This window comes from Streptomyces sp. NPDC051576, from assembly GCF_040681835.1.
Classification (GTDB): domain Bacteria; phylum Actinomycetota; class Actinomycetes; order Streptomycetales; family Streptomycetaceae; genus Streptomyces.
This window is the reverse complement of the sequence record NZ_JBFAZO010000002.1, coordinates 579104-809789: the sequence shown is the minus strand read 5'-3', so window position 1 is coordinate 809789 and position 230686 is coordinate 579104. Positions and strand designations below refer to the sequence as shown.

Sequence of the window (230686 nt, the reverse complement as noted above, 5' to 3'; positions counted from 1 at the left end):
GCCGACAGCACCTCCCCGACGCCGTACGCCACGACGTCCACGGAGTCCGTGAAGATCGGCCGGATCTCGTCCGTGGTGCTCAGCCGGGTGGTCGCCAACCCGGAGTCGTACGCGCCGGGCACGCTCCCCCGCGAGGTCGTGCTGACCATCGGCTGGGGCGCCGTCTCCCGGATCGACCTGGAGCCGGCCGCCTGCGGCGACCCCAACTGCGAGGCCGACCACGGCTACACGGGCAACTCGACGGCGGACGACCTGAGCCTGCGCGTCAGCGAGGCCGGCGACGGACCGGAGACGGTCCAGCAGACCCTCGCCTTCGCACAGTCCCTCAGCGAGGCGACCGCGGACGTCCCGCGCTGATGGCACAGCCCGCCACCTGGGAGCATCCCGAGCCCCTGGCCCTCTCCTCCGCGCCCGTCCCCGAGTACGGCTCCGGCTCCCTCGCCGACCTGCTGCCCACGCTGGCCGCGGGCATGGGCGTACCCGGTACGACGGCGGCGATCCCGGAACTGACCGCTGCCGACCGCAACTGTGTCTTCCTGATCGACGGCCTCGGCTGGCAGCAGATCAAGGACCACGCGGACGAGGCTCCGTACCTCCACGCGCTCCTCGGCAGCTCGCGCGGCGGCACGGGACGTCCGCTCACCGCCGGCTACCCGGCGACCACCGCGACCTCCCTCGCCTCCGTGGGCACCGGCCTGCCGCCCGGCGCCCACGGTCTGCCCGGCTACACCGTGCGCAACCCGGCCACCGGCGCGCTCATGAACCAGCTCCGCTGGCAGCCGTGGACCGAGCCGAAGACCTGGCAGCCGTACCCCACGATCTTCCAACTGGCCCAGGAAGCGGGCGTGCACGCCGCCCAGGTGTCGTCGCCCACCTTCCAGAACACCCCGCTGACGAAGGTCGCGCTCAGTGGCGGAACGTTCCACGGGCGGCTGACCGGCGAGGAGCGCATGGACCTCGCGGCTGAGCAACTGGCCGCCGGGGACCGCTCCTTGGTGTACACGTACTACGCCGAACTCGACGGCGCCGGCCACCGCTACGGCGTCGCCTCCGACACCTGGCGCGGCCAGCTCATGTACGTCGACCGGCTGGTCCAGCGCCTCGCCGAGCAACTGCCGCCGCGCAGCGCGCTCTACGTCACCGCCGACCACGGCATGGTCGACGTGCCCTTCGACGACGACCACCGCATCGACTTCGACGCGGACTGGGAGCTGCGCGCCGGGGTCGCCCTGCTCGGCGGCGAGGGCCGGGCGCGCCATGTCTACGCGGTGCGGGGCGCCGAGAGCGACGTGCTGACCTGCTGGCGCGAGGTGCTCGGCGAGCAGTTCTGGGTGGCCTCGCGGGACGAGGCGATCGCGGCGGGCTGGTTCGGCCCGCACATCGACGAGCGTGTCTACGACCGCCTCGGCGACGTGATCGCGGCCGCCCGGGACGATGTCCTGATCATCGCCTCCGAGCGGGAGCCGAAGGAGTCGGCGATGGTCGGCAACCACGGTTCGATGACCCCTGCCGAGCAGTTGGTCCCCCTGCTCGAAGTACGCTCCTGAAGCCCCACTGCCCTCTTCTCCGCCGAAAGGTGTTCAACTTCCCATGCCCGAGCTGGTGTTCTTCTCCGGAACGATGGACTGCGGGAAGTCGACCCTGGCGCTCCAGATCGAGCACAACCGCTCGGCGCGCGGCCTGGCGGGGATGATCTTCACCCGGGACGACCGCGCCGGCGAGGGAAAGCTTTCCTCACGCCTCGGCCTGGTCACCGACGCGGTGGAGGTCGAGGACGAGCAGGACCTGTACGCGTACGTCGTCGACCACCTCTCCCAGGGCGGCCGCGCGGACTACGTCATCGCCGACGAGGCGCAGTTCCTGGCGCCGGTGCAGATCGACCAACTCGCGCGCGTGGTCGACGACCTGAGCCTCGACGTCTACGCCTTCGGCATCACGACCGACTTCCGCTCCAAGCTCTTCCCCGGCTCCCAGCGCCTGGTCGAACTCGCCGACCGCGTCGAGGTCCTCCAGGTCGAGGCCCTGTGCTGGTGCGGCGCCCGCGCCACCCACAACGCCCGCACGATAGGCGGCGAGATGGTCGTCGAGGGCGCCCAGGTCGTCGTCGGCGACGTCAACCAGGCGGAAGCCATCGGCTACGAGGTCCTGTGCCGCCGCCACCACCGCCGCCGCATGACAGCGGCGACGTCACATGCGGCGGCTCTGTCACCGGATGTACTGCCGATGACGTCGGCGTAGGTCTCAGCGCTCAGGGAACCTGCCACTCGCCGACATCGTCGGAGAACCCGCTGTTCATGGCGAACTGCACGGTGACGACACGGGACGCCCTCGGCACCTCGAACGTGATGAAGCCGAGGGCCGTCTTCCCGGTGCCGATCGTGACGTTGCCAGGGAACGACGGACCGGCCGTGGAATCGTTGAACGAAGCTGGGAACCGCTGCCCTTTCTTGTCGATCACGGTCGCCCCGTTGGACGGCGAGTCCTTGTAGACGGCGGTGCCCGTGTTCTTGAGCTTGAACTGCACGGCCACCAAGTGGTTCCCCGGGGACGGGGTCTCGTACTGTTTGGCACCGGCCGGATCGACGACTTTCACGACCGTCACGTCGAGCCTCTCACCGGAGTTGATGCCGGTGAGGCTCAGCGTGTCTCCTACTTTGCTGTCGGGCACCGGCGCCAGAGCCAGCGCCGGAACTGCCAACAGGCAGGTCAACAGCGGTGCCGTTTGACGAAGCATCGCTCCTCCAGGTGTGCGGAGCGGGTGATGAACCCATGGTCCGCCCGCATCACACCCGGAGCGACCCGAAGAGCTAGCGAGGACTCTGGATCACCGAGAACATCGCGCCCTCGGGGTCGGTCACCGTTGCCACGCGGCCGTGGGGGCTGTCGTGGGGTGGGGTGAGGGGGTGGCCGCCGAGGTCGGTGATGTGGCGTAGGGCTTCGTCGGTGTCGGCGACCTCGAAGTACGTCATCCAGTGCGGGCCCCGGTCGCGGGGGAGGGCGGTGCCGACGCCGTGGATGCCGGCGACCGGGTGGCCGTCGAGGTGCAGGGTGACGTAGTCGAAGTCGGCGGGTCCCGCCGCCGGCCGCTCCTCGTAGCCGAAGACCGCCCCGTAGAACTTGGCGACGCTCTCGGTCTCGAAAGTCAGCAGTTCGTTCCAGGCGGGTGTGCCGGGGACGCCCGTGATGCTCGTGCCGAGGTGTGCCGCGGCCTGCCAGATGCCGAACACCGCGCCCGAGGGGTCGGAGCCGATCGCCAGGCGGCCGGCCTCGTCGGCGTCCAGGGGGCCCACTCCGACCGTGCCGCCGCACATCCGTACCGTCTCGGCCGTCTGGTCCACGTCGTCCGAGGCGAGATACGGCGTCCAGGCGATGGGCAGGTGCCGGTCCGGCGGCAGTTGGCCGATGCCCGCCACCTCCTGCCCGTCGAGCAGGGCCCGCACGTAGGGGCCGAGCTGATGGGGGCCGGGTTGGAACTCCCAACCGAACAACTCCCCGTAGAACTCCTGAGTTGTGGCCATCCCGTGCACCATCAGACTCACCCAGCAGGGTGTGCCCTGCGTACGCCGAGTGTGCGTGTCGGCGTTCAGGTCGGCCGACCCCCGTGCCTCGGTCATCGTCACCTTCTCCTCGGCCCCTCACGGTGGCCGTGTCGCTTCCGCTCCGCGGATCCGCGTGCCGCAGCCGCGTGCACGCTCCGTGCCGATGCTCGCACTCCCCGTGCTGTGGCGTGCCCCGGCCGCGCCGTCGACGGGCGGCTCACGTAGGGAGGATGACCGGTCTGTGGCCACTCGTCCGTTTCCGGATGATTGCCACGGGGTGTCCATCGGCTGTACAGCATGTGCTCGATCCCGTACGCCTCGTGATCGAGACTGTCCGGCCGAGCAGAGTAGTCGGACCTGGGCGCGGCGGCCACCCCTTGCGCAAGGATGGGGGCCATGAACGCCATCATTTCCGCATCCGAACTGGCGAACGATCTGACCGGAGCGAACCCGCCGGTGCTGCTCGACATCCGCTGGCAGCTCAGCGCCGCGAAGGCGGCGGGCGAGCCGCCCTTCGACGGACACGCCGCGTACGCGACCGGGCATCTCCCCGGCGCCGTCTACGTGGACCTGGACAAGGAGCTGGCCTCGGCCCCCGGCCCCCGCGGCCGGCACCCGCTGCCCGACCTCGCGCGCTTCGGCGCCGCGATGCGCCGCGCGGGCGTGTCGAGGGGCCGGCCGGTCGTCGTGTACGACGGCGGTCAGGGCTGGGCGGCGGCCCGCGCGTGGTGGCTGCTGCGCTGGACGGGTCACCCGGACGTGCGGGTGCTCGACGGCGGCCTTCCCTCCTGGGAGGGGTCCCTGGAGACGGACGCACCGGCGCCGGCCGAGGGCGACTTCACCCCGGAACCGGGTGCCGTACCCCTCCTGGACGCCGACGGAGCCGCCGCGCTGGCCCGCGGCGGGGTCCTGTTCGACGCCCGCGCGGGGGAGCGTTACCGGGGCGAGGTGGAGCCGATCGACCGGGTGGGCGGGCACATCCCGGGCGCGCTGTCCGCGCCGACCAACGAGAACGTGGGCGCCGACGGCCGCTTCCTCCCCGCGGAGGAACTGGCCGCCCGCTTCAAGTCCCTCGGCGCCACGGAAGGGACGGGCGTCGGCGTGTACTGCGGCTCGGGTGTCTCGGGCGCCCACGAGGTGCTGGCGCTCGCGGTGGCCGGGATCCCGGCCGGGTTGTACGTCGGTTCCTGGTCGGAGTGGTCCTCGGACCCGGAGCGGCCGGTCGCCGTCGGCCCCGACCCGCAGTAGCGGCCGTAGGAGATGACGGGAAAGGGCCCGCGGCCGAAACCGGCCCGGGCCCCTCTCGTCGTACGACGAACCGCTACTCCTGCTTCTTCCTTCGCGTCCCGAACACGATCTCGTCCCAGCTCGGGACCGCCGCTCTACGGCCCGGACGGACGCCGTCCGCCTCGGCCTGGCGGTCGGTGGAGCCGATGAGGCGGTCGCGGTGGGCGCCGACGGACCGGGGCATGAGCACGTCCGCGTAGGCCGAACCGGCCGAGGCGGCGGGTGCCGGGGGCTCCTCCGCCTCCGGTTCCACGACGGGCTCCTCCGGGGGCTCCGCGGGGCGCTCGGGGACCACCATATCGCCGCGGAAGCTCGGTACCGCCTCCAGGAGGCTGGTCAGCGAGTCGCGCTCGCTCTCCTCGACCGGCTCCGGCGACGGCAGCGCGGGACGCTCCGGGCGCTCCAGGGCACGGTCCAGCGGCCGGTCGCGGGGCAACCGGGCGATGCGCGGGACGAACGGGAAGCTGGGTTCGGGGGTGGCCGCGAGGTCGTCGGACTCGCCGATCAGCGAGCGTGCCTCGTCGTCGACGGCCTGGACGAGCCGCCGGGGCGGGTCGTACGTCCAGCTCGCCGAGTGGGGTTCGCCCGCGACCCGGTAGACCAGCAGGACCTCCCAGGTGCCGTCGTCACGGCGCCAGGAGTCCCACTGGACGGTGTCCTTCTCGGCGCCGCGCAGCAGCAGTCGCTCCTGGACGGCCTCGCCGAGCTGCGGCCCCGCGTTCTCGCCTGGGCGGCGGACCGGAGTCTTCCGGGCCCGCTCGGCCATGAAGGCGCGCTCCGCGAGGACAGGGCCCTCGAAGCGGCGCACCCGGTCGACGGGGATGCCGGCGAGCTGGGCGACCTCCTCGGCGGAGGCGCCGGCACGTATACGTGCCTGGATGTCTCGGGGGCGGAGATGGCTCTCCACCTCGATCTCGATCTGGCCGAGGCGGGGACGGTCGCCGCGTACAGCGGCGCGCAGACGCTCGTCAATCGGAAGCGTGTACTCCGTGCTGTCCGCAGCCTTCAGCACCAGCCGTGTGCCGTCGTTAGAGACGGCCACGACACGCAGTTCGGGCATGGGGACCTCCCGGGTGGTGCCTGCCGACGTCACGTGCGTCGCTGCTTCCGCTAGTCGAGTGTGGCCTGCCCGGGTGCAGCCTGCCACAACCTTGCCGAGTTGCCCGGCGTGTCGGGCATGGGCCCCGGCTCGCCGTTATGGCACGGTTACCTATTCGCAACGCTAAGTGACCAACTACGTCACCCTGTGCAACTGGCCCCTTCTGGGCGGTCCATAAGGCCGCGGACGCCCTGGCGGGAGACCGGACCCAGGGCTCGCAACAGTACTCCATTTGGACCACGTGCGTGGATTGGCACGCCGCCCAACTTCCTCTGCTGGGTGGGACTTGACGCCCCGGGGCGGGGTTCGGGCGATCTTGAAAGTGGCGTACTTCACGCAATAGCCGGAAACGGAACTGCTGGTCGCGACTGCGCCCAACGCGCCGGCTACTGGCCCAGCACCCGCCGCAAGTAGTCGTTCTGGAACCGCCGTTCGGGATCCAGCCGGTCCCGCAGCGCCGTGAACTCGCCGAAGCGCGGGTAGACCCCGGCGAAGTACTCCGCGTCCCTGGTGTGCACCTTGCCCCAGTGCGGGCGGCCCTCATGTGCGGTGAGGATGCGCTCGGCGGCGGTGAAGTACGCCTGGTAGGGCGTGCCCTTGAACATGTGGACGGCGATGTACGCGCTGTCGCGCCCGGAGGCCGTGGAGAGCGTGATGTCGTCGGCCGGGGCCGTGCGCACCTCGACGGGGAAGCTGATCCTCAGGTCGGAGCGGTCGATCATGGCCTTCAGCTCGCGCAGGGTCTCGACGAGGGCCTCGCGCGGGACGGCGTACTCCATCTCCACGAAGCGCACCCGGCGCGGTGAGGTGAAGACCTTGTACGGGATGTCGGTGTAGGTCCGCGCGGACAGCGCCTTGCTGGAGACCTGCGCGATCGTGGGCACCGTACCGGGCACCGCGCGGCCGACCCACTGGGCCACCTGGAAGACGCCGTTGGAGAGGAACTCGTCCTCGAACCAGCCGGCGACCGGGCGCACGGGTTGCTCCGGGCCCGCGCTGCGGTTGTTGCGCTTGGTGTTGGTGTTGCCGGTGTGCGGGAACCAGTAGAACTCGAAGTGCTCGTTCTCGGCCCAGAGTTCGTCGAAGCGACCGGTGACCTCGTCGAAGGTCATCGGCTCCTCACGGGCCGTCAACAGGAAGACGGGCTCCACGGCGAAGGTGATCGCGGTGATGATGCCGAGCGCGCCGAGGCCGATCCGGGCGGCCGCGAAGACGGCTCGTTCTTCGTCGGTCCCCTTCTCGGAGCAGGTGAGCACCGAGCCGTCCGCCGTGACCAGCTCAAGTGCCTTGATCTGGGCGGCTATCGAGGCCGATTCGCGGCCGGTGCCGTGCGTACCGGTGCTGGTCGCGCCCGACACCGTCTGCTCCATGATGTCGCCCATGTTCGTGAGCGACAGACCCTCACGCGCGAGAACCATGTTGACTCTCTTGAGCGGGGTGCCCGCCTCCACCGTGACCGTCATGGCATCGCGATCAATGTTGCGGATGCCGGTCAAGAGTTGAGGGCGGATCAACACACCGTCGGTGGCGGCGATCGAGGTGAAGGAGTGCCCGGTTCCCACGGCCTTCACCGTCAGACCGTCCTCACCGGCCTTCCGCACGGCCGCCGCCAGTTCCTCCACGGAGGCGGGCGTGACCTCTCGCGCCGGCCGGGACGCGACCGTGCCGCCCCAGTTACGCCACGTGCCGTTCTTCGCGCTCGTTGTGGTGCTCAACGGTGCCTCCCCGACCCGGCGCCGGTCTGCTGAGCCGGCGGTACCCGAGGAAACCGACCGCGACCGCGACGGCACCGGCGACGACCGGAACCCCGTACCCGGCCCGCGCGCCGGCCGCGTCGATCACCCAGCCGGCGACGGACGAGCCGAGCGCGACCCCGACCGCCAGGCCGGTGCTCACCCAGGTCATGCCCTCGGTGAGCTTCGCGCGAGGTACGTGCTCTTCTATGAGGGACATCGTCGTGATCATCGTGGGTGCGATGGACAGGCCCGCAAGGAACAGCGCCACGGCCAGAAGCGGCAAGTTTCCGACCAGTAGGAGGGGGATCATACTCACGGCCATCGTGCATATGCCCAGCAGCCACCGACGTTCGGGGGCTCCCCGGAAGCGCATCAGCCCGAACACGACTCCCGCCGTACAGGAACCCGCCGCGTACAGGGCGAGCACCACACTGGCGCCGCCCTTGTGACCGCGCTCGTCGGCGAACGCGACGGTGACCACGTCGACCGCCCCGAAGATCGCCCCCGTCGCCACGAACGTGGCCACCAGGACCTGCAGACCGGCCGTCCGCAGCGCCGAGCCGCTGCCGCCGGCGCCCCGTACGCGCGGGTGCGGGGCGGGCTCGGTGGCGCGCTGGGCGGTCAGCCAGAAGACACCGACCGCCAGGAATCCGGCGGCCAGCAGCGGACCGGCCTCCGGGAACCACGCCGTGGACAGTCCGATGGAGATGATCGGCCCGAAGATGAAGCACACCTCGTCCACCACGGACTCGAAGGAGTACGCGGTGTGCAACTGGGGAGTGCCCCGGTACACGGCCGCCCAGCGCGCCCGGACCATCGCACCCAGGCTCGGCACCGAGCCGATGCCGGCGGCGCACACGAAGAGCACCCAGTCCGGCCACCCGAAGCGGGCGGCCAGCAGCAGCCCGGCCGCCGCCGCCAGCGCGACGAGCGTCGCCGGACGCAGCACCCGCCGCTGCCCGTACTGGTCGACCCACCGGGAGATCCGCGGCCCGATCGCGGCGGCGGCCATCGCGATGGTGGCCGACAGCGCGCCCGCGAGCCCGTAGCGCCCGTCGATCTGGGAGATCATCGTGACCACGCCGATGCCCATCATCGACAGGGGCATCCGCCCGAGGAACCCCGCGGCGGAGAAACCCTTGGAGCCTGGTGCGGCGAACAGGGCGCGGTAGGGGCTGGGCACGGGTGTCTCCGGTCGGAAAGGCGCGGTGGCGGCTCGGTAAGGTGCGAATTCGGCTGATACAGCTTACGAGTCGGCTGACCCTTGCGCACCTGTCCGGAGGCGCCGCGTTCGCGGTCCGGTACCCCCGCCGTGTCCCGGCTGTCAGCGGCGGGTGGCAGGATCGGACGCATGCCAGACGCGCTCGATGCCACCCCCTACGACGCCCTGCTCCTGCTCTCGTTCGGCGGCCCGGAAGGCCCGGACGACGTGGTCCCGTTCCTGGAGAACGTGACGCGCGGGCGAGGCATCCCCAAGGAACGCCTCAAGGAAGTGGGGCAGCACTACTTCCTGTTCGGCGGGGTCAGCCCCATCAACGACCAGAACCGCGCCCTCCTGGACGCCCTCCGCAAGGACTTCGCGGACCACGGCCTGGACCTGCCGGTCTACTGGGGCAACCGCAACTGGGCCCCGTACCTGACGGACACCCTGCGCGAGATGGTCACCGACGGCCGCCGCCGAATCCTCGTCCTGGCCACCAGCGCCTACGCCTCGTACTCGGGCTGCCGCCAGTACCGCGAGAACCTGGCCGACTCCCTGGCCGCCCTGGAGGCCGAGGGCCTCGACCTCCCCAAGGTCGACAAGCTGCGCCACTACTTCAACCACCCGGGCTTCCTGGAGCCGATGACCGACGGCGTGATCGAATCCCTCGCCGACCTCCCCGAGGACGTCAGGGACGGCGCGCACCTCGCCTTCTCGACCCACTCCATCCCGACCGCCTCGGCCGACAGCTCAGGCCCGGTCGAGGGCCACGGCGACGGTGGGGCGTACGTCGAGCAGCACCTGGACGTCGCACAGCTCATCGCGGACGCCGTCCGCGAGCGCACCGGCGTCGACCACCCCTGGCAGCTCGTCTACCAGTCCCGCTCCGGAGCCCCGCACATCCCATGGCTGGAGCCCGACATCTGCGACCACCTGGAGGAGCGCCACGCGGCCGGCGTCCCCGCGGTCGTCATGGCACCCATCGGCTTCGTCTCCGACCACATGGAGGTCCTCTACGACCTCGACACGGAGGCCACCGCCAAGGCCGCGGAGCTGGGGCTGCCGGTGCGCCGCTCGGCCACCGTCGGCGCGGACCCGCGCTTCGCCGCCGCGATCCGCGAGCTGGTCCTGGAGCGCGCCGCCGCCGAGAGCGGGCAGCAGCCCACGCCCTGCGCCCTGGGCGCCCTCGGCGCGAGCCACGACCTCTGCCCGGTGGGCTGCTGCCCGGCCCGCGCCCCGCGTCCCGCCGCCGCGGGCGCCGACAGCCCCTACGCATGAGGAGCGCCGTGACCGACCCCCTGCACCAGGACCTGCTCGCACTCGCCCAGGAGGCCGCTCACAAGGCCGGCGCGCTGCTGCGCGACGGCCGCCCGGCCGACCTCGCGGTCGCCGCCACCAAGTCCAGCCCGATCGACGTCGTCACCGAGATGGACATCGCGGCGGAGAAGCTGATCACCGACCTGATCTCCGAACACCGCCCCGACGACGGCTTCCTGGGCGAGGAGGGCACCTCCGCCGACGGCACCAGCGGCGTCCGCTGGGTCATCGACCCGCTCGACGGCACGGTCAATTACCTCTACGGACTGCCCACTTGGTCCGTCTCCATCGCGGCCGAGCTGCACGGCGAGACCGTCGCCGGGGTCGTCGCCGTCCCGATGCGCGGCGAGACGTTCCACGCCGTGCTCGGCGGCGGAGCGTGGGCCACGGGCGCGTGGGAGGGCGAATGCCGGCTCGCCTGCCGCCCCGCGCCGCCCCTCGACCAGGCCCTGGTCTCGACCGGCTTCAACTACGTCACCGAGGTCCGCGTCCACCAGGCCGACGTGGCCCGGCAGTTGATCCCGCTGCTGCGCGACATCCGGCGCGGCGGCTCCGCCGCGGTCGACCTGTGCGACGTGGCCGCGGGCCGCCTCGACGGCTTCTACGAACGCGGCCTGAACCCCTGGGACCTGGCCGCAGGCGACCTGATCGCCCGCGAGGCGGGCGCCCTGACCGGTGGCCGCCCCGGAGAACGCCCCGCACGCGATCTGGCGATCGCGGGCACCCCAGGAGTGTTCGAGCCCCTCCAGCGCCTACTGGAGGACTTCGGCGCCTGGCACGACTGAGGCCCACAAAATCAAACGGCGCCTGATCAACACCGGCCAAGGTCCCCTCAAAGTGACCTCAATACGCCCCGGCACACAACAAAGCCCCGGCGCTGGATTCGCCGGGGCCCTGCTGCCCTGCTGTACGCACTGATCAGACGCTCGTCGCGCCGACCTCCACACCGTGGTCGGCGGCGAGGCGGCGCAGGTCGTCGAGCTCGGCCTGTTCCACCTCGACGAGGAAGTCGTCGCCCTCGTCGCGAGCCCGCGTCAGGTCGGTCTCGGTCGCCCTTATGCGCTGCAGAAGTCCTGCGGTGAATGCGTCCATGCTGCGCCCCCTCGTCCTGGGTCGTGGGTCGGGTGGCACGGGGGTGTGCCGTTCGGAAGGGGCGATCACGTCTGCGGATGGGGTGCCCAGCGCTGCCCTGGCTGGGCGGCGACGGTGCCGGACACCCACGCCCGCTCTGCGGAAGCGGTTGGACGTACCACAAGGTGGCTTGCCACGTGCAGAGCGTGATCGCGGGGTGTAAAGCCGTCCTCCCCCCGCTTCCTTCCGTGGAAACCTCAACCCGCCGAGAAAATCCCGCATTCCCGGGCCTCATACCTGACCTTCATCTTGCGCCCGGCCGCCTTACAGCCGACTTATGGCCGAAAAGGGCAGGATGGAGGCAACACAGCCACGAAGACCCTGCCCGCGTGCGCCGAGGCGCGCTACGCGGGTGGACAGAGGAAGGACAAGCGACGTGCGCGTACTCGTCGTCGAGGACGAGCAACTGCTCGCCGATGCGGTGGCCACCGGACTGCGCCGGGAGGCCATGGCCGTCGACGTCGTGTACGACGGTGCGGCCGCCCTGGAGCGCATCGGCGTCAACGACTACGACGTGGTCGTCCTCGACCGCGACCTCCCGCTCGTGCACGGCGACGACGTGTGCCGCAAGATCGTCGAGCTGGGCATGCCCACCCGCGTGCTGATGCTCACCGCGTCCGGTGATGTCAGCGACCGTGTCGAGGGCCTGGAGATCGGCGCCGACGACTATCTGCCCAAGCCCTTCGCGTTCAGCGAGCTGACGGCACGCGTGCGTGCCCTGGGACGCCGTACGAGCGTGCCGCTGCCGCCCGTCCTGGAGCGCGCCGGCATCAAGCTCGACCCGAACCGCCGCGAGGTGTTCCGGGACGGCAAGGAAGTCCAGCTCGCGCCCAAGGAGTTCGCCGTCCTGGAGGTGCTGCTGCGCAGCGAGGGCGCCGTCGTCTCCGCGGAACAGCTCCTGGAGAAGGCGTGGGACGAGAACACGGACCCGTTCACCAACGTCGTCCGTGTCACCGTGATGACCCTGCGCCGCAAGCTCGGTGAGCCCCCGGTCATCGTCACCGTCCCCGGCTCCGGCTACCGGATCTGATCCACTGTGGCCACGACCCCCGCGCCGCCCCAGGCGCCCCCAAAGCCCACGTGGGACCCCAGAAGGCCCGAACCGCCCTTTCCCTGGCTGCGTCCGACCATCCGTATAAGGCTCACGCTGCTGTACGGCGGCATGTTCCTGATCGCCGGCATCCTGCTGCTGTCGATCATCTATCTGCTCGCCGCGCACGCGCTGAACGTGGGCAGTGATCTGCCGTTCAAGATCCTCGAAGGCTCGGTGAGCAGCAAGACCTGCAACTTCCCGTCGCAGCCGTCGGCGACCGAGATGAACAACGCGATGAACGAGTGTGTCAACGAGCAGCGGCAGCACGCTCTGGACGACCTGCTCAGCCGCTCGCTGCTGGCCCTGCTCGGCCTCGCGATCATCGCCTTCGCCTTCGGGTACGCGATGGCCGGCCGGGTGCTGTCCCCGCTGGGCCGGATCACCCGGACCGCCCGCGCGGTGGCCGGCTCGGACCTGTCCCGCCGGATCGAGCTGGACGGCCCGGACGACGAGCTCAAGGAACTCGCGGACACCTTCGACGAGATGCTGGACCGGCTGCAGCGGGCCTTCACCGCCCAGCAGCGCTTCGTGGGGAACGCGTCGCACGAGCTGCGCACCCCGCTGGCGATCAACCGCACGCTCCTGGAAGTGCATCTGTCCGATCCCGGTGCCCCGGTCGAGCTCCAGCAGCTCGGCAAGACGCTGCTGGCCACCAACGAGCGCAGCGAGCAGCTCGTGGAGGGGCTGCTGCTGCTCGCCCGCAGCGACAACCAGATCGTCGAGCGCAAGCCCGTGGATCTCGCCGAGGTCGCCGAGCAGGCCGTCGACCAGGTGCACGCGGAGGCGCGGGACCGGAACGTGGTCATCACCGGCGAGCGCAAGCCCGCGGTGGTCCAGGGCAACGGTGTCCTCCTGGAGCGCATCGCCCTGAACCTGGTGCAGAACGCGGTGCGGTACAACGTGCCGGAGGAGGGCTGGGTCGAGGTCACCACCGAGGTCCAGCACGGTCATGCGGTGCTGGTCGTCTCGAACACGGGTCCGGTGGTCCCGGCGTACGAGATCGACAACCTCTTCGAGCCCTTCAGACGGCTCCGTACGGAGCGAACGGGCAGTGACAAGGGTGTGGGCCTGGGTCTGTCGATCGCGCGGTCCGTGGCGCGCGCTCACGGCGGCCATATCGCGGCCCAGCCTCGTGAGGGGGGTGGGCTCGTGATGCGAGTCACCCTGCCCATCTGAGATCATGTCGCCGACACACGAGGATGTTCGCTTTGCGCGGAATTTTCTGGCCGCTTCTCCGGCACTCTCGTGTGTGATCGATCACAAGCGCGATTTTCAGGCCATCTACTCTCCGTGATCATGCACCCTGTCGGAAAGCCGGGAAAATCCGGGTTTTCGGGGGTCTTGATCACGGGAAGTACACGATGAGGTGCCTTTGAAGAGCGGCATGAGGACCGTGTACGGTCCCCTTCGCCATCCAAGCCGATCACTCTTGAGGGGTCCGGTTGGGTGTCGATTGAGTAACAGACCTTGATGTGAGGCAAAATCTCCGCCTCAGGTCGGGCACAAGTCCGGCCTCTCACGCGTTACGTGCGCTGGAGACACCGCAGACACCCAGAGGGGGAGAGCGACATGGCAACGGATTACGACACCCCACGCAAGACCGACGACGACGTCGACTCGGACAGCCTTGAAGAGCTCAAGGCCCGTAGGAACGACAAGTCGACTTCCGCAGTGGACGTCGACGAATTCGAGGCCGCCGAAGGCCTCGAACTGCCCGGAGCGGACCTCTCGAACGAAGAGCTGGCCGTCCGGGTGCTGCCCAAGCAGCAGGACGAGTTCACCTGCATGAGCTGCTTCCTGGTGCACCACCGCAGCCAACTGGCCCGCGAGAAGAACGGCCAGCCGATCTGCCGCGACTGCGACTGAGGAGGGGTCGGCCGTGACTGGCTCGACCCCACCCTGGAAGCGCCGCTCCCGCCGGCCGGGAGCGGACGAAGGACCGGCCTACGGTCCTCATGGCGCGCGTGACGACGAGCGGGGCTCATCCGAACAGGGATCAGCCTCGCTCGAACCGGCGGCCGACCGGGCTGACCTCCCGGTGCCCGCCGACGTTCCCGCAGCCGCCCCCGTCGCCAAACGACGGGTGGCGGTGATCCGGGACAAGGCCAGGGAAGGCGTCCGTAAGGGCGGCAGCCGGGCCAGGGCGGGTCTGGCGTACCTCGCCGACCGGATCATCGAGATCGCCCCGCGGATCCCCGTACGGGACCTTCAGGCGCTCCGGCGGCAGTTCCCGGGCCTGGGCCCCGAACAGCTCGCCGACAAACTGGTCTCGGGCGCGGCCAACGCGACCTCGACGGTCGGCGCCGGCGTCGGTGCCGCGGCGATGCTGCCGGTACCGCCCGCGATGCCCACCGAACTGGCCGCCGAGATCACCGGCGTCGCCGCGATCGAGCTGAAGCTGATCGCCGAACTCCACGAGGTCTACGGCGTCCGTCCGCCCGGCGACCTCAGACAGCGCAGCGTCGCGTATCTGAACTCCTGGTCCGGGGAGCGCGGCGTCGACGTGACCAAACCGTCGACCATGAGCGCGGCACTGAACGGCCCCATGAAGCGCGAGCTGCGTCAGCAGATCATGAAACGCATGGTCCGCGACCTGCCGAACCTGATGCCCTTCATGGTCGGCGCCGCGGTCGGAGCGGTCATGAACCGCCGGGACACCAAGAAGCTCGCCGAACGCATCCGCAAGGACCTGCGCAAGGCCCAGGTCCCCTGGGACGCGCTGCCCGAACTCCCGCCCCTGGAGCCCCCGGTGGACCCGATCCGGGTGGGCGAGATCCCGAAGGAACTCGGCAGCTAGGCCTTGTCCTGGACCGCTGTCCGGGCCGCCTTCAGTGCCTCCGCCAGCCGCTCCGGCTCGCGCGTCGACAGGTACAGGTACGGCGTCGGGTCGTCCGGGTCGGTGACCTCGACGCGCAGGGCCCGGGGGATGTACGAGCGCAGCAGCAGGAAGGCGCGGGTGTCGGCCTTGTAGGTGCGCCAGGCGCGCGCCTCCTCGGGGTCCAGGATCTCCGCCTCGCCCAGGGCCGTCAGCGGGATCTTCGCCTCGCCGGCGATCAGCGAGTCGCCCACGATCCGGATGCGGAGCGAGCCGTAGGAACTCGCCATGACGGACGCGGCCGCGGTGCCGCCGACCAGGCCGCCGAGCAGCGGCAGGGTGCCGAAGGGCAGCAGGATCAGGGCGAAGGAGACACCCACCAGGAACGAGATGAACCACCACGAACGGGGTGCGGTGAGGCGCTCGTCGTAGGGGGAGGCGGAGAGCTGCATGAAGCCAAGCTTGGCACGGTGTCCGGTTGATGCCGACGCGCGGGTAAGGTCTGCGGCTGTGAGTGGTACTTCCCCGGCTCTCAAGCCTCCGTCCTACGCCGTGAAACCGGTGCGGCACCCCGACGCGCCCGCGCCGGGTGAGCTGCTCGGTGCGCACTACGAACAGTGTTTCGGATGTGGCGGCGACCAGCCGCACGGGCTGCACCTGGCGGCGCGGGCCGGTGAGGGCGTGACGATCACCGCCGAGTTCACCGTGCGGGCCGCTCACCAGGGCGCCCCGGGCCTCGCGCACGGCGGAGTGCTCGCCAGCGCGCTGGACGAGACCCTCGGCTCGCTGAACTGGCTGCTGCGGACGATCGCGGTGACCGGACGTCTGGAGACCGACTTCGTGCGGCCGGTGCCCGTGGACACCGTGCTGTACCTGGAGGCCGAGGTCACGGCCGTGGCCGGCCGCAAGATCTACTCGACCGCCACCGGACGCATCGGCGCCCCCGACGGGCCGGTGGCCGTGCGCGCCGACGCCCTCTTCATCGAGGTCAAGGTCGACCACTTCATCGACAACGGCCGCCCGCAGGAGATCCGGGCCGCCATGGACGACCCGGACCAGGTCCGGCGTACCCGTGCCTTCGAGGTGAATCCGTGAGCCGTAGCTCCCTGGATGTGCTGATCCGCCGCGTCGACCCTGACGTACCGCTTCCGTCGTACGAGCATCCCGGCGACGCCGGAGCCGATCTGCGGACCACCGAGAGCCGGGAACTGAAGCCGGGTGAACGGGCCGTACTGCCCACGGGGGTGTCTATCGCTCTCCCGGAGGGGTACGCGGCCTTCGTGCACCCTCGTTCTGGGCTCGCCGCCCGCTGCGGTGTCGCCCTCGTGAATGCCCCGGGGACGGTTGATGCCGGGTACCGTGGGGAGATCAAGGTGATCGTGGTGAATCTCGACCCGCATGAGTCGGTACGGTTCGAGCGCTTCGACCGGATTGCCCAGTTGGTCGTCCAGCAGGTCGAGAGGGTCCGCTTCCAGGAGGTCGCGGAGCTTCCCGATTCGGCGCGGGCCGAGGGGGGCTTCGGGTCCACCGGCGGCCACTCCGCCGTGGGCGGCACCACGGGTGGGAATCGATACGCTTCGGTCGTATCCGACCGGGAAGGACAGTGACGTGTTCGGACGTCGCAAGAAGGGCACTGCCGCCGAGGACGCGGCGAGCGAGGCCGAGCAGGTCGTCGACGACGTCGACACTGAGGCGGACGAAGCAGCGGTCGAGCGCGTGAAGCTCGAACCGGAGCCCCGCCCCGACGGACCCTGGGACGACTCGGAGGTCGGCGACCCCGCCGAGGGCCGGGTGGACCTGGGCGGTCTGTTCGTGCCGGGAGTCGACGGCATGGAGTTGCGGGTCGAGGTCGCGGGCGACGCGATCGTCGCCGCCACCGTGGTCCTCAAGGACAGTGCCATCCAGTTGCAGGCCTTCGCCGCCCCCAAGCGCGAGGGCATCTGGGGTGAGGTCCGCGAGGAGATCGCCAGCGGCATCACCCAGCAGGGCGGCATCGTCGACGAGGTCGAGGGGCCGCTGGGCTGGGAGCTGCGCGCGCAGGTTCCGGTGCAACTGCCGGACGGCACGGGCGGTTTCCAGGTGGTGCGGTTCGTCGGTGTGGACGGTTCGCGCTGGTTCCTGCGCGGGGTGATCTCCGGGCAGGGCGCGGTGCAGCCGCAGGCGGCCGGTCTGCTGGAGCAGATCTTCCGGGACACGGTCGTCGTGCGCGGCGAGGGCCCGATGGCGCCCCGCGACCCGATCGTCCTGAAGCTGCCGAACGACGCCCAGATGGTTCCCGAGGGCGTCCAGCAGGAGGAGGCGGGTTCCCGCTTCTCCGGCGGCATGGGCCAGTTGCAGCGCGGACCGGAGATCACCGAGGTCCGCTAGCCGGAACAGACAGCCACGAAAGGGCCGTACCCCTCCCCGGGGTGCGGTCCTTCGTCGTGCGCGCACTCTTGACGGCCCATTGGTCCGTACCTATGGTCTCGGCTCAACGCCCATGTTCATGAGGGTGCTCCTTGTTCACATACGAGAACATGCGAGAACTTACGAGAACGGAGTCACCGTGCGCCGCGCTGCCCTGCTCTCCGTCGTCACCGCGCTGGTCCTGGGCTTCTTCTTCGCCCAGCCCGGCCCCGCCGCCCAGGCGGCCCCCGCAACCTTCGTCCACCCCGGAGTCGACGTCTCCAGAAGCCAGTTGGACTTCGCCCGCACCGAGGTCCTCGCCGGCGCCCAGCCCTGGAAGGGCGCCTACGACCAGATGATGGCCAGCTCCTACGCGAGCCTGAGCCGTACCCCGAAGCCCAGAGCCGTCGTCGAGTGCGGCTCGTACTCCAACCCCAACTACGGCTGCACCGACGAACGCGAGGACGCGATAGCGGCCTACACCGACGCCCTCGCCTGGTACATCACCAAGGACGCGCGCTATGCCCAGAAGGCCATCGAGATCATGGACGCCTGGTCGGCCACGATCACCAGCCACACCAACAGCAACGCGCCCCTGCAGACCGGCTGGGCCGGCTCCTCCTGGCCCAAGGCCGCCGAGATCATCAAGTACACGTACACCGGGACGTGGACCAACTCGGCCCGCTTCGCGACCATGCTGCGCAACGTCTACCTGCCCGAGATCATCAACGGCTCCAATTCCAACGGGAACTGGGAGCTGTCGATGATGGATGCCGCCATCGGCATCTCCGTCTTCCTGGAGGACAAGGCGTCGTACGACAAGGCCATGGCGATCTTCCGGACCCGCACCGCGGCCTACATCTACCTCGCCTCCGACGGCAGCGTGCCCAAGACCGTGCCCAGCCAGAACCTCGACACCACGGCGAAGATCGTCAGTTACTGGCAGGGCCAGTCGACCTTCGTCACCGGGCTCACCCAGGAGACCTGCCGCGACCTCACCCACACCGGGTACGGCATCTCCGCGATCTCGCACGTCGCCGAGACCAGCCGGATCCAGGGCACCGACCTGTACGGCACCGATGTGGGCGAGCGGCTGCGGCAGGCGCTCGGGTTCCAGGCCAAGTACCAACTGGGCGCGGCCGTACCGAGCTGGCTGTGCGGCGGGTCGCTGACCCTCGGGCTCGGGCCGGTCACCGAGGTCGGCTACAACGCCCTGCACAACCGGCTGGGCATCGCGATGACCAACACCCAGACGCTCACCCTCCAGAACCGCCCGGCGGGCAGCAACAACCTCTTCGTGGCCTGGGAGACCCTCACGCACGGCGACAACCCCAACTGAACCGAACCGTTGTCCGACCGGGCGCCCGACGGGAATACTGGCGCCCGGTCCACGGGGGACACGGGGAGGGGCACAGATGAGCCAGGTCGCGACCGACACCATGGTCCGCGTCGAGAACGTCCACAAGTCCCACGGCCACGGAGCCGCCGCCGTGCACGCGCTGCGCGGGGTCTCCTTCGAGGTGCCGCGCGGGGAGCTGGTCGCCCTCAAGGGGCGCTCCGGGTCCGGGAAGACCACCCTGCTCAACATCGTCGGCGGCCTCGACGTGCCGGACCAGGGCCGGGTCACCGTGGACGGGCAGGACCTCGCCGGGCTCGGCGAGACCGGGCTGCTCGAACTGCGCCGGGACCGGGTCGGGTTCGTCTTCCAGTCCTTCGGGCTCATCCCGATCCTCACCGCCGCCGAGAACGTCGGCGTCCCCCTGCGGCTGCGCCGGGCCGACCCGCGCGAGCGCGAGGCACGCGTCGAGCTGCTGCTCTCCCTCGTCGGCCTCGCCGACCACGCGGCCCAGCGCCCCGGCGAACTCTCCGGCGGCCAGCAGCAACGGGTCGCCATCGCCCGCGCCCTCGCCAACAACCCCGCCCTCCTCGTCGCCGACGAGCCGACCGGCCAGCTCGACGCGGAGACCGGTCACGCCGTCATGGAGCTGCTGCGGGCCGTCGTACGCAGTGAGAACGTCACCGCCCTCGTCGCCACGCACGACACGACCCTGCTCGACCTGGCCGACCGGGTGCTGGAGCTGAGCGACGGGGAGATCGTCGAACACTGAGTGCTGCGCAGGCCCGTGGGGGGCGGGTCGCCCTAGGCGCTGACGGTCCGCTCGGCGGAGCACGGCGTCCCCGTCCGTCGCCGGGCGGTTCCTCGCCGCGGACGGGGCGTTGTACGCATGGCCCGGGGTGGGGCCGCTCCGTCGGCCGGTCGGCGCGTTGTCGCGCCCTGTCGACCGGTGTGGGCTCCGGCCGGTGCGTCAAGGTTGTGTTCGTCGCCGGGTGGCCCTCGCCGCGGACGGGGCGACGGACGCACCGCCCGGGGTGGCGCTGCCTCGGCGGCCGACCGATCCGCCGTCCGGCCCCGCCGGACGGCGCGGGCTCCGACCGGCGCATCAGGGTTGCGTCAAAGACGTCCCCCATCCCTCACCTCGCCCCATTTGTCGGACTTATTGGCCGTAAAGTCGACGCTGCGTGCACAGCTGTGACGGGAAGACAATGGGGCCCATGGGACGCGGCAAGCTTCGGATCTACCTCGGTGCGGCACCGGGCGTCGGCAAGACGTACGCCATGCTGTCCGAGGCCCACCGCAGGGTGGAGCGGGGCACCGACTGCGTCGTCGCCTTCGTGGAGCACCACGGCCGGGCCCGCACCGAGGTGCTGCTGCACGGCCTGGAGCAGGTCCCGCGCGTGGAGCTGGCCTACCGGGACACCGTCTTCACCGAGATGGACGTCGACGCCGTCCTGCGCCGCGCCCCCGCCGTCGCCCTGGTGGACGAACTCGCCCACACCAACATCCCCGGCTCCCGCAACACCAAGCGCTGGCAGGACATCGAGGAGCTGCTGGCCGCCGGCATCGACGTCGTGTCGACCGTCAACATCCAGCACCTGGAGTCCCTGGGGGACGTGGTCGAGTCGATCACCGGCGTACGGCAGCAGGAGACCGTGCCGGACGAGGTCGTCCGCCGGGCCGACCAGATCGAGCTGGTCGACATGTCGCCACAGGCGCTACGGCGTCGGATGGCGCACGGCAACATCTACAAGCCGGACAAGGTCGACGCGGCGCTTTCCAACTACTTCCGGCCCGGAAACCTCACCGCCCTGCGGGAGTTGGCGCTGCTGTGGGTGGCCGACCGGGTCGACGAGTACCTCCAGGAGTACCGCAGCGAACACCAGGTCTCGGCGATCTGGGGTTCACGCGAGCGGATCGTCGTAGGGCTGACGGGTGGTCCGGAAGGGCGGACGCTGATCCGGCGGGCCGCCCGGCTCGCCGAGAAGGGGGCCGGAGGCGAGGTGCTCGCCGTCTACATCTCCCGCAGCGACGGCCTGACCTCGGCCTCCCCGAAGGAACTCGCCGTCCAGCGCACCCTGGCCGAGGACCTCGGCGGCACCTTCCACCACGTCGTCGGCGACGACATCCCGGCCGCGCTGCTCGACTTCGCGCGCGGGGTGAACGCCACCCAGATCGTCCTCGGCTCCTCGCGCCGCAAGACCTGGCAGTACGTCTTCGGGCCCGGCGTCGGCGCCACGGTCGCCCGCGAGTCGGGGCCCGACCTGGACGTCCACATCGTCACCCACGAGGAGGCCGCCAAGGGGCGCGGACTGCCCGTGTCCCGGGGTGCGCGGCTCGGGCGGGCCCGGATCGTCTCGGGGTGGGTGGTCGGTGTGGCCGGGCCGGTGGGGCTGGCGCTGCTGCTGAACGCGGTCCACCTCGGCCTCGCCAACGACATGCTCCTGTTCCTGTCGCTGACTGTGGCGGCGGCGCTGCTCGGCGGGCTGCTGCCGGCGCTGGTATCGGCGGCCCTCGGGTCGTTCCTGCTGAACTACTACTACACGCCCCCGCTGCACCGGCTGACGATCGCCGACCCCAAGAACATCGTCGCCATCGCGATCTTCGTCGGTGTCGCGGTGTCCGTGGCCTCCGTGGTGGACCTCGCCGCCAGACGCACGGAGCAGGCCGCCAGACTGCGCGCGGAGTCGGAGATCCTGTCCTTCCTCGCGGGCAGCGTGCTGCGCGGCGAGACCAGCCTTGAGGCGCTCCTGGAGCGGGTCCGGGAGACCTTCGGCATGGAGTCGGTGGCGCTGCTGGAACGCAAGAGCGACGTGGACCCCTGGACCTGCGCGGGCCGCGTGGGCGTGGGCGCGCCGCTGGAGCGGCCCGAGGACGGCGATGTGGACATGCCGGTCGGCGACCACATGGCCCTCGCGCTGACCGGCCGGGTGCTGCCCGCCTCCGACCGCCGCGTGCTGGCCGCCTTCGCCGCGCAGGCCGCCGTCGTCCTGGACCGCCGACGCCTGCGCGAGGAGGCCGACCAGGCCCGCGCGCTCGCCGAGGGCAACCGCATCCGTACGGCCCTGCTGGCCGCCGTCAGCCACGATCTGCGGACCCCGCTCGCCGGCATCAAGGCGGCCGTGACGAGTCTGCGGTCCGACGACGTGGCCTGGTCCGAGGAGGACCAGGCCGAGCTGCTGGAGGGCATCGAGGAGGGCGCCGACCGGCTCGACCACCTCGTGGGCAACCTCCTCGACATGTCCCGCCTGCAGACCGGCACGGTCACCCCGATCATCCGCGAGATAGACCTCGACGAGGTCGTCCCGATGGCGCTCGGCGGGGTCCCCGAGGGCAGCGCGGAACTGGACATCCCGGAGACGCTGCCCATGGTCGCCGTCGACCCCGGGCTGCTGGAGCGGGCGGTGGCCAACCTGGTCGAGAACGCGGTCAAGTACAGCCCGCCGGACGGAACCGTCCTGGTGTCCGCCAGCGCCATCGCCGACCGCGTCGAGGTACGCGTCGTCGACCGGGGACCGGGCGTCCCCGACGAGGCCAAGGACCGCATATTCGAGCCCTTCCAGCGCTACGGCGACGCCCCGCGCGGCGCGGGAGTGGGCCTCGGACTCGCCGTGGCGCGTGGCTTCACCGAGGCCATGAACGGCACCCTGAACGCGGAGGACACACCCGGTGGCGGTCTCACCATGGTCCTCACCCTCCGCGCGGCGGCGGGCGTCGTAGGAGACGGGCGTGAAGTGCGCGACGTGGAACCGGAAAGGCAGGCCTCATGACCAGGGTCCTCGTGGTCGAGGATGAGCCGCAGATCGTGCGGGCCCTCGTGATCAACCTCAAGGCGCGGAAGTACGAGGTCGACGCGGCCGCCGACGGCAAGACCGCCCTCGACCTCGCCGCCTCCCGCCACCCCGACGTGGTCGTCCTGGACCTGGGCCTGCCCGACATGGACGGTGTCGAGGTGATCCGGGGGCTGCGCGGCTGGACCCGGGTGCCGATCCTGGTGCTCTCCGCCCGGCACTCCTCCGACGAGAAGGTGGAGGCGCTGGACGCGGGCGCCGACGACTACGTCACCAAGCCCTTCGGCATGGACGAACTGCTGGCCCGGCTGCGGGCCGCCGTGCGCCGGGCCGAGCCCACCGGGGTCGGCGAGGACGACGTCCTGGTCGAGACCGAGGGGTTCACCGTCGACCTGGCCGCCAAGAAGGTCCAGCGGGACGGCAGGGACGTACGGCTGACCCCCACGGAGTGGCATCTGCTGGAGGTGCTGGTGCGCAACACCGGGCGCCTGGTCGGCCAGAAACAGCTCCTCCAGGAGGTCTGGGGGCCGTCGTACGGAACCGAGACGAACTACCTGCGCGTCTACATGGCACAGCTGAGGCGCAAGCTGGAGACGGACCCCGCGCATCCCCGGCACTTCATCACGGAGCCGGGTATGGGCTACCGGTTCGAGCGCTAGCCCTGCGGGTACGTTGCTGTCGGTGGACCCCGGTACGCTTCAGATATGAGTGCTGTTCCTCGTTCCGAAAAGCCGGCGGGCCGGTTCCGGCGCATGCTCGACCGGCTCTCCACCTCGCAGGAGGACCTGGAGTCGGAGGAGCTGCGCGAGGACTCCCAGACCGAGGGCTGTGTCCGGATCGGCGACTGCCACGACCGACAGATCGTGACGGTTACTGGTACCTTGCGCACGGTCACGCTGCGCCCCCGGGCGGGGGTGCCCGCCCTGGAGGCCGAGTTGTTCGACGGCTCGGCAGCCCTGGACGTGGTGTGGCTCGGCAGGCGCTCCATCGTGGGGATAGAACCGGGGCGCAAGCTGATCGCGTCCGGCCGGATCTCGATGAGCAGAGGCCGCCGGGTGCTCTTCAACCCGAAATACGAACTGAGACCCCTCGGACGGGAGTAGCCGGTGACGTCGCTCGACAAGCCGACCGCGGACACCGTGGACGGCGTGGACGCAGAAGACACCGAGCAGGACGTCCGGGCGGTGACCGAGGCGGCTCTCTTCGAGGCGTTCGGCGGCCTGCGCGGCATGATCGAAACGGTCCTGCCCGGCCTCCTCTTCGTCACCATCTTCACCATCAACAAGAACCTGCACTGGTCGGCGATCGCGGCCCTCGCCGTGTCGCTGGTCCTGGTCGTGGTCCGGCTGGTGACCCGGGACACCGTCAAGCACGCGTTCAGCGGTGTCTTCGGCGTCGCCTTCGGTGTCGTCTTCGCGATGATGACGGGCAACGCGAAGAACTTCTACCTCCCCGGCATGCTCTACACGCTGGGCCTCGCGCTCGCCTACATCGTCACCACCCTCGCGGGCGTCCCGCTGATCGGCCTGATCCTCGGCCCGGTCTTCAAGGAGAACCTCTCCTGGCGCACCCGCAACCCCGGCCGCAAGAAGGCCTACGCCAAGGCCAGTTGGGCCTGGGGCCTGATCCTGCTCGCCAAGTGCGCGATCCTCTTCCCGCTCTACTGGTGGGCCAACACCGCCCAACTCGGCTGGGTCTTGGTCGCGTTGAAGATCCCGCCCTTCCTCCTCGCCGTCTGGCTGACCTGGGTCTTCCTCGCGAAGGCGCCCGCGCCCATCGACGTGTTCGCGGAGATGGAGGCGGAGGAGCAGGCGGAGAAGGCACGCAAGGCCGCCGCCGAGGCTGCGGGCGAGGGCCAGGACGCCACGTCGGGACGGCACCGTCGCGACGCATAGCGTTTTCCGTATTCACTACGACGAGGAGGGGCGCCCCGAGCATTCGGGGCGCCCCTCCTCGTCGTAGAACGATCAGCTGCTCGCCGCGTCCTCCCGGCGCACCGACAGCAGGTCCTCCAACTGCTCCTCGCGGGCCTGCGCCGCCACGAACAGGAGTTCGTCGCCCGCCTCCAGGGAGTCCTCGCGGGACGGGGTCAGGACGCGGGTGCCGCGGATGATCGTGACCAGGGAGGTGTCCTCGGGCCACTCCACGTCGCCGACCTGGGTGCCCGCGAGAGCGGACTCCTCGGGGAGGGTCAGTTCGACGAGGTTGGCGTCGCCGTGGCTGAAGCGGAGCAGGCGGACCAGGTCGCCGACGCTCACCGCCTCCTCGACCAGGGCCGACATCAGACGGGGGGTGGAGACGGCCACGTCGACGCCCCAGGACTCGTTGAAGAGCCACTCGTTCTTGGGGTTGTTGACGCGGGCGACGACGCGCGGGACGCCGTACTCCGTCTTGGCCAGGAGGGAGACGACCAGGTTGACCTTGTCGTCGCCCGTCGCGGCGATCACGACGTTGCAGCGCTGAAGGGCCGCCTCGTCCAGCGAGGTGATCTCGCAGGCGTCGGCCAGCAGCCACTCGGCCTGGGGGACCCGCTCGACCGAGATCGCGGTCGGGGCCTTGTCGATGAGAAGGACCTCGTGGCCGTTCTCCAGGAGCTCTCCGGCGATCGAACGACCGACCGCGCCGGCTCCGGCAATGGCGACCCTCATCAGTGACCGCCCTCCTCTTCGGGACCCTTGGCGAACGCCGCCTCGACCTTGTCGACCTCGTCCGTACGCATCATCACGTGCACGAGGTCGCCCTCCTGCAACACGGTCTGCGAAGAGGGCAGCATCGCCTCGCCGAGACGGGTGAGGAACGCCACGCGGACGCCCGTCTCCTCCTGCAGCTTGCTGATCTTGTAGCCGACCCAGGCGGCCGAGGCGTGCACCTCGGCGAGCTGCACACCGCCGGTGGGGTCCCGCCACAGCGGCTCCGCGCCCGAGGGCAGCAGCCGGCGCAGCATCTGGTCGGCGGTCCAGCGGACCGTGGCCACGGTGGGAATGCCCAGGCGCTGGTAGACCTCGGCGCGGCGCGGGTCGTAGATCCGGGCCGCGACGTTCTCCACGCCGAACATCTCGCGGGCCACACGCGCGGAGATGATGTTCGAGTTGTCACCGCTGGAGACGGCCGCGAACGCGCCCGCCTCCTCGATGCCCGCTTCGCGGAGGGTGTCCTGGTCGAAGCCGACCCCGGTGACCCGGCGGCCGCCGAATCCCGGGCCCAGCCTGCGGAAGGCGGTGGGGTCCTGGTCGATCACGGCGACCGTGTGCCCCTGCTGCTCCAGGGTCTGGGCGAGAGCGGAACCCACTCTGCCGCAGCCCATGATGACGATGTGCACGACCGTCCTTCCGGTGTCCTGAAATCAATGCTCAGCCCCATCAGGGTCTCAGACCGAGGCCAAAGCTACACACGCCCGGTACTTCCAGGGCACCCCTCTGCGTCACCGGCGCCCGATGCTGCGCACACTGGCCCGGGTGAGGATTCCGAGGCCGGCCAGGGTGGCGAGGGCGCCGATCAGCTCTGCGGTCGGGGGCATGGAACCTCCAGGAGGCTGCGGGGGGCGGGGTTTTGTCATATAGACACGGAGTCGCCACTCCCGACGGAATCCGCAACTCCACTCGTCAGCGATTTCACCCGTGAGGCAGATGACAGCCGGTAAGTCGGTGGCAAGTAGAGGATCGCCAGTTCGAAGGCCTACGATCCTCTGTTGTGTCCAAACTGACCGACGTGCCCAAGCGCATCCTCATCGGGCGTGCACTGCGCAGCGACCGGTTGGGCGAAACGCTCCTGCCGAAGCGCATCGCACTTCCCGTCTTCGCTTCCGACCCGCTGTCCTCCGTGGCCTACGCGCCCGGCGAGGTGCTGCTGGTCCTCTCCATCGCGGGCGTGTCGGCGTACCACTTCAGCCCCTGGATCGCGGTCGCGGTCGTGGTGCTGATGTTCACCGTGGTCGCCTCCTACCGGCAGAACGTCCACGCCTACCCCAGCGGTGGCGGCGACTACGAGGTGGCCACCACCAACCTCGGCCCCAAGGCAGGCCTCACCGTCGCCAGCGCCCTGCTCGTCGACTACGTCCTCACCGTCGCCGTCTCCATCGCCTCCGGCATCGAGAACCTCGGCTCCGCGGTCCCGTTCGTGGTCGAGCACAAGGTGCTCTGCGCGATCGCCGTCGTGGTGCTGCTCACCCTGATGAACCTGCGCGGGGTGAAGGAGTCGGGCAAGCTCTTCGCCATTCCGACGTACGTGTTCGTCGGCGGCGTCTTCGTCATGATCGCGTGGGGCGCCTTCCGCGGACTCGTGCTCGGCGACGAGATGCGAGCGCCGACCGCCGACTACCACATCAAGGCCGAGCACCAGGGCCTCGCGGGCTTCGCGCTCGTCTTCCTGCTGCTGCGCGCCTTCTCCTCCGGCTGTGCCGCGCTCACCGGTGTGGAGGCGATCTCCAACGGTGTCCCGGCCTTCCGCAAGCCCAAGTCGAAGAACGCGGCGACCACCCTCGCGGCGATGGGTCTGCTGGCCGTCACGATGTTCTGCGGGATCATCGCCCTCGCCATGACGACCAAGGTCCGTATGGCCGAGAACCCGGCCACCGACCTGCTCCACAACGGCGTCGCGATCGGCTCCGGCTATGTGCAGAACCCGGTGATCTCGCAGGTCGCCGAGGCCGTGTTCGGCAAGGGCAGCTTCCTGTTCGTCGTACTGGCCGCGTCCACCGCGCTGGTGCTGTTCCTCGCGGCGAACACGGCGTACAACGGCTTCCCCCTCCTCGGCTCGATCCTCGCCCAGGACCGCTACCTCCCGCGCCAACTGCACACCCGCGGCGACCGCCTTGCCTTCTCCAACGGCATCGTGCTGCTCGCCGGCACCGCCACCCTGTTGATCGCGATCTACGGCGCCGACTCGACCCGGCTGATCCAGCTCTACATCGTCGGCGTGTTCGTGTCGTTCACGCTCAGCCAGACCGGCATGGTCCGGCACTGGAACCGCCACCTGGCCACCGAGAAGGACCAGGCCAAGCGCCGCCACATGGTCCGCTCGCGGGCGATCAACACCTTCGGCGCGTTCTTCACCGGCCTGGTGCTGGTCGTCGTCCTGGTCACGAAGTTCACGCACGGCGCCTGGGTGGCGCTGCTCGGCATGTGCATCTTCTACGCCACGATGACCGCGATCCGTAAGCACTACGACCGGGTCGCCGAGGAGATCGCGGCCCCCGAGGGCCCGAGCGACGACAGCCTCCGCCCGTCCCGCGTCCACTCGGTCGTCCTGATCTCCAAGATCCACCGCCCGGCGCTACGGGCCCTGGCCTACGCCAAGCTGATGCGCTCGGACACCCTGGAGGCGCTCAGCGTCAACGTGGACCCGGCCGAGACCAAGGCGCTGCGCGAGGAGTGGGAGCGGCGCGGGATCGACGTACCGCTGAAGGTGCTCGACTCGCCCTACCGCGAGATCACGCGGCCGATCATCGAGTACGTCAAGGGGCTGCGGAAGGAGTCGCCGCGCGACGCGGTGTCCGTGATCATCCCCGAGTACGTCGTCGGCCACTGGTACGAGCATCTGCTGCACAACCAGAGCGCGCTGCGGCTCAAGGGACGGCTGCTGTTCACGCCGGGCGTGATGGTGACGTCGGTGCCGTACCAGTTGGAGTCCTCCGAGGCGGCCCGCGACCGGGCGCGCAAGCGGCAGGAGTGGAACGCGCCGGGTGCGGTGCGGCGCGGTCCCGCGGAGCACCGGCACCGGGAGTCGTCCGACTCCAAGAGCTGAACGCCTTGTGGTGAGCGGCCGGGCAGTGTCCACGTAGACTGGTGGGCTGTTGTCCGGCCGCTCACCCTTTGACGTTGTGGAGTCACCCCGCCATGCAGGCAGAACCGAAGAAATCGCAGGCGGGGTCCTTGGTGGGGGCGGAGTACGAGGTCGAGGTGGGCCCCGTCGCCCATGGCGGGCACTGCATCGCCCGTACGTCCGAGGGTCAGGTGCTGTTCGTCCGGCACGCGCTGCCCGGTGAGCGGGTCGTCGCGCGGGTCACCGACGGCGAGGAGGGCGCGCGGTTCCTGCGCGCCGACGCGGTGACGATCCTGGAGGAGTCCAAGGACCGCGTCGAGGCGCCCTGTCCCTACGCCGGCCCCGGCCGCTGCGGCGGCTGCGACTGGCAGCACGCCAAGCCCGGAGCGCAGCGCCGCCTCAAGGGCGAGGTCATCGCCGAGCAGTTGCAGCGGCTCGCGGGCCTCACGCCCGAGGAGGCCGGCTGGGACGGCACGGTCATGCCGGCCGAGGGCGACAAGCTGCCCGCAGGCCAGGTCCCGCAGTGGCGCACGCGCGTCCAGTACGCGGTGGACGCCGACGGCAACGCCGGTCTGCGCAGGCACCGTTCGCACGAGGTCGAGCCCATCGAGCACTGCATGATCGCGGCGCCCGGCGTCAGCGAGCTGGGCATCGAGGAGCGCGACTGGTCCGGCATGGCCTCGGTCGACGCGATCGCGGCGACGGGCTCCCAGGACCGCATGGTCATCCTGGAACCCCGCCCCGGCGCCCGCCTGCCCTTGGTCGAGTTGGACCGCCCGGTGTCGGTGATGCGCGTCGAGGAACACGACGGCGGCATCCACCGCGTCCACGGCCGCGCGTTCGTCCGCGAGCGCGCCGACGGCCGGACGTACCGCGTCGGCAGCGGCGGCTTCTGGCAGGTCCACCCGATGGCCGCCGACACCCTCGTCAAGGCCGTCATGCAGGGCCTGCTCCCGCGCAAGGGCGACATGGCCCTCGACCTGTACTGCGGAGTCGGCCTCTTCGCCGGCGCCCTGGCCGACCGCCTCGGCGACAAGGGCGCGGTCCTCGGCATCGAGTCCGGCAAGCGCGCGGTCGAGGACGCGCGGCACAACCTCGCCGGCTTCGACCGCGTCCGCATCGAGCAGGGCAAGGTCGAGAGCGTGCTCCCGCGCACGGGGATCACCGAGGTCGACCTGATCGTCCTGGACCCGCCGCGCTCGGGCGCCGGCAAGAAGACGGTCGAGCATCTGTCGTCGCTGGGGGCGCGGAAGATCGCTTACGTGGCTTGCGATCCGGCGGCGTTGGCTCGTGACCTGGGGTATTTCCGGGACGGGGGGTATCGGGTGCGGACTTTGCGGGCGTTTGATCTGTTTCCGATGACGCATCATGTGGAGTGCGTGGCGATCCTTGAACCGGCCATAAAGGGCTCCTGACCTGCAGTTTTGTAGGCGCGCGTTATGTGCGGTGTGGGCGTTACGGGCGATATCTTGACGCTGAAATGACGCTCGTGACGCTCATTTGACGCTCGTTCTGATGGGGTGTCAGGCGAACTGTTGGGCAGGTCAGGCCCTGCCGGAAGGCGTATATCGATGGAGCGCCGAGGGCGGGCGACGTTCTGCGCGGAGCTGTTCGTTCCTGATGATCACATGTCTCGGACGAGACCAGCCAGCGCCGTGAGCTGCGATGTCTGGCTGTCGCAGGTCGTTGACCTGCGCTGGAGTTGAACGTCAAGATCACAGCAGGTATGAGAAGCGCAGTGCCCCGCCCTCCTCGCGATAGCGGCCCCGGCCGCGCTTCCCGTAAGGGTTGGGGAGCATCTGGATGGCCACCTTGTGCGGGGTGAGGGCGTAAGTGACTACCAGGAGGCGCCAGCGGTCGTTGCCCGCGTGCTGGCGGGCCGCGCGGACCTCGCTCTCCCCCAGCTCGAAGCGGCCTCCTTCGCCCCCGGTGGCCTTCACCTCGTACAGGAAGGGACGGCTGCCAGAGCCGACCCGGAAGTCGAAGCCGAGGCCGTCGTCGCCCGACGGGCCGGGGAAGGCTTTGCGGCGGTTGCCCGACACCCAGCCGGTCTCGTCCATGCGGTCCGGGTAGCGCGCGCACAGCCATTGGTACGCGTACCACTCGCCCACGTACCCGATGGCCTCCCGCTGGGCCGTGGTCAGCCCGCTGTCCGTGCCACCTCCGTACCGCCGCCCGCGCGCGCGGCCGGTGGCCCAGGTGTGCTCGGTCCGGGGTAGGGGGTCTGTGAAGCGGAGCGGACCGGTGGCGGTGATGCCTGGCGTAGATCCGCTCCTCAGGACCTGGTCAAGTTCGTGGGTGAGGGCGGTGAAGTCGCCGGAGTGCACGTCGAATTCGCGGCCGCCGATGGAGATCGACCGCCGTTCGCGCTCCCGTTTGCGGCGCTCGTGTTCCGCCGCGTTGCGCACGCGGTCCAAGTCGGCCTCAGACAGCCCGTGGCGCCCGGGATCCGTCGTCACCGCCATCCCGTCGGGCCACTGGCCGAGGGCCGCCAGCCAACCGACGATGTTGGACGGAGACAAGGGGCGGAAGTCCAGCGCGCCCGCGGCCTCCAGCCGCGCGGTGACCTCCTGGGCCGGCTCGGCTCCGGTCAGGGCCGCGGGCAACGGATGTCCGGCTGCCCCGACGAGGACCGCGAGGTCGGCGGCCAGGCCGGTGATCGTACGGAGATTCGCGCCGCGGACCTGGTCGAGTGCTGGCAGGCGTTCGCCCGATCGGGGCACCGGGCGGCCCAGGCGCAGCGCCAACTGGTCCTCCACGTGCGCCTCCAAGCTCCCCGTGTCGGCCGTGTCCACGGTGTACTCCCATGCCTCCGGCGCGGTGATCCAGTCGAGGGCCCGGACCGGGGGCCAGTCGGGCATCGGACGGCGCGCGTCGAAGTCCTCCAGCACCGCCCAGCGCAGCCGGTTGACGAGCTCCTTCTTGCGCAGGTCCAGGTGGGTGCGGAGAGCCTCCTCGTGCTCCTCGGCGTGGCTGACCGGTTTCACGGGCGGGCCCATCGCGCGCAGGGTGTCGTTCAGCTCGGCGAAACCGATGCCCAGGTCGCGCCGCAGTTCGTCCGTACTGCGGGCCAGGCGGGCCCTGGTGATGAACTCGGATACGGGGACCGGGAGTTCGGCAGCGAACTCCTCAAGGTGCGCCTGGAACTCCCGGGTGTCGCCCGGCGGTGGCAGAAGCAGCGAGTCCGCCGCCTCTGCGCCGAGCAGGTGGACGAGGAAGGGCCGGCAGCGCTCCAGGACCACGCCAATGGCCCCGTCGATCCGGCGGCTCGTCTCCTCGACTTGGTGGACCGTGACTTCCAGGGCGTAGGCGAGCTCCTCCTGGCCCGGGTCGCGCAGGTCGGCGTGGCGGGTAGCGAGCTGGTGGGCGGCGAGGCGCAGCCGGTCGCCGAACTCCCGCCGTCCCAGCAGCTCGGCGACCGCCACCACGATGCGGGTGATCTCGGGCCAGCCCGGCTCGCCCGCCGGGGCGAGGACGAGCGGATGCTTCGGATCGGGCAGCGGCAGCACTCCGCCGAGGCGGCCCGGCAACGTCACGGGCCGGCCGTCGAGCTCGATGTTCCAGGAGCGATAGCGGTGCAGACGTACGCTCCGGACCAGGGACGTCAGCTCGCTCAGCTCGGCCTCGCTCGCCCGGGGGCCGCGCGCAAGGTGGTCGGAGAGGACGCCCACGGCCAGAGTGAGCCAGGGGAGTTGTTGGACCAGTGGCTCTCCCAAGGCCGCGCGGTCCACCCGTGAGCCGTCCACGGTCACCGTGAACATCAGGTCGTCGGTGTGCCGGACGGCGGCGGGGTGTTCGGCCGCCAGCAGCTCGGCGGCCTCCGCCGAGACACCGGGAAGGGTAAGCAGGGGGCGCGCCATTTCCCGTACCAGCAGGGGCGTCAAGCCATCACGTTCACCGCTGACGTAGAGCACGGCCCCGGCATCACCATCGCCATCGCTCTCCCCGTCGTCCAGAGCGGACAGCGGTACGCTGATCAGCCGGTCCCCAGACTCAGCGAGCAGACTGGTGCTCTCGGGCAGTGCGGGACGGGGATGCTGTACGAGGTGCCGCCAGGCGCGTTCGTTCGCACGCTGCGCGGCGGGCCGGTCCTCGGCCCCCAGCGCGCCCTCCGCCGCAAGACGTCCCAGCGCAGCGATGAGGCGGGCGCTGTCCCGGGGGTCGTCCCAGGTCGGCAACCGCATTTCCCGCAGGCGGTCGCCCGCCTTCCCGCGTTCCAAAAGGTGGCGCAGCCGATGGTCGACGGTCGGCGCGTACGAGGGCTCCTCCTCCAGCCCGGGCGGGCAGTGCCAGGCGTCGGCCGGCCGGACGAACCGGACGGCCCGGTCGCGGCCCCGCACCGGGAGCCACGGCTCCTCCCGGACGAAGGCGCCGAGCGGGGTCGGGACCCGCTCCCTGTCCGGGGAACTCTGGCTGCCGGCACTGGTCCAGACGCTGGCGAACCTCGCGTCCTCCCAGCTGGCCAGGCCATGCAGGACAAGCCGTGCGTACGCCAGCCGGGCCTCCTGCCCGAGGCGTTCGACGACGTCCTGGCCGGGGAGCCGCCAGGCGGGGGTTCCCCGGTACGGCGTCCGGGGGTAGTAGACACCGGGCCAGTGGACGTACGGCTCCCACTGCTCCTGCACCTTGGCAGTCACCTTCGCCATGCGGACCAGCTGCCGAGCGCTGAGCTCCTGGCCTTGCTCTACCCAGCTCAAGGCGTCGGAGGACCTGACCGGGACCAGCCCGTCGGCCACCCCGGCCTCCAGCAGGAACGCCCGCCATTCCTCGGTCTCGCCCCGCTTGGCGAACTCCTCGGGCGCGGCAAGGAGGCGTCCAGTGATCGCCTTGAGGCTCTTCGACACGTCCTGCCCGGCGGCGACCACCGCAGCCAGGTCCTCACCGGCGGACGCGCGGCCCCAGCCTCGGCCGAAGACGGCGCCGTTCGCCCTGATCAGTCGGCCGTCCGCCGACGGTACGTACAGTCCGAGCGAGGAGATATCCGTTCCGCCCAGCGAACGCCGAGGCTGCCACAGCCGGAAGACGAACCGCAGGGTCTGGAGCCGCAGCCGGAGATCGGTGCTCGCGCTGAGCGCCTGCCGTACGTGGTCCAGCAAGCCCTTTGTGTCGTACGGCCGGACGAGCCCCTCCTGCTCGAGGAAGGCGCGGGCGGACCGCCCGCGCGTACGCTCGCCGGGATCCTTCCAGACTAGACCTGGATGTAGAGAGAACAACCGCTTGCCGAGCAGGGCGGGGACAGACGGAGCCCCGGTCTGGGTCGCTTCCGTACACACCGGCTGGAAGAACGCCTCACGGCGGACACTCTGACCGCTCGGCTTGCCCTGGGTACGCGTGCTTGTGCCCGTACCCGCCCTGCCGAGGGGACGGTTGGTGTGGCGGAGTGTGCGGTCGTCCGCGAGCAGCAACTGCCTGTCGTGCAGGACGTGCGCGTCGTCCTCGAAAAGCGCGGCCAGGTCCTCGTACAGCGCGCTCCACTGCTCGGGGGGCTCACCGGGCTGGGGAAGGGGCAGGCCCGCGACGATCCGTTCCACGTACTCGGCGAAGATCTCCGGACCCGGCTCCCATGGGCACGCAAGGGCCTTGCACAGAGCTGCCAGCCGTTTCAGCCGGTCGCCGCCGATCTCGGGGTCGGCCACCACGATCCCGGCCTCGTGCGCGCGGTGTGCCGTGAGAACGGTCAGGTCGAGGTCCGGCCACAGGACCGCGTCCCGGGGCGGGGCCCAGCTCGTCTCCGGCACGGCGCCGCCCGCGGCGAGGACAGGTACGAGTGGTACGTCGGCGAGTTCGCTCCCGTGCACACGCAGAGCCGCCGCGCGGAGCCGCCCCGCCGAGCCCTTCTCACTGTCCCAGCTCACCAGGTCCACGGCCAGCTGCCGCATGGACGGCTCGGGCACGGTACGCAATACCGCGGCGGCTGCCAGACAGGTCTCGGCGACCGCGTCGAACAGCAGCACGTTGAGAGGGTTGTCGGAGGGAAGCCCGGTGCGGTCGAACTTGGTGAAGAACGGGGCGTTCACGTGTCCCGGGAACGGAGCGGCCTGGTCCTCGCCCAGTGGCAGGAAAGTGTAGATCTGCCCGCGTCGCGGTCGGCGCGGTGCGGGCAGAGGGAGTGCGACCTCGACGACGGCGGACCGCTTCCACTCCTGCCATGTGTTGTCGAGGAGCCCAGCACCCACGGCCTCGGCGAGGGTGCTGTTCAGCCGTTCCTTCTCCACGGTGCCCCGCACTACGAGAAAGGTGCCGGACGGCCCCAGGTCCACGGTCGCGCAGGAGACGGGGAATCCGCGCCCGGTGCCATCCTGCGCAACCGCGAAGTGCTCCTCGGAGCGGGTCAGTTCATGCCGCTCGAGCGCCTCGTGGCGGTCGTCCAACTCGCCTGTCTCGCCACCGACGGCCCGCCGTTCCAGCGTCAGGCCAGCAAGCCGGTCGAGGAACAGCATCACGGGTACCTTCGCCTCCGCGAGTTCGCCCATCCGTAGACGGACCTCGGCCCGGGCTGCCTCGCTCAGCAAGGGCAGCCGGACGATGGTTACGTACCCCCGGGCGGCGAGCTGCCGACAGGTCGCGGGCACATCGTCCAGCGGCAGGGGCGCCTGGAGCGGCGGATACTTGGCGGCCACCTCGTGGGCGTTGTTCTCACCGGCAAGGAAGTCCTCCACGTCGACCTTCTGCGCGAAGCGGAAGCAGTACCCGTCCAATTCCGGGCCGAGCGGGCTGTCGGGGTCTGCGCTGTAGATCTCGGGTGCCTCGCTGATCAGCAAGATGCTGCGAAACCCGACGCCCTTGTTCCCGATGCCCTCACCGACCTCCTTCGAGCTCTGCGCGAGCTCGCAGATCCGCTCGACGTTCCGCCAGGTGAAGGGCGTCCCGCCGTTGGCGACGTACAACGTCCCCCACTCGCTCTCCGCCTCGTCCAGCAGTACGTGGACCCGTCCGTCGCGGCGGTCCCTCGGATGCGCGTCGTAGCCGTTCTGCAGCAACTCGAAGAGCGAGCGGCCGGCGTACTCCCGCGCGCTCGCGTACGACACGGAGTTCACCTGCCGTGCCATGCGCAGGACTTGCTCCGACCGGGCCCCCTCCAACACGGACCGGCCGTACTCCCGCAGTTGCTCGGCCCGGGCGTTCCTCGCCATGGTTCTCCCCTTACCTCAGCGTGACGAGGACGGTATCCCGCCGCACTGACATGGGGGGCGCGAGGAACCACCGTGTGGAGCGTTACTCGGGGCTGAGCTTGACGTTTTGGTCCGCCGTCGTACGGACTCGAATTTGTTCAGGGTTTCCCCGGCCTCGCGGCGTGTCCGTGAGGCCGGGGGCCTGATCCTGCGAGGAGAGGGCGGCGCGGTGCGTGGAGGCCAGATCGTGGAACGGGTTTAGCACGGGGTTCAACGCGACGCGTTCGCAGCGGTGAAGGCATTCCGGACCGAGTTGTACTCCTGCCTGCTTTTGCGCGGCGATGCCCTGTTCGAGCTGTGCGACGCGTTGCTGTGCACGGACCGTCCGGTTCGCGCGCTCGTGGGCCTGGCCCTCGCCCTCGCCCTCGAGCACCGGCGTGGACACATGCCCTCTACTCCGGGCTGAACCAGGGCCGGACCGATATCGCTCGGCTGCGTCGGGCTCTGGTCGGGGGCCGGTGCCCGGGGCAGCCGACGGCCGTCGGCCAATCCTTCGGCCGGGGCCTAGCTAGCCACGGAGAGCACGTCTGCTGGCCTACCTGCGTGTGCCGGTTCAGCTTCGCCGTGCCGCGTCCGCTTTCCGTACCATCTTCGCCCCGTGGTCAGCTGAGTCGGCCAAGTTCCGGAGTGCGCGGGAGACCCGGCTGAGGAACTCCACAACGTGGTCGGCGAGGGTGCCCTGCTCGGTGCTGGTGCTGGTGCTGGTGCTGGTGCTGGTGCGGAAGGTGGTGCTCTGGGTCACGGTCGGCTCCTCGAAAAAGCGGTGCTGGGTGTGCTGCGCCCACTGTGACACCGGGGACTGACATGTCAGGTGGAAACATGACATCCCCCACCCGAACCGGGCAGGGGACTCTGGCACCAGGTGATGCAGCGAGTGGCGGTCAGCGGTGGCCGGTAGATCACGCCTCCTGCTTCCTGCGGCACGAGAAGTGCTCGGGCAGCCCTTCGGGTCCTTGAAGGCTTGCGGGCTGACCGCAGCCGAATCGGCAGAGCGGGATCGCTTGACCCGACGCGTCGACCGGTATCCTGGCGGCCTCGCCTTCCCGGGGGCGGGACTCAAGGACGATCGCGCGGCTGCCACGTCTCTTCGGTTCAGCCCGCACCTCCGAAGCCGGGCGGTCCTCGGTGCACCTGTCGCGCCGGTCCCCCTGTCGTACGGATGGCTGGCGCTCCTTGTCGTCCAGGGTGGGCCCGTTCGCCTCAAGGTACTGCTGCCATTGTTGTGCGGGGAGCCAACCGTGGTGGCCGCCCCGCTGGAACGGGATCCGCTCACCGGCCGCAGCTTCCACGATGAACCGGGTGAGGGTCAGGCCGCCTTCCCCTGTGAAGGTGCTCGACTGATGGGCGGGCATGAGGACGCGGTGCCAGCCCCCGCAGTACCCGGAGTCGGTGGGGTTTTCCGGGTCGTAGGGCTTTTCCGGGCACCGGGTGAGCGCGCCGTTTTGGCTGCATTGGCCTTCTTCCAGGACGAAGTTGCCGTCCTGAACCGCGATGGGGTTCTTCTGCACGCGTATGACGGAGGCCGGCAGGTTGGGCGTGCGGACGTATGGGACGGTGCCGATACCTGCGTGGTCGGGGTCGGCGAAGTCCCAGACCGACTGAATACCGCCGCGGCGCCGGAACCCCTCCCGTGCACGCATTCCGCGGGCTGTCTGGGCGCTCAGCTGAGGTTCGTAGCCCAGCACGATGCCGTTGGCGCCGTTGATGCGTACGTCGAGGCGCGCGTGCCCGTCGGCGGTCTGCGACTCGATGTCGGCGTGGAAGCCGTGATCTTCGGAGTCCTTCGCGACGCGTTCCTTGCGGGCGAGGTGCTCGTCGGACTCGTGGCTGATGGGCCTTTCCCCGGGCTTCCGGTAGTGGGAGGCAAGCCATACCCCGTCACGCTGGACGAGGTACATGGGAACGCGCCGGCCACGGAGGTCCCGGCAGTCGGGGCAGATGAGCCCGCGCTTTTCGACGGGGACACGTCCCCGCATGTGCAGGAGCACGTTCAGGAGGTCTTGGCCTTGCGGGACGCCGAGGTCGGGACGGTTCAGATCGAGGTTCTGGCCGGCCGGTTCGTAGTAGACGGGATTGCGGAAGAGGTCTTCGTCGCTGTCGATCTGAAGGTCGTCGTCCATCGGAGCTCCCCGCAGTCGCCACGAGTAGGACTCGCAACGTTACGGGGAGGGTTTGACAATTGGGACTCAACTGCGGAAACAGGGCGTGCTGAGAGATCCATGGGGACCTGAGCTGCACCGGTATCGAGGCTGGCAGTGGTGCATTTGTGTGCAGGAAGGGGCCGGGCCCAGCTGGCGCTGGGTCCGGCCCCTTCTGGTTCAGCGTGTCAGGTCGGTCAGGTGTAGTAGCCGCTGGAGTCGATGACGAGGTCGGTGGTGCCGGTGCTGTCGTTGTAGAGGGTGATGGATCCGCTGGTGTCGGTGGGGGTGAGGGTGAGGTTGGCGAGGGTGTCGCCGGTGCCCCAGTTGATGTTGCTGGTGGCGGGTTTGCCGGTGCTGGTGGGGTAGACGGTGGCGTTGCCGCCGGCTGTGGGGCCGGTGATGGTGACCATGGCGGCGATGGTGGGGGTGGTCGCCGTGGTGACGTGCTGGGTGGTGGTGCTGGTGAGGGTGTAGGTGCTGTTGGCGGCCACGGGGCTGGTCGATCCGCCGATGCCGCTGCGGGTGTCGACCAGACGGGTGGGGTTGATGGTGTGGAACTTCTGGCCGGTGGTGCTGGTGGTGTAGTAGCCGGAGATGTCGGCGAGGACAGCGGTGGCGCTGGCGTGGACGGAGATGGTGATCGTTCCGGAGGTGCCGATGGGGACATCGCCCGAGAGCGAGGCGATGGCATTGCCGGCGTTGAAGCTGAGGCTGGTGTCGGCGGTAGGGGCGTATCCGGTGGCGTAGGTCTGGAGGTAGCCGGTGCCGGCGGCGTCGGCGGCGGCGAGGTTGATGGCGACGGCCGTGGCCGTGCTGGGGATGCCGTTGAGGCCGGTGATCTGCAGGGTGAACGTCTTGTCGGCGGCCACGGTGCCGGTGGCGGTGAGGCTGGTGTGGGCGATGCTGGAGCGGGTGTCCAGGGCGCGGACCGCGCTGGTCAGCGGTGTGTAGGTCTGGTCACCGGTGACGGTGGAGTCGCTGGTGAAATAGCCGGTGACGTCCACGATCAGGGCGGCGGTGCCGCCGGTGGTGTTGATGTGGGTATAGAGGTCGATCTTGCCGTCGTTGCCGACGGGGACGATCTGGTAGCCGGTGGCGGTGGTGGAGGCGGCGAAGTTGGTGGAAGAGGTCTTGGGGCGTTGGGTGCCGTCGGCATAGGTGGTGACGTAGCCGCCGTCGGTCTGTGCGGTGGCGGTGACGTCGACGGCGACCGCGGTGACCGAGGCCGGAATCGTGGCGGGTGCGCCGCTGACCGGGGAGGTGACGCTGTCGCCGGCGATCTTCAGGTGGGTGACGGAGTCGGTTGCGACGGTGCTGGCGCCGGCGGTGATGCCGCTGGTGTAGGTCAGGCCGCTGCTGGAGCGGGTGTCGAGGATGCGGGTGGGGGTGACGGCCTGGTGGTATCCGGCCGGGGTGTAGGGCTGGGCGGGGGGTACGACGGCGCCGGTCCAGGTCTGGACGCGGGCGAGTTCACCGGAGAAGTAGTCGGCGCGGGCGCTGGTGTGCCAGTCGTCGCCGAGCTGGAAGTTGCCCCCGGCTCCGGTGGTGGGGGCGGTGTGGTTTCCGGTGGCGACGAAGACGTCGTCGACGTAGAGGTTCATCACGCCGGTGGTCTTGTCGTAGGTGGCGGTCAGGTGGGCCCAGGTGCCGAGGTGGACGGTGCCGCCGGTGACGGTGTCGAAGCTCCAGGCGGTGCCCGCACCGGTGTTGAGGCTGAACTGCCAGCCGTCCGTGGTGGGGATCAGCAGGATCCCCGAGTCGGCGCTGCCGCTCTGGGAGAGGACCGCGCCGCCGTAGGCGGTGGGATCGGCCCAGACGGATGTGGTGAACGACTTGGTGAGATCCAGGGCCTTGCTGCCCTGGAGGTAGTCGTGGTCGGCGGAAGTGAGGGCGACGTCGGGGTTGAAAAGGCCGTCGGTAGGGGCGGTGACGCCGCTGGTTCCGGTGAGGGTGATCGCGGTGGTGGCCGAGTCGTCGGCGGTCAGGGCGGTGGTGTCGTAGTCGTTGAGGGGCCAGTCGTGGGTGTCGGTGCTCAGGGCCTGGCCGGTAAGGGTGGTCCAGGTGGCGGTGGTGCCGGACAGGGCCAGCTCATGGGCGGCGGCGGTGCCGGTGCTGCTGGTGGTCCACAGGTCGGGTGTGCCGTCGTTGTTGATGTCGGCTGCCTGGAGAGTGGGCTGGCTGACGGAGTCCCAGCCGGTTGAGGCGGCTTCGACGGAGGCGAGGGTCGTGTCGCTGGCGCCGTTGGAGAGGGAGTCGTAGGTCAGGGTCTGCAGGTTGTCGGGGCTGAGGTACCAGAGCTGCCCGTGGGAGGGGTCGCCGGTGTCTGTACTGGTGTCGCGGGCGAAGAGGGCCGGCAGGCCGCCCACGAGGGTGCTGGTGATGGTCCAGCCGCTCCAGCCGGTGGTGCAGTTGGTGGTGGTGCTGGTGTTCTGGGCGAGGCAGTAGGGGTTGTAGTCGGCCAGGTCGGTGGCTTGGTCGGCTCCGGGGTAGAGGCCCGCTCCGGGCACGGAGTTCTCGTCGTACAGGGTGCCGTTGATCAGCAGGAGGAGGTCGGGATAGCCCGTGGGGGTCTCGCCGTTGACGGTGTAGTAGAGGCCGCCGCCGCTGGCGAGGGAGGTGGCGGGAGTGGTGGTGTCGGTGGTGGTGCCGTCGTCGTTGAAGGTGGTCGTGGTCTGGGCGAAGACGCCGGTGGAGTTGGTGATGGGAAGCGAGTCGACAGGCTGGAGGCCGGTGCCGTCGCCCTGGCCGCGCAGGATCTCGCCGCTGACGGCACCGGTGGAGGTGTCGTAGCCGTAGTCCAGGACGTCGTTGAAACCGGCTCCGGTGAAGAAGTGGCCGGTGATGGCCTGAGTACCGGTGAAGGAGGTGGCGGTCTGGGTGGTGGAGACGCCGTTGCCGTCGATACCGATGTTCCGGGCGACGGCATCGACCTTGCCGGCACCGGTGCCTACGGCCTGCCAGAGCCCGGCGGGCAGGGAGTTCTTGCCGCCGACGGTGAGCAGGTCGGCGTTGCCGTCGCCGTTGAGGTCGTCGTAGGCGGCGGTGGCGGGCGCCTGGGCGATGAACCGGTAGTCGTAGGTGTCACCGATGTTGCCGCTGCTGGCGACGGCGGTGACGGTCAGGACGTTGGTCTGGGTGGTCGGCTTCAGCGAGATGGTGGCGGTGTAGGGGCTGGTGCTGGAGGCGGTGACGCTGACGGGGTTGCCGCCGTTGAGCTGGTAGCGGTAACTGCCCGGGGCGGTCGTGGTGTTGGTGTCCGTGATCGTGAAGCCGGCGGCGGTGCCGACCGTGCACAGGCTGTCGCCCGAGGGGCTGTCGGTGAGTTCAGGGCATTGGCTGGTGGTGGAGGTGACGGGGCTGATGGTGGGGGCGCCGGGGGCGGTGGGGTCGTAGTAGAAGTGGCATGTCTTTGACTGACTGCTCGTCAGATCCTGGTCGGTGACGGTGAGATACCAGGCGAACTCGGTTTTCGCGGTGAGCGCCTGGAACGGGCCGGAGGTGCTGGTGTGGGAGTAGAGGGTGCTTGCGGTGGTGCCGCTGGTGGCGTTGATCGCTCGGGCGTAAGTGGTGCCGCTCGACATGTTCTTCAGGGTGAAGTCGGCGGTGAGCGGGCTGGTGGTGCCGTCCGGGTCAGACACTCCGGCGCGCAGGGTGACGTCGCCCAGGCCCAGGGTGGTGGGGGTGGTGGCGGTGCAGCTGGTGGCCGGGCTGGTGGTCAGCGAGGTCGGGATGTTGGGGGTGTGGTCGTAGGTGGTGGTGATGGTGGCCTGCTTGCTGAACTGCTTCCAGGCCAGGTCGTTGCCCTCGTCGGCGGCCTTCAGCTCGAAGGTGGCCTTTGAGTACTTGCCGGCGGCGGCCTGCTCCATCAGTGAGCGGATGTCGAAGGTGACGTCTTCGGGGCCGCAGGAGGTGGACCAGCCGTGGGCGGCGGACTGGGAGTCGAGCAGCTTGAGCCGTTTGGGCTGGTTGTTCCAGGTGGTGCTGGAGGTGATCGATCCGGTCCAGTACAGGTCGACTTCCTCCTTGGTGCAGGAGGCCGACCAGTTCTCGTAGAAGGAGATTTTGGAGCTGATTACGTCCTCTGCGCCCCAGATGCCACTGTGGATGCTGGTCTGGTACAACGCGCGGTTGGTGGAGACGTCGGAGGTCCAGTCGGTGTAGCCGACGTGCAGGGGGCCAGGGGTGGAGGCGGCGGGCTTCCAGAACGTGGTGTCGGGCCACTCGCTGTCGACGAACGCCCATGCCTGCACGGTGTCGGTCTGGCCAGAGGGGACGAAGGTGGGGTCGATGTAGACGGGGTAGACGGTGTTCTTGCCCGTCAGCAGGGTGTGGTCGGGCGAGAGCCGGATCTTCCCGGCGTGGTAGGCGGCCTTCAGGCTGGTGGTGCGGGCGGCGGTGCCGGGCGATGAGGGGCTGGAGGCGAGCGGGTCGCCGGTACGCGTGTCGACACTCTGGCCGGTCTGCGGGTTGGTTGCCTTCGGGGTGCTCGTGGCGGCATGGCCGGAATCCCACATGGTGGGGGCGGTGGCGGAGAAGACGGTGCGCCCGTGACGGTCCTTGGCGGTGATGTCGCCGGCCGCGTCGCTGGCCAGGGTCACTCCGGTGGCCTTGGTGGACAGGGCAAGGTCTGCGAGTGCCGGGTTGGCTGCGGCGGTGGCGTTCTTGACCACGAGGACCTCGCTGAACCCGCCGGTGTCCTGTGCGGTCAACGCGAGATCCACGTCAGGAAGCACCTCGTGGTACGTCGCGGTGGGACCCGACAGGGTCGGTGTGCCGAGGGCGAATCCTGAAGGGAGGGACACGGCGAGCGAGCCGCTGCCCGCCCGCATGGTGGCCAGCGGTCTGTCGGCGGCACTGCCGGCCAAGGTCAGGGAACTGGTGGTCACCTTGGGGGAGATGGTGCCATCCGCGTGGCGGACCAGCGTGGCATCCAGGTCCTCCCACTTGCCGTGCACCAGTTTGCGGACCGGGGCGATCGTCTGTCTGAGCGTCAGCGTCCCGTTCGGGTTCGCGGTCAGGGTGGAGGAGTCCGTGGTGGCGGCGGTCGCCTGGATCGGCTTCCCGGTGGACCGAGCCTTCGCCAGAGCCTGATCCTCAGTCAGTCCGGCGGAGGAGCCGGCTGATGCGCGGGTGGTGGCAGCGCGCGTCGTCGATGTGGCCGCGTGCGCGAGGCCGGGTGTACTCAATGCCCCGGTGACCGCGAGAGCGGCGGCGCTGACGACCAAGCGGCGCCCCCATGCAAGGGGCAGATTTGTCCGCATAGTCTTTTGCACTTTCTTTCCCCAAGTCTTCATGCTGATGGAAAATTCCGCACAGAACGACAGGCCGCCATCGGTAAACCGTCAGCAATGATCCATGTTTTCGCAAAGCGAATTTTGGTTGCTGTTGACGCTGTATCGCGGCGGCCTTTCCCTGCCCCCCCAATGCCGTCGTTCGGGTACGGGCGGTCGGGGGCGGCGTCACCGTATGGGCAGTTGTGGCACGTCAAGTAGATGGTGTGACCCAGATCACTAGATGCACATGTCACGGATGTCTGTTTCTGTAGTTCTTTGTCGACCTCGGCCGCTTCATTTTTTTCTCACTGCTTATTCACCAGGATTGCGCTTTCAGGTATTCCTTTGTCGGCAGACGAGCGATCACGCGGCATGGGCAACAGACGCGTGAACCCCACACGAGCGTCAGCGATTTCGTATGTCGTCGTGATGAGGGGTAGGCCGTGTCAGGTAGAGGCGCGCGCGCAAACAGCGGAGCAGCACGAGTGCGGTATCGCCGCACTGCCCGGCGCCTCCTGACCGGGTGGGCCGCGGTGCTTGCGTGGTCGATATGCCTGAGCCTGGCCTTCGGATCGACGGCGACCGCGCTCACCCAGGCCACCACGAAGGCCGCCTCCACCAAGCCGAAGGCGGACCTCGGTCGCTCCGTCACGGGCCTCAAGCCCGTTACGCACAAGAGCGTGCGTCTCTCCGGCGCCACCCGGCACACGGCTGTACCGACCCGGACGGCATGGCCGGCCGCCACGTCCGCGACCCTGAAACTCGCAGCGCCGAAGCACTCGGCGACGGCGGGCTCCAAGGCCGTCGCGGCGGGAACACCGGTGTGGGCGCAGGCCGTAGCACCCAGCAAGGGCACCTACACGGGACCGACGGCACTTGATGTCTCGGTGAAGTCGCGGGCCCTGTCCACCCGGCTGGGTGTGTCCGGCCCCGTCTGGACCCTCACCACTGGCCAGAGCGCAACCACCGCGGTGTCTGGCTCGGGCCGAGTGAAAGTGGGCCTGGACTACGGCGCCTTCCGCCAGGCCGTCGGCGGCAACTACGCCTCCCGGCTGCGACTGGTGATACTGCCCGCCTGCGCGCTGACCACCCCTCAACTCGCTCAGTGCCGCAAGCAGACACCACTGACATCCCTCAACGAGCCCAACCACACAGCCGTATCCGCAGCTCTCACGCTCGGCAGCACGGCCTCGGTGAAGAGCGCCGCCTCCACCAACGTCAGCCAGGCCGCCGCTGGATCGGTGTCCTCGGCCGTCTACACCGGTGTGGCCTCCCGGTCCACGACGGCGCAGACAGCCTCAACCTCCGGCGCGGCCACCGTGATCGCGGCTACCGACTCCACCGGGCAGGAAGGCGGAGCCGGAGGAAACTACGCCTCAACCCTCTCGTCTTCGGGCTCCTGGGGTCAGTCAGGCTCGTCGGGTGACTTCACCTACACCTACAAGGTGGACTCGCCTGCGGCCTCAACGTCGCTGGCGCCGGACGCATCGCTGTCCTACGACTCCGGCAGTGTCGACGGAAAGACGGCTAACACGCAGGCGCAGGCATCCTGGGTGGGCGACGGATGGACCACCCAGGATTCCTTCGTTGCGCAGGAGTTCACGTCCTGCGCCGACTCGCCGGAGGGCAGCACCGGCTCGGTCACCACCACGGATGAGTGCTACGACGGCCCGGTCCTGACGATGTCCCTGAACGGGTCCTCGACGTCGATCGTCTACGACAAGGACACGTCCACCTACAAGTTGGCCGGCGACAACGGCGCGACGGTCACCAAGGTGACCGGCTCCTCGAACGGGTCCGGCACCTACGACACGTCGTACTGGGTAATTACGGAGCGGAACGGCACCAAGTACTACTTCGGCCGCAACGAACTGCCCGGCTGGGCATCCGGGAACGACACGACCAACTCGGTGGACTCTGAGCGCGTGTACTCCGCCCACTCCACCGACCCCTGTTACAACTCCACAGCCACCAGCAGCTACTGCACCATGGCCTACAAGTGGCACCTCGACTACGTCACTGCCGCCACCGGTGACGCGATGGCGTACTACTACAAGCAGGACACCAACTACTACGGCGCCTACAACGGAGCCTCCGAAGTCAAGTACGTGCGCGACTCCTACCTCGCGCACATCGACTACGGCTTCACCACCGCCACCGGCCCCTACGGCACCGTTCCCGACAAGATCGTCTACAGCACGTCGGGGCGCTGTACCTCCACGAGTAGCAACTGCGGTAGCTCGGAGACCACTTCCAACGCCTCGTACTATCCGGACGTCCCCTACGACCTTGTGTGCGCCTCCGGGGCCACATGTAGCCCGTACGCGCCGTCGTACTTCTCCACCGTTCGCCTGGTGTCGATCATCACGCAGCAGTACTCGGTCTCCAACAGTGCGTATGTGACGGTCGACTCCTATGCGCTGACGCAGACGGAACCGTCGACAGGTGACGCCACGAGCGCCACGTTGTGGCTGTCTTCGGTCCAGCGCACCGGCTCGGACACCACTGCGGGCGGCTCGACCTCGTCGATCACCATGCCGGCGGTGAAGTTCACTGGCTCGGCACTGGAGAACCGGGTCAGTACTTCCACCTATCCTGGCTTGTTCCGCTATCGCATCACGGCGATCACCAGCGAACTGGGCGGAGTGACCGGGGTCTCCTACACACTGCCCACCGCCTGCTCGACCTCGGCCACACCGTCCTCGAACACAGCCTCCTGTTTCCCGGAATACTGGACCCCCAGCGGCTACATCAGCCCGATGCTGGACTGGTTCAACAAGTACGCGGTCCAGGAGGTCCTGGAGACCGACACGACCGGCGGCTCGGCGACCAAGGAGAGCGACTACTCCTACAGCGGTGCGGCCTGGCACTACGACGACGACGAGAACACCAAGGCCAAGTACCGCACCTACGGGCAGTGGCGCGGCTACCAGAAGGTAACCACCACCACCGGCAACGGCTCCGGCGACGCCCAGACCAAGCAGGTCGATGCCTACTACCAGGGCATGGACGGCGACCGGCTCTCGTCCACCTCGAACCGCAGCGTGTCGCTGACCGACTCCCAGGGCGGCAGCCACACCGACTCCCCCCAACTCAGCGGGCAAATACTGGAGTCCACCTCCTACCTCGGCAACGGTGGAGGCGTCGACCACTCCACCATCACCTCGTACTGGATCTCTGCAGCCACCGGGACCCGCACCCGGTCCGGGCTGCCGGACCTGACCGCCAACGCGACGGGCACCGCTGAGCAGTGGACCAGGCAGCGGCTGACCGACGGCGGTACCACGAGCTGGCGCTACAGCGAGACCGACACCACTTACGATGCCACCCGCTCCGACGACGACTTCGGCCTGCCGACCTACACCTACACGCACACCGTGCCGGCCGACACCGCCTACGACCGCTGCACCGCCACCACCTATGCCCCGGCCAACACCAGCGCCAACCTCGTCGGTCTCGTTTCCGGCACCGAAGAGGACTCGGTGGCCTGCTCCGGCTTCACCGAGGGATCCACCACGTCCGTCCCCAACGGGCTGAACACCCTCAGTGCGCCCGCCAGCGTCAACAGGCCCGACCAGGTGGTTTCCGCCACCCGGACGTTCTACGACGACACCACCTTCTCCACGACGTTCCCGCAGGCCGGCGCTCCGACCGTGGGCCTGGTCACGATGACCCGCACGGCCACCGATTACGGCACGGGTGCGTTCACCTGGCGGACCACCGCGCAGAACACGTACGACAGCACCTACCACCGCCTCGCCACCACCACCAGCGGCAATGGCAACGTCACCACAACCAGCTACACGGTGAATTCCGCCTACCTGACCACCGGGCAGTCCGTCACTGAGCCCACCGTGAGCGGGGTCGCCCACAGCGGCAGTTCGACGTTTGATCCGGAGCGGGGCCTGACCCTCACCTCCACCGACGCCAACCACGTGGTGACCACCCTCCAGTACGACGCGCTGGGGCGGGCCACATCGGTGTGGAAGAACTCCCGAGCCACCACCGCGCTGGCGAACCTCACCTACACGTACACGCTGTCCAACAGTTCGCTCTCGGGTGTGGTAACCAACAGCCTCAACGACAACAGCGGTTACCTCACCTCAGTTGCCATCGCGGACTCCCTCGGCCGCGCGCGCCAGACCCAGACCTACACGCCGCAGGGCGGGCGTCTGATCAACGACACCCTGTACGACTCGCGCGGCTGGAAGGCGAAGACGAACACCGACTACTGGGACTCCACCACCACACCCACGCTGGCGTTGGACTCGGTGGCCGACAACCAGGTAGCCGACCAGGACGTGTTTAGCTACGACGGGCTCGGCCGACAGATCTACGACACATCCGAGAAGAACGGCTCGATCGTCTCAACCACCACCACGGTGTACAACGGCGACGCCACCACCGTCATCCCGCCTACCGGCGGCGTTACCAAGACCACCCGCACCGATCCCCTCGGTCGCACCAGCGAACTCGACGAGTACACCACCGCGCCAACGCTGACTACGCCGCTGAACACCGCCACCGACACGCTCTACCTCACGAACGGAACCACCAGCGCCACCACTTACGGGTATGACGGGCACGGCGAGCAGTCCACCATCACCGACGCCAAGAACCAGGTGTGGACCAACACCTACGACCTGGCCGGGGAAGTGGTCTCCAAGACTGATCCCACAGCGGGCGCCACCTCCGACATGACCTACGACGCGGACGGTAACCTGCTCCAGGCCCAGGATTCCCGCGGCAGGTACGTCTCTTACACCTACGACGCCCTCGACCGCAAAACCGGCCAGTACGCCGCAGCCGCAGCCGACCAAACCGCCTACGCCTCCACCAGCTCCCCCGGCAACCAGACCGCGGCCTGGATCTACGACAACGCCAACACCGCCATTTCCGGCATGACCTACCCGGTCGGACACGTCACCACAGCCACCTCCTACAACAATGGCTACGCCTACGTGCAGCAAGCGGTGGGCTTCAACGTCTTCGGCGAATCCCTGGGCGAAGAAACCATCATCCCTTCCGGCGCACAGGGAAGCGTCCTGGGCAAGACGTGGAAGATCACGCACTCCTACACCAGTGTCAACGGGCTTCTGTGGACCGACGGCTACGCCCTCGGCGGCGGCCTGCCTGCCGAGACCGTCACCCACGGCTACAACAACGACGACGAACTGAACGCCCTCGTCGGAACCTACAGCTACCTGCAAAGCACCACTTACAGCGCCTACGACCAGGTCGCCCAGGCCCAGCTCGGCTCCTCCACCGCGTACGCAACGATCAGCGACACCTACGACGCGCACACCGGCAGCCTGATCGACCAACTCGTTACGCGCTCCTCCACCAGCCCGGCCAGCATTGACGAGACCGCCTACACCTACAACCTTGCCGGCGACATCACGCACCAGACCGACACCCGCTCCGGCTCCAGCAGCACCGCTGAGACCCAGTGCTACACGTACGACACCCTCGACCGCCTCACTGCGGCGTGGACCGCGACCGACGCCTGCGCGGCCACCCCCACCAGCAGCAACCACAGCACCGTCGGCGACGGCATCACTGGCGGAACGTACTGGACCAGCTGGACGTACGACGCCATCGGCAACCGGCTCAGCCAGACCCAGCACACCGTCTCCGGCTCCGGCAGCGACACCGAAACCGACAGCGCCTGGTCCAGCAGCCAGCCCAACACCCTGACCGGCACAACCACCACCGGCGGCACCACCGCCTCCACCAGCTACGGCTACGACAGCGCTGGCAACACCACCAGCCGAAACACCAGCACCGGCAGCCAGACCCTCGCGTGGAACAACGCCGAACAGCTCACCAGCGTCTCCAATAGCACCACCGGCACCGCCACCAGCTACATCTACGACGCCGCGGGCAACCTGCTCCTGCAGATCGACCCCAGCACCACCACGCTGTATCTCGGCAGCGAGCAGATCACCCTGAACGACTCCGCCGGCACGGCCACCGGTGTGCGCTACTACAGCACCTCGGGCGGCGCCATCGCCGTGCGTACGGGCACCGGCACCAACTACGGCTTCGAACTCGACTCCGACCAGCACGGAACCAACAGCCTCTACCTCGACTACACCGCCCAGACCCCCACCTGGCGCCAGTTCGACCCCTACGGCAACTCCCGCGGCACCACCACGACCTGGGCCGACAACCGCACCTTCCTCAACAAGACCACAGACACCACCACCGGCCTCACCGACATCGGCGCTCGCGAATACGACCCCACCCTCGGCCGCTTCATCAGCCTCGACCCCGTATTCGAAGCCACCAGCCCTCAAGAACTCGGCGGCTACACCTATGCCGGCGACAACCCCGTGAGCGGGAGCGACCCCACCGGCCTGTGCATGGCGGACATCTGCGGTGTGGGCACTCCCAAGGGCAACGTGGTGGGCGGTTCGAGCGGCATCGTCACCGACGGGCCTGTCGACCCCGGATACAACAGCGCAGGCTACTGCCACAACGGCTCATGTGGCCGGACCCACTACAACACGTCCTGGGGCACATCGCACAGCAACAGCGGAACATCTAGTAACTCCAACTGCTGGCCCCTCTCCGCGTGCTCGACGCCCTCCTATAACGGCGACATGGCGGACACTAGCAAGTCTCGGAACGTAACCCCATTCCTGAAAGAAATACAAAAGAAACTCAAGCAATACTGGAAATATCTAAACCGCACCACATGTACAGCTGAGCAAGAAAGTAACAACGAGGCGTGCTCACCGCTTACTGGCACCTTCCAGATTGGCCCCCTGGGGGATGGCGGTGCACTTGATGTTCCGGCAGGTATGTCTGGCCCAATGGCTGCTGCGCAAAAGATGCTGGATGAGCTGCAGGCTGCTGGCGATGGCAGTAAAACCGCAGTAGTGGCGCGCCTTGATCTCTCCGGGCGTGATCCCATATATGGAGTGAACGGGCACGGACAGCCGTATCCGAGGCCGGCCAGTGTTATGCCCCAGTCGATGGGTCATGCCGAGTCTGATGCATTCATTCAGGCGGCGAATGCGGGGGCTAGCGGTGGAACCGCAAATCTATATGTGGCTGGGAAAATCCCGTGCGGGTTCTGTCGATCCAGCCTCGGCGGATGGGCTAAACATCTCGATCTTGATGAACTGAACGTCTTCGGCCCGAATGGGTATGTTGGTCAATATGTAAAGGGTGGCAGGTATCGCACGCTAGACTGGGGCGACAACCCGCACTAGCCAAAGTAGGTGCCGTGTTCTCCGTAGCCAGGAAGCTGAGCGTTCTACCAGAGGATCCTCGCATGATCCTCGAACTGCTCACGGAGGTGATCTTCGCGTGGCGTGGTGACCCGGAAGGCCCGCAGGGGTGTGCCCTGCAAGAACTAGCAACTGCGGAGAAGCAGCTAGGAAAGTCAATCCCCGGGCCTCTCCGAAGCTTCTTGGCTCTGTATGGACGCAGGGAGGACCTTATGGGTTTCCAGGATCCCCTCCTGCTGCCCGGCGATTTGAGGGTGGATGGAGAGAGCGTTCTCGTATTTCAAGAGGAGAATCAGAAATGTGCGCTCTGGGGAATCGCCGTTGACTCATTGAGCGAGGTTGATCCTCCCGTGCTCTGTAAGAACTTGAATGATGACGGTGGGTGGCTCCCCTATCAGGATCGGCTCTCTGTGCATCTTCTTGAATCCACTCTCAATGAGGTCATGATTTCGTCCGGAAATTCCATGTTTCGCGAAGCTGACGAGAAGGCAATTCGGGAGCTTTTGGATTCCCTTGCTCGAGTTGATATCCCTGAGCATATTTTCTGGGCTGACCCTACGGGCTCACCCGTTAAATGGCTTGCTGGCGCTGAATTTCTCGTGCGTGTGGATGGTGACTCGATCATCTGGGCTTCGGCACCCCTGGGAGGGGATGTCCAAGGCGTGCGCGAGGTTGTTCCTGCAGGGTGGGAGAGCGCGGATTTTTGAGCGCCTTAGGCGGACCGGACACACAACTAAGATTGTGGTTTCGGGGTGACGTCATGGCGGTGTCCGGGCGAGGTCGGTAAGGGCGTCCACGGTGCGGGCCGCGAGGGGGCCCAGATCGTTCTTCAGGTTCGCCGACACGCCTCGGTCGGGCTCAGGTCCGGGGTGCAGGCCGGCAAGGGGAAGACGGTCAGCCACCGCCCCCGTGCGGCCGATAACTTGCGCATCAGCGCATCCTTGTGCTGGGTGGAGTTGTCCCAGGCCAGCACGATCCTTCCGCCGGGTTGCTGGTGAGCGGCATCTGATCTGGCGGGCACACGTTTAGAGGCGATGCCGTTGCCCTACGGGTTCGCGGGTTGTGGTCGTTGAATGAGGACTGCTCGGGTGCCGGTGCGGGTGGGTTGGGGCCAGCTGTGGTGTTCGGCCCGTTTGAGCCGGTAGTTGGACATCTTGCGTTTGACGACGCGTTGGCTGGCTGCGCAGGCGTCTTGCAGGCGGGAGCCGTTCGAGAAGGTCGTGCTGGAGCAGGATCAGGGGACTTTTCTGAGGACTGGTATGGCTAGAGATTGTCCCGTAATCCGGTGTGGCAGCTGAAGCGTTCTCCGGTCATGGGTGGGGTGATTTCAGTCTGATGATCCGAAGTGGATCGAGCCGTTCGTTGGGTTGAAGCCGGCACAGTTCGACCGGCTCGTCGCACTGGTGCGGTGGTTGTGACATCCAAAGAGGTCGGCCATGGCGATTGTCGCTGCAGGACCGGGTGTTGCTGGTGACCACGTACTGGCGCACGAACTTGACGTTGCGGCAGGTGGCGCCGCTGTTCGGGATCTCGAAGTCAGCCGCGGGCCGGGTCCTGGACCACCTCGCGCCGCTGCTGGCGATCTCCCCGGCCCGCCGCAAACGGGAAGACACCGTGTACATCGTCGACGGCACCCTGGTGCCCGCCCGGGAGCGGAGCATCGCCGCCTCGAGCAAGAACTATCGCTACTCGACGAACCTCCAGGTTGTCATCGAGGCCAACAGCCGCCTGGTCGTGGCGATCGGTGACCCGCTGCCCGGCAGCCGTAACGACTGCCGGGCCTTCACCGAGTCCGGAGTGGACCGGGCATGCCGCGGTGTTCCCACCATTGCCGACGGCGGGTACCAGGGCACCGGACTACTCATCCCGCACCGCAAACGACGGTGTCAGAAGCGTCTGAGCTTGCAGCAGGAGGCTGAGAACGCGGTCCACCGTCGGGCCCGGGCGCGTGTCGAGCACGCCCTGTCCCGCCGGAAGAACTGGAAGGTACTGCGGGACTGCCGGCTTAAGGGCAACGGGGTTCACTTGGCCATGCTCGGCATTGCACGCCTGCACAACCTGGCCCTCAGCGGATAACTCAGACCCCATACGGGACAACCTCTAGCCGCGACGCCCTGCTACCAGCCGCCGGGTTGGCCACCCGTGTGCGAGCGGGTGTTTAGAAGGCGCCTGCTCTGTGCCGCGGGTTCGGCAGCCAGGCTAGAGGTTGTCCCGTACCTGGTGTGGCTGTTGGGACGTTGCATGGTCACATGGGCGGGGTGATTTCAGCAGATGATCCGAAGTGGATCGAGCCGTTCATCGGGTTGAGCTCGGCTCAGTTCAACCGGCTCGTCGCGCTGGTGCAGCGGCGGGGCGGTGACAGCCGGCGGGGCCGCCCGTGGCGATTGCCGCTGGCGGACCCCTGCCCGGTAATCGCAACGACTGCCGCGCCTTCGCCGAGTCCGGCGTCGACGCAGCCTGTTGGGGCGTTCTTGTGATCGCGGACGGCGGCTACCAAGGAACGGGACTGTTCATCCCGCACCGCAGACGTCCTGGGCAACAGCATCTGAGCCCTGTGCAGGAGGCTGCAAACGCGGTCCATCGCCGGGCTAGGGCGCGTGTCGAGCACGCGTTGTCCCGGCTGAAGAACGGGAGGGTCCTGCGGGACTGTCGGCTCAAGGGCAACTGGTCCAAGGGTATGGGCCACCTGCTCCACCGAGGTCGCGCGGGCGGACGGTGCGAGCAGGTGACGACGGACCAGCATGGCGCGGCGCTGCCGGTCACTGACCTTCGGACGGATCGCGGCCATGGCGGGCGCTGCCCTGATCGTTGCCGTGTCAGTCCCGGAGCGTTCTGAAGAACGCGCGGATGTCGTCGACGAACAGGCCAGGCACCTCGAACGCGGGGAAGTGCCCGCCCTCGGTGTGCTCCCGGAAGAAGACGGAGCTGTCGGCGGGGCCGAGAACCTTGCGACCCAGCGGGTCGCTGTAGAACAGCGAGGAGGCCATGGGGACAGGGGAAGGACCGCCCCAGCCCGGGTTGCCGGCGTGGGCCAGTTCCCAGTAGAAGCCGCCCGCCGCAGGGCCGGTCCGGGTGAACCAGTAGAGGCTGGCGGTGATCAGGACGTTCTCGCGGCTGATCGGGGTGGCGGGGTTGGCCCACTGCGCGAACATCTCGGCGATCCAGGCCAGTTGGAGGATCGGCGAGTCCGCGAGCCCCGCCGAGAGGGCGTTGGGCGCGGTCGAGTGCAGTACGCGGTAACCCTTCATCTGCGCCCAACTGTGCTGCGCCGCTGCCAGCCCGGCGCGTGCCTCTTCGTTCAGGCCGTCCGGCACCGGGAGATCCTCACCGACCATGCCGAGCTGGAGCCGGTCGCCATGGGTGTGCGCGCCGATCACCCGGTCGGGCAGCAGCATCGCCACCCAGCCGGTCACGCCGGCCCCGAGGCCGCCTCCCTCCACGCCGAAACGCTCGTAGCCCAGCCGGGTCATCAGCTCGCCGAAGGCCAGGGCGGTGCGCTCCAGATTCCAGCCGCGCGCCGAGAGCGGGCTGGAGAAGGCGAAGCCGGGCAGCGAGGGAATGACGACGTGGAACGCGTCGGCCGGGTCCCCGCCGTGCGCGCGCGGATCGGTCAGCGGGCCGCTCGCTTCGAGGAACTCCACGAACGAGGTCGGGTAGCTGTGGTTGAGCAGCAGCGGCGTGGCGTCCGGCTCCAGCGAACGGAGATGCAGGAAGTGGAACGTCTGCCCGTCGATCTCGGTCAGGAACTGCGGCAAGGCGTTCAGCCCGGCCTCGTGGGCCCGCCAGTCGAAGCCGTCCGCCCAGTAGGCGGCCAGCTCGTGCAGGTAGGCGGACGGGATGCCGTGATCCCACTCCGATTCGGCGCCGGGTACCGGGTACGGCGATCGAGTGCGCGCCAGCCGGTCGTGCAGGTCGTCGAGATCGGCCTGCGGTCTGGATCCGGAAGGGGCTGATGTCAGCACACATGATCATCAATAAATGGGCATTTCAGCTGAATCGCCCATGAATAGGCTGTAGAGGTGGTGTCGTGTCAATCGGACCGGGGCGGCGCGGGGACGTCCAGACCTACCTGCAACTCGCAATCGAGATCAACAGCCGTCTGGTGGTGTCGATCGGGGTTCCACTGCCCGGCCAATTGCCAGCACCTCATACGGGAGAACCTTTGGCGCGCTGGCAGTGGTGCTCCTACCCGTTGCTTGATCGCGTTGATTCGCCGACGGCAGACACATTGGGTGGGCAACGGACTGGAATAACGCGGCGAAGCAAGCAAACCTAGAGCGGTTCGGAGAAGTGTGGTTGGGCCCGCTGTTCCTGTGTGCAGTTGGATGCCGGGAGCGCGGAGGCGGGGGCAACATAGCCGACGATCGCCGGTTGGCCAAACCGGCGGTTCTGCAGACCATTGAACCTGTCGCGCTGATCTGCGCGTGGTGCATTCAGTTGTCTCTCCTGAGGAGTTCAAAGCCATGTACGTCGAAGTCATGGAAGAAGAGTGGTCGCATTCCGAGGAGCAGGTTGGATCGCTGCTCAAGGCGATTCATGGGAACGTGGGCGCCCATCGCTCGGTGTACCCCTTCATGCGCACCGTGGCCGAGCAGGCTCTGTTCGCGGGTGAGGCTCGCGCACTGCGTGTGAGTGACGTGGAGCTCCCTGAGGGCGACGGGGGTAAGTTGACGGCCCGTCGCAGGGGGAAGGCGAGGGAGATACCCCTCCAGCCGCAGTCCGTCGAGTTCCTTCGTGAGTGGATCAGCGACGCTGGTCTGCAGGAGGACGACTCACTGTTTCCCGGTAGGCGAGGCGGGCCGCTCTCGGCTCCCGACTACAAGCAGATCTGGGAACAGGCTCAAAAGGCCGTCCTGCCGCAGGACGAGCTGTACCAGTGGCGCCTGGGGGAGCCCATTTCCATCCTCCGCGATTCCCGCCTGGTGCAGTGGCTGAGGATGGGCATCCCGGCCGCCACGGTTGCCGAGTGGGCCGGCATGACCCCGGGTTGGCTTGCGATGCGGTACCCGTATTGCTTCCGCACGGAAAATGCCGACACCGACTTGGACCGCTTGTCCATGGTGTCGGTCCTTCCGGACGTATCCCGGTAGTAGTTCTCGCCCCGCGTGATGGCTTTCCCCCAGAACGCGGGGGTCAACTGCCGTTCCCCTCATGAGCGTTGCCGGCTCTTCCCCGACCGCCGCCCTCATACAGGAAATCAAAGTTCCCCGGCTTGGTCCCATTGCCCGAAGTGGCTGGTTGACCTTCGCCCCTGTACCGGCTGATGGCCCGGCTGCCGACTCGCCTGGCCGACCAACCCATTCCACCGCCAAGGACCCTCCCCATGCCCGCGCGCCTGCTGTCCATTCCCGCTGTCGCCGCCGCCCTGGACGTCGACCGCCGCACCGTCTACCGCTTCATTGCCGCCGGCGATTTGCCGGTCATTGACCTCCGTACCGGTCCAGGGCGCTCCCGCGTGCGGGTCCCGGCTGCGGATCTCGACGAGTTCATCAGCCGCCGGACGGTCGTACCTCCGGCAGCCCGCCGCTGACTGGGCCGTTGCGGCCTCCGTCACCGTTGAACAAGGAGTAGTACCGCGTACCTGCGCAAATTGAAGTCCGGCAAGTGGCAGGCGACCGTACGCAACCGGGCCGGAGACCGGTTCAGCGAGTCCTTCCCCCTCAAGGCCCAGGCGCGGGCCTGGGGCATCGAGCTGGAGACCCAGTTCGCCCGCGGAGGAATGCGCGACCCGCGGTCCGGCGAAATAGCGTTCCGGGAGTGGCACGACCGGTGGTGGAACGCCCGCATCGTCGAACCCCACACCCTGCGGGGCGACGCGTCCAGCATCAAGAACCACGTCATGCCCGACTGGGCGGACTGGGAGATGCGGGCCATCACCCGTATGGACGTCCAGAGCTGGATCCGCTCCCTGGTCGAGAAGGGCGCAGGCCCTGCCGCGATCAAGCGGGCCTACAACCTGACGTCGTCCATCATGCGCGCGGCGGTCGACGACGACGTGATCGCGGTGAGCCCGTGCCGCAGCATCGACCTGCCGCCCATCGCGGTCAAACCACCGCAGTGGTTCACGCCCGACCAGGCGCAGAGCATCCTCGACGGACTCGCCCCCGCCTGGCGGACGATGTGCCTGCTCGGCTTCTACACCGGACTGCGCTGGGGAGAGCTCTCCGGCCTGCACCGCCACCGCATCGACACCCGCCGCTCGCGCCTGTTCGTGGTGGAGGTCAACACCAAGAGCGGAATCAAGGAGTACCCCAAGAGCTCCAAGAGCCGCCGCGAGGTGCCGCTCCCGCCCCACGTCCTGGAGGCTCTCGAACGCCACATCCACCGGCTTGACCGCGACGCCGTGGTCTTCACCACCATCACCAGGGGCCGCTCCGGGCGCCTGCTCGCCGACAGCAACTGGCGCCGGCAGACCTGGTGGCCTGCCGTCGAGGCTGCCTACCACTTCGGCGACGACGGCGAGCTGCAGCTCGTCCCGCACTACCCGCCCCATTCCATGCGCCACACCTGCGCCTCGTGGCTGGTCCAGAAGGGAGTCTCGCTCTACGAGGTCCAGCACCTCCTCGGCCACGAGAGCTTCCAGACCACCCAGCGCTACGCCCACCTCCAGCCGGACGCCCACAAGGCTGTTCTCGGAGCATGGGAGCGTATGGAAACCCCGCTCACCATCGCCGCGTAAACGATTCTTCGCCCTGTCCTTCGTGGACAGGGCGAAGGTGTTTGTGGGCAGGACAGGCTGAGGGCTAAGGGAGCGGGTCGGTTGGCCGGTCGTCGGGAAGCGTCCAGCGACCGTCGGTGTCGAACGGCCATGGATAGGCGTGGGCATCGACCTTCGCCAACTCGCGCAGCACCTCCCGTCCATCTGGGGGATCCGGCGGTGTGCGCAACGGGCCCTGCAGCGGGTCGAGTTGTTCCGCGTACGCCTCGGCCCACTCCAGCCACTCCGTCTCGTCCGTCGCAGCTGGTGTGTCGTCGGCTTGGGCGCGGGCGGCTTGGCAGAAGGCACGGATCTTGGCGGCCTGCTGCCAGGTTCGTACCTGCTCGATGAGGGCATTCGCGCGATGCTGCTCGATCTGCTGCTCGCGAGCCCGGGCGACGGCCGCGTACCAGCGCCGCCGTTCTTCGGCCTCGCGCAGTTCCTTCTCCTGCTCCCGGCGTTCGGTTTCCGCTGCGAGGCGTTCGAGATCCTGCAGGAGATGTCCCAGCCGCGACTCCAGCGTCCACCGCGCGCCGTCGCTGTAGGAGTACGAATGCTGATACCAGCTTCCGGTGGGCGCGCCGAGGGCGAGGCGGCCGTTGAACTCCTCGTCGTACTTGGGCAGGCGAGTCCAGGGGTTGCGCTCCTGCTGGCGCAGTTCCTGGGGGGTCGGCTCATGCGGCACCTTGGACGTTCGCTCCGTGAGGGCGAGAGGAAAGGCCCGGCCCCGGATCACAATCGCCACCGTGTGCACGGCTTCACCGCGGTGCAGGTCGCTCTGGGCCTCGACCGTGTAGCCACGGTTCTCCGCCTCGGTCAACAGCGCGTGCATGATCCGCAGGGCCCGGTCGGCGAGCGGACGCGACAGGTACAGCGGAATGACTTCCGGCTTGCCCCGGGTGTCGATCACGTTCTGGGACCGGCCGAGGGCCTTGCGTGTTGTACGAACGAGACGATGAGGGCGATCCAGGGTCTCCGGAACGTCGACGGCTGGAACCGGGGGAGGCTGGGCTGCCTTCTCGGCCTCCTCGTCGACCAGGGCGAAGACACAGTCGCCGCGTTGCCGGCCGTTCCACCGCAGCTTGTGTCCCTCCGGGACATGCTCATGGTGGAGTGCGTCGTAGTACGCAGCCCGCCACCGACCCCGGGTCTGAGCAGCCGGATCGGGAACCGTGATCTTCCCCGAAGCCGCCTGCAGACGGGAGATCAACTCGGCCCCGTCGGCCGGAGCGCGGGCGGCTTGGGCGGCATCGCCCTCCAGCCGTTCTTTCTCGGACTGCACCTGCTGGGGGTGCTTGCCGTGTTTGAGGTAGTAGCGGCCGTCCGCAGTGACCACCGCGACGTGTCCGCTGCCGCGCCAGGTCCTCTTGATCAGTTTGCGCTGCTCCAGGGCCCAGGCTGTCTGGGTCCGGGCAGGCGGAATGGGCATCGCACTGGAAGCAGCCGCGATTTCGCGGAGCAGGTCGGTCTGCGGCTTCGTCAACGCGTACTTCACGAATCCGGCTCCACTCGACGGCACGCGGGCGGGAAGGCCAACATAGGGCGGCGATTCCCCTCTCACCGTGCGAAGGTCGCCCATATGAGTGCCTCAGGCTGATCCTGGCCGCGGCGAGTGCTTCGGCAGGTGTACCGCCGTGCGGCGTCGCCGTTTCTCCACCGTGACGCTCGTTTGACGCTCCGAGCCTCTTACGACCCCTCGACAGAACCGAAAAACAGCCCTTGACCTGCATGTTCTTTGGACTTCGCCCAGGCCGATATCTTTCCGATGACTCATCATGTGGAGTGCGTGGCGATCCTCGAGCCGGTCGCCAAGAGCTCCTGAGCTAGGGCTCAGACCGCCCCCGGCGAGCGCAGCACCTCCACGATCCGTGCGACGACGGTCTCCGCGGCTCCCCTGCCGTAGCGGGAGTTCATCGCGCCGTAGGTGATCCGGTCGTAGGCGTCGGCGTCCGCCATGTACTTGGCGGCGCCGTTGACCATGGTGACGACGCAGGTGGCGGGGAACGGCGAGGCGTCCTTCAGGGCGCTGCCCGTGCGGGCGTTGAGCTCGGCCTGGACGCCGGCGAGGACGGTCTCGCCGATTCGGGCCAGCACGAACGGTGCCTCGGTGGTGCCGTCCGGGGTGAAGGCGTAGCGCGTGCTCGGGTGCAGGGCGTGCAGGCCGGCGGGCGGTACCTGGGCGGGGACCCGCACCCGGTCGTGGACCACGCGCAGGGGGGTGGCCGGGACCGTGGTACGGATGCGGTCGGCGACCCGGACCGTCTCGTCCGCGAGTCGCTCGCCGAGCAGTTCCGCCAGCAGGTGGCCGCCCTCGTGGGCGTCGGTCCGCCGTGGTGTTGCGCTGTCGTCGACCGTGGTGCGTACGGCGGTGAGGTACGGCGCCTGGTCGCCCGCCGCGCCGACCAGGAACAGCGCCACCGTGCCGTCCCCGTACCGCTCCTCGATCCGGCCGCAGGCCGCGCCCGCCAGGTCGGCGGTGACCTGGCGGCCGCCCTCCCGGGCCGTCGAGCCGTTCATCACGGACGGCTGCACCGCGTAGTTGACGAGTACGGCGACGGGACGGCCGTCGGCGCCGTCGATCCGCACTACCCCCACGCCGTCGTCGGTCGGTCCTGCGTCGTCGGCGCCGAGCCACCAGCCGTGCGGGGTGGCCACATCGCGCTGGACCGCGATACGGCAGGAGCCGCGGCCGAAGCCGGTGCGTGCGGGGCGCAGGGTCCGGCGGGCCTCGGCGGTGGCCCGCGCCACCGCGGCGTCCACGGCGCGGGCGAGGCGGCCGTTGCGCTCCCGCTCGGCCTGCGGGGCACGCTCGGGCGGCAGCACGTGCGGCGCCGAGAAGGTGTGGCTCGCCACCACCAGACAGTCGAGCGGATCCACCGCGCCGACACGGTGGACGATCTCCCTGGTCCGCGCGAGCTGCTCGTCGGAGACCGAGGTCTGGTCGAGCACGGTCAGCGCGAGCCGCGTCCGGCCGTCGTCCAGGACGAGTACCCGGACGTGGAGCGGATCGTGGACCGAGGTGAACCCGTCCACCGGGAACAGGGAGTCCGGCAGCCGCACGGCGGCCTTGCCGGCGCCCGCGGTGAAGGAGGCTTCGGCCATGGACACGGCGGTCAGCCCCGTCCGCCGGAGACCAGGCCCGTGATCAGGCCGACGAGCCCCTCCACGATGGCGTTCTCGGCGTGTCCTCGGGCGATCGGGCAGCCGTTGACGGAGTGCACCGGGCGGTCGAAGCGGGCGTCGTCGGGGAGGTAGCCGATGCGGTCGTTGGCGAGGGAGACCAGCAGGGTGCGGGCGAGCGGCGACTCGGCCTGGAGCCGCCGGTAGACCTCGGTGACGACCTCGCCGGAGACCCCGGTCAGTGCCACGTCGTCGAGCGCGACCAGGGCCAGGCGCAGCGGCACGGTGTCGACGGCCTCCTGTCGCATGGTCTCCATGACCTCGTGTCCGGCCTTCACCGGGCAGTGGACCGTGCGCTGCCCGGCCCGGATCCGGATGTCGGAGGAGGTCTCGCCGATCCGGTCCGCCACTCGCAGCACCTCGGTGCCGACGATCAGACCCTGGGCGTCCATCGCCGCGTAGGCGCGGGCCCGTTGGCGCTCGGTCGGGGCGACCCCGAACGGGAGACCGAGATCGATACGGGGCGCCTGGTCGCCGAGCGCGCCCGGCATCCACACGGCCACCGCGTCGGTACCGTGCTCCTCCCGCAGCGTGCGCTCGACATGGCGGCAGGCCGCTCCGGCCAGGTCCCCGCTGATCTCCCCGGTGCCGAACACCACGGTGGAGTGCACCGCGTAGGTGACCAGGACGGCGATCGGCTCGCCGTCCTCCGACTCGAACTTCAGCACCCACACCGTCTTGTCCGAGGGGCCGTCCGGGTCGCGGCCCAGGGTCCAGCGGCCGTCGGCGTACTCCTCGCGGTTGATGTTGACGTCCGCGCTGCCGCTGCCCACACCGAAGCGGGCCGGGCGGGCGTCGGCCCGGGCCTCGCGGAGCGCGGCGACGACACGGTCGTAGACGATCTCGGTGTACGCGAACGACTCCGGGCCGCCCGCGTGCGCCAGCGCGCCCGGTGAGACGTCCGCGATCCGGGGCGCGTTGTGGGTGTGCGTCGCCGTGATCACCACGTGGTCGGCCGGGATGCCGAGTTCCCGCTCGATCCGCTCGCGGAGCGGGGTGATGTCACCCGCCTCGATCAGGTCGAGCGAGACCAGGGCTACCTCGGTCTCACCGTCGTCCAGGTACAGGGCGCGCAGGAACAGGGGGTCGTGCACACCGGAGAAGGCGCCGGGCATGGGATGCAGGCCGGTCAGGTCCGTGGGGGTGATGTCGGTCCGGGTGACACCGGCCCGCAACCGGCCGGACGTCGGGGGCTCTTCGCGGACGGGGGCGGTCAAGGGTTCTCCTGGAGCAGAGAGTGGGTGGTCCCCGCGACGGAAGCCGCGCACATCGGGGAAGGGGGGTTCGCGGTCGGGCGGCAGGTCCACCTCGAAGGCGTTGAGGACCAGGGCCAGGGTCGTGAAGGTGCCGAGCGCGATCACCAGGTCGACGAGGCCCTGTTCGCCGAACTCCGTCAGCGCGGCGGCATAGGTGTCGTCGTCGACGAAGTGGTCCGTCAGGGCCTGGACGGCGAACCGGTGCAGGACCGCCTCGTCGGCGCGGCAGAACCCTGGGGGCTCGTCGCGCGCCAGCCGCTCCAGCGCGGCGGGGTCGACACCGGCCGCGACCGCCTTGCCGATGTGGGCCAGCCAGGAGTGCTGGGCGTCGAAACGGCGTGCGACGATCAGAAGGGCCAGCTCGCGCAGCCGCTCCGGAAGGGCGGACTCCCGGGCGCAGTACGTGCTCAGCTCCTCCACCAGGCCGCCCGGGCGGGGGCTGCGCAGCAGTGCCTCGAAGGGGCCGCGCACCGCGCCGCGGCGGTCCGTGATCGCCGCGCGCAAGCGGGCCTGTTCGGCGTTCGTGCTGTCCGGCGGACTCAGGCGCATCAGCCGGTCACGCCCCCTTCGGTGAGGCCGCCCAGGACGCGTCGTTGCAGTACCGCGTAGACGAGGACGAGTGGCAGGCTGGTGAGGACGACATGGGCGAAGACCAGGTTCCAGCTCACGCCGTGCGTGGACGTCGACGCGAACTGGTACAGCGTCAGCGGCAGCGTGGCCCGCTCCGAGCCGCGCAGCAGGAACAGCGCGAAGTAGAAGTCGTTCCACACCGAGATGATCAGCATCACCGCGCTGGTGAACAGCACCGGGGTGAGCATGGGCAGCACGATCCGCCAGTAGACCTGCCAGCGGTTCGCGCCGTCGATCTGCGCGGCCTCCTCGAAGTCGTGCGGCAGCGTCCGCACGAACCCGGTCGCCAGGAAGACCACCACCCCGAGCCGGGTCCCGGCGATCACCAGCATGTAGCCCAACTGCGTCCCGTTGATGCCGAGTCGGGTCAGCACATAGATCGTCGGGACGATCGCGGGCGGCAGCACGATGGACAGCGCCGAGGTGTAGTACGCGAACCGCAGCGGCCGCGAGGCGGACCGCGCGTACGACCAGGCTGCCATCGACCCCAGCAGCAGTACGGCGAGGATCGTCGGCACGGCCATCAGCGCGCTGTTGCGCAGTCCGAGGAAGTACGACCCCTGCTCGATCACCGTGCGGTAGTTGGCGCCGCCGTTGAAGTGCTCGGGCCAGGCCAGTGACAGGACGCTCGAATCCCCCTCCGTCTTCAGGGAGTTGACGATCAGCAGCCAGAACGGCACGACGATCCAGGGGATCGCGAAGAGCGTCAGCAGCAGGTAACGCACCCCGGTGCGTACGGCGTTCGTGTTCACATCGGTACCTCTCGCCGGCGCAGCCAGCTCATCATCGGGACGGCGGTGAGGATCACCATCAGGGTCACGACGAAGCTCAGCGCGCTCGCCGTACCGAAGAAGCTCTGCCCGTACTGGGTGTAGACGGCCACGTTCAGCAGGGTCGTCGCATCGCCCGGGCCGCCGGCGGTCGTCGAGAAGACCACGTCGAGCGCGCTGAACGCGCCGACCAGTGAGACGGTGACATTGAAGGTGACGGCCGGTGCCAGCAGCGGCAGCTTGATCGACCAGAACCGTCGCCAGGCGCCCGCGCCGTCCAACGTCGCCGCCTGGAGGACCTGTTCGGGGATGCGGTTCAGACCGGCGATGTACACCAGTGTGACCAGTCCGCTCAGCTTCCACGCGTCGATGGAGGCGACGGTCAGCAGCGCCGAGGTGTCGTGCCCGAGCCAGGCATAGTGGAAGTCGCCCGGCAGCACCGCCGACAGGAACGCGTTCGCCGGTCCGCGGTCGTCCAGGACCGCCGCCCAGATGTAGCCGGCGGCCAGCGGCGAGATCAGCACGGGCACGAAGAACACCGACCGGAACACGGAGTTGATCCGGCTGGTCCGCTGCAGGGCGGTGGCGAGGACGAGACCTACACCGTTCTGCACCACCATCGCCGTGACCGCGTAGATCGCCGTCACCGTGATCGCGTGCCGGAGGAGACCGACCTGGTCGAGCAGTTGGAAGTTGCTCAGGCCCGTCCAGGTCAGGGTGGAGCTGTAGCCCGTCCACTGCACGAAGGCGAAGAACGCGTTGGCGACGAACGGCAGGACGAAGAACACGAACACCAGGCAGATGGCGGGCAGGGCGAAGGCGTACTGGTAGGTCCTGCGCCGTGTATATGACAGGGAGCGGCCCGCGGGCCGGCGCTTGTCCAGCGGCCGGACCGCGATCGTGGCCTTGTTCACCGTCATGTCACTGCTTCGCCGCGGCCGCGGCCTGCTGGTAGAACGCCTGCATCTTGTCGGCCACCTGCTGCGGTGACTCCTGGTCGGCCAGCAGCTTGGAGGACTCGGGCCCGAAGTTGCCGAAACCGGGGATCTCGGAGTTGAAGGAGAGGGTTGCTCCCTGGTCGTACGCCTTCTTCACGTCCTGGAGCAGGCCCTGCAACGCGGGGGTCTCGGTGCCCGAGAGGGTGGGGATGATCTTCGCCTCCTTGATGTAGTCGGCGTATCCGGCGCCGGTCGCGAACTCGATGAAGTCGACCGCCGCCCGTTCCTTCTCGGAGTTGCCGGTGCTCGGGACGTAGTAGGTGCCGAGCGGGCTGGGCGCGTAGGTGGCCACTCCCTTGGTCGCCGAAACCCCCACGAATCCAACGGACTTGTCGACCTTGGCGCTGTCGCCGTTCGCGTCGGAGTTCAGCAGGCCGATGCTGTCGGAGTTCTGCGCCACCATCGCGGCCTTGCCGTCGAGGACCGCCTTCATCTGGTCCTCCCACTTGGCCGTGGTGCGGTCGGAGTTGAAGCAGCCGGCCGTGCGCAGCTTGTCGTAGGCGGTCAGCCCGGCCACGAACGGGCCGTCGGAGTCGCTGAGTTTCGCCTTGCCGTTGAGGACCGACGTGTCGTACGCCTGGTTGTCGTTGGACTCGGCCAGGTAGTTGAAGGCGCTGAGGATCTGCGGCGGCCACTGGGAGCCGCCCGCCTCGAACAGCGGGGCGACGCCGGGTGTCTTCGCCTTGAGGACCTTGCAGTCGGCGGCCAAGTCGTCGTAGGTCTGCGGGGGTTGGAGTCCGGCCTTCGTGAAGACCTGCTTGTTGTAGAAGATCCCCGATATCGACAGGGCGCCGATGGTCGCCGCGTAGGTCTTGCCGCCCACGCTGCCGGACACCGTGGCGAGGTCGCCCTCCTTCGCCACGAAGGCGAGCTTGCTGAGGTCGAGCATGGTGCCGGCGGCGTTCAGCGAGAGCGCGTCGGTCCGGTTCCCGTGCCACTCCAGGATGTCGGGGCGGGCCCCGGTCGCCCACTTGGTCTGCACGGTGCTGGGGAAGCTGTCGGCGGGGATGTCGACGAGCTTGATCGTGTTGCCGGACTTCTTCTCGTACGCCTTGTAGAGGTCGAGCAGCGCCTGCGAGTCGGCGGTGTTGTGCCACAGCGTGAGCGTCACGCCCTTCGGCGCCGCCCCCTCGGTGTTCGCGACCTTGCCCGACTGGGCGGCGGTTCCGCCCCCGGAACAGGCGGACACCGCGGCCAGCCCGAAGGCGAGCATCGCGGCGAGCGCTCCCCGTCGTCCCCTGAAATTTCCCATGTCCCGTCCTCACGTCGAGCGGCTCCCGTGGCGGGGCGTCACGTTAGAGCGCACTCGGCCGACTTCGGCCACCTGCGGAGTGAACGCTTAAGTTGCGCGTTCGGCGGCCTTTGTCCTCGACCTTTGAATCCAACCCCGGTCGGGCTCCTGACGCAGGTACGGAAGTCGTACGCACGCCCGGACCGCGTGCGAGGGCCGTGCGGCGCTGTCAACCCGTACGACGCGCAAGCTGAGGCTGCGCCGCGGACGCTGTGAGTCTGTGCGCGGGCTGTTGTGGGCGAAGGGGGGCCGCACGCAGCATGAGGTGGCGACGGCCGGCAGTTGGGGGTCGGTCAGCCGGTCACCGGTCGCCATCCGCTTTCCCGAGCGGGGTCGACGCCGCTGAGCCACACCAACGTTCCGTCGATCAGGCCCGGTTGGTCCCGCGTGGCGAGGGCCGGGGTTTCGAGCATGTCGGCGGTCTCTTCCAAGTAGGTGACCAGTGTGTCGAGTTCGTCGCCGGGGGGTTCGTTGTAGCGGGACCAGGAGCCCAGGTAGCCGGTCGCGGTGTCCAGGTAGAGGCCCGAGGTGCTGTCGGTCGGGCTCAGGGCGATGACCGGAATCCGGGTCGCCTGCCATACGGTGATCCGCTCCTCCTCGGGGCGGCCGGTGTCGAGGGCGTCCTGGTGGGACTGGGCGGTTGCCTTCAGCCGGTAGCGGGCGGCCACGGCGTCGAGGTTCATCAGGGCCATGTTGCCCGGAAGGCAGGCCCGGCCGTCGGCGCCGTCGTCGCCGGCGGTCAGCAGCCACAGGGTGCGCAGTTCGACGGGTATGGGGATGCCGAGGGCCGCTTCCACGGCGGCGAGGGCGGCCGGGCGGGCGCCGGGGCGGAGAGCGGCGTAGGAGTCGGGGGCGTTGGACCGCAGCCAGGCGGTGATGCGATGCCAGGCATCGGCGACTTCCCGGACCGTGACCGCGGCGGTAGCGGGGTCGTCTGGGTGGTCCTGGCCCTGGTCCTGGTGCTTTTCCTGCTCCTGCTCCTGTTGCTGCGCGGGGGCTTCCGTGGAGCGTGCCGCACTCAGAAACCGGAGTTCGACACGGTCCGGCTCGCGTACGTAACCGACGGACAGGTCGGGGCAGTTCTCGAACAGGTCGCCGTCGACCGTCACGGTCAGGATGCCGGGCAGCCCCGAGGGGCTGCCCAGGTCCGGGTCGTCGGCCAGCCGGGCGGCGACGGTCTTCAGTGCGTAGGGAACGCCTCCGCCGAGCCGGGCGGCGATGTCGTGTACGTCCGGCTGGATTTCGACCTTCACAGCGGGCGGATCAGCGCAGTCCGGCGAAGAGATCGTTCTCGGGTACGGGCGCGCCGGTGGCGTCCTGGACCCGTACGAAGGTCTCGATGCCCATCAACTCGCCGAACCTCTCCTTGCCCATCCTGAGGAAGAAGATGTTCTCGCCCTGACTGGCGTGCGCGGCCAGGGAGTCGAACTTCTGGCCGCTGAACGCGGTGGTGTCCACCCATGTGGTGATCTCGTCGTCGGGGAGGCCGATCTCGGCCATCGCGGCGGCCTCGGCGGGGTCCGGCTCCGGCATGTCCGGGTGGAACTCGCGCATGATCTCGCCGAACTGCCGCATCGCCGAGCGGGGAATCGTCGTCCAGTACACCTTCGGCGTCAGCTCGGTCATCTCCAGCGCCGCCATCGTGATGCGGTGGGCCTGGATGTGGTCGGGGTGGCCATAGAAGCCGTTCTCGTCGTAGGTGACGACCACATCGGGGCGGTAGTGCCGCATGAGGTCCGCGAGTCGGGCCGCGCCTTCCTCCACGGGGGTCTGCCAGAAGGATCCGGGGGCGTCGTTGCTCGGCCAGCCCATCATCCCCGAGTCGGCGTAGTCGAGCATTTCCAGGTCGCTGATCTTGAGGACCTCGCAGCTCGCTTCGAGTTCCTGTCGGCGCAGCACGGCGACGGCCGCGGGATCGTGCCCGGGGTCGCCCGGCTTGACGCCTCCCGGTCCGTCACCGCAACCGCCGTCGGTACAGGTCACGAGCACCGTGCGGATGCCTTCCGCCGCGTACCGCGCGAGGACCCCTCCGGTTCCGGTGGCCTCGTCGTCGGGGTGGGCGTGCACTGCCATGAGCGTCAAGGGCCGGTCGGTCATGGGACAGTCCTCCTGTGGAGATATGTGGGGTATGTGAGATATGGGGAATGTGTCTCGGTCCGGACGGTGCCCGTCCCTCGGTCGGTGCAACGGTGCCGGACGGACCGGCTGTTCCCGGCGCGCTCGGAACATGTCGGCACGTCAACGCTTCAACACCTTGACACTTCGAACCCCGCTGCACCCGCTACCCCAGCTGTCCCCGCTATCCCTTTTCCTCCGAAGGCCTCGGCCCGCTCCCAAGATGCGGTCCGGCATCTTCGCCTCGGCGGGGCGGCGCGCCTTCCGCGGCGTGTGCGGCCCTGGTGGTGCGCGGTAGCCGGCTCTTGCGTGACATCGGAACTCCTCTCGACAGGTCGTGCTCACCCGTAGCGGTGTGACGGGCGTCACATCGCAGAGTTCGAACTTCGAGAGGCGCCGCGCATCTAGTCGGCGTCCATTCCGTTCCACCGAGGAAACAATCAATGCTGGGTTATCTGCGCGGATTCGTCCCCTGGATCGTCGCCGGTGTCGTCTCGTCCTTCGACTGGCGCTGGGGCGCGCTCGGAGGTCTTGTCTCGGGGCTGCTGCTCATGCTGCAGGACCGTCGTCGCGGGGTCGGCTTCGATGCGCTGATCCTGGAGATCAGCACCGTCGCGTACTTCGTGGTGATCGGTGCCGTCGCCGTCGCCAGGCCGCACTCGTCGCTGGCCGACCGCACCGACGTCGTCTCCTTCGTCTGGCTGGGTGCCACCGCCTGGGGGAGCCTGCTGGTCAGGAGCCCCTTCACGCTGGGCATCGCCAAGCGGCAGACGCCTCCCGAGTACTGGGACATGCCGGAGTTCGTCCAGGTCAACAACTACATCACCAGCGCCTGGGGAGCCGGCTTCACCTTCATCGCCGTCAGCCTGGCCGTCTCCGGCGCGGTGGACGCTCCGGCCTGGGTCGCCATCGCCGCCCATGTCGCCGGTCTCGTCGGCCCCGCGATCTTCACCAAGGTCTATCCCGCCCGCGCCCAGGCACGGCTCATGGCCCAGGCCCAGGTTCAGCCGCCGGTGCGGTCCGTTCCGTAGCCGGAGGGGCGGGCAACAAGCCTGTCCGGCCCCCGAATTACCCGCATCTCGGCACCAAGCACCCACCCCACCAAAGGAGTTGGCATCGTGAGCACCACACAGGAAACCGGCGCGGCAAAAAACGTCGTTCTCGTGCACGGCGGATTCGTCGACGGTTCGGGCTGGCGGGGCGTCTACGACGCGCTCCGCGCCGACGGGTTCAACGTGAGCGTCGTCCAGAACCCCACGCTCTCCCTCGAAGGCGACGTCGCCACGACCCGGCGGGTCCTCGACGCCCAGGACCGACCGTGCTGGTCGGACACTCCTACGGCGGCGCGGTGATCTCCGAAGCCGGCACCCACCCGAACGTGTCGACGCTCGTGTACATCACGGCGTTCGCGCCCGACAAGGGCGAGTCGGTGAACACCCTCATCGCCGACCCGCCGCCGGGCGCGCCCGTGCCGCCGATCCTGCCGCCCGTCGACGGCTTCCTCTTCCTCGACCGGGAGAAGTTCGCCGCGTCCTTCGCCGGTGATCTGCCCGCCGCCGACGCCCAGTTCCTCGCGGACTCCCAAGTCCCCTGGGGACTGGACGCGTTGGGCGGCGCGATCAGCGAACCCGCCTGGCGCTCGAAGCCGAGTTTCTATCTGGTCGCCACCGACGACCGCATGATCCCGCCGCCCGCCCAGCGCTTCATGGCCGAGCGGGCCGGGGCGACGGTGGCCGAGACCGGCGGCAGCCACGCCGTGTATGTGTCCAAGCCCGCCGAGGTCGCCGCGTTCATCAAGAAGGCGGCGTCCGGCACCACCGCGTGAGGTTGCTCCACCGACAGGCGCGGCGGCCGCGGTGCTCAGCACGGCCGCCGCAACCGCGACGGCGGACCCGCCCCAATGGTGTCCGCCGCCGCGGCCAACTCCGGGCCGGAACAAGGTGGTTCGGGGTCGCGGCCTCGCGAGCGTGGCCAAGCCGTCCCCTTCCTCCTCCTCCTTTTTCTCCTCCTCGACAAGGAAAGCAGCATGACCAACGAGACACCCGTCCCCCTGTATCTCCGGGGCCGCTACGCCCCGGTCCCCGAGGAGTACACCGCCGCCGAACTCACCGTGCGGGGCTCCCTGCCGCCCGAGCTGGACGGCCGGTATCTGCGCAACGGGCCCAACCCGCTGCCCGGAGAGGACAACGGGCACTGGTTCACCGGACCCGGCATGCTCCACGGCATACGGCTGCGGGCCGGGCGCGCCGAGTGGTACCGCAACAGGTGGGTCCGTACAAGGGAGTTGGAGGGTCATCCGTTCGTCCGCGCGGACGGCGGCATCGACCTGGCCGCCACGCCCGCCAACACCCATGTGATCCGGCACGCCGACACCGTCCTCGCCCTGTGCGAGGTGGGCCTTCCCTACTGGGTCACCCCGGAGTTGGAGACCGTAGGGCCGTACGACTTCGGTGGGAAACTGACCACCGCGATGACCGCGCACCCCAAGGAGGACCCGGTCACCGGTGAACTGCACCTGTTCGGGACCGGGTTCGCGCCGCCCTATCTCACCTACCACCGGGTGACTCCGGCGGGCGAGCTGCTCGACAGCCGGCCCGTCGATGTGCCGGGCCCGACGATGATGCACGACTTCGCGATCACCGAGCACCACATCGTGTGGATGGACCTGCCGGTCGTCTTCGACCCCGACCTCGCCGGGCGCGGCGGCATGCCCTACCGGTGGGCCGAGGCGTACGGCGCCCGGATCGGGATCATGTCGCGGGCACCCGGCTCCACCGAGGTGCGCTGGTTCGACGTCGATCCCTGCTACGTGTTCCATGTGGGCAACGCCTATGAGGACGCGCGGGGGCGGGTCGTGCTGGACGCGGTGCGCTACGACGACGCCGGTTTCCGGAAGGTGTGGGGCGACATCGGCGGACCCACCGGACCGGGCGTCCCGACCGTGCCTGCCGGGGAACCGGGCCGCTCCCAGCCCGCGTCCGTCCTGTACCGGTGGATCCTGGACCCGGCCGATGGCCGTGTCTTCGAGTCCCAACTGGACGACCGCGAGGCCGAGTTCCCCACCCACAACGAGACCCTCACCGGGCGCCCGAACCGCTACCTCTACACCGTCAACGGCGACGGCATCTCCAAGCACGACCTCGCGCGCGAGACCGGTGACGTCCACAAGACGCCCGGCAGCCGCTACTCCGGCGAGGCGGTCTTCGTGCCGGCGGCGGACGCCACCGGCGAGGACGAGGGCTGGCTCCTGTCGATCGTCTCGGACGACGACGGCGCGGCGGGCGAGCTGCTCGTCCTCGACGCCTCGGACCTCTCGATGCAGGCGGTCGTGGAGCTGCCGTACCCGGTCCCGTCCGGCTTCCACGGCAGTTGGCTGCCCGAGCCAGAGCCCGCCGAGCAGGCCTGATACGGCCGAGGGGGCCCACGAGGAGCCGTAGCGGCGTATCTTCCTCGACAAGGGTCCCCTCGGTCCGACACGCGGGGGTCATCCGGTGTTCACCGTCGGGTGGGAGAAGTGGGACCTCGACAGCACGGGTCCGGCCTCGGAGCGGCCCACGGTCCGTGCCGCGTCCTGCATGGAGGCTTTCGGCGCATGGTGTCCCTCGACCACCCCACGGATCTCGGCCGTCCCACCGACCATCCCTCGGACGAGGAGCTCACCCTCAGGGCCCAGGCCGGCGAGGCCGGTGCCCTGGGGACATTGCTGACGCGCCATCAGGCGCCCATGAGGGCCGTCGCGTTGAGCCTGCTCGGCTACGGTCCCGATGCCGAGGACGCGGTGCAGGACGCCGCGTTGACCGCGCTGCGCCGCATCGGTGACGTACGGGAGCCCGCGGCCGTCGGGGCGTGGCTGCGGGCGATCGTGCGGAACGCGTGCCGGATGCGGTTGCGGGCCAACCGGGAGACGCCCGGTCTGGACGGGCTGGAGCAGGCGTATCTCCGTGACGTCGGGCCGTCGCATCCCGAGCGGCTGATCGAGCAGCACGCGATGCGGGACTGGATCTGGGACGCGGTGGAGGAACTGCCGCAGCAGCAGCGGCTGGTGCTGATGCTGCGGCACTTCAGCGGGATCTCCTCGTACCAGGAGATCGCCGAGGCCTGCGAGGTGCCGGTCGGCACAGTGCGCAGCCGGCTCAACCAGGCCCGGGCGAAACTGGCCAAGGTCCTGCTGTCGACCGAGGCCGAGGGTCACGACGACGCCTCCGCGCTCACCGAGGACAGCCGGGCGGAGGCCGAGCTCACGCTGGCCGGAGCCATCCGCGGCCAACTGCCCGGTGAGATCCTGGAGTTGTGGCCGGCGGAGACCGAACTGGTCGGCGTCCTCAACAAGGAGGGCGGGCGCCGCCACCCCTTCCCGGCGATGCGCAGGACCCGGGACAAGGGCGTGACCCAGCACCTGCGCCATGTCGTGGCCAGCCGGGACATCGCCATCTGGGAGATGGAGGCCATCACCCCGGCCGGCGTCGCCAACCCCTGCCCGCCCACCCTCGCCTGGCTGATGTTCCGGAGCGAGCGACGGGTGCAGCGGCTTCGGGTGGTCTTCCCGGGGGCGTCGTCAGGCGGAGCGCAGCAGCTCTCGTAGCGCGGCCGTGTCGATGACGTGGGCCCGGGACGGGAACACCTTCTCGACCAGTACCCGGTGGCTCTCGGCGTCGGGGTCGGCGACGCCGTCGGACAGGACGAAGACGCGGTAGTCGCGGTCGGCGGCGTCCATGACGGTGGACAGGACGACACCACTGGTGCTGATCCCGGCGAGTACCAGGGTGTCGATGCCGCGGGCGCCGAGCCGCTGGTGGAGATCGGTGGTGAAACCGAAGCCGTAGCGGATCTTGCGCACGACGATGTCGCCGTCCTCGGGGGTGAGCCGCTCGTCGATCTGTGTGGAGGCGTCCTCGTGGTGGAACATCTTCGCCGCGGCGACCGCGCTGAACGACGCGTTGTTCTCGGGGACCGCCGACCAGTCGTCCTCGGTGAAGGCGACGCGGACGTAGCCGATGGAGCCGCCGGCGGCGCGCATCTCGGCGATGGAGTCCTTGACCCGCTCGACGAGGGCGTCGGAGTCGGAGACGGCGGGGACGATGCCGTTCTGGAAGTCCATGACCAGCAGGGCGGTCCGCTCGGGGGCGAGTGTGGGGAGGGAGGTGGTGCTCACGGGGGGTTCTCCTTGGTGGGTTTTCCGCACGGGGCTTCCGCGCAGGTCTTCCGCACGGGTCTTCCGCAGGTCTTCCGTACGGGTTTTCGTGCGAGTGGGGGAGGCGGCCGGTTCGCGGCCCATCAGCCGGCGGTCCAGGACGGTCAGCAGGAGGACCACGAGGCCCGCGCCGACCAGGACGAGGCCGAGGATGTGCAGGCCGTGGTCGCTCGCGCCGTCGCGGAAGACGATGCCGCCGATCACGGCGGAGGTGATGGTGCCGAGGTATCCGAAGGTCCGGAACAGTCCGGAGGCGGTGCCCATCTGGTCGGGCGGTGCCGCGAGATAGAGGGCGGTCTGGTTGCCGACGGTGGTGGCGGCCGAGGTGACGCCGAAGACCAGGGACACCAGCACGAGCGCGATCGCCGGGCTGTGCGAGGTGAGCAGCATGATGCCGGCCGAGCCGATCAGCATGGTCACCGCCGAGGCGACCAGCGGGCCGCGGACCAGGTTGCGGCGGGCGAGCGGGCGCGAGAGCAGCGCGGAGACGGCGCCCATGGGCAGCAGCAGGAGTCCCGCCGTCACCGTGGACAGGCCGTGCGCGGCCTCCATCCACTGGGTCATGCCGTACATGACGGAGTAGGTGCCGAGCAGGGTGAGGCCCTGGCGCAGATAGGTGCGGGTGAGGGCGCCGTTGGCGGCGAGGCCGCGGAAGTCGAAGAACGGCGCGGTCCTGCGCAGCTCCCACCGGACCGTGAGCGGGGCGGCCAGGACGAAGACGGCGAGCGGCGCCCACGCGATCCGCGGGAGGGCCGTAAGGAAGACGACCAGCGCGCTCATCGTCAGCGCGAAACCGAGGATGCCGGTCAGGTCGATCCGGTCGGCGACCCTGCGAAAACGCCGGTCGGCGCGGTCGAGCACCGGGTCTTTGGGCAGCCAGCGCACGGCCATCGCCATCGCGACCGCCGTGACCGGGATGTTGATCAGGAACGCCCAGCGCCAGCCCGCCGCGCCGACCAGCAGTCCGCCGATCGGCGGTCCTACGGCGGCGGTGGCCATGCCCGCGATCGCGATACCGCCGAGCACCCCGCCCGGCGGGGCGTCGAGACCGGCGTCCTCGGCGCGCCGCCGGATCAGGACCATCGCGCAGGGGAACCCGGCCGAGGTGCCGATACCGACCAGGACCCGGGCGACGGTGAGCATCGCCAGGTTCTGTCCGAGGCCTCCGACCACACCGCCGAGCAGCACCAGGACGATGCCGACGACGAAGATGCGGCGCGCGCCGAGCACCTCGGCCAGTTTCCCGGCGGTGGGCTGCGCTATCGCGCTGGCCAGATAGAGCGAGGAGACCAGTACGGCGGTGCTGCCGACCGAGACACGCAGTCCGGTGGCGATCGGCACCAGGGCGGTCGCGATGATGGAGCTGTTGATCGGGTTGAGGCTCGATCCCACGTAGAGCGGGGTCGTGAAGGTCCAGGGGAACGGCGTATGCGCCGGGGTGGCCTTGGTGGTGCCGGTCCTCATATGCCGCCGGCGTTCAGCTCGGTCGTGGCGAGGCGTTCCAGCAGCTCGATGGCCTTGTCCACGTCCGCGCGCTCGTCCGGGGCGACGAGCTGGTCGATGGCCCGGGCCAGGAAGGAGGCGCGGCCCAGCAGCAGCTTGTCGATCAGCTCGGCCGCGGACGGGTCCGCGCTCAGCAGCTTCTTGCGGCCGTCCCGCGCGTCGGGCTCGCTGTGCACCAGCCCGGCGGCCTTGAGCACGGCCAGGCTCTGCGCGATGGACTGCGCGCTGACGTGCTCCAGCGTGGCCAGCCGCGCCGCGGTGACCGGCCCCTCCCGGACGACGCTCGACAGCACGCCGAGCTGCGTGGGGGTCAGGCCGGTCGCGTGCTGCCCCGACTCCGTGCGCAGCCGGGCGCGCAGCCGGATGATCGCGTCGTTGAGCCGCTGAGCGGTCGCGACGGAGCGGTCCGGAGCGGGGTTGGTGGTCATGCCCCCAACATAAAACTACACAAGCAACTTTGCCAAGTTTCTTGTGTAGTTCTCGCTGTCTCCTGGCTCACACCGCCAGCTGAGCCGCGAAGAAGCCGCTCAGCTTCTCGACGGCGGGCGTGACGTACTCGTCCTTGTCGTAGAGGTCGACGTGCGTCGCGCCCTCGATCCACGCCAACTCCTTTGCCCCGTACGCCTTCTGGAACGCCTCCACGCTCATCCAGGACGTCACGGCCTCGCGCCCGGCGATCAGCAACAGCGGACGCGGGGCGATCAGGGAGAGGGACGCGAACGCGTCGAAACCGGCGATGCGGTCCACGCTCGTCCAGGTCAGCGAGGTGGCCGAGCGGGGGTGCCGGGCGCGCGGAGTGCGGTAGTACTCCCAGCCGTCGTGCACGTGCGGGCCGCCCGCGCGTGCCTCCTCCTCGGTGGCGGGGAAGAGCGGGAAGCGCTGGACATCCGCACCACGGGCCTCCGCGGTGCGAGCCTCCGAGGCGGCGGCCAGCATGCCCGCCACGACGGCCGGGTCCTGGGCGCCGTCCGCGCCGAGCCGGAACTGCCGCGAGATGTCCACGGCACTGACCGTGCCCACGGCCCGGATACGCGGGTCGGTCGCGGTCGCCGCCAGGGCGTAACCGCCGGAGGCGCAGATTCCGAGGGCTCCGACGCGGTCGGGGTCGACCTCGTCGCGGGTGTGGAGGAAGGAGACCGCGGCCTTCAGGTCCTCGACCCGCTGCGCCGGATCCTCCAGATCGCGCGGCTCGCCCTCGCTCTCGCCCTGGTGAGCGGCGTCGAAGGCGAGCGTGACGAACCCGCGCTCGGCCAGCCTGCGCGCATACAGCCCGGCGGCCTGCTCCTTCACCCCGCTGCCGGGATGACCGACCACGATCGCCGGCCCGGCAGCCTGCCCGTCCGGGGTGTGGAGATGGCCGGCGAGCTTCAGGCCGGCACTGGGAAAGACGACGTCGCTACGCATGGGAACGCACTCCAGCAAGAGAGGGGGAAGCCGGTCTACGGCCATGCCCCCACCGTCCGCCCACCCGGCCCGGTGCCGCCAGGGACGGCTCTGCCTATGCGGATCCGTACCAGGCACGCACGCGCCGGCCCGAGGACACTGGAGCCATGGCAGCCCCAGACCCGTCCCCCTCCGGCAACGAGCTGGGCGACTTCCTGCGCGCCCGCCGCGCGGAACGCGACCCGCAGCAGGCGGGCTTTCCCGACGACGGCCGGCTGCGGCGCGTGCCCGGGCTGCGCAGGGAGGAACTGGCCCATCTCGCACACGTCAGCGTCGACTACATCGTCCGCCTCGAACAGGGCCGCACTCGCGGGGGTTCCCGCGCCGTCCTGGACGCACTGGCCGACGCACTCCACCTCGCTCCGGACGAGCGCACCTACCTCTTCACCGTGGCCGAGGTCGCTCCCGGCCCCTCGCCCCGGTCCTTCGGCCGCCCCGAAGTCGCCCCGCGGCTACGGCAGTTGCTGGACACCATGTACGACGTTCCAGCCATGGTGCTGCACCGGGGCATGGACGTCCTCGCGTGGAACCGCGGGGCCACCGCGCTCCTCACCGACTTCGGCGCGCTGCCCCCGGCCGAGCGCAACCTGATCCGGCTCACCTTCCTCGACGCCCCCTTCCGGGCCCTGTACGCCGACTGGCCCCGGGCCGCCCGCGAGTGCGTCGCCGTCCTGCGCATGGAGGCGGGCCGCACCCCGCACGATCCCGCGCTGAATGCCCTGATCGCCGAACTCGGCGCCCGCGACCCGGACTTCCGCACCTGGTGGGCCGGTCATCAGGTACGGGGACCGCGACAGCTCACCAAGAGGTACGTCCATCCGGTCGCGGGTGAACTCACCCTCGACGTCCAGCAGTTCACCGTCGACACCCACCCCGAGCAGCTCCTCGTCGCCTACACCGCCGCACCGGACTCGGCCTCCCACGAGGCCCTGCGGTTCCTGTTGCAGTGGGCGGACGGGCCCAGCGGCAGGGCGGTCCGCGGTGACCACCACCGCTGAGCCCCGTGCTGCCGGACCCGGGCCACCCTCGTCGACCTGCTGGCCGTGGCCGACGGGGGCGTCCCGCGCACTCTCCAGCACTAGCACCGGCGCTTCACCTGGCGCTCAGGCTCCACAGATGGTCGGCCGTGCCGTTGTCGTCCCACTGGAGGACCTGAGCGCCGGAGGAGGTGCTCATGTTGGTCACGCCGAGCAGCAGACCGCTGTTGTAGTTGGCGATCTTGTAGGTGCCGTCCCCGGCCGGGATCAACTGCCAGAGGTGGTCGGCGGTGCCGTTGTCACCCCAGATCAGGGCGGTGCCGCCGTCCGCGGTGCTCGCGTTGGTGATGCCGAGAAGCAGCCCGCTCGCCTTGTTGGTGATCTTGTACAGCCCGGAACCGGCGGCCGTCAGCGTCCAGGACTGACTGGTGCCGGTGCTCGACGTCGCCTGGACGACCGCCGTGCCCTGGGCGGTTGCGGCACCCTGCGTGTCCAGGGCGAGCCCGCTGTTCTTGTTCTTGATCTGGTACGTCCCCGCCAACGAGGTCGACGTCCCGCTGGGCGTGACGACCAGGTGATAGCCGTCGGAGGCGTTCATCGCCACCGGCACGGTGATCGAGCCGTTCGACACGGTGTAGTCGGCGTCCGAGACCGTGATCGGTGCCGACACGGCCGTGGTGCGGCCCTTCGACGGTGTGTACTCCAGCTTGACGTGCACGGTGCTTCCGAAGGCGGACAGTGAGCCAAGTCCCGTGACCTGTACGGCCGTCGACCCGGCCCCGCCACCGAAGATCACGCTGATCTGCCGCCCGTCACCGGTCACCGCGGCGGCGCCGTCGATGCCCGTCTGGGCCGGGGGAGTGGTGGTGACCATGGTCCCCGACATGTCGCCGTACCACTTGTAGAGCCAGTACGACCCGTTGGGCGAGCCGCCCGTGTCGGTCAGGGTGTCGCCGAGGGTGCCGTAGTGGTTCCAGAAGGCGAGTTCGGCGTCATGGATTCCGGCCCGCTCGAACTTGGCCACATAGCCGACCAGTTGACCCGGGACACCGACCTCGCTCGTCGTGCCGTACTCCTCGATCGAGATCGGGCGCGGGCTGATGCCAAGGCTCGATTCGAGCGAACGGTACGCGGCCACGTGCGCGGCGATGTTCTGCGAGCCCTGCAACTCGTGCCAGCTCACGATGTCGGGCACCGTGCCGCTCGCCTTGGCGTCGGTGAGGAACGTGGTCATCCAGCTCTGGTTCCACGCCGAGTAACTCGGGCCCTGGATCGGCGTGTTGGCGTCCTTGGCGCGGACCTCCTTGTACGTCGTCGCCCAGCCTGCGTCGAAACTCCCGGCCGCCGAGGTGTCCCAGGTCCAGTCGGGTTCGTTCCACAGCTCGTAGGCGGCGATGTTCGTGGCGCCGGAGGACTTCACCGAGGCGACCTGCTTGTCCACGGCGGACAGCCAGTCGCTCCAACTCACCCACTTGTACGGGAAGTTCGGATACCAGTCGGGCATCCGCACCACCACCTTGGCCCCGGCCCGGGCCGCCTTGGACGCCACGACGAGCGCGTCACCGGCGGGCTTCGGCTCACCGTTGGGCAGTTGTGAACCACCCGGCGCCATCTGGACGAAGGTGTTCGGCTTGAGCGGGGTGACCAGGCTGTCGGCCGGCGTGCTCGCGTCGGCCAGGCCGTACAGGCTGCCGGTCGCCACATGGGTGACGGATCGCAGGGCCGAGGCCGCGTTGACGACCAGGGTCGTCGAGGCGGTGGGGGCGGCCTGGGCGGGGGCCGCGGTGCCGAGGGCGGCGACGGTCGTGAGGGCGACGGCGCCGAGGGCGGCTCTCAAGGGTGTGCGGCTCATGACATGGATCTCCTCAGGGAGTTGGGGGTGTCAGTCCTTCACCGCGCCCGCGGTGACGCCCGCGGCCACGTAGCGCTGGGCGAGGACCAGGAGGACGGCCGCCGGGATCGACGCGACGACGGCGGTCGCCATGATCGCGTTCCACTCCTGGTTGTTGTTGCCGATGTACTTGTAGATGCCGAGGGTGATCGGCTTCCAACTCCCCCCGCTGTCCAGGGTGTTGGCGAACACGAAGTCGGACCACGCCCACAGGAAGCCGAACAGGGAGACGGTCACGACCGCGTTGCGGCTCAGCGGGAGGACGACCGACCGGAAGGTGCGCCAGGTGCCGGCGCCGTCGATCAGGGCGGCCGAGATCAGCTCGCCGGGGATGCCCGACATGAACGCGGTGAAGATCATCACGCCGAAGGGCACGGCGATGGTGGAGTCCGCGACGATCAGCCCCCACCAGGAGTTGAGCAGACCGAGGTCCAGGAAGACGCCGTAGAAACCCATCGCCATGACGATGCCCGGGATCATCTGGGCGATCAGCAGGGCCAGGCTCAGGGCGCCGCCGGTGCGCGGCCGCAGCTTCGCCAGCCAGTACCCGGCCGGGGCCGCGATCACGAGGGTGAGGGCGACCGTGCCGAGGCCGATGAGCAAACTGGTGCCCAGGTAGGGGAGTTGGTCGTCCAGGACCGCTCGGTAGCCCTCGAAGGTGGGGTGCAGTGGCAGCAGGTCCGGCGGGTCCTTGCGCATGTCCTGCTGCGGGGTGAGGGACACGTTGAGCATCCAGTACACCGGGAACAGCATCAGCGCCGTCAGGACGAGGCCGATCAGGGTGTAGCCGCGCGACTTCACGCTTCCTGCCTCCTCTGGACCCGGATGTACAGCAGCCCGAAGACGAGCGCGATGAGGATGAGGATGTCGCCGACGGCGGCACCGGGCCCGAACTTGGGCAGCAGCGTGCCGAATCCGAGCTGGTAGGACCAGGTGGCGAGGGTGGACGAGGAGTCGCCGGGGCCGCCCTTGGTCATGATCCAGATCAGGTCGAACACCTTGAGCGTGTAGACCAGCCCGAGGAGCAGGGTGATCGCCGACACCGGGCGCAGCAGCGGGAAGGTGATCCGCCGGAACTGCTGCCAGGGACCGGCCCCGTCCAGGGCCGCCGCCTCGTACAACTCGGCGGGGATGTTCTGGAGCCCGCTGTAGAGGATGACGAGGTTGAAGGGGATACCGATCCAGATGTTCGCCACGATCACCGAAGTCAGCGCCCAGTCCGGCGAGGTGAGCCAGCCGACCGGGTCCACACCGACCAGGTGCAGGCCGTAATTCACCACTCCCGACTCACTGTTGAACATCCACGACCAGGTCGACGCCGACACGATGAGCGGCAGCAGCCACGGGATCAGGAACAACGCCCGCAGCGTGGCGGCCAGTCGGAAGTGCCGGTTGAAGAACACGGCGAGGGCGAGCCCGGCCGCGTACTGGAAGACGATCGACACGAACGTGAACACCATCGTGTGCCGCATGGCCGGCCCGAACGTCGGATCGTGCAGCACGGTGGAGAAGTTGTCCCACCCGGAGTAGGGCGCGTCGCCCTGCACGAACGACCGGACGGTGTAGTCCCGCAGACTCAGATCGAGGTTGCGGTAGAGGGGATAGGCGTAGAAGGCGGCGAGGTAGACGAGGAGCGGGGCGACGAAGGCCAGCGCGGTCAGCCGCGACCGGCCCCCACCGGTCCGGGGATTCAGAGCCACCCGTCAGCCCTTGCCCGCGGCGGCCTGCGCTTCGTCCAACGCGGCCTGCGGACTCTTGCCCCCGGACAACGCCGACTGCACGGCCGTCCACAACGGCTGGGAGATCGTGGGGTACTTGGTGCCGAGACCGCCACTGGTCCGCCCCCGAGCCGCCGCCACCGCGGACACCCACGGCTTCAACTCCGGGTTCTTCGCGACCTGTTGCGCCTGCACCGCCGCACTCGGCGCGACGTACATCAGCGTGGTGTCGGTCGCGAGCAGGCTGCTGGCGCTGGTCAGACACGTCACGATCTTCTTGCTGACGTCATAGCGGCCCGTGTCCTTCTGTACGGGCACCGTGACGAACTCGCCGCCGGTCGGCACGGGTGCCGAACCCCCGTTCTGCGCCGGGATGTTGACGATCCCGTACCCGAACCCGGCCTTGTCGGCGTTGCCGAGCTGCCAGGTGCCGTTCTCGCTGAACGCGTAGTCCCCGGTGGCGAACTCCTGCCAGCTCGTGGTCTGGGTGTTGGTGAGGACGTCCTTGGGCGCGTAGCCCGCGTCCACCCAGTCCTTCCACAGCGTCAACGCGGCCGTCCCCTTGGCCGAGTTGAGCTTGGTGAGGTCGGCGCCCGCACCCCAGAACCAGGGCAGGAACTGGAAGCTGCCCTCCTCCGTGTTGATCGCGGAGAACGTGATGCCCTTCTTGCCCGCCGCCTTGACCTTCTTCAGCGCCGCCGTCAGCGAGGCCCAGTCCTTCACGGAGGCCGGGTCGACGTGCGCGGCGGTCAGGATCTTCTTGTTGTAGTAGAGGGCAAGGGTGTTGGCGCCGACGGGTATCCCGTACGCGGAGCCGTCCAGGGTGCCCGCGCCGATGATGTTCTTCTGGATCGACGAGGTGTCGAGCCCGAGGTCGCTCGTCTTGTTGAGGATGCCCGCCTCGACCAGGGTGGAGACGACCGGGTTGTCCACCAGCATCACGTCCGGCGCGTTGCCCTGCTGGGCGGCGAGCAGCGCCTTGTTGCCGAGGTCCGTCGTGTCGTAGGCGGTCCGCTTGATCTTCACTCCGGCCTGCGTGCCGCACTGGGCGACCCGCTTGCCCCAGTCGGAGGAGGCGTCGAACTGCGGGTAGGGGTCCCAGAAGGCGTACGTCTTGGAGTCGCCGGAGGAGGACGAGGAGGAGCCGGAGCCGCACGCGGCGATCGAGACGAGCGCGCCGGTCGCGGCGAGCGCGGTGAGGAGGGTTCGGCGGGTTCGGCGGGTATTTCGCACGGGAGTGACCTCGTTGTCGGGGTGTAGGGCAAGGGAGTTCAGGAGGTCGGCAGCCAGACGCGCATGCTGCCGTCCTGTCGGTTGGCCCACGCGTAGTAGGGGATCGCGGTGAGCTCGACCAAGGCGCCGGCGGACGCGGCGGTGGGCTCGGCGGCCCGGTACGGCCACCAACTCCCGTCGTCCGCACGGCGCCTGCGGTGTCCGGCCGCGACGACGGTGGTGACGCCGCCGAGCAGGTCCGGGCGGTGTTTCACGGCGAGCGGACGCGTCGGGTCGAGGACGAGGTCGTCGAGTCCGCCGCCGGGGACGTCCACTTGCTCCACGCAGTACACGAGCGGCCCGCGCTCGATCGCCGCACAGCCGCGCACGGCGTCCACGCGCGGGTCGGCTGCGGTCAGCCGGGGTTCGAGCGCCAGCTCCAGGACCACCGAGTCGCCCGGCGCCCAGGTCCGTTCGAGCCGCAGCCAGCCGTCGGAGACGGGCGCGTCCGTCTGGTCGTACGCCAACTCCCCGACCCGCACCCGGAATTCGCGGCACCACTGCGGGATACGCAGGGACAGGGTCCACGGCCGGTCGGGGGTCTCCTCGACGGTGAGGGCGATCGTGCCGTGCCACGGGTAGTCGGTCTCGGCGCGCACGGACATCTCGCCGTAGGAGTAGCGGCCGGTGGTGAACTGGTGGATCTGCAGGCCCTGTTCGTCGCCCGAGGACAGATAGTGCTCCAGGGATGAGAGCAGCCGCATCACGTTCGGCGGGCAGCAGGCGCAGCGGAACCAGCGGGTGCGGCGGGCCGACTGGTCGCCGCCGGTGTCGGTGTGGCCGTCGCGGACCTGGAGCGGGTTGACGTACAGCCAGCGCTCGCCGTCCAGCGAGACGCCCGCCAGGAAGCCGTTGTACAGGGTGCGTTCGATCAGGTCGGAGTAGCGGGCCTCGCCGGTGAGCAGGGCCATCCGCCAGCTCCACTGGACGGAGGCGATGGCGGCGCAGGTCTCGCAGTAGGCGCGCTCGTTGGGGAGTTCGTACGGGTCGCCGAAGTCCTCCTTGTCGTGGTGCGCGCCCAGTCCGCCGGTGAGATGGGTCTTGGTCGTGGTCATCGCGTGCCACAACCGCACGGCGGCGGACCGCAGTTCGGGGTCGTCCGTCTCGGTGGCGAGGTCGGCGACGGCGGCCAGCAGATACAACTGCCGTACGGCGTGGCCCTCGACGCTCGTGGCCTCGCGCACCGGGACGCGGTCCTGGCAGTAGGCCGCGTTGTCGAGCAGGCCGTGGCCGTGCCGGTCGACGAAGTAGCCCGCCAGATCGAGGTGTTCGCGCTGTCCGGTCTCCCGGTACAGCTCGACCAGGGCGGTCTCCACCTCCGGGTGGCCGTCGATGCCGTCGATCGGCCGGCCGCTGCCGGGCGGGCCGAAGACCTGGCCGAGGTGGTCGGCGAACCGGCGTGCCACGTCGAGGAGTTCGGGCCGGCCGGTGGCCCGGTGATGGGCCACGGCCGCCTGGATGAGATGGCCCGCGCAGTACAACTCGTGGCTCCAGCGCAGGTTCTGGAAGCGGGCGCCGTCCTCGCGGACCTGGAACCAGGTGTTGAGGTAGCCGTCGCTCTGCTGGGCGTCGGCGACCAGGGCGATGATCCGGTCGACCTCGGCCGTCAGTTCCTCGTCGGCCCGGTCGGCGAGTTGCCAGGAGGCGGCCTCCAGCCACTTGTAGACGTCCGTGTCGACGAACGAGTACGCGCCCCGGAACTCGCCCTCGACGGTGCCGGCCGCCAGCCGCAGATTGTGCAGATTGCCCGCCGACTCCAGCAGGCCGGGGCCCTGGGGGAGGGACACCCGGGCGTTGACCTCGCGGCGGGTGTGCCAGAAGCCCGCGGTGACGTCGGCGGCGGCCGGGCGCAGCGCCGCGCGGGCGTCCGGGCCGAGCCGGACCGGGCCGACGGGGGACGTTGCGGAAGGAGTGCGGGGCATGGGGGGCATGGCTCTCCGGTTCATGATTGCGCAATCGTTTTCCTGCTGGAGAGTAGAGGGGAGGCGACGGATCCGGGTCAAGTACCGCGACGGAGCTTTTTTCACCCTGCCCAAGGACTGCTACTGTCGCCGATGAGGCCGTCACCGCCGCCGTGAAGGAAAAGGATTGCCCGTGACCTCTGCTCCTCGTTCACCCTCCGCGGGCCGGGCCAGACTCGCGGATGTGGCCGCGCTCGCGGGCGTCAGCGTGGGCACCGCGTCGAAGGCGTTGAACGGCGGCGGGCGGATGCGGCCCGAGACCCGGCAGCGGGTGCTGGACGCGGTGGAGGCGCTGGGGTTCCGGCCCAACCAGAACGCGCAGAGCCTGCACACCGGCCGGAGTTGGACGGTCGGCCTGATGACCACGGACGGCATCGGCCGGTTCAGCACACCGGTGCTGCTGGGGGCCGAGGACGCGCTCGGGGCCGGCAAGATCTCCGTGCTGCTGTGCGACACCCGGGGCGACGCGATCCGCGAACAGCACCATCTGCGCAACCTCATGGACCGCCGTGTCGACGGCATCATCGTCACCGGCCGCCGCACCGACCCGCGCCCGCCGCTCACCGGCGTCGACGAGGTCCCGGTGGTCTACGCGCTGTCCCCGTCCATCGACCCCGACGACACCTCCGTCGTCTCGGACGACGAGGGCGGCGCCCGCCTCGCCGTGGAGCATCTGCTGGCCACCGGCCGCACCCGGATCGCGCATATCACCGGCCCGGCCCACCACGCCGCCGCCCGCGACCGGGCCCGGTTCGCGGGCGGTCACCTGACGGTCGCCGGGCTCGAACTCGCCACCGGGCGGGTCCACTTCGGCGAGTGGAGCGAGGCCTGGGGCCGCCGCGCCGTCGACGCGGTACTGCGCACGGCGCCCGACACCGACGCCTTCTTCTGCGGCAACGACCAGATCGCGCGCGGTGTGACGGACGCGTTGCGGGAACGCGGGGCGAGCGTCCCCGACGACATCGCGGTGGTCGGCTACGACAACTGGGACACCATGGCCCTGGCCAGCCGCCCACCCCTCACCACGATCGACATGAGCCTCGCCGAGATCGGCCGGATCGCGGCCCTACGGCTCCTGGAGGCGATCGACGCGGACCCGGCACCGGGGTTGCACACGGTGCCGTGCCGGCTGGTGGTGCGGGAATCGAGTTAGGCCGATGCCGTTGCCTCAGTTGGCGGTGAGATCCGGCAACAGGGCGGACAGCGCCTCGCGTTGGGCCGGGCCGACGAACTGTACGAGTGCTCGCCGTACTGTCTCCTGCAGTGCTCCGGACGACTCCGCCAGCAGTCGGCGGGCCTTCTCGGTGAGGGCGACCTCGACTCCGCGCTTGTCTCCGCAGACCGACTTGCGGGTGACCAGGCCCGCGTGCTGGAGGCAGGCGATCTGATAGGTCAGCCGGGTCTTCGGGCGGCCGAGCAGGTCGGCGATCCGGGTCATGCGCAGCCCCTCGGGCTCCTCGGCGAGCAGGCACAGCACCAGGAACTCGTCGTGCGAGACGTCGAGGTTCCCCTTCACGACCGAGCGCAGCTCCTGCTCCACCGCTCCCGTCGCCGCCAGCAGCAGCATCCAGGCGCGCAGCTCGGGCGGGAGCAGTCCGGCGCCCTGCATGGAGGGGCATTCGGGCTGGTCGGCGGGGCGCTCAACGGGGTCGGCCATGGTCCCAAGTCTACCTGTTGTCCAATTTTGGAGGAGTGGTTGTCCATATTTGGATAATGGGCTAGCGTGTGGCTCATTCAAATTTGGACTACCGGAACCAGCTGGAGAGATCATGACCGTCGCCGTCGAAACCGGGGTGTGGCAGCTCGACCAGGCCGCCTCCACCGTGGGAATCAGCCACAGGACGATGTGGGGCCTGGTCAATGTGAAGGGCACCTTCTCCACCGTCACCGGTCAGGGCGAGGTCCGGCCCGACGGGTCCGCGGTCGGCACGCTGACCCTGGCCGCCGCCTCCCTGGACACCAAGAACGCCAAGCGCGACAAGCACCTCCGGTCCGCCGACCTGTTCGACGTGGAGAAGTTCCCGGAGATCACCTTCGCGGTGCGCAGCGCCGAACTGCGTGACGGCGACACCGTGCACATCGTCGGTCAGCTGACCGTCCACGGCATCAGCCGCCCCCAGACCTTCACCGCCCGCCTCAAGGACGCGACCGGTGAAGCGCTCACCCTGGACGCCGAATTCACCGTGGACCGCGACCAGTTCGGCCTGGGCTGGAACCAGATGGGCATGCTGCGCGGGCTGACCACCGTCACCACCACGCTCCGCTTCCTGCGCAGGGCGGCCTGACCGGCCGTCAACTCCCGGGCCGCAGCCGGATGTCCGAGCTGGACAGCGTCTGCGGGACCGCGGTGAAGGCACGTACCCGGATACGGACCTTCTTGTGGGGAAGCGTGAACGTCCCGCCGGGCGGCCGGAGTTCGATGGTCCGCGTACTGTGCGCGGGCAGGGTCGCCGGACCGCCCACCTGGGACCAGAACCTGCTCATGCCCTGGCCCGTGGTCAGGGTGTAGCGCGGAGTGAGGGCCGTGCCGGAGGAGTTGGTCACCCGGACGGTCAGCCCGGTCACGACGGTGGGCAGGGCGCGCCGGACCCCGGTGAGCCTCATGGTCATCGGCGGTGCCCCCGTCGCCGCCACCGCGGCGCTCGCCAGTGCGGGCGTGAGAAGGAGCACGGCCGCCGCGACCCTGGCCCGGCGGTGCGGGCCGGACAGCAGCCGGGGGCGCGGCTGCCACGCCGTACGGAACTCCGAGAGCGGCGCGGTGACCGCCGAGGCCAGCCACAGCGGGGTCATCAGCAGGTAGTAGCCGTCCTGTGAACGCGTCGCCAGATAGAAGGCGCACCAGGGCAGCACGGTCGCCGCCGGGCCCAACCGCCGTACGAACAGCACGAACACGACGAGCAGGCCCGCCGCCAGCAGGATGCTGGCGTGGGAGTACCAGTCGAGCCGGTCGCTGCCATTGGTGAAGTACAGCGAGATGTCCACCAGGCCCTGGCCGTGCACCACCGCGCCCTGTGTCAGCGGCAGCGCGATGCCGGTCAGCCAGGTGCCGGGCTCGCTCACGATGAAGTACGTGTTGATCAGCAGCCATACGGTGACGGCGGTCCCGGTGATGCGCAGCACCACCAACGCCGCCTGCCGCGCGCCGAGTTCACCACGGCGCAGCGCGTAGATCCCGGCGAGCAGGAACGGCGTGAGGAACCAGGGGAGTTGCTGCGCCGCGCAGGCCGCCCCCAGACACGCGGCCTGGACGATCCCGGCACGGCCGAGCCGGCCGCCGCTGCCGATCCGGGGCCAGCGGATCACCACCGGCACCAGCAACGCCATGGCGAGGACGGCGGGATAGCCCTGGCGGCCGTAGGTGGGAAGCAGGCCGAGACCGAGGCAGGCCAGGGTGGCCGCCGACCGCCACTGCGCGGGCAGCAGCCGCCACATGAGGACCGCGGCCGCGACGAGCGCGCCGGTGGCGACGGCCGTCGCGGGCGCGCCGCCGTGCCCGATCCACAGCAGGGGCGCCGTCAGCAGCGTCTCCAGCGGGGGGTAGCCGTAGGTGTAGTCGTAGCCGCCGGTCACCGTCGGGGTCAGCGCGACGCCCCCGGAGTGGAAGAGCCACGGCCAGGGCTGGCCGTAGACCTGGTGCCCGGCGACCAGTTCCCTGGCGGCCTGGGTGGTGAGCACCGCCTCGTCGCCGCCGCCGTGGAACACGGACCACGCGGACAGGGTGAGCAGGACCGCGGTCACCAGCACGGCCAGATCGATCCGGGCCAGCGACCGGGCCCGGCGGACCACCAGGGCCAGCACCCCGCACACCAGGATCGAGGCGTAGCAGAGGGAGACGACCGCCGCCACGACGAGCCGGTGGCTCGCGGCCTGCGTCCACACCGGGCGGACGCCGATGAACAGACTGATGTCGGCGAGCAGGGTCAGGATCCGGTGCCACTGCGCGGGAGGTTCCGGGGCGGACACCGCCGACTGTGTCCGCCGACCGGGTGCCACCTGTGGTGTTTCTGCCAAGTGCACAGCACAGGACGCTAATCCGACCCAGTGAGCGAGGTGGCGGCAATCGTGAAGAGCCTGGTATGAGACCGGTAAGAAGGCCTCGTCGTGGCCCAAAAGGGGCAAAGTCGAACGGCTTTGTTCAACCGGCGGTGGCCATCAGTTCATTCAGTAAACATCGCGCACATACCGCTTCGCCGCCGCAAGTTGCTTCACGTACGCACCCGCCTCGGTCTCGTCCAGCCCACCGTGCGCGACCGCGATGTCCCGCAGCGCCCGGTCCACGTCCTTCGCCATCCGTGAGGCGTCCCCGCACACATAGAAGTGGGCACCCTCCTGCAACCAGTGCCACAACTCCGGCCCGTGCTCCCGCATCCGGTCCTGTACGTACACCTTGGCGCGCTGGTCACGGGAGAAGGCCGTGTCGAGCCGGGCGAGCGTGCCCTCGGCCAGCAACTCCGTCAGCTCCTCCTCGTAGTAGAAGTCCGTCGCCCGGTGCTGCTCCCCGAAGAACAGCCAGTTGGGCCCCGGATGCCCGAGCGCCCGCCGCTCCTGGAGGAACCCGACGAACGGCGCCACACCCGTACCCGGCCCCACCATCACCATCGGCGTCGCCGCGTCGGTCGGCGGCCGGAAGTGCGGCGAGCGCTGCACGAACACCGGTACCTCCGTCCCCGCCGCCGGATCGGCATCCGCGAGGAACGGCGAGCACACCCCGCCGCGCGGCCGGCCGGCGAGATTCTCGTAGCGCACCACCGACACCGTCAGCGAGACACTGTGCGGGTCGACGAGCGGGCTGGAGGAGATCGAATACAGGCGCGGCTGAAGCTTCTTGAGCACTCCGGCCCAGTCCTCGGCGGACGCCTTCACCGGATACTCGGCGAGCACGTCCACCGCCTGCCGCCCCCAACTCCACTGCGCGAGCCCGTCCTTGTTGTCGGGCCGCAGCAGCCTGCGCAACTCCCGGTCGTCCCGCGCCCGTTCGGCCACGAACCGCAGCAGATCCGGAGTGATCCGGGTGATGTCCAACTGCCGGTGCAATGCCTCGGCGAAAGGGAACGCGCCAACACCCTCCACCTCTACGACCGTCGAGGCATCGGCACCGGTGACGGTCAGCCACTCCTCCACCAGGGCGGGCGAGTTGACCGGCCGCACGCCGAGCGCGTCACCGGCCTCGTACGTCAGGTCGATCCCACTGGTGTCGAAGGTGAACCGCCGGACCTCCTTGCCCGCGCCGGGCCGGCTGAGCAGCCGGTTGCCGACGAGGCGGGCGGCGACGGGGGCGGGCTTGGGGGTGCGGGGCGGTGACTTCGGGGCTGCGGTGTCGGTGCCCTGTGCCGTGTCGGTCTCGGCGCCCAGCGCCGTGAGCACCTGACCCAGCCAGGCGTCCGCCGAGGGTTCGAAGTCCGGCTCGCAGTCGGTACGTTCGGTCAGTCGCACCCCGCCCAACTCGTCCAGCCGCGCGTCCAGTCGGCGCCCGTGCCCGCAGAAGTCGTCGTACGACGAGTCGCCCAGGGCGAGCACCGCGAACCGCACCCCGTCCAGGCGCGGCGCCTGCTCCCCGGCCAGCGTGTCCCAGAAGCCGGAGCCGTTGTCGGGAGCGTCGCCGTCGCCGAACGTGCTGGTGATGAAGAGGAGATCGGCGTCGGCCGGGAGCGTGCCGACGTCGGCCTGGTCCATGCCGACCAGGGTCGCCCGGTGCCCGGCCGAGCCCAGCCGCTCGGCGGTGGCCGCCGCCACCTCCTCGGCGTTGCCGGTCTGCGAGGCCCACAGGACGACTATCTGCCGCCCAGGCTGGGGCTGTTGCGCCGGAACAGCCGCCGACCGCGAGTACATCCCGGCGAGAACACCGTTGACCCACAAGGCGTGTTCGGCGCTGAAGGGTGCGTCCGGCGGAAGTGTCGGCACACCGGGGGAGCCGGACTCGATGCCCGCGAGGAAGCCGGTCAGATAGAGACGTTCCTGCGCGGTGAGGACGGGCGGGGGAGCGGGATCGAGGCCGAAGGGATTCGCACCCGGGATCACCGCGGTCGGCACCACCACCTCCGCCGGAGCCGGTGCCGGTGCCGGCGCGCTCGCCACCTTCGCCAGCGACACGGCGCACGCCTTGAACTCCGGCTGGAACGACACCGGGTCCACGGCGTCGCTCGTCACCGCGTTCACGCTCAGATACTCGCCGAAGAGGTCGTTCCAGTGGAACGGCGCGAAACAGCCCCCGGGACGCACCCGGTCGGTCACCACGGCCGGCAGCACCGCCCGTCCCCGCCGTGACGCGACCTCCACCGAGTCGCCCTCCGCGATCCCCAACTCCCGTGCGTCCTTGGGATGCAGCTCCACGAAGGGCCCGGGGTTCAGCTTGTTCAGCTTGGCGACCTTGCCCGTCTTCGTCAGCGTGTGCCACTGGTGCTGCAAGCGCCCGGTGTTCAGCACGAACGGGTAGTCGTCGTCGGGCAGTTCGGCGGCGGGCATGTGCGGCCGGGCATGAAACACAGCCCGTCCACTGGCGGTCGGGAATTTCAACTCGCCCCCGCCCACATACCGGATGGGATTGCGGTCCGGCCCGTCCTCCTCGGCGGCCGGCCACTGCACGGGCGTGCTCCGCAGCCGCTCGTAGGTCACCCCGCGCAGGTCCCACCCGGTCACCGGGTTCCAGAACTGCCGTATCTCCTCGAAGACTTCCTCCGCGCTGTCGTAGGAGAAGCCCTTCTCGTACCCCATCGCGCACGCGACGGCCGCGATGATCCGCCAGTCGGCCATCGACTCGCCGGGCGGGTCGACGACCGGGCGGGCGAGGGTGAGGTTGCGCTCGCTGTTGATGAGGACGCCCTCGGACTCGGTCCACATCGCGCCGGGGAGGACGACGTCTGCGTAGGCGTTGGTCTCGGTGTCGGTGAAGACGTCCTGAGTGACGACGAACTCGGCTGCTTCCAGGCCCTCGATGACGGTCCGTCGGTTGGCGACGGAGGCGACCGGGTTGGTGCAGATGATCCAGCAGGCCTTGATGTCGCCGTCGGCCATCTTCTGGAACATCTCGACGGTGCCCCGGCCGACGCCGTCCGCGCGGAGCGTGTCCGGCGGCAGGCCCCACAGCTCCTCGGTGAACTCCCGCTCCGCGTCCACGAGTACGGACCGCTGGCCCGGCAACCCCGGTCCCATGTAGCCCATTTCACGGCCGCCCATCGCGTTCGGCTGGCCGGTGAGGGAGAACGGGCCGCTGCCCGGACGGCAGATCGCGCCCGTCGCGAGATGCAGGTTGATCAGGGCGTTGGTGTTCCACGTCCCGTGCGTGGACTGGTTGAGCCCCATCGTCCAGCAGCTCATCCACTCGCCCGCCTCACCGATCAGCCGGGCGGCCGTACGGATGTCGTCCTCGGCGAGACCGGTGAGGGCGGCGACGGCGTCCGGCGCGTAGTCGGCGAGGAACTCGGGCATCGCCTCCCAGCCCTCGGTGTGAGCGGTGATGAACTCCGGGTCGGTGTGACCGTTCTCGTGCAGCAGCCGCAACAGGCCGTTGAGCAGGGCGAGATCGGTGCCGGGCGCGATCTGCAGGAACAGGTCGGCCTTCGCCGCCGTGGCGGTCCGGCGCGGGTCGACGACGATCAACTTGGCGCCGGCCTTCACCCGTTCCATCATCCGCAGGTAGAGGATCGGATGGCAGTCGGCCATGTTCGAGCCGATGACCAGGAACACATCCGCCCGCTCGAAGTCCTCGTACGATCCCGGCGGCCCGTCCGCGCCCAGCGACGACTTGTAGCCGGCGCCCGCACTGGCCATGCACAGCCGGGAGTTGGACTCGATCTGGTTCGTGCGTATGAACCCCTTGGCGAGCTTGTTCGCCAAGTACTGGGCTTCCAGGCTCATCTGCCCGGAGACATAGAGGGCGACGGCGTCCGGCCCGTGCTCGTCGACGATCTCCCGCAGCCGCCGCGCGGTCTCGGCGATCGCGTCGGTCATGGGCGTGGGCACCGGCTCCTCACCGCGCTCGTCCCGCACCAGGGCGCCGGTCAGCCGGCCGGGTGCGGTGAGCATCTCGGCCGTGGTCGCGCCCTTGGTGCAGAGCCGGCCCGCGTTCGCCGGGTGCGCCTTGTCGCCGGACGCCTTGAGGACCGTACGCCTGCCGTCGGGACCCGCCCCGACGTCGAGCAGCATGCCGCAGCCCACACCGCAGTACGAGCAGACCGTCCGTATCTGCTGCGTCTGGAGGCTCGCCGGGCTAGTCGTCATGGCGTCGACCGTACGAATTGCCCGTTACGCCGATGTCACGCGGCTCGATCATGAGGGGTTACGCCCGCTGCACAACGGGCTGGGGGTCGCTGTGAGATGCGGACGAGATATGGTCCGATCTTGTCGCGGAGTGTGTCGCTGTTGGGCCGAACGGGTGACAGTGCGCAACAATTGCCGGATGCAGACTGCCAGCGCGACCCAGGACGGAGCATGCCGGTGAACAGCCACGATGTCACCGACGAACAGTGGGAAGGGCTCGCCCAGGTAGTGCCGCTGCGAGGCCGGGACGCCTGGCCGTCCGCCGTGAGCCACCGTTCCATACCCGAGGCCGAGACCGAGCCCCGCCGCCGTTTCGTCGTCCTCCGCGTGAACGTGTTCGGGGACGCCCGTGAGGTCGCGGAGACCCTGATGGCGGGCGTGCCGGTGCTTCTCGACCTGACCGGCGCGGAGACGGAGGTCGCCAAGCGGGTGCTGGACTTCAGCACGGGCGTCGTCTTCGGCCTGTCGAGCGGGATGACCCGCGTCGACCGGAATGTGTTCCTGCTCACACCGCCGGGGACGGAAGTGCGGGGGCTGATGGAGGGCGCGGGGGTTCCGGGGGTGTGAGCCCGCCCGCGCAGAGGAGTACGAGGAGGGGAGCGGCGGGGTCCGGTCGCTCGATCGTAGGAAGGTCCCCCGGGCGGAACGGTTCGCCTGCCGGCGGAGGCCTACGGTCCGGATATGACCGCGCCAGCACAGTCGCCGCAGCCACCTGAGTCCGCCCCGTCGCCCGACTTCTCTCCGGACTCCCGCCTGCCTGAGCCGCCTCGGCCGTCGGAGGGTGTGCCGCCGCAGGGGCGGTCGTCGGAAGCCGTCGCCCGCAGGGCTCGGCCCGCACCCGAGTCGCTTGGTGCGGGGGTGCCTGCGTCGGTGAGCGCCGCGTCGCCGCAGGGGCGGTCGCCGGAAGTCCTGTCGTCCAGGGGACGGTCCGCGTCGGAGTCGCCGGTATCGGGGGTGCCTGCGCCGGCGAACCCCGTACCGCCCCAGGGGCGGTCGCCGGAAGCCGTCCCCCGCAGGGTTCGGTCGGTGCCCGGGGCGCCAGCGTCGGGGGCGCCCGTGCCGGCGGTCAGCGCCCCGCGCCCCGATCGGCCCCATCTCGCCGAGCTGCGGCTCTCCGCGTTCGCCGCGCATCGAGGGGTTGGATTCTCGCTCGGGCCGCTCACTCTCTTCGCCGGGCCCAGTGGGTCCGGGAAGACGAGTGTGCTGCGGGCCTACGAGGCGCTCGCGCGGCTCGGGGGTGGGAGCGAGGCGGGGGAGGTGTTCCCGGACCCGGTCGGGTGTGTTCCGGAGCGGGCGCGGCCCGACGCACAGCGGCGGCGCGGGTTCCGGATCGGGTGTACGGCGGACGGGCCCGAGGGGCCGGTACGGCTCGACGTCGCCGTCCAGGCCGAGCCCGAACTGCGCATCGTGGGGGAGCGGTTGACGGCGGGCGGACTGGTTCTTCTGGAGACGGCTCTGCGGGACCCCTCGCGGCGCTCGGTGCAGGCTGCCTGGCACACCGGGGGCTCGTCCCCGGTCACCCGCGCCCCGCTGCCGGACGACCGGCTCGGCACCGCGCTGCTGCCGTTGCGGGTCGCCGGCAAGACGGACGGACAGCGCCAAGTCCTCGCCGCCGCCGAGCAGATGGTGGTCGCCCTGCGCTCCGTCTTCGCCTGCGACCCGGCGCCCGAGCGGATGCGCGCGGCCGTGCCGATCGGCGACGGCCGGCTGCTGCGGGACTGCTCCAACCTCGCCGACGTGCTGTGGCGCACCCGGAGCGAGTGCGGGCAACGGCACGCGCAACTCGTCACGGCGGTGCGGACCGGGTGCGCCGGACCCGTGGTGGATGTGCTCGCGGAACCCCTGAGGGACGGGATGCTCCGCGCGGTCCTCGACCGGGGCGACGGCCCCCGCACCGCCTTCGAGCGGCTCGGCGACGGTGAACTCCGGTACGCGGCAATGGCGTTGGTGCTGCTCACCGGCCCCGGCGTACTGGAGGTCGACCCGCCCGGCGAGGTCCCGGCCGCGATGCAGACCCTCACCGTCCTCGCCGACGGCCTCGACCGAGGAGTCGACGTACGGCAACGGGCCGAACTGCTGCGGCTCGCGGCGCGGATGTGCGAGCGCGGGCACATCCGGCTGGTCGGCGCGGTGAGCGACGCGTCCTGGGCCGCCGGGGTCGACGGTGTCACAGTGGTACACCTGGAGCCGTGACAGAACATCTCGACGTGGCGAAACTGCAGCGCAGACTGGCCGAGTTCGCGGCCGCGCGGAACTGGCAGCCCTACCACACCCCCAAGAACCTCGTCGCCGCGCTCAGCGTGGAGGCCTCCGAACTGGTCGAGATCTTCCAGTGGTTGACCCCGGAGGAGTCGACACGGGTCATGGACGACCCGGACACCGCGCACCGGGTGACGGACGAAGTCGCCGATGTGCTCGCGTACTTGCTGCAACTGTGCGAGGTGCTCGGTATCGACCCGCTCGCCGCGCTCGACGCGAAGATCGACCGGAACGAACGCAGGTTCCCGGCGCCGTAGTCGCCGACTTGGGGGAGCTGGCGCGTCCATTTTCACTCTCCGGAGTCATTCATCTGCTCGCAACCGATTTGTTGTCCACAGATTTCCGCCTTCCACTGGCTTTTCGTCTCAGGCACCCTCACTCTGGGTAATGGACAAGGGAGTTCGGGCGGACGTGCGAACAGCACGTCGGGATATGACGGGGGCAGCGCATGGACGCGATGCGGCTGATCGTGACGAGCAGGCGCGCCCTGGCCGGAAGCGGTGGCGTGCCGGAGACCATGACCGAGGTGTGGCAGGCGCAGGCCCTCGCCCAGGCGATAGGCAGCCGCCTCGCCGTCTTCGGTCCGCCCGAACTGCGGGGCGAGGCACTGGGGTTGACCGAACTGGCGGGCCGGGGCTGCGGGGTCCTCGACACCCCCGTGCTCGCCGTCGAGGACTTACGGGCGGCCCAGCTCACGGAGTTGGGCGACGCCCGCCTCGCCCTGCTCTGCCTGGGCATCCTGCTCGGCGAGGTCGGCATCGCCCTCGTCGGCATCGCCTGCGCGGCGGACGACGAGGGCACGTACTGGCAGTGCATGGAGGCCATCGACGCGGCGGACGAGTCCCGGGACCGGGTCCTGGAGATGCTGCGAAGACTCGCGGACCGCGAACAGCCGGCGATACCCGAGCGAGAGGCGGGCTGACGGCCGCCTCCGGCGGGGGGGGGGCGGGGGAGCGACACCGGGCACAAGGCGAACCGGGCCGCCGCCCGTGCCCGTCAGGCGGTCGCGCCGCCCTCCTCGCCGGCCCCCGACCCCGTGCTCCCGGCGGACTGCAGATCCGCGTCCAGGGCGGACAGGTCCGCGTTCAATGACGCCATCAGCTCCTCCATCTGCTGCAACAACCCCTTCGGTTGTGCAGGCCCGCCCTGCTGCGGCACGGCTTCTTCGGACATGACGGCCTCCTCGGCCCGTGGCCTCCGGGGAGGCCGATGCGGGTGTCGCCCCGACGTCGCCTTGCCGGTGCGGGAATCCGGGCGGTCCGGCTCCGCCCGAGCCAACGATCATCAACGGGGCCGGTCACTGGCGCGGGCGGCCCCCGTGCGCACGGTTGACGCGATTTCACCCGACCGGGGACGGGACGGGCCGCAGGGACCGGTGGGGTTGACCGTCACCCGACCGTGCAGGATGGGGGCATGGATCTTCGCATCTTCACCGAGCCCCAGCAGGGGGCGACCTACGACACCTTGCTCGCCGTGGCCAAGGCCACCGAGGATCTCGGCTTCGACGCCTTTTTCCGGTCCGACCACTATCTGAGCATGGGCTCCGGCGACGGGCTGCCCGGTCCCACCGACGCCTGGCTCACCCTGGCCGGCCTCGCCCGCGAGACCAGCCGCATCCGCCTGGGTACCCTGATGACGGCCGGCACCTTCCGCCTCCCCGGCGTCCTCGCCATCCAGGTCGCGCAGGTCGACCAGATGTCCGGCGGCCGGGTCGAGCTCGGCCTGGGCACGGGCTGGTTCGAGCAGGAGCACAAGGCGTACGGCATCCCGTTCCCCAAGGAGAAGTTCGCCCGCCTGGAGGAGCAACTGGCCATCGTCACCGGCCTGTGGGAGACCAAGCCCGGCGACACCTTCGACTTCCACGGCACCCACTACGACCTGACGGACTCGCCCGCGCTGCCCAAGCCCACACAGGCGAAGATCCCCGTGCTGATCGGCGGCCACGGCGCCAGCCGCACCCCGAAGCTGGCCGCGAGGTACGCGGACGAGTTCAACATGCCGTTCGCCTCGATCGAGGACAGTGAGCGGCAGTTCGGCCGGGTCCGTGCCGCCGCCGAGGCGGCCGGCCGCAAGGCCGACGACCTCACCTACTCCAACGCCCTCGTGGTCTGCGTCGGCAAGGACGACCAGGAGGTCGCCCGCCGCGCCGCCGTGATCGGCCGCGAGGTCGACGAACTCAAGGCCAACGGCCTCGCGGGCTCCCCGTCCGAGGTCGTCGACAAGATCGGCCGCTACGCGGAGGTCGGCTCTCAGCGCGTCTACCTCCAGATCCTCGACCTCGACGACCTGGACCACCTGGAGTTGATCTCGTCCCAGGTGCAGTCGCAGTTGTCGTGACGCCGCGCGGGCGGGGCACCAGACCCTGTGCCATGACCCCGCGCAGGCCCGCGCAATAACGGAAGGCGCAGTTCGCCCGCCTTGTGCGAAGGTGAGACGGTCGTCCTGCCCAGCCCCCGGGATCACCGACCCTGGGGGCTTTCGCACGTACGGCACCGCACTCATCCACCCGTCGGAGAGGTCCTCCGCATGTTCCTGACCATCACTACCACCGGCACCCCCGAACTCCCCGCCACCGACCTCGGTTTCCTGTTGCACAAGCATCCCGAGAAGGCGCAGGCGTTCTCCACGTCCTACGGCACGGCCCACGTCCTCTACCCCGAGGCGGATGCCGGGCGCTGCACGGCGGCGCTGTTGCTGGAGGTCGACGCGGTGGCACTGGTCCGGCGCGGCAAGGGCAAGGGACGCGGCGGCGCACCCGACGCGGCACTCGCGCAGTACGTCAACGACCGTCCGTACGCGGCCTCTTCACTGCTCGCCGTCGCGCTCAGCGCGGTCTTCTCCAGCGCCATGCGGGGCGTGTGCAACGCCCGCCCCGAGCGCGCGGCACAGCCCCTGCCGCTGCGTATCGAGGTGCCCGCGCTGCCCGCGAGGGGCGGCGGCGACCTCGTACGGAAGCTCTTCGCGCCGCTCGGCTGGACGGTCACGGCCGAACCGGTCGCGCTGGACGCCGAGTTCCCCGAGTGGGGCGACTCGCGCTACGTGAGCCTCGTCCTGGAGTCGGAGACGCTGACCCTCGCCGAGGCGCTGCGCCACCTGTACGTCCTGCTCCCGGTCCTCGACGACGCCAAGCACTACTGGGTGGCCTCCGACGAGGTCGACAAACTGCTGCGCGCCGGTGAGGGCTGGCTGCCCGCGCACCCCGAGCAGAAGCTGATCACCAGCCGCTATCTGTCCCGCCGTTGGTCCCTGACCCGGCAGGCGATGGAGCGACTGGAACTCGTACGGCTCGCCGAGGCCGACGACAGCGAGGTCGAGGAGATCGACAACGCCGTCGAGCCGGAGACGGAGGCCGAGGAGAAGCCGACACCGCTCGCCGTCCAGCGCCGGGACGCGATCGTCGAGGCGCTCAAGGCGTCCGGTGCCGCCCGGGTGCTCGATCTCGGCTGCGGACAGGGCCAGTTGGTGCAGGAACTGCTCAAGGACACCCGGTTCACCGAGATCGTCGGCACCGACGTGTCGATGCGCGCGCTCACCATCGCCGGTCGCCGCCTCAAGCTCGACCGCATGGGGGAGCGGCAGGCCTCCCGCGTCCAGCTCTTCCAGAGCTCGCTCGCCTACACCGACAATCGCCTCAAGGGCTACGACGCCGCCGTGCTCAGCGAGGTGATCGAGCACCTCGACCTGCCCCGGCTGCCGGCGCTGGAGTACGCGGTGTTCGGCGCCGCCCGCCCGAAAACGGTCCTGGTCACCACCCCGAACGTCGAGTACAACGTCCGCTGGGAGACCCTCCCGGCCGGACATGTCCGGCACGGCGACCACCGCTTCGAGTGGACGCGCGCGGAGTTCGCGGGGTGGGCCGCGAAGGTGGCCGGGCGGCACGGATACGAGGTCGAGTTCGTGCCGGTCGGACCCGACGACCCCGAGGTGGGACCGCCCACGCAGATGGCGATCTTTTCCATGAGCACGGCCAAGCAGACGATCATGAAGGAGGCGAAGGCGGCATGACCGAGACGCAGACCAAGGGGCGAGTCCTGCCCGTCACCGACCTCTCCCTCGTGGTACTGATCGGCGCCTCCGGCTCGGGCAAGTCCACCTTCGCGCACCGCCACTTCAAGCCGACCGAGATCATCTCCTCCGACTTCTGCCGGGGCCTGGTCGCGGACGACGAGAACGACCAGAGCGCCAGCGGGGACGCCTTCGACGTCCTGCACTACATCGCGGGCAAGCGCCTCGCCGCCGGCCGCCGCACGGTCGTCGACGCGACCAGCGTGCAGCAGGAGAGCCGACGCCAACTGATCGACCTGGCACGGCAGTACGACGTCCTGCCCATCGCCGTCGTGCTCGACGTGCCGGAGGAGGTGTGCGCCGAGCGCAACGCCGCCCGCTCCGACCGCGCCGGCATGCCGCGCCGGGTCATCACCCGCCACACCCGCGAACTCCGGCGTTCCCTGCGGGGTTTGGAGCGCGAGGGATTCCGCAAGGTGCACATCCTGCGCGGTGTCGAGGACATCGAGAACGCCACGGTCGTCACCGAGAAGCGCTTCAACGACCTGACCCACCTCACCGGCCCCTTCGACATCATCGGCGACATCCATGGCTGCGCCGCCGAACTGGAGACCCTGCTCGGCAAGTTGGGCTACGACGACGGCGTCCACCCGGCCGGTCGTACGGCCGTCTTCGTCGGCGACCTCGTCGACCGCGGCCCGGACTCGCCCGGCGTGCTGCGCCGCGTGATGTCCATGGTCGGCTCGGGCAACGCGCTGTGCGTACCGGGCAACCACGAGAACAAGTACGGCCGCCACCTCAAGGGCCGCAAGGTCCAGCACACCCACGGCCTGGCGGAGACCATCGAGCAGATGGCCGGGGAGAGCGAGGAATTCCACGCCCAGGTGAGGGAGTTCATCGACGGACTCGTCAGCCACTACGTCCTCGACGGCGGCAAGCTGGTGGTCTGCCACGCCGGCCTGCCCGAGAAGTACCACGGCCGCACCTCCGGCCGGGTCCGCTCGCACGCGCTGTACGGCGACACGACCGGCGAGACCGACGAGTTCGGCCTGCCGGTGCGCTACCCGTGGGCCGAGGACTACCGGGGCCGCGCGGCCGTCGTCTACGGCCACACCCCGGTCCCCGAGGCCACCTGGCTCAACAACACCATCTGTCTGGACACCGGTGCCGTCTTCGGCGGCAAGCTGACCGCGCTGCGCTGGCCGGAGCGGGAGCTGGTCGACGTACCGGCCGAGCAGGTCTGGTACGAGCCGACCCGCCCACTGCGCACGGAGGCCCCCGGCGGCCAGGACGGCCGCCCGCTGGACCTGGCGGACGTACACGGCCGCCGGGTGGTGGAGACCCGGCACGCCGGCCGGGTGTCGGTCCGCGAGGAGAACGCGGCGGCGGCCCTGGAGGTCATGAGCCGCTTCGCGGTCGACCCGCGCCTGCTGCCGTACCTCCCGCCGACGATGGCTCCGACGGCGACCTCGCAGGTGGAGGGCTACCTGGAGCACCCGGCGGAGGCGTTCGCGCAGTACGCCCAGGACGGTGTCGCGCGGGTCGTGTGCGAGGAGAAGCACATGGGCTCGCGGGCGGTGGCGCTGGTGTGCCGGGACGCGGAGGCTGCGGCCAAGCGCTTCGGCGTGGAGAACGGCCCGACGGGCTCCCTCTACACCCGCACCGGCCGCCCCTTCTTCGACGACCAGACGGTCACGGAGGAGATCCTGGGCCGCCTGCGCACGGCACTCGAAGAGGCGGGCCTCTGGACCGAGTTGGAGACGGACTGGCTGCTCCTGGACGCGGAGTTGATGCCGTGGTCGCTGAAGGCGTCCGGGCTGCTGCGCGGTCAGTACGCGGCGGTGGGCGCGGCGGCGGGCGCGGTGTTCCCGGGTGCGCTGGCGGCACTGGAGGGCGCCGCCGCGCGGGGTGTCGACGTCACCGATCTCCTCTCCCGGCAGCGCGAACGGGCCGCCGACGCCTCGGCGTTCACCGACGCGTACCGCCGCTACTGCTGGACCACGGACGGCCTCGACGGTGTCCGCCTGGCCCCGTTCCAGATCCTCGCGGTCCAGGGCCGCAGCCTCGCCGCACTCCCGCACGACGCACAACTCGCCCTGCTGGACCGGCTGGTGGAACACGACAGCACCGGCCTCCTCCAGACCACCCGGCGCCTGTACGTCGACACCGCAGACCCGGAGTCGGTGCGGGCCGGCGTCGACTGGTGGCTGGAGATGACCGGACGCGGCGGCGAGGGCATGGTCGTCAAGCCGGTCGGCGCGGTGGTCCGCAGCGAGCAGGGGCGCCTGGTCCAGCCCGGCATCAAGTGCCGGGGCCGTGAGTACCTGCGGATCATCTACGGCCCGGAGTACACCCGCCCCGACAACCTGACCCGCCTGCGCGGCCGCTTCCTGAACCACAAGCGGTCCCTCGCGATCCGGGAGTACGCGCTCGGTCTCGAAGCCCTCGACCGGCTGGCCGAGGGGGAGCCGCTGTGGCGGGTGCACGAGGCGGTGTTCGGGGTGCTGGCGCTGGAGTCGGAGCCGGTGGACCCGCGGCTGTGAGGGAGGCTGAGCGCTTGGGAACCCCGGGCGCTCAGCCGACCAACCGCAGCCGCTGCCCGCATACCCCGACCCGCACGATCTGCCCCCACGTCAACTCCACCGCATCCCCCTCCATCCCATCCCCGAACACAATCAACTGCTCGGACTCCACGGTGAGTTGAAGCACCGCCGGACCACCCAGCTCACCCGCTACCAGCGACGTCCCCGTCACCGGCGAAGGCCAAGCCTCCCGTACGAACCACACCAGCCTGTCCTCCGAGGGGTGTGGCAGGGACAGGGCGCTGCCCCGCTCCTGCCACACCGACCGGAGCCATCCCGTGGCCCCGGTGCCCGTTCCCACGAGCACCCCGGAGGACGCCTGGGCCTCGACGACACCCCCGTCGCCCTCCAGGCCCAGGCGGTATCGGGCCGTCTGGTGTCCGACGGCTCCCAGATAGATCTCGTTGAGGGCGACCAGCCGCTGCGTGTCGTCGGCGACGGCCTCGACCATGGTGAGTTCGTCCACACCCGTGCCCGCCGCGAGGGCGGCGGCCAGCAGGACGCCGGCGTCCGACGGGCGGTGCCGTACCAGGACCCCCGGGTTGCGCCCAGGATCCGTGTCGAAGCCCAACACCGGTTGCCCGGCAAGGTACTTGGCGACGTTCGCGACCAGGCCGTCCTGGCCGACGACGGCCACCACGTCCTCCGGGGCGAACAGGAAACGGTCCAAGTCGGCCCGCTCCACCTGTGTCTGACGCCAGGTCAGGGGAACGGCCGACGAGACCTCGGCCAGCGCCCGTCTCGTCCGGCGGTGCCGTTCGGCGACCTCCTCGATGTCCCGGCCTCGCGACCGCAGGAAGTACGCGGCCTGGCCGTGCGTCCCGTGCCGGGCCACCAACTCCTCGTACTCCGTGGTCCGATGGACGAGGACGACCCGGGGTGCGAGGCTCACGCCCGCTCTCCGGCGCCGAGCCGGGCGAGCAGGCCGGTCAGCACGTCCGGCGAAATGGTGACGCTGTCGATGTTCGGCAGGTTCTCCGCGAGCCGGGTTCCGGTGAGCGCGTTCAGCGTCGTGACGTCGACGTCCGCGTGCACCCTGAGCCACGCCGCCTGGGCCTGCGCCCGTGCCTCGCCCACCTCGCGCGCGCCCTCGGCCTCGGCGCGGGAGAGCCGTACCGCACGCGCCGCCTCGGCGTCGGCGAGCCGTACCGTGCGGGTGGCCTCCGCCTCCGCCCGTACGCCGTCCGCCGCCGCGTGCTCCTCGGCCTCGCGGCGGGTGTTCGTACCGCGCTGGTCGACCAACTGCTCCTCGCGGCGGGCGAGTTCGATCTGGCTCTCCAGTTCGTTCTCGGCGATCGCCCGCTCGCGCTCGACGGCCACCGCCCGCCGTTCGTAGGTCGCCTTGTCCGCCTCCTGCTGGATCTGCTCGCGCGCCGGGGTGCGCAGCGCCCGCTCCACCTCGGGCTCGGGCCGCAGCGCCATCACGCGGACGGCGACCACCTCGATACCGGTGGCCGGCAGGCGGGGTTCCGCGTCCAGCCCCGCCGCGACGCGTTCCCGCACCGCTGTCACCCCGTCGACCAGCGCGGCCGAGAGGGGCGTACGGGCGAGGACGGCCAGCGCGTGCTGCTGGGCCGTCTCCGTGAGCAGGGTGCCGAGTTGCTCAAGGGGCGCGCCTCTCCACACGCCCGTGTCCGGGTCGACGGAGAAGTCGAGTCGGGCGGACGCCAGGGCAGGGTCGCTGATCCGGTAGGTGACGGTCGCCTGGACCGCCACGTCCTGGAAGTCGGACGTACGGGCGTGGAAGGTCATGGCCAACTCCCGGTCGTCGACCGGTACTTCGGAGAGCGCGGCGGTCAACGCGCGGAACCAGAAGCTGAGTCCGGGCCCGTCGTGCAGCAGCTTGCCCGAGCGGTGGTGCCGGATGTGCGCCGTCGGTGCCCCGCGCAGATGGCGCCAGCCAAGGCGCCGGGTGATGTCGGCCATCAGACTCTCAGATCCCCTCAGATCCCGCATCGATCTCGTCAGTACGACGATAACCGCGCGGCCCACTTGTCGTCAAGGGGACGAAAAGAAGGGGCAGTATGAGAAGTAAGGGGGTGAACTCCGCCCCGGATGGTCAGGATGGAGACATGGCACTCCATGTCGACTCCGAGACCGGGCGGCTCCGTCGCGTCATCCTGCACCGGCCGGATCTTGAGCTCAAAAGGCTCACCCCCGAGAACAAGGACGCCCTCCTCTTCGACGACGTGCTCTGGGTGCGCCGGGCGCGCGCCGAGCACGACGGTTTCGCGGACGTGCTGCGCGACCGGGGCGTCGCCGTCCACCTCTTCGGCGACCTGCTCGCCGAGGCCCTGGCGATCCCGGCGGCCCGAGCACTCGTCCTGGACCGCGTCTTCGACGAGAAGGAGTACGGTCCCCTCGCCACCGACCACCTCCGCGCGGCCTTCGAGACGCTGCCCGCGCCCGAGCTGGCCGAGGCGCTCGTCGGCGGCATGACCAAGCGGGAGTTCCTGGACGCCCACGCGGAGCCCATCTCCGTCCGCTTCCACGTCATGGAGCTCGACGACTTCCTCCTCGCCCCCCTCCCCAACCACCTCTTCACCCGCGACACCTCCGCCTGGATATACGACGGCGTCGCCGTCAACGCGATGCGCTGGCCGGCCCGGCAGCGCGAGACCGTCCACTTCGAGGCGATCTACCGGCATCACCCGCTCTTCCGCGCGGAGAAGTTCCACGTCTGGTCAGAGGGGCAGGCCGACTACCCGTCCACCATCGAGGGCGGGGACGTGCTCGTCATCGGGAACGGCGCGGTGCTCATCGGCATGAGCGAGCGCACCACCCCGCAGGCCGTCGAGATGCTCGCGCACAAGCTGTTCGCCGAGGGCTCCGCGCGGACGATCGTGGCGCTCGACATGCCCAAGCGGCGCGCCTTCATGCACCTCGACACGGTGATGACGATGGTCGACGGCGACACATTCACCCAGTACGCCGGGCTCGGCATGCTGCGGTCGTACACCATCGAACCGGGCGTCGGCGACAAGGAGTTGAAGGTCACCGACCATCCGCCGGAGCACATGCACCGCGCGATCGCCGCCGCCCTCGGGCTGAGCGAGATCCGCGTCCTGACCGCCACCCAGGACGTGCACGCCGCCGCGCGCGAGCAGTGGGACGACGGCTGCAACGTCCTCGCCGTCGACCCCGGCGTCGTCGTCGCCTACGAGCGCAACGCCACCACCAACACGCATCTGCGCAAGCGGGGCATCGAGGTGATCGAGATCCCCGGCAGCGAGCTGGGCCGGGGCCGGGGCGGGCCGCGCTGCATGAGCTGCCCGGTCGAACGGGACGCCGTATGACGAGACGGGGAGCAGGCTGCCGTATAGAAATGCTAAGAGTCGTATAGAATTCCAAAAGTCCTTGTACCCGCATCTCTGGAGCGCCCCCATGGCGACAGTCCCGACCGCCCTCGCCGGCCGCCACTTCCTCAAGGAGCTGGACTTCTCCGAGGAGGAGTTCCGCGGCCTGGTCGAGCTGGCCGCCGAGCTGAAGGCCGCCAAGAAGTCCGGAGGCGAGACGCGGTACCTGCGGGGCAAGAACATCGCGCTGATCTTCGAGAAGACCTCGACGCGCACCCGCTGCGCGTTCGAGGTCGCGGCGGCCGACCAGGGTGCCTCGACGACCTACCTCGACCCGTCGGGCTCGCAGATCGGGCACAAGGAGTCCGTGAAGGACACCGCGCGGGTGCTCGGCCGGATGTTTGACGCCATCGAGTACCGCGGGGACAGCCAGGCCGCCGTGGAGGAGCTGGGCGCCTATGCGGGCGTTCCCGTCTACAACGGTCTGACCGACGACTGGCACCCCACCCAGATGCTCGCCGACGTGCTCACCATGACCGAGCACAGCGACAAGCCCCTCAAGGAGATCGCCTTCGCCTACCTCGGTGACGCCCGCTTCAACATGGGCAACTCCTACCTGGTCACCGGCGCGCTGCTGGGCATGGACGTCCGGATCGTCGCCCCGAAGTCGTACTGGCCAGCCGAGGAGATCGTCACCGCGGCCCGCGCGCTCGCCGAGCGGAGCGGTGCCCGCATCACGCTCACCGAGGGGATCGAGGACGGTGTGGCGGGCGCCGATTTCGTCGTCACCGACGTGTGGGTGTCGATGGGGGAGCCCAAGCAGGTCTGGGACGAGCGGATCGCGGCCCTCGCGCCGTACGCCGTGACCATGGACGTCCTACGGGCCACCGGCAACCCGGACGTCAGGTTCCTGCACTGTCTGCCGGCCTTCCACGACCTCGGCACCAAGGTCGGCCGCGAGATATACGAGACCCACGGCCTCGACTCCCTGGAGGTCACCGACGAGGTCTTCGAGTCGGCCCACTCGGTCGTCTTCGACCAGGCGGAGAACCGGCTGCACACGATCAAGGCCGTGCTGGTGGCCACGCTGGCCTGAGGCCCCGGTTACGCGGGACGCCGCTGGGGCGGTACGACGGGCAGCCTGAACCAGACCGCCTTGCCCGACCCGGTGGGGCGGTGGCCGCACGACGAGCTGAGGGCGCGGATCAGCAGCAGGCCGCGCCCGTGCTCCTGCCAGGGGTCGGGTGCCTCGACGGCGGGCCTGGTCAGGCTCCCCGGCGGCTCCGGGTCGGGGTCGTGCACCTCGACCTGACAGCCGCCGGGCAGCAGCTCGACCACCAGCTCTATGGGGGCGTCACCGGCGGTGTGCTCCACCGCGTTCGCGACCAGCTCCGCCGTCAGCAGCTCCGCGGTGTCACTGTCGGCCGTGTGCTTCACCTCGGACAGAGCCGTACGGACCAGTGCGCGGGCCACCGGCACGGCCGCGGCGGTGTGCGGCAGTGCGATGCGCCAGGAGGCGGAGGCGGAGGGGCGTTCTTGCAAGGCGGGTCCGTTCATGGAGCAGGCTGTCCTGCTTTCAACTATATGAATGGTACGGCGCCTTTTGTCAGAGTCTCTCGGCGGGCACCGCACGGGACCTTCGTCCCGGTACCGAGCGGCATACCCCGTTCAATGGTCCCTCCCGCATGACTGCTCCCGTTGTTACCGCGCTATAGACGACTCGTGACGAACGCCCCCAAGCCCCGTCCGGTACGGGGGCTTGAGGGCGTGGGAAAGAAGGCGGAGAGAGCGGTGTCTACGACAGGTCGGCCATGCCCGCCGTGAGCGTCGCGCCGTCCGCCGGGTCGATCACGATGAACGCGCCGGTGCGGCGGGAGACCGCGTAGTCGTCGAGCGCGAGCGGCTCGGCGGTGCGCAGGGTGATCCGGCCCAGGTCGTTCGCGGTCAGCTCGGCCGCGCCGCCGAGGTCCCTGACGATCGCCTTGACCGTGCGGGAGGTGTGGCGCAGCAGCACCCGGTCGCCGACCCGCAGCGGACGGTCGGCGAGATGACAGACGGCGGCCCGGACGTCCTGGGTGAGCGCGGGCGAGTCGGCCCCGGCGGTGATCATGTCGCCGCGCGACACGTCCCGCTGGTCGGCGAGACACAGACTGACCGACTGCGCCGCGTACGCCGCGTCGGCCTCCGTGCCGAGCACCGAGATCCCGGTGATCTCGGAGGTCTCACCCGAGGGATGCACCGTCACCCGGTCACCGACCCGCAGCGAGCCGGACACCAACTGGCCCGCGTACCAACGGACTTCGCCGTCGCGGATGACGTACTGGACGGGGAAGCGGGCCGGCGCGTCCGACGGGTCGGCACCGACCGGCACGTTCTCCAGGAACTCCAGCAGGGCCGGGCCCTCGTACCAGTCCATGTGCGCCGAACGGTCCACCACGTTGTCGCCGACGAGCGCCGACACCGGGATCGGCGTGAAGGAGGGCAGCCCCAACTCGGCCGCGTGGCCCGCGAATTCCTCGACGATCCGCTCGAACACCCCCTGCTCGTACCCGACCAGGTCCATCTTGTTGACGGCCAGCACCACGTTGGGCACCCGCAGCAGCGCGGCCACGGCGGCGTGCCGCAGGGTCTGCTCGACGACGCCGTTGCGCGCGTCGACCAGGATGATCGCCAGCTCGGCGGTGGAGGCACCAGTGACCATGTTGCGGGTGTACTGCACATGGCCCGGGGTGTCGGCGAGGATGAACCGGCGCTTGGGGGTGGCGAAGTAGCGGTAGGCCACGTCGATGGTGATGCCCTGCTCGCGCTCGGCGCGCAGGCCGTCGGTGAGGAGGGCGAGGTCGGGGGCGTCCTGGCCGCGGTCGGCCGACACCCGCTGCACGGCTTCGAGTTGGTCGGTGAGGACCGACTTGGAGTCGTGCAGCAGCCGTCCCACGAGCGTGGACTTGCCGTCGTCGACCGAACCCGCCGTCGCGAACCGCAGCGTGTCGATGGTGGTGGTGCTCATGTCTAGAAGTACCCCTCGCGCTTGCGGTCTTCCATCGCGGCCTCGGACATCTTGTCGTCGGCCCGCGTGGCGCCCCGCTCGGTCAGCCGGGAGACGGCGATCTCGGCGATCACGTCGTCGAGCGTGGCGGCCTCGGAGTCGACGGCGCCCGTGCAGGACATGTCGCCCACGGTCCGGTAGCGCACCTGCCGCTTCTCGACGGTCTCGCCGGCCTTGGGCCCGCCCCACTCACCCGGGGTCAGCCACATACCGCCGCGGTTGAAGACCTCGCGGTAGTGCGCGAAGTAGATGTCTGGCAAGGCTATGTGCTCGCGGGCGATGTACTGCCAGACGTCCAGTTCGGTCCAGTTGGACAGCGGGAACACGCGGACGTGTTCACCGGCCGCGTGCCGCCCGTTGTAGAGGTTCCACAGCTCGGGCCGCTGCCGGCGGGGGTCCCACTGCGAGAACTCGTCCCGCAACGAGAACACCCGTTCCTTGGCGCGGGCCTTCTCCTCGTCCCTGCGTCCGCCGCCGAAGACGGCGTCGAAGCGCTCGGCCTGGATCTTCTCGGTGAGCGGCAGGGTCTGGAGCGGGTTGCGGGTCCCGTCGGGACGTTCGCGCAGCACACCGCGGTCGATGTAGTCCTGTACGGAGGCCACATGGAGGCGCAGCCCATGGGCGGCGACCACACGGTCGCGGTACTCAAGGACCTCGGGGAAGTTGTGTCCGGTGTCCACATGCAGCAGTGAGAACGGCACCGCCGCCGGCGCGAACGCCTTCAGCGCCAGGTGCAGCATGACGATCGAGTCCTTGCCGCCGGAGAACAGAATCACCGGCCGCTCGAACTCACCCGCCACCTCACGGAAGATGTGCACCGCCTCGGACTCAAGGGCATCGAGGTGGGAGAGGGTGAAACTCACACCAGCCCCCGCTCGGACAGCACCGCGTACACCGCGTCCGCCGACTCCTGCGGGCTCTGCGTCTGCGTCGGCAGGGTGAGCGCCGGGTCGGTGGGCGGCTCGTACGGGTCGTCGACGCCGGTCAGACCGGTCAGGTGACCCGCGGCCTGGCGGGCGTAGAGACCCTTGACGTCCCGCTCGCTGCACACCTCGACGGGGGTGGCGACATGCACCTCGATGTACGGTGTCCCGCTCGCCTCGTGCCGCTTGCGGACGGCCTCGCGGCTGTCGGCGTACGGCGCGATGACGGGGACGACGGAGAGCACGCCGTTGCGCGCGAGCACCTCGGAGACGAGGCCGATGCGCTGCACATTGGTGTTGCGGTCCTCGCGGGAGAAGCCGAGGCCGGCCGAGAGGAAGCGGCGCACCTCGTCGCCGTCGAGGACCTCCACGCGATGTCCCTCGGCCTTCAGACGATCGCCCAGATGTCTCGCGATCGTCGTCTTACCCGCACTCGGCAGTCCGGTGAGCCAGACGGTGGCTCCCTGAGCCCTTGCCGTGGTGGTCATGCGCAACAGTCCTCTTTCTTACCCGACGAGCGACGTCGTCGAAGGTTAGGTAAGAACTCTGAGAGGACCTGCTAAAGAAGCTGAGGTTTAGCTGAGTGACTCGTGGTGCGCAAGAGGTCACGGGCGTTCGCCATGAACTGTTCATAATCGGCGGCCGAGGCCGACTACTGCGACTGCGGCCGCACGCCCGCGAACACCGCCCCGGCGTCCCGCAGCCGCTCGTGCAGCGCCCGGAACACCTCGCCCGAGCGGGTGCCCGGCCAGTCGCGGGGGAGCAGGCTCGCGGGCAGGCCGGGGTCGACGTAGGGGAGGTGGCGCCAGGAGTCCAGGGCGAGGAGGTAGTCGCGGTACGCGTCCTCGGGCGGGGTGTCCGCGCGGCCCTCCCAGTCGTCCAGCACGGGAGCGTGGCGGTCGAGGAACGCCTCGTGCTGCCCGGCGATCGCGCTGAGGTCCCACCAGCGGGCGACGGCCTCGGCGGTCGCCGCGAAGCCGAGGTGCTCGCCGCGGAAGAAGTCCACGTACGGGTCGAGCCGCAGCCGCTGGAGGATGTGCCGGGTCTCCTCGTACAGGCGGGCGGGCGCGATCCACACGCCGGGGGTGGCGGTGCCGAAGCCGAGGGCGGCAAGGCGGGAGCGCAGGATGTGCCGTTTCTGGCGTTCGGACTCGGGGACGGAGAACACCGCGAGCACCCAGCCCTCGTCGTCCGAGGGGGTGGTGGCGTAGATACGCCGGTCGCCGTCGTCGAGCAACTGCCGTGCCTCGGGCGAGAGTTCGTACCCGGCGGCGCCCTGGGCGGTGCGGGCGGGCAGCAGCAGCCCGCGCCGTTTGAGCCGGGACACCGACGAGCGCACCGAGGGCGCGTCGACGCCGGCCGCGGCTAGGAGCCGGATCAGTTCCGCGACCGGGACAGGGCCGGGCACGAAACGGCCGTAGGCGCCGTAGAGCGTGACGATGAGAGACCGTGGAGCAGGCTGGTCGGACACGTTGATCATCTTAGGTCGTCAGCATCGCTGCTGGTCACCTCGGGTGCGCAAGCTGATCCTCTACGGTTCGTCGGTCACCGTGGGCAGCGCGTCCCGGGAAGACGATCACGGGGGAGACGATCGGGCGGGAACGGTCAGGCGGCGACGGCGAGTTGGTCCGCCGGGACCCGGTGCGGGGCCACGATCCGGCCGTCGGGCAGCAGGGCGCCGGTGTCGTCGAAGACGATTCCGCCGTCGCACAGCAGCGTCCAGCCCTGTTCGGGGTGGGCGGAGACGATGTGCGGGGTGTTGGTGTCGGTCACGGGGCACGAGGGCTGGTGGGAACACATGGCGTACCTCCACGTCGGATGCGATCCGTGCCGGCGGCTCCGTCGCCGCCCTGCATCGCATATACAGACCATCCTCCCGCCGCGAACTCATCGGAACCGCCCGCTGTGAAGCGTGACAACACGCGGACAACACTCGGACGGTTCCACGACGCTCGGTGCGGACTCGCCACCGAAGGAGTGAGGATCACGGGAGTCGGGGCGGTCGACCGGTACCTGTGGAGCCCTCTGCTTCGACTTCTGGAGGTCTTCCCATGACCATGCGTTCCGCCCTCGGTTCGGCGGCCGGTGCCGCGCTGCTCCTGCTGGCCGCCGCCCCCGCCGCGACCGCGTCCGCCGACCCGTACGAGACGGTGACCGTGGACCCCACGGGCCGTATCGCCGCGGACGGCACCGTCACCCTCTCCGGCACCTACCGCTGTGTCGGCAACTCGGGTCCGGTGTTCGTCAGTTCGTCCGTCTGGCAGGACGACTCCTCGGTCCGGCACGGCATCGGCGGCACCCGGGCGGTCTGCGACGGCGTGGAGCACGCCTGGGAGAACTCGGGCAAGCCCTCGCCCGACGCGCTCGCCCCCGGTGCGGCCCACGTCGAGGCCACCGTGATGGAGCTGGCCTCGCGCGGCGGTCTGCCTCTGCCGGTCTTCCACGCGACCCAGCGGCAGGACATCACCCTCACCGGGAGCTGAGCTCCGGGTCAGCCCATGGTGGCGTCGACGCGGCCCGGCGGTTGGGTAGTTGCTCGCCCACGCCGGTCCGCGTGCCGGCGGCGCAGGGCGAGCGCGAAGCCGAGACCGGCCAGCAGCGCGGGCAGGGCCGTCGCCATCGTGAGCGAGCCCACCCAGTCGGGGTTGAGTTGCCGGGTCAGACCGCTGGTGTACCGGCATGTCGCCTGCGGCGGAAAGAAGCCCGGATCCAGGGTCTTCGGCACCTGGCTTCCCCAGTCCGCGCCCGTCGAGCACGCCGACGACGGTCCCGCGAGCAGCTTCCATCCGGTCAGCAGGTACAGCGTCAGGAACACGGAGCCGCTCACGAGGAACGCCGCCCCGGTGCGGCGGAGTTTCGTGACCCGGGACATCGGCACGACCCGGTCGCTGTCGACGCGCGGGTCGAGACACTCGGCGACCATGGCCACCAGCAGGCAGCCGGCCATGGTCACCAGAGCGGCCCAGAGCAGCAGCCCCAGCACCCGTCCGCCGCCGATCGAGGTGACGTCCCCGCCTCGGAACTCGCAGACGGTGGCGGGCGGAAACGCCTGGTTCCGCACATGCAGCAGCCGGCCCGGTCCCTTCGTGAGCCCCTGCATGCACTCCTCGTCGAACCCGAGCATGCCGAACAGGGCGAGCCCGGAGCCGAGCACCAGCACACAGAACGCGATGCCCGCCACGGCCCACAGGCCGTCCGTCCGATAGCCGAAGTACGTCCGCGCCTCCGGCATCAGTGCTGGGTGTTGCTGGCCCAGATCGGCGTCGATCCGGAGTAGATCACCATGTTGCCGTCACCCTGGAGCCTGAGGACGGCACCGCTGTGGCCGGGGGTCTGGCTGGCCCAGACGGGACGGTTGTCGGAGGTGTAGACGACGAGGTTGCCGTCCGCCTGGAAGACCGCCTGGTAGTTCGAACCGAAGGTCATGGTGGCCCAACGGGCCTTGTTGTTCTCGTCGTACAGGACGAGGTTGCCGTCGGTCTGCATGCGCAGCCGGGCCTTCTTCGCGTTGAGGGACTGGCCGGCGTTCAGCACCCGGGTGGCCGTGACGCGGATCTCCGTCGGAAGGGTCGACTGGGACGTCGTGGTCGAACCCGTCCCGGACTTGGCGGTCGCCGTGGACTTCTTCGGCGTCGGTGATGCGGCCGGCTTCGTGGTCTTGACCGCCGTCGGCTCGCTCACCGGTTGCGCGACGGACGTCTTGGCCGGAGTGGAGTGGTGCGGAACGGCCTTCGGCGTGGCGGACGGGACGACGGAGGGGCTGGACGAGGCATACGCCCCGGCGCCCTGCGTCGCCCCGCCACCGAGCACGGTGCCCGCCTGGTCGGCGACGACACGATCGTGGTTCTCCGGCGTCCGGTCCCGGCTCATCAACAGCCCCGGCACGGCGATCAACAACGCCCCGAGCACCGCGGCACCGGCCAGCAACGGCCGCCCGGGCCGCCCGACGGACGCGGCGGCGCCTTCCGGGGCGGGCCCGTCCCCCTCGGGGACGCTCGCGGCCAGTGCGGCGGGGGCCTCGGCCGGGGCGGCTTCCGGCTGCGTGGGTTCCGCTGCGGTGTCCGCCGTGCTGGTGGGGGGCGGGGTCAATTCCGCTGCGACGGTCTCGGCGGAGGGTTCCTCCGCGAGGGATGCGGCGGATACGGATCCGGGGGAACGGGAGGAACCGGGCTCGCCTGAGCGGGACTTGGGGTTCTCCCCGGGGCCCGACGCAGGACCGGCCGACTGCGGAGCGGTGGCGGTCTCCGCGGAGAGTTCCGCTGCGACGGAGGCGGCCGAGATCGCCTCGGCGGACTGGGGGGAACGGGGCGTGCCTGGGCGGGACGGGGATGTCTCGCCCGCCATGTCGTCCCCGGTGGGCTTCGGCGTGAGGCTCGCCGCCGACGGGGCGGCCCCTGCGGCTCCGGAAGACGCAGGGGAACCGGGCGTGCCCGTAAGGGACTTGGCCGCCTCGCCCGCAGTACTGCCTTCCCCGGAGAGTTCCTCCGCGACGGACGCGGCCGACACGGCCCGAGATGACCCGGCGGAACCGGCCTCGGCCGAGCGGGACTTGGGTGTCTCGCTCGCCGCAGGTGCCGACCTCGCCGTGGGCGCGGTGGCCGAGGGTTCTGACGTTGTCGGTTCGGTCCGGTCTGTCATCCGCGCTGTCCGCCCCATTCGCCCAGCAGTCCGTCGTACGCCTGTGTGGACAATCCTATTCACGCATCTTCACGCGCATGACTCAACAACGGTTCCTTTCCCGCGAGTTAACAATCGTCACGCGCAAGCGCCGTCGCTGGTACGGCTGTTGCGCGACGGCACATAATTTGCCGTACGGCATGATGGGGTTGGCCGCAACCGACGGGTGCCGACACGAGGAGGTCTGCTGAGTGCGCCAGGTACTGACGGTCTGTCCGGAGGGCACCGGGGATGCCCGGACGATCGGAGAGGCCCTGGCGAGGGCGCGCGGCGGCGCGGTGCTGAGTGTGCGCCCGGGGACGTACGAGGAGAACCTCGTCGTGACCACCCGGGTGACCATCGTCGCCGAACAGGCGCGTGGCACCGTCCGGTTGGCACCGCGCAAGGGCATCGTGATCTCGCTGCGCGTGGACGCGGTGATGCTGACCGACCTGGTGGTGCAGGGCCAGGACGAGGAACAGCCCGCCGTGGACGCCTCGCACGGGCAGGTCGCGATGCAGGGCTGCGATCTGTCCGGCGCCTCGTGGACGACCGTACTGGCCCGCAACTCCGGCTCGTTGGCGATGCGTGAGTGCCGGATCTCCAACCGCACCGGTGCCGGCGTCGTGGTCACCTCGCCGACCGAGAGCTCCCTGGAGTCCTGCACCCTCGAACACCTCGGCACCAGCGGTGTGGTGATCGGCGAACGCGGCCGGGCCACCCTGCGCGGCTGCACGGTGCGGGACGCGCGCGGCAACGGCGTGCTCGCCAACGGCGACGCCCAGGGTTCCGTCGAGGACTGCGACCTGGCCTCCACTGACAAGCCGTCGCTGGCGCTCGAAGAGCGCAGCGCGGTACGGGTGTTGAGGACAGTGGTCCGCGACACCTCGATCGGCGTGCACGTGACCAGCGCCAACCGCTGCGAGCTGGAGGAGGTGCGGGTCACCGGCAGCAGCGGCCCCGGCATCATCGTCTCGCACGGCAGCGACCCGGTGCTGCGCCGCTGTCGCACCGCCCGCACCACGGGCAACGGCCTGCTGGTGACGGACCGTTCGCGCGGCACCTACGAGGACTGCTGGCTGACCGGCGCCCAGATGGCGGCGCTGCGGGTGGCCGGGGCCTCCTCGCCCACGCTGACCTCGCTGACCGTCCGGGACGGCGAGGCCGAGGGCGTGCTGCTTGAGGAGGACTCGGCGGCCGAGCTGGAGCGCGTGGAGATCGTCGACGTCAAGGGCGCCGGTGTGGTGATCCGGGGCAACGCCAACCCGCTGCTGCGGCGCGCCCGGATCACCGGCGCGGGCGGCTGCGGGGTGACGGTGCGCGACGGCGGGCGCGGCCGGGTGGAGGACTGCACGGTCGAGGCGCCGGGCGGCGCGGGCGCGGAGGTCACGGCGGGCGGCAACGTCTATCTCGCCGGGTTCCGCGTCAACAACCCCGGCGGCGCCGGACTGGAGCTCGGCGGCGAGGGCACGGCGGCGATCCGTGACGGCGAGCTGGTCTCGGCCGGCGGCTGCGGTGTACTCGTGGACACCGGCGGCGAGTTGACGGCCAACCGGGTGCGGACCGCCGCCGCCACCGAGCACGGCTTCCTGGTCCGCGACGGCGGCCGGGCCTCCCTGAACGGCTGCGAGGCGGCGGGCAACGAGCGCGACGGCATCCGCGTCGAGTCGGAGGCACCGGTCTCGGTGGTGGGCTGCACGGTCCGCGACAACAAGGGCGGCGGCCTCGTGCAGGCCAAGGCCGGCGGCCGGCTGGCGGTGGAGAACCTCACCAGCACCGGCAACGAGTCCCGCGACGCCTGGGGCTTCGGCGAGGCCGAGGGCACCGACCCGGCGGGCACCGTACCGGAGTCGGAGGGGCCCGGCCGCCCCGACGGACCGATGGCCGCGCTGGAGGGCCTCATCGGCCTGGACAACGTCAAGGAACAGGTCCGCACCCTCGTCAACCTCACCCAGCTCGCCCGGCGCCGCGCCCAACTCGGCATGTCCGCACCGCCGATGAGCCGCCACCTGGTCTTCGCGGGCCCGCCCGGCACCGGCAAGACCACCGTGGCCCGCCTCTACGGCACGATCCTCGCCGAGCTGGGCGCCCTGCGCTCCGGACACCTGGTCGAGGTGTCCCGCGCCGACCTGGTCGCCCAGGTCATCGGCGGTACCGCCATCAAGACCACCGAGGCCTTCGAACGGGCCCTTGGCGGCGTCCTGTTCGTCGACGAGGCGTACACCCTCACCTCCGACTCCCGTGGTTCCGGGGCCGACTTCGGCCGGGAGGCCGTGGACACGCTGCTGAAGCTGATGGAGGACCACCGCGAGGACGTGGTGGTCGTCGCGGCGGGCTACTCCGACGAGATGCGCAGCTTCCTCGGCTCCAACCCCGGTCTGGCGTCCCGTTTCTCACGGACCGTCGAGTTCGAGAACTACTCGGTGCCCGAGCTGGTGGAGATCATGGAGAGCATGTGCGTACGCCACCAGTACGCGCTCGCCGACGAGACCCGCCTCGCGCTCGCCGTGCACTTCGAACGAATACCGAAGGACGCCGGGTTCGGCAACGGCCGTGCCGCACGGCAGGTGTTCGAGGAGATGGTGGACCGGCAGGCCGTACGGCTGGCCGCGCTCACCGACGTCACCGAGCAGGACCTCTCCCTGCTGCTGCCGCAGGACATCAGCGAGGAGGCGGCCCGCACCGCCGCCGACGGGCCGAACGCCAACGACCCCGGCGACGACGCGCTCAGCAGGCTGGACGCGCTGGTCGGACTCCACGCCGTGAAGCGGGACGTCACCGACCTCGTCAACCTGGTGTCGACGGCCAAGCAGCGCGAGGCCGCCGGACTCCCGGTGCCCCGGCTCAGCCACCACCTCGTCTTCACCGGGCCGCCCGGCACCGGCAAGACCACCGTGGCCCGCCTCTACGGCGAACTCCTCGCCTCCCTGGGCGTGTTGCCGCGCGGCCAGCTCGTCGAGGTGTCCCGCGCCGACCTCGTCGGCCGATACGTGGGCCACACCGCGCAGTTGACCCGTGAGGTCTTCGAACGCGCCCTTGGCGGTGTGCTGTTCGTCGACGAGGCCTACACCCTCACCCCGCGTGAGGCGTCCGGGTCCGACTTCGGCCGGGAGGCCGTGGACACCCTGCTGAAGCTGATGGAGGACCACCGCGACAAGGTGGTCGTCATCGTCGCGGGCTACACCCAGGAGATGGAGACCTTCCTCGCCTCCAACCCGGGCCTGTCCTCCCGCTTCTCGCGCCGGGTCGAGTTCGCCGACTACTCCTCCGACGAACTGGTGACCATCGTCCGCGAGCACGCCGTACAGCTCGGATACGAGTGCGCGGCCGGCCTCGGACCGGTACTGCGGCAGCACTTCGACGCGCTGCCCCGCGACCGGTCCTTCGGCAACGCGCGCACCGCCCGCCAGATCCTGGAGCGGATGATGACCCGCCAGGCGGGCCGCCTCAGCAGACTGGCCGTCCCCAGCCTCGACGACCTGCGGCTGCTGCTCCCGGAGGACCTCGCCGACCCGGCCGGCGCCTCCTCCACCTCCAGCGGGGCGGCCCGGGCATGACGACGGCACACGGCAGGGTCTCCGCCGCCGCTCTGGCCCTGCTGCTGACGGCCTCCGCGAGCGCGCTCGGCGCCGGGTCCGCGACGGCGGCCGACGGGAGTACGGTCCAACTCCCGGTACTTTCCTCGCAGTTGGACGCCGACGCGGCCTGTACGGCGGGCTCGGGCCAGCGGGCCACCGACGTTCCGTGGGAGCAGGTCTCGCTCCAGCTCAGCCGGACCTGGGAGTTCGCTTCCGGCTCCGGGGTCACCGTCGGCGTCGTCGACACCGGTGTTTCAACCGACGCCCCGGCGCTGAAGGGGCGGGTGACGGCGGTCGGCGACGCCGGGACCGACTGCGTGGGACACGGCACCTTCGTGGCCGGGCTGGTCGGCGCCGCCGTAGAGGACGGTGTGCGGTTCGCGGGCGTGGCGCAGCAGGCGCGCATTCTCGCGGTGCGCGGCGGCGACGCCCGGGGGAAGGTCACCGCCGACCAGGTCGCGGACGGCATCCGGGCCGCCGTGGACGGCGGTGCCCAGGTGGTCACCGTGTCGGCGGCGCTCGCCGGTGACACCGCAGCACTCCGCTCGGCCGTGGCGCTGGCCGCGAAGAAGGACGTCCTGGTGGTCGCCGCCGCCGTACCGGACACCCCCGCGACGGCGACCTCGGCGACGGACGCTCCACCCGCCCGCGACTACTACCCCGCCGCCGACGACGGCGTCCTCTCCGTCCTCGACGTGGACGTCGACGGCAAGCGGCCGACCGGCGCGTACACCACCGACAGTGCCTCGATCGCCGCGCCCGGCGACGGTGTCGTCGGCATCGGCCCCGCGAAGGACGGCCACTACATCGGCTCCGGGGCGTCCCTGGCCGCCGGGTTCGTGGCGGGAACGGCGGCACTCGTGCGCTCCGTCCACCCCGACCTGACGGCCGCACAGACCGCGACCCTGCTGCGCACCTCCGCCTACCCGGCCGACGTCCCCCGCCTCGACCCGTACGCGGCCGTCACCTCGGTGCTGGGCGCGGGCTCCGCACCGGTCCGTGACGACGCCGGTTCCCCGGTGCGGTTGCCGGCCGACAAGGCGGCCGGCCCCCTCCGCCGCGCCCTGTGGCCCGCGTCGGCGGGCCTCGCCGTGATCATCGCGGTGATCTGGCTCGGCCTCGTCCTGCCCCGGGGGCGCCGCCTGGGTTGGCGCCCGTCGCGGCCGGAGAGTACGCAGGGTACGGAGGGCGCCGTGAGCAGTGTCCCGGTGGGCGCGGGTGTCCAGGGGACGACGGAGAGCTGACGGGCGGATCGATAGTGAAACGGTGCGGCCCCGGGTGACCAACAGTCGCCCGGGGCCGCACCGTTCAGTACCGGCCGCTCACTCCTCCTACTCCTCCGCCCCCGCCGCCAGTGCCGTCTGGATGAGGGACGGCTTGCGGCGGACTATGTGGAGGGCTCGGCCCGGGGGGAGTACTCGGGGCTTTACGTTGCCGAAGACGTAGCCCTCCGACGGGGAGCAGGACATCAGGACGCCGGGGGTGTTGACCTCGTCGAGGCGGCGCAGGAGCTGGTCGTTGAGGCCGCGGCCCGCGCCCGTGGCGGAGCGGGCGACGACCACGTGCAGGCCCAACTCGTGGCCCAGCGCGAGGTGTTCGAAGAGTGGGGCGAAGGGGTGGTCCATGACCGTGCCGCCGCCGACCATGTCGTAGTCGTCGACCAGGACGAACAGCCGGGGGCCCGACCACCAGTCGGCCTGCCGCATCCGCGCCGGGGTGATCTCCTGGCCGGGCACGCGCGTGCGCAGCGCCTTCGCGGAGCCGCCGACCAGTTGCTTGAGGGCCTCCAGGGCCACCGCGTGGCCGAGGCGGTACTCCTCGGGGACGGCGTCGACCAGGCCGCGCCGGTAGTCCACGACCAGGATGCGGGCCTCGGCGGGGGAGTAGCGGGCGACGACCGCGTCCGCGACCAGCCGCAGCAGGTTGGTCTTGCCGCTCTCCGTGTCTCCTACGGCCACCAGGTGCGGGTTGCGCGAGAAGTCGTGCCAGACGGTGCCGAGGGTCTCCTCGTCCTGGCCGAGCGCCAGCTTGAGGCTGAGGCCGTCGCCGCGCTCCGGCTCGGGCAGTTCGGCCGCGGGCAGCCGGTGCGGGAGCATCCGGACCTGTGGGGCGCGCGGGCCGTGCCAGGCTGCCGCGATCCGGTCGACCAGGTCCGCGACGCCCTCGCTGAGCGTCTCCGGGTCGGTGGAACCGTCACCGCGGGGCAGCGCGGACAGGAAGTGCAGCTTGGTCTCGACGGTGAGACCCCGGCCCGGGATCTGCGGCACGGCGCTCGCCTTGCGGATGTCCACCACGGAGTCCATCGTGTCGCCGAGCCGGAGTTCGAGCCGGGTCGCGGACTGGTCGCGGACCGGGGCGGTGAGTTCCAGCCAGCGGGCGGTGGCGACGATCAGGTGGATGCCGTAGTTGAGGCCGCTGGTGGCGATCTGGTTGAACGTGGGGATGAACTGGTCGAAGTTCTGCCGCACCGCCGACCAGCCGTCGATCACCAGGAAGATGTCGCCGTGCGGTTCGTCGGGAAACTCCCCGGCGGCCCGGCGGCGCCGATAGGTGGCCATGGAGTCGATGCCGTTGTCCAGGAAGAACTGCTCGCGCTGGGTGAGTACGGCGGTGACCTCGGCGACCGTACGGCTGATCCGCTCGGTGTCGAGGCGGGCCGCGACCCCGCCGACATGCGGCAGGCCGGTGAGCTGGGAGAGCGTGCCGCCACCGAAGTCGAGGCAGTAGAACTGCACTTCGCGCGGGGTGTGGGTGAGCGCGAGGGCCATGATGAGGCTGCGCAGCACCGTCGACTTGCCGCTCTGCGAACCACCCGCGACGGCGACATGGCCACCGGCCCCGGCGAGGTCCACCACGAGCGGGTCACGGCGCTGGTCGAAGGGCTTGTCGACCAGACCGACCGGCACCCGCAGCTTCCCCGCGCCGGTCCAGCGGGACGCGGTCAGCCCGCGGTCCGGGTCCTCGGCGAGACCGCCGAGCAGGACGTCGAGCGGGGACGCGGTGTCCAGCGGCGGCAGCCACACCCGGTGCGCGGGCGGCCCGGAGTCGCGCAGCCGGTCCAGCGCCACCGACAGCAGGCTCTCGACGCTCTCCTCCGCCTCGGGCTCCGGCACGATCGCGGCCGGTGCCGGGGCGCGCGGCACGATGTACCCGGTCGACCAGGGCACCACCTGGGTGGCGACCCGGGCCTGCGCGACGGCCCCGCCGCGCCGGCGGTACGGGCCGGACACGTAGGCGGCACGGAAGCGGGTGAGGGCCTCGACACCGCTCTTCAGATAACCGCTGCCGGGCTGCGAGGGCAGTTCGTAGGCGTCGGGGACGCCGAGGACACCCCGCGACTCCATCGCGGAGAAGGTGCGCAGACCGACCCGGTACGACAGATGCGACTCCAACTGGTGCATACGGCCCTCGTCGAGGCGCTGCGAGGCGAGCAGCAGATGCACGCCGAGGGACCGGCCGAGGCGGCCGATCATCACGAACAGCTCCATGAACTCCCGGTGCGAGGCGAGGAGTTCGCTGAACTCGTCGACGACGACGAACAGGCTGGGCAGCGGGGCGAGATCGGCGCCGCCGGCCCGCGCCTTCTCGTACTCCAGGGCCGAGGTGTAGTTGCCGGCCGACCTCAACAGCTCCTGGCGGCGGATGAGTTCGCCGTGCAGCGCGTCCTGCATACGCTCCACCAGGGCGGCCTCGTCGGCCAGGTTGGTGATGACGGCGGAGGTGTGCGGGAGTTCGTCCAGACCGAGGAAGGTCGCACCGCCCTTGAAGTCCACCAGGACGAAGTTGAGTGTTTCCGAAGAATTGGTCAGCGCGAGGCCGAGGACCAGGGTGCGCAGCAGCTCGGACTTGCCGGAACCGGTGGCGCCGATCAGCATGCCGTGCGGGCCCATGCCGCCCTGCGCGGACTCCTTGATGTCCAGCTCCACGGGCCGCCCGTCCGCGCCGACCGCGACCGGGACCCGTAGCCGGCCGGAGCCGGTGTGCCGCCGCCACAGTGTGTCGGGGTCGAGCCGGTGCAGGTCGGCGATGCCGAGCAGGGTGGTCAACTCGGTGTCGTTGGACAGCGGTTCGACCGCGTCGGAGCTGAGACTCATCCGGTACGGCGCGATCAGCCGGGCCAGCGACTCGGCGGCGACCGGACCCACCCGGTCGGGGCGGCCCAGGACCGTGGTCTGCTCCTTGCGGCTGCGGTCGGTGCGCACCAGCGCCACGGCGTCGGGGGACACGTCGAGGCGCAGTGTGGTGCGGCCGGGCCGCCAGGTGAGGGAGTCGGACAGGTCGAGCACGACGGCGTTGCGGAATCCGGGGCCGTCGAAACGGTGGCCGGCCGGGATGCCCGCGCCGTCCACCACGACCACCACCAGCGGCTCGTCACGACCGGGCACCGCGTCCGGGTCGAACGCGGGCCGCTCGGAGAACTCGCTGCCGAGCTGGTCCTCCAGATCGGTGAAGGCGGACGCCACCATGCGCAACGGACCGGCGCCGTCGGTCTCTTGAGGATGCTGGTTGTGCGGCAGCCACTTCACCCACTCCCACTCGGCGCGCACCTCGTCACCGGCGCAGACCGCGATCCACAGCTCCTCCGGCGGGTGGAACAGCGCCAGTTGGGACAGCGCCGCGCGCAGCATCCCCCGGGTGGCGTCGCGGTCGCCGCGGACCAACACCCTTGACCAGGACCGCAGATACAGCGCGATGGGCTGGCCGGGGACGGTGCTGTAGGCGCGGATGAAGCGGCGCAGGGCATGCGCGCACAGCGGCTCCAGGTCCTCAACGGGCTTGCTGGAGACGGGAGTCAGCCGCATGGACAACTGCTGGTCGCCCACGGCGATCCGGATCTCACCGAAGTCCTCGTCCTTGACCCGGCGCTCCCACAGCCGCGTGGTGCGGACCATGCCGCGCAGCAGCCGGGGCTCGGGGTGCCGCCAGGCGAGCGCGAGCTGCTGCTCGACCACGGCCCGCTGCACCGTACGACGACTTTGCGCCAAGTACCGCAGATAGTCCCGGCGTTCGCCGCGCAGCCGCTGCTTGCGGTCACCGGCCTTGCGCATGACCTGACCGACCATCATCGCGCCGACGGCCATCACCATCACGCCGAGCGCGATGTACATGAAGACGCCGCTGGACTGTCCCCCCGACCGCAGGAACATCATCATCATCGAGACCGACATCATCCCCATCGGCAGATACGTCCACACGGCGGACGTATCGGGGACGGTCTCCATGAGGGTCGGTGGTTCCTGGAGGACCAACTCGCCGGCGGGCATGTCGGGTCCGCGACGGCGGGCGGGGCGACGGAACAGGACCACGCTCAACGCTTGGGGCTCCTAACGGACTTCGCGCACCGCGGCGGTACGTGGGGGTGTGCACCGGGAAACGACCTCGGCACTCGCACGCGGATCACGCTGTCAACACCGTTCGTGGGGGCTCCCGTTGACACGCGTCGTAGGGAGTGTCAGTAGTGTGCACCCCGTCAACTCCGTACGTCCATGTCACCCCCCTGCTTCACCCGCGCCCCTCGCGCCCCCCCACGCACGCCGAGCCGCGTGCCCCCGTTTCGATGTCCAGGAGACGTGAGCCCCGGTATGACCGACACTTCCGTGACCGGACTGTGCCATCTGACCGTCCGGGCCCCGGCCCGCACCATCGACCTCGCCGTGCCCTCCGACGTACCGGTCGCCGATCTGCTGCCCACGGTGCTGCGGTACGCGGGGGAGGAGGCCGAGGAGAACGGTCTCGAACACGACGGCTGGGTGCTCCAGCGCCTCGGCGGACGGCCCCTCGACGAGGAGGCGACGCTCGCCTCGCTCGGACTGACCGACGGCGAGGCGCTCCATCTGCGCCCGCGCACCGAGGCGTTGCCCGAGGTACGGCTCGACGACCTGGTGGACGGGATCGCCGCGGTGACCCGGGACCGGCTGCACGGCTGGAGCCCGGAGGCGGCGCGACGGCTGCTGCGCGGTCTGCTCGCGGTGGCGGTGCTGGCCGGACTGGTCCTGCTGGCCCTGCCGGGCGCCCCGGCGTCGCTGCGCGCGGCCACCGCCGTAGGCGCCGGGCTGCTGCTCCTGGCCGGTGCGGCCTCGGCGAGCCGGGCAGTGGACGACCCGGCCACCGGCACGGTCCTGGGCCTGCTCGCCTCCCCGGCCCTCGCGCTCGCGGGCTGGCTGGTGCCGGGCGGTGAGCTGAGCGGTCCGCAGGCCCACCAGGTGCTGGGGGCACGGCTGTTGGGGGCGGCGGCGGCCTGGGCCGGCGGCGCGGTACTGGCACTCGCGGCCTCCGCGGCACGTACGCCGCTGTTCCTCGCGTCGGCGCTGGTGGCGCTCGCCACGGCGGTCGGCGGTGTGCTGATGACGGTGTTCGACGTGCGCGTGGCGGCCGCGGCCGGTGTGGTCGCGGCGCTGACGGTGCTCCTGGGCGGGCTGGTGCCCGCGCTGTCGTTCAAGTTCGCCGGGATGCGGATGCCCGCGTTGCCCACCAACGCACAGCAGTTGCAGGAGGGCATCGAGCCCTACCGGGGCAACGACGTCGCCGTACGCACCGAGTTGGCCGGCGAGTGGATGACCGCGCTGTACGGCGCGACGGGCGTGCTCGCCTCGGCCTGCCTGGTGGCACTGGCCCGCCGTCCGAGCCTCCCCGCGGTGCTGTGCGCCCTGGTCCTGTCCCTGCTGCTGCTCCTGCACGGCCGGGGTCTGGTGAACACGGCCCAGCGGCTGGTCCTGGTCCTGCCGGGCGCCTGGGGTCTGCTGCTGCTGGCCTTCGGCTGGGGGCTACGGCTCTCCGGCTCCGAGCGGGCGCTCCTGGTGGCGGGCCTGCTGGCGGTGGCGGCGGCGCTCACGGTGGCGGTGTGGACCGTACCGGGACGGCGCATGGTGCCGTACTGGGGCCGGGCCGCGGAACTGCTGCACTCCCTGCTGGCGATCGCCCTGCTCCCCCTGACGCTCTGGCTCCTGGGTGTCTTCGGCACCCTTCGCGGCATCACGGGCTGACCCGCCCGCGAGGGCCCCGAACACCAACCAGAACGACCCAGCCGGGAGGAAAGCGTGCGGTCGAAGCGCGACCAGGTGCAAGCGCACACGTTCATGATGGGCCGCCTGACCTCGGGCATGCTGCTGGCCGACCCGGACGCGCCGGAGAGCCCGTTGGGCCGTACCAGCCGGGGTGCGCTGGTCGGCGTGATCTTCGGGGTGCTGATCTGCGCCGGAGCGCTGGTGTACGGGCTGATCAGACCGGGCGGCAACGACGCCTGGCGCAGCGGCGACACCCTGATCGTCAACAAGGACACCGGCGCCCGCTACCTGTACAGCGAGGGGCGGCTGCGCCCGGTGCGCAACTACGCCTCGGCGGTGCTGATCGGCGGCTCCGACCTGACGACCACCTCGGTCGGCTCGAAGTCCCTGGCCGGTACCCCGGTCGGCAAGCCGGTCGGCATCACCGGGGCCCCCGACTCCGTACCGGCGCCGGGTGAGTTGGAGACCTCGCCGTGGCAGGTGTGCTCGACCGGCACCGGCAGGGAGACGACCCTCGTGCCGGGCCCACCGGTGCAGACGGACGCGGTCGGCGTGAAGTCGGCGCTGGTGGTGCGGGGCCCGGACAAGCGCACGTATCTGGTGTGGCAGGGCAGCCGGCTGGAACTGGACAAGGACTCGGGCGCGGCGGAGTCCCTCGGCTACGCGCCGGTGACGCCCCGCCCGGTGTCGGCGGCCTTCCTCGACGCCCTGGTGACCGGCCCCGAGCTGGCCACCCCGAAGGTCGAGGGCCGTGGCACGGCGGGGCCCGAACTGAGCGGCAAGGCAACCCGGGTCGGCCAGGTGTTCCGCGTGGTGGCGGGCTCCGGTAACCAGGAGTACGTCCTCCAGAAGGACGGCCTGCACCCCGTCACGGACACCCAGTCGGCGCTGCTCCTCGGCGACCCGGACACCCGCAAGGAGGCCTACGACGGGGGATCACCGTCGGTCGTCACCATCGACGTCTCCGACCTGCGGGCCCACCAGGCGCCGGGCACGGCCGGGACGGACCCTTCGGTGGCCGGGCTGCCGGACAGCCCGCCGAGCGCGTTCGTTCCCGCGTCGGGCGAGTCGGTGTGCGCCCAGGTCGACCCGGCCGACGGGCAGGTGCGGGTGACCTCGGTAAGGGTGGCGGACTCCGAGCTGTCCCCCGCCGCACAGCCCGACACGACCGCGCTGACCGCGGCGTGTGTGGTGGTGGACCAGGTGGTGACACGACCTGGCCACGGCACCCTGGTCCGGGCCCTGGGCGCGGCCGGCGGCACGGTCGGCGACACCACGTTCCTGGTCGGCGACGACGGCGTGAAGTACCGCATCCCGGACGCCAACGCCCTCGCCGCCCTCGGCTACGACGACACGACACCGGTACGCGTCCCCTCCACCCTCCTGTCAATGCTCCCGACCGGCCCGACCCTGAGCCCCCAGGCCGCGGCATCCGACTCTGCAGCCGGAGTGCCCCGCACCCCGGGCGCGTCGACACAGTGCGGCGGCACGAGCGCCGATGACACGGGCGCAGGGTCCGGCGCGGGCCTGCCCGCCATCGCCGGACAGGTTCCGGCGGGTGCGTCGGCTGTGGCGCCGGGGTCGGGGTCGGTCTCTAACTCGGTGTCGGGCGGGGGTAATTGATGGGTCTGCGGCCGGGCGGCGGACTCGGCGGGAGGTCTGGCGCGGGTCTGCCTGCTGTTGCCGGTCGGGTGGTTGCGGCAGGGCGCCGGGGGCGAGGTCGGTCGTGAACTGGGTGTCGGGCGGGGTGAATTGATGGGTCTGCGGCCGGGCGCAGTGCGGGAGCGGAGTCGGCGGGAGGGTCTGCGCGGGGTGTCCGCGGTTGGCGGGCGGGTTTCGGCGGGTGTGTCGGCTGTGGTGTCCGGGTCGGTCTCGAACTCCGTTTCAGGTGCGGGGATTTGATGGGCCGGCGGGGTCGGGTTCTCGTCGTTCCGGTGTGGGTGCCGGACGCGGCGGCGCGAGTGCCGGTGCGTCCGGCGGAGGGTCTGGCGCGGGTATGGGCGCGGTTGCCGGGCGGGTGTGTCGGCTGTGGTGTCGGTGGGAGGTCCTGTGCGGGGATGCCCGCTGTTGCGTCGCGGCGGCGCAGTCGGAGCCGAACCCCAACTCGCCCTCAGAGTCGGCGAACTGACGGATTCACGCCGTTGGAGATCGTGTTCACGCCAATCCGGAACAGGTCCAGAACCGGAATCCACGGAGGCTCGTGTTCCGGTCAAGTTGCCTACCAGTAAAAGGCGTTGATCGGAACCTGATGGCAACCTCATATCTTCCTCAGTTCGTTGCCAGCGCAACTTCCGTCAACCTAGGCTCAGTTGTATCCGTACGGCAGATCGACTTACGAAAGGTGGGACGATGGCTGGAGATGGCCAGCAGTCAAGCGAAGGTTCGACCCGGAACGGAATCCAGGCCCTGGAGAGCGCCTTCAGCGGCATCGTGAAGATCCGTCAGGACGTCGACAGCACCCGTTCCACCCTGGGCAGCGGCTACCAGGGCAGCGACGGCGGCCAGTACGGCCAGCTCCTCGCACAGTGGGACGGCCAGTGCAACGTCATCCTCAAGAACCTCGAGGACGTCATCGACCGGCTGAACCAGAGCCTCGTGGAACACAACAAGACCCAGGGTTCCTCGAACGACTCCATCAACCAGGCGTACAACGCGGCGCAGTCGGCCTTCGACCAGCTCGCCGGCTGACCTCGCGGTCACGTCCGATCCCCCCATCGCGTAAGAGAGGCAAGCTGTGGCAGACAACCTGTCCGACGGTGTCATCTACGTCAGCTACAACCACATGTCGAACGCCGCGGACGACATGGTCGCGCAGACCAAGGCGATCGCGCAGACGCTCTCCAGCCTTGAGCAGGAACTCGGCGAGCTGTCCAAGACCTGGTACGGAAACGACGCCGACACCTACCGCCAGAAGCAGGCGGCCTGGGACGGCGCGGTGCAGAACATGGAGCTGCTGCTCACCTCGCACTCCCAGCTCCTGAACGAGATCTCCAACAGCTACAAGTACAGCGAGAACTCCCTCAGCCAGATGTGGTCCGAGGTCACCATCGGCCGCTGACCCGGCCGGCCCCACCGCACCGACCGGTTTCCCGAGGTCGGTGCGGTTCAGGCACCTTCCCGTTCCGTCGCCGCGCCGTACGCCGGAGCCGGCGCGTCCCGCCCGCGGAGGCACCCATGGCAGACCTGACCCATCTCGACTCGACCGCGCTGAAGAACTTCAAGAACAACGACGTCGCCGACTTCATCAGCGATCTGCTGGCCATCCGCAAGGACAGCGCGGGCGTCCGCTCCCTGAAGAACCTCGTCGCGGAGACCGGCGACGGCTCGGCCGCGGGCCTTGCCAAGATTCTGCGGATCGGTCTGATGAACGGCGGCGACAGCAAGGACCCGGTCGGCGGCTCGACGCTCGTGGAGGCGCTCAAGACCCAGGCGACCGCACTGGACAAGATCCTCACCGGCCAGAAGACCCTCTTCGACGACATCGACGACGCGATCGACGAGACCATCACCACCCTGCTCAAGACCCAGGGCGACAGTCTCGCGTCGATCGACGGCGAGAAGCTGATGGACATCTTCGACACCGTCGACAGCGACATGAGCGGCTCCGACTCCTCGGACTCCTGAGCCCGGCCCGGCGCGCGGCCCGCCCGCTCCCGCCGAGCCCCAGTCCCCGCCCCCACCTTCCCCGCAGCGGAGTTCCGCCCCATGGCCGACAGCACCAGCACCTCCGGGACCCCCAGCTACGACCCGGACGACTACTTCGCCCAGGCCGTCACCGACTTCACCGGCTACACGATCCCGCCCCGGTCCACCCTGTTCGACAAGCTCAGCAGCTCCAACAGCGACGACTTCTCCGACCTCAAGCTGTTCCGGATGGACATCCAGGGCATCGACATGCGGTCGGTGACCGCCGCCGACTACTCGGCGATCGGCGGCTGGCAGGTCAACAAGGGCGAGGACTACGACCTGGCCTTCTACGACGCCGGCGGGGACGGCGCGCACGACAGCGTGAGCATGAAGAAGGCCCGGATCGTGATGATCGGCGTCACCGTCGACGCGAACGGCCGGGCCACGCTCTGGAGCGGCGGGGAGGTCACGGGCGGCGGCGCGTTCGAGGGCTCGTACTCGCACGTCCAGTGGGACTCGGGACCGATGGCGCAGTACATCTCGGGCAGCAAACTGGTCCTCGACCACCTGCTGACGTCGCCGTACTCGACGCAGGGCTTCTCCTACAGCGGTCTCTCGGTCATCGACGACAACGCCGTCGACCTGCTCTCCTTCGAGACCACCGGGCAGTCCTTCGACCGGGTGGTGCAGTTCTTCAAGGACCACTCGGACATCGTCAACCAGTGGATGACCTCGCTCGGCGACGACCAGGCGGCCTGGAAGGGGAAGGCCGCCAGCCTCTTCTGGCATCTGCTGGACGAGCTGAAGACCAACTACGACGGCTATGTCTCCCAGTTGGGCGGCAGGGACTACACGGCGACCAACACCCCCCTCAGCGGCACCCCGCCGAAGTCGAAGTTGAGCGACGCGCTGGCCGCGGCCCAACTGGCCCTGAAGGACGCGGTCACCGCGCTGCAGACCGCCTGGTCCGACTGGGCGTCGGACGGCCAGCACGACCCGCACTACCACGTGAAGAAGATCCTCGACGACATCAGTCAGTGGGTCATCAACAACAACATCAACCACGTGCTGTCGTCGACACAGTCCACCTACAGCGAGTACGGCGGCGGCACCTACACCTCCTACTCCACCGACGCCAACTTCAAGCAGTCCGTCCCCGACTACGGCGACCTCACCCAGCACACCACCTGGCAGAAGGTCGCCGACGCCGCCGTCAAAGCCTGGTCGGACCACGCGGACAGCAAGCTCAAGCAGCCGTCCATCGACGCGCTGAGCGCGGTGAAGAACGCCTGGGCGGACGTGCAGGACGCCTTCGACGACGAGGTCAAGAACAAGAACTCCGAGACGCTCTCCGAGGTCCTCCAGAAGGAGGAGGCCGAGATCGCCGAGGACGAGGCGAACAAGAACAACGAGAACCTCAACAACGACCTGAACAACCTCAACAACAACCTGAACGACCTCGGCAACAACTTCAACAATCTCAACGACAACCTGAACGACAACCTCAACAACCTCGGCGACAACCTGAACGACAACCTCAACAACCTCGGCAACAACTTCAACAACCTGAACGACGGCCTCAACGACAGCCTGAACAACCTCAACGACGGCCTCGGGGACAACCTCGACAACATCGGCAACGACCTGAATTCGAGCCTCAACAACCTCAACGACGACCTCGGCAACAGCCTGAACAACGTCGGCAGCGGGCTCGACGACCTCAACAACCTCAACAGCGACAGCCTGTTGAACGGCGACGGCTCGTCCATCGACCCCAACAGCCTCGTCAACGGCCTCACCCCGTCGCTCCTGAACCCCAACAACACCGACGAGAACAGCTCGACCTCGCTCAACTCCCCGACCGGGAGCAGCACTCAGCTCAACGGCGACGGCAGCCTCACCACCACGTTCCCGGACGGCTCCACCCAGACCATCGACCCGTCGACCGGCCTGGTCACCACCACCAACCCGGACGGCACCACCTCGGTCTCCCAGCTCAACCCGGGCAGCACCATCACCAATCCGGACGGCTCGACCACCACCCTCAACGACGACGGCACACTCACCACGAAGTTCCCCGACGGCACGAGCCAGACCCTCGACCCCACCACCGGGCAGGTCAGCACCGTCAACCCGGACGGCACGGTGAGCACGTCGACGCTCAACCCGACCGACGGCTCCTTCACCACCCCGGACGGCTCGACCGGCCAGATCAACCCCGACGGCTCGGTGACCACCCACTTCGCGGACGGCTCCACCGAGAACCTCAACCCGGACACCGGTCAGATCACCGTCACCGACGCCTCCGGCAACGTCACCACCTCGCACCTCAACCCGGGCGACACCTTCACCAACCCGGACGGCTCGACCACCACGCTCAACAGCGACGGCACCCTCACCACCCACTTCCCGGACGGCTCCACCCAGAACCTCAACCCGGACACCGGCCAGCTCAGCACCACCGACCCGTCGGGCCACACGACCACCACCGACATCAACGGCACCGACCTGCCCTCCTCCTCGATCGACACCAGCGGCCTCAACGGCAACGGCATCGACACGAGCGGCATCGACACAAGTGGGCTCAACGGCAACGGCGTTGACACGAGTGGCCTGAACACGAGCGGGCTCAACAGCGACGGGCTGAGCAACACCGGCGGGCTGAACACCTCGGGCGGTCTGGACTCCGGTCTCGACAGCGGCTACGACGACTACGACAGCACCCCCTACACCGGCGGCGCGCTGCGCTCCGACGCCCTCGACGGAAGCACCCTCGCCGCCTCCGCGGACACCCAGAGCGCGTCCAGCGGCACCCCGCTCAACCCCATGGGGATGGGCGGCATGGGCGGCATGGGCGGCGGCATGGGCGGCGCCGGCGGCGGACAGGGCGGCAACAGCGAGCGCACCCGCGCCGTCCTCACCGATCCGGCGGGCGGCGCCACGCGGCGCGGCCGTACGGGCCGGACGTCGTCCGTGGACGAGGACGAGGACGTCGTCTACACCCGGCCCACCACGTCCAGCGCCCCGTACCCGGTGGGCGGCCCCGGCAACGGCAACGGCGCGGGCCAGAACGGCCGTTCCACGGAGAGCGGCGACCGGGCCCGGGACGCGTGGCTCACCGAGGACGAGGACGTCTGGGGCACGGACGAGGGCGGTTCACCGGCGGTGATCGGCCGATGAGCGGCGAATCGATCGAGCAGCGGCTCGCCAAGGCGGTGGCCGAACTGGAGGCCACCGAGGCCGCGGTGGCCCGCGCCGAGGGCGAACTCGCCCACGCGGAGAGCACCGTGCGCTCCGCGGACCGCGCGGTCGAGGTGACCGTGACCGCGCAGGGCGACCTGGCAGCGGTGACCTTCCTGGACGACAAGCACCGCACGATGCCGGCGGGGCAGCTCGCCGCGAGCGTGCTGGAGGCGGTGCAGGAGGCACGGGCCCGGATGGCCCGGCACGTCATGGCGACCTTCGAGCCCTTCACCAAGGCCAATCCCGAGGCGCCCGAGATCACCGGCTTCGACGTGGACTGGAACAAGATCTTCGGGCCCGGTGTGCTGGAGGGCCCCAAGGGCGGCCGACGGCGCGGTGCCGGCCTGCTCCGCGACGAGATCAACGAAGACCCGGAGGACTGAGGACACGATGTCGGAGAACGCCTACTTCGCGAGCCCCCCGGCGCTCATCGCCGGCACCCGGCAGATCGACCAGATCAGCCGGCTGGCCACGGACATGATCAACGAATTCATCACCGATGTGTCGGCCACCGCCAAGTGGCCCGGACACGACGACAGTTACGCCAAGCAGATGCTGCCGCAGGAGAAGCAGCAGCGGGAGGGCTCGGTGAAGACCGGCACGTCCCTCTCCGAGGCGATCGTCGGCGTCGGCGACGGCACACTCGCCAACCTGAAGAGCGTGCTCGGCACCCAGAGCGGTGTACTCGACGCCATCCACGACTCCAGCGTCAACACGGGCGACACCGACGGTGGTTCGCACGGCGGAAAGCACTGACGTACCGGACCACCCCTGATGACCATCCAAGCGTCGCCCCAGCTGAACAACCTGTTGTTCGTGCTCATCGGCGAGAAACTGCTCCAGGCCGACGAGGACATGGCCTACGCCAACGGCAAGCCGTACGAGCGGCTCGGCCGGCGTGTTCGCGATCTCTCGGACCTGATCGAGCAGACCGCCGGTGGGGTGGGGCGCGCGCTGCCGCCGCAGGTCGGGAACAACTATGTGCGGGCGATGCACATGTTCCTCGACAGCGGCGGGGTCAACTACCTGAAGGACTTCGCCGACCAGCTCGACAGCATCGGACAGTCCCGCACCAAGTCCTCCATGGACATCATGGAGTCCAAGTGGCAGATCATCGCCGAGCTGATCCGGCTGCTGATCGAGCTGATGGTCATCGCGGTGCTGTCCGCCTTCACCGGGGGTTCGGCCTCCAGCCAGGCCGCGGTGGCGAAGGCCCGTAGCCGGGTCGCCATTCTCACGCTGCTCGAATGGCTGATGAAGAAGACGCATCTGATGCCGAGCCTCACCGAGGCGATCGAGGAGGCGTTCACCACCTTCGCGGTACGGCTGGCCATGATGCTGGGTGCGCCCAAGGGCCGCCGTCCGAACGGGTTCGACTGGTCGCAGATCGTCCAGGACGGTGTCTTCGGCGCGTTCACCGGCCTGTTCCACGGCCTGCTCTCCGACCTCGGCAAGGGCCTGAAGAACAAGTTCAAGAACATCTTCGACACGCACAACCCGTTCAAGGACATCAGCGGCAACAGCACGAAGTTCAACAACAAGTTCGACACCCCGGACCTCCACAACAAGCCGAACCCGAAGCCGACTCCCACGCCGTCGCCGAAGACCACCCCCACTCCGACGCCCACGCCCACGCCGAAGACGACGAGCCTGGGCGACAAGGTGAAGCACGAACTCGGCGAGGACTTCGAGCACTTCATCACCGAGGGCGGTGCGGAGACCCTCGGCGAAATCGCCACGGCGTCCATCTTCGGCTTCCCCATCGACCCCCTGAACACCTTCCTCGGCAGCGGCCTCAGCTCGGTGAGCGAACGCCATCTTGGCCAGGGTGCGGGCGCGTTCGGCAACAAGTTCAACTTCAACACCCCACCGCCCGTGAACACCCTGGGCACGACGGACATCCCGGACGACAGCGAGTCCTCGACGAACGACCCGTCGGATACGTCCACTTCGGGCCCCGATTCCGTCAACACGGCTCCGAACAATGGCAGTTCCTCGACGACGAGCACACCCAACCGCACGTCCACGAACACCAACACACCGCCGACCCGGTCCACCGACCTCGACACGGACCTCACCGACACCCACGTCGACCCGGTGAAACTCGACGGGGGAGACCTCCAGAGCGACACCGGTAACGGGACTACGACGGGCAGCCCGACGCGGGGTTCCGGCTCGCCCTCGGACACGACTCGTACCGGCCAGGACACGGAGGAGCCGGCGCAGGGGAGCGACCAGTCGAGCGGCACGCCGGACGCCACCGCTCCGGCGCCTTCGCCGAACGTCCCGGTAGCGAGCGGGCCGGACACCAAGGTCTCCGGTACCCCCACCCCGACTGGGACGACGGCGGGGAACCCGGCGCCGGGTTCCGGATCACCCTCGAATTCCAGTAGCAGCGCGAACAGCACGTCGGCGCCCGTCCGCACGGTCCAGCAGCAGTCGCACAACGCCGGTGGCGGCCAGAACACGACCGGTATGGACGACACGCAGAACACGGCGACCAACGAGGACACGGAGGAATCCGCGCAGGGGACCGACCAGTCGAACAGCACGCCGGACGCCGCCGCTCCGGCGCCTTCGCCGAACGTCCCGGTGACGAGCGGGCCCGACACCACCGTCTCCGGTACTCCGACTCCGAACGGGACGGCCCCGGGCAACCCGGCTTCCGGCACACCGCCGACCACCAGCGGGAACCCGCGTACCACCACGACGACACACGGGCGCCCGGAGAACACGACGTCCGACAGCCGTGACACCGACGCCACGGATGCGGAGGGCAATGGCGCCTCCCACCCCGAGCCCGCCCGCGTGGCAACGCCTGACAGCTCCGGCAGTACGGACACCGACCCCGAGCTCCCGACCCCGCTCACCACCACCAGCAACAGCGCGCCCCCTACGACCAGTTCCGCCCCGGACACGACGCCGTCGCCCCACTCCACCTCCCCCACACCGGCACCGGCACCGGCAGCCGTGCGTACCGCACCGGAACCGAACAGCGCGCCCACCCCGTCGGAACCCGTCGTACTCACCCCCTCACTGACCCCCAACCCCACCCCGGAACCCGGCAGTTTCGAGGACGTACGGGATGGGGCGACGCCCTCGGAGCGCAGTACCACCTGGGTGGACCCGGTGTCCCGGCCAATCGGGGTGGACGGCAGGCCCACGCAGTACGTGGTGCGGGCCGGGTTCGCCGTGCGGCGGTTCACGCATGACGGGGTGCCGGTCACCGATCTCACCGTCACCTACCGGCTCACCGGCAGCCCGCACCTCGGGTCGCGGGCCGACGGAGTGCACCAGCGTCTGACGGACGGGGTGCGGCGGGTCTTCAACACCCCGGGGCACCGGCTGCGGGACGGAAGCCTGCTGCACGTCACCGTCGTGCCCGCCGCCCCCGGCGAGACGCCCCACCTCGACGTCACCCTCACCGACCCGGCGGACGGAATCCCCGCCACCCATCACTCGTGGCCGGCCGACATCTCCGACTCCGACCTGGCTCACGAGGTCGGCCATCAACTCGGCCTGCGTGACGAGAGCGGCCTCGACCCGGCCGCCCCGCACCGGAGCGGCACCGCCAGCCTGATGGGCGACCCCACGCGGTCCGCGCCCCCGACGGAGTCGACCGACCCGCCGTACGTGCCCGGCGGTCTGAGGTCTCATCATCTCGATCTGATCGGTGCCATCGCCGACACCCCGGCGGTCGCCCACCGGGGTGCCGGCCCGGCGGGACCCGGCGCGGACCCGCCCGCTCCGCCCACGCCGCTTCCGCACACCGACCCGGCCTCCCCGGAGGGCCACACCTCTCCGCCGCCCGAGACGGAGGACGACGGCGGACGCCGTACCTCCTACCTCGGCGGCTACGGCCGGCGGCACGACGGCCAGGTCGGTCTGGTGCACGTCGAGCCGTTCCCGGCGGACGTGGTCGACGGGGTCCACCGACAGGTGCTCGCGGCGCTGGGCCGGCCCGCCCCGCGCCCGGGCGACCCGGTGCACGCGCAACTGCGGGACGTGCTCTCCGCGGAGCAGATGGCGCTGAACCTGCCGTACCTGCGCAGCCGCGGCGGTCACCGGATCACCCTGCGCGTCGACGGCGCCGACCGGAGGGTGGACGTACGGCTGACGCTCGACGACGCGCGGCCCTCCGCACGGCAGGGCGGGCTCGACACGAGCGACCCCGACAAGCATGTGGAGCGGCGCGGGCAGGGCACCCGGGAGATCGTCTCCGCGCAGCCGTCCGGCACGTTCTCGACGATTCCGGTGCCGTGGACGTTTTCGATGCCGATCGCGGCGGGGGGCCCGGTCCGCGGGGTGGACTTCGCGTTGGGCGCGACCCTCGTCCACAACCAGGCGGACGGCTCGACCACCGTCACCCAGGTCGTGCAGACCACCAGCGCCCAGCGCAGCAACGAGCCCTCCCGCGCCTACGACTTCACCGGCGACTGGCAGATACGCCTGGACGCGCCGGACCCGGACCGGGAGGTCACACCGGCCGCCGTCACGGACGTAGCGGAGGCAACTGACGTAGCCGACACGGCAGTTGCCACCGCCACCCCCGATCCGGCGCACGACTGGCGGCCCGCTCAGCAGCACGGGCCGGTCACCGTCTGGTTCCCGCAGCACCTCGTGGACGCGGATGCCGACGCCGAGCCCGGGCGGGGACTGCCCGACCCCGCCGACCTCGACGACCTGCCGGTCTACGGGGTGGACTCGGTGCTGAACCCGCGCCGGCTCTACGAGGGTGCCGCGCGGCACTTCCACGCCGATCTGGACGCCACCGCGTCGGCCCAGCTCGCCGGCTTCCTCGCCGAGCCGGTGCTGCGCGGCACGCTGCCGATGCAGCGGGACGGCGGGCTGTACTCGCCGGTGCTGACCGACGCGCACGGGCGGGCGGTCGGCATCATGCGGCTGGACGCGGAGGTCACCCCGACCACCCCGGTGGCCAAGAGCATCGACAAGAAGATCAACCTGGAGAGCCATCTCGTCAACTCGGTGAAGAACGACCAGAACACCGCGTTCAACAGCGGGGTGACCTTCACCGGCAGCGCCGGCCCGGTCTTCACCCACGACTGGCAGCCGGGGCACCCGGACGCCTCCCACACCTTCGGCGGCACCGTCGCCGGCCGGGGGACCGCCTCCCTCGCGGCGCAGAACGTGTTCGGCACCAGCTCCGCCGCCGGCACCATGCACGCGGTCCGCACCAACCGCAGCCATCTGCTGACCGAGGCGGACGTCACCTACACCCTCACCCTGACCCGGCCCGACGGCAGCACCGAGACCTATGCGCCGGGAACCTGGGAGCACGGGCTCGATCTGCGGATGCTCAGCGCCGAGGACGCGCGCGGCCACGCACCGGCCGAGGACGAGATCCGGGCGCTGCCGCACGAGTTGGCGACGCTGGAGACCATCGGGCAGTCCACCGCGCCGCTCGGGGTGGACGGCGCCGACCCGCTCTTCACGGAGGCCGAGAACTGGCTGCGGGACCACGGCTTCCTGCCCCCGCCCGCGGACGCCCCGCGCCGGGGCCGGCTGCCCGACGAGACGCTGGTACAGGCCCAGTTGAACAACCTGCGGCGACTGCACGAGCTGCGCTCCCGGCTCGGGCTGCGGGCCGCGACCGACTCCATGGCGGACGGCGGTCACTCGCTGTTCCTGGAGGTCCCCGCGGTGACCGGGCGGCGCCGGGTGCGGCTGGAACTGGGTGCGCGACGGGACACGGACCGGCCGGTCGAGCATCTCAGGGTGCTGCCCGACATCCAGGTCATGGGCCTGGCCCAGGTGACGGGCGGCGGCACCGGCCGACTCGGCAACACCTACAGCCTGGGCACCGGGCTGGGCGGCGGGTTCAACGGGCCCGTACCGAACGGCGCGTGGACCCTGACCGGCACCGGCGACTACCAGTACGTCGGCCAGGCCACGCTCGGCAACACCACCGCCACCACGATCGGCCACGACCAGTTCTTCATCGGCACCGGCCAGCCCACCCAGGAGTTCGGGGTGCCCGTCCGCCTCACCCTCGACCTGTACGAGGGCGCGGGCCAGGAACCGCTGGTCCGGTTCGGCGAGCCGGAGCCCGTGCACCACGCCGAGGACGACCTTGAGGCCGGTCCGCCGACCATCGGCCCGAGGGGTGTTCCGGGCACGGTCCACCTCGCCGTACCGCACGAACGAACCCTGACCGACGAGGAGCCCACGCCCGACGGCGAGCCGTACACCGTGCGGCAGGTCGCGCCGCTGGACACCGAACGGCTGGCCATGACGGACCCGGCCACCGGCGAGCCGCACCCTGACGTGGTCCGTGTCCCGGACGACGCCCTGATCGACGTGATGCGCGGTTCGGCCGCCCTCCAGGACGCCTTCCGCCGGATCGTCACCGGCGTCGGAGCCGACACCGATACGGACACGGACACGGGCACGGGCACGGACACAGATGTCGACTCCGCGACCGACACCGCCGAGGACGCCACGGCCGTCCCTCCCGGGCGGTTCTCCCAACTGCTGGGCGGAGTAGCCGGGTTCCTCAGCAGTTCGCTGGTCGGCAGTCCGGCCGCCGACACCACCACCGTGGGCGCCGAGGCCCGTATCACCGCGCTCTCGCCCGGTTCGCTGGTCGGGCGCGGGCACCAGATCCTCGGCGGCACCTACGTGGTCGAGGGACTTACGCTGCCCGGGCTCGGTGCCGACCAGCATCTCGCGATCGAGATCCAGGCGGTCGCCCACTCGCCCGAACTGACCCACAGCGTGAACCAGTACCTGGAGACCGGTATCTCCGTCGCCGACTCGGCGCAACAGCTCAAGGGTCTTGGCAAGACACACCAGTTCGGCCTGGCCGGCTCGGCGGTCCAGAACAATCCGCCGACTTCGACGACCCCGGGCGAGCCCGCCGCCCCGGCCCCCACGCCGTCCCGCTTCAACCCGTCCGGGCGCTACCAGTACGACCGCAAGAGCGACAAGTCCGACACCCTCACCGCCATCACCGCCACCAACCGGGTGCCCACCCAGTCGGGCCTCCAGCACCGGGTCACGGCCGACGTCACCTACCTGATCACCGTACGGTCCGGCCGCCGCAACGTGCTCGCCAACTCCCTCGGGGTCGGGTTCGCGCAGACCACCACCCTCGCCGTGGACGTGCCTCGCGGACTCCAGTTCCTGATGACGGACAGTCAACTCCGACGTGAGGGACGGTGGATGGGCGCGGTGGCCAACCGGCCCGACGATCCGTCGACGACCGGTCTGGAGAGCCCGCCGCTGCCCAGCCGGTACGTCCGGGACGGCACCCTCGGCCTGGCCGCGGTCAACTCGGTCACCGAACTCACCGGCCTCGGAACCGGCTCCCGGACAAGCCCCGCATCCGGCTCCGACACCGGCTCCGAGACCGGTCCCGACACCGCTTCCGGTACGCCGCAGATCGAGACGCGCGGTCGATTCCACGCCGAGGTACGGCAGTTGCTGGAACGGTTCGCTCCCGGTATCACCACCCCCGGCCACGCCTCCTATCTGTCCGGTGTCGCCGCGCTCGTCGCCGACAACACCGGCGTCGCCGGCAGGCGGGCGCTGATCGGGCGCGGCGGGGGACAGACCCGGTTCAGTTTCCGGCACCACCGATTCGGCGGGGCGGCCCTGGTCGAGGTGACGTTCTCGGCCCGCCCCACGAGCACCGCCGCGAGCCGGGGCGCGGTGCGGGGCACCGCGGTGCCGAGCGACAAGTCCGGTATCGAGCAATGGGGTTCGCACACGGCGGAGGGCCGTTCGGCCTCCAGCGCGACGGGCCGGCTGCACCGTCTCACCTTCAACCCGGTGGCCCGTTTCAGCCGCCCCCACACCGACGACCGCACCGACCGCACCGGACCCTCCTTCAACCTCGTCTCCGCGTCCAGCAAGGCCGACCGGCAGGGGCGCACGGCCGAGGACCGGTTCTGGCTGCGCACCGACAGCGCCGCCGACTTCGACGGCCTGGGCTACGAGTTGGTCGCCACGGTCCGCTCCACCCTGGTCGTGGACTGGCTGCCCAACGTGGTGGGCGCCATGGTGCAGCGCGGGTTCATCGCCTGGGACGACGCCGACGCGCCCACCCGCACCTGGCTGAGCCGCACCCTCGCCGGCGAACTCGGCGGCCAGGCACGGGTGCCCGCCCTCGTCAGCCTGCGCTTCACCGGCAGCGAGACGGACACGTCCCCCGCCGAACCGCTCCCGGTGCCGCCCACGGTGTCCCGGATCGACCCCCGGGTGCCGTACAACGGGCAGTCCGCGCTGCGCGACACGGACCTGTTCCACCCGACCGGCAACGCCCCGGTCTACGGCTTCGACGCCTGGGACCAGCTCTACACGGCCCTCGACCAGGTGGCCCCGGCCACCGGCAGCGGCTGGCGTTCGCAGCCGGCCTCGACCTCCGACGAGCACGCCTCGGTACGGCTCGGCGAACTCATCCAGGCCGGCACGGTGTCCCTGGACACACCCCGGCAGGTCGGCGGCATGCTGCCGGCGATGCCGGGCGCGTACCCGATGCAGGGCGCACCCGGCCAACGGCCCACCCTCACCGTGTCGTTGTACCGGCCGAGGGCGGTCACCGACGGAGGCGACGTGGCCATCGACCGGCTGCGGATCACCTCCGACAGCAGCAGTACGGTCTCCGGCGGCGACACCACCACGGGACTGTCGCTGCCGTTCGTCCTGAGCGCCGACGACCCCGACCGCAACCTGCTCGGTCTCACCCCGCCGGTGCTCCAACGGCCGGTGGACGCGAGCAACTTCGGCAGCGGTGTCTCAGGCGGGCGCCGCGACTGGCTCAAGACCGGCAGCACCAGCCTGCCCGCCGAGGGCCGCGGCACCCGCAGTTACGAGGTCAGGACCGATGTGCACATCACGGTCTCCGGCCCCGAGGGCGTCCGCCATGTCACCGGCACCGCCACGGTCCGCGTCGAGGAGCGCGACGCACTCGGCCACGGCATCACCGAGCCCCACCCCGTGCCCCGCGTCTACGACCTCCCGGCACTGCTCGCCTCGCAGACCGGCGCCGCCCCGACGGACTGGGCGACCACACCGCTGCGGGACATACCGGCCGCCCTCACCGCGGGCGTCGACCCCGACGACGACGGATACCAGTTCTGGGTGGCCACCGGCCCCGACCCGGACGGCTCCCGCCTCTCCCTCGCCCTCTACGGCGCCTCGCGAACCGCCCGCGCCCAGGGGCACCCGGTGGAACTGGTCACACGGGGCCCGGAGGGGCTGCGGGTCTGGTCGTTCGACCCGGACGGCACGCTCACCTCGCCCCCGGCGGCAACACCGGCCCCGGACGCGGACGGCAGCACGGCATCCGGCTCCACCACCGGCGATCCGGACCTGGACCGGGCCTGGGCGGACTTCGAGAACACCGCCGCCGAATTCGACCGCGCCGAGGCCGACCACACCGAGGCGCTCGTCGACGAACACGGGCTGCGGGACCTACGGCCCGACGCCCAGGACGCCCTGGACCGGGCGGCCATCGCCCTGACGGACGCGGCAGCCGAGGCCGAACGCACCGACACGGCCGCCACCACCGCCGAGGACGAGGCGGACCGGGCCGACGCGAACCTTCGCGCCCTCACCGACCGCGTCAACACCTTGATCGGCGACATCTCGGAGTCCCGCCGCACACTCGGTCCGCTCACCGACGCGATCTCCGAGGACGAGCGCCAGGAGGTATCCCTCAGCGCCCGCACCAAGGAGGCCCGCCGCCACCTCACCGAACTCACCACCCGCGCCGCAGCCTCGGGCACCACGATTGGCGTCCCGACGCCGGGGCTGAGCGGCACGAACAGCACCACGCTCGACGAGGCCGCCACGCCGGGTACGACGGGGGAGAACAGCACCACGGTCGACGGCGTCGCCACGCCGGGTACGACCGGCACGACGAGTGTCCCTGCACCGGGCCCGGCCGGCACGCACAGCACCACGGTCGACGAGGCCGCCACGCCGGGTACGACCACGCAGGACAGCTCGAACACCGGGAACACCACGGCCGACCCGGCCGCGCCCCCCGCCCCCGCCGTCGACCCAGGTCTCACCCGCCAGATCGAGGAACTCACCGCAGAGATCGGCAAGCTGGACGCCGACCTCGCCGGGGTACAGGAGAACCTGGCGCAGAACCGTAAGACACTCCAGGACACCCGCACCGCCCTCGCCCGCGACGAGGCCGCCCTGAGCGAGGCGCGGGCGCAGCTCCCGGGGGTCCGGGCCACGGCCGGCACCCGCCGCTCAGAGGCCGAGACGGCTCGCGGACACGCCGAGGACGCGGCCCTGGTCCAGGACGACGCACGCGAGACCCACGAGCGGGCGGAGCGGCGACTCGGCGACATCGACGCCGCGCTCGACAACGCCCTCGGCCGGCGCGACGACGCGGCGGCCCGCCGCGCGGCAGCGGAGACCGAACTGCCCGGCCAGGCCGGCGCGGTACTGGCCGCGGCCCCCTCGGCGCTGCCCACGTCCCGCACCACCCTGGCAACCATCACCCCGCGCTGGCCCGGCTCGGGCCGCCCCCGCACGGCCGGCCCCTCCACCGGCAACGACCCCTCGACGAGCGACGACGACTCCACCACCGGCGACGAGGAGTCGGACAGCGACAACCACTCGAACGCGGACACCGAACTGACCACCCCGGACGCGCTGCCCACCACCCCGGCGAAGGACACGTCACCGCCGGGCGACGAGGACACTGCGGGCGGCGATGACGCGGCCAAGTCCGGGAAGCTCGGCGGCAGTTCGGGTGTGGACGGCGGGAGTACGTCTGGTGGCCCGGCCGGCGACACTACGGACCAGGACCAGGCCGACACCTCCGACAACCTCGTCACCACCGCGACCCAGGACCAGGACCAGGCACCGGTCGACACGGACGCCCACACCCAGAACGAGGTCAACGGCAAGGCCAAGGGCAAAGACCCTGCTCAGGACGACACCGCGAGCACGTCACCACAGCCCGTGCACTTCCAGGTGCGAGCGCCGCGCGGCCGTACCGTCCCGACCCGCGGCGACGGCCAGTGCCTGCTCTACACCTTCATCGGCACCGACCCGGAACGCGTGCGGGACCGGCTCCCCGGACTGCGTACCGAGGACCCGGCTCTCTACGACTGGCTGGGCCGCCCGGCCCAAGTGCGCACCGCCCTGGCCCAGTTCACCCGGCGCCGGCCCAACTCCCCGCCGACCACGACCGACGCCCGTCTGACGGCCACCGCCGAACGGCTGCGCGCCCTCGCGGAGGACCGGCTCCTCACCGCGCGCAGCGGTCGCCCCTTGCCGCACAACGCCGTGGGCCAGGTACGGCAGACCCTCACGCAGTGGTTCGAGCGGCAGACCGCGACCATGGACCGGCCCGTACTCCTGGCGACCCTCCAGGAGTACGGCATCACCGGCGTGACGGAACCGGCGGACCTGGACGATCTCGACACGCGCTACAGCGACGCGCTGGCCGAGGACGACGTGATCGGCCCGGACGACCCCGGCGTCCGCGCCATGTTCGCGTATCTCCGAGACAGCGACCGGCTGCCCACACTGAACAACCTCTCCGACGTCCAGCTCCGCCGAGTGCTCGGGAACGGCTACACCGGCAGCACCGCACAGTTCACCGACGCGGAGCTGGCCCACGCGCTCGACGCCGTCCAGAAGTGGTCGCGGTCGTGGGAGAGCAACCAGGGCGAGCTGTTCCTCCCCCTGCTGGCGGACACCCTGGACGTGGCCGTGGAGGTACTGCGGCCCAACCGGACGACCGGCCTCGGCACCGTCACCCGCGTCGGCTCACCCACCGCCACCCGGGTCCTTGAGGTCCACTACACAGGCCTCAGGCACTACAGCGCCACCGACGCCGGCCCCCTCACCGCTCCTACGAACATCACGCCGTCGAGCGCGCCTCGGGGTCCCGAGGACGCTCCCAGCGTCCAACCACCCGGCCGGTTCCGTCCCGCGCCGACCCGTGACACGAACGACGACCAACCCGCTTCCCACGTCAACAACCCCGCGCCGAAGGAGAGTTGGTACGGGCTGCGTCCCCACGCCCGTCCCGCCGTCCACGCCACGGAGCGTTTCGACCCGCACGCCGACCAGTCCAACCCGCCCCGCCCGGGTGTCCTCAGCGGCGCCACCACCCTCATCCGTACGCATATCCGTCGTATCCAGGCGCCCAACGGCCAGTGGATCCGCGACTACACCCTCAACCTTCCGGTCACCGCCACCGACCCGGCCCTGACCCGGCAGCTGAACGACCGCATCACCGGCTTGCTGGACACGCACCTCAACTCCGGCCTGGCACTGCCCACTTCAGGCGACCAGGTCCACATCACCCTCAACCTGATCGACGACCCCGCCCACCCCGAGGCGATCACCCTCACCGACACAGCCGATCCCACCCGCGCCGATCAACTCCACCTCGACGCGGGCCACACCGACGCCGACCTCCTCCACGAGGTCCTGCACTACCTCGGCCTGCCGGACGAGCAGCGCGACAACGACTTCCTGCTGCGCAACCACCCCCACAGCACCACGGTCCGCACCACCGGCGTGATGGCGACCACCGACACGCCCGTCCACATCCCGCACCGCTACCTGGCGACCATCGAGAACGTCACCGCCGCAGGCCCCCAACTCCACGACCACACAAGCCAAAACACCACCACCGCCCCCACCCTCGACCCCGACACCACCCCCATCCCCGCCGAAGACACCCCCACCTGGCCCACCTCCAACGCCCCCACCGCACCACCCCCCACCCCAAGCCAACTCCCGTCCAGCTACGTGAACTCCTACGGCGCGCTCCCGGACGGCACGGTCGGGCTGGTGTACGCGGAGCCGTTCTCCGACGAGGTGATGGACGGGCTGCACGGTCAGGTCTACGAGGCGCTCGGGCTGGACGTCGACAACCCGCCCGAGTCGGTGCGCGAGCAGGTGCGGGGTGCGCTGAGCCGTGAGAACCTCGCGCTCCATCTGCCGTATCTGCGCTCCAACGGCGGTCACCGCATCACCGTCGGCGTCGGCGGACGCGAGCACACCGTCGACGTACAGTTGACGCTTTCCGAGGCGCGGGCCTCGCTGCGGCAGGGCCGTTTCGACCCGCGTGACCCGGACAAGCATGTGGAGCGGCGCGGGTTCGGGACCCGGGAGAACTTCTCCAGTCAGTCGTCCGGGACCTATCGCACGTTCCAGGTGCCGTGGACCGGCTCCTGGCCGATCGCCGCGCCGACCGCCGTGCGGGCGGTGGACGGATCGCTGACCGTGGCCGTCACCCACAACCAGGCGAGCGACGCAACCACCGTCACCCAGGCCGTCCAGACGACCTCCGCCCAGCGCTCCAACGAGCCCTCGGATCCAGTGGAGTTCACGACGCAGTGGCGGGTGCGCGTCGACGCTCCCGCCGTCACCACCGCCCCCGCACCGGACGGTTGGGGCACGGCGGAGTCGCACGGGCCCACCACCATCTGGTTCCCGCGTCACCTCACCACCGCCGACCCGGCGCCCAACTCCCTGCCCGCACCGGCCGGTCCGGCCGATCTGCCGCTCTACGGCGTCGACTCGGTGATCGATCCGAGGGCTCTGTACGAGCACGTCCACCGGACGTTCCAGGCCGACCTCGACACGGCCGCCGCCGGGCAGGTCTCGGACTTCCTCTCCGAGCAGGTGCTGCGCGGCACCCTGCCCATGCAGATCGACGGCGGGATCTACTCACCCGTCCTGACCGACGCCTCCGGCAACGCGGTCGGCATGCTGCACCTGGTCACCGTGCCCACGGTCGGCACCCCGCAACGGCAGAGCACCCCGGGAAAGATCAACCTCGAAAGCCACCTGGTCAACACGGCGAAGGTCGACCTCTCCTCGAAGTACACCAGCGGCATCGGGATCAGCGGCAGCGGTGCCGCCGCCCTCACCGGCGACCACGGGCAGGGGCACCCGGACGCCTCCGGCACCATCGGCGGCAGCCTCGGCCTGCGCGGGCAGACCCAGGCGACCGTCACCAACACGTACAGCGCGAGCAGTTCCGCCGGCACGATGCACGCCATCCGCACCAACCGGAGCCATCTGCTCACACCCTCCGGCGTCACCTACCAGGTCACCCTGATCCGCCCGGACGGCACCGAGACGGCGGCGCCCCCGCTGGCCCTCACCCACGGCATGGACCTACGGGTCCTGAGCCGGGCGGACGCTCTCGGCCACCAGCCCTCCGCCGCCGAACTGCGGGAACTCCCGGACTCGTTGGAGCGGCTGGACGCCATCGGGCTGAGCACGGCCCCGCTCGACGTAACCGGTACGGACGGAATGTTCGCGGAGGCCGAGACGTGGCTGCGCCGTGAGGGCTTCCTGCCTCCCGCTGCCCCGGGCCCCGGGATCGGCGCGCGTCTGAAGCGGGCGGCACAGAGCATCGAGCCCGAGCACCAGATCCGGCTGCACGCCCAGCTCAACAATCTGCGCCGACTGCGCGAGGCCCGCTCCCGCACCGGGCTGCGCGCCGCCACCGACGCCATGGTCGACGGCGGACACGCCCTGCACTTCGAGGTGCCGAACAGCTCCGACACCGGTGTCCGCCGGGTCCGGCTGCTCCTCACCGCCGTCCGTGACACCACGACCGCCAGCACCCACCGCCGGGTCCTGCCGGGCATCCAGGTCATGGGCCTGGCCCAGATGGCGGGCAGCGACTCCGAGCAGCGCGGTGAGTCGTACGGCGGCGCGCTCGGACCGATGGGCAGTGTCAGCGGGCCGCTGGGCGGTTGGGGGTCCATCGGGTTCGGTGCCGACTACCAGTACGGCCATCAGGTGACCCACGGCGACACCGTGGGCGGCGCCACCGGGCACGACCAGTTCTTCATCGCCACCGGCCAGGACAGCCACGACTTCGAGGTGCCGGTGCGGCTGGCCCTCGACCTGTACGCGGGCGAGGGCGACGCGCCCAGCGAGCGGTTCGGGCGGAACGTCAACCGGGCCGCCGCTCCGGCCGTCGTCCCGGGGGTGCCAACTGCCGCTCCCGCGCCGCCCGTTGTCGTTCCGCCGACGGTCACCGGTGCGCTGCGGCTGGCGGTGCCGGCCGGCCGTACCCACGCACCCCCGGCGACCCCCGCACCCCCCGCCGCGCGGGCCGACCAAGCGCCGCGCCTGCCCAACCCGACCGACCGGGCCCGGCTCGACGCGACCGACGCCCACGGCGTCCCGCGCCCGGAGCTGGTGCGGGTACCGGACGACGCCCTGATCGACACCGTGCGCGGCGCCTCGGCCATCGAGTCGGCGTTCCAGCGGGCGGCCGCGCAGATCCGCCGCGAGGCACAGCCGACTCCGGCCGCCACGGGCACCGGCCCGATCCTGCCGGTCACCGCCCCGGGTGTGCCGCCCGTGCCGACGACCAGCGGCACGGCCCCTGGCGTGGTGCCGGCCTCGACTACTACCGGCACAGGCCCGCTTCTCCCGGTCACCGCCCCGGGCGGGCCGCCTGCCCCGACGACGACCGGCACCGGCCCGGTCCTCCCGGTCACCGCCCCCGCCGCGACGGCCACAGGAACCGGCACCGCCGCCCAGCCGGCCCGCGACGGCATCTCCCCGCTCGCCGGGCACGGGCTGACGGACAGCAGGACGCGTGCCGCCGAGACCCGGCATGCCGCGATCACCCCGGGCAGCCTCGTCGCCCACGGCCACCAGATCTTCAAGAACTCCTATGTCGTCGAGGGTCTGAGCCTGCCGGGGACCCTGGCGGACGGCCAGTACTCGCTGGAGATCCAGGCCGTCGCGCACCGGCCCCGACTGCTGGACACCACCGGGCAGTACCTGGAGACGGGCGTCTCCGCCACCGACAGCGCCCAGCAGCTCAAGTCCCTCGGGAAGTCGCACCAGTTCGGCGGCAGCGGGGTGCTCACCCAGAACCCGCCCAGCCGGCCCGAGGGCCCGGCGAACGCGGCCGGGCAGGGCGACACCGGTCCCGAGTCGGACGGTTCGGTCTCCACCAGCCAGAGCGTCGGCAAGCCGTACAAGGGCCTGTTCAACCCGTCGGCCCGGCTCGGCCAGGTGTCCCGCACCGACACCGCCGACACGCTCGCCGCGAGTACGGGCGTCAACCGCACCCCCACCGAGAGCGGCACCCTGCACCGGGTGGTCGCCGACGTCACCTATCTGGTCACGGTCCGGGCCGGCTCCCGCACCCTGCTCAACGGGGTCGGCGAACCCGGCACCGTCGACCCCGTCACCTTCGCGGTCGACGTCCCGGACGGCCTCCAGTTCCTCATGACACAGGGTCAACTCACCCGCGACGCACGGTGGATGGGCTCGGTGACCGGGCTCACGCCGACCCCCGCCCCGGCCACGGCGCCGCTGCCGGCGTCGTACACCCGCAACCGCGAACTCGGCCTCGGCGGTGTCCTCTCGGTCATCGAGTACGACCGGCCCGTCGCCGCCCCCGTGCCCGCCACCGGTCCGGTCCCGATGGGAGCGGTCGGCCCGCGGGAGCGGCGTGGCCAGGTCCGGCGTGAGCTGATGGAGCTGGTGGAGGCCGAGGCACCCGGAGTGTTCACCCCGGGGCACCCAGGCCACCAGGCCGGTGTGCACGGCCGGATCGCGCAGCTCACCTCGACCGCCGGACTGCGCTCACTGCCCGGACGCGGCCCGGACGGCACCCCGCGCCGGGCCACCACCCGTTTCCACTTCCGCCACCACGTCTTCGGCGGCGAGCGGCTGGTCGAGGTCACCCTCACGGCGGTGCCCCGCCGCACCCAGAACCTGGCCGGTGTCCTGGGCTCCTCGACCCCCGGCTCGGGCCTCGAACAGTGGCAGTCGCACACGGCGGCCGGCCGCACCACCACCCGCGCCTCGGTCCGGCAGCGACAGCTCCCGGTCACGCTGACCACCCGCTATCCCCGCCCGAACCAGGGCCCGGACCCCACGAAGACCGACCGGGCGGCGCCCGTGTTCACCCCGCAGTCGGCCACCAGCCGGTCCGCCCGACGGGCGACCACCGCCGACAACCGGTTCTGGCTGCGCACCGACAACGGCGCCGACTTCGACGGCCTCCAGTACGACTACGTCCTGTCCGTCCGCTCCGCGCTGGTCGCCGACTGGCCGCCCAACGTCCTCGGCGGCCTCGTCCAGAACGGCGTCATCGCCTGGGCCGAGGCGGGCGGCGACGTACGCCGGTGGATGAACGAACTGCTGGCCCGGGGCACCCCGCGCACCCGCAGCGTCCCGGTCCGGCTGACGCTGCGGTTCACCGGCACCGAGACCAACGCCCTCACCCAGGCCGCCACGGTGACCGCCCCGTCCGTCGTCTCCGGCGCCGATCCGCGCAACACCGTGCTGCCGGGCCCGCCCCCCGTCCCGTATCTCGCCGACGCGCAGATGTTCCACCCGGTGGGGCCGACCCCGGCGTTCTCCTTCGACGGCTGGGCGCATCTGGAGACGGCGCTGAACGACGTGGCCCCGCGCGGCGGTCGCGGCTGGCACGCGCAGATCACCTCCGTCTCGGTGGAGGGCCAGGCGGTCCGGCTCGGCCAGCTCGTCCAGGCCGGGCGGGTCACCCTCGACCGTCCCCGGCTGGGCGCCGGCCTCACCCGCAAGCTGCCCGGCACCACGCCCTTCGAGGGGGCACCGGGCCAGGCCCCGTCGATCGCGGTGACGCTCTACAACCCGCGCCGCTCCACCCACGGCGACGACGTCACCCTCGACCAACTCCACAACACCGCCGAGACGGTGAGCACCGCCGCCGGCGCCGACCACTCCCTCGCCACCGGGTTCACCGAACTCCTCAGCGGCGACGACGAGAACCACCAGATCGGCGGGCTGAGCATCCCTCTCGCCCAGCGGCAGACCCAGCCCTCCACCTTCGGCGGCACCACCACCGGCAGCCGCCGCGACTGGCTCAAGTCCGGCAGCACCTCCGCGCCCGCCAACGGGGCCCGAGGCACCCGCAGTTACGCCATCGACACCGACGCCCACCTGCTCGTCGAGGGACCGGCGGGCACCCGCCACGTCACCGGCACCGTCACCCTCCGCGTCGAGGAACGCGACCTCCTCGGCCACGGTCTCATCACCCCGGCCGAAGCCCCGCCGGACATCCACGACCTGCCCGCGCTGGTCCCCGACTGGACCACCGCCGCCCCCCACACCCTGCCCGAACGCCTCAACTCCGCGATCCCCGCGGGCAGTCACGGCGTCCAGGTCTGGGTGGCCCTCGGCGCCGACCCGCAGGGCATCCGCCTCGGCCAGGCCCTCTACACGGCCTCCCGCACCGCCGTGCTCGGCAACCGGCCGCTGGAACTGATGACCCGTGACCAACAGGGCATCCGCCGCTGGGAGTTCACCCCCGAAGGCGCCCTCGTCACCGCCGACCCCGCCCTCACCACGGCGTGGACCGCCTTCCACGCCCAGGCGGAGCTGCTGCACTCCGCCACCGACACCCTCACCGACACCCCGCAGGCGCTGAACCGCCTCACCGCCGCCCTCCAGCAGGCCAACCGCGCGCACACCACCGCCGTGGACGGGCACCGCAAGGCGCGGCAAGCGGTCACCGACGCGGTCGACGCCCACGACCGCGCGCGGACCGACGCCGCCGACTCCGCCCGTGCCGTGCGGAATGCCGAGGCACTGGTGGCACGGCTCAAGCGGGACGTGGCGAACGCCCGGGAGGCCGTCACCACCCTGCCCCGGGCGATCGCGCAGCACGAACGGGACGAGACCACGGCCCGCGGCGATCTCCGGTCGGCCCTGGCCCGGCTCACCAGTGCCGAACACACCGTGCGCACCGAACGCGCCGCCGCAGCCCAACAGGCCGCGCGCAACGGGCAGTCGAGCACCACTCCCGTACCGGTACCCGCCCCGCCGGCTCCCGGCACCCCGCGTTCCGACGACCCCGCAGCCGATGTCGCCGACGACCCCCGGGTGCGGGCGGAGGTCTCCGCGATCACCGCCGCCCGGGATGCCATCGAGCAGGCCACCGAACGGCTCGACGCCGACGGGGAGGCGCTGCGACGGGCGGAGCACATCGTCGACGTAGGACCGGCCCGTATCGCCCACGAGGAGGCGAACCTCAGGAAGGCCGTCGACAAGGAGCGGCAGGACGCGGAGACCGAGGACCTCCGGGACAAGGACGTCCAGGGTGCCAGGCGCCGCGAGACCCTCGCCCAGGGCCGGGTGACCGCGGCCCGGACCGAGGTCGACCGCCGCAACGCGCAGATCGCCACCGCCGTCACCGCCCAACTCCAGGCCGCCGCCGACCAGATGGCCGCCACCGCCGCACTGCCGGGCCTGTCCACCGCCGTCCACGACAGCGCCCCCACACCCGAACAGTCCCTGCGGACCACCTTCGCCACCACCCCGCCCCGCTGGCCCGACCCCGAGGGCCGCCCCACCCCCCTCCCGGCCGGCGGCCAGACCCACACCCCGGCGCCGGCCACCACCGGCGCCAAGACCGCCAAGACCAAGAAGCCGGCCACCAGCAAGGGCAAGGCCACCAGCAAGGCCACGGACAAGGGCAAGGCCACCGACAAGGGCAAGGCCACGAGCAAGCCCCCGACCACAGCCACCACCGCCCCACCCCCCGTCATCACCCCGCCGTCCCCGTACGTCACCCCCACCGGCACCGCCGTCCCCACCCCCGGCGACGGCAACTGCCTTCTCTACGCCGTCATCGGCAGCGCGCCGCACCTGGTCCGCAGCCGCCTGCAACAAGCCGGCCAGACCCTCGACCCGGGCACCGCCGCCTGGCTCGCGCGACCCAACGACGTACGACAGACCCTCACGACCCTGACGACGCAACCGCAGACCGCCGACCAGGGATCAGGCCATCTGCGGGCCGCACGGCGGGAGTTGCAGAACCTGGTGCTCGCCCGGCTGACGGCGGCCCGCGCCGGCGGCCGGCCGCTCCCGCCACAGGTGCTCGGCCAACTCCGGGGCGTCCTCGCCGACCCCTTCACCTCGGCGGTGGAGGACATGACCGCCGACGAGATCGACAACGCACTGACCCAGTACGGCATCCAGGGCATGACCCATGCCGAGGACCTCGACCCCGTCGACCTCCAGACCCGCTATCTCCAAGCCGTCTCGCTGCCGGGCGCCCCGCCCCCGCCGGCCGGCGCCGCACCGAGCAACCGGCGGATGTTCGCCTATCTGCGAGCGGTGAACGCGCTGCCCACGCTCGCCACCATGACCCCCGACGAGCGCCGTTCGCTGCTGATCGCCGGTTACCACCGCAGCACCGCCGCACTCACCGACGACGAGCAGAACATGCTCGAACGCGCGGTGAGCCGCTGGTCGGACGCGTGGGCGCACCCGATCGGCGACACCTTCCTGCCGCTGCTCGCCGACACCCTCGGCGCCCCGATCCACGTCTTCCAGCCGATGCCCGCCACCACGCAGGGCATCGTGCTGCGCTACGGCCCGACCACCAACACCCCTGCGCTGGAGGTCCATTACACGGGCCTGAACCACTACAGCGCTTCCGACACGGGCGCCGCTCCTACGAACATCACGCCGTCGAGCGCGCCCCGGGGGCCCGAGGACGCTCCCAGCGTCCAACAACCCGGCCGGTTCCGTCCCGCGCCGACCCGTGACACGAACGACGACCGTCCCGCGCCTCGCGTCACCAGCCCTGCGTCGAAGGAGAGTTGGTACGGGCTGCGTCCCCACGCCCGCCCCGCAGTCCACGCCACCGAGCGCTTCGACCCGCACGCCGACCAGTCCAACCCGCCCCGCCCAGGCGTCCTCAGCGGCGCCACCACCCTCATCCGCACGCACATCCGCCGTATCCAGGCCCCCAACGGCCAGTGGATCCGCGACTACACCCTCAACCTCCCGGTCACCGCCACCGACCCGGCCCTGACCCGGCAGCTGAACGACCGCATCACCGGCTTGCTGGATACGCACCTCAACTCCGGCCTGGCACTGCCCACTTCAGGAGATCAGGTCCACATCACCCTCAACCTGATCGACGACCCCGCCCACCCCGAGGCGATCACTCTCACCGACACAGCCGATCCCACCCGCGCCGATCAACTCCACCTCGACGCGGGCCACTCCGACGCCGACCTCCTCCACGAGGTCCTGCACTACCTCGGCCTGCCGGACGAGCAGCGCGACAACGACTTCCTGCTGCGCAACCACCCCCACAGCACCACAGTGCGCACCACCGGCGTGATGGCGACCACCGACACGCCCGTCCACATCCCGCACCGCTACCTCGCGACCATCGAGAACGTCACCGCCGCAGGCCCCCAACTCCACGACCACACAAGCCAAAACACCACCACCACCCCCACCCTCGACCCCGACACCACCCCCATCCCCGCCGAAGACACCCCCACCTGGCCCACCTCCAACGCCCCGGTCGCGGCGCCCTCCTCGGCGTACGTCCTCGGGTACGGGTCCCAACAGGACGGCAACGTGGGCCTGGTGCTCCTCGAACCGCTGGCGGCCGTGGTCGTGGACGGGCTGCACCAGCAGGTGATGACGGCGCTCGGGCTGGCGGACGCGCCGGACACGCATCCGGTGCGGGAGCAGTTGCGGACGGTGGCGAGCGCCGAGGAGCTGGTGGTCAACCTGCCGTATCTGCGCGGCAGTCTGGGCTTCCGGATCACGGTGCGGGTGGACGGCCGGGACCGGACGGTGGACCTGCGGCTGCGGCTCTCGCGGCCGGTGGCGGCGGCCCGGTACGGGCAGGCCGAGGGTGCCGTACGGGATGTGCGGGTGGAGCGGCGGGGGATCGGTGCCCAGGAGACGGTGTCGTCGGAGGCGTCCGGCAACATCCGTACCCTGATGCTGCCGTGGACCGGGTTGTTCCCGGTGACCAGGGCGATCCCGGTGCGCGGGGTCGACGCGGCGCTGACGCTCGCGCTGACCCTGAACCAGCTCTCGTCGAGCGCCTCGGTGACGACGGTGGTGCAGTCGACGACGGCACAGCGCAGCAACGAGCCCTCGGAGCCGTACGACTTCACCGCCGAGTGGGACGTACGGATCGACACCCCGGCGCTGGCCGCGCCCGTCACCTGGGGCGTGCCGCGCTCGCACGGGCCGGTGACCATCTGGTTCCCGCAGCATCTGGCGCGGGACGAGGAAGGGGAGTTGCCCGAGGCGGCGGATCTGGACGTCCTTCCGGTGTGGGGCGTCGACACGGTCGCGGAGCCGGGGCGGCTGCTCGCGGAGGCGTTGGAGCACTACGGGGCGCGGCTGGCGGCGCTGGACGAGGACTCCCGGGCGGAGCTGGAGACCTTCCTGTCGGAGCCGTTGCTGCGGGGCACCCTGCCGATGCAGCGGGACGGGGGAGTGTTCTCGCCGGTGCTGCTCGACGGGTCGGGGCGCGCGGTCGGCATGTTCCAGTTGCTCACCGAGGTGGAGGTCGGGGAGCCGCTGCGACGGAGCGTCCCGGGGAAGATCAATCTGGAGAGCCATCTGACGCAGGTGGTGAAGATCGAGGCGCAGTCGAGGTTCAGCAGTGGTGTGTCCCTGTCCGGGAGTCTCGGTCCGGCGCTCACCGGTGACCATGCCGAGGGGCACCCGGACGCCTCCCGGCGGGTCGGCGGCGGAGTGCTGGGGCGGGTCTCGGCCCAGGCGGGGACGAACGACGCGCTGACCCAGAGCGGCAGCGCCGCCCTGATGCACGCGGTGCGCACCAACCGGAGTCATCTGCTGGCGCCCGCCGCGGTACGGCACACGCTGGTGCTGCATCTGCCGGGCGGTGGGCGGCTGCCGTTCGCGCCCGGTGCCTGGCCGCGCGGGATGCATCTGCGGCTGCTCACCGCCGAGGACGCCCAGGGGCATGCCCCGACGCCGGAGGAACTGCGGCGGCTCCCCGTGGAGTTGGAGCATCTGCGGGCGATCGGCACCACGGCGACACCGTTGGGCGTGGCCGGCGCCGAGCCCCTCTTCGTGCACGCCGAGAACTGGCTGCGCCGCGAGGGCTTCCTGCCCGGCGACACCACCGCGCGCAACCGGGTGCTGCCCGACGAGGCGCTGGTGCAGGCCCAGTTGAACAATCTGCGCCGGTTCGAGCAGGCCCGGTCGCAGATCGGGCAGCGGGCCGCGACGGACGCCATGCTGGACGGCGGCCATCCGCTCTTCCTGGAGATCCCGACGGTGGGCGGCACCCGCCGGGTTCGGTTGGTGCTCAGCGCGGTGCGCGGAACGGGCGCCGGCACGCACACCCGGGTGTTGCCCGATGTGCAGGGCATGGGTTTCGCGTCGCTGTCGACGGCCGCGGGCGACCAGAACGGGTCGCGGTACGGGGCGTCGTACGGCGTCGGTGGCTCGTTCGGGGTGCCGGTACGGGGCGGTGCGTGGACCCTCGGCGGCACCGGCGACCATGTGCGCTCCCACCAGGTTCAGCACGACAACAACGTCCAACTGTCGGTCGGCCACGACCAGTTCTTCATCGGCAGCGGGGACGGACAGCGCAGCGAGGTGTTCGAGGTGCCGGCCGACCTGGCGCTCGACCTGTACGAGGGGCCGGGGCAGGAGCCGCGGGTACGGTTCGCGCACGAGACGGTGGTCGAGCCGTACCTCCCGCACGGCGCCCCGCCGGCCGGTCCGCAGCCCCCGCCGCCGGACCGGGTGCCGGGGACGCTGCGGCTGTCGGTGCCGACGCACCGTACGCTGCCCGCCGCCGCGCCCGCCCCGGTGGCGCCCGCCGCGCACACGGTACGCGCCGCCGACGACGCCGACCGCGCCCTGCTCGACCTGACCGACGCGGACGGCGGCCCGCTGCCGGAGTCGGTACCGCTGCCGGACGACTCGATGATGGAGGTGTTCCGGGCGTCGGCCGCGCTCGACGAGGCGTTCACGGCGGTACTCGGCAACACCTATCCGGGGCATCCGGCGCGCGGACTTCTGGACGGGGTGCGGGACGCGGTCGCGGAGCGCACCCCGGCGCCGGTGGCACGCGTCGGGCGGGCCATGGGCGAGTCGCTGGCCGGTGCCGCCGCAACCGACCCGACCACGGTGGCGGCGGAGATGCTGGCCGCCGCCCGCAGCCCCGCGGCCCTGCTGGCCCGCGGCCACCAGGTGTTCAAGGGCGCGTATGTGATCGAGGGGCTCACCCTGCCGGGGCTCGCCGCCGACGAGGTGCTCTCCGTGGAGATCCGGGGAGCCCTGCGCCGGCCGCGGGCGGCGGGCGATGTCTCGCAGTACTTCGAAACGGGGCTCAGTGCCGCCGACGGCGCCGGGCAGCAGCGCGGGGCGTCCCGCACCACCCAGTGGGCGGGCGGCTTCACCGCGGTCCGCAACGCCGCGTCGGCACCGACACCGAGCGCCGACCAGGCCGCGGGCAACGACGGCGACCCCGGCGACACCGGCACGATCCACACCCGCGCCACCAACGCGGCACAGGAGCAGAGCGGCGCCACGACGGGAACCGCGCCCCGGCATCCGAGCCTCAACCCCTCGGCCCGCTACACCCGTACCGCCCGGCAGGACCAGGCACGGGCCCTCGCCTCCTCGACGGCGGTCAACCGCACCGCCACCGAGAGCGGCGCACAGCACCGCATCGCGGCCGACGCGCTCCTGCTGGTGACGTTCCGGCGCGGCCGCCGCAACGCCGTCGGCAACGCGTTCGGCCAGGGCGAGGGCCGTGCCGTGACGGTGGCGGTGGAACTGCCGGACGCCGTACGGTTCCTGGCCACCCCTGCACAACTCCGGCGCTACGCCGCCTGGTTCACACCGGTGGCCGGGCTCACGGTGCCCGCAGCGACACCCGGGACCGTGTCGCTGCCGCGCCGGTTCGTCGCCTCCCGCGAGGTGGGCCTCGGCAGCGTCCGGGCGATGGACGAGTTCACCGACGCCACGCGCACCGTGCGACGCCCCGACGTACTACGGCAGCGCCTCCTCACCCTGATCGAGAGCGAGGCCCCCGGCACGACCCGCCCCGGGCACTCGTCGTACCTCTCGGGCGTGGACACCCGGATCGCGGACCTCACCGCCACGGCGGGGCTGCGCACCCTGGCCGGCCGCGGCCCCGGCCGCGTCCAGCGCTTCCGGTTCCGGCATGTCGGCTACGGCGGCGCCCGCCTCGTCGAGGTCACGCTGGCCGCCGAGCCCGACGCCGACGACCACGCGCTACGACAGCTGCGCGGCCACCCGGCGGCAGCGGGTTCCGGCATCGAGCAGTACCACGGCCACACCCCGTCCTCGGTGACCGACAAGACCGCCCGCACCGTCCGGCACGCGGGGTTCGTCCAGCTCCAGTCCCGGTTCCCGAGGCCCACCGGCGGCCCGCGCACCGACCGGGCGGGCGTGCTGCTCAGCGCCGACACCGTGCGCGGCAACTCGGCGCGGGTCACCCGGACTTCCGAGGACCGGCACTGGCTGCGCACCGACAACGTCGCCGACTTCGACGGCGTCCGGTACCGGCTCGTCGCCACCGTGCGGTCCACCCCGACCGCCGACTGGCTGATGGACCTGCCGGGCAGTGTGCTCCAGCACGGCGTGCTCAGCCTGACCGACGCGGACACCTCGCTCGCCGCCCGGATCAGCCACCTCTTCCTCGGCCGGCCGACCCGGACCGCCACCGTGCACGCCACCGCCGCGCTGCGCTTCACCGGCAGCGAGACCGCCGAACCCGCCCCGCCCGAGGCGCAGTTGGCGGCCGGCCTGGCCGCGCGCAGGCCCACGCCGAACGGGCGCCGGTTCACGCCGGGCGGACCCGCACCCGTCTTCGGCTTCGACGCGGGACCCGAACTCGCCGCCGCGCTCGCGCAGGTGGCCCCCGACCTCACCCACTCCTGGCGGTCGCTGGCCGCCTCCGGCTCCGCCGACGCCACCGCCGTACGCATCGGCGAACTCGTCCAGGCCGGCACGATCTCCCTGGACCACCCGCGCGGTCCCGCCGGCCTGACCACCACGATGCCGGGCGCCTACCCGTTCCAGGGCCGCCCGGACACCCCGCCCCGGCTCACCGTCGAGCTGTTCCGGCCGCGCCCGGTGACCGACACCGGCGATGTGACGGTGGACCGGGTGCGGCTCACCACGGTCAGCGCGGGCTCCGCCTCGCACGCGGGCCTCACCGGGAGCCTCTCGGCGCAGGGCGGCTTCAGCGCCCACGACTCCAACCGCCAACTGCTCGGCTTCACCCTGCCGGTACTGGCCCGCCCGGCACAGGACCCCGGGACGGGCGGCGCCGTCGTCGGCACCAGCCGCGAGTGGCTCAAGCACGGCAACACCAGCGCCCCCGCCGGTTCGCGCGGCACCCGCAGCCACGAGATCCTCGCCGACGCGCTGCTCACCGTGCACGGTCCGGACGGCGTCCGGTACGTCTCCGGCACGGTGCGGATACGGCCCCTGGAACGCGACCTCCTCGGCCACGGCGTCACCGCCGCCCACACCGACCCCGGGGTGTACGACGGCGCCTCCCTGGCCCGCGAGACCGCCGACGCGCAAGCACTGGGCGACCGGGCCCCGGAGGTGCTCCGCGACTGGCGCACCGTACCGCTGCGCGACCTGCCGACCCTGCTGGCGGAGGGCATCGGGCCCGCCCCGGCCGGGACCGACGACATGATCCAGCTCTGGCTGGCGGTTGACGGCAGCCCCGTCCAGACGGCCCGCGCCCTTTACGCGGCGTCGGGCACCGCCGCCCTGCTGGGCCGCCCCGTCGAACTCGCCCTGCGGGACGGCGAGGGCGTGCGGTTCCGGCGGTTCGACGCGACCGGCGATCCGCAGGGCGCGACCGACAACGGTTGGACGGCCGTACGGGATCAGATGCGCACCCTGGAGACGGCCGGGCAGGCGGAGGACGCGGCGCGCACGCTGGAGGCCCAGCTCCAGGGTCGACTGCCGGCTGCCGAGCAGGTGTTGGACCACGCCCGGCAGCCGGTGACCCTGGCGGAACGGGAGTTGACCAACGCCCGTATCGCCGCCGACACCGCGGCCGGCCAACTCCTCGCCGCCGAGCGGGCCGTGGAGACCGCCGCGCTCGTCGACCAGGAACGGAGGGACCGGGTAAGGGACTTGACCGCCGATCTCCGGGACCAGAACGATCGGGTGACGGACGCCACGCTGACGGCGGGGGAGCGTCACGAGGCGGTCCGCACGGCGGAGGAGAACCTGGCGACGGCGGAGCGGGCCGTACGGGAGGCCGCCGAGTCGGCCGCGCGGGACGGGAGTTCACGCCCCGGTGCGAGCGGTGCGGCCTCGGACGGGTCCCGGCACGAGTCGCAGCGGACACGGGCGCTCGCCGCGCTCGAAAGGGCGCAGAGGGCGGCAGCGAGGGCCGACCGCGCCGTCGAGACCGCCCAGCACGCCGCCGAGGACATCACCCGCCGGCTGGGCCTGGCCAGTGGCGCGGCCCGCACCGCCGCCGACATCCTGACCCGGGCCCAGAACACGGCCACCACGGCGGCCACGACGGACGGCATGGCCCGGGCGACCCTCACCACGGCCACCGCACACCACGACCGGACGGTCGCCGCGCGCGATGCCGCGCAGGAGGCGCTCGACGCCCTCGGACTTCAGATCACCGACGCCCTCACCGAACAGGCCAGGCAAGCCTCCCGGCAGCGCAACGCACAGCAGGACCTCGGCGACGCGGTCACCGTCCTGGAGACCCGACGAGCAGCGGCGGGCGAGGGCACGGCCCCCCTGACGACCGGCTCCCTGGCCGCCGCCCCCGCCACCTGGCCCCGTCGCGCTCCCCGCCCGACACCGGCCCGCGGCGAGGCGGGACCGGCAGCGGCTCCGGCGGTCGAGCCTGTGATCCCGCCGACGGACGACCCGCGGGAGGAACCTGAGGACGAGCCCCAAGTGCCGCCCCAGGAAACGGAGTTCCGGCCGGGCGGCTCAGGAAGTGCTCGCCACCGGCCGGGCGGCCCGCATGGCGTGGGTGCGGACGGCGAGGGCGAGGACGAGTCGGAGGACGACGAGGACGCCGATGATGCGAGCGGCCGGCGTGGTGATGGCTTTGGAGTCGTCCGGCATCGGCCGGGAGGCGGGCACGGTGTGGACGCGGACGGTGAGAGCGAAGAGGAGTCGGAGGACGGTGAGGACGCCGATGATGCGAGCGGCCGGCGTGGTGATGGCTTTGGAGTCGTCCGGCATCGGCCGGGAGGTCGGCGCGGTGTGGATGCGGACGGTGAGAGCGAAGAGGAGTCGGAGGACGATGAGGACGCCGACGGCGCGAACGGCCGGCGCGGTCACGGCTCCGGGATCGCCCGTCACCGCGCCGTAGTGTCGCGCGCGGACCGCCCCGAGACCTTCGCCCGTTCACTGGCCGGGCTGCTCGCCGGCTCCGATACCGCCCCCGCGTGGACCGGGAGCCCCGACCCGCATGCCGCGCTGCTCGCCTGGGCCCAGGCGGACGTGGCGGCTCACGGCGCCCCCGACGACGCGGCGCTCCCGGCCCCGGACACGGCGGTGTCGACCGCCGTACTGGAACAAATCGGCGCCCTCACCGAGGAGTTGCGCGCCCAGGCCATCCTCCAGAGCGGCACGGTGACCGTCGCGGAGGCAGGACTGGACGACTCCGCCCGCCTCGCACTCGTGCTGACCCGCCCCGACACCCCCTCCTACGTGGCCACCCTGGCGGCACTGGTCGTACGGGACACCGGCCGACCGGTCCGGGTGCTCAGCCCGGGCAACCGGACCCACCGTTTCGGTCCGGACGACGGCGACCCGCTGACCCTCTACTTCGACGGCAACCGGTTCTCGGCCAACCCGCCCGCCCCGGACGACGACTGACTTGTCGTCACCCGATCACTTTTCCTTGGAAGGAACAGCATGTCCGGCAAGAACAGCCCGCAGCACCAGGCAGCGACGGGCGAGACGGAGTCCGGCCCGGCCCCGGACACCACTGCGGGCAGCGCCCCCGAGGCCGCAGCGGTGCCCCCGCCCACCAGCGGGGAGACGGCCGCCGCGGCGAAGGCGGAAGCGGCTCTTACGACGCCCGCGGTCGCAGCCGCAGCCACGACTCCCGACGGCGAAGCGAGCGCGACCCCGAAAGCGGAACCCGACAACCACGCCGACACGGACACCGACACCGACACCCTGGCCGGAGCCGGTGGCGGCGAGGACACCGCAACGGCCGCCGCCTCCGCCCCCGCCTTCGGCCGTCCGTCACGGGGCCTGCTGGCCGGAGCCGCGATCGCGGGCGCGCTGCTGGTCGGGGTGCCGTTCCTGGTGTCCGGCATGCTCGGCAGGTCGAGTTCGGCCTCGAAGCCGTCGGACAAGGTCGCCGACGCGGGCACCGTGCTGAACGGGGCGACGACCGACTCCGGTGCGGGCGCCTACGGCTCGGCCACCCCGGACCCGACATCCCCCTCGCCGACGACATCGCCCGCCAAGGACGGCGGCAAGAAGAACACGGTGAAGAACGGCGCGGGAGCCGCGGCGGCCGGTGCCGGAGTCGTCGCGGGCAGTTCCGCCGAGGCACCCAAGAAGGCGTCCACCGGCGGGAGTTCGAAGAAGACCACCACGACGAAGGTCACGGCCACCAAGACGGTGATCAGCGCGCCCGGCACCACCATCTACAGCCACGCCTCCAACAAGTGCATCGAGATGGTGGGCCACAAGGGCGCGGACGGCTCACCGCTGGAGATCTGGAGCTGCAACAGCAACAACTGGCAGAAGTGGGACTTCCGTTCGGACGGCACCGTCCGCTCGATGGGCCTGTGCATGGACGTCGCCTGGGGCTCCTCGGCGAACGGCGCGGTGATCCAGCTCGCGGTCTGCAGCGGCAACCCGGCCCAGCAGTTCCGCCTCAACTCCAGCAACGACCTGGTCAATCCGCAGGCCAACAAGTGCGTCGACGTCAAGGACCAGAAGACCGGCAACGGCACCCGGCTCCAACTCTGGGACTGCAACGGCCAGGACAACCAGAAGTGGAGCACGCGCTGACGGGGCGGTGCCGCCGCTCCAACGCGCATCACAGCCCGGCGCCGAACTGAAAATGCGGCGTGCCGAATTCTTGGCGGCCACCTCATTAGTGAACTCTGCCGGAACGGATTCCGAAATCGTCGACAAACGCGTCCAGAAGAAAGCGAGTTGACCACCCGGCCGGTCGGCGCGCCGCGTGGTGGCTGTGGCCGAAAGGGTGCTACACATTCGGCGCAATCACCGCCTCGTCATGCGTTCCGCGGCGCCCAGGAGATCCAGGTTCCTGACTCAGACCTTTCTGACCAGGAAGATTTCATGCCTGACCCTGAGGGCGTCGTGGTCATTTCGAGCCGACTCGGCTGCTTCCGACCCGTGTTCGGAAGCATTCACAAGAAATCCAAGTACTCATGAGTAATGCAGACATAGCCCAGACTCTCGCCGAGTCCGGCGCCGCACGGGCCGGGGCGTCCGCCGGCCAGCCCACAGCGGACGCGAGAGCACGTGTCGAACGCGCCGTACTGCAGATGCACCTCGCCTGGGGCGTCGCGTGGTTCATCGGATTCGGGCTGCTCTTCTTGCACGACGGGCCGGACAGCCGGACCTTCGTGTCCATGCCGGCGTGGCTGCCGATCACCACACTGATGGTGTTGCTGGTCGTCGCGGGTGTGGTCACGTTCGTCGTCGGGGCGCGGGCCTTCAGCCGCGATGCCGTGGGCGAGTTGATTGCACAACAGGCCAGGCGGTACGGCGCTGCGTGGTTGCTGGGCTTCGTGGGACTCATCCTGACCATCGGCAAGATCACCAGCGACTTGCCGGACGAGACCAAGGGCCTGCTGTGGGGGGCCACCACCACTGGTCTTGTCGGTGTGCTGCACATAGCCGGAAGCGCTCTCTGGGGCGACCGCTCGCGGCTGCGCTGGGGCATCTGGGTCACGTTCATCAACGTGGTCGGCGTCATGGCCGGGCAGGGCTGGCAGGACCTGATCATCTGCGTCGCGGGTGGCGCCCTCTCCCTGATCCTCGGTGGCCGCCAATGGACACAGAGCAGGAGTTCCTCATGACCGCCACCGCCACTGCCACGGCCACAACCACCGGGGTCGCGCCGACCGGGCGGTCCGGTCGGGCGAGCCGGCCGGAACGAGGAATCGAGGGTCCCCTGACATGCGGCTGATCTTCGCTTCGGTCGGCGCGTACGGCCACACCATTCCCCTTGTCCCGCTCGCGCTCGCGGCCCGTGACGCGGGGCACGAGGTGGCCTTCGCCACGGACCTGTCCCTCCACCCCATGCTGTCCGAGGCGGGCCTGAACCCGATGCCCGCGGGCACCACGGTCCGGGCGGCGATCGGTGAGGTGCTGCGGCAGACGCCCCCGGGCGCCCGGCCCAACGCCTCACCGCAGGCGTTCGGCAGCGTCCTCGCACGGCGTGCGATCGCCGACCTCACGCCGGTCCTGCGGACCGGGAAGACCGACCTCGTGGTGTACGAGGTACTCAATCCGGGTGCCGGAATCGCCGCGGGCCTGTCCGGCCTTCCCGCGGTCTGCCACGGCATTGGACGGGTCTCCGGGGGACCGAACTGGCGGGCCATGAGCGACACATGGGTCGCCACCGCGCGGGAGTCCGGCCTCTCGCTCCCCGCGACCGACCCCCAGTTCTTCGGCAATCCTTATCTGGACATCTGCCCTCCTTCGTTGCAACAGGCGGACATCGTCGCCCTGCCGGACCGGATCCCGATGCGTCCGGCCGGCTGGTGTCAGGGCGCCGAGCTGCCGTCCTCCCTGGAGAACCGTGACGCGAGCCGCCCCCTGGTGTACCTGACGCTGGGTACCGCGTTCGGCGAGGCCGGGGTGTTGCGGACGGCGGTCGAGGGCTTGTCACGCCTGCGGGCCGACGTCATCGTCTCCGCGGGCGGTGGGACGGCGGCGGCCGACCTCGGGGACGTACCGGCGAACGTTCTCGTCGAGCGATGGGTGCCGCAGAGTGATCTGCTGCCGCACGTGGATCTCGTCGTGAGCCACGGCGGGAGCGGGACCACCCTGGAATCGCTCGCGCACGGCCTGCCGCACCTCGTCATTCCGCAGGGCGCCGACCAGTTCAGCAACGCCCAGATGGTCGTTGACGCCGGAGCGGGCCGCCGTGTCCTGCCCGCCGACCTCACCGCCGACGTCGTCTTCGAGCACGCCAGGGCGCTGCTGGAGGATCCACGGGCCGGCGCCGCCGCCGGCCGACTGCGAGGAGAGATCGCCGGCATGCCGTCTCCGGAGGAGACGGTCGAACGGCTCACCGCACTCGTCGGCTGAACCGCGGGTGTCGGGACCCACAGGGTGCTCACAGGTTGTTCATTCCGTGGCAAGCGGTATTCATCTCATTTCATGCAATGTTGGATTTGCGAGTTTTGGCCATCACCGCCCGCCGTTCGCGGTGCCGGACGGCCTCCGCACATTCGAACCTTCCCGATGAGCCAGGAGCAGACAGCAGTGGCAACACACAAGAGACGCACGTTTCTCGGACTCGCCGGAGGCGCTGTGGCCGGTGCGGCGGTCTACAGCGGAGCAGACCTGCTGGTGGGCGGAGCGACGCAGGCCGAGGCGTCGGAGAACGCGTCCACCCGGCTGTACGGCGGCACGGGGCAGGACCTCAGGGGTGTCTCGTCGCCGCAGGTGACCGAACTGACGCCGTTCAGGGACGAGTTGCCGATACCGCCCTCCCTGACGCCCTCGCCGCAGGGCATGACCGAGGTGAGCCTCGTCGAGAAGCGGATACGTCTGCACTCGCAGCTCCCCGCCACTCGTATGTGGACGTACGAGGGTTACTTCCCCGGCCCGACGATCGAGGCCCGGCGTGGTGAGAAGATCCGGATCGCCTGGCGCAACAAGCTCACCGGCACCAGCCCCGTCAAGGGCGTCTTCGTGGAGCCCCAGGGCCCGCCGCCGGGCTTCCAGGCGCTGAACACCCCTGGTGCGCAGGGCGCGACGGAGCGGCCCGAGGTGGCCGCGCTGACTGCCTGGACCTCGGTCCATCTGCACGGCGGCCGGCAGCACGCCATCTCCGACGGCGCCCCGGACTCGGGCGTGACGCCGGGAGACGCACAACTCGCCGAGTACAGCAACGACATCGCCGCGGCGCACCTCTTCTACCACGACCACGCCATGCCGGTGACCGCGATCAACGTGATGGCGGGGCTGCTCGGCAACTACCTCGTCCGTGACGAGAACGAGGACCGCCTCGACCTGCCGAGCGGTCGCCACGAGATTCCGCTGACCATCGCCGACGTCAATTTCGACACGGACGACAAGGGACGGATCGACGGCCGACTCCTCGCCAAACGGGTCCAGGTCGGACCGACCATGCCGGGCGTGATGACGTCCGCGCTGCAGTTCCAGGGCCCGTACACCATGGTCAACGGCCGGGTGTGGCCCTACCTCGAGGTGCAGGCCACCGCCTACCGCTTCCGGGTCCTGAACGCCTCCAACGCCAGGCCCTACACCCTTGCTCTGGTGGACGAGAAGACCGGCCAGGCCGTCAAGGGAGCCCTGAAGGTCATCGGCACCGACATGGGCCTGCTCGACAAGCCCGAGGTCGTCGACCAGACCCTCACCCTCACCCCCGGCGAACGGGCGGACGTGGTGGTCGACTTCGCGGCGTTCCGGCGCCGGCGGCTCAAGCTCGTCAACGTCGCTCCCGGTGCTCCGGGCACGCCCCCCGCACCCGCGGGCACTCCCGTCCCGACGGCCGGGGTGCCGTATCCGCAGGTCATGCAGTTCCGCGTGGGCGGCGAGCAGAAGGGCGCCTACGCCGCGCCGAGGAAGCTGGACCGGGACTTCAAGCATCTGACCGCGTCAGACATCCCTGACAACGCTGTCGAACGCTTCGTCATGCTCTCGTTCGACCCGATGGGCATGCCGACCATCATGGAGCTCCAGGAGGCCGCCAAGGTCACGGCGACCGGCAAGGGGATCGTGCAGATCGCCCTGCCCGGCGGAACCCGCACCTTCCGCGTCGTGGCCGAGCACTTCGAGGACGCCACCAACTTCTTCGGCGCGGCGGACAGTTGGGAGAAGTGGACGTTCATCAGCGTGGGTCCGGCCAAGAAGCAGATCCAGCACCCCATGCACATCCACCTGATGAAGTTCCAGCTCCTGGAGCGCCACGCGGTCGACGGCTCGACGTTCGACACGGCGCTGGGCGGCACCACCGCGCCCATCGCGGTCAAGGACCCGATGCCGATCGCCGCCGGCGAGTCGGGGTGGAAGGACACCGTCAACCTGACGTCGAACTCCATGGTGACGATCGCCGGCCGGTTCGGCCGTGAGACCGGACGGTTCATGTACCACTGCCACATCCTCGACCACGAGGACGAGGGCATGATGCGTCCGTTCGTCATCATGCCGCCGCAGGTGCTCACCCTGCAGAACATGATGCTGAGGATGATGAACAACCCGGGCAAGCCTCCGGCCACTTCCGGCGGCGGAGCCCCGTCCATGGACCACGGATCGATGAACATGTCCTGACGGACTGCCGCAAGCCCCGGGCGGCCCTGCGCTTTTACGGCAGGGTCGCCCGTTGGCGGTCCGGCGGCCGGGGACCTACGACCTCAGGGTGACAGGACGCGACAGGGAGCCCTCAAGTCCCCGCAGCGTCACATCAGATGTCCCGGAAGATCTCGATCTGCGCCCCGATCGAGTTCAACCGCTCCGCCAGCTCCTCATAACCCCGGTTGATGACGTACACGTTCCGCAGCACGGACGTACCCTCCGCCGCCATCATCGCCAGCAGGACGACCACGGCCGGCCGCAGTGCCGGCGGGCACATCATCTCGGCGGCGCGCCAGCGGGTCGGGCCCTCGACCAGAACGCGGTGGGGGTCCAGCAACTGCAGCCGCCCACCGAGGCGGTTGAGGTCGGTCAGATAGATCGCGCGGTTGTCGTAGACCCAGTCGTGGATGAGGGTCTGGCCCTGCGCCACCGCCGCGATCGCCGCGAAGAACGGGACGTTGTCGATGTTCAGACCCGGGAACGGCATCGGGTGGATCTTGTCGATCGGCGCCTCCAGTTTGGAGGGCCGGACGGTCAGGTCCACCAGCCGCGTACGGCCGTTGTCCGCGACGTACTCCGGGGTGCGGTCGTGGTCGAGGCCCATCTCCTCCAGGACCGCCAGCTCGATCTCCAGGAACTCGATGGGCACCCGGCGGACCGTCAGCTCCGACTCGGTGACGACGGCGGCGGCCAGCAGGCTCATCGCCTCGACCGGGTCCTCGGAGGGGGAGTAGTCGACGTCGACGTCGATGGTCGGCACGCCGTGCACGGTGAGGGTGGTGGTGCCGATGCCCTCGACCCGTACGCCCAGCGCCTCCAGGAAGAAGCAGAGGTCCTGGACCATGTAGTTGGAGGACGCGTTGCGGATGACCGTGACACCGTCGTGGCGGGCTGCGGCGAGCAGCGCGTTCTCCGTGACCGTGTCGCCGCGCTCGGTCAGCACGATCGGCCGGTCGAGGGAGACCGAGCGGTCCACCCGGGCGTGGTACAGGCCCTCGGTCGCCGCGATGTCGAGGCCGAACCGCCGCAGCGCGATCATGTGCGGCTCGATGGTGCGGGTGCCGAGGTCGCAACCGCCCGCGTACGGCAGCTTGAAGCTGTCCATGCGGTGCAGCAGCGGGCCGAGGAACATGATGATCGAACGCGTACGACGGGCCGCCTCCGCGTCGATCGACTCCATCTCCAGCTCGGCCGGCGGCACGATCTCCAGGTCGACCCCGTCGTTGATCCAGCGGGTGCGGACGCCGATCGAGCCGAGCACCTCCAGAAGGCGGTACACCTCCTCGATCCGCGCGACCCGGCGCAGCACTGTGCGCCCCTTGTTGAGGAGCGAGGCGCACAGCAGTGCCACGCACGCGTTCTTGCTGGTCTTCACGTCGATCGCGCCGGACAGCCGACGACCGCCGACCACGCGCAGATGCATCGGACCGGCATAGCCCAGTGAGACGATTTCGCTGTCCAGCGCTTCACCGATTCGAGCGATCATCTCAAGGCTGATGTTTTGGTTGCCGCGCTCGATGCGGTTGACGGCGCTCTGACTGGTGCCGAGTGCCTCGGCAAGCTGGGTCTGTGTCCAGCCCCGGTGCTGGCGGGCGTCACGGATGAGCTTGCCGATACGTACGAGGTAGTCGTCTGCCATGAGGCCGAGGTTATCTCAGATATGAGATGGCGCCTCTTGAGGGGGCCGTTCGGGTGACGGCCGGTCAGTCGTGCTTCCTGGTGCGGGTCTTGCGCCACCCGAAAGGTCCGGGCAAATCCATCGATGTCGTACGACGTCCCGAAGTGCTGCGTGTGTAGTGCGGACCACGTTTGCCACCTGTGGTGAACGACATGGACCCCTTGTTGATGTTCAGTCGGAGCCAGGGAAGGATCCGGAAACTCTTGCGGAACGTGAGCGGCATTCCCGCCCCCTTTCGTCCCGCATCGGATACCCCGAAGGTGGGCGTATATGGCGGCGGAGGTGATCTGTCGCAGTGAAGGTTGAGCGATTCTCATCGAAGGTTGAGTGGGTGATCCGTTTGTCAGCCACGGCTGTCGTCCTTCGGTTATTTCAATCCGGCGATTCTGTCAGGGCCTTGAATGCCGGGCGGAGCAGGATGGCGATGCGGTCGGCTGGGACGTCACGAAGAGCGGCCAGACCGAGGAACTGGTGGCCGATGGTGATGCCCAGCAAGGTGGTGATGACCAGTGCGGCGCGCAGTTCAGGGTCCTCGGCTGCGGGCAGGGCGGCGCTGACGCTGTCGATCTGCCGATCGAGGGTGACGCGGACGTGATCGGCTGCTGCCGGGTCGGTGAGCATGGAGCGCAACATCACCAGCGTGCCCTCGGGGAGGCCGCCGAGCTTGAGGTCGAGCGTGGCCAGCAGCTGATCGACGAGCGCGTCGGTGTCAGTGACTGCCGGCGGTGAAGGCAACGCCTGCACTGCTTGGGTGAAGAGCTCGCGTTTCGAGCCGAAGTACTGCATGACGAGAGCCGGGTCGACGCCTGCTGCGGTTGCCACGGCGCGGATGGTGGTGCGGTCGAATCCCTTCTCGGCGAACAGCTCCCGGGCGTTGTTGAGGATGCGCAGTTCGGTGGCTCGGCGGCGGTCGGCGCGGGAGGGGTGAGGGGAGGACACCAATTCACTCTACAGCTGTTGACCGAACCCTCGGCCGACTCCTACGGTGGTTGGGTCAACGTGTGTTGAGTGAATGGAGTGATCCCTGTGCCGGACCAGGAGACGCCTGCTGGCCGCACCCCTCGCGAGGTGCTGGCCTGCTATTACCAGGCCATGCTGGACAAGTCCGCAGACGATCTCGCCGATCTGTATGCCGTGGACGCGGTGCACGAGTTCCCGTTCACCTCTCCTGGCTTTCCCCCGCGTTACGAGGGGCGCGAGGCCGTGCGTGCGGGATACCGGGCAGCCTGGGGCGCCAGCCCCGTCCAGGTGGAGGAGATCAGGAAGACCGCGGCTCACGAGACCGCCGATCCGGAAGTGATCATCGCTGAGCACGTCGTGGTGGGAACGCTGCCGGCCAGACGCACGACCTTCACCGTCCCAGGTCTGCTGATACTCCACGTCCACAGCGGACTGATCACGCGGGTCCGCGACTACATGGACGGCCTGGGAGTCGCCAGTGCCAGAGGGTGAACGCCAGACCGAGCTTCTCCGCAGCCGGGTCTCGGAGAAGCTCAACCAGTAGGAGGTGACTGTCCGTCGGTGGTGTTGACGCGGCCGGGCATCTCGTAAGGGCCGCTCTGGGTCACTCGCGTCGGTGGGTTCGGCTGTGCTGCTCTCCTCCGAGAAGCGGAGGAAGAGCTTGGTGACGGTGGTCAGCGGGATCCAGTCGACGTGGCCGTCGAGAAGGTTGTGCCAGGTCTGCGTGGGTGTCGCGCCCTGGAGGTAGTGCTCCCGGATCGTGCGGTAGGTGTCCTCCGACATCGAGGCCCGCAGCGGGGGCTTCGGGTCGGGGAAGCGTGGATTGAGGACTCGTCTGAGGAGCCAGAGCGGGATCTTCCACGTGTCGGCGATCTGCCGCAGGCCGTTGTTGTTCCTGCGGGCGTTGTGCTTGATCAGCGACGTGATGTTGTGTCCGTTGTTGTCGTGCAGCGCCGCGTGGTGGTGAAGGCGGAGGTCGGACGGAGCCGGCTCGGCGGCGGGGCCGGCGTCCGCGAGGGTGTTGACCAGGACGTCTGCCGAGCGTCCGCTCAGTGCGGCGAGACGGCTCAGCTGGGGTCTGCGGCCGGTTTTGTGGGGCGGAGGCGTGAGGTGCTGCAGGAGTTCGCTGGGTCTGAGGTGGTTGGCGCGGGCCAGCCTTTGGATGTAGTGGTCGGTCGTCTCGCCGAGCCGGGGACGGACGTTGACGGGGAGAGGGGCAAGAGGCAGGGGCAGGGGCAGGTGCTCGGTCACTGCTGGCGCCTCGTCGCGGGGTGCTGATGGGAGGTCTGTCGTTGCAGGCTGCCCATGGACACCGAGATGTCGTGGATGTCCATGAGCTCTGTCCAGATCTCCTTCGGGCCCATCCCGCTGACGATCATCGAGTTGATCTGTGCCTTGACCGGCCCGGTCATGACGTACCGGTTCCTGGGGGTCTGACGGTCGGGAAAGACCGCGGAGTCCAGGACACGGCGGACCAGCCAGCGCGGGACGTTCCATCGCTGGGCGATCTGCCGGACGGTTGTGTCGCCTCGCAGTGCGTCGTACTGGATGGGCAGTGTCATGTCCAGGCTGTCCTGCTTGAGCGCCTTGTGGGTGTGGATGCGCAGGGTCCTGGGCGTGGGCTTCGCCCGGCCGCGGGCGGAACTGGCGTCCGAGAGGGCCCGTTGCAGGGCGGTCTCGGAACGGCCGGAGACCGCGGCGAGCCGTTCGATGCGGGGTTTGCCGAACCAGTTGGGCGGGCCCGCGAGGAAGCAGTGCAGGTTACTGGGCTTGAGGTGGTTGGCACGGGCCAGGCGCCGGACGTAGGAGTCGGTGCTCTCGCCGAGGCTGGGGCGGACGCTGACCGGAAGCTCGGCGATGCGTTCGGCAGATGACCCGGTCACCGTCTGGTCACCGCGGCCCTGGCCGGGGACGAGGTTGTCTGGGCGGTGTGATCCAGGGGTATCGCCGCGAGGGACTTCTTGGTGATCTTCTCGGTGCCGGTGAGGATCGCGTCGATCGCGGCCCCGCGGATCGCGTGGGACAGGGCGCCGATCATGCCGCCGGTCCGGTCGTGCAGGTAGCGGTCGAGAGCGGTCAGCGTGCCGCGCTGGTGCTCGTGCAGCAGCAGGGTCTGCTCAAGGGTTGCGACCAGGCCCTTCCATTCCGTGCCGTAGGGGAACGGATGGGTGGGGATGAGCGTGAACCTGCCGGCGATCTGCGCGCCGCGGGTCCCCGAGAGCAGGTTGCTGTGCTCGATGTCGATGCCCGCGTAGATGAACGTCGCCGGGATGCGTTCGGAGAAGTACTTGAGGGTGTCGGCGACTTCGGCGCCATGACGGCTGGTCAGCGAGATGTTGTGGAGTTCGTCGACCAGGATGAGGCCGGTGCGGGTGTCGGTGCAGACACCGACGACGGCCTCGATGAGGTCGGTGATGTTGGAGGTGCGCCGGACCGGCAGGCCGAGGAAGCGGGCGAACTCGGCGGCGACCATGCGGGCCGTCGCGGCGGGCGGGACGGTGATGTAGACGACCGGGATCCGGTCGCGGACGTGCGGATGACGTGCCCGGTCCAGGAGTTCGTGGGACCGGCCGAGCTGGGTGATGGCGATGGTCTTGCCGGTGCCGGCCGGGCCGGAGACGATCAGCCCGCGCCGGGCGCTGATCGCGTGCCGGTTCAGCAGCACCAGGCGGCGTCCGCAGGTCACGGTGTGGCGGACGGTGGAGGTGGCGACGACCAGCAGCCGGGCGTGGTGATCGAGGCGCGCCTCGTCATAGACCTCCTGATCGAGTTCGGACAGTGCCGCGTACTCCTTCGGCGTCAACAGCCGTGGCGGGGGCGGGGGATCGGCGGTGAAACGGCGCCATCCCTGGCGGGTGGTCAGGTGGAGCCCGGCCTCGTCGTCGACGGTCTCCAGGGTGGCGCCGGCTATCGGGCCGGGTTCGGTCACTTGCGTCTCCACGGATCTTCGAGCGGATCGAACAGCCCCAGCGGGATCACCTCGGCCAGCGGTTCGTCGTCCTCGGTGGGCGACGAACCGGTCTCCGGCCCGGCGGCAGGCGGGGGCGTCGGGACGGGCGGGGCGGCCTTGGTGCGGGCGGCCACCTGCCTGTCCCGGCGCGTGCGTTTCTTCGGCTTCGTCTCCGCGTTGTCCGGGCCGGCGTGCGCTCGGGTGAGCAGGGCGGCGGCCGCATCGGCGATCTCCGCCTCGGTGCCGGCGGGCAGGCCCCGGGCGGCGTGGTCCCAGGCCAGTTCACCGAACGGGACCGGGGTGTGGCGCAGATGTTTCCAGGTGGCTTCGGTCCACTCGCCGTCGCCGTGGTGGTTGCGTACCCAGATCCGGGAGATGTCGTAGGGGTCGTGGTGGACCTCCCACAAGCCCTTCTTCTCCGTGACTCCGGAGTGCTGGCGCCGGATCAGGCCAGGGCCGTCGTAGGTGCGGCGCTTGATCCGGATGCCGTAGTCGTTCACCGCCCGCCAGACCGAGGGCAGCAGCTCGATGTAATCCTCACTGCTGAGCGCGACCGGGACGTAGCCGCAGGCTTCGACCAGGGCGGTGTACTTCTCGTTCGGCGTGAACGACCGGCCCGGGAGCAACGGGTCGCGCAGCCCGTCGTGTTCGCGATTTTGCCACCGGGCAACGAGCCATTCGTCGAGAAGTTCCTGCAACTCCGGCAGCGACCACAGCGGCTGCTTGTCCAGGTTGCGGCCGCGGTGGTCGGTGCTGCGGCCGGTGTAACCGGCGACGAACTGGGCGAAGAGCGTGCCGACGGAGTCCAGCATCTTCTCCACGTGCCCCTTCTGGAAGGGGGAAGCCTTGTGCGTGGGCTGGAAATCGATCTCCAGGAAGCGGCAGGACGCCTTGAAGTTCCGGGAGATGAACGCTTTGCCGTGATCACAGACGACCATCTCCGGCACGATCACCGGCTTCGCGGCTGCGTGTTCCAGACGTTCGTCGATGTCCAGCAGCCGCCGGTGCGGCAGCACCGACCGCGACATCCGCAGGGCGTCCGCCCAGCCCGGCCGCATCAGCTCGGGGGTGACCGTGCGGGCCAGCAGTACGCTTGCGTCGACCGCCTTCGTCGTGGGCCGCAGCACCGCCGCGGTCACCGTCCTGGTCGCGACATCGACCATGCCGGTGAGTTCGACTTTCCCGACCACCCCGTCATCGAGGCGGACCAGCACGTCCAGCGGAGTGGAGTCGATCTGCACCACCTCGCCCGGCGCGAACACCGTCCACTGCCCGAACGGTGCCTTCGCCCCGTGGGTGCGCGAGCGCCGGTTGCGGGCCGTTGACGAGACGGGACTGCCCTGCGTCAGCTTGGCCAGCAGCCGGTAGAGCGTCGCCTGCGACGGCAGCTCAGCCGTCTCACCCTTCTCCCGCAGGATCTCGCCGGTCCGCCAGATGACGTAGGTGCCGGTGCGAGTGGAGTCGTCCTCACCCTCTTTGATCGCCTTCCGCATGGCCTCGACCACCGCGTCTTCGACCGAGCCGAACCGCGGCTTCTTGCGCACCGGACGCCGGTCGGCCAGCCCCAGCAGCCCCTCGGCCTGGTAGCGACGGCGGAAGTTGCCGACCGTACTCACACCGACCCGATAACCCGCAGCCGTCAGTTCGGCCGCCTTGGCCCGCTCCCGCGCGGTCAGCGAACGCAGGGCCGGATCGTAGTCAGGCCGAGGCCCGGCATCCTCACCCGCACTCGGATCGACGCCGTGGAGAACCTCCAGGATGTGACCCTCCCACCACAGGGCCTTCTCCCTCGCGTGCTCCGGAAGCGCCTCCAGCAGCGACACCGGCGGCAGCGGCATCCGCACCACACTGCTGAGAACCTCAAAGCCCTCGTCGCCCAGCAGCATCGCCAGCGGAACATCCCGCGGGGAGCCGCCCTCCCCGGACAGCGTCACCGCACGAGCGGACACCGCGAGCACCGCCCGTACCTGCCCGGCGAACCGCACCCGGTCACCCACCCCGAGCACAGCCGGCCTCGACAGCCTGCGCATCTGGATCCCCTCACCGCGTGTGCCCGGCCTCGGACGCAGCAGACCGTGACCCCGGCCCTCCTGCTCCAACCCGCCGGCAGTTCCGTCGGACGTGTGCACCACAGTGCCACTGCCCAGCAGAGCCCCACCAAGATCAGCGCGAAGGGCTCCGGCCCACAGCAGATGAAACAGCACCGGCAGGACCCGCAGCACCGACCCGGCCTCCTCGGCTCCCGCCCGCAGCCCACGAGGCTGCCGGAAGACCTCCAGCAGACGCTCGGCCACGTCCCTCTCACGGCCGCACCGCCCATGCCGGTAGCGAGCCAGCCACCGCACATTCGCCATGAACACCGGATCGGGGACGCCGACGTGCACAAACTCCCAGCCGACCGCCGAACAGGCCCGCCCGGTCGCCGTAAACGCCTCCGCGGTCCGCTCGTCGACATCGTCCTCGGCACGGACATCGACCACCCGGGCACGACTGTCGGCCAGCCGTACGAAGTAGTCAGGCGCGTGCCGCCGCCGCTTGGCCCCCTCACGCCAGTGCAGCCAGAACGGCTGCGACGCGATCCCCACCACATCGGGATCGAAGTCCAGAAGGATCAGCCGGTCCCGCTCCAGCCACGACTCGTAGCCCACATGACTGCCCGTGGTCCCCGCGTAGTACCAGCCGGGAAAGCTGCGATCGCCCTTGTTCCAGCGGAAGCCGCGTACCGGCGGTACATCCTCGAACCGGACGCCCCAGCCAGCACCCAACGCAACGTGACGACGCCGGCCATCGTCGAAGAAGTCTAGGTCAAAGGCGCTGAGCACGGGGTCGCCGTACGCGTGTACCGGTTCCCCCACCGTCTCCCCAGACAGTCAGCCCTAAACGATCACTCAACCTTCGGTGAGAAAACCTAGCGGTCACCAACCTTCGATGACAACGCTCAACCTTCGCTGCGAGAGATCAGGAGGGATCCGGGCATGACCAGCCCGCCCCCATGTACTAGAGTTATCTCGACATCGAGATATCTGCCGAGGTGCACCGCAGTCGCACACTCCGCCGATCCCGGGAGTAAGGCTTACCTAACTTAGCCTGACCTTAGCGGATCGGCCAAGACGTTGTGGCGGCAGGATGCGGTGGGAACGCGCACATCAATGAAGGAGACTGTCGTGTCGGCGAACAGCTTCGACGCCCGCAGCACGCTGCAGGTCGGCGACGAGTCGTACGAGATCTTCCGCCTGGACAAGGTGGAGGGCTCGGCCCGGCTCCCCTACAGCCTTAAGGTCCTGCTGGAGAATCTGCTCCGCACCGAGGACGGCGCGAACATCACCGCCGACCACATCCGCGCCCTCGGCACCTGGGACTCGCAGGCCCAGCCGTCGCAGGAGATCCAGTTCACGCCGGCCCGTGTGATCATGCAGGACTTCACCGGCGTGCCCTGCGTGGTGGACCTCGCGACCATGCGTGAGGCCGTGAAGGAGCTGGGCGGCGACCCGGCGAAGATCAACCCCCTGGCGCCGGCCGAGCTGGTCATCGACCACTCCGTCATCGCCGACAAGTTCGGCACGAACGAGGCCTTCGCGCAGAACGTCGAGCTGGAGTACGGCCGCAACCGCGAGCGCTACCAGTTCCTGCGCTGGGGCCAGACCGCGTTCGACGAGTTCAAGGTCGTCCCGCCGGGCACCGGCATCGTCCACCAGGTCAACATCGAGCACCTGGCCCGCACCGTCATGGTCCGCAACGGGCAGGCCTACCCCGACACCCTGGTCGGCACCGACTCGCACACCACGATGGTCAACGGCCTCGGTGTGCTGGGCTGGGGCGTCGGCGGCATCGAGGCCGAGGCCGCGATGCTCGGCCAGCCGGTGTCCATGCTCATCCCGCGCGTCGTCGGCTTCAAGCTGACCGGCGAGCTGACCCCGGGCACCACCGCCACCGACCTCGTGCTGACCATCACCGAGATGCTCCGCAAGCACGGCGTGGTCGGCAAGTTCGTCGAGTTCTACGGCGAGGGCGTGGCCGCCACCTCCCTCGCGAACCGCGCCACCATCGGCAACATGTCGCCGGAGTTCGGCTCCACCGCCGCGATCTTCCCGATCGACGACGAGACCCTGAACTACCTGAAGCTGACCGGCCGCAGCGCCCAGCAGGTCGCGCTCGTCGAGGCGTACGCCAAGGAGCAGGGCCTCTGGCTCGACCCGGCCGCCGAGCCCGACTTCTCCGAGAAGCTGGAGCTCGACCTCGCCACGGTCGTCCCCTCGATCGCCGGCCCGAAGCGCCCGCAGGACCGCATCGTCCTCGCGAACGCCGCCGAGCAGTTCAAGAGCGACGTACGCAACTACGTCGCCGACGACGACGAGGCGGGCAAGGAGTCCTTCCCGGCCTCCGACGCCCCGGCCGCCTCCAACGGTGTCCCGAGCAACCCGGTCACCGTCACCGCCCCCGACGGCTCGACCTACGAGATCGACCACGGCGCGGTGACGGTCGCGGCCATCACCTCCTGCACCAACACCTCGAACCCGTACGTCATGGTCGCCGCCGCGCTCGTCGCGAAGAAGGCCGTGGAGAAGGGCCTGACCCGCAAGCCGTGGGTCAAGACCACCCTCGCCCCGGGCTCCAAGGTCGTCACCGACTACTTCGACAAGGCGGGGCTCACCCCCTACCTCGACAAGGTCGGCTTCAACCTCGTCGGCTACGGCTGCACCACCTGCATCGGCAACTCCGGCCCGCTGCCGGAGGAGGTCTCCAAGGCCGTCAACGACCATGACCTGGCCGTGACTTCGGTGCTCTCCGGCAACCGTAACTTCGAGGGCCGGATCAACCCGGACGTCAAGATGAACTACCTGGCGTCCCCGCCGCTGGTCGTCGCGTACGCCATCGCGGGCTCCATGAAGGTGGACATCACCCGCGACGCGCTCGGCGCCGACCAGGACGGCAAGCCGGTCTACCTCGAAGACATCTGGCCCACCGAGGCCGAGGTCAACGACGTCGTGGCGAACGCCATCGGCGAGGACATGTTCAACAAGTCCTACCAGGACGTCTTCGCGGGCGACGCCCAGTGGCAGGCGCTCCCGATCCCCGAGGGCAACACCTTCGAGTGGGACGCGCAGTCCACCTACGTCCGTAAGCCCCCGTACTTCGAGGGCATGACGATGGAGACCACCCCGGTCTCCGACATCGACGGCGCCCGCGTGCTGGCCAAGCTCGGCGACTCGGTGACGACGGACCACATCTCGCCCGCCGGCGCCATCAAGGCCGACACCCCGGCCGGCAAGTACCTCACCGAGCACGGCATCGAGCGGCGTGACTTCAACTCCTACGGCTCCCGCCGAGGCAACCACGAGGTCATGATCCGCGGCACCTTCGCCAACATCCGCCTGCGCAACCAGGTCGCGCCGGGCACCGAGGGCGGCTTCACCCGCGACTTCACGCAGGCCGACGCGCCCGTCTCCTTCATCTACGACGCCTCGCGCAACTACATCGAGCAGGGCGTCCCGCTGGTCATCCTGGCCGGCAAGGAGTACGGCTCCGGCTCGTCCCGCGACTGGGCCGCCAAGGGCACCGCGCTCCTCGGCGTCAAGGCCGTCATCGCCGAGTCCTACGAGCGCATCCACCGCTCGAACCTCATCGGCATGGGCGTCATCCCGCTCCAGTACCCGGCGGGCCAGTCCGCCGAGTCCCTCGGACTGACCGGCGAGGAGTCCTTCTCCGTCTCCGGCATCACCGAGCTGAACGACGGCACCACCCCCGCCACGGTCAAGGTCACCACCGACACCGGTGTGGAGTTCGACGCGGTCGTCCGCATCGACACCCCCGGCGAGGCCGACTACTACCGCAACGGCGGCATCCTGCAGTACGTGCTGCGCAACCTGATCCGCAACTAGCGGCCACGGCAAGGCAGTTGAGGGCCGCATCCCCGGCGACGGGGGTGCGGCCCTCCGCGTTTCCCCGCCGTAGGACCGCGCAGGACATCGCCAAGGCTCAGGTGGAACACAGGCTTCCCCCAGCGGACCGGGACAGTATCGGTACATGACTGGCACTTCCGGGCCCCGCGGCAGCCGAGTCCGCGTACTCATCGTCGACGACGAGCCCGCGCTCACCGAGCTGCTCTCCGTCGCGGTCACCGAGGCCGGCTGGCGGCCCTACCCCGCGCCGGACGGGCAGAGCGCGCTGCGGATCGCCCGCGGCTGCGCCCCGCACGCCGTCGTCCTCGACGGCATGCTGCCCGACCTCGACGGCGTCCAGGTGCTGCGCCGGCTGCGCTACGAGAACCCGAGGCTGCCCGTCCTCATGCTCACCGCGCGGGACGCGATCGAGCACCGCCTCGACGGTCTGGAGGCGGGCGCCGACGACTACGTCACCAAGCCCTTCTCCCTGGAGGAGGTCGTCCTGCGACTGCGCGGACTGCTGCGCCGGGCCGGCGGCGAACGGACCCCGACCGACGACTCCGTACGGGTCCTCGGCGATCTCACGCTGTCCGGCGAGACCCGCGAGGTGCGCCGCGCCGGTGAGTCGATCCAGCTCACCGCCAAGGAGTTCGACCTGCTCACCCTGCTCCTCGACCACCCCCGTCAGGTGCTGAGCAAGGCCCAGATCCTCGACCATGTGTGGAGCACCTGCTTCGACGGCGGCGGCAACCTCGTCGAGGTCTACATCTCCAGCCTCCGCCGGAAGATAGACCGCGGCCGGGCACCGATGATCCACACCGTGCGCGGAATGGGATACGCCATACGGCCCGTGGAGGACGGCAGATGAACCTCCGAACCCGCGACCGGGGCCGCCTTCGCGGCCGTTCACTGCGCACCCGACTCCTCCTTTTCATCAGCGCCTCCCTGGTCGTCGTGTGCGTCGCGATGTCCCTCACCACCGTCTTCGCCCAACGCGCCTACCTGCTGGGCAACTTGGACGACCGGGTCGACAACGCCGCCGAACGCAGCCTCGGCGGGGCCGAACTGCAACCGACGCTGGACGACAACCTCGGCTTCCTCATGGAGAACGGCCACGCCGTCGGAACCATCGCCGCACGGTTCGACGACGACGGCTCGATCAGCGCCGCCGCGGTCGTCCGCCAGAACGATCCGCCCCAGAACCTCACCGCCGCCCAGCGCACGGCCCTCGCGGGCATCCGGGCCGACGGCTCGATGCACACCCGGGCCGTTCCCGGCCTCGGCACCTACCGGATCGCCGTGCTCGGCGACGACACCGGGATCCAGGTCCTCACCGGCCTTCCGATGGACGACGTACAGGACATGATCAGCGGCCTGGTCGTGGTCGAGGCGGTCATCGCCCTCGTCGGCCTGACCGTGGCGGGCTTCCTGTGCGCGGTGGTCATCCGACGGCAGCTACGGCCGCTCGGCCGGGTCGCCGCCACCGCCGTCGAGGTCTCGCGCTCGCAGCTCGGCCACGGCGAGGTCACCGCCCTCACCCGGGTGCCCGAGCGGGACACCGACCCCGGCAGCGAGGCGGGTCAGGTCGGCGCCGCGCTCAACCGCATGATCGACCACGTCGAGTCCTCGCTCGCCGAACGCCAGCGCAGCGAGGAGCAGATGCGCCGCAGCGAGGAACGCATGCGCCGCTTCCTCGCCGACGCGAGCCATGAACTGCGCACCCCGCTGGCCTCCATCGCGGGCTATGCCGAGCTGATGAACCGCGGCACCGACCGCATCGAACCCGGTCTCGCCTGGCGCCGGGTCACCGCCGAGTCCGCGCGGATGACGGGACTGGTCGAGGACCTGCTGCTGCTCGCCCGGCTCGACGAGGGCCGGCCCCTGCAGTCCGCCGAGGTGGACCTCGCGGCCCTGCTCGCCGAGGCGGTGTGGGACGCGCGCGCCGCCGGCACCGGCCACGACTGGCAGTTGCACCTGTCCCTGGACGCCCCGGCCCTGGTCGTCGGCGACGAGGCCCGCCTGCACCAGGTGTTGGCCAACTTGTTGGCCAACGCACGTGTGCACACACCTGTTGGCACGACGGTCACCGCGAGTGTCGAGGCCACGGCCGCCCGCACCGTCGTCATCCGGATACGCGACGACGGCCCCGGCATCCCCCAGGCCCTCCTCCCCACCGTCTTCGAGCGCTTCACCCGCGCCGACGCCTCCCGCACCCGGGCCGGCGGCAAGGAGGGCGGCTCCGGCCTGGGCCTCGCCATCGCGGCCGCGATCACGGGAGCGCACGGCGGCCGTATCGACGTGACCAGCGTGCCGGGCCGCACGGAGTTCACCATCGAACTCCCGGCGGCCGAACTACCGCCCGCCGAAACGGCGATACGCGCCCGTACGGCACCGGTCTAGAAGAGCACCGGGCGCCGCACGGACGCGTATCGCCGACTGTCGGACCGACCCTAGGGAGAGGTCGTGAACGCGTCGAAGTCGGCCTCGCCCGTCGTGCCCGAGGCGTGCGAGGTCTGGGTCAGGCCGACGTCCTGGGTGGCCGCGGCGGTCGGGACGGTGATGGTGCCGACCAGGTTCCAGGTGGAGTTGTCGGTCGAGTAGTAGCCGCTGTACGAGGTGCCGTCACGGACGAGCTTCAGCCACGAGGGGTAGACGGCGGTACCGGTGGAGTCCTGGGAGTCGAGCTTCCCGTCGCCGTCGCTGTCCCAGTCGAGCAGATAGCCGTTGCCCGGGGTCGCGACGAGGGCCAGATAGCCGGGGGAGGTGTCGGGCTGGGTGATGTCGTTGCGGACCATGATCCCGGCCTTCGCCCAGACGTCCGTGTCCGACTGGGAGCCGAGCTTCACGGTCGTCACCGAACCGTCGTGCTCGGCTCCGGGCAGATAGATCGAGCCGTACTCGTTGGTGCCGTTGTACAGGTCCGCGCCCTGGGCCCGGATACCGAGTTGAGTGCCGGACTGGCTGAAGCTCGCCGTGGTGGAGGCGAACGTCTTGTACGGGGCCGTCACTTGGTGGTTGACGGTGATCGTGTCCCCAGCGGTGAGCCGGGTCTTCGGCGCCGACCCGAAGCGGTAGGTCGCCGTCCCCTGGAAGTCGCTTGAGGCGAAGAGCTTCGCCGAGGGCGGGATGGACACGGAGTAGGTGACCTTGAGTGCGTGGCCGCCGCGGATCGTCCGCGCCTCGGTCGCCGAACGGGTCGTGATCTTCGTGCCCGCCGACCCGGTGAGGGTCAGGGCGTTGTCGGTGATCGGCCGCGACCCGTTGTCGGACAGGACAGCGGTCACGGTACGAGTGGTGCTGTCGCTCGCCGCCGGGGCCCAGTTGAGCCCGAAGGAGACATCCGGAGCCGCGCCGGACACCACGTGACGGCTGCCGTGCACCCGGTACAGGACCACGCCGTGCGCCGGAACGTCGGCGGCGATCCGGCCCGCGGACTCGGTCAGCCCGTGGCTCCACAGATCCCGCAGGGAGTAGTCGCGCGCCTTGGCAAGCCCCAGCGCGGAAGCGGTCGTGGCCACCTCCCGGGGAGCCGGCCCGGTGTTGAACAGACCGACCACGACATCGCCGTCGGCCTCGGTCTTGGCGAACACCTGGGAGTTCGCGTCCGAAGAGATCCGCTTGGCGTCGACGCCGTCCTGGTCGACCCCGAGGACATCGGTGTTCTTCAGCAACGCGAGGTCGGCGGCGTCGAGGTGGGTGAGGTCGGTGCCGAGGATCAGCGGAGAGGCGGCCAGCGACCACAGGCTCATCTGGGTCCTGCGCTCGTCGGGCGTCAGGCCGTTGTTCGCGCCGTTGCCGATCTCCAGGGAGTCGTAGTCGTTGTAACCGCCGGGTCCGCCGTACGGTGCCCAGGCCGCGACCTGATCGAAGCGCGAGGCGACGGAGGCCCAGGTGGTCAGGGGGTAACTGCTGCCGTCAGGACCGCAGTAGCACTCGATGTCGCCGCCGGTGCGCCAGCCGTTGGAGAGCTTCTTCCAGGTGGCCGCGTTGTTGATGTCGAGGTTGTTGGACAGCTCCAGATGGATGGGCCGGCCGGTGTGGTGCAGGGCGTCCGACCAGGCCTGGACGTCCTGTTGGTCGGACGTGCCGACACCGTCGATCTTGAGATAGTCGATACCCCAGCCCGCGAACTGACCGGCCCACGAGTCGATGTACGTCTGCGCGCCGGGCTTGGTGTAGTCGATGCCCACCATGCCACCGCAGTTGTAGTTGTTCTCGGTCGTCGTGGTGGCGATGTCCCGTGCGTGGTAAGGGGTTCCCTTGATCTCGGTGTTCTTGGCGACCGCCTGCTTCGAGATGCCGGGGGTGACGTACAGGCCGAACTTCAGCCCGAGGGAGTGGACATAGTCGGCCACGACCTGGATGCCGTTCTCACTCCCGCGCGGCGGGAACTTGGCGGGGTCGGTGACCCAGCGGCCGTACTGGTCGACGTCCGGGCCCTGGTCGCCCGGGCACTGGTACCAGAAGTCGTCGATGTTGGCGTAGACGTAACCGTTTTTCGCCAGGCCGCTGGTCTTCAGCGCCTTCGCCTGGGCCTCGATGGTCTGCGCGGTCGGATTACGCCGGACGAAGCTCCAACTGCTCCATCCCAGCACGGGCTTGAGCCCGACACCGTTGTCATCGGCTCGCGCGGACTGGCCTCCGGACACGGTGATTCCCATGGTGAGCAGCAAGGCTCCGGTGAACGCGGCCACTACTCCGCGGATCTGTCTTCTCATGAGCTGTTCCTCCATCGCAACGCCCACTTGACTCAGAAAACGTCAAGAACCAACCCCGTGGACGCGACAAGTGAACAGGACCGAACTCCGGCCACCACATAGCGCGGTTGGCCAAAACTGGGTCAAGTCTGTGGGGTCACTGTGGTGCCATCAGTCCCCCCGCCCAGCAACCGCGCCTGCTCCAGCTTCAGTTCACCGAAGCCGCGGCGCGCGTAGGAGGCCAGCTCCGGGCCCGGGAACGGGACCAGCGACAGATGCTCCGAGAAGTCGCCCTGCGCCCAACGCGCCGCGGTGATCTCGTATCCCGCCGCGTGGGCGCACAACTCCAACAGCAGGGTGGGCATTTCCGGCTCGCGCAGCAGATCCGCCCGCCCGATGACGAGTTCGCGCATCTCCCGGAGCACCGGCAGGAAGACGGCCGTCACCCACAGCCGCCACTCGGCCGACTCCTGCTCGGTCGGCGGAGTGGCGTCGGCGAAGGGTGAGACGCCCCCGGGGCGGGCGTGCCGCTCCCGGAACGCGGCGAAAGTGCGGGCGTTGGCCTCGGCCAGCGCGAACAACGGGCCGTAGAACTCACTGAGTTGCCGATTGACCCGAGCGAGCCGCTCCTGCCGCTGCGCCAGCCGCAGACCGTTGAGATACGTGACAGCGAACCCGGCGAAGGTCAGCGCGACGGTGACGACGACTGCGATCATGCCGGGGATCGTAGGGGCTTCACGCGGAAGTGGAAGGGGCGAGCTGTTCGCGTACCCAGGCCGGATCGGGATTGGTGTGCGCCTCGCCCGCCACGACGACCGTCGGCACCGTCTCGTTGCCGTCGTTGGCCGCCCTCGCCGCCGCCGCTGCCTCCGGGTCGCGCCAGATGTTGACCCAGTGCAACTGGCGGCCACTGCGGCCCAGTCGGATGCGCAAGCGTATGCAGTACGCACAGCCCGGCCGCCACAGGACGACCGGCCGGCCGTCGACCGCGCTACGGCGCTCGGCCTCCCGCGCGCCGATCGACCTCGGGAAGATCAGGGGCGAGTTCAGGCTCGCGAGCGCCAGGAACACCAGCAGGAGTGCCGCGGCCGTGCCGGGGTTCCCTCCGAAGGTCAGCGCGGTCGCGAGGGCTGAGCCGCAGAGGGTGAGCAGTATCGGCAAGGTCCAGGCGCGCATCATGGTGACTCAGACTACCGATGAGTCGGAACACACCACCGGTTCTCGAACAACCCCGCCCCGACCGCCACTTCAACCCCCGCCCGCCGTTTACAGCCACCCCAGTCCGCGCTAACTTCACGGACAAGTGGGGTGGGAGCGCTCCCATCGTCCGACGGTCCGGAACCCGTCCGGCGCCCCCGGGATCGCCCCACCCCGCGCATCCCCATCCGCACGTTCCTCACGACCGCCGAGCGAAGGGACGTAGAACTGTCATGCCTATGACAACATCAAACGGAACCTCAGCGAGCACCATGCCGCGATTACCGCGCCCCACCCCCCGCCGAGCCCTCTTCCTCGTGCTCATGGCCCTCCTCACCACCATCCCCGCCCTGGCCCTGATCCTCGCCACCGGCGGCCGGGCGGAGGCCCACGGCACCCCCATGAAACCCGGCAGCCGCACCTTCCTCTGCTGGCAGGACGCCCTCACCGACACCGGCGAGATCAAACCGGTCAACCAGGCCTGCAAGGCGGCCCAACAGGTCAGCGGGACCACGCCGTTCTACAACTGGTTCTCGGTGCTGCGCTCCGACGGCGCCGGCCGCACCCGCGGCTTCGTGCCGGACGGTGAGCTGTGCAGCGGCGGCAACCCCAACTTCACCGGCTTCAACCTGCCACGCGACGACTGGCCCGTCACGCACCTCACCTCGGGCGCGACGGTCGACTTCTCGTACAACGCCTGGGCGGCGCACCCGGGTTGGTTCTACGTCTACATCACCAAGGACGGCTTCGACCCGACGAAGACACTCACCTGGGACGACATGGAGGACACCCCGTTCCTCACCGTCGACCACCCGCCGCTCAACGGCACCCCGGGCACGGTCGAGGCCAACTACTCCTGGACCGGCCAGCTTCCGGCGAACAAGTCGGGGCGCCACATCATCTACATGGTGTGGCAGCGCTCGGACAGCACGGAGACCTTCTACTCCTGCTCCGACGTCGTCTTCGACGGCGGCAACGGCGAGGTGACGGGCATCCACGACCCGGGCAACCCCACCGACCCGGTGTCCGGCGTCTGCTCCGCCACCCGCCGTACGACGGGCAGTTGGCCCGGCGGCTATCAGTCCGAGGTGACCGTCACCAACAGCGGCGACGTCCCGATGCTCGGCTGGATGGTCAACTGGTCGCTCCCCGGCGGTCAGTCGGTCGCCAGCCTGTGGAACGGCAACGCGACCTACAACGGCCAGGACGTGATGGTCCACAACGCCGACTGGAACGGCTCACTGAGCCCGGGGCAGAGCACCACCTTCGGCTACACCGTGAACGGCGACGGAGGTGATCCGGCAACTGCCCTGCCCTGCCAGGTCGGTTGACCCGCTGCTCGGGGCGGACCCGGTGGGCGGGGGGCCACCGGGTCCGCGAGCCGGGCGGGTCATGGGGGTGAATCCGCCCGGGTGGTGCGTGGCTTGAGGCGACGCTGTGGTGCGACAACGTTGTCGAATGGTCTCCCTATGACTCTACCGCCCCAACGGACAACGATGTCAACCCAGTTGACCCAGGTGCACCGTCCGAGTGGCCGCCCCGTGCGCCCGCGCCGGAGCACGCGCCCTTCCGTGGTACGGGTGGCGCACGTTACTGTCCACGCGGCTTGTGCGACCTGTGGTGCGCGACCCGTCCGAAGGAGGAGGGGCCGCGTCATGCGTTTCCGTCCCATGTCCCTGCTGGCACTGGCCGCCGCGCTCGTGGTCGGCGGCGCCACCCCCGCCCTGGCGGCGACCGCCGCCCCGGCCCAACTGGTCAAGGACCCCAGCGCGTACGTCGATCCGCTGATCGGCACCAAGAACGGCGGCAATGTCTTCCCGGGCGCCGTCGTGCCCTTCGGCATGCTCTCCTGGAGCCCGGAGAACACCAGAGGCAGCGCCACCGGCACGGCCGCGCCCGGCGGTTACCAGTACGACGCCACCCGCATCCGAGGCTTCAGCCTCACCCACATGTCCGGCACGGGCTGCGCGGGCGGCAGCGGCGACATCCCGTTCTTCCCGTACGCCGGCGAGGTCACCTCCTCCCCGGCGAGCGACACCAAGGACGCCGTCTACGCCTCCGACTTCAGCCACACCGACGAGACCGCCGAACCCGGCCACTACCGGGTCGGCCTCGCCTCCGGTGTCACCGCCGACCTCACGGCGACGGCCCGCACCGGCTCCGGCCGCTTCACCTACCCGGCCGACAAGCCCGCCTCACTGCTGATCCGCACCGCCAACTCTGAGGTGGGGTCCACCGATTCGTCGGTCACCATCGACCCGAGGACCCGCACGGTCTCCGGCTCGGTCACCTCCGGCGACTTCTGCGGCTACCTCGACCCCGAGGGCCAACGCGCCTACTACACCCTGTACTTCACCGCCCACTTCGACCGCGCCTTCAAGACGACCGGCACCTGGCAGGACGGCACACTGACCCCGGGCGCCACCTCCGCGACCGGCGGCACGGGCGGCTTCACCACCGGCGGGCGGCCCGTCGCGGGCAAGGGCGCGGGCGGCTACGTCGAGTTCGAGCCCGGCAGCGGCCCGGTCGGCGTCAAGGTCGGCATCTCCTACGTCAGTCAGGCCGGCGCCCGGGCCAACCTCGCGGCGGAGAACCCGCCCAGGCGCACCTTCGACGCGGTCGAGGACGCGGCCCACCGAGCCTGGCGCGACCAACTCGGCGCGATCGAGGTCGGCGGCGGTACGGAGTCCGAGCGCACCACCTTCTACACCGCGCTCTACCACTCCCTCCTGCACCCGAACGTCATCAGCGACACCGACCGCAGATACACCGGCAGCGACGGCAAGGTGCACAGGGTCGGAAAGGGCCACCTGGCGCAGTACGGCACCTTCTCCGGCTGGGACGTCTACCGCTCCCAGGCACAGCTCCTCACCCTCCTCAACCCGCGCACCGGCTCGGACATCGCGCAGTCCCTCTACGAACTCGCCCGGCAGAACGGGGGAGTCTGGGACCGCTGGCTGCACGGCGCGAGCGGTACCCACGTCATGAACGGCGACCCCTCACCCACCGCCCTGGCCGGCATCCGCGCCTTCGGCGGCACGGACTTCGACCTGAAGGGAGCACTCGGCTCGCTGGTGCGGGCGGCGACCGTACCGACCGCCCAGGACCTGTCCTCGTCCGGCAAGCCGGTGCTGTCGGTGGGCCAACGTCCCTCCCTCGACAAGTACTTGAAGCTGCACTACATGCCGTCCGTCTCCAATGCCTGGGGCGGCGCCGCCGAGACGCTGGAGATGTCCACGGCGGACTTCGCGCTCTCCCAACTCGCCACGGCGGCAGGGGAGAAGAGCACGGCCGCCGACTTCGGCGAGCGCGCCCAGTGGTGGCAGAACAACTTCAACATCGCCGCCGACCCCACCGGCGGCTACGTCGCCAACCGCAAGGCCGACGGCAGTTGGGTCACCGGCTTCACCCCGGGCACCGGCAACGGCTTCGTGGAGGGCACGGCCGCCCAGTACACCTGGATGGTCCAGCACAACCCGGCGGGTCTGTTCGCGGCGATGGGCGGCACGGACAAGGCGCTGGCCCGCCTCGACTCCTTCTTCCATGAGGCGGACGGGAGTTGGGCCTTCACCGGCAGCGGCGGCGACAAGTCCGAGCTGGACAACGAGCCGTCCGTCAACGTCCCCTACCTCTACGACTACGCGGGCGCGCCCTACAAGACCCAGGAGACCGTCAGAGCGGCCATGAAGCAGCTCTGGACGACCGACCCCGCCGGCATCCCCGGCAACGACGACCTCGGCGAGATGTCGTCCTGGTACGTCTTCTCCGCGCTCGGCATGTACCCCCAGGTCCCCTCCCGCGCCGAACTCGCCCTCGCCTCACCCCTGTTCGAGCGCATCGAGATCAACCGCCCGCACGGCAACGACATCTCCATCCGCGCGAAGGGTGCCGCGACCGACGCGCCGTACATCCAGTCGCTGAAGGTCAACGGCCGTACCACTGAACGCCCTTGGCTCTCGTCCTCGATCGTCAGGAACGGCGGCACCCTCGACTACACCCTCTCCACCACCCCCAACCGCACCTGGGGCAGCGCCCCCGCCGACGCCCCGCCGTCCTTCCGCACCGGCGAACAGCCGTACCAGATCGGCGTGGGCCCGACCGCCGCGACCCTCGCGCCCGGCGACAGCACCAAGGTGAACATCCGGGCCCTGTCCCTCAGCGGCGGCACCGGACCCGAGGTCCGCTACAGCGTCGAGACGCCCACCGGGGTCACGGCAACTCCCGCCCAGGGCACGGTGGTCGACGGTTCCCAGGACATCACCCTCACCGCCGCGGGCGACGTCCGACAGGGCTTCTACGACGTGAAGGTCACCGTCACCTCCGGCGACACGTCGTACCAGCAGCCGGTGTCCCTCACCGTGGCCGCGCCCGGCACCCTCCTCGCCGCCTACAACAACACCGGGGTCTCCGACGACACCGGCGAGCACGACGAGGCGGACTACGACGGAGGCGGCTGGAGCTACTCCCTCCAGGCCCTCGCGGCGGCCGGGCTGACCCCCGGCGGCACGGGCACGGAGGACGGGCTCGGCTTCACCTGGCCGAACTCGCCGAACGGACGCCCGGACAACGTCTCGGCGGCCGGCCAGACCGTCCAACTCCCGCGGCCCGCCAGCGCCTTGTCCTTCGTCGGCAGCGCGGTCAACGGCAACCAGCAGACGAAGGCGACCGTCACCTACACCGACGGCAGCACCGAGCCGATCGATCTCTCCTTCACGGACTGGACGGTCGGCGGGGGCGGCGGCACCGTGCAGTACGGCAACGAGGTCGTCGCCAGGGCCGCGTACCGCAACGTGGCCGGTGCGGACAAGGACCCGGTCGTCACCTATGTGTTCGCCACCAAGCCGTTCGCGGCACCCACGGGCAAGACCATCAAGAGCGTGACACTTCCGGACGACCCGGATCTCCATGTGTTCACCCTTGCGGTGAACTGACGTCCACAATGTGTGCCCTCGCCCGTTCCGGTGGCGGGGGCACATCGACGCGTGCGAGCATCCGCAGATGGGTAAACGGCCGCACCTGCCCGAGGAGTTTCGGGCCGAAGCGCGTACGGCCTTCGCGTTCCTGGTCGGGGACGAGGGCTTCGCGCCGCCGGAGGACATAGACGGCGGTCTGCGCTATCTGCGCGCGGACCTCATGGTGCGCGTCTGGTTCCTGGGCGGCGCCGAATCAGAGGTCCTGACACGACTGATCCCCCTGGCGCCGGACGGCACCAGGGGGAGCGGCGCTTGGCTGGACGACCTGTACACGGCCGCCGCGTGCGGCCCGCCCCAGGACGTCCCGGTGTTCGCGTCGACCAGACGAGGCGTGGTCAAGCGCGTCCACCAGCACGCGGAGGCGTTGCGGCGGCTGCTGCCCCGCCTCCCCGTGCCGTGAGTGGACCTCAGGCCAGCAGCTCCACCTCCGCGAGCGTCGAACTGCCGGTCAGGACAAGGCGGTAGTGCGCGTACGAGCCCGGTGACGCGACCGAGAACGCGCGCGTCTGCTTGTCCCAGGCGAAGGACTCGCCGGAGCGCCGGTCGAGCGTCTTCCAGGTCGTCCCGTCCTTCGAGCCCTGGAGGGCCCAGCCGGTCGGCGCTTTCGTGCGGTCGGCCGACGACGTGAGCGTGTACTGGATGCCCTTGGTGGCCTTGGTGACCGGCAGGTCCACCGAGGTCACCGTCGCGGCCGTGGCCGACGTGTTGTCGAACAGGGCGCCGTCACCGGCGAGTTGGTCGCTGCGGGGCGTCGGCACCTTGTCGTTCGTGGTGATCGACACCGGCGCCGCGTTCTTGCCGCTGCCCCACGACGACGGCTTGGAGCCCATCGAGAAGTCCAGCACTCCGCCCTTCTCCAGCAGCGAGTGCGGGAGCGAAGTCTTCGTCCAGGTCTGCCCGTTGACCTTCAGGCCCTGCACATAGACGTTCTTCGTGCTGTTCTTCGGCGCCTTGACGACGAGGTCCTTGCCGTTCTCCAGGTGCACGGTCGCCTTGGTGAACAGCGGGGAGCCGATGGCGTATTCGCCGCTGCCCATCACCAGCGGGTAGAAGCCGAGCGCGGAGAAGAGGTACCAGGCCGACTGCTCGCCGTTGTCCTCGTCGCCGTGGTAGCCCTGCCCGATCTCGCTGCCGGTGTAGAGGCGCGACAGCACCTCGCGCACGTTCTTCTGGGCCTTCCAGGGCTCGCCGGCCGCGTCGTACATGTAGATGACGTGGTGGGCTACCTGGTTGGAGTGACCGTACTGGCCCATCCGGACGTCCCGTGCCTCCGTCATCTCGTGGATGACCCCGCCGTAGGAGCCGACGAAGTCGGAGGAGGCCGTCTCAGGGGTGCTGAAGTACTGGTCGAGCTTGTCCCCGAGGGCCTTCTGCCCGCCGTAGAGGTTGGCGAGGCCGCGGCTGTCCTGCGGGGCGGTGAAGGCGTAGCCCCAGCCGTCGGTCTCCGTGTAGTCGTAGCCCCACACGCGCGGGTCGTACTTCGAGGAGTCCAGGCGCCAGTCGCCCTGCGCTGTCCTGCCCTGGAAGAAACCGGCCTGCTTGTCGAAGAGGTTCACGTAGTCCTGGGCCCGGTTGAGGAAGTACTCCGACTCCTCCTTGTAGTGCTTCTCGCCGGTCTTCTTGTAGAGAGCCTGGCCCATCTTGGCGATGCCGTAGTCGTTGACGTAGCCCTCCATCGCCCAGGAGAAGCCCTCGCCCGTGTCCGTGCTCGTGTAGCCGAGGAAGGGCGAGGTGGTCATGCCCTTGCGGCCGACGCCCGACGCGGGCGGGACGACGGTCGCGTTCTTCACGGCCGCGTCGTAGGCCGACTCGGCGTCGAACTTCACGCCCTTGACGTACGCGTCCGCGAACGCGACATCCGAGGAGGTGCCGGTCATCAGGTCCGCGTAACCGGGGGAGGACCAGCGCGAGATCCAGCCGCCGTCCTTGTACTGCTGCACGAACCCGTCGACCATCTCGCCTGCCTGACTTGACGTCAGAAGTGAGTACGCCGGCCAGGTGGTCCGATAGGTGTCCCAGAAGCCGTTGTTGACGTACACCTTGCCGTTCACGATCTTCGCGCCGGTGTGCGTCGGGGTGTCCTGGCTCGGCATCGGGGAGAACGGCGAGGCGTACTGGTAGGTCGAACCGACCTTCTCGAAGCCGGAGTTGGGGTACAGGTACAGCCGGTACATGCTGGAGTACAGCGTGGTGAGCTGATCGGGCGTCGCGCCCTCCACCTCGACCTTGCCGAGCAGCTTGTCCCACACCTTCTGGGCCTGCTGCTTGACCGTGTCGAAGGAGGTGCCGTCCGGGATCTCCTGGCGCAGGTTGTCCTTGGCCTGGTCGACGCTGATCAGCGAGGTGGCCAGGCGCAGGGTGACGGTGTGGTCGGCGCCCGGCTTGAACCGCAGATAGCCCTTGACGCCGCTGGAGGAGCCGTCCGTCACCGGCGCGTCGAACACGCCGTAGACGAAGAGCCGCGTAGCGCCCGTGGACAGGCCGGACTTGACGTCCGAGTAGCCGGTGACGGTCCCGGTGTCCTTGTCGAGGGTCAGGCCCGCCTGCTCGGTGACGTTGTCGAAGATGACGCTCGCGTCGTCGCCGGGGTACGTGAAGCGCAGCGAGGCCGCGTGGTCGGTCGGGGCCATCTCGGCCTTCAGACCGTTCTCGAACGTGACGCCGTAGTAGTACGGGCGCGCGGTCTCGTTCTCGTGCTTGAAGGCCAACTCCCGTGCGTTCGGGTCGGTGTTGGGCGTTCCCGAGGCCGCCGACGGCATCACCTGGAAGGTCTGCCGGTCGCCCATCCAGGGGCTGGGCTCATGGCTCAGGCTGAGCGCCTGGAGCGTCGGCAGGTTGTCGTCGTTGTTCGCGCGCGCGTAGTCGTAGAGCCAGCTCAGCGACGACGAATTCGTCACCGGGGTCCAGAAGTTGAAGCCGTGCGGCAGCGCGGTCGCGGGGAAGTTGTTGCCGCGCGAGAAGCTGCCGCTGGAGTTGGTGCCCCGGGTGGTCAGCGCGTAGTCCGACAGATGCGCCTTCGGCTTCTCGGGTGCGGCCGACTTGATGCTCAGGTCGTCCAGCCAGCCGCGGAACTTCGCCGGGCCGCCGGGGGAGTCGTAGGCCAGAAGAATCCGGTCGACGGTCTTCCCGGCCGCGACCGAACCGATCCGCGAGAGGACGCTGTTCCACTGGTTGACGTAGAGGATCTTGGCCGCGCCCTGCCCCTGCGGAGTCAGCGCGAAGCCGTGCGAGTCGGTCGCGCCGAGGTCGCTGAGATAGGTGCCGTCCGTGAAGACCAGGTCGACGGAGACGTTCGTGGCGTCGTAGTCGCGGTCGCCGTCGGCCATTTGCGGGAAGAGGCGGTACGAGAGTGCGGTGTCCTTGCCGACCGCCACGTTCACGTCGAAGATCTTGTTGTACGAGTACGCCCGTCCCGTCGCCGTATGGCGGCCCGCGTAGCGCAGTGCCCGCTTCCCGGTGAAGCCGGCGCCCGCCTTGGCGGTGGGGGAGCCGCTGGGGCCGCGGTCGACCAGCGAGAGCATGTCCTCGGGGATCGGGGCGGTGCTGCCGCCGGTCGAGAACTGGACGTCGGCGAGCTGGAGGATGCCGCTCGCGCCGTTGTTCTTCGTGATGTCGAGCCGGAAGTGCTGGTACTCGGCCGGCTCGGCGAGGTCGTAGGACTTGGTCTGGAACCGTTCGGCGAAGGTCTCGCCGGTGCGGGTGTCGACGGTCTTCCAGTCCTTGCCGTCCGTCGAGCCCTGGAGCGTCCAGTCCTTCGGATCACGTTCGGCGTAGTCGTTCGCCGAAGTCAGCGCGTACGTCACTATCTTGGCCGGCTTGTCGAGGTCGAACTCGACCCAGCCGGTGGACGCGAAGGTCAGCCACTTGGTGCCGGACTCGCCGTCGACGAGGTTCTCCTTCACCTCGCCGCCGCCCGTGTTCTCGGAGCTGGCCCGGACGTCGGTGACATGGTCGGTCACATTGCCGGGGATGCCGCTGCTGTAGCCGCCGTCGACGCCGGAGGCGCGCTTGGAGCCGTCCGGCGCGGTGTCGACCGTGTTGAGCCAGTCGGGTGCCGGATCTCCCGTCTCGAAGGAGGAGGCGAACTCCCCGCCCGGGGAAGGGGCCTTGACCGGAAGCGCGACCGCCACTCCCTGCGAGCCCACCACCAGTGCCAGTGCGACTGCTGAACTCCACCATCTGTGCCGCATACGAGAGAACCCTCCCTGCACGTTGGACAACGTTGTCAGCTACGACGCGCAAGGAACAGTAGGGAGTCAAGTGGCCTGGCATGTCAAGGGTGTTGAGTGTGGCATTCGAGGGCAATAACGGGGATTTCTCCGTCATCGAACACACAGGGCGTTCATATTTCCGCGAGGTCTCACTTCGGAAAAGACCGACAACCTACCCTGCATTCGATCTTGCTCTGTCGGCGGGAAGTGGACTATACCTGTCGCGTTCGACACCGCTCCCGAAGCAGCACGCACGAAGTACCTCCTGCACGACCAAGCTCGACCTGACCGCGGTGCCGGGGAGGATCCGGTTCACCGCCTGAGTCCTGGAGAAGGCGAGGACTTGAGCATGGGATCCACTTCCGCCGAGAACAACGGTTCCAACGGCGTCGGCCGCCGCGAATTGATCAAGAGGTCGGCCGCACTCGGTCTGATCTCCGTACCCACGATGAGTTTCCTTTCGGCCTGTGCGAGCAGTTCAAGCGGCTCGGACAAGAAGGCCAAGGCGGGCACGAAAACCGCGAAGAACCCGCTCGCCGTCAACGAGACGGCGCAGATGGAGTTCGTCCTCTTCGACGGCGGCTTCGGCAAGGAGTACGCGCAGGACGCCGTCAAGATCTACGAGAAGAACTTCCCCAAGGCGAAGGTCAAGTTCTCCGCCACCCAGAAGATCCAGTCGACGTTGCAGCCCCGCTTCAACCAGGGCACCCCGCCGGACCTCATCGACAACTCCGGTGCCGAGCAGATGGACATGGGCGTTCTGGTCGGCAAGAAGCAACTCACCGACCTCACCCCGCTGCTGGACGCCGCGTCCTACGACGACCCGAACAAGAAGGTCCGCGACACCCTGCGTCCGGGCATCGTGGAGATGGGCCAGTTCGACGGTGACCCTGTCTGGATCATGTACTACGCCTACACGGTGTACGGCGTCTGGTACTCGCAGAAGGCGCTGGACTCGCTGGACGCCGAGTACCCGCAGACCTGGGACCAGATGCTCGCGGTCTGTGAGAAGGCCAAGAAGAAGGGCATGGCGGGCTGGACGTACGCGGGCAAGTACCCGTACTACATCCCCTTCTCGCTCTACCCGATGATCGGCAAGGTCGGCGGCGTCGAGGTACTGAACGCGATCGACAACCTGGAGCCGAACGCCTGGAAGCACCCGGCCGTCAAGGCCTGCTTCGAGGCCTACTACGAGCTCTACAAGAAGGGCTACATCCTCAAGGGCACCCCGGGCCTGGACCACATCCAGTCGCAGACGGCCTGGGCCAAGGGCAAGGCGCTGTTCATCCCGAACGGCTCCTGGGTGGAGAACGAGTCCGCCAACGTCATCCCGGCGGACTTCAACCTCGCCGTCTCCGCGCCCACCGGCATCGACAGCTCCGACAAGATGCCCTTCGGCACCATCTGGGCGTCCGGCGGCGAGCCGTTCATCGTGCCGGCCAAGGCCGCGAACGCGGCGGGCGGCATGGAGCAGCTGCGCATCATGCTCAGCGAGGCGTCCTCGAAGAACTTCACCTCCAAGGTCAAGTCACTGACGGCGTACAACGGCGGCACCGAGGGCATCACCCTCACGCCGGGTCTCACGTCCGGTGTGGCGGCGCTGAAGCTGGCCGGGTCCAATGTCGTGAACCCGCGGATGCAGGACTGGTACGTGCAGTTGCAGAAGGAGCAGATCGGCGTGGCCGGTCTCGGCGAGATGATGGCGGGACGGGCCACCCCGGCCGAGACCATCAAGAAGATCCAGGGCTTCGCCGACGCGGCGGCCAAGGACACGTCGATCAAGCACTACAAGCACCAGTGAGGATCCGTCACCAGCGGCGGTGCCGCGCAGATCGGGGTCGGTAGCAATGCAGCACGGCAAGTACCGGTTCATCGTGGGGTTCCTGGCGGTGCCCCTGGGGTTGTACGCGCTGTTCGTCGTATGGCCGTTCATCCAGTCCATCTACTACTCGTTCACGGACTGGACCGGTCTGAGCCCCGAATTCAAAATGGTCGGCTTCGCCAACTACCGGAGAATGTTCAACGACGAGATCTTCTGGAAGTCGTTGCAACACAGCCTTCTGTTCGCGTTGGTGCTGCCGCTGGTGACGATCAGTCTGGCACTGTTCTTCGCCTTCATGATCAATGTGGGCGGACGGCGGCGCCGGGGCGGCCCGGTGATCTCCGGGGTCCGCGGCTCCTCGTTCTACAAGATCGTGTACTTCTTCCCGCAGGTGCTGTCGATCGCGATCGTCGCCCTGTTGTTCGCGTTCGCGTACAACCCGGACAGCGGGGCGATCAACTCCCTGCTCCGCGGGATCGGTCTCGACAGCGTCCAGCCGCTGTGGCTGGGCGACCCGAGCCTCGCCCTGTGGTGCGTGATGGCGGTGCTCGTCTGGTCCTCGGTCGGCTTCTTCGTGGTGCTGTTCTCCGCCGGTATGGCCTCCATCCCGGCGGATCTCTACGAGGCCGCGCTGCTCGACGGCGCGGGCCGGGCGGCCACGTTCTTCCGCATAACCCTGCCGCTGCTCTGGGACACGGTGCAGTCCGGCTGGGTGTACATGGGCATTCTCGCGCTCGGCGCGGAGTCGTTCGCGGTCGTACAGATCATGACGACCGGCCCGGGCGGTCCCGACTACTCGACCACCGTCATGGTCCTGTACGTGTACCAGAAGGCGTTCCGTGACGGGCAGGCCGCCTATGCCACGACCATCGGCGTCGCCCTGCTCGTCGTCACCCTGGCGTTCGCCGCCATCGTGATGCGACTGGGCCGGCGCGAGCGGCTGGAGTTCTGATCCCATGAAGACGACCGAGACCCCCGCCCCCGTGCCGGCCGAGTCCGGTGTCCCCGTCGCGAAGACCGACCCACCGGTCGGCGAGCCGCCGAAGGAGAAGAAGGAAGGCGGCCTGCTCAACGCCTTCTCGCACGGCATGCTCATCCTGTGGGCGTTCATGGTCGTCATGCCGCTGCTGTGGGCGGTGATGACGTCCTTCAAGGACGACGGGTCCATCTTCAGCTCGCCGTGGGCGCTGCCGGACAAACTGCACTTCGACAACTGGGCCCGGGCGTGGACCGACGCCAATATGAGCGACTACTTCCTCAACACCGTTCTGGTGGTGGGCGGTTCACTCATCGGAACCCTGGTGCTCGGTTCCATGGCGGCCTATGTCCTGGCCCGGTTCGACTTCCCGGGCAACCGCTTCATCTACTACCTGTTCATCGGCGGCATGAGTTTCCCGATCATGCTGGCGCTGGTTCCGTTGTTCTACGTGGTCAACAACATGGGTCTGCTGAACACGATCCACGGTCTGATCCTGGTCTACATCGCGTATTCGCTGCCTTTCACGGTCTTCTTCCTGACCGCGTTCTTCCGCACCCTGCCGACCTCCGTGGCGGAGGCGGCGTTCGTGGACGGTGCCTCCCACACCAGGACGTTCTTCCAGATCATGTTGCCGATGGCCAAGCCGGGACTGATCAGCGTGGGCATCTTCAACTTTCTGGGGCAGTGGAACCAGTACATGCTCCCGACCGTGCTGAACACCGATCCGGACAAGCGCGTCCTCACCCAGGGGCTGGTGCAACTGGCGGCCAGCCAGGGCTACAAGGGTGACTGGTCCGGCCTCTTCGCAGGCCTGGTGATGGCCATGTTGCCGGTGCTCGTTGCGTACATCGTCTTCCAGCGTCAGGTGGTGCAGGGACTGACGGCAGGCGCCCTGAAGTAGCGGCTCCGCTTTTTCTTGTCGACGCCGCTCCCGGCCCGTGGGAGCGGTGTCCACGTATGTGTCCGAGACCCCCGATGCGGTTCAACCTCTTGACGGGAGGCAACCCGAACGGCTCAGCTTAGAGTTCACTAGTTGGACATAGACGGGGCCTCATCGAAGCGGTCCCGCGCGCAGGAGGTCGTCGTGGAGACTCCGGGGTCGCAGTCGTCACTGCACCGAGCCAATCTTGAGCGGGTCGTCCGTGCGGTGCGGTTGGCCGGGTCGCTCACGCAGGCGGAGATCGCGAGGACTACGGGCCTGTCCGCCGCGACGGTCTCCAACATCGTGCGCGAGCTCAAGGACGGCGGAACCGTCGAGGTCACGCCCACATCGGCGGGCGGCCGCCGGGCCCGCAGCGTGTCGCTGAGCGGGGACGCCGGCATCGTCATCGGGGTCGACTTCGGGCACACCCATTTGCGCGTCGCGATCGGGAACCTGGCCCATCAGGTGCTGGCCGAGGAGTCCGAGCCGCTCGATGTGGACGCCTCCGCGACGCAGGGTTTCGACCGGGCGGAACAGCTGGTCAACCGGCTGATCGCGGCGACGGGCGTCGACCGTTCCAAGATCGCCGGCGTGGGTCTGGGCGTACCGGGGCCGATCGACCTGGAGTCCGGCACGCTCGGTTCCTCGGCCATCCTCCCGGGCTGGTCCGGCACCAGACCCGCCGAGGAGCTGGGCAGCCGCCTCGGGGTGCCCGTGCACGTGGACAACGACGCCAACCTGGGCGCCCTGGGTGAGCTGGTCTGGGGCAGCGGCCGGGGGGTCAGGGACCTGGCGTACATCAAGGTCGCGAGCGGTGTCGGTGCCGGGCTGGTCATCAACGGCAAGATCTACCGGGGCCCGGGTGGCACAGCGGGAGAAATCGGGCATATTACTCTTGATGAGTCCGGCCCTGTCTGCCGCTGCGGAAACCGGGGCTGCCTGGAGACCTTCACGGCCGCGCGCTATGTGCTGCCACTCCTCCAGTCCAGTCACGGCACCGACCTGACCATGGAAGGAGTCGTACGGCTGGCACGGGACGGAGACCCGGGCTGTCGTCGGGTGATCGCCGACGTCGGCCGACACATCGGCAGTGGAGTCGCCAATCTCTGCAATTTGCTGAACCCGAGCCGAGTGGTCCTCGGCGGCGATCTCGCCGAGGCCGGTGAGCTGGTGCTCGGGCCGATCAGGGAGTCTGTCGGCCGCTATGCGATCCCCAGTGCGGCGCGTCAACTGTCCGTTCTCCCGGGGGCACTTGGAGGCCGTGCGGAGGTGCTCGGAGCACTCGCCCTCGCGCTCAGCGAAATGGGTGATTCGACCCTTTTGGACGGGTCGCTGACCGCGGCCACACCTGTCTTCACTTAGAGAACGCACGACGCCGTTGCCATCTCGTTAAGTATTTACTTCTTGACGTCGCACGCGTGGCCGAGTTGACTTCCAGCCACCTCGGCCGCAACGTCGCGGCCTCGTCAGGGAGGTTTCTGAAGTGAACACGCGTATGCGTCGTGCCGCCGTTGCCGTCATCGCCACCACGATGGCCGTCTCCATGGCCGCCTGTGGCAAGGCCGGAGACGACAAGAAGTCCGACAGCAGCTCCAGCTCCTCGGGCGGCACCAACGCCAAGATCGGTCTGCTCCTGCCCGACAGTGTCACCACTCGGTACGAGAAGTTCGACAAGCCGTACTTCGAGGCCAAGGTCAAGGAGCTCTGCTCCGGCTGCACCGTCGAGTACAACAACGCCAACGCCAGCGCGGCCACCCAGGCCCAGCAGGTCAGCAGCATGATCACCAAGGGCGTCAAGGTCATCGTGATCAGCGCCCAGGACTCGGCCGCGATCAAGTCCTCGATCCAGCAGGCCGTGAACAAGGGCATCAAGGTCGTCGCGTACGACCGTCTGGCCCAGGGCCCGGTCTCCGCGTACGTGTCCTTCGACAACGTCCAGGTCGGCAAGCTCCAGGGTGAGGCGCTCCTCACCGCGCTGGGCTCGAAGGCCACCACGAAGTCGAAGATCGTCATGATCAACGGTGACGACGCCGACCCGAACGCCGCGCAGTTCAAGAAGGGCGCCCACGAGGCCCTCGACGGCAAGGTCGACATCGCCTACGAGCAGTCCGGCCTGTGGAAGGACACCGTCGCCAACCAGAAGGTCACGGCGGCCATCACCCAGCTCGGTGCCAAGAACATCGCGGGCGTCTACTCCGCCAACGACGGCATGGCCGGCGGTATCGCCACCGCCCTCAAGGGCGCGGGCATCAGCGGCATCCCGCTGACGGGTCAGGACGCGGAGCTCGCCGGTATCCAGCGCATCGTCGCCGGTACCCAGTCCAGCACCGTCTACAAGGCCTTCAAGCCGGAGGCCGAGGCGGCCGCCACGCTCGCCGTCGACCTGGCGCAGAACAAGAGCATCTCCTCGCTCGCCACCACGACCCAGACCAGCGGCTCGGGCAACAAGGTGCCCTCGCAGCTCCTGACCCCGGTGTCGGTCACCAAGGCCAACATCAAGGACACGGTCATCAAGGACGGTCTCTACACCGTCGCGCAGATCTGCACCGCCGACTACGCCGCGGCGTGCAAGACGGCCGGTCTGTCGTAACCACCGCCCAGCGGTGACAAAGCCCCTTCGGCGTCCGCCCCGCTCTCAAACCCCGCTGCGGGGCGGGCGCCGATCGGAACCTGTGCGAACGCAGCCGTTGCCAACTGGCATCGGCCGCGCGCATGTTCATCTTGTAAATCTGTGCCTAGGCACAACCCTCCGCGCCTTTTGACAAGCGCGGCATCCCCGCCGGTCAGGCGGCGAAGGAGATGGTTCACGTGTCCGCTACGCCCGTGCTGGCGTTGCGCGGAGTCTCCAAGCGATTCGGTGCGGTGCAGGCCCTCACCGATGTCGAGCTGGAGGTCCACGCCGGAGAAGTGGTCGCGCTCGTCGGCGACAACGGCGCAGGAAAGTCCACCCTGGTGAAGACCATCGCCGGAGTGCACCCCATCGATGAAGGAGTCATCGAGTGGGAGGGCAACGCGGTCAGCATCAACAAGCCGCACGACGCCCAGGGACTCGGCGTCGCGACGGTCTACCAGGACCTCGCGCTCTGCGACAACCTCGATGTCGTCGGCAACCTCTACCTCGGACGTGAGCTGCTGCGCCGAGGCGTGATCGACGAGGTCACGATGGAGAAGAACTCCCGGGAGCTGCTGAGCACGCTCTCCATCCGCATCCCCAGTGTGCGGATCCCGATCGCCAGCCTCTCCGGAGGCCAGCGGCAGGTCGTCGCCATCGCCCGCGCGCTGATCGGTGACCCCAAGGTCGTCATCCTCGACGAGCCCACCGCCGCCCTCGGCGTCGAGCAGACCGCCCAGGTCCTCGACCTGGTCGAGCGGCTGCGCGAGCGCAACCTCGGCGTCATCCTCATCAGCCACAACATGGCCGACGTCAAGGCCGTCGCGGACACCGTCAACGTGCTGCGCCTGGGCAAGAACAACGGCTCCTTCCCGGTGAAGGACACCAGTCAGGAAACGATCATCGCCGCGATCACCGGTGCCACGGACAACGCCGTGACCCGTCGTGCGGTGCGCAGCACGGAGGCGGCAAAGTGAGCGACACGTCAGGCACCGTGAAGAAGGACGCGGTCGAACCGACCGCCCCGGCTCCGGCCGACGACCCCACGGCAGCGGCCGCGGCCGCCACCGTCATCGATCCTCGTCTGCTGATCCGCGAAGAGGGCTTCAAGGGCTACATCACCGAGTTCAAGCGCAAGGTCAAGGGCGGTGAACTCGGCTCGCTGCCGGTCGTCGCCGGCCTGATCGTCATCGGCATCATCTTCCAGCTGCAGAACAGCCGGTTCCTGAGCGCGGACAACCTGTCCAACATCAGCTACTACCTGTCGGCCACCGGCATGCTCGCCATCGGCCTGGTCTTCGTGCTGCTGCTCGGCGAGATCGACCTGTCCGTCGGCTCGGTCAGCGGTCTGGCGTCCACCCTGTTCGCCGTCTTCGTGGTCAACCACGGGATGAACGGCTGGCTGGCGCTGGTCCTGACCATCGTCACGGGCATCGGCATCGGCGCGCTGCACGGCTTCTTCTTCGCGAGGATCGGCGTACCGGCGTTCGTCGTCACCCTGGCCGGCTTCCTCGGCTGGAACGGTCTGATGCTGTGGCTGCTCGGTTCGAGCGGCACCATCAACATCCCGGACACCGGTCCGGTGCACCTGCTCGGCCAGAGCTCGTTCTTCATGGACCAGTCGATCGCCGGCGCCTACATCCTGGCCGCCCTCGGCGTCGCCTCGCTGCTCTTCGGCTCGCTCATCGACCAGCGCCGCCGCAAGGCCGCCGGGGTGCCCTTCCGGCCCACCAGTGAGATCGGCCTGCGGGTCGGCCTGCTCGCCGTGGCCGCGTTCGTCACCGCCGCGGTGCTGAACTCCTCGGCCGGTGTCTCCAACTCGCTGGTGATCTTCCTCGCCTCGCTGGTGATCGTGGACTTCGTGCTCCGTCGTACCCCGTACGGCCGCAAGGTCTTCGCGGTCGGCGGCGGCATCGAGGCCGCGCGCCGTGCCGGTATCAACGTCTCCATGATCCGCATCACCGTGTTCGCCATCTCGGGTGGCTTCGCGGCGGTCGGCGGTATGTTCTTCGCCGGCCAGACCCAGAGCGCCACGCTCAACGCCGGTGGCGGCAACACCCTGATGCTGGCCATCGCGGCCGCGGTCATCGGCGGTACGAGCCTCTTCGGCGGCCGCGGCACCGTCTGGTCCGCGCTCCTCGGCATGCTCGTCATCCAGTCGATCCAGACCGGCCTCGACCTGCTCAACATGAACACGTCGATCCAGTACATGATCACGGGTGGCGTTCTGCTCGGCGCGGTCGTCATCGACTCCGTGTCCCGCAAGAGCCAGAAGGCGGCCGGTCGCGGCTGACCTGCGCCCTTGTCGACCAGTGCCCGGTACCGAACGCGGTACCGGGCACAGTCATGTCGTAGGAAAGAGTGTTCTTGGGTACAGCCGATCGCGTGACGTATGACGCAGAGCCCGGGCGCCGTCCGCAAAGGCGGAACATTAGACTCGACAAGCCCGGCAACAGCTCGATCAGCTCTACTGCAAGGAGGCACGGGTGCCGCTGCTGACCCGCATCAGGGGACCGCGCGATCTGGACCGGCTCAGCCTGGAGCAGCTCGACCAGCTCGCCGAGGAGATCCGGACCTTCCTCGTGGACGCCGTCTCCAAGACCGGCGGCCACCTCGGACCGAACCTCGGTGTGGTCGAGCTGACCATCGCCCTGCACCGTGTATTCGAGTCCCCGAAGGACCGGGTGCTGTGGGACACCGGCCACCAGTCCTACGTCCACAAGCTGCTCACCGGCCGCCAGGACTTCTCGAAGCTGAAGCAGAAGGGCGGCCTGTCCGGCTACCCCTCGCAGTCCGAGTCCGAGCACGACGTCATCGAGAACTCGCACGCCTCCACCGTCCTCGGCTGGGCCGACGGCCTCGCCAAGGCCAACCAGGTACTCAAACGCGACGACCACGTGGTCGCCGTGATCGGTGACGGCGCCCTCACCGGCGGCATGGCCTGGGAGGCGCTGAACAACATCGCCGACGCCAAGGACCGCCCCCTCGTCATCGTCGTCAACGACAACGAGCGGTCCTACGCTCCCACCATCGGCGGCCTCGCCAACCACCTGGCGACCCTGCGGACCACCGACGGCTACGAGCGCTTCCTGGCCCGCGGCAAGGACCTCCTGGAGCGCACCCCGGTCGTCGGCAAGCCCCTCTACGAGACGCTGCACGGCGCGAAGAAGGGCCTGAAGGACTTCATCGCCCCGCAGGGCATGTTCGAGGACCTCGGCCTGAAGTACGTCGGCCCCATCGACGGCCACGACATCGAGGCCATGGAGTCCGCGCTCGCCCGCGCCAAGCGGTTCGGCGGCCCGGTCATCGTCCACGTCCTCACCGAGAAGGGCCGCGGCTACCAGCCCGCCCTCCAGGACGAGGCCGACCGCTTCCACGGCATCGGCCCCATCCACCCCGACACCGGCCTGCCGATCAAGGCCTCAGGCGCCGACTGGACCTCCGTCTTCGGCGACGAGATGGTCGCGCTCGGCCAGGAGCGCGAGGACATCGTCGCGATCACCGCCGCGATGCTCCAGCCGGTCGGCCTGAAGAAGTTCGCCGACGCCTTCCCCGACCGCATCTACGACGTCGGCATCGCCGAGCAGCACGGCGCCGTCTCCGCGGCGGGCCTCGCCACCGGTGGACTCCACCCCGTCTTCGCCGTCTACGCCACCTTCCTCAACCGCGCCTTCGACCAGGTGCTGATGGATGTCGCCCTGCACAAGTGCGGGGTGACCTTCGTCCTGGACCGGGCCGGTGTCACCGGCACCGACGGCGCCTCCCACAACGGCATGTGGGACATGTCGATCCTCCAGGTCGTCCCGGGTCTCAGGCTTGCCGCGCCGCGCGACGCCGAGCAGGTCCGCGCCCAGCTCCGCGAGGCCGTACAGGTCAAGGACGCGCCGACGGTGGTCCGCTTCTCCAAGGGCGCGGTCGGCCCGGCCGTACCCGCCGTGGGCCGGATCGGCGGCATGGACGTGCTGCGCGCGCCCGGCACCGACGCACCGGACGTCCTGCTGGTCTCGGTCGGCGCGCTGGCCCCGATGTGCCTGGAGATCGCCGCCCTCCTCGACAAGCAGGGCATCTCCACCACCGTCGTCGACCCGCGCTGGGTCAAGCCCGTCGACGAGGCCATGGCCCCGCTCGCGGAGCAGCACCGGGTGGTCGTCACCGTCGAGGACAACTCCCGTGTCGGAGGCGTCGGTTCGGCCGTCGCGCAGGCGTTGCGCGACGCGGGCGTGGACGTCCCGCTGCGCGACTTCGGCATCCCGCCGCGCTTCCTCGACCACGCCTCCCGCGCCGAGGTGCTGACGGAGATCGGCCTCACCGCCCCCGACATCGCCCGCCAGGTCACCGGTCTGGTCTCCAAGCTCGACGGCCGCTTCGAACGCCCCACCGCCGAGGTCGACTCGGTGGAGCCCGCGCGCGACTGAAACGGGAGCAGGGCACGGCCGGACTGGCCGCTTTGACCACTCTTTGCAGTGGTGAAAGCGGCCCGTTCGCGTGAAACCGCCCGCGTCGGGGCATACGCACCACGCCCCCTCTCGATCATGTCGAGGACGCCAAGCGTGGGAGGTACATCCGTGAGCAGCACCCTCTTCCGGACGAAGAGAGTCGAACAGTCCATCAAGGACACCGAGGAACCGGAGCACGCGCTCAAGAAGTCCCTCTCGGCCCTGGATCTGACCGTCTTCGGCGTCGGTGTCGTCATCGGCACCGGCATCTTCGTCCTCACCGGCACGGCCGCCAAGAACACCGCCGGCCCAGCGGTGGCCCTGTCCTTCGTCGTGGCCGGCGTCGTCTGTGCCCTCGCGGCGCTCTGCTACGCCGAGTTCGCGTCCACGGTCCCGGTCGCGGGCTCCGCGTACACCTTCTCGTACGCCTCGCTCGGCGAGTTCCCCGCCTGGATCATCGGCTGGGACCTGGTCCTCGAACTCGCCCTCGGTACGGCGGTGGTGGCGGTCGGCTGGTCCGGCTACATCCACTCGCTGCTGGACAACGCGGGCTGGCATCTGCCCGAGGCGCTCAGCGGCCGGGACGGCGCGCACGGCTTCGGCTTCGACATCCTCGCCGCCGCGCTGGTCCTCGTCCTCACCGCGATCCTCGTCCTCGGCATGAAGCTCTCCGCGCGCGTCACCTCGGTCGTCGTCGCCATCAAGGTGGCCGTCGTCCTCGTGGTGATCGTCGCCGGCGCCTTCTTCATCAAGGCCGACAACTACAAGCCCTTCATCCCCAAGGCACAGTCGGTGGAGGCGGGCGGCAGCCTCAAGGCCCCGCTCATCCAGTTGATGTTCGGCTGGGCCCCCTCCAACTTCGGCGTGATGGGCATCTTCACCGCCGCGTCGGTCGTCTTCTTCGCCTTCATCGGCTTCGACGTCGTGGCCACCGCCGCCGAGGAGACCCGCAACCCGCAGCGTGACGTGCCGCGCGGCATCCTCGGCTCGCTGATCATCTGCACCACGCTGTACGTCGCCGTGGCGGTCGTGGTCACCGGCATGCAGAAGTACAGCTCACTGTCGATCGACGCGCCGCTCGCCGACGCGTTCAAGGCCACCGGACACCCGTGGTTCGCGGGCCTGATCAGCTTCGGCGCGGCGATCGGCCTCACGACGGTGTGCATGATCCTGCTCCTGGGCCAGGCCCGCGTCTTCTTCGCGATGAGCCGCGACGGCCTGCTGCCCCGCTTCTTCTCCCACGTCCACCCGCGCTTCCGCACCCCCTACCGCCCGACCATCCTCCTCGGCGTGATCATCGCGATCGTCTCGGGCTTCACCAGCCTCAGCGAACTCGCCGAACTGGTCAACATCGGCACCCTGTTCGCCTTCATCGTGGTGGCGATCGGCGTGATCCTCCTCCGCCGCTCCCGCCCCGACCTCCCCCGCTCCTTCCGCACCCCCCTCGTCCCGGTCCTCCCCATCGTCTCGGTCCTCGCCTCCCTCTGGCTGATGCTCAACCTCCCCGCCGAAACATGGCTCCGCTTCGCCATCTGGATGGCGATCGGCTTCGCGGTGTACTTCTTCTACGGCCGGACGCACAGCCGGTTGGGCCTGCAGCAGGCGGCGGAGACGGAGGGATCGGTCGAGCCGTCGGCCGGGAACATGCCGTAGGTCCTTGGTTCCTTGGCAGCCGGCCGGGTTGGTGGGTTCCGACCCCGTTGGCAGTCAGCCGAGTTGGTTTCGTCCGGCCTCGTGGGTCTCGCTTTGGCGGGGGCTGCGGGGCCGGATGCGGGTGTTGGCGATGGTGGGGGTGGTTGCCGTGCGGGCGCCGCGCCGGTCGGCCTCGCGCGCTACGGGCGCCGGCCGGTGTGAGCGGTGCGCGGTTCGTCCGCCCCCGCGCCCAACTTCGCTGCACTGCCCCAGAGTTCGCGGCCAACGGCGCTCAACTGGCGAAGCGGCCGTCGTCCGTACCCCCGGTTCAGTCCCGTACGCTCCGCGGCCCCGTGACCTCCGCGCCCAACTCCGTGACCCTGCGCCGCAGTTCGCGGTCCGCGGTGACCACCAGGCAGGGGCGGCCGGCGGCCTCGGCGACCAGTTCGACCATTCGGTCGTCGCCGCTGTGGGGTGCGGAGTCCACTCGTACGCCCGGGACTGAGTCCACGCCGCGGGCCGCGCCCTCCACCACGAGGACGATCTCCACGGGGTCGGTACGGCCGGGGAGGCCGTTGGACGCGAGGCGGTCGCGGAGGCGTTCGGCCGCGCCCTTGCGGTCGCGCCACCAGCCGTCCGGTACCGAGCCGACGACGTTCGCGCCGTCGACGATCACCAGCAGGGGAGTGTCCTCGTCCATGGGGACAGGGTCCCACGGGGGGCAGGGGGCACCCTGCGTCGATGCGTCCGCCCCGATTACAGTGAACCGGTGAACGGCGACTGGCTCCTACGCGGCCGTGACGGCCGGCTCAGTGTGTATCTGCCCTCGGGCGGCGCCGTCCTGTGCCGGGCGGAACGCGGCCCCAGCGGCCTCTGGAGCGCCCCGCGCACGGTGGGCGGCGACCAGAAGCTGCACCCGGGAGCGCTCGGCATCGGACAGGGCGCGGACGGCTACGCCCACCTGGTGTCCTGGCGCCCCACGGCGGCCGGTGAGTCCGGGCTGGTCCACTCCACGCACTTCCGCCCCAGGCTCGCCGCCCTCGACTGGAGCCCGATCGGCCACCCTAACAAGAAGGGCGACCGCACCGGTGTCCCGGCGGTCGCGGTCGACGCGGAGGGCCGGGCCCATGTCTTCGTGCGCAACGCGGGGGCAGGGGTGAGCATGCTGGCCCAGCGCGAGAAGGGCGGCTGGGAACCGTGGCGCGACCTCAAGGGGAGCGCCGTCCACGAGGACCTCGCGGCGGTGACGGGGGAGTCCGGCACGGTCGAGCTGTACGCGGCGGTGCCCGGCGCGATCCTGCACTGGCACCAGTTGGAGCCGGGCGAACAGCCGGTGCTGGAGGAGGCGATGGAGGCCCGCGTCCGCCCCGGCACACTCCGCGCGCTGGCCACCTCCCCGGAGAACACCACGCTCTACTACACGGACGACTCCGGCGACCTCTGCGCCTGGCGCCCCGGCACCAAGCCGCTCACCCTCCTCCCCTCCGCCGGCCCCGGCCCGGTCTCCGTGGTCCGCTGCGAACTCGACGGCCACGACTGCACGTTGCTCGCCCAGCGCTCGGCCAGCGGCCGGGTCGCCTTCGCCGCGTACCCCACGGAGCAGGAGTCCGCGGGCGCCTGGTGGACCGAGTCGGGCCCCCAACTCCCGGCCGACGCCGAGGTATCCCTCACCCTGGACGAGGACGACCGGGTGGCCGCCGCGACGCTGTCCCCGTCCACCGGCCAACTCCTCGTCACCCGGCGGAAGGAAGAGGCCGGGCTGGCGTTGGAGGCTTGGCGGGAGGTCTGACCGGAGCCCTGCGCGTCGCTCCGCGGTCGGCCGCCGACGGATGTCTTCTCCGGGAGAACCCGCTGGTCCGGGGCCGGCGTGCGCACAGACGTCACACCGTGTTCGCCAAGTGTTCGACCTATGATGGGGCGCGCTCGGCCTCCCCGTGCAACAGGTGTTCGGGGAATCGGCAGGTCAGCCGTGCCGGGCGTCACAGAAGGGGCGGGCCACGTCATGCGGACCGGATCCGGGCGCGCCGCCGCCCGACGCAGAACGGACGACAACGTCGTCGCACGCGCGGAGACGGAGCGGTACGCCGCCGAGGCGACTCTGGACGGCCGTTGGCTGGTGCTCGGCAAGGACGGCCGGCTGACCGCGTACGCCCGCACCCGCGCCGGACTGCTGCGCTGGACCGAAACCCGGCCGGGCGGTCCGGAGTGGACGGGACCCGACCTCTTCCCGGCGCCGGACCTGACCCACGTCTCGGTGGTCCAGGGCGCGGACTCCTACGTCCACTTCCTGGGCCGGCGCGAGACCCGCAAGGGCGACGGCCCGCCCGCCGTCGACATCGTGCACGCCATCCAGTACCAGACCGGCCGTACCGTCACCGAGTGGCGGTCGCTGGGCAATCCGCACAAGGACCGGGAGAAGGCTGCCCGGTTCGGCGCCCCGGTGGCCGCGGTCAGCGCCTCGGGACGGGTGCATGTGTTCGCGCGCAACGCGGGCCGCGGACTGATGCTGCGCCGGGAGGGCCCGACCGGGAAGTGGGAGCCCTGGCAGGATCTCAAGGGGAGCGGCGTCCAGGACGGGCCGGCCGTGGTCGCCCACGCCTCCGGGCGTATCGAGGTGCTGGCGGGCGGCGACCAGGACGCCATGTGGTGGCGGCAGGCCGAGGCCGACGGCGACTTCCGGCAGGAGCCGAACATCCCGCTGCGGGTGGCGGCGGGCACGCCGGCGGCGCTGGAGACGGCACCGGACCGGGCGACGTACTACTGGACCGACCGGGACAGCGGGCAACTCGTCGCCCATCGCCCCGGCGGCTGGGTGATACCCCTCGGCGGGGCGGTGGCCGCGGATCCCGTCACGCCGATGCGCGCGGTGCTCGACGGGTACGACTGCACCGTGCTGGCCCACCGTGATCACGAGGGGCAGGTCATGCTCAGCGCGTTCGGCGCGGAGAACGAGCAGGCGGGCCTGTGGTGGTCCCCGACCGGCGAGCGCTGCCTCGGCGTCCCGGCGCTCGCCCTGGACGGACACGGCCGTGTAGTGCTCGCCGTGATCGGCCCCGACGGCGCCCTGCGTATCGCCCGCCAGACCGGCGGCCCGGGCCTGGCACTGGCACCGTCGCTCCGCGTCTGACGGGCGGGCAGGCGGCGGGGCCGCCGCGGGGCCCGGCTTCTGTGGTCACATTCCCGTCCTCGCCCGGAGGGTGGCCCGGCGGGCGCGGGGCCACCCCGCGTGCGGACGACGGGACTTCGGGGACACGATCTGGGGACGGGGCGCCGCATGCACGTCCGGGGCGCCGGGCGTCCCATGCCGGCCCGGCGCCGTACGTCATCCCTCTCGACCCGCTCTCAGGCCCCCTACCCACCCGTCGCAGGTGACTTCTTCGCCGATTCCGGAATCTGCTGGTCCTTGCGCACGGCCTGCCACAACTGGCCGGCCTGCGGCTGCGCGGCCACCACCCGGTTCGGGTCCTGGGTGTCGTAGCGCACGGGCAGCATGATCGTCTCCATGGTGGACGGGTCGATGCCGTTCATGCTGCGTCCGAACTCGGCGAGCTTGGTGAGGGAGGCGAGGCCCGAGTCGGTGGTGAGCGACTCGGTGAGGTTGTCGGCGATCCGGTACGCCTTGGTGGGGCTGCCGAGGAGGTCCTGCTTCTTGATCTCGCTCAGCAGCGCGATCAGGAACTGCTGCTGGAGCCCGATGCGTCCGAGGTCGCTGCCGTCACCGATGCCGTGCCGGGTGCGGACGAACTGCAGCGCCTGCGTGCCGTCGAGCCGGTGCGTGCCGGCGGTGATGTCCAGGCCGCTGGAGGTGTCGTGGATGTCCTGGTCGACCGTGACGGTGACCCCGCCTATCGCGTCCACCAGCCCCTTGAAGCCCGCGAAGTCGACCTCCACGAAGTGGTCCATCCGCACCCCGGACATCTCCTCGACGGTCTTGACCACACAGGCCGGACCGGCGAGCGAGTAGACGGAGTTGAACATCACGCGCTTCTTGGAGGGAAGCGTGGAGCCGTCCTTCGCGGTGCACTCGGGACGCGTGACCAGGGTGTCGCGCGGGATGCTCACGGCAACCGCTTTCGCACGGCCTTCCGGTATGTGGATCACCAGCGCGGTGTCGGAGCGCGCCCCGGACACGTTGCCCGTGCCCAGCGAGGCGTTGGCTCCGGCCCGCGAGTCGGAGCCCAGGACCAGCAGGTTCTGTCCCGAGGTGGGCAGCTTCTCCGGCCGGTTGTCGCCGATCGCCTTGTCGAGGTCGACGCCCTTGATGTTGCCGTTCAGGTCGCTGTAGAGCCAGTAGCCGACGCCGCCCGCGGAGAGCACCAGCAGGACGAGACCCAGTGCGACCCAGCGCCACACCCGACGGCGCTTGCGCGGCGGCTTGGCCCGGCGGTTGGTCGGTGCGCGCCTCGATCCCTGGGAGCCCGGCGAATCGGTCTCCGTCAGGTCGTGCGTCATGTGCCTCGGTCCTCTCTCGATACCGGTGAGCTCGGGGCACGAGTGGGGGGAGAGGCCGGGCCCGTCTGCGGCGGCGGACGGTCGTCCACCGGTCATCAGACGTTCAGAGTGACGTAAGGGTTGTATGTGTTCTGTGTCATTTCTGACCCTTGTTGACATCTGTGTAAGCGCTTGATGATGATGTGCCGGTCCTGTGAACGTTAAATTTTCGGTGTGAAAGGGCGACGGCGAGCTTGCCGTCGTCTTACGTGGTCGTGGAGGGGTGGCTGTGCGATTGCGTGCGTCCGCCCGTGGGGGGCGAGCGGCGTGACGACCGTGTTCGATCATGCTCTGGGACGGACGGCGGGCCCGGTCGGCCGCCCCGCGCAGGACGACGTCGTACGACAGCGTCCCGAGGCGGCGGGCCCCACCACGGTCACCGCCGAGCACGGCGACGTCTACGTCGAGCCGGGCCTGACCCCGCTGTCCGCCCGTGAGGCCAACCGCTCCGCGGTCGCCGCCCTGCTCGACTCGGCCGGCGTCGCGCACTTCGCCGTTCGCGGCACCTCCGACCACGGCACCGTCGTCGCCGTGGCCGAGGAGGACCGCGAGCGGGTGCTCGGCGTGGTGTTCCGCGGGCTGAGCCAGTACCCGGGGCACCTCGGTGTGATCGACCCGGACGCACCCCGGCCGGCCAAGCCGGTCTCCTCGCGGGACCCGAAGGCCTGGCGGCAGGTCGCCGGCGCGCGCGTGCTCCAGCTCAGCTGGTACCGCACCGACCCGGGGCGCCATCTGCTGCTCGGGCACGAGTACGGCTGCGCGATCGAGTTCTGGCAGCGGCAGGGCGGCCACCTCGTCGCCCCGCGCGCCAACCGGGCCACCTGGGCCGTCGCCGACGGCGGCGCGAACGTCCTCGGGGCACCCCGGCTGTTCAGCCGGTTCGTCTCGGACTGGACCCCGGGCCACCTCGCGCCCGCGCTCGCCACCCGCCCGGAGTTCCTGGTGAACTGCGCGGACGACATCGCCTTCCCCGTCGACGCCGTCTACACCTGGGTCGACGGCGACGACCCCGTCTGGCAGCGGCGCAAGGCGCAGGCCAAGGGCGAGGCCTACCACGCCGAGTCCGCGAGCGACGCCCGCTTCATCAGCCGGGACGAGTTGCGCTACTCGGTGCGTTCGCTGCACCTGTTCGCGCCGTGGATCCGCAATATCTACATCGTCACCGACGACCAGGTCCCGCCCTGGCTGCGCGAGGACGTGCCCGGGCTGCGGATCGCCACCCACCGGGAGATCTTCCGCGACCCGGCCGATCTGCCGACCTTCAACTCGCACTCGATCGAGAGTCAACTGCACCACATCGAGGGCCTGTCGGAGCACTTCCTGTACTTCAACGACGACATGTTCATGGGCCGCCCGGTCGCTCCGCACGCCTTCTTCACACCGAGCGGAACGGCCCGCTACTTCCCGTCGCGCAACCGCATTCCGCAGGGCCCGGTCGTGGAGACCGACACCCCGGTCGACGCCGCGTGCAAGAACAACCGCGCGCTGTTGCTGGAACGTTTTGGCCGGGTGATCACCCAGCCGATGGAACACATCCCGTACGCCCTGCGCCGCTCGGCGATGGAAGAGGCCGAGCGCGACTTCCCGAAGGCCTGGGCGCGAACGTCGGGCAGCAGGTTCCGCGCCATGACCGACCTGTCGCCGACCTCGTCCTTCGCGCTCTACTACGCGGCACTGACCGGCAGGGGGCAACCGGGCTCGATGCCCTTCACCTACCTCCAACTGGCGGTGCCCGACCTGGCGGACCGGCTGCGGCGGCTGCTGGACGGCCGGGACCAGGACTCCTTCTGCCTCAACGACGCCTTCTCGACACCGGAGGACATCGAGGCACAGCAGGAGCTGCTGGACGGCTTCCTCAATTCCTACTTCCCCACCCCAAGCCCCCACGAGAGATGAAACGGAGTTCATGACGTGTCGGACCCGACGTCCATGAGCTCCGCGGCCAACGTCTACAAACGTCTCGTTCCCCAGCCGGTCCGCTCCGCCGCCGCCACCACGGTGCCCGTGCGGGTACGGCGGAAGGTCAAGCGGCAGCTCGCCCGCACCCTGAGCCGCCGCGAGGCACGGCTGCACCGGCGCGCCCTGCGCCGGGTGCGCAGAGCGGGACTCGGCGGCTCCGAGCGCCGCACCACGGCACCCGACGGCCGGGTCGGCCACGTGCACACCGGCCTCACCCCCGACCTGGCCCGCCGGCTCGACCACGACATGGTCACCTACGCCCTCGACGCCGCCGACATCCCCTGGTTCGCCGTCCCGGCGCTCGACGACCGCCGGATCTGCCTGGCCGTCGACCACAAGGACAAGGGCGCCGTCCGTCGCGTGCTACGCGCGTTGCTGGAGGAACAGACCGGCTACGTCGTCTCCGTGTCACCCGCCCAGAACGACACCGGGCAGACCCCCGGAAGCCATGTGAAGGCGTGGAAGCACTACGCCAAGGCCAAGGTGATCCGCCTGACCTGGCTGCGCACCGAGCCCACCGAGAACCTCTGGGTGGGGGAGGACCAGGGCATCGAGATCGAGTTCTGGACCACCAACACCGACCTGCCCGTGGAACGGCTGGTCGGGCCGCGCCCCAACCGGGTCCAGCGCACGGTGCCCAGCGACGCGCCGGGCATCGAGATCGGCATCGACCGGCTCTCCGGCTACTGCGACATCGACGGCGACATGGAGCCGACGATCACGCTGGAGAACTTCGACGTCGTACGGCTTGAGGAGATCACCTTCCCGGTGGACGCGGTCCTGCTGTGGCAGCACGCCACGCCATGGGGCGAGGAACTGCTGCGGGCCGCGCTGCGTTCCCTGCACCAGTACGCGCCCTGGGTGGACGTCGTCCACGTGGTCGCCGAGGCCGAGCCGCCGGCCTGGCTCCGGGCCGACGACCGGCTCACCGTGGTCCGCGCCAGACCCGGCGCCGAGTGGCACCTGCACCAACTGCCCGACCTCGCCCAGCACTTCCTGCTGCTGCGCCCCGGAGCCCTGCTCGGCCGACCGGTCCGCGCCTTCGACTACTTCACGCCGAACGGCACCACCCGCCCCCGGCGCGGCCCCTGGAACGCGCAGGAGTCCTTCGCCCCGTGGACCCGCACCGCCTACTCGGCCACCAGCCGGGTCACCGCCCACGGCTACGCGCACGGTCCGCAGCCGTACCGCCTCGAAACGCTGGCGCGGCTCGCCGGGTCCGGTGCCGCGCCGCTGCCGCTCGACGACGCGCAGCGGCTGCCCGCCGTGCCCGGCACCCACCCCCTGGACGGCGTGGTCCACCACCTCGGCCACACCACCGGTCTCGCCGACCCCTCGGGCGAGCCCTCCGTCGCGCTGCACGCCGCGCTCCCCGGCATCGGCACCCACCTGGACCGGCTCCTGGTGCGCCGCGACACCCAGCAGATCCAGTTGTTCGGCCTCGGCACCGACGAAGCGCGCACCCGCGGCGGCACCAGGGCCGTCGTGCGATTCCTGCACCGCTACTTCCCCGTCCCGAGCGTCTTCGAGGACGACCACCACACAGACGAGGCGGACACAAAGCCGTGAGTATGGGCAACCCCGAGGCCTCCGCGGCGGTCGGGGCGTACCGCACCCTTGTCCCCAGAGGCCTCAGACGCCGGATCGCCCGTCGCGTCCCGCTGCGGCTGCGCATGGCGCTCAAGGGACTGCTGCGCCGTCTGCACACCGTCAACCTGGGCTCCCGCACGGTGCGCGGCATCCGGGCCCGCCGTCGCTGGCCGCACCTGTTCGGCCCGGGCGAGCACCTCGCCGCCCTCGCCGGACACGGTGCGCGGATCGCCCTGGTCCGGCCTACGGTGTCGCCGCTCGGGCTGCGCGAGGCCAACCTCGAACTCGTCGTCACCGCCCTGGAGGAGGCCGGTGTCGACTACTTCGCCGTGCGCGGCACCTCCGAGTTCCGCTCCTGCCTCGCCGTCGCCGAGCCCGACCGCCACCGGGTCGAGCAGGTGCTGCTGAGCTGCGCCGACCGCAGCCCCCTGTATCTGCGGGCCTGTCACGGCGCCGCCGCGCAGGGCCGCACCGTGCTGGCCGGCTCCCGGCACGGCCGGCGCCTGGCCCACGAAGCGGCCGTGCTGCGCGTCGGCATGGTGTGGAGCGACCTGGCCGGCTCCCTCGTCCTCGGCCTGGAGCACGGCTGCGACATCGAGTTCTGGCGGCCCGAGGACGGACGCCTGCTGGCACCTCGCCCCAACCGAGTGACCGAGGACGTCGCCCTCGACGAGCCCCGGGTCGCCGTCCCGGTGAGCCGGCTCACCGGCTTCGCGGCCCTGCACACCCGCCGCACCCGCTCCGTCCGCACCATCCGGCCCTGCGCCGACCCCCTGCCCGAGGACGTGCGCTTCCCGATCGACGTCGTCTACACCTGGGTCGACGGCAGCGACCCCAACTGGCAGCATCGACGCGGTGCTTACGGCGAGCACGGCTACCACAGCGAGTCCGCCAACGCGGCCCGCTACATCAGCCGCGACGAACTCCGCTACTCCCTGCGGGCGTTGGAGCAGAACGCGCCCTGGGTGCGCCATGTCCATCTGGTGACGGACCGTCAGCGGCCGTCCTGGCTCAACGAGATGCACCCGCGCATCACCGTCGTCGACCACTCGGAGATCTTCGGCGACCCGGCCGCGCTGCCCACCTTCAACTCGCACGCCATCGAGAGCCGGCTGCACCACATCAAGGGCCTCTCGGAGCACTTCCTGTACTTCAACGACGACATGTTCCTGGGCAGCCCCGTCACCCCGCAGGACTTCTTCCTGTCCAACGGCATGACCCGCACCTTCTTCTCCCCGTCCCAGGTGCCCCGTTGGGACCCCAGCCCCGTGGACCGCCCGGTCGACGCGGCCGGCAAGAACAACCGGCGCCTGCTCCAGGAGCACTTCGGCACCGCCATCGTGCAGAAACTGAGACACGCGCCCTACGCCCTGCGCCGCAGCGTCCTCGCGGAGATCGAGCGCGAGTTCGCCGAGGCGCACCGGCAGACCTCGCACAGCCGCTTCCGCAGCGCCGACGACATCTCCATCCCGTCCTCGCTGTACCACTACTACGCCTACTTCACCGGCAGAGCCGTGCCCTCGAACATCACCTTCGCCTATCTCGACCTCGGCAAGCCCGAGATCCAGCGCCGGCTCGGCATCCTGCTCGCCCGTCGCGACCGGCAGGCGTTCTGCATCAACGACACCCTCTCCGACGGCCACGACACCGACCGGCAGACGGAGATGCTCAAGACGTTCCTGCGCGCCTACTACCCGGTGCCGAGTCCCTTCGAGCGCAAGGAGAGCGCGGTCCGGTGAAGATCTCCTTCCTGATCAACAACATCTACGGCATCGGCGGCACCAACCGCACCGTCATCAACCTGGCCGAGGCGCTCTGCGTCCACCACGAGGTGGAGATCGTCTCGGTCTTCCGCCGCGCCACGGCCCCCAAGTTCGAGATCTCCCCGCGCATCGCGGTCCGCGCCCTGGTGGACCTGCGCCCCGGCTCCTCCGACCGCGGCTCCTCCGACCGCGGCGCCGCCGGCAGCGACGTACCCAGCGAAGTCGTGCCGCGCCAGGAGGAGTTCTACGCCCAGTACAGCCGGTTCACCGACGGACGCATCATCCGCGACCTGCAGCGGACCTCCGCCGACGTGGTGGTCGGCACCCGTCCCAGCCTCAACCTCTTCGTCGCCGCCCACACCCGGGACGGTGCCCTGCGCGTCGCCCAGGAGCACATGACCCACCTGGCCATCCCGTCGGCGGTACGCGAGGAGATGGCCCGGGTCTACCCGCGCCTCGACGCGATCACCACGGTCACCGAGGCCGACGCCCACTCCTTCACGGAGCACACCCCGATCCCCGGCATCCCGGTCGTGGGCATCCCCAACAGCGTGCCGGAACCGCTCGTCGAGCCCTCCGACTGCTCCCACAAGGTGATCGTCAGCGCGGGCCGCATGCACGAGATCAAGCGCTACGACCTCCTGATCCGCGCCTTCGGCCGACTGGCCGAGGAGTTCCCCGACTGGCAACTGCGCATCTACGGCGACGGCGGCGAGGCCGGCAAACTGCGCGCGCTGGTCTCCGAACTCGGTCTCGCCGGACGGGCGTTGCTCATGGGCGGCTTCTCACCCATCGAGTCCGAATGGGCCAAGGGCTCCATCGCCGCCGTCACGTCGAGCGCCGAGTCCTTCGGCATGACCCTGGTCGAGGCCATGCGCTGCGGACTGCCCGTGGTCTCCACCGACTGCCCCGTCGGCCCCAGGGAGATCCTGCGCGACGGCGAGGACGGCTTCCTCGTCCCCAACGGCGAGGTCGAGGGCATCACCTGGGGCCTGCGCCGCCTCATGGCCGACGACGGGACGCGCCGCGCGATGGGTGCCGCCGCACTGCGCAACGCGGCCCGCTACGACCCCGCGGCCGTGGCCGACCGCTATGTTGAGCTCTTCGAGGACGCCGCCCGCCGCCGGGCCGCCCTCGACCGCGGCTACCGTGCCCCGGCGGGTGCCGGCAAGGCGGGCACCGGTGGGCTCACCGTGCCGCCCGTCTCCATCGGCACGGCGACCGTCGATGTCACCGCCGACGACGCGGGCTTCCTGCGCTTCTCGGCCGACGGACCCGAAGAGGGCCGCCGCCGCTGGCAGTTCGTCCTGCGCCACAAGCCGGCCGACGGCGACCGGCGGCCCGATCTCCCGTTGGCCACCTCCCGCAAGGACCTGGACAACGGCGGCATCCGCTACACCGCCGTCCTCACCCCCTCCGCGCTCGGTGAACTCGGCGACGGACGCTGGCAGGTGACCATGAGCGCCGCCAAGGCCCCGTCCGTCCACATGAAGGCCGGCGTCCGCGACACCCGGGCCCTCATCGGCGCCCGCGCCCGCCTGGTCGCCCACCCGCCCACCGGCCCGCTCGGCTGGACCCTCCCCTACACCCAGCCCAACGGCCGGCTGATGCTGCGCACGGTCCTGCGGGAGGAACACGCGGAGTGCACCCGGGTCGAGGCCGCCGACGGCGCCGTCACGGTGCGGGGAGTGCTCACCGGCGGCCGCCGGATCGAGCCGGGCGCGCTGTTCATCGCCAGCCGTCGCGGACGGCACGCGAAGAGCTTCTCCACGCCGGTCCAGGTCCTCGGCCGCCAGGCCTTCCGGGCCGAGGTGCCCCTGCGCCGGGTCGTCGACCACCGTCTGGAGCGCTGGGAGGACTGGGACTGGTGGCTCCAGCCCGACCCGTACGACCGCCGCAAAGTGCGTGTCTGCCATCTGCTGGAGGACTTTCCCGACGTCAAGGGCGCCTACGTCTACCCCTCCGTGCCGCTGGCCGGGGACGAGGCCTCCCCGTACGCCGTGGTCCACCCGGCCCGCCCGGTGTGGGTGCGGCCCTACTGCTCGGCCTCCGGCGCCATGGCCATGAACGTGGTGGACCGATGAGCCCCTTCGACCCCGACGGCCCAGGAGGCCCGATGACCACGACAGCCCGCTCCGTCCTGCACATCGTCGCCCACCAGGACGACGACCTGTACTTCATGAACCCCGACCTCGTCCGCTCTCTCCAGGACGGTGACCGGATCACCACCGTGATCGTCACCGCGGGCGAGGGCGACGGCATCAACGTCGACACCAACGAGCCCCAACGCGCCGCCGTACCACCGGACTTCGCCCGCTACAGCACCGAGCGCGGCTGCGGACTGCGCTCCGCGTACGCCCGGATGGCCACCGGCGACCGCGACCACCCCTGGCAGCGCGAACCCGTCGACCTCGTCCCCGGGTTCGCCGCCGAACGGTTCACCCTGGTCGACCACGACACGGTGAGCCTCTACTTCCTGCAACTGCACCAGGGCGCCCCCACCGAGCGCGGCACCCGCACCCGCCTGCACGACCTGTGGGACGGCGCCCTGCGCACCCAGGCCACGCTGCCGGTCCACGGCTGCACCGTCGGCGAGGTGCAGCACATCACCCGCGAGCAGGTGATCGACGCCCTGGGCGCGCTGCTCGGCCACCTCCGCCCCACGACGGTGCGCACCATGGACCCCGACCCCGAACACGACGGCGGCCGCGAGGAGTTCGTCTGCTCGGACCACATCGACCACACGACCGTGGCCCAGTTCGCACTCGCCGCCCTGGCCCGGCACCGGGAGGCCGGCCACAATCCGGTCGTCGAGCACTACCGCGCCTACGCCAACCGTTTCTGGGGCTACAACCTCGACTCGGTGGCGATCACGGAGAAGGCCGAGTACCTGGCCACGTACGGCGGACTCGACGCCCCCTCGGCCTGCCCGCACGGCACCTGCCAGACCTGCGGGGACCGGCAGTTGGGCCCCAACCCGTTCCGCAGCACACACATGATGAGCGCCGCCTACCGCTACTCGCCGACCACCGACTGGCTGCGCCAGGGACCCGGCGGCCGGCTCAACGCGTTCGGGGTGCTGGCCGGACGGCTCGCGTTCTGGACGGAGACGAGCCCGGGCGACGGCGAGTGGAAGGGCCCCTTCGTCCTCGGCGACGGCTGGATCGCGTCCACGCTCGCGGTCACCGGGCTGCCCGGCGGCCCCGCGGAACTCGTCGGCCTGCGCCGCCAGCAGGTCGTGGGCGGCGGGGTCACCGTCGACGTCGTGCACACCGTCCAGGACCCCGGCGGCAACGGGTTCAGCGGCTGGCAGACCCTGGAGAACCCCGACTGGACGCACGGCGACGGCCGCCGCCAGCGAGAGGCGGGCGTGCCGTCCGCCGCCGTCGACGCGGCCGGACGCCTGTACGTCTTCGTCCGCGACTTCGACCAGGGCATCAGCGTGCGCCGCCGGGACACCGACGGCACCTGGAGCCCGTGGGAGAACATCGGCGGGCGGTTCGTGCAGGACGCGGGCACGGCCCTGACCACCGAGCGCGGCACGGTCGAGCTGTACGTGCCGGGCAAGAACACGGTGTGGCGCTGGCACCAGGCCGAACCCGGCGGAGCCCTCCTCCTCGACGACACCCTGCAGACGGGCCGCCCCGCCACCGGCGGCATCACCGCCGTCGACTCGGGCGGCGGCCGAACCTGCCTCTACTTCCGGGAGGCCGGCACCCAGCAGGTCATGGCCTACCGCCAGCACGCCGACGGGCGCTGGCCCGGCTCCGGCGCCGGACTCGGCGGTCACGGCGGCACGGGCGCGGTGGCCGCCCTGTGGGCCCCGGAACGCGGCGCCCGCGAGGCCTTCCTCGCCCACCGGGGCAGCAGCGGCCGTCTCGTCGTCTCGATGCCCGATCGGGACAAGGACGTCTCCGGCACCCACTGGCGCGAGTCCGGCGACATGTTCGCCCACGCCCCTGCCATGGCCTACGACGCGACGGGCGCCCTGGTCGTCGCCGTCATCGGCACGGACGGCCGACTGCGGGTGCGCCGCCAGCTCTCCCCGACGGTGGGCAGTCCGCTGGGGCCGTGGCGGTCGTAGCACGTCGTGGACCAGCCGTGGATCTGACCGATCGTCAGCAGCCAACAGAGAGGCAGAACTTGAGAGCGCGCACCTGGCTTGCCGCCATCGCGATGACGGCGGCGATCGTCACCCTGCCGACCGCCGCACACGCGGACGACACACCACTGGTCACCACCGGCCCCGTCTTCAACGATCCTTCGGGCGACGTCACCGCCCAGAAGGAGATCCTCACGAAGATCGGCCGGTTGACGCAGGGCGCGACCACCGGCTCGCGGATCAGGATCTCGATCTATCTGATGTGGTCGCAGTGGATCGCCGACGAACTCGTCAAAGCCGCCGCCCGGGGCGTCTCCGTCCAGGTGATCGCCGACTCGGACAGCGACAGCACCGCGTACACCTCCCTGAAGAACGCGCTGGGCACCGACACCACCGCCGCCTCGTGGGTCCTCACCTGCCCCCAGGACTCCGCCTGTCTGTCCCAGGACCCGAACCCGGACGACGCGTACACCACCGTCAACCACAACAAGTTCTTCCTGTTCAGCGAGACCACCGGCACCTCGGCGAGCGGCGCCACGCCGGTCCGGGACGTGGTGCTGCAGACCTCGTCCAACCTCACCGGCGACGATCTGACCCTCGCGTGGAACGACGCCATGATCGTCACCGGCAACAGCGCGCTCCACCAGGCCTACGCCGACTACTTCGAGGACCTGCGGGCCGCGGGCAGCGGTGAGTCCGCGCGGGTCGCCGACTATCCGGTGGAGACCCAGGCCGGCGTCGCCAAGCTGTATCTCTTCCCGCGCGCGACCACCGACCCGGTCCTCAACATCCTCAACACCGTCGACGACCCGGTCGGCACCAACGCCGTCTGCCACGGCAACTCCACCGGCTACGGCACCTCCGACGGCCGCACGGTCGTCCGGGTCGCCATGCACCAGATCACCCGGCTCGCGGTGGCCAGGAAACTCTGGGAACTCGACAACGCGGGCTGCTACGTCGACATCGTGTACCACTGGCTGGACGAGTCGGCCTCCGGCGCCGTGGCGGCCCAGCTGGCGGCCCCGACCGCGTACGGCGGCATCGCCCTGCACCGGATGGACGAGAACACGGACGGCTTCTACACCCACAGCAAGTACCTTCTGGTGGAAGGCACTTACAAGGGACTCGCCGACCAGAAGATCGTCTGGACCGGCAGTCACACGTACACCGTGCGCGCGCTCCAGGGCAACGACGAAGCCCTGCTGAAGTACGACGACCCGGCCGTCCACGACGCCTACCGCCTCAACTTCTGGCACCAGCGTTCCGCGGCGGACGTGGCGCCGTGACATAGGAAAAGGGGGCCTCCGCCGAGCAGCGGAGGCCCCCACATCACCTGTCGTTATGTCTCACGCCGGAACCGACGCCACACCCGACGCCAGGAACGTCTTGCCGTTCACCCGCTGCGACACACCCTCGCGGTCCAGGTACGGCGTGATGCCGCCCAGGTGGAAGGGCCAGCCGGCGCCCGTGATCAGGCAGAGGTCGATGTCCTGGGCCTCGGCGACGACACCCTCGTCGAGCATGAGCCCGATCTCCTGGGCGACGGCGTCCAGGACGCGGTCACGGACCTGCTCCTCGGTGAGCACGGAGTCGCCCTGCTTGAGCAGCGCGGCGACCTCGGGGTCCAGCTCCGGCTTCCCGCTGTCGTAGACGTAGAAGCCGCGCTTGCCGGCCTTGACGACGGCCGCGAGGTTCGGGGAGACCGTGAAGCGGTCCGGGAAGGCCCGGTTGAGGGTCTCCGAGACGTGCAGGCCGATGGCGGGGCCGACCAGTTCGAGGAGGACCAGCGGCGACATCGGCAGGCCCAGCGGCTCGACCGCCTTCTCCGCGACGGCGACCGGGGTGCCCTCGTCGATGACGTTCTGGATCTCGCCCATGAAGCGGGTGAGGATGCGGTTGACGACGAACGCCGGGGCGTCCTTCACCAGGACCGCGGTCTTCTTCAGCTTCTTGGCCACCGCGAAGGCGGTCGCCAGCGAGGCGTCGTCGGTCTGCTCGCCGCGCACGATCTCCAGGAGGGGGAGGATCGCGACCGGGTTGAAGAAGTGGAAGCCGACGACCCGCTCGGGGTTCTTCAGCTTCGACGCCATCTCGGAGACCGAGAGGGACGAGGTGTTCGTGGCCAGGATCGCGTGCGCCGGGGCGACCGCCTCGACCTCCGCGAACACCTGCTGCTTGACGCCGATCTCCTCGAAGACGGCCTCGATGATGAAGTCGGCGTCGGAGAAGCCCTCGGCCTTGTCCAGCACACCGGTGACCAGGGCCTTGAGGCGGTTGGCCTTGTCCTGGTTGATACGGGACTTCGACAGCAGCTTGTCGATCTCGGCGTGGACGTAGCCCACGCCCTTGTCGACGCGCTCCTGGTCGATGTCCGTGAGGACGACCGGTACTTCGAGGCGGCGCAGGAAGAGCAGGGCGAGCTGGCTGGCCATCAGGCCCGCGCCGACCACGCCGACCTTCGTCACCGGACGCGCCAGGGACTTGTCCGGCGCACCCGCGGGACGCTTGCCGCGCTTCTGGACGAGGTTGAACGCGTAGATACCGGCGCGCAGTTCGCCACCCATGATCAGGTCGGCGAGCGCCAGGTCCTCGGCGTCGTAGCCCTGCTGGAGGTCGCCGTTCTTCGCGGCCTCGACGATGTCGAGCGCGCGGTAGGCGGCCGGGGCCGCGCCGTGCACCTTGGAGTCCGCGACGAAACGGCCCTTGGCGACGGCCTGGTCCCAGGCCTCGCCGCGGTCGATCGCCGGACGCTCGACCTTGATGTCGCCCTTGAGGACGTTCGCCGTCCAGATCAGGGACTGCTCCAGGAAGTCGGCGCCCTCGAAGAGCGCGTCGGCGATCCCGAGGTCGAAGACCTGCTGGCCCTTGAGCTGCTTGTTCTGGTTGAGGCTGTTCTCGATGATCACCGAGACGGCCTTCTCGGCGCCGATCAGGTTCGGCAGCAGGGTGCAGCCACCCCAGCCCGGGACCAGACCGAGGAAGACCTCGGGGAGGGAGAAGGCCGCGATGTGCTTGGAGACCGTGCGGTACTCGCAGTGCAGACCGACCTCGACGCCGCCGCCCATGGCCGCGCCGTTGTAGTACGTGAAGGTCGGTACCGCGATGTCCGCGAGGCGCTTGAAGACCTCGTGGCCGCCCTTGCCGATGGCGAGCGCGTCGTCGTGGTTCTTGAGCAGCTCGACGCCCTTGAGGTCGGCGCCGACGGCGAAGACGAACGGCTTGCCGGTGATGCCGACACCGACGATCTCGCCGGCCGACGCCTCCTTCTCGACCTGGTCGATGGCGGTGTTCAGGTTCGCCAGCGAGGCCGGACCGAAGGTGGTCGGCTTGGTGTGGTCGAAGCCGTTGTCGAGGGTGATGAGCGCGAACCGCCCAGCGCCGTACGGCAGTTCCAGGTGGCGGATGTGCGCGGACGTCACGACCTCGTCGGGGAACAGCTCGGCCGCACCCTTCAGAAGCTCGGTGGTGGTGCTCACTTGTCCCCCTCGAAGTGCGGGTTCTCCCAGATGACCGTGGCGCCCATGCCGAAGCCGACGCACATGGTGGTCAGGCCGTAGCGGACGTTCGGCTGCTCCTCGAACTGACGGGCCAACTGTGTCATCAGGCGGACGCCCGACGAGGCCAGCGGGTGACCGAAGGCGATCGCGCCGCCGTACTGGTTGACGCGCTCGTCGTCGTCCGCGATGCCGTAGTGGTCGAGGAAGGCCAGCACCTGGACGGCGAAGGCCTCGTTGATCTCGAAGAGGTTGATGTCCTCGATGGACAGGCCCGCCTTGGCGAGCGCCTTCTCCGTGGCCGGGATCGGGCCGTAGCCCATGACCTCCGGCTCGACGCCCGCGAAGGCGTAGGAGACGAGACGCATCTTCACCGGCAGGTTGTGCTCGCGGGCGAAGTCCTCGCTCGCGATGATCGACGCGGTGGCGCCGTCGTTGAGACCGGCCGCGTTGCCCGCGGTGACCCGGCCGTGCACCCGGAAGGGGGTCTTCAGACCGGCCAGGTTCTCCAGCGTGGTGCCCGGGCGCATCGGCTCGTCGGCGGTCACCAGACCCCAACCGGTCTCGCCGACCTGCTCGTTGGTGTTGCGCACCGAGATCGGCACCAGGTCCTGCTGGATCTTGCCGTTGGCGTACGCCTTGGCGGCCTTCTCCTGCGAGCGCACCGCGTACTCGTCGGCGCGCTGCTTGGTGATCTGCGGGTAGCGGTCGTGCAGGTTCTCCGCGGTCATGCCCATGAACAGCGCGGAGTCGTCGACCAGCTTCTCGCTCACGAACCGCGGGTTCGGGTCCACGCCCTCGCCCATGGGGTGGCGGCCCATGTGCTCGACACCACCGGCGATGACGGCGTCGTACGCACCGAAGGCGATGGAGCCCGCGGTGGTGGTGACGGCGGTCAGCGCGCCCGCGCACATGCGGTCGATGGAGTAGCCCGGGACGGACTGCGGCAGACCGGCGAGGATGCCGGCCGTACGACCGAGGGTCAGACCCTGGTCACCGATCTGCGTGGTCGCGGCGATGGCGACCTCGTCGATCTTCGCGGGGTCGAGCCCGGGGTTGCGGCGCAGCAGCTCCCGGATCGCCTTCACGACGAGGTCGTCGGCCCGGGTCTCGTGGTAGATGCCCTTCGGGCCCGCCTTGCCGAACGGGGTACGGACGCCGTCTACGAAGACGACGTCCCTGACGGTACGAGGCACGATTGGCTCTCCTCCAGGGTGCGGGATGGCACTGCTGCGATGCGCTGAGCGCGCGCTCAGGAACCATGCTACTTGTGGGTAACCAAGCTGCCCAGCCCCGGAGCCCGGAGCGGCGAACGTCACACCGTCAAGGCGCGGATCTTGGCGCGATCCAGCCGGTCCCGCGAGCAGGTGAGACGCCCCGAAGAGGCGCGGGCAGTGCCGATACGCGGCTCCGCCGCGCGGGCGCGACCAGCCGCGACGGGCGCGCACCCGCGACCCGGCAGAACCTTTACGGCGCTTTCGTGGTCAGCGCGTCCACCAGGACCGGCGTCACCTGCTCCACCTGCCAGGCCCGCGCCCCGTATCCCGCCAGCGCGGCCCCCACGGACTCCGCGTCCGCGTTCTTCGGAGGCTCCCAGCAGACCCGCCGCACCGTGTCCGGCGTGATCAGGTTCTCCTGGGGCATGTTGAGCCGCTCGGCCACCGCCGACACCGCGGCCCGGGCCGCGGACAGCCGGGCCGCCGCCTCGGGATCCTTGTCGGCCCAGGCGCGGGGCGGTGGCGGCCCGGTCACCGGCTGGCCCGGCTGCGGCAGCGCCGAGTCGGACAGCGCCTTCGCCCGGTCGACCGCCGCCTGCCACTGCTCCAACTGCCGTCGCCCCATCCGGTGCCCGAACCCGCTCAGCGCGGCCAGCGCCTGCACATCGGCCGGAAGGGAGAGCGCGGCCTCCACGATCGCCGCGTCGGAGAGCACCTTCCCCGGCGACACGTCCCGCCGCTGCGCGATCCGGTCCCGCGTCTGCCACAGCTCCCGTACGACACCGAGCTGCCGGCGCCGCCGTACCTTGTGCATCCCGGACGTACGGCGCCAGGGGTCCTTGCGGGGCTCGGCCGGGGGCGCCGCCGCGATAGCGTCGAACTCCTGGCGGGCCCAGTCCAGCTTGCCCTGCCGGTCCAGCTCCTTCTCCAGGGCGTCCCGCAGGTCGACGAGGAGTTCCACGTCCAGGGCCGCGTACCGCAGCCACGGCTCGGGCAGCGGGCGGGTGGACCAGTCGACGGCGGAGTGCCCCTTCTCCAGGACGAAACCGAGGACGTTCTCGACCATCGCGCCCAGGCCGACCCGCGGGAATCCGGCGAGCCGCCCGGCCAGCTCGGTGTCGAAGAGCCGCGTCGGCACCATGCCTATCTCCCGCAGACACGGCAGATCCTGGGTGGCGGCGTGCAGCACCCACTCGACGCCCGAGACGGCGTCACCGAGGCCCGACAGGTCGGGGCAGGCGACGGGGTCGATCAGGGCGGTGCCCGCACCCTCCCGGCGCAGCTGCACCAGGTAGGCACGCTGGCCGTACCGGTAGCCGGACGCGCGCTCGGCGTCGACGGCGAGCGGGCCCGTGCCGGCGGCGAAGGCCGCGATCACCTCGGTGAGGGACTCCTCGTCGGCGATCACGGGCGGAATGCCCTCCCGGGGTTCCAGCAAAGGGATCGGCGCCGGTTCGACGTCGTCCGGAGGGGCGCCTCCGGTGGTTCGCAGTGAACTGTCTGCTGCGGTTTCTTGGGCGTCGGTCACGTGTCAAGGGTATCCGTGTATGGACAACGCCCGCCGACGGAACGTTCCGTCGACGGGCGTGTGGGGGTCGTAAACCAGTCAGGTAAGTGAAAGATCCGGTTCACGGCGCGGAAGGGGGGTTCGGGCGGGGGTGGGGAGGGGGGTGCGGGGGAGGGTCAGTGGATGATTCCGGTGCGCAGGGCCACCGCGACCATGCCGGCGCGGTCGCCCGTGCCGAGCTTGCGGGCGATGCGGGCGAGGTGGCTCTTGACGGTCAGTGCGGACAGGCCCATGGAGACGCCGATCGCCTTGTTCGACTGGCCCTCCGCGACCAGGCGCAGGACCTCGACCTCACGGCCGGACAGTTCGCGGTAGCCACCCGGGTGGCTCGGGGAACCCGGGGGGCGGCGGTGCATACGGGCGGCGGCGGAGCCGATGGGGGCGACGCCGGGTCGGGTGGGGAGCCCGACGTTGGTGCGGGTGCCGGTGACGACGTAGCCCTTGACGCCGCCCGCGAGGGCGTTGCGCACGGCACCGATGTCGTCGGCGGCGGACAGGGCCAGGCCGTTGGGCCAGCCGGCGGCTCTGGTCTCGGAGAGCAGGGTGAGGCCGGAGCCGTCGGGCAGGTGGACGTCTGCCACACAGATGTCGCGGGGGTTGCCGATGCGGGGACGAGCCTCCGCGACGGACGAGGCCTCGATGACGTCGCGCACACCGAGCGCCCACAGGTGGCGGGTGACGGTGGAGCGGACGCGCGGGTCGGCCACGACCACCATGGCGGTCGGCTTGTTCGGGCGGTAGGCGACCAGGCTTGCGGGCTGCTCAAGGAGAACGGACACCAGGCCTCCTGGGTGTGGGACGACTTTCAAGGTCACAGTCGTCTTCGGCAGCAAACCCGTGGGCCTTTAGAGAAAGATCACGATTTAGTGAGTAGCAATCAGTGCAATTCGGACACGCTGTCGATCGTTCGGTGAACGAAACGGCTCGTTCGAGGGGTCACTCCTGATTGAAAGTGGCCGTATCGACAAAGGCACCGCAAGGGTTCGGTAAGTCCTCGGTGTGACCCGGGTAAGGCTCAGCGTGACTGCGGGCCCCTGCGTTGCGGCAGCGTGACGATGGACGCGTCGCCCGGACCCGCCGGCGGCAGGCCCGCGACCTGGGCCAGCAGATCGCACCAGGAGGCCAGATGCGCCGCCGTGTCCGGAACGCCGCCGAGCCCCTCGCGCGGTGTCCACGAGGCGCGGATCTCGATCTGGGAGGCGGACGGGCGCTCGGACAGCCCGCCGAAGTAGTGCGAGCTGGCGCGCGTGACGGTGCCGCTCGGCTCGCCGTACGTCAGTCCGCGCGCCTGGAGCGCGCCGGTCAGCCATGACCAGCACACGTCGGGCAGCAGCGGGTCCGCCGCCATCTCCGGCTCCAGCTCCGCGCGCACCAACGTCACCAGCCGGAACGTGCCGTGCCAGGCGTCGTGCCCGGCCGGGTCGTGCAGCAGCACCAGCCGGCCGTCGGCCAGGTCCTGGTCGCCGTCGACGACCGCGGCCTCCAGCGCGTACGCGTAGGGCGCGAGCCGCTGGGGAGCGGGCGTCGGATCGATCTCGATCTGCGGCCTCAGCCGGCTGTTCCGCAGGGCCTGGACCGCGGCCTGGAAAGCCGGCGGCGCCGCACCGCCCCCATCCCGGTCCCCCTCCTTGGAGTCGTCCATCCCGTCAGCGCCATCCGACAATCGTCCCTGAGCCGCAGCCATGCGGGAAGATTAAGGGGAACGGAGGCATCGTGCGGGACTAGACACCCGCACTTCCGTGCAGCACACCGTGTAATCGGCTTCTGGCGCCGTGCGAGACTTGCCCCGTGAGCGCCAATCAGAGCCCCGCGGGCCCCCAGCCGACCGCCACGTACGACTCCGCCTTCATGAAGGCGTGCAGGCGTGAACCCGTGCCCCACACACCCGTGTGGTTCATGCGGCAGGCCGGGCGCTCGCTGCCGGAGTACCGCAAGGTGCGCCAGGGCATCTCGATCCTCGACTCGTGCATGCGGCCCGACCTGGCCGCCGAGATCACCCTCCAGCCGGTGCGGCGGCACGACGTGGACGCGGCGGTCTACTTCAGCGACATCGTCGTCCCGCTCAAGGCCATCGGCATCGACCTCGACATCAAGCCCGGCGTCGGCCCGGTCGTCGAGAACCCGATCCGCACCCGCGCCGACCTGGCCCAGCTCCGCGACCTCACCCCCGAGGACGTGTCCTACGTCACCGAGGCCATCGGCCTGCTCACCGCCGAACTCGGCGCGACCCCGCTCATCGGCTTCGCCGGCGCGCCGTTCACCCTCGCGAGCTACCTCATCGAGGGCGGCCCGTCCCGCACGTACGAGAACGCCAAGGCGATCATGTACGGCGACCCCGAGCTGTGGGCCGACCTCCTCGACCGCCTCGCCGACATCGCCGCCGCCTTCCTCAAGGTGCAGATCGAGGCGGGCGCCAGCGCCGTCCAGCTCTTCGACTCCTGGGCCGGCGCCCTCGCCCCCGCCGACTACCGCCGCTCGGTCCTCCCCGCCTCCGCGAAGGTCCTGAGCGCGGTCGAGAGCTACGGCGTCCCGCGCATCCACTTCGGCGTCGGCACCGGCGAGTTGCTCGGCCTGATGGGCGAGGCCGGCGCGGACGTCGTCGGCGTCGACTGGCGCGTCCCGCTCGACGAGGCCGCCCGCCGCGTCGGCCCCGGCAAGGCGCTCCAGGGCAACCTCGACCCGACCGTCCTGTTCGCCTCCACGGAGGCCGTCGAGACCAAGACCCGCGAGGTCCTGGAGTCGGCGAAGGGCCTGGAGGGCCACATCTTCAACCTCGGTCACGGCGTGATGCCGACCACCGACCCCGACTCGCTCACCCGGCTCGTCGAGTACGTCCACACGCAGACGGGCCGATAAGCGCGCTCACCACGTGTGCCGGGGCCGCGCCCGTCTGCCGAACAGCAGCCCGCGCGGTTCCGGCGGCGGGGGCGTGCCCGCCTTGAGCGGCCAGGCGAGCAGCATGCCCGCGAGGAAGCCGACGACGTGGGCCGCGTACGCCACGGTGCCGGCCTCGGAGACGCCCTCGCCGGACGAGTAGAACGCCTGCAGCACGAACCAGAAGCCCAGCACCAGCCAGGCCGGCAGACGCAGCGGCAGGAAGAACAGGAACGGCACCAGGACCCACACCCTGGCCTTCGTGTACAGCACCAGATAGGCGCCCAGGACACCGGCGATCGCCCCGGAGGCACCGATCAGCGGGTCGGCCGAGTCCGCGTTGAGCAGCGCGAAGCCGTAGCCCGCCGCATAGCCGCAGGCGACGTAGAAGAGCGTGTAGCGGATGTGGCCCATGCGGTCCTCGACGTTGTTGCCGAAGATCATCAGGAACAGCATGTTGCCCAGCAGGTGGATCCAGCTCCCGTGCAGGAACATCGCGGTGAAGACGCTCAGCGGCGCCGACTTGTCGTAGGTCGGCGGGCCGGCCGCGCAGCTCGCTCCGCCGGGGCCCGCCTGGACGGCGCCGGTCGGGACCACCTGCGGCATCTGATGGTGGATCAACTCCCGTGGTACGGCCGCGTAGTGGTCCAGGAACGCCTGGAGATGGCACAGCTGCGAGAGGTCGCTGCCACCCGCCACGGAACCCGCCATTCCGGGCGTGGACAGGAAGACGAGCACGTTCGCGGCGATGAGCGCGTACGTCACCCAGGGGGTGCGGCGCACGGGGTTCACGTCATGGACGGGGATGACCACAAGGGATTAGTGCCCCCGATCCGCCCGGCGAACCGGTGAACACCGCCCTCCGCCTGTGCGTATGACTCCTCAACCGCCCGCGGTGCGGGGAAGGCGTGTCGCGGGGACGACGTGAGGAACAGACCATGAACGACCGTATTTCCCCTCAGCTGCAGGCGACGCCCGACGGCGAGGCCGAGATCTCCCTGGTGGTGCGCCTCCCCTGGGAGGACGTCGCCAAGCTCGGCCAGGAAGCGGGGCGCCTCGCCGCGCAGATGCAGCGGCCGGTGACCCTGGACGAGGCGGTGAGCAACCGGCTGCGGTCCACGGCCCTCGGCGCCCACGCGAAGCCGGCGGCCGCGGCGCAGCCCGCCGCGATGATGCCGCCGAGCGCGTCGGTCTCCTCGCTGCCGGCCAGGCCGCCGGCCGAGCAGGCACGGCAGGCCATAGACCGCATCAACGGAACGGCGTAGGAACGTTCAACGAGGGCCGGCCTGGACCTTGGCGCTCGCCTTGCGTGCCGCCACCAGGACCGGGTCCCACACCGGGGAGAACGGCGGGGCGTAGCCCAGGTCCAGCGCCGTCATCTGTTCCACCGTCATACGGGCGGTGAGGGCGACCGCCGCGATGTCGACGCGCTTGGCGGCGCCCTCCCGCCCGACGATCTGCACGCCCAGGAGACGGCCGGTACGGCGCTCGGCGAGCATCTTCACCGTCATGGGGGAGGCCTCGGGGTAGTAGCCCGCGCGGCTCGTCGACTCGATGGTGACCGCCTCGAACCGCAGGCCCGCCCGCCGGGCGTCCTTCTCGCGCAGCCCGGTACGCGCGATCTCCAGATCGCACACCTTGCTCACGGCCGTACCGACCACCCCCGGGAAGGTCGCGTAACCGCCGCCCGCGTTGGTGCCGATGACCTGCCCGTGCTTGTTGGCGTGCGTCCCCAGGGCGATGTGCCGCTCCCGTCCGGAGACCAGGTCGAGCACCTCGACACAGTCGCCCCCGGCCCAGATGTTCTCGTGCCCGCGCACCCGCATCGCCAGGTCGGTGAGGAGCCCGCCGTGCTCCCCGAGCGGCAGCCCGGCCGCCTTCGCGAGCTCCGTCTCCGGCCGCACACCGATCCCCAGCACCACGACGTCCGCCGGATACTCGGCGTCCTCGGTGACCACCGATCGCACCCGCCCGTCGTCCCCGGTGCGCACTTCGGTGACCCGGGCGTCGTTGACCATGGTGATGCCCAGGCCCTCCATCGCCTTGTGCACCAGCCGGCCCATGTCCGGGTCGAGTGTCGACATCGGCTCCTTGCCCCGGTTGACGACGGTGACGTCATACCCCCGGTTGACGAACGCCTCCGCCATCTCCACTCCGATGTACCCGGCCCCGACCACCACCGCGCGACGGCCACGCGTGCGTGCCAGCGAGTCGAGCAGCGCCTGCCCGTCGTCGAGCGTCTGCACCCCGTGCACCCCGGGGGCATCGACACCGGGCATGTCCGGGCGGATCGGTTGCGCTCCGGTCCCGATCACGAGTTTGTCGTACGACGTCCAGGACTCGGCCCCCGAATCGACGTCACGCGCGCGTACCCGCCCGCCCGCGACGTCGATCTCCACGACCTCGGTGCGCATCCGCAGGTCGATGTCGCGCTCCCGGTGCTGCTCCGGGGTGCGGGCGATCAGGTCGTCCGGACCGGACACCTCGCCGCCCACCCAGTAGGGGATGCCGCACGCCGAGTACGAGGTGAAGTGGCCGCGCTCGAAGGCCACGATCTCCAGCTCGTCGGGCCCCTTGAGGCGGCGTGCCTGCGACGCCGCGGACATGCCGGCGGCGTCGCCTCCGACGACGACCAGTCGTTCCCGGGTACCCCGCGCGGTGCTCATATCCATGCGAACACGCTACGGGGGCCGATCATTTCAGTCCTGCTCACCCCGCGCCCGAGCGTGCCGCAGCCGCAGCCATACGAGGACCACCAGCGCCGCCACCGCCGCGAACGGCAGCGCCGCGCCGAGTGCCAGCGCGATCCAGCGCAGCACCGTGACGAAGACGTGCCAGCCGCCCGCCACCGCGTCCACGAAGCCGGGGCCGGCGTCCTTCGCGGCGGGCTTCGCCACCGGGGTCTGCGACAGGGACAGCGTGATGGTGGCCAGGCTGGTGCGGTCCTTCAGGGACGCCTGTTGCGCGAGCAGCGCCTCCAGGTCGGACTCGCGGGTGCTCAACTCGCCCTCCAGCTCCACCACATCGCTCAACTTGGTGGCCCGGTCCATCAGTTCACGCACGCGAGCCACGCTGGCCCGCTGCGAGGTGATCCGGCTTCGCACGTCCACGACCTGGTCGGTGACGTCCTGCGCCTTCGCGGTGCGGTCGAGCAGCCGGCCCGCGCCCTCCAGGCCGGCGAGGACCTCGTCGTACTTGTCGGTGGGCACGCGCAGGACGACCCGGGTGCGCTCGTGGCCCTGTCCGTCGCGGGTGGTCGTCTCGTCGCCGACGAACCCGCCCGCGTTCTCGGTCGTGGTGCGGGCCTCGTCGAGCGCCTTCGGTACGTCCTTGACCCGCACGGACAGCGAGGCCGTACGGATGATGCTGCTCGCGGTGAGCTTGGGCACGGACCCGGTGTCCTTGGCGTTGCCGCTGCCCGACGCGCCCTCCTGCCGGGCGGTGCCCGGAGCCGCGGCCTTGGCGTCCCCGGCGGAGTCGCTGGTGCTGCTCTTGTCCGCGCCGCCGCCGCTGCACCCGGCGAGCGCGAGGGCGGATGCCAGCAGGAGCCCGGCCAGGGCCCGCACGGGCCGTACGGAGTGTCGTGTGCGCATGTGTCGCTACCCCCGAGGGTCGTCGTGACGACTGACGCACCTTCGACGCCCGGGCCGGACCGGACGTTGGCCGGAAACGGTTCCGATGCGGTCACGGTCGGGACGCACACCGGACACCGGGCCGGAGTCGGACTGTCAGTGGGGTCTGAGAGGCTGGGGGCATGGCTGAAGTGGAGACTCGCAGGGGCACAGGGCAGGTCGTCGTCATCGGCGCCGGGATCGCCGGGCTGGCCGCCGCGCACCGGCTGCTGGACAGAGGCGTGCGCGTGACGGTCGTCGAGGCGTCGGACCGGATCGGCGGCAAGCTGCTGCCCGGCGAGATCGCGGGCGCGCGCGTGGACCTCGGCGCCGAGTCGATGCTGGCCCGCCGCCCCGAGGCCGTCGCGCTGGCCCGCGAGGTGGGCCTCACCGACCGCCTCCGGCCGCCCGCCACGGCCACCGCGTCGATCTGGACCCGGGGTGCCCTGCGCCCCATGCCCAAGGGCCACGTCATGGGCGTTCCCGGCACCGCATCCGCCCTCTCCGGAGTCCTCTCCGACGAGGGTCTGCACCGCATCGAGCGCGATGCCGACCTGCCCCGCACGGAGATCGGCGACGACGTGGCGGTCGGGGAGTACGTGGCGGCCCGCCTCGGCCGCGAGGTCGTCGACCGCCTGGTGGAGCCACTGTTGGGCGGGGTCTACGCGGGCGACGCGTACCGCATCTCGATGCGCTCCGCCGTCCCGCAGCTCTTCGAGGCCGCGCGGCGGCACGACTCCCTCACCGAGGCCGTCCGGGGCATCCAGGAGCGCGCCGCCGCCGCACAGCAGACCGGCCCGGTCTTCATGGGCATCCAGGGCGGAGTGGGCCAACTGCCGCTCGCCGTCGCGGAGTCGGTGCGCGCGCGGGGCGGCGAGATCCTCACCGGGACCCCGGTGACGGAGCTGCGCCGGAGCGGGACGTCGGGCTGGCGGGTCGTCGCCGGAGACCGCGTGCTGGACGCCGACGGGGTGGTCGTCGCCGTACCGGCGCCGGCCGCCGCCGCGCTGTTGCGGGCCGAAGTACCCGGCGCCGCCGCCGAGTTGGCCGCCGTCGAGTACGCCTCGATGGCCCTGATCACCCT

General features: G+C 70.2%; 150 protein-coding genes and 3 pseudogenes (2 of these 153 cut by a window edge). 88 read left to right on the top strand and 65 right to left on the bottom strand.

Annotated features, from left to right (window positions below; all coding sequences use genetic code 11):
* The 3 genes in view from AB0M63_RS09245 to AB0M63_RS09235 are tightly spaced (at most 43 nt apart) and all read left to right on the top strand, a layout consistent with a single transcriptional unit that may run on beyond the window.
* A protein-coding gene (locus tag AB0M63_RS09245) for a DUF5998 family protein (RefSeq protein WP_355902183.1) crosses the window boundary here: on the top strand, nucleotides 1-357 show its 3' portion. Its footprint begins 231 nt before the window's first position; 357 of the gene's 588 nt are visible here — the last part of the coding sequence; its start codon lies beyond the left edge, outside the window; its stop codon occupies nucleotides 355-357.
* Nucleotides 357-1547, top strand: a complete 1191-nt coding sequence (locus AB0M63_RS09240) for a nucleotide pyrophosphatase/phosphodiesterase family protein (protein WP_366018939.1) — start codon at nucleotides 357-359, stop codon at nucleotides 1545-1547. Before AB0M63_RS09245 ends, AB0M63_RS09240 begins: the two co-directional genes overlap by 1 nt.
* Before the next feature lie 43 nt (nucleotides 1548-1590).
* The gene (locus AB0M63_RS09235; protein WP_355902179.1) at nucleotides 1591-2238 is read left to right on the top strand and encodes a thymidine kinase; all 648 of its coding nucleotides are present in this window, start codon (nucleotides 1591-1593) and stop codon (nucleotides 2236-2238) included.
* Between the two features lie 10 nt (nucleotides 2239-2248).
* On the opposite strand, the gene AB0M63_RS09230 is transcribed toward AB0M63_RS09235, so the two are convergent.
* Nucleotides 2249-2734, bottom strand: a complete 486-nt coding sequence (locus tag AB0M63_RS09230; RefSeq protein ID WP_366018938.1) for a DUF4352 domain-containing protein — start codon at nucleotides 2732-2734, stop codon at nucleotides 2249-2251.
* 73 nt (nucleotides 2735-2807) lie between these two features.
* Nucleotides 2808-3614: a VOC family protein gene (locus tag AB0M63_RS09225; RefSeq protein WP_366018937.1), complete on the bottom strand. Its 807-nt coding sequence runs from the start codon at nucleotides 3612-3614 to the stop codon at nucleotides 2808-2810.
* A gap of 321 nt (nucleotides 3615-3935) precedes the next feature.
* On the opposite strand from AB0M63_RS09225, the gene AB0M63_RS09220 reads away from it, so the two are divergent.
* Nucleotides 3936-4787, top strand: a complete 852-nt coding sequence (locus tag AB0M63_RS09220) for a sulfurtransferase (protein ID WP_366018936.1) — start codon at nucleotides 3936-3938, stop codon at nucleotides 4785-4787.
* A 73-nt stretch (nucleotides 4788-4860) separates the two neighbouring features.
* Here AB0M63_RS09220 and sepH read toward each other — a convergent pair whose 3' ends face one another.
* The 3 genes from sepH to AB0M63_RS09205 form a co-directional block, all read right to left on the bottom strand.
* Nucleotides 4861-5886 carry a septation protein SepH gene (sepH, locus tag AB0M63_RS09215; RefSeq protein WP_355902171.1) on the bottom strand — a complete coding sequence of 342 codons (1026 nt, stop codon included), beginning with the start codon at nucleotides 5884-5886 and terminating at the stop codon, nucleotides 4861-4863.
* Nucleotides 5887-6311: 425 nt separating this feature from the next.
* A complete protein-coding gene (locus AB0M63_RS09210; protein WP_355902169.1) occupies nucleotides 6312-7640 on the bottom strand; it encodes a D-arabinono-1,4-lactone oxidase in 1329 nt (442 codons plus the stop codon).
* The gene (locus tag AB0M63_RS09205; protein WP_366018935.1) at nucleotides 7600-8844 is read right to left on the bottom strand and encodes an MFS transporter; all 1245 of its coding nucleotides are present in this window, start codon (nucleotides 8842-8844) and stop codon (nucleotides 7600-7602) included. The genes AB0M63_RS09210 and AB0M63_RS09205 overlap by 41 nt, the downstream gene beginning before the upstream one ends.
* Before the next feature lie 168 nt (nucleotides 8845-9012).
* On the opposite strand from AB0M63_RS09205, the gene AB0M63_RS09200 reads away from it, so the two are divergent.
* Nucleotides 9013-10140 carry a ferrochelatase gene (locus tag AB0M63_RS09200; RefSeq protein ID WP_366018934.1) on the top strand — a complete coding sequence of 376 codons (1128 nt, stop codon included), beginning with the start codon at nucleotides 9013-9015 and terminating at the stop codon, nucleotides 10138-10140.
* Between the two features lie 8 nt (nucleotides 10141-10148).
* On the top strand, nucleotides 10149-10964 hold the full coding sequence (locus tag AB0M63_RS09195; protein ID WP_366018933.1) for an inositol monophosphatase family protein: 816 nt from the start codon (nucleotides 10149-10151) through the stop codon (nucleotides 10962-10964).
* A 133-nt stretch (nucleotides 10965-11097) separates the two neighbouring features.
* Here AB0M63_RS09195 and AB0M63_RS09190 read toward each other — a convergent pair whose 3' ends face one another.
* Nucleotides 11098-11271 carry a hypothetical protein gene (locus tag AB0M63_RS09190; RefSeq protein ID WP_019061061.1) on the bottom strand — a complete coding sequence of 58 codons (174 nt, stop codon included), beginning with the start codon at nucleotides 11269-11271 and terminating at the stop codon, nucleotides 11098-11100.
* A gap of 415 nt (nucleotides 11272-11686) precedes the next feature.
* Between AB0M63_RS09190 and AB0M63_RS09185 the strand changes: the two genes are divergently transcribed.
* From AB0M63_RS09185 to AB0M63_RS09170, 4 genes are all read left to right on the top strand, one after another.
* Complete coding sequence (locus tag AB0M63_RS09185; protein WP_010983842.1) at nucleotides 11687-12340, top strand: response regulator transcription factor; 654 nt, start codon at nucleotides 11687-11689, stop codon at nucleotides 12338-12340.
* Between the two features lie 6 nt (nucleotides 12341-12346).
* A complete protein-coding gene (locus AB0M63_RS09180) occupies nucleotides 12347-13579 on the top strand; it encodes a HAMP domain-containing sensor histidine kinase (RefSeq protein ID WP_355902160.1) in 1233 nt (410 codons plus the stop codon).
* Between the two features lie 393 nt (nucleotides 13580-13972).
* Nucleotides 13973-14269, top strand: coding sequence for a DUF4193 domain-containing protein (locus tag AB0M63_RS09175; protein WP_005481602.1), 297 nt, complete (start codon nucleotides 13973-13975; stop codon nucleotides 14267-14269).
* A 13-nt stretch (nucleotides 14270-14282) separates the two neighbouring features.
* Nucleotides 14283-15200: a hypothetical protein gene (locus tag AB0M63_RS09170; RefSeq protein ID WP_355902158.1), complete on the top strand. Its 918-nt coding sequence runs from the start codon at nucleotides 14283-14285 to the stop codon at nucleotides 15198-15200.
* On the opposite strand, the gene AB0M63_RS09165 is transcribed toward AB0M63_RS09170, so the two are convergent.
* Nucleotides 15197-15670: a DUF3093 domain-containing protein gene (locus AB0M63_RS09165; protein ID WP_355902156.1), complete on the bottom strand. Its 474-nt coding sequence runs from the start codon at nucleotides 15668-15670 to the stop codon at nucleotides 15197-15199. The two genes, AB0M63_RS09170 and AB0M63_RS09165, sit on opposite strands and share 4 nt — an antisense overlap.
* 58 nt (nucleotides 15671-15728) lie before the next feature.
* Here AB0M63_RS09165 and AB0M63_RS09160 point away from each other — a divergent pair, with 58 nt between their 5' ends.
* From AB0M63_RS09160 to AB0M63_RS09120, 9 genes are all read left to right on the top strand, one after another.
* On the top strand, nucleotides 15729-16313 hold the full coding sequence (locus tag AB0M63_RS09160) for a PaaI family thioesterase (RefSeq protein WP_355902154.1): 585 nt from the start codon (nucleotides 15729-15731) through the stop codon (nucleotides 16311-16313).
* Nucleotides 16310-16825 carry a dUTP diphosphatase gene (gene dut, locus AB0M63_RS09155; RefSeq protein ID WP_355902152.1) on the top strand — a complete coding sequence of 172 codons (516 nt, stop codon included), beginning with the start codon at nucleotides 16310-16312 and terminating at the stop codon, nucleotides 16823-16825. Before AB0M63_RS09160 ends, dut begins: the two co-directional genes overlap by 4 nt.
* A gap of 1 nt (nucleotide 16826) precedes the next feature.
* Nucleotides 16827-17585, top strand: a complete 759-nt coding sequence (locus tag AB0M63_RS09150) for a DUF3710 domain-containing protein (RefSeq protein WP_355902150.1) — start codon at nucleotides 16827-16829, stop codon at nucleotides 17583-17585.
* 178 nt (nucleotides 17586-17763) lie between these two features.
* The gene (locus AB0M63_RS09145) at nucleotides 17764-18942 is read left to right on the top strand and encodes an alginate lyase family protein (protein ID WP_355902148.1); all 1179 of its coding nucleotides are present in this window, start codon (nucleotides 17764-17766) and stop codon (nucleotides 18940-18942) included.
* A 76-nt stretch (nucleotides 18943-19018) separates the two neighbouring features.
* Nucleotides 19019-19711: an ABC transporter ATP-binding protein gene (locus tag AB0M63_RS09140; RefSeq protein ID WP_355902146.1), complete on the top strand. Its 693-nt coding sequence runs from the start codon at nucleotides 19019-19021 to the stop codon at nucleotides 19709-19711.
* 445 nt (nucleotides 19712-20156) lie between these two features.
* On the top strand, nucleotides 20157-22709 hold the full coding sequence (locus AB0M63_RS09135; protein ID WP_355902144.1) for a sensor histidine kinase KdpD: 2553 nt from the start codon (nucleotides 20157-20159) through the stop codon (nucleotides 22707-22709).
* Complete coding sequence (locus AB0M63_RS09130; RefSeq protein WP_355902142.1) at nucleotides 22706-23389, top strand: response regulator; 684 nt, start codon at nucleotides 22706-22708, stop codon at nucleotides 23387-23389. Before AB0M63_RS09135 ends, AB0M63_RS09130 begins: the two co-directional genes overlap by 4 nt.
* A gap of 45 nt (nucleotides 23390-23434) precedes the next feature.
* Nucleotides 23435-23833, top strand: coding sequence for an OB-fold nucleic acid binding domain-containing protein (locus AB0M63_RS09125; RefSeq protein WP_355902140.1), 399 nt, complete (start codon nucleotides 23435-23437; stop codon nucleotides 23831-23833).
* A 3-nt stretch (nucleotides 23834-23836) separates the two neighbouring features.
* Nucleotides 23837-24625 carry a DUF3159 domain-containing protein gene (locus tag AB0M63_RS09120; RefSeq protein WP_355902138.1) on the top strand — a complete coding sequence of 263 codons (789 nt, stop codon included), beginning with the start codon at nucleotides 23837-23839 and terminating at the stop codon, nucleotides 24623-24625.
* A gap of 72 nt (nucleotides 24626-24697) precedes the next feature.
* On the opposite strand, the gene AB0M63_RS09115 is transcribed toward AB0M63_RS09120, so the two are convergent.
* Nucleotides 24698-25378, bottom strand: a complete 681-nt coding sequence (locus AB0M63_RS09115) for a TrkA family potassium uptake protein (protein WP_355902136.1) — start codon at nucleotides 25376-25378, stop codon at nucleotides 24698-24700.
* Nucleotides 25378-26049: a TrkA family potassium uptake protein gene (locus tag AB0M63_RS09110; protein ID WP_355902134.1), complete on the bottom strand. Its 672-nt coding sequence runs from the start codon at nucleotides 26047-26049 to the stop codon at nucleotides 25378-25380. Before AB0M63_RS09110 ends, AB0M63_RS09115 begins: the two co-directional genes overlap by 1 nt.
* 371 nt (nucleotides 26050-26420) lie before the next feature.
* Between AB0M63_RS09110 and AB0M63_RS09105 the strand changes: the two genes are divergently transcribed.
* Nucleotides 26421-28472 carry an APC family permease gene (locus tag AB0M63_RS09105; protein WP_366018932.1) on the top strand — a complete coding sequence of 684 codons (2052 nt, stop codon included), beginning with the start codon at nucleotides 26421-26423 and terminating at the stop codon, nucleotides 28470-28472.
* Nucleotides 28473-28564: 92 nt separating this feature from the next.
* Nucleotides 28565-29905 carry a class I SAM-dependent RNA methyltransferase gene (locus AB0M63_RS09100; protein WP_366018931.1) on the top strand — a complete coding sequence of 447 codons (1341 nt, stop codon included), beginning with the start codon at nucleotides 28565-28567 and terminating at the stop codon, nucleotides 29903-29905.
* Between the two features lie 300 nt (nucleotides 29906-30205).
* Here the strand turns inward: AB0M63_RS09100 and AB0M63_RS09095 are convergent, their stop codons facing one another.
* The gene (locus AB0M63_RS09095) at nucleotides 30206-35623 is read right to left on the bottom strand and encodes a hypothetical protein (RefSeq protein WP_366018930.1); all 5418 of its coding nucleotides are present in this window, start codon (nucleotides 35621-35623) and stop codon (nucleotides 30206-30208) included.
* Between the two features lie 271 nt (nucleotides 35624-35894).
* On the opposite strand from AB0M63_RS09095, the pseudogene AB0M63_RS09090 reads away from it, so the two are divergent.
* Nucleotides 35895-36144, top strand: a pseudogene (locus tag AB0M63_RS09090) (transposase); the annotation flags it as partial.
* A gap of 71 nt (nucleotides 36145-36215) precedes the next feature.
* Here AB0M63_RS09090 and AB0M63_RS09085 read toward each other — a convergent pair.
* From AB0M63_RS09085 to AB0M63_RS09075, 3 genes are all read right to left on the bottom strand, one after another.
* Nucleotides 36216-36404, bottom strand: coding sequence for a hypothetical protein (locus AB0M63_RS09085; protein WP_366018929.1), 189 nt, complete (start codon nucleotides 36402-36404; stop codon nucleotides 36216-36218).
* A gap of 157 nt (nucleotides 36405-36561) precedes the next feature.
* Nucleotides 36562-37782: a hypothetical protein gene (locus tag AB0M63_RS09080; RefSeq protein ID WP_366018928.1), complete on the bottom strand. Its 1221-nt coding sequence runs from the start codon at nucleotides 37780-37782 to the stop codon at nucleotides 36562-36564.
* 215 nt (nucleotides 37783-37997) lie between these two features.
* Nucleotides 37998-43028, bottom strand: coding sequence for a LamG-like jellyroll fold domain-containing protein (locus AB0M63_RS09075; RefSeq protein ID WP_366018927.1), 5031 nt, complete (start codon nucleotides 43026-43028; stop codon nucleotides 37998-38000).
* Nucleotides 43029-43609: 581 nt separating this feature from the next.
* Between AB0M63_RS09075 and AB0M63_RS09070 the strand changes: the two genes are divergently transcribed.
* The 4 genes and pseudogenes from AB0M63_RS09070 to AB0M63_RS09055 form a co-directional block, all read left to right on the top strand.
* Entirely contained in the window at nucleotides 43610-50296 is a 6687-nt protein-coding gene (locus AB0M63_RS09070; protein WP_366018926.1) for an RHS repeat-associated core domain-containing protein, read from the top strand.
* Nucleotides 50297-50358: 62 nt separating this feature from the next.
* The gene (locus AB0M63_RS09065; protein ID WP_366018925.1) at nucleotides 50359-51021 is read left to right on the top strand and encodes a hypothetical protein; all 663 of its coding nucleotides are present in this window, start codon (nucleotides 50359-50361) and stop codon (nucleotides 51019-51021) included.
* A 642-nt stretch (nucleotides 51022-51663) separates the two neighbouring features.
* A pseudogene (locus AB0M63_RS09060) lies at nucleotides 51664-52390 on the top strand (transposase).
* A gap of 173 nt (nucleotides 52391-52563) precedes the next feature.
* Nucleotides 52564-52979 (top strand): annotated as a pseudogene (locus AB0M63_RS09055) (transposase); the annotation flags it as partial.
* Nucleotides 52980-53130: 151 nt separating this feature from the next.
* On the opposite strand, the gene AB0M63_RS09050 reads toward AB0M63_RS09055, so the two are convergent.
* Complete coding sequence (locus tag AB0M63_RS09050) at nucleotides 53131-54276, bottom strand: epoxide hydrolase N-terminal domain-containing protein (protein ID WP_366018924.1); 1146 nt, start codon at nucleotides 54274-54276, stop codon at nucleotides 53131-53133.
* A gap of 501 nt (nucleotides 54277-54777) precedes the next feature.
* Between AB0M63_RS09050 and AB0M63_RS09045 the strand changes: the two genes are divergently transcribed.
* The 3 genes from AB0M63_RS09045 to AB0M63_RS09035 all read left to right on the top strand — a co-directional run bounded on the left by AB0M63_RS09045 (nucleotide 54778) and on the right by AB0M63_RS09035 (nucleotide 56993).
* The gene (locus AB0M63_RS09045; RefSeq protein ID WP_366018923.1) at nucleotides 54778-55404 is read left to right on the top strand and encodes a tyrosine-type recombinase/integrase; all 627 of its coding nucleotides are present in this window, start codon (nucleotides 54778-54780) and stop codon (nucleotides 55402-55404) included.
* A 233-nt stretch (nucleotides 55405-55637) separates the two neighbouring features.
* Nucleotides 55638-55844, top strand: coding sequence for a helix-turn-helix domain-containing protein (locus tag AB0M63_RS09040; protein WP_366018922.1), 207 nt, complete (start codon nucleotides 55638-55640; stop codon nucleotides 55842-55844).
* Nucleotides 55845-55904: 60 nt separating this feature from the next.
* Nucleotides 55905-56993: a tyrosine-type recombinase/integrase gene (locus AB0M63_RS09035; protein WP_366018921.1), complete on the top strand. Its 1089-nt coding sequence runs from the start codon at nucleotides 55905-55907 to the stop codon at nucleotides 56991-56993.
* Nucleotides 56994-57057: 64 nt separating this feature from the next.
* On the opposite strand, the gene AB0M63_RS09030 is transcribed toward AB0M63_RS09035, so the two are convergent.
* The 8 genes from AB0M63_RS09030 to AB0M63_RS08995 all read right to left on the bottom strand — a co-directional run bounded on the left by AB0M63_RS09030 (nucleotide 57058) and on the right by AB0M63_RS08995 (nucleotide 67233).
* A complete protein-coding gene (locus AB0M63_RS09030) occupies nucleotides 57058-58506 on the bottom strand; it encodes a hypothetical protein (RefSeq protein WP_366018920.1) in 1449 nt (482 codons plus the stop codon).
* Between the two features lie 335 nt (nucleotides 58507-58841).
* Nucleotides 58842-60113, bottom strand: a complete 1272-nt coding sequence (locus AB0M63_RS09025; RefSeq protein WP_366018919.1) for a hypothetical protein — start codon at nucleotides 60111-60113, stop codon at nucleotides 58842-58844.
* 11 nt (nucleotides 60114-60124) lie between these two features.
* Nucleotides 60125-61996, bottom strand: coding sequence for a neutral/alkaline non-lysosomal ceramidase N-terminal domain-containing protein (locus AB0M63_RS09020; RefSeq protein WP_366018918.1), 1872 nt, complete (start codon nucleotides 61994-61996; stop codon nucleotides 60125-60127).
* Entirely contained in the window at nucleotides 61996-62829 is an 834-nt protein-coding gene (locus tag AB0M63_RS09015; RefSeq protein ID WP_355902110.1) for a carbohydrate ABC transporter permease, read from the bottom strand. Before AB0M63_RS09015 ends, AB0M63_RS09020 begins: the two co-directional genes overlap by 1 nt.
* On the bottom strand, nucleotides 62826-63767 hold the full coding sequence (locus AB0M63_RS09010) for a sugar ABC transporter permease (protein ID WP_366018916.1): 942 nt from the start codon (nucleotides 63765-63767) through the stop codon (nucleotides 62826-62828). The genes AB0M63_RS09015 and AB0M63_RS09010 overlap by 4 nt, the downstream gene beginning before the upstream one ends.
* A gap of 1 nt (nucleotide 63768) precedes the next feature.
* Nucleotides 63769-65097, bottom strand: a complete 1329-nt coding sequence (locus tag AB0M63_RS09005; RefSeq protein WP_355902106.1) for an extracellular solute-binding protein — start codon at nucleotides 65095-65097, stop codon at nucleotides 63769-63771.
* A gap of 332 nt (nucleotides 65098-65429) precedes the next feature.
* Nucleotides 65430-66389, bottom strand: a complete 960-nt coding sequence (locus AB0M63_RS09000; RefSeq protein ID WP_366018915.1) for a hypothetical protein — start codon at nucleotides 66387-66389, stop codon at nucleotides 65430-65432.
* A gap of 10 nt (nucleotides 66390-66399) precedes the next feature.
* A complete protein-coding gene (locus AB0M63_RS08995; protein WP_355902102.1) occupies nucleotides 66400-67233 on the bottom strand; it encodes a PIG-L family deacetylase in 834 nt (277 codons plus the stop codon).
* A 461-nt stretch (nucleotides 67234-67694) separates the two neighbouring features.
* On the opposite strand from AB0M63_RS08995, the gene AB0M63_RS08990 reads away from it, so the two are divergent.
* From AB0M63_RS08990 to AB0M63_RS08975, 4 genes are all read left to right on the top strand, one after another.
* Nucleotides 67695-68282 (top strand): hypothetical protein, encoded by a 588-nt coding sequence (locus tag AB0M63_RS08990; protein WP_366018914.1) that lies wholly within the window; start codon nucleotides 67695-67697, stop codon nucleotides 68280-68282.
* 143 nt (nucleotides 68283-68425) lie between these two features.
* The gene (locus AB0M63_RS08985) at nucleotides 68426-69076 is read left to right on the top strand and encodes an alpha/beta hydrolase (RefSeq protein ID WP_366018998.1); all 651 of its coding nucleotides are present in this window, start codon (nucleotides 68426-68428) and stop codon (nucleotides 69074-69076) included.
* Nucleotides 69077-69277: 201 nt separating this feature from the next.
* Nucleotides 69278-70657, top strand: coding sequence for a carotenoid oxygenase family protein (locus tag AB0M63_RS08980; RefSeq protein ID WP_355902096.1), 1380 nt, complete (start codon nucleotides 69278-69280; stop codon nucleotides 70655-70657).
* 186 nt (nucleotides 70658-70843) lie between these two features.
* Entirely contained in the window at nucleotides 70844-71833 is a 990-nt protein-coding gene (locus AB0M63_RS08975; RefSeq protein WP_366018913.1) for a sigma-70 family RNA polymerase sigma factor, read from the top strand.
* On the opposite strand, the gene AB0M63_RS08970 is transcribed toward AB0M63_RS08975, so the two are convergent.
* From AB0M63_RS08970 to AB0M63_RS08960, 3 genes are all read right to left on the bottom strand, one after another.
* The gene (locus AB0M63_RS08970; RefSeq protein WP_366018912.1) at nucleotides 71807-73906 is read right to left on the bottom strand and encodes an MFS transporter; all 2100 of its coding nucleotides are present in this window, start codon (nucleotides 73904-73906) and stop codon (nucleotides 71807-71809) included. The two genes, AB0M63_RS08975 and AB0M63_RS08970, sit on opposite strands and share 27 nt — an antisense overlap.
* Nucleotides 73903-74373 (bottom strand): MarR family transcriptional regulator, encoded by a 471-nt coding sequence (locus AB0M63_RS08965; RefSeq protein WP_355902090.1) that lies wholly within the window; start codon nucleotides 74371-74373, stop codon nucleotides 73903-73905. Before AB0M63_RS08965 ends, AB0M63_RS08970 begins: the two co-directional genes overlap by 4 nt.
* A gap of 67 nt (nucleotides 74374-74440) precedes the next feature.
* Nucleotides 74441-75349 carry an alpha/beta hydrolase gene (locus AB0M63_RS08960; protein WP_355902088.1) on the bottom strand — a complete coding sequence of 303 codons (909 nt, stop codon included), beginning with the start codon at nucleotides 75347-75349 and terminating at the stop codon, nucleotides 74441-74443.
* 146 nt (nucleotides 75350-75495) lie between these two features.
* On the opposite strand from AB0M63_RS08960, the gene AB0M63_RS08955 reads away from it, so the two are divergent.
* A complete protein-coding gene (locus tag AB0M63_RS08955; protein WP_366018911.1) occupies nucleotides 75496-76386 on the top strand; it encodes a helix-turn-helix transcriptional regulator in 891 nt (296 codons plus the stop codon).
* Between the two features lie 94 nt (nucleotides 76387-76480).
* On the opposite strand, the gene AB0M63_RS08950 is transcribed toward AB0M63_RS08955, so the two are convergent.
* The 5 genes from AB0M63_RS08950 to AB0M63_RS08930 all read right to left on the bottom strand — a co-directional run bounded on the left by AB0M63_RS08950 (nucleotide 76481) and on the right by AB0M63_RS08930 (nucleotide 83168).
* Nucleotides 76481-78217 carry an RICIN domain-containing protein gene (locus AB0M63_RS08950; protein WP_366018910.1) on the bottom strand — a complete coding sequence of 579 codons (1737 nt, stop codon included), beginning with the start codon at nucleotides 78215-78217 and terminating at the stop codon, nucleotides 76481-76483.
* A gap of 30 nt (nucleotides 78218-78247) precedes the next feature.
* Nucleotides 78248-79009: a carbohydrate ABC transporter permease gene (locus AB0M63_RS08945; protein WP_355902367.1), complete on the bottom strand. Its 762-nt coding sequence runs from the start codon at nucleotides 79007-79009 to the stop codon at nucleotides 78248-78250.
* 44 nt (nucleotides 79010-79053) lie between these two features.
* Nucleotides 79054-79956 (bottom strand): sugar ABC transporter permease, encoded by a 903-nt coding sequence (locus AB0M63_RS08940; protein ID WP_366018909.1) that lies wholly within the window; start codon nucleotides 79954-79956, stop codon nucleotides 79054-79056.
* A 3-nt stretch (nucleotides 79957-79959) separates the two neighbouring features.
* Nucleotides 79960-81138, bottom strand: coding sequence for an extracellular solute-binding protein (locus AB0M63_RS08935; protein WP_366018997.1), 1179 nt, complete (start codon nucleotides 81136-81138; stop codon nucleotides 79960-79962).
* A 107-nt stretch (nucleotides 81139-81245) separates the two neighbouring features.
* Nucleotides 81246-83168, bottom strand: a complete 1923-nt coding sequence (locus AB0M63_RS08930; protein WP_366018908.1) for a beta-L-arabinofuranosidase domain-containing protein — start codon at nucleotides 83166-83168, stop codon at nucleotides 81246-81248.
* Between the two features lie 172 nt (nucleotides 83169-83340).
* Between AB0M63_RS08930 and AB0M63_RS08925 the strand changes: the two genes are divergently transcribed.
* Nucleotides 83341-84360 (top strand): LacI family DNA-binding transcriptional regulator, encoded by a 1020-nt coding sequence (locus AB0M63_RS08925; RefSeq protein ID WP_366018907.1) that lies wholly within the window; start codon nucleotides 83341-83343, stop codon nucleotides 84358-84360.
* Between the two features lie 15 nt (nucleotides 84361-84375).
* Here AB0M63_RS08925 and AB0M63_RS08920 read toward each other — a convergent pair whose 3' ends face one another.
* Nucleotides 84376-84864: a MarR family transcriptional regulator gene (locus tag AB0M63_RS08920; protein WP_355902076.1), complete on the bottom strand. Its 489-nt coding sequence runs from the start codon at nucleotides 84862-84864 to the stop codon at nucleotides 84376-84378.
* A 112-nt stretch (nucleotides 84865-84976) separates the two neighbouring features.
* Here AB0M63_RS08920 and AB0M63_RS08915 point away from each other — a divergent pair, with 112 nt between their 5' ends.
* Nucleotides 84977-85492, top strand: a complete 516-nt coding sequence (locus AB0M63_RS08915; RefSeq protein ID WP_366018906.1) for a YceI family protein — start codon at nucleotides 84977-84979, stop codon at nucleotides 85490-85492.
* A gap of 7 nt (nucleotides 85493-85499) precedes the next feature.
* Here the strand turns inward: AB0M63_RS08915 and AB0M63_RS08910 are convergent, their stop codons facing one another.
* Both AB0M63_RS08910 and AB0M63_RS08905 read right to left on the bottom strand, forming a co-directional pair.
* The gene (locus AB0M63_RS08910) at nucleotides 85500-87170 is read right to left on the bottom strand and encodes a hypothetical protein (protein ID WP_366018905.1); all 1671 of its coding nucleotides are present in this window, start codon (nucleotides 87168-87170) and stop codon (nucleotides 85500-85502) included.
* Nucleotides 87171-87368: 198 nt separating this feature from the next.
* The gene (locus tag AB0M63_RS08905) at nucleotides 87369-91424 is read right to left on the bottom strand and encodes a bifunctional nitrate reductase/sulfite reductase flavoprotein subunit alpha (protein WP_366018904.1); all 4056 of its coding nucleotides are present in this window, start codon (nucleotides 91422-91424) and stop codon (nucleotides 87369-87371) included.
* 210 nt (nucleotides 91425-91634) lie between these two features.
* Here AB0M63_RS08905 and AB0M63_RS08900 point away from each other — a divergent pair, with 210 nt between their 5' ends.
* From AB0M63_RS08900 to AB0M63_RS08885, 4 genes are all read left to right on the top strand, one after another.
* Complete coding sequence (locus AB0M63_RS08900) at nucleotides 91635-92030, top strand: cell division protein SepF (protein ID WP_355902068.1); 396 nt, start codon at nucleotides 91635-91637, stop codon at nucleotides 92028-92030.
* Nucleotides 92031-92489: 459 nt separating this feature from the next.
* The gene (locus tag AB0M63_RS08895; RefSeq protein WP_366018903.1) at nucleotides 92490-93656 is read left to right on the top strand and encodes an ATP-binding protein; all 1167 of its coding nucleotides are present in this window, start codon (nucleotides 92490-92492) and stop codon (nucleotides 93654-93656) included.
* Nucleotides 93653-93979 carry a nucleotide pyrophosphohydrolase gene (locus AB0M63_RS08890; protein WP_355902064.1) on the top strand — a complete coding sequence of 109 codons (327 nt, stop codon included), beginning with the start codon at nucleotides 93653-93655 and terminating at the stop codon, nucleotides 93977-93979. Before AB0M63_RS08895 ends, AB0M63_RS08890 begins: the two co-directional genes overlap by 4 nt.
* A gap of 191 nt (nucleotides 93980-94170) precedes the next feature.
* A complete protein-coding gene (locus tag AB0M63_RS08885) occupies nucleotides 94171-94644 on the top strand; it encodes a DUF6099 family protein (protein ID WP_366018902.1) in 474 nt (157 codons plus the stop codon).
* A gap of 74 nt (nucleotides 94645-94718) precedes the next feature.
* Here the strand turns inward: AB0M63_RS08885 and AB0M63_RS08880 are convergent, their stop codons facing one another.
* On the bottom strand, nucleotides 94719-94895 hold the full coding sequence (locus AB0M63_RS08880) for a hypothetical protein (protein ID WP_355902060.1): 177 nt from the start codon (nucleotides 94893-94895) through the stop codon (nucleotides 94719-94721).
* Nucleotides 94896-95135: 240 nt separating this feature from the next.
* Here AB0M63_RS08880 and AB0M63_RS08875 point away from each other — a divergent pair, with 240 nt between their 5' ends.
* The 3 genes from AB0M63_RS08875 (at nucleotide 95136) to AB0M63_RS08865 (ending at nucleotide 100270) form a co-directional block, all read left to right on the top strand.
* Entirely contained in the window at nucleotides 95136-96059 is a 924-nt protein-coding gene (locus AB0M63_RS08875; protein ID WP_355902058.1) for an LLM class F420-dependent oxidoreductase, read from the top strand.
* Between the two features lie 189 nt (nucleotides 96060-96248).
* Nucleotides 96249-97727: a 3' terminal RNA ribose 2'-O-methyltransferase Hen1 gene (locus AB0M63_RS08870; RefSeq protein ID WP_366018901.1), complete on the top strand. Its 1479-nt coding sequence runs from the start codon at nucleotides 96249-96251 to the stop codon at nucleotides 97725-97727.
* The gene (locus AB0M63_RS08865; protein WP_366018900.1) at nucleotides 97724-100270 is read left to right on the top strand and encodes a polynucleotide kinase-phosphatase; all 2547 of its coding nucleotides are present in this window, start codon (nucleotides 97724-97726) and stop codon (nucleotides 100268-100270) included. Before AB0M63_RS08870 ends, AB0M63_RS08865 begins: the two co-directional genes overlap by 4 nt.
* Nucleotides 100271-100301: 31 nt before the next feature.
* Here AB0M63_RS08865 and AB0M63_RS08860 read toward each other — a convergent pair whose 3' ends face one another.
* Both AB0M63_RS08860 and AB0M63_RS08855 read right to left on the bottom strand, forming a co-directional pair.
* Nucleotides 100302-101201, bottom strand: a complete 900-nt coding sequence (locus AB0M63_RS08860) for a hypothetical protein (RefSeq protein ID WP_366018899.1) — start codon at nucleotides 101199-101201, stop codon at nucleotides 100302-100304.
* Nucleotides 101198-102235, bottom strand: a complete 1038-nt coding sequence (locus AB0M63_RS08855; protein WP_366018898.1) for an SPFH domain-containing protein — start codon at nucleotides 102233-102235, stop codon at nucleotides 101198-101200. The genes AB0M63_RS08860 and AB0M63_RS08855 overlap by 4 nt, the downstream gene beginning before the upstream one ends.
* Before the next feature lie 146 nt (nucleotides 102236-102381).
* Here AB0M63_RS08855 and AB0M63_RS08850 point away from each other — a divergent pair, with 146 nt between their 5' ends.
* Both AB0M63_RS08850 and argF read left to right on the top strand, forming a co-directional pair.
* Nucleotides 102382-103605 (top strand): arginine deiminase, encoded by a 1224-nt coding sequence (locus AB0M63_RS08850; protein WP_366018897.1) that lies wholly within the window; start codon nucleotides 102382-102384, stop codon nucleotides 103603-103605.
* A gap of 88 nt (nucleotides 103606-103693) precedes the next feature.
* A complete protein-coding gene (gene argF / locus AB0M63_RS08845; protein WP_366018896.1) occupies nucleotides 103694-104701 on the top strand; it encodes an ornithine carbamoyltransferase in 1008 nt (335 codons plus the stop codon).
* 8 nt (nucleotides 104702-104709) lie between these two features.
* Here argF and AB0M63_RS08840 read toward each other — a convergent pair whose 3' ends face one another.
* The 6 genes from AB0M63_RS08840 to AB0M63_RS08815 all read right to left on the bottom strand — a co-directional run bounded on the left by AB0M63_RS08840 (nucleotide 104710) and on the right by AB0M63_RS08815 (nucleotide 109374).
* Nucleotides 104710-105162 carry an ATP-binding protein gene (locus AB0M63_RS08840; protein WP_355902030.1) on the bottom strand — a complete coding sequence of 151 codons (453 nt, stop codon included), beginning with the start codon at nucleotides 105160-105162 and terminating at the stop codon, nucleotides 104710-104712.
* 238 nt (nucleotides 105163-105400) lie between these two features.
* Nucleotides 105401-106612, bottom strand: coding sequence for a GTP-binding protein (locus AB0M63_RS08835; RefSeq protein WP_366018895.1), 1212 nt, complete (start codon nucleotides 106610-106612; stop codon nucleotides 105401-105403).
* 2 nt (nucleotides 106613-106614) lie between these two features.
* The gene (gene cysD, locus AB0M63_RS08830; protein ID WP_355902026.1) at nucleotides 106615-107514 is read right to left on the bottom strand and encodes a sulfate adenylyltransferase subunit CysD; all 900 of its coding nucleotides are present in this window, start codon (nucleotides 107512-107514) and stop codon (nucleotides 106615-106617) included.
* A complete protein-coding gene (cysC, locus tag AB0M63_RS08825; protein WP_355902024.1) occupies nucleotides 107511-108062 on the bottom strand; it encodes an adenylyl-sulfate kinase in 552 nt (183 codons plus the stop codon). The genes cysD and cysC overlap by 4 nt, the downstream gene beginning before the upstream one ends.
* Nucleotides 108063-108226: 164 nt before the next feature.
* Nucleotides 108227-109054, bottom strand: a complete 828-nt coding sequence (locus tag AB0M63_RS08820) for a PaaX family transcriptional regulator C-terminal domain-containing protein (RefSeq protein ID WP_366018894.1) — start codon at nucleotides 109052-109054, stop codon at nucleotides 108227-108229.
* A gap of 125 nt (nucleotides 109055-109179) precedes the next feature.
* Entirely contained in the window at nucleotides 109180-109374 is a 195-nt protein-coding gene (locus tag AB0M63_RS08815; protein WP_355902020.1) for a DUF5999 family protein, read from the bottom strand.
* A 251-nt stretch (nucleotides 109375-109625) separates the two neighbouring features.
* On the opposite strand from AB0M63_RS08815, the gene AB0M63_RS08810 reads away from it, so the two are divergent.
* On the top strand, nucleotides 109626-110057 hold the full coding sequence (locus AB0M63_RS08810) for a DUF6299 family protein (RefSeq protein ID WP_355902018.1): 432 nt from the start codon (nucleotides 109626-109628) through the stop codon (nucleotides 110055-110057).
* Between the two features lie 8 nt (nucleotides 110058-110065).
* On the opposite strand, the gene AB0M63_RS08805 is transcribed toward AB0M63_RS08810, so the two are convergent.
* Complete coding sequence (locus AB0M63_RS08805; RefSeq protein ID WP_355902016.1) at nucleotides 110066-110806, bottom strand: hypothetical protein; 741 nt, start codon at nucleotides 110804-110806, stop codon at nucleotides 110066-110068.
* Nucleotides 110806-111663 (bottom strand): hypothetical protein, encoded by an 858-nt coding sequence (locus AB0M63_RS08800; protein WP_366018893.1) that lies wholly within the window; start codon nucleotides 111661-111663, stop codon nucleotides 110806-110808. Before AB0M63_RS08800 ends, AB0M63_RS08805 begins: the two co-directional genes overlap by 1 nt.
* Before the next feature lie 779 nt (nucleotides 111664-112442).
* Here AB0M63_RS08800 and AB0M63_RS08795 point away from each other — a divergent pair.
* Both AB0M63_RS08795 and AB0M63_RS08790 read left to right on the top strand, forming a co-directional pair.
* Nucleotides 112443-115787, top strand: a complete 3345-nt coding sequence (locus AB0M63_RS08795) for a right-handed parallel beta-helix repeat-containing protein (protein ID WP_355902012.1) — start codon at nucleotides 112443-112445, stop codon at nucleotides 115785-115787.
* A complete protein-coding gene (locus AB0M63_RS08790; RefSeq protein WP_366018892.1) occupies nucleotides 115784-117052 on the top strand; it encodes a S8 family serine peptidase in 1269 nt (422 codons plus the stop codon). Before AB0M63_RS08795 ends, AB0M63_RS08790 begins: the two co-directional genes overlap by 4 nt.
* An 87-nt stretch (nucleotides 117053-117139) precedes the next feature.
* On the opposite strand, the gene eccCa is transcribed toward AB0M63_RS08790, so the two are convergent.
* Nucleotides 117140-121072: a type VII secretion protein EccCa gene (gene eccCa, locus AB0M63_RS08785; protein ID WP_366018996.1), complete on the bottom strand. Its 3933-nt coding sequence runs from the start codon at nucleotides 121070-121072 to the stop codon at nucleotides 117140-117142.
* Nucleotides 121073-121390: 318 nt separating this feature from the next.
* Here eccCa and eccD point away from each other — a divergent pair, with 318 nt between their 5' ends.
* The 13 genes from eccD (at nucleotide 121391) to AB0M63_RS08720 (ending at nucleotide 163960) form a co-directional block, all read left to right on the top strand.
* Nucleotides 121391-122791, top strand: coding sequence for a type VII secretion integral membrane protein EccD (gene eccD / locus AB0M63_RS08780; protein WP_366018891.1), 1401 nt, complete (start codon nucleotides 121391-121393; stop codon nucleotides 122789-122791).
* 54 nt (nucleotides 122792-122845) lie between these two features.
* Entirely contained in the window at nucleotides 122846-124435 is a 1590-nt protein-coding gene (gene eccB / locus AB0M63_RS08775) for a type VII secretion protein EccB (RefSeq protein ID WP_366018890.1), read from the top strand.
* 726 nt (nucleotides 124436-125161) lie between these two features.
* Nucleotides 125162-125500 carry a hypothetical protein gene (locus AB0M63_RS08770; RefSeq protein ID WP_033285066.1) on the top strand — a complete coding sequence of 113 codons (339 nt, stop codon included), beginning with the start codon at nucleotides 125162-125164 and terminating at the stop codon, nucleotides 125498-125500.
* A gap of 46 nt (nucleotides 125501-125546) precedes the next feature.
* Nucleotides 125547-125870 carry a WXG100 family type VII secretion target gene (locus tag AB0M63_RS08765; protein ID WP_355902004.1) on the top strand — a complete coding sequence of 108 codons (324 nt, stop codon included), beginning with the start codon at nucleotides 125547-125549 and terminating at the stop codon, nucleotides 125868-125870.
* Between the two features lie 116 nt (nucleotides 125871-125986).
* Nucleotides 125987-126436 carry a type VII secretion system-associated protein gene (locus tag AB0M63_RS08760; protein WP_355902002.1) on the top strand — a complete coding sequence of 150 codons (450 nt, stop codon included), beginning with the start codon at nucleotides 125987-125989 and terminating at the stop codon, nucleotides 126434-126436.
* 81 nt (nucleotides 126437-126517) lie between these two features.
* Nucleotides 126518-129619, top strand: a complete 3102-nt coding sequence (locus tag AB0M63_RS08755; protein WP_355902000.1) for an AAWKG family protein — start codon at nucleotides 126518-126520, stop codon at nucleotides 129617-129619.
* The gene (locus AB0M63_RS08750; RefSeq protein ID WP_366018889.1) at nucleotides 129616-130065 is read left to right on the top strand and encodes a YbaB/EbfC family nucleoid-associated protein; all 450 of its coding nucleotides are present in this window, start codon (nucleotides 129616-129618) and stop codon (nucleotides 130063-130065) included. Before AB0M63_RS08755 ends, AB0M63_RS08750 begins: the two co-directional genes overlap by 4 nt.
* A gap of 7 nt (nucleotides 130066-130072) precedes the next feature.
* Entirely contained in the window at nucleotides 130073-130438 is a 366-nt protein-coding gene (locus AB0M63_RS08745; protein WP_355901996.1) for a hypothetical protein, read from the top strand.
* Between the two features lie 18 nt (nucleotides 130439-130456).
* On the top strand, nucleotides 130457-158317 hold the full coding sequence (locus tag AB0M63_RS08740) for a hypothetical protein (RefSeq protein ID WP_366018888.1): 27861 nt from the start codon (nucleotides 130457-130459) through the stop codon (nucleotides 158315-158317).
* Between the two features lie 39 nt (nucleotides 158318-158356).
* Nucleotides 158357-159472 (top strand): RICIN domain-containing protein, encoded by a 1116-nt coding sequence (locus AB0M63_RS08735; RefSeq protein WP_366018887.1) that lies wholly within the window; start codon nucleotides 158357-158359, stop codon nucleotides 159470-159472.
* A 386-nt stretch (nucleotides 159473-159858) separates the two neighbouring features.
* A complete protein-coding gene (locus AB0M63_RS08730; protein WP_366018886.1) occupies nucleotides 159859-160512 on the top strand; it encodes a hypothetical protein in 654 nt (217 codons plus the stop codon).
* A 100-nt stretch (nucleotides 160513-160612) separates the two neighbouring features.
* Entirely contained in the window at nucleotides 160613-161749 is a 1137-nt protein-coding gene (locus AB0M63_RS08725; protein ID WP_366018885.1) for a glycosyltransferase, read from the top strand.
* A 177-nt stretch (nucleotides 161750-161926) separates the two neighbouring features.
* On the top strand, nucleotides 161927-163960 hold the full coding sequence (locus AB0M63_RS08720; protein ID WP_366018884.1) for a multicopper oxidase domain-containing protein: 2034 nt from the start codon (nucleotides 161927-161929) through the stop codon (nucleotides 163958-163960).
* Between the two features lie 133 nt (nucleotides 163961-164093).
* Here the strand turns inward: AB0M63_RS08720 and AB0M63_RS08715 are convergent, their stop codons facing one another.
* From AB0M63_RS08715 to AB0M63_RS08705, 3 genes are all read right to left on the bottom strand, one after another.
* Nucleotides 164094-165623 (bottom strand): UDP-N-acetylglucosamine 1-carboxyvinyltransferase, encoded by a 1530-nt coding sequence (locus AB0M63_RS08715; protein WP_355901983.1) that lies wholly within the window; start codon nucleotides 165621-165623, stop codon nucleotides 164094-164096.
* A 64-nt stretch (nucleotides 165624-165687) separates the two neighbouring features.
* Nucleotides 165688-165885 carry a DUF4236 domain-containing protein gene (locus tag AB0M63_RS08710; protein WP_355901981.1) on the bottom strand — a complete coding sequence of 66 codons (198 nt, stop codon included), beginning with the start codon at nucleotides 165883-165885 and terminating at the stop codon, nucleotides 165688-165690.
* A gap of 149 nt (nucleotides 165886-166034) precedes the next feature.
* On the bottom strand, nucleotides 166035-166601 hold the full coding sequence (locus tag AB0M63_RS08705) for a TetR family transcriptional regulator (RefSeq protein WP_366018883.1): 567 nt from the start codon (nucleotides 166599-166601) through the stop codon (nucleotides 166035-166037).
* Nucleotides 166602-166688: 87 nt separating this feature from the next.
* Between AB0M63_RS08705 and AB0M63_RS08700 the strand changes: the two genes are divergently transcribed.
* Nucleotides 166689-167114, top strand: coding sequence for a nuclear transport factor 2 family protein (locus AB0M63_RS08700; RefSeq protein ID WP_366018882.1), 426 nt, complete (start codon nucleotides 166689-166691; stop codon nucleotides 167112-167114).
* A 755-nt stretch (nucleotides 167115-167869) separates the two neighbouring features.
* Here AB0M63_RS08700 and AB0M63_RS08695 read toward each other — a convergent pair.
* Genes AB0M63_RS08695 through AB0M63_RS08685 form a run of 3 tightly spaced genes read right to left on the bottom strand, consistent with a single transcriptional unit; the run spans nucleotide 167870 to nucleotide 172337 of the window.
* Nucleotides 167870-168505: a hypothetical protein gene (locus AB0M63_RS08695; RefSeq protein ID WP_366018881.1), complete on the bottom strand. Its 636-nt coding sequence runs from the start codon at nucleotides 168503-168505 to the stop codon at nucleotides 167870-167872.
* Entirely contained in the window at nucleotides 168502-169551 is a 1050-nt protein-coding gene (locus AB0M63_RS08690) for an ATP-binding protein (RefSeq protein WP_366018880.1), read from the bottom strand. Before AB0M63_RS08690 ends, AB0M63_RS08695 begins: the two co-directional genes overlap by 4 nt.
* The gene (locus tag AB0M63_RS08685) at nucleotides 169548-172337 is read right to left on the bottom strand and encodes a TnsA-like heteromeric transposase endonuclease subunit (protein WP_366018879.1); all 2790 of its coding nucleotides are present in this window, start codon (nucleotides 172335-172337) and stop codon (nucleotides 169548-169550) included. The genes AB0M63_RS08690 and AB0M63_RS08685 overlap by 4 nt, the downstream gene beginning before the upstream one ends.
* A gap of 399 nt (nucleotides 172338-172736) precedes the next feature.
* Between AB0M63_RS08685 and acnA the strand changes: the two genes are divergently transcribed.
* From acnA to AB0M63_RS08670, 3 genes are all read left to right on the top strand, one after another.
* Nucleotides 172737-175451 carry an aconitate hydratase AcnA gene (gene acnA / locus AB0M63_RS08680; RefSeq protein ID WP_355901979.1) on the top strand — a complete coding sequence of 905 codons (2715 nt, stop codon included), beginning with the start codon at nucleotides 172737-172739 and terminating at the stop codon, nucleotides 175449-175451.
* A gap of 145 nt (nucleotides 175452-175596) precedes the next feature.
* A complete protein-coding gene (locus AB0M63_RS08675; protein WP_366018878.1) occupies nucleotides 175597-176322 on the top strand; it encodes a response regulator transcription factor in 726 nt (241 codons plus the stop codon).
* Nucleotides 176319-177854, top strand: coding sequence for an ATP-binding protein (locus AB0M63_RS08670; protein WP_366018877.1), 1536 nt, complete (start codon nucleotides 176319-176321; stop codon nucleotides 177852-177854). Before AB0M63_RS08675 ends, AB0M63_RS08670 begins: the two co-directional genes overlap by 4 nt.
* Before the next feature lie 50 nt (nucleotides 177855-177904).
* On the opposite strand, the gene AB0M63_RS08665 is transcribed toward AB0M63_RS08670, so the two are convergent.
* The 3 genes from AB0M63_RS08665 to AB0M63_RS08655 form a co-directional block, all read right to left on the bottom strand.
* Nucleotides 177905-180172 (bottom strand): glycoside hydrolase family 27 protein, encoded by a 2268-nt coding sequence (locus tag AB0M63_RS08665; RefSeq protein ID WP_366018876.1) that lies wholly within the window; start codon nucleotides 180170-180172, stop codon nucleotides 177905-177907.
* A gap of 122 nt (nucleotides 180173-180294) precedes the next feature.
* A complete protein-coding gene (locus AB0M63_RS08660) occupies nucleotides 180295-180867 on the bottom strand; it encodes a hypothetical protein (protein ID WP_366018875.1) in 573 nt (190 codons plus the stop codon).
* Nucleotides 180868-180886: 19 nt separating this feature from the next.
* Nucleotides 180887-181330: a glutaredoxin domain-containing protein gene (locus AB0M63_RS08655; protein WP_366018874.1), complete on the bottom strand. Its 444-nt coding sequence runs from the start codon at nucleotides 181328-181330 to the stop codon at nucleotides 180887-180889.
* A gap of 290 nt (nucleotides 181331-181620) precedes the next feature.
* On the opposite strand from AB0M63_RS08655, the gene AB0M63_RS08650 reads away from it, so the two are divergent.
* The 3 genes from AB0M63_RS08650 (at nucleotide 181621) to AB0M63_RS08640 (ending at nucleotide 186721) form a co-directional block, all read left to right on the top strand.
* Nucleotides 181621-182679: a lytic polysaccharide monooxygenase gene (locus AB0M63_RS08650; protein ID WP_366018873.1), complete on the top strand. Its 1059-nt coding sequence runs from the start codon at nucleotides 181621-181623 to the stop codon at nucleotides 182677-182679.
* A 324-nt stretch (nucleotides 182680-183003) separates the two neighbouring features.
* Nucleotides 183004-186279, top strand: a complete 3276-nt coding sequence (locus AB0M63_RS08645) for a GH92 family glycosyl hydrolase (RefSeq protein ID WP_366018872.1) — start codon at nucleotides 183004-183006, stop codon at nucleotides 186277-186279.
* A 67-nt stretch (nucleotides 186280-186346) separates the two neighbouring features.
* Nucleotides 186347-186721 (top strand): hypothetical protein, encoded by a 375-nt coding sequence (locus tag AB0M63_RS08640; protein WP_355901962.1) that lies wholly within the window; start codon nucleotides 186347-186349, stop codon nucleotides 186719-186721.
* A gap of 7 nt (nucleotides 186722-186728) precedes the next feature.
* On the opposite strand, the gene AB0M63_RS08635 is transcribed toward AB0M63_RS08640, so the two are convergent.
* Entirely contained in the window at nucleotides 186729-190511 is a 3783-nt protein-coding gene (locus AB0M63_RS08635; protein WP_366018871.1) for a GH92 family glycosyl hydrolase, read from the bottom strand.
* A 370-nt stretch (nucleotides 190512-190881) separates the two neighbouring features.
* On the opposite strand from AB0M63_RS08635, the gene ngcE reads away from it, so the two are divergent.
* The 9 genes from ngcE (at nucleotide 190882) to AB0M63_RS08590 (ending at nucleotide 202955) form a co-directional block, all read left to right on the top strand.
* On the top strand, nucleotides 190882-192333 hold the full coding sequence (gene ngcE / locus AB0M63_RS08630) for an N-acetylglucosamine/diacetylchitobiose ABC transporter substrate-binding protein (RefSeq protein WP_366018870.1): 1452 nt from the start codon (nucleotides 190882-190884) through the stop codon (nucleotides 192331-192333).
* 46 nt (nucleotides 192334-192379) lie between these two features.
* On the top strand, nucleotides 192380-193306 hold the full coding sequence (locus AB0M63_RS08625; RefSeq protein ID WP_355901956.1) for a sugar ABC transporter permease: 927 nt from the start codon (nucleotides 192380-192382) through the stop codon (nucleotides 193304-193306).
* A 4-nt stretch (nucleotides 193307-193310) separates the two neighbouring features.
* On the top strand, nucleotides 193311-194234 hold the full coding sequence (locus AB0M63_RS08620) for a carbohydrate ABC transporter permease (protein ID WP_355901954.1): 924 nt from the start codon (nucleotides 193311-193313) through the stop codon (nucleotides 194232-194234).
* A gap of 183 nt (nucleotides 194235-194417) precedes the next feature.
* Nucleotides 194418-195617 carry an ROK family transcriptional regulator gene (locus AB0M63_RS08615; protein ID WP_355901952.1) on the top strand — a complete coding sequence of 400 codons (1200 nt, stop codon included), beginning with the start codon at nucleotides 194418-194420 and terminating at the stop codon, nucleotides 195615-195617.
* A gap of 133 nt (nucleotides 195618-195750) precedes the next feature.
* The gene (locus AB0M63_RS08610; RefSeq protein ID WP_366018995.1) at nucleotides 195751-196845 is read left to right on the top strand and encodes a substrate-binding domain-containing protein; all 1095 of its coding nucleotides are present in this window, start codon (nucleotides 195751-195753) and stop codon (nucleotides 196843-196845) included.
* Nucleotides 196846-197054: 209 nt separating this feature from the next.
* The gene (locus AB0M63_RS08605) at nucleotides 197055-197843 is read left to right on the top strand and encodes an ATP-binding cassette domain-containing protein (RefSeq protein ID WP_355901950.1); all 789 of its coding nucleotides are present in this window, start codon (nucleotides 197055-197057) and stop codon (nucleotides 197841-197843) included.
* A complete protein-coding gene (locus tag AB0M63_RS08600; RefSeq protein ID WP_355901948.1) occupies nucleotides 197840-199159 on the top strand; it encodes a sugar ABC transporter permease in 1320 nt (439 codons plus the stop codon). Before AB0M63_RS08605 ends, AB0M63_RS08600 begins: the two co-directional genes overlap by 4 nt.
* Nucleotides 199160-199352: 193 nt before the next feature.
* A complete protein-coding gene (dxs, locus tag AB0M63_RS08595; RefSeq protein ID WP_355901946.1) occupies nucleotides 199353-201281 on the top strand; it encodes a 1-deoxy-D-xylulose-5-phosphate synthase in 1929 nt (642 codons plus the stop codon).
* 150 nt (nucleotides 201282-201431) lie between these two features.
* The gene (locus AB0M63_RS08590) at nucleotides 201432-202955 is read left to right on the top strand and encodes an amino acid permease (RefSeq protein WP_355901944.1); all 1524 of its coding nucleotides are present in this window, start codon (nucleotides 201432-201434) and stop codon (nucleotides 202953-202955) included.
* A 307-nt stretch (nucleotides 202956-203262) separates the two neighbouring features.
* On the opposite strand, the gene AB0M63_RS08585 is transcribed toward AB0M63_RS08590, so the two are convergent.
* Nucleotides 203263-203634: an NTP pyrophosphohydrolase gene (locus AB0M63_RS08585; protein ID WP_355901942.1), complete on the bottom strand. Its 372-nt coding sequence runs from the start codon at nucleotides 203632-203634 to the stop codon at nucleotides 203263-203265.
* Nucleotides 203635-203703: 69 nt separating this feature from the next.
* Between AB0M63_RS08585 and AB0M63_RS08580 the strand changes: the two genes are divergently transcribed.
* Both AB0M63_RS08580 and AB0M63_RS08575 read left to right on the top strand, forming a co-directional pair.
* Nucleotides 203704-204723: a hypothetical protein gene (locus tag AB0M63_RS08580; protein ID WP_366018869.1), complete on the top strand. Its 1020-nt coding sequence runs from the start codon at nucleotides 203704-203706 to the stop codon at nucleotides 204721-204723.
* Nucleotides 204724-204936: 213 nt separating this feature from the next.
* Nucleotides 204937-206061, top strand: coding sequence for a hypothetical protein (locus AB0M63_RS08575; RefSeq protein ID WP_355901938.1), 1125 nt, complete (start codon nucleotides 204937-204939; stop codon nucleotides 206059-206061).
* Nucleotides 206062-206285: 224 nt separating this feature from the next.
* On the opposite strand, the gene AB0M63_RS08570 is transcribed toward AB0M63_RS08575, so the two are convergent.
* Complete coding sequence (locus AB0M63_RS08570) at nucleotides 206286-207386, bottom strand: LCP family protein (RefSeq protein ID WP_366018868.1); 1101 nt, start codon at nucleotides 207384-207386, stop codon at nucleotides 206286-206288.
* A gap of 306 nt (nucleotides 207387-207692) precedes the next feature.
* Between AB0M63_RS08570 and AB0M63_RS08565 the strand changes: the two genes are divergently transcribed.
* From AB0M63_RS08565 to AB0M63_RS08540, 6 genes are read left to right on the top strand one after another with little or no spacing between them, the layout of a single operon-like run.
* Nucleotides 207693-209321 (top strand): stealth family protein, encoded by a 1629-nt coding sequence (locus AB0M63_RS08565; RefSeq protein ID WP_366018867.1) that lies wholly within the window; start codon nucleotides 207693-207695, stop codon nucleotides 209319-209321.
* Between the two features lie 15 nt (nucleotides 209322-209336).
* A complete protein-coding gene (locus tag AB0M63_RS08560; protein ID WP_366018866.1) occupies nucleotides 209337-210953 on the top strand; it encodes a sugar phosphotransferase in 1617 nt (538 codons plus the stop codon).
* A gap of 2 nt (nucleotides 210954-210955) precedes the next feature.
* Nucleotides 210956-212713, top strand: a complete 1758-nt coding sequence (locus AB0M63_RS08555; RefSeq protein WP_366018994.1) for a stealth family protein — start codon at nucleotides 210956-210958, stop codon at nucleotides 212711-212713.
* On the top strand, nucleotides 212710-214821 hold the full coding sequence (locus tag AB0M63_RS08550) for a glycosyltransferase family 4 protein (protein WP_366018865.1): 2112 nt from the start codon (nucleotides 212710-212712) through the stop codon (nucleotides 214819-214821). Before AB0M63_RS08555 ends, AB0M63_RS08550 begins: the two co-directional genes overlap by 4 nt.
* Before the next feature lie 32 nt (nucleotides 214822-214853).
* Complete coding sequence (locus tag AB0M63_RS08545; protein ID WP_366018864.1) at nucleotides 214854-216821, top strand: hypothetical protein; 1968 nt, start codon at nucleotides 214854-214856, stop codon at nucleotides 216819-216821.
* A 59-nt stretch (nucleotides 216822-216880) separates the two neighbouring features.
* On the top strand, nucleotides 216881-218125 hold the full coding sequence (locus AB0M63_RS08540; RefSeq protein ID WP_366018863.1) for a phospholipase D-like domain-containing protein: 1245 nt from the start codon (nucleotides 216881-216883) through the stop codon (nucleotides 218123-218125).
* Nucleotides 218126-218185: 60 nt separating this feature from the next.
* Here the strand turns inward: AB0M63_RS08540 and AB0M63_RS08535 are convergent, their stop codons facing one another.
* From AB0M63_RS08535 to AB0M63_RS08515, 5 genes are all read right to left on the bottom strand, one after another.
* Nucleotides 218186-220315, bottom strand: coding sequence for a 3-hydroxyacyl-CoA dehydrogenase NAD-binding domain-containing protein (locus tag AB0M63_RS08535; RefSeq protein WP_366018862.1), 2130 nt, complete (start codon nucleotides 220313-220315; stop codon nucleotides 218186-218188).
* On the bottom strand, nucleotides 220312-221529 hold the full coding sequence (locus tag AB0M63_RS08530) for an acetyl-CoA C-acyltransferase (protein ID WP_355901922.1): 1218 nt from the start codon (nucleotides 221527-221529) through the stop codon (nucleotides 220312-220314). Before AB0M63_RS08530 ends, AB0M63_RS08535 begins: the two co-directional genes overlap by 4 nt.
* A 271-nt stretch (nucleotides 221530-221800) precedes the next feature.
* Nucleotides 221801-223078 (bottom strand): ribonuclease D, encoded by a 1278-nt coding sequence (locus AB0M63_RS08525; protein ID WP_366018861.1) that lies wholly within the window; start codon nucleotides 223076-223078, stop codon nucleotides 221801-221803.
* A gap of 155 nt (nucleotides 223079-223233) precedes the next feature.
* A complete protein-coding gene (locus tag AB0M63_RS08520) occupies nucleotides 223234-223896 on the bottom strand; it encodes a response regulator transcription factor (protein WP_055514175.1) in 663 nt (220 codons plus the stop codon).
* A gap of 236 nt (nucleotides 223897-224132) precedes the next feature.
* Entirely contained in the window at nucleotides 224133-224759 is a 627-nt protein-coding gene (locus AB0M63_RS08515) for a DUF3000 domain-containing protein (protein WP_355901917.1), read from the bottom strand.
* A gap of 146 nt (nucleotides 224760-224905) precedes the next feature.
* Here AB0M63_RS08515 and hemE point away from each other — a divergent pair, with 146 nt between their 5' ends.
* The gene (gene hemE / locus AB0M63_RS08510) at nucleotides 224906-225973 is read left to right on the top strand and encodes a uroporphyrinogen decarboxylase (protein ID WP_355901915.1); all 1068 of its coding nucleotides are present in this window, start codon (nucleotides 224906-224908) and stop codon (nucleotides 225971-225973) included.
* Between the two features lie 6 nt (nucleotides 225974-225979).
* Here the strand turns inward: hemE and AB0M63_RS08505 are convergent, their stop codons facing one another.
* Nucleotides 225980-226804, bottom strand: a complete 825-nt coding sequence (locus tag AB0M63_RS08505) for a rhomboid family intramembrane serine protease (RefSeq protein WP_355901913.1) — start codon at nucleotides 226802-226804, stop codon at nucleotides 225980-225982.
* Between the two features lie 125 nt (nucleotides 226805-226929).
* Here AB0M63_RS08505 and AB0M63_RS08500 point away from each other — a divergent pair, with 125 nt between their 5' ends.
* A complete protein-coding gene (locus tag AB0M63_RS08500; RefSeq protein WP_356058757.1) occupies nucleotides 226930-227256 on the top strand; it encodes a hypothetical protein in 327 nt (108 codons plus the stop codon).
* Nucleotides 227257-227262: 6 nt separating this feature from the next.
* Here the strand turns inward: AB0M63_RS08500 and AB0M63_RS08495 are convergent, their stop codons facing one another.
* Nucleotides 227263-228663, bottom strand: a complete 1401-nt coding sequence (locus AB0M63_RS08495) for an FAD-dependent oxidoreductase (RefSeq protein ID WP_355901908.1) — start codon at nucleotides 228661-228663, stop codon at nucleotides 227263-227265.
* Between the two features lie 27 nt (nucleotides 228664-228690).
* Complete coding sequence (locus AB0M63_RS08490) at nucleotides 228691-229584, bottom strand: DUF4349 domain-containing protein (RefSeq protein ID WP_366018860.1); 894 nt, start codon at nucleotides 229582-229584, stop codon at nucleotides 228691-228693.
* A 161-nt stretch (nucleotides 229585-229745) separates the two neighbouring features.
* Here AB0M63_RS08490 and hemG point away from each other — a divergent pair, with 161 nt between their 5' ends.
* Nucleotides 229746-230686, top strand: the 5' portion of a protein-coding gene (gene hemG / locus AB0M63_RS08485; RefSeq protein WP_366018859.1) for a protoporphyrinogen oxidase. 490 nt of this gene lie beyond the right edge of the window; only the first 941 of its 1431 coding nucleotides appear in the window; its start codon is at nucleotides 229746-229748; its stop codon lies off the right edge, out of view.

What these genes read in the sequence shown, in the direction of transcription:
- AB0M63_RS09240 (WP_366018939.1), top strand. Translation starts at nt 357, where the DNA reads ATGGCACAGCCCGCCACCTGGGAGCATCCCGAGCCCCTGGCCCTCTCC.
- AB0M63_RS09235 (WP_355902179.1), top strand. Translation starts at nt 1,591, where the DNA reads ATGCCCGAGCTGGTGTTCTTCTCCGGAACGATGGACTGCGGGAAGTCG.
- AB0M63_RS09230 (WP_366018938.1), bottom strand. Translation starts at nt 2,734, where the DNA reads ATGCTTCGTCAAACGGCACCGCTGTTGACCTGCCTGTTGGCAGTTCCG.
- AB0M63_RS09225 (WP_366018937.1), bottom strand. Translation starts at nt 3,614, where the DNA reads ATGACCGAGGCACGGGGGTCGGCCGACCTGAACGCCGACACGCACACT.
- AB0M63_RS09220 (WP_366018936.1), top strand. Translation starts at nt 3,936, where the DNA reads ATGAACGCCATCATTTCCGCATCCGAACTGGCGAACGATCTGACCGGA.
- sepH (WP_355902171.1), bottom strand. Translation starts at nt 5,886, where the DNA reads ATGCCCGAACTGCGTGTCGTGGCCGTCTCTAACGACGGCACACGGCTG.
- AB0M63_RS09200 (WP_366018934.1), top strand. Translation starts at nt 9,013, where the DNA reads ATGCCAGACGCGCTCGATGCCACCCCCTACGACGCCCTGCTCCTGCTC.
- AB0M63_RS09190 (WP_019061061.1), bottom strand. Translation starts at nt 11,271, where the DNA reads ATGGACGCATTCACCGCAGGACTTCTGCAGCGCATAAGGGCGACCGAG.
- AB0M63_RS09175 (WP_005481602.1), top strand. Translation starts at nt 13,973, where the DNA reads ATGGCAACGGATTACGACACCCCACGCAAGACCGACGACGACGTCGAC.
- AB0M63_RS09165 (WP_355902156.1), bottom strand. Translation starts at nt 15,670, where the DNA reads ATGCAGCTCTCCGCCTCCCCCTACGACGAGCGCCTCACCGCACCCCGT.
- AB0M63_RS09140 (WP_355902146.1), top strand. Translation starts at nt 19,019, where the DNA reads ATGAGCCAGGTCGCGACCGACACCATGGTCCGCGTCGAGAACGTCCAC.
- AB0M63_RS09135 (WP_355902144.1), top strand. Translation starts at nt 20,157, where the DNA reads ATGGGACGCGGCAAGCTTCGGATCTACCTCGGTGCGGCACCGGGCGTC.
- AB0M63_RS09130 (WP_355902142.1), top strand. Translation starts at nt 22,706, where the DNA reads ATGACCAGGGTCCTCGTGGTCGAGGATGAGCCGCAGATCGTGCGGGCC.
- AB0M63_RS09125 (WP_355902140.1), top strand. Translation starts at nt 23,435, where the DNA reads ATGAGTGCTGTTCCTCGTTCCGAAAAGCCGGCGGGCCGGTTCCGGCGC.
- AB0M63_RS09115 (WP_355902136.1), bottom strand. Translation starts at nt 25,378, where the DNA reads ATGAGGGTCGCCATTGCCGGAGCCGGCGCGGTCGGTCGTTCGATCGCC.
- AB0M63_RS09100 (WP_366018931.1), top strand. Translation starts at nt 28,565, where the DNA reads ATGCAGGCAGAACCGAAGAAATCGCAGGCGGGGTCCTTGGTGGGGGCG.
- AB0M63_RS09095 (WP_366018930.1), bottom strand. Translation starts at nt 35,623, where the DNA reads ATGGCGAGGAACGCCCGGGCCGAGCAACTGCGGGAGTACGGCCGGTCC.
- AB0M63_RS09080 (WP_366018928.1), bottom strand. Translation starts at nt 37,782, where the DNA reads ATGGACGACGACCTTCAGATCGACAGCGACGAAGACCTCTTCCGCAAT.
- AB0M63_RS09065 (WP_366018925.1), top strand. Translation starts at nt 50,359, where the DNA reads ATGATCCTCGAACTGCTCACGGAGGTGATCTTCGCGTGGCGTGGTGAC.
- AB0M63_RS09045 (WP_366018923.1), top strand. Translation starts at nt 54,778, where the DNA reads ATGTACGTCGAAGTCATGGAAGAAGAGTGGTCGCATTCCGAGGAGCAG.
- AB0M63_RS09040 (WP_366018922.1), top strand. Translation starts at nt 55,638, where the DNA reads ATGCCCGCGCGCCTGCTGTCCATTCCCGCTGTCGCCGCCGCCCTGGAC.
- AB0M63_RS09025 (WP_366018919.1), bottom strand. Translation starts at nt 60,113, where the DNA reads ATGGCCGAAGCCTCCTTCACCGCGGGCGCCGGCAAGGCCGCCGTGCGG.
- AB0M63_RS09020 (WP_366018918.1), bottom strand. Translation starts at nt 61,996, where the DNA reads ATGCGCCTGAGTCCGCCGGACAGCACGAACGCCGAACAGGCCCGCTTG.
- AB0M63_RS09010 (WP_366018916.1), bottom strand. Translation starts at nt 63,767, where the DNA reads ATGACGGTGAACAAGGCCACGATCGCGGTCCGGCCGCTGGACAAGCGC.
- AB0M63_RS09005 (WP_355902106.1), bottom strand. Translation starts at nt 65,097, where the DNA reads ATGGGAAATTTCAGGGGACGACGGGGAGCGCTCGCCGCGATGCTCGCC.
- AB0M63_RS08995 (WP_355902102.1), bottom strand. Translation starts at nt 67,233, where the DNA reads ATGACCGACCGGCCCTTGACGCTCATGGCAGTGCACGCCCACCCCGAC.
- AB0M63_RS08990 (WP_366018914.1), top strand. Translation starts at nt 67,695, where the DNA reads ATGCTGGGTTATCTGCGCGGATTCGTCCCCTGGATCGTCGCCGGTGTC.
- AB0M63_RS08980 (WP_355902096.1), top strand. Translation starts at nt 69,278, where the DNA reads ATGACCAACGAGACACCCGTCCCCCTGTATCTCCGGGGCCGCTACGCC.
- AB0M63_RS08975 (WP_366018913.1), top strand. Translation starts at nt 70,844, where the DNA reads ATGGTGTCCCTCGACCACCCCACGGATCTCGGCCGTCCCACCGACCAT.
- AB0M63_RS08970 (WP_366018912.1), bottom strand. Translation starts at nt 73,906, where the DNA reads ATGAGGACCGGCACCACCAAGGCCACCCCGGCGCATACGCCGTTCCCC.
- AB0M63_RS08965 (WP_355902090.1), bottom strand. Translation starts at nt 74,373, where the DNA reads ATGACCACCAACCCCGCTCCGGACCGCTCCGTCGCGACCGCTCAGCGG.
- AB0M63_RS08960 (WP_355902088.1), bottom strand. Translation starts at nt 75,349, where the DNA reads ATGCGTAGCGACGTCGTCTTTCCCAGTGCCGGCCTGAAGCTCGCCGGC.
- AB0M63_RS08955 (WP_366018911.1), top strand. Translation starts at nt 75,496, where the DNA reads ATGGCAGCCCCAGACCCGTCCCCCTCCGGCAACGAGCTGGGCGACTTC.
- AB0M63_RS08950 (WP_366018910.1), bottom strand. Translation starts at nt 78,217, where the DNA reads ATGAGCCGCACACCCTTGAGAGCCGCCCTCGGCGCCGTCGCCCTCACG.
- AB0M63_RS08945 (WP_355902367.1), bottom strand. Translation starts at nt 79,009, where the DNA reads ATGCTGTTCCCGGTGTACTGGATGCTCAACGTGTCCCTCACCCCGCAG.
- AB0M63_RS08930 (WP_366018908.1), bottom strand. Translation starts at nt 83,168, where the DNA reads ATGCCCCGCACTCCTTCCGCAACGTCCCCCGTCGGCCCGGTCCGGCTC.
- AB0M63_RS08920 (WP_355902076.1), bottom strand. Translation starts at nt 84,864, where the DNA reads ATGGCCGACCCCGTTGAGCGCCCCGCCGACCAGCCCGAATGCCCCTCC.
- AB0M63_RS08915 (WP_366018906.1), top strand. Translation starts at nt 84,977, where the DNA reads ATGACCGTCGCCGTCGAAACCGGGGTGTGGCAGCTCGACCAGGCCGCC.
- AB0M63_RS08905 (WP_366018904.1), bottom strand. Translation starts at nt 91,424, where the DNA reads ATGACGACTAGCCCGGCGAGCCTCCAGACGCAGCAGATACGGACGGTC.
- AB0M63_RS08900 (WP_355902068.1), top strand. Translation starts at nt 91,635, where the DNA reads ATGCCGGTGAACAGCCACGATGTCACCGACGAACAGTGGGAAGGGCTC.
- AB0M63_RS08885 (WP_366018902.1), top strand. Translation starts at nt 94,171, where the DNA reads ATGGACGCGATGCGGCTGATCGTGACGAGCAGGCGCGCCCTGGCCGGA.
- AB0M63_RS08880 (WP_355902060.1), bottom strand. Translation starts at nt 94,895, where the DNA reads ATGTCCGAAGAAGCCGTGCCGCAGCAGGGCGGGCCTGCACAACCGAAG.
- AB0M63_RS08875 (WP_355902058.1), top strand. Translation starts at nt 95,136, where the DNA reads ATGGATCTTCGCATCTTCACCGAGCCCCAGCAGGGGGCGACCTACGAC.
- AB0M63_RS08870 (WP_366018901.1), top strand. Translation starts at nt 96,249, where the DNA reads ATGTTCCTGACCATCACTACCACCGGCACCCCCGAACTCCCCGCCACC.
- AB0M63_RS08865 (WP_366018900.1), top strand. Translation starts at nt 97,724, where the DNA reads ATGACCGAGACGCAGACCAAGGGGCGAGTCCTGCCCGTCACCGACCTC.
- AB0M63_RS08855 (WP_366018898.1), bottom strand. Translation starts at nt 102,235, where the DNA reads ATGGCCGACATCACCCGGCGCCTTGGCTGGCGCCATCTGCGCGGGGCA.
- AB0M63_RS08850 (WP_366018897.1), top strand. Translation starts at nt 102,382, where the DNA reads ATGGCACTCCATGTCGACTCCGAGACCGGGCGGCTCCGTCGCGTCATC.
- argF (WP_366018896.1), top strand. Translation starts at nt 103,694, where the DNA reads ATGGCGACAGTCCCGACCGCCCTCGCCGGCCGCCACTTCCTCAAGGAG.
- AB0M63_RS08840 (WP_355902030.1), bottom strand. Translation starts at nt 105,162, where the DNA reads ATGAACGGACCCGCCTTGCAAGAACGCCCCTCCGCCTCCGCCTCCTGG.
- AB0M63_RS08835 (WP_366018895.1), bottom strand. Translation starts at nt 106,612, where the DNA reads ATGAGCACCACCACCATCGACACGCTGCGGTTCGCGACGGCGGGTTCG.
- cysC (WP_355902024.1), bottom strand. Translation starts at nt 108,062, where the DNA reads ATGACCACCACGGCAAGGGCTCAGGGAGCCACCGTCTGGCTCACCGGA.
- AB0M63_RS08820 (WP_366018894.1), bottom strand. Translation starts at nt 109,054, where the DNA reads ATGATCAACGTGTCCGACCAGCCTGCTCCACGGTCTCTCATCGTCACG.
- AB0M63_RS08815 (WP_355902020.1), bottom strand. Translation starts at nt 109,374, where the DNA reads ATGTGTTCCCACCAGCCCTCGTGCCCCGTGACCGACACCAACACCCCG.
- AB0M63_RS08810 (WP_355902018.1), top strand. Translation starts at nt 109,626, where the DNA reads ATGACCATGCGTTCCGCCCTCGGTTCGGCGGCCGGTGCCGCGCTGCTC.
- AB0M63_RS08805 (WP_355902016.1), bottom strand. Translation starts at nt 110,806, where the DNA reads ATGCCGGAGGCGCGGACGTACTTCGGCTATCGGACGGACGGCCTGTGG.
- AB0M63_RS08790 (WP_366018892.1), top strand. Translation starts at nt 115,784, where the DNA reads ATGACGACGGCACACGGCAGGGTCTCCGCCGCCGCTCTGGCCCTGCTG.
- eccCa (WP_366018996.1), bottom strand. Translation starts at nt 121,072, where the DNA reads ATGCCCGCCGGCGAGTTGGTCCTCCAGGAACCACCGACCCTCATGGAG.
- eccD (WP_366018891.1), top strand. Translation starts at nt 121,391, where the DNA reads ATGACCGACACTTCCGTGACCGGACTGTGCCATCTGACCGTCCGGGCC.
- AB0M63_RS08770 (WP_033285066.1), top strand. Translation starts at nt 125,162, where the DNA reads ATGGCTGGAGATGGCCAGCAGTCAAGCGAAGGTTCGACCCGGAACGGA.
- AB0M63_RS08760 (WP_355902002.1), top strand. Translation starts at nt 125,987, where the DNA reads ATGGCAGACCTGACCCATCTCGACTCGACCGCGCTGAAGAACTTCAAG.
- AB0M63_RS08755 (WP_355902000.1), top strand. Translation starts at nt 126,518, where the DNA reads ATGGCCGACAGCACCAGCACCTCCGGGACCCCCAGCTACGACCCGGAC.
- AB0M63_RS08750 (WP_366018889.1), top strand. Translation starts at nt 129,616, where the DNA reads ATGAGCGGCGAATCGATCGAGCAGCGGCTCGCCAAGGCGGTGGCCGAA.
- AB0M63_RS08745 (WP_355901996.1), top strand. Translation starts at nt 130,073, where the DNA reads ATGTCGGAGAACGCCTACTTCGCGAGCCCCCCGGCGCTCATCGCCGGC.
- AB0M63_RS08740 (WP_366018888.1), top strand. Translation starts at nt 130,457, where the DNA reads ATGACCATCCAAGCGTCGCCCCAGCTGAACAACCTGTTGTTCGTGCTC.
- AB0M63_RS08735 (WP_366018887.1), top strand. Translation starts at nt 158,357, where the DNA reads ATGTCCGGCAAGAACAGCCCGCAGCACCAGGCAGCGACGGGCGAGACG.
- AB0M63_RS08730 (WP_366018886.1), top strand. Translation starts at nt 159,859, where the DNA reads ATGAGTAATGCAGACATAGCCCAGACTCTCGCCGAGTCCGGCGCCGCA.
- AB0M63_RS08725 (WP_366018885.1), top strand. Translation starts at nt 160,613, where the DNA reads ATGCGGCTGATCTTCGCTTCGGTCGGCGCGTACGGCCACACCATTCCC.
- AB0M63_RS08715 (WP_355901983.1), bottom strand. Translation starts at nt 165,623, where the DNA reads ATGGCAGACGACTACCTCGTACGTATCGGCAAGCTCATCCGTGACGCC.
- AB0M63_RS08710 (WP_355901981.1), bottom strand. Translation starts at nt 165,885, where the DNA reads ATGCCGCTCACGTTCCGCAAGAGTTTCCGGATCCTTCCCTGGCTCCGA.
- AB0M63_RS08675 (WP_366018878.1), top strand. Translation starts at nt 175,597, where the DNA reads ATGACTGGCACTTCCGGGCCCCGCGGCAGCCGAGTCCGCGTACTCATC.
- AB0M63_RS08670 (WP_366018877.1), top strand. Translation starts at nt 176,319, where the DNA reads ATGAACCTCCGAACCCGCGACCGGGGCCGCCTTCGCGGCCGTTCACTG.
- AB0M63_RS08665 (WP_366018876.1), bottom strand. Translation starts at nt 180,172, where the DNA reads ATGAGAAGACAGATCCGCGGAGTAGTGGCCGCGTTCACCGGAGCCTTG.
- AB0M63_RS08660 (WP_366018875.1), bottom strand. Translation starts at nt 180,867, where the DNA reads ATGATCGCAGTCGTCGTCACCGTCGCGCTGACCTTCGCCGGGTTCGCT.
- AB0M63_RS08655 (WP_366018874.1), bottom strand. Translation starts at nt 181,330, where the DNA reads ATGATGCGCGCCTGGACCTTGCCGATACTGCTCACCCTCTGCGGCTCA.
- AB0M63_RS08650 (WP_366018873.1), top strand. Translation starts at nt 181,621, where the DNA reads ATGCCGCGATTACCGCGCCCCACCCCCCGCCGAGCCCTCTTCCTCGTG.
- AB0M63_RS08645 (WP_366018872.1), top strand. Translation starts at nt 183,004, where the DNA reads ATGCGTTTCCGTCCCATGTCCCTGCTGGCACTGGCCGCCGCGCTCGTG.
- AB0M63_RS08640 (WP_355901962.1), top strand. Translation starts at nt 186,347, where the DNA reads ATGGGTAAACGGCCGCACCTGCCCGAGGAGTTTCGGGCCGAAGCGCGT.
- AB0M63_RS08635 (WP_366018871.1), bottom strand. Translation starts at nt 190,511, where the DNA reads ATGCGGCACAGATGGTGGAGTTCAGCAGTCGCACTGGCACTGGTGGTG.
- ngcE (WP_366018870.1), top strand. Translation starts at nt 190,882, where the DNA reads ATGGGATCCACTTCCGCCGAGAACAACGGTTCCAACGGCGTCGGCCGC.
- AB0M63_RS08625 (WP_355901956.1), top strand. Translation starts at nt 192,380, where the DNA reads ATGCAGCACGGCAAGTACCGGTTCATCGTGGGGTTCCTGGCGGTGCCC.
- AB0M63_RS08620 (WP_355901954.1), top strand. Translation starts at nt 193,311, where the DNA reads ATGAAGACGACCGAGACCCCCGCCCCCGTGCCGGCCGAGTCCGGTGTC.
- AB0M63_RS08610 (WP_366018995.1), top strand. Translation starts at nt 195,751, where the DNA reads ATGCGTCGTGCCGCCGTTGCCGTCATCGCCACCACGATGGCCGTCTCC.
- AB0M63_RS08605 (WP_355901950.1), top strand. Translation starts at nt 197,055, where the DNA reads ATGGTTCACGTGTCCGCTACGCCCGTGCTGGCGTTGCGCGGAGTCTCC.
- AB0M63_RS08585 (WP_355901942.1), bottom strand. Translation starts at nt 203,634, where the DNA reads ATGGACGAGGACACTCCCCTGCTGGTGATCGTCGACGGCGCGAACGTC.
- AB0M63_RS08575 (WP_355901938.1), top strand. Translation starts at nt 204,937, where the DNA reads ATGCGGACCGGATCCGGGCGCGCCGCCGCCCGACGCAGAACGGACGAC.
- AB0M63_RS08570 (WP_366018868.1), bottom strand. Translation starts at nt 207,386, where the DNA reads ATGACGCACGACCTGACGGAGACCGATTCGCCGGGCTCCCAGGGATCG.
- AB0M63_RS08555 (WP_366018994.1), top strand. Translation starts at nt 210,956, where the DNA reads ATGGGCAACCCCGAGGCCTCCGCGGCGGTCGGGGCGTACCGCACCCTT.
- AB0M63_RS08545 (WP_366018864.1), top strand. Translation starts at nt 214,854, where the DNA reads ATGACCACGACAGCCCGCTCCGTCCTGCACATCGTCGCCCACCAGGAC.
- AB0M63_RS08515 (WP_355901917.1), bottom strand. Translation starts at nt 224,759, where the DNA reads ATGGACGACTCCAAGGAGGGGGACCGGGATGGGGGCGGTGCGGCGCCG.
- AB0M63_RS08500 (WP_356058757.1), top strand. Translation starts at nt 226,930, where the DNA reads ATGAACGACCGTATTTCCCCTCAGCTGCAGGCGACGCCCGACGGCGAG.
- AB0M63_RS08495 (WP_355901908.1), bottom strand. Translation starts at nt 228,663, where the DNA reads ATGGATATGAGCACCGCGCGGGGTACCCGGGAACGACTGGTCGTCGTC.
- AB0M63_RS08490 (WP_366018860.1), bottom strand. Translation starts at nt 229,584, where the DNA reads ATGCGCACACGACACTCCGTACGGCCCGTGCGGGCCCTGGCCGGGCTC.